Below are 230,686 nucleotides of genomic sequence, written 5' to 3'. Positions count from 1 at the left end.
AAGCACGAATCGATTGCACGATATTAGGGCGCACACTGCGCAACATTGCCGGCGGTCCGGCATCGCGAACGGCCAAAGCGGCACGCCAAGAAGCTGTCACTTTTTTCCCCGAAACTTGATTTGCTGCATAGGTTTGTAAACGAGATAAACCGCCTTCAGCATAAATATTGGCAGCGGATGACTCAGTTTCAAGTCGATCATTGCTATCCCAACTTTCAGCGCGGCTATGTTCTTCGAAGCTGGCTGTATTGCTGTTTTCAGAGCGATTATTCATGATGGGTGCTAGGTTACCCGTAACACGCCATCAAATCAAGCCCAAATACAGTGCATTTTATGTAACACACTGATTTATATAGAAATAAATTATGTAAGTTATCACTAACTTACATAATTATAGGGTCTTAAGAAATGCCTCTTGCGTTGCTTGCGGCCTCCACAACTGCCAAAGTTGTCACATTCACAATGCGGCGAACAGTTGCTGCTGGGGTCAGGATATGGATTGGCTTAGCAACACCCAACAACAATGGGCCAATTGCAATGCCGTTACCCGCTGCAGTTTTTAGCAAGTTGTAAGAAATGTTTGCTGCATCAATATTTGGCAAAACTAAGAGGTTGGCATCACCTTTTAATGGGGAAGACGTTACCGCGCCCGCACGAATGGTTTCATCCAAAGCGCTATCGCCATGCATTTCTCCATCCACTTCTAAGGTTGGATCCGCCTTCTGAATCAATGCCAACACTTCGCGCATTTTGATAGCAGATGGCGCATTACTTGAACCAAAGTTGGAATGTGAAAGCAGCGCCACTTTAGGTACGAGACCTAACTTACGCATTTCACTTGCAGCCATCAAAGTCAACTCCGCTAATTCGCAAGCGGTTGGATCGATATTGATGTGCGTATCAACCAAAAATACTTGGCGGCCCGGCAAAATCAAACCAGACATTGCACCGTAAACATTGGCGCCAGCTTCCCGACCAACTACCTCATCGACATACTTGAGATGAGTTGCAGAATTACCTACAGTTCCACAAATCATGCCATCGGCCATGCCTTTGATAATCATGATGGAGCCGATCAAACTATTACGGCGGCGCATCTCTAACTTAGCAAACGACTCGGTCACACCCTTGCGTTCTGTAAGGCCGAGATAGGTTTGCCAGAAGTCACGGTAGCGCGGGTCATTCTCTGGGTTAACAACTTCAAAGTCATCACCCGCCTTCATACGAAGACCGAACTTCACAATGCGATGCTCTATTACGGCTGGGCGACCAATCAGAATTGGCGTAGCCAAATGCTCATCAATGATGATTTGTACTGCGCGCAATACGCGCTCGTCTTCACCTTCAGCAAACACAATGCGTTTTTGATTTGCAGGCACGCGCTTAGCAATACTAAAGAGTGGCTTCATCAAAGTACCGGAGTGGTACACAAATTGCTGCAACTGATTGCGGTATGCATCGAAATCTTTAATCGGGCGTGAAGCAACGCCATCATCCATTGCAGCTTTAGCAACGGCTGGAGCAATCACAGTAATCAAACGCGGATCAAATGGCTTTGGAATTAAATACTCCGGACCAAAGGAAAGGTTTTCAATACCGTAAACCGACGCTACTACTTCACTCTGCTCCGCTTGAGCCAACTCCGCCACAGCCTTGACTGCTGCGACTTCCATGCCACGAGTAATGGTGGTTGCGCCCACATCCAATGCGCCACGGAAGATGAATGGGAAACACAAAACGTTATTGACTTGGTTAGGATAGTCAGTACGGCCAGTTGCCATCACTGCGTCTGGACGAACTGCTTTCACTTCCTCAGGCAAGATTTCTGGGGTTGGATTTGCCAATGCATAAACCAATGGCTTGGGCGCCATCTTCTTCACCATATCTTGCTTAAGAACGCCACCAGCAGAAAGGCCTAAGAAAATATCTGCGCCTTCAATTGCTTGATCGAGCGTGCGTAAATCTGTGTCTTGGCAGAATGGCTCCTTCTCTGGATCCATCAACTCTTTACGACCTTTGTAAGCAACACCAGCTAAGTCTGTTACCCAAATATTTTTGCGCTGAATGCCAAGATCAACCAACAGATCTAAACAAGCTAATGCAGCAGCACCCGCTCCAGAAGTAACCAGCTTTACCTCTTCAACTTTTTTGCCAACCACCTTCAAACCATTGAGGATGGCGGCTGCAACCACAATAGCAGTACCGTGCTGGTCGTCATGGAAGACCGGAATCTTCATACGCGCTTGTAACTTACGCTCAACCACAAAACAATCAGGCGCTTTAATATCTTCTAAATTAATGCCACCGAATGTTGGCTCTAATGCCGCAATAATTTCTACCAACTTATCTGGATCGTTTTCATTAACTTCGATATCGAAAACATCAATGCCAGCAAATTTCTTAAAGAGAACCGCTTTACCTTCCATCACCGGCTTACTTGCCAATGGTCCAATATTTCCCAAACCTAAAACGGCAGTACCGTTTGTGATAACACCAACTAAATTTCCACGTGCCGTGTACTTAAAAGCATTCGCAGGATCTTTAACAATTTCTTCGCAAGGAGCAGCAACACCAGGCGTGTACGCTAGGGCTAGATCTCGCTGATTAGTTAGTTGTTTTGTCGGGGCAATTTCAATTTTGCCCGGAGTAGGAAACTCGTGGTACTGAAGGGCCGCCTCTCTCAAGGCTGCAATTTGTTGTTCTTTATTGTTTTCTTTGCTCATTCACTAGCTCGCTAAATTTCGTCTTATCTTTATTTCATCTAAGACTGTTAAGAGCTTAATTCTATTCCTCTCGGGCGTTCGTTACATAACCACCATAAAATGAGGCATGTCTTCTCATTCCAAACCCTTTGGGGAATTTGACCTGATCGAACGTTTTTTTAAAACGGCCGCTAATTCTTTGCGCACCAATGCAGATCAGGCGATTACCCTTGGAATTGGTGATGATTGCGCTCTAATCAAACCTAGGGCAGATGAAGAGGTTGCCATTACCAGCGACATGCTGGTTGAGGGCAGGCATTTTTTTGCAGGCGCCAATCCCGAGCGATTAGGCCGCAAAGCCCTAGCAGTCAACCTTTCAGACTTAGCCGCGATGGGTGCAAGACCCCTCGGATTTACGCTAGCAATTGCCCTACCAACAGCAGAAAACACATGGTTAGAGGCATTTTCTAAGGGCCTTTTTGCCATGGCGGAAGAGTATTCATGCCCCCTCATAGGAGGCGACACCACGGCTGGACCGCTGACGATTTCAATCACTGCTTTTGGTGCTTTACCCAAAGGAGAGGCCATTCGTAGATCAGGGGCAAAGCCGGAGGATGACATCTGGGTTTCTGGAACCGTTGGCGACGCAAGACTTGCTCTTGCTGCACTGCGTCATGAAATAACGCTATCTACCGAGGATTTACAACAGATAGAACATCGTATGCACAACCCCACACCGAGAATTGAACTGGGTATGCAACTTAGAAATATTGCGAGCTCCGCCTTAGATGTATCCGATGGTCTTCTTGGCGACTTAAGTCACATTTTGAAACAGTCACAAGTCGATGCTGAAATTCAGTTAGACAAGCTGCCAAAAACTGACACGCTGCAAAAGCAAGATCTACAAATTCAAAATCAATTTGCAGCCTGCGGTGGAGATGACTATGAGATTTGCTTTACTGCCTCCGCAAGTCAACGCGACAACATCCAAGCCATTAGTAAATCTATCGGATTACCACTAACCATCATTGGCAAAACAGTTCCAAAAAAGGATGATGCAGTAAAAGTATATTTACTGCACGAATCTGGCGCTCTTTTGAGTGATGCAGAAGCTGCCCCGTTTTTAAAATCATTTGATCACTTTGCATCATGACGAATCCCCAGAATTCTGTAGAAGTGAAGCCAACTTTTAAGTGGGTATTTCAAACTGCTAGTCGGACCATTGCATTTGGCTTTGGTAGCGGCCTTAGCCCCGTAGCACCAGGCACTGCCGGCACGCTCTGGGCCTGGGCAGCTTTTCTGGTTGGCGAATATTTTCTTAGTACCGAAGATTTTCTCTGGATTATTGGTGGCGGCATATTGCTTGGCTGCTGGATCTGTGGTCAGGTCAGCGAAGAGCTTGGCAAAAAAGATTTTGGTGGAATTGTTTGGGATGAAATTGTTGCCTTTTGGTTAGTTCTGATCTTCATCATGCCAACCAATATTTGGATGCAAGCAATTGCATTCGGGCTGTTCCGTTATTTTGATGCAATGAAGCCAGGTCCAATTGGAATAATTGACCGCCACTTTAAAGATATGGCAACCGATCATTCCAAGCGCTCTTCTTTATTACAAATTATTTGGCGCGGTTTTGGCATTGTGATTGATGATCTTGCAGCCGCCTTTTGCACGCTTCTGGTAATTGCCTTGTTGCAGTTTCTGATTAAATAACGAACATCAATGAATACAGCGGACCTCACTAAAACATTGGCTGAGATTTTGCTTTCCAGAAATTGGACGGTATCGCTAGCCGAGTCCTGTACTGGTGGCTTGGTCTGCGCGACCTTAACTGAGCTGTCAGGATCAAGCGAATGGTTTGAACGTGGCTACATTACCTATAGCAACGAAGCCAAAACTGAATGCCTTGGGGTGCCAGCAGAGGTCATCGAGGACCATGGGGCAGTCAGTGAGGCCGTAGCCAAGGCCATGGCCGAGGGCGCTAGGATCAATTCGGGAAGCAATGTGTCTATTTCAATCACTGGGGTGGCAGGGCCATCTGGTGGCACGTCTGAAAAACCGGTTGGAACTGTTTGGTTTGGCTGGGCTACTGCAAATCAAACATTGACCAAAACCATGTGCTTTGACGGCGATCGTCAAAAGGTGAGAGAGCAAGCAACCGAGTTCGCACTTACCGAGCTAATTGCTCTACTTAGAAGCTAAAAGAAATAATCAACCGCCGATTACTTCATCCAGCCTTTACTATGGAAGTACCACAGAGGGATGATTGCTGAGACTAACATCGCACCAATTGCCATTGGATAACCCCAAGTCGCGTCTAATTCCGGCATGTGCTTGTAGTTCATACCCCAGATACTGGCAAGCAAGGTTGGTGGCATTAAAGCTACGGATACCACCGAGAAGATCTTGATAATTTTAGATTGGTTCAAATTAATGAAACCGACGGTAGCATCCATCAAGAAGTTAATCTTGTCGAATAAAAAAGCGGTATGGTTTTCGAGTGAGTCAATGTCGCGCAAAATTTGACGCGCTTCCTCTTGCTGTTCATCAGAGAGTAACTTGCTGCGCATCAGGAAAGATAAGGCTCTGCGGGTATCCATCACATTGCGACGAATACGTCCGTTGGTATCTTCTTCTTTTGCAATGGTCTCGAGAACTTGCTCTGCATCCGCATCATTAATATCATCCTGCAAGACTCGTTTACCCGCTTGCTCTAGATTTTCATAAACCTCTTCCAAAGCATCCGCAGAGTACTCAGCATCGGTTGAATACAAATCTAGTAATACGTCTTTTGCATTACTTACTGATCCTGGACGCAAACGCGCGCGCAAGCGCACCAAACGGAACACTGGCAAATCTTCGTCATGAATCGAGAACAGTACTTGTTTGGTAAGAACGAAAGCGACTCGAACGTTACGAGAAGTTTCTTCTTCATCCAATAAGAAATCGGTACGAATATGGAGGTGGCCATCATCAGCTTCAAAGTAACGCGCAGAAGCTTCCAAGTCACCCAAGTCATCTAACTCAGGCAAGAGTACGCCAAATGCCTCTTTAATCCAGATTAATTCCTCTTCTTCTGGATCAACCACGTCAATCCAGATAGGATTGGCATATTGCAACAATTCATTGCGATCTTCGACTTGCTCTTGAGAGAGGCGGCCATTTTGCAGGACGAACAAGTTGATCATGGTGAACTCCTAAGGAATGTGCGCTAGTTTATCCTATAGAACATGACAGTTTCACTAAAATAAGCCAAATCCAATGAACTCTCGCTCAAATACCTTTAACCAGCAACTCCAGTCCGCATGGGCTTCCCAAGGCAGCATGCTGTGCGTTGGTTTTGACCCAGACCCAAAGCGCTTACCCCCATCTCTACAAGGGAAACCAGAGGGCATCTATGAGTTCTGTCGCGAAATCGCTGATGCGACTGCGGATTTGGTCTGCGCCTTCAAGCCTCAGTTTGCCTACTTTGCCTCCCAAAGAGCCGAGGCTCAACTAGAAAAACTGATTCAGCATCTCAAAGATAAATACCCCCATATCCCCGTGATTCTCGATTCCAAGCGCGGGGATATTGGCAGTACATCGGACCATTACGCTCTAGAGGCCTTCGATCGCTATGGCGCCGATGCGGTAACTGTGAACCCCTATATGGGCTTTGACACGATTGAGCCCTACCTCAAGCATGCAGGTAAAGGCGTCATTGTCTTGTGCCGTACATCGAATCCCGGTGGATCTGATTTGCAGTTTCTAAACGTAGCCCAGAATGGTGAGCCACTCTATCTTCATTTAGCTAAACTCGCTGCGCAGCAATGGAACCAGTCTGGTCAGATTAGCCTAGTCGTTGGAGCAACCTTCCCAGAAGAAATCGCCAAAGTACGAGCCATCGTTGGTGAGATGCCTTTGTTAATTCCGGGTATTGGTGCTCAAGGCGGTGACATTGATGCCACCGTCAGCGCCGGAAAAATCGCAGGTAAGCCGGGAACGGGGATGATCATTAACTCATCCAGAGCCATTCTGTATGCCAGCTCCGGAAGTGATTTTGCAGAAGCCGCTAGAGCGGTTGCCCTGAGCACGCGTGATGCTCTCAGAGCTGCAACAAACAAATAACTAAGAAATTGCTAAGCGCTCTTACTTTTTTGGGTAAGGCGCTAATGCAACCCGATCCATGCCTTCCAAGATAAATTCTTGGCGAGCGGAATAATTAATACTTCCACGGCGGCAATACTGCTGCTTATCAAAACACTTGGGTGCAGGTAATGCTGAAGCTAGTGCAGCAGCCTGATTTCGGTCAAGCGCCGCTGGACTTGTAGCGTAATAGTGCTGGGATGCAGCACCAACTCCAAAAATACCCTCGCCCCACTCCACCGAGTTGAGATAAATCTCATACATTCTCTGTTTTGAAAGGGTTAACTCCAAAAGCCCGGTGATGATGAGCTCTTGCCCTTTGCGCAAATAATTTTGCTCCGAGGAAAGAAATAAATTTTTTGCTAACTGCTGCGTAATGGTTGAACCGCCTCGCAAAGCTGTTTTTGATTTATTGCCTGCTTGAGTTTTTTGTTGATTTTTCTGCCAAGCTTTTTGCATATCCTCTACCCGCACGCCACCGTGCTGAAAGAAGATATCGTCTTCACTGACCAGAACTGCACGCTTGAGATTATTGGAGATCTTGTCGTATGACACCCATCGAGATTGCACGGAGCAACTCCAGTGCCATGAACATAAGCGCCAACGCTCTGCCCTTTGAAAAGCAGTGCTACTTGGATCCAAGCCGATCCATAAAGCAATCTGTAGGGCAAAAAATATTTGCATCGCCACAAATCCTGCAAGCAAACATTTCACTGGATAGAAAAGCCAGCGCATCAGAACAAATCAGCTACGAAGCTCTGCCAACACTGCGCGAGGATCAATAGAACTTGTCAACTGTGCACCACGCCATAGTAAGAATGCATCAGCTGCTTGCTCAACCAACATTCCAAGGCCATCACTAACCCGTGCACCCCGTTGAAGGGCTTGCTGCATGAAAGCGGTAGTTTTGCCATAGACCATGTCATAAGCAAAAGAGCTGGGCACAAAAATATTGCTCACTGCCTGCGAACTCAAAGGTGATTCATCCGTCAGACCAGCAGCAGTGGCATTGATTACCAAATCAAATGGGTACTGCGTTTTTGCAGGGTCTTCAAGATCAGCTAAAGTCCGAGACTCTAGCGCAACTTCTTTGGAGGCCGCTAGATCAGCAAAGAGTTTGACCAATTCATCTGCTTTAGCACTGGAGCGATTAGCAATAATGAATGATTTGGGGGCTTGCTCCAGTAGCGGACCAATCACGCCGCGCGCAGCTCCACCAGCGCCAATCAACAAAATGCGGGCGCTATGCAGATCAATACCTTGCGCCAAAAGATCGCGCACTAGACCAGCGCCATCAGTATTGTCACCAAAAATTTTGCCCTCTGTTTTCCACAAAGTATTAACGGCGCCCGCCAATTGTGCGCGAGGCGTTAATACATCAGCCAGGTTTTGGGCATCTAACTTAAAGGGTACCGTGACATTCATACCTTTGCCACCTGCAGCAAAAAATGCTTTAGCTGCTTGCGCAAATGCACCTACCTCAGGCTGAAGACGCCCATAGTGCATACGCTGCTTTGCTTGCTCCGCAAAACGTTGATGAATTGCCGGAGATTTGCTGTGGGCAATCGGATTACCAGCCACAGCATAAACATCCACGCCAGCAAAGAGGCTTGGGTCTGTATGCAAAGGGGTGGTATTCGTGGAACTCATAATGACTACAGAATAAGCGAATTTATAAAGTTAGTTAAATAGCTTTAACGACGTAGCTCTAGACGATCCACCCCATCGCGTGTGAACTCGAAAGTGGAGATCCAATCCAATACATCAATTTGGTTACGCATTTCCGAAGGAAAGGGCCCAAAGGGGGCTGAAGCCCTAACGATGGCAAGGGCCTGACGATCCAACTCGGGATTGCCAGAACTGCGACCAATAGAAAGCCCGTCTTTACCTTGGGCGTTCGTGGTGATTCTTCCTTGGATATCTACACTCACCACAATCACCAAGCTGCCGTATAAAGGGCGCCCATTTGCCCTCGGGAAAAATGCGCTGCCATAAGCCTCAATTTTTTGGCGCATGGCATCGTAATAGTGTGCAAAGCTCACTGCTTTTGTATTGGCGCCAGTCAGCACCTTACGTCTTGGCTCTCTACCATCAGACTGGAGCCGCTTTGCTAACTCAGCTTCTAAAGAATTGAGTTGCGGTGTAATTTTTTGCTCATCGCCGCTTTTACGACCGCCAGAGCGATTGCGCTGCTCATCTAGCTTTGCGAGCATTTGCTTTTGCTGCTTCTCCAAAACTTCAAGTCTTGCTTCCGCCCCCAATCTAGCACGATGCAAAGCTGTAGTGTCTTGATTCTCTGTTTTACCGCCACCCTGTAAATCGGCTTGAGCCAATTTGCTCGCTTTTTGAGGTGGCGTTTTATTGCTGGCATTAACCAAAACCACGCTCAAGGGAGTATTGAGTCGGCGATTTTGAATTTCCCCGACACCCCAGCGAAATGACAAGAGCACCAGATGAATCAGAATGGAGACACATAAGGCAAAGCGAAATGGATAACGATTCCATGCGCGATGCAGATAATGCAAGGCCTTACCAAGTCCCTCAGGACATGGAATCTCAAGAGATTTAAGTTGGGCTAGCATCTTCTTCAGGTTTGTCTGATAGCTCTGGCTCCGACTCTACGGCTTGGTCAGCTGATTCCTTTTCAGGAGCCTCCAACTTTGCTTCAATTTCTAGAACTCGAACACCTGCGCTAAGTTGCAATAAATCTACATCGGCTATCACTACTTCTGCACGCGTCATACGAGGATGCGTTGCCAACTCAGGAATAGGTAAGTGCAATGGCACTTGCTCCACTCGAGACATGCCTTCTTTCAAATGACGGACATACACAGTCTTTGATTCACCATCTTGCGTGATCCAACGTAAGCACCAATATTTTTCTAGTCGGTCTTGGAACTCTCCATACGCTTGATAGCAAGACTCGAAGTCAGCAGCAATACCCATCAACGTAGCATCGCGTGGCGGAAACGGTGCAACCATTTTGGCTGTCACGCCATGCTTTGCAAGCGCAATCAATTGCCATTGATTGACCAGGTCGGAATATCGACGCAAGGGAGAGGTACACCAAGCGTAATAGTCCAAGCCCAAGCCTTCATGCGGTCCTGGAGTGGTTTGCATGCGAGTGCGCAGTGGGCCCCAGCCCTTCTGAGTTCTAAATAATCCTGGAAGACCATGGTCGGCAAGAAGCTGACCAGAGGCGCTGTTGCAGAAGATCATCCACTCCGCAACAATGGTGTCCAAAATGGAGCCACGCTGACGCGGCAAGATATCAACGCGCTGAACCCCATCTACCTCTTGAATCTGGAAGTGGAAATCCCTTGCGAGGGGATTGGGATCCACAAGCCCAAGTTGCTCGGCACGTAAGCCATTTGCTACGCGCTTTTCTTGACGACCCGCATGAAGATGTTTAGCGGCTTGCCACAAAATGGCTAACTCTTTGCGATAAGGATAGTTAGCACCCTCATCAAGCAAACTCTCTTCACTCACAAGATGCTCAATATCTTCCAAGCGTAAATTGGCTGCCATAGGCACCATCTCTGCACGCATCTGCAAAGTCGCTCGATTGACGACCCCCTGCAAATCAATATCAACATAGATCGATAAGGCAGGTCTTGGCATGCCTTCATCTAAGGAGAATTGCTCAATGACTGAATCAGGCAACATCGTAATTTTGTCGCCAGGGAAGTACACCGTAGACATACGATTACGCGCAACTTGATCCAAGGGATCATCTTTTGCAATGGCCAAACCTGGAGCAGCAATATGAATACCTATTCGATGCCCGCCCTCAATTGGCGTGACCGATAGAGCATCATCAATCTCAGTAGTGCCGGAATCATCGATAGAGAATGCCTGCACTTGGGCGACTGGAAGCTCAGCAATAGCAGCTGCATATGCTGCTTGATCAACCCCAATAGCTGGGCTGTGATCCGCACCATTCGGAAAATGCGCCTTTAGAAACAGTCCCTGGTGATATGCTAAAGGCGAATCAATTGCGCCACAACGAATCATCAACTGCGCTGGAGATTCACCGGTCTCGGTACAAGCAGCAATAAGCGCTTTGTACGCAGAAGTATTTTTATCGGGAGAAAAAAGTAATTGCTTGGCTGAAGACTTGAGTGTTTCAGGGAAAGTACCGCTAACTAACTCTTGCTGCCAAACAGACTGCTGATCAAGCTCTTTTTGCTTTCGCTCTAAAGCGGCCAGCCCGGCCTGAAGCTGTTCTAATGGCGCTCTCTGAAAGCGGCCACGTCCTTTGCGACGAAAGAAAACGGGGGCGCCCTGCAAAGCAATTGCTAGTGCAACTTGTTGCGGAATGCTGGCTTGTGATCCAAAGTACTCGTGCGCCACATCAACCAAACCAAATTCTTCATCTGGTGCGCAATCCCAAAGTAACTGCAAATCAATATCGGCTGTCAGAGTTCCAGCTTCGTCTATAGCGGCCTGAGCTTCTGGCTTTTCAAAGCGCAACCAAACCTCTTTAGCTTTGAGCCTGATCTTTTTTCCAGAAAGACTGGTTGCCTGCCATGACTCAGCATCCCCAGCACCTGATGCAGACTGCACTGTGGCGATCTTGATATCGCCACCTTCTTCATATAAAAGATTCATGCTTAGAGCGAGATCCCGCCGCTGGCCTCTAATGCCACTCCATTGACATAGCTCGCTTCATCACTAGCCAAGAACAGATAAACGTTCGCCATTTCAGTAGGAGTACCTAAGCGACCAAGCCAACTGCGCTTTTCAATATCTTGCAGAATATTTTCTGGTATGGCTTTAACCATTTCTGTAGCAATGAATCCTGGACATACCGCATTTACTCGAATTCCCTTAGGACCAAGCTCGCGCGCCCATGTTTTAGTAAAGCCTATGACGCCAAATTTTGTAGCTGAGTAATTGGTTTGACCAAAATTACCGTATAGACCCACAACACTAGATGCATTGACTACCGCACCAGAGCCGGCCTCGAGCATATGCGGAACAATCAACTGGGTGCAATTAAATACACCTCTCAAATTGACATCAATCACCGTATCAAACTGAGCTTCGGTCATCTTAATCAAGCGCGCATCTTGAGTAATGCCTGCGTTATTAATCAAGATATCAATGCGTCCATGCTTTTGCATCACCTGGTCAACTACCGACTGAATGCTGGCGCGATCAGTCACATTCATGGCATAGCCTTCGGAATTCAAGACTTGTGCAGCAGCGGTGTTGACTGCCTCTTGGTTGATATCGGTAATGATGACCTTGGCACCCTCTTGCGCAAAACGCTGAGCAGTAGCAAAACCAATACCCTTAGCGGCACCGGTGATGATGGCTACTTTGTCTTTTAATCTATCGCCCATTTTTTGCTTTCTGTATTTTGTTACTTTGCCGAAATGGCTTTCAATAGTTTTTGATGCACGCCACCAAACCCACCATTACTCATAACCAAAATATGATCACCAGGCTTGGCTTCATGTGCAACTGCCTTAACTAAAGCTTCAAGATCATCGAAAGCTTGTGCTTTACCCTGCTCTTTTGTGTTGAGTGGAGATAAAACCTCAGTCAAGTTCCAACCCAATGACTCTTTTCCTGAGTTTGCGCCATATGCAAATACTTTATCGGCTGCTTCAAGACTTCCAGGAAGTTGAGCCTTCATCACGCCAAGCTTCATTGTGTTTGAACGTGGCTCCAGTACAGCCAAGATGCGCGATTTACCAACGCGACGACGCAAACCATCAACGGTAGTAGTGATTGCAGTTGGGTGATGTGCAAAATCGTCGTAGACCGTAATGTCATTTGCAACACCAATGGTTTCTAAACGACGCTTCACATTCTTGAACTCTGCCAGCGCACGCGCAGAATCTACAGGAGAAATTCCAATGTGATTGGCAGAAGCAATCGCTGCAAGAGCATTTAGTTGATTGTGCCGACCCATAACACCTGAATCCATTGACCACTTTACTGTTGCCACTTCTTTACCAGCTTTGCGCACAACAAAACCGTCATTCTCCTGTGAGATTAATGACCATTCATTTGCAAGATCTTGGCCAAAGCGCTCTACAGGGGCCCACGCACCACGCGTAATGACACTCGCTAAAGCAGGCTCTTCGCCATTTACCACCAATAAACCATCGCCCGGAACGGTACGGACAAGATGATGAAACTGGGTTTCAATTGCAGCAAGATCCGCAAAGATATCGGCGTGATCAAATTCCAAATTATTTAATAAAGCAGTGCGAGGTCGGTAGTGCACAAACTTACTGCGCTTATCGAAAAATGCAGTGTCGTATTCATCTGCTTCAATCACAAAATATTTACTCTCACCCAAGCGCGCAGATACTGTGAAGTTCAGAGGCACCCCACCAATCAGGTAACCGGGTTTATAACCGTTGAATTCCAAAATCCAAGTCAGCATAGCTGAGGTAGTTGTTTTGCCATGTGTGCCAGCAACCGCTAGAACATGTCTGCCGTATAAAACTTGTTCGCCCAACCATTGCGGACCAGAAATATAGGGCAAGTCTTGATTGAGAATCGCCTCCATTAAAGGATTGCCGCGAGAAACCACATTGCCAATTACAAATAAATCAGGCATGGTCTCAAACTGAGATAATTGATCGGGCGAAAATCCCTCAATCAGTTTGATACCTTGAGCTTCAAGCTGCGTACTCATTGGTGGATACACGTTGGCATCGCAGCCAGTAACGCGGTGTCCAGCTTGTCTAGCGATTGCGGCAATGCCGCCCATGAAAGTACCGCAAATGCCCAGGATATGTATATGCATTTACGAATTTTAGCGAAGGAGCTGTAATGAACCGCAGACAATGGATCATCATCGTCGTAATTAGTCTTTTGGCACTAGTTTCAGGCGTACTGACTTCGCAATGGATTTACAAAACTGGTTTAGCTAGCGACCCCGCCGTAAAAGCATTTCTTGAAAACCCTTGGCAAACCCCGGATGGAAAAACAGCCAACACCCAAGAATGGCAAGGGAAAGTCCTGGTTGTGAACTTTTGGGCCTCCTGGTGCCCCCCTTGCGTTGAAGAAATGCCTACTTTAGATAAATTGCAACAAGAGTTTTTAAAGCAAAACGTCTTATTTGTCGGTATCGGCATCGATTCACCCTCTAATATTCGTGAATTCCTCGCAAAAACCCCGGTTAGCTATCCGATCATGATTGGCGGATTGCAGGGCAGTAATCTTTCTAAGCAAATGGGAAACTCCCAAGGCGCCCTCCCTTACACCATCATCATTAATGCCAAAGGGAAATCCAGCTATAGCAAATTAGGCAAGATAAGCGAAGATGAGCTCAGAAATGCCATTAAATCCGCTTTATAAGTATTTTTATTAAGTTTTAATGCTTCCAGCATGCTGCCATTCCAACTCAATTTCAGGCAATAAATTCAATATTTTTCAATATCTGCACTTAAAAGTTTCGAAAATTCCTATTTTTGAAGCAACTTTTTGGTCTTGTACCGCTCTTATAAAGGTATACTTTCCCTCATAAGCAATAAAGCATGAAGTTGTATGTAGGGCACAAAACCCAAATCGTCAATTAACGCTTAACTGCCTCTAAAAATAGGGATCTATGTCGAAAAAAGCTTCAATTCTCGTAATTCAAGGCCCAAACCTAAATCTATTAGGCACCCGTGAACCCGATGTTTACGGCAAAACAACCCTAGAAGACATTCATCAAAAGCTAGGTGAGCTAGCTAAAGCGCAATCTGTTGATCTAAACACCTTTCAAAGCAATCATGAAGGCGAGTTAATCGACCGAATTCAGAAGGCCAAACAAGATGGTGTTGATTTCATCATCATCAACCCAGGCGCCTTTACTCATACCAGCGTTGCCCTGCGCGATGTATTGGCTGGTGTAGCCATTCCATTCACTGAAGTTCATTTATCAAATATTCGCCAGCGTGAAGAATTCCGCAAGCACTCCTACCTGTCTGATATTGCGACGGGAGTTATTTGTGGGCTTGGTGCCATTGGTTATGAATTAGCGCTGCAAGCAGCGATTACAAGTCTAAAGAAGTAAATCTATTTAAAGAATTACAAGAGAGGAAGCACTCGTATGGATCTGAGAAAACTAAAAACCTTGATCGACTTAGTCTCTGAGTCAGGCATTTCTGAGTTGGAAGTAAATGAAGGCGAAGATCGCGTTCGCATCGTAAACGCTGGGTCTCCAGCTCCTGCTGGCCAGGTGGTTTACGCCAATCCAACGCCTGTACAAGCCATGCAAGCTGCGCCAGCTGCTAGCGCACCTGCCCAAGCGGCAGCTGTTGAAGCGCCTGCTGCTGAAACTGGTTTTGTTGCGAAGTCTCCTATGGTTGGGACTTTCTACCGCGCACCAAATCCAGAATCACCAAACTTCGTCAATATCGGCGATACCGTCAAAGTAGGCCAAACTCTTTGCATCATTGAAGCGATGAAGCTACTCAACGAAATTGAATCTGAGCATGCTGGTGTAGTTAAAGAAATCCTCTGTGAAAACGGTCAGGGTGTTGAGTTTGACCAGCCTCTTTTCATCATCGTCTAATAGATCTACTTAGATCCATTCCAATTCACCGTTACTTAACTCAGAGCCGACATGTTCGATAAGATTCTGATTGCCAATCGGGGAGAAATTGCTCTCCGCATCCAACGCGCATGCCGCGAGTTGGGAATTAAAACTGTTGTGGTGTATTCCACTGCAGATAAAGAAGCGAAGTATGTGAGGCTTGCCGATGAAGCGGTATGCATCGGACCGGCGCCATCTCCACTGAGCTACCTTAATATGCCTGCGATTATTTCTGCGGCAGAAGTGACTGATGCAGAAGCGATCCATCCTGGTTATGGATTCCTTTCTGAAAATGCTGACTTCGCAGAGCGCGTAGAAAAATCGGGTTTTGCATTTATCGGACCTACAGCAGCATCTATTCGCTTAATGGGTGACAAGGTTTCTGCTAAACGCGCCATGATTAAAGCAGGCGTGCCTTGCGTTCCTGGTTCCGAGGGTGCTCTTCCCGATAATCCAAAAGAGATTCTTGCAACCGCTAAAAAGGTTGGTTATCCCGTCATCATTAAAGCCGCCGGTGGTGGTGGTGGTCGCGGTATGCGCGTAGTTCACACTGAGGCGGCCCTCATCAATGCGGTCAATATGACTCGCGAGGAAGCTGGTCGCGCTTTTGGTAATCCAGAAGTCTATATGGAGAAGTTTTTAGAGAAACCTCGTCACGTAGAGATTCAGATTCTTGCTGATACTCATGGCAATGCCATTTGGCTAGGTGAGCGTGATTGCTCCATGCAGCGTCGCCACCAAAAAGTGATTGAAGAAGCCCCAGCTCCTGGCATTGACCGTCGTTTAATTGCCAAAATTGGCGAGCGTTGTGCAGAAGCTTGTCGCAAGATTGGCTACCGCGGCGCAGGTACATTTGAATTCCTTTACGAAAACGGTGAATTTTTCTTTATTGAGATGAACACCCGTGTTCAGGTAGAGCATCCAGTTACTGAAATGATTACTGGCGTGGATATTGTTCAAGAACAGATTCGTATTGCTGCTGGCCTCAAACTCAGCTACCGCCAGAAAGACATCGTTTTCCGTGGACATGCCATTGAGTGCCGCTTGAATGCCGAAGATCCATTCAAGTTCACTCCAAGCCCAGGCAAGATTGGTTCATTCCATATGCCAGGTGGTCCTGGTATTCGTGTCGACTCACATGCATATAGCGGTTACGTAGTGCCGTCTAACTATGACTCCATGATTGGCAAATTGATTTCTTACGGCAATACCCGTGAGCAAGCTATTCGCCGTATGCAGATTGCGCTCTCCGAAATGGTGATTGATGGCATCACGACTAATGTGCCACTGCATCGTGAATTGATGTTGGACCCCAACTTCATTGAAGGCGGAACCAGCATTCACTACTTGGAGCATCGCTTAGAAGAGCAAGCTGCAAGTCGCGGCAAATCCTAATTAATGCGAGCGCCTCATGTCTTATCGTGAACTGGTATTCACGGTAGCTGCCGAAACCGCAGAGCCTTTAGGTGATGCGCTTTTGGACTTGGGCGCCCTATCAGTCACCGTTGAGGATGATGCTGCTGGTGGATACGATGAAAATCCCCTCTACGGAGAGCCAGGGCTTTCACCAGAAGTGCAAGCCTGGGATCGATCTGCAGTAACTGCCCTATTTAATCCTGAGATTGACGCTTCTGGCAGCGCGGAATTTATCCCAGAGCTGCTTGCCTCCTTAAAAGAAGCCGGCTTTAACTTAGCGCCTCCCCAAGAAAAAACAGTTGAAGAGCAAGACTGGGTTCGACTAACTCAAAGTCAATTTGCACCCATTCAAATTGGTGAACGCATTTGGGTAGTGCCTTCATGGCACGATGCGCCAACCGATCCAAATGCGATTTGCCTAGCCGTTGATCCAGGACTTGCCTTTGGTACAGGCAGTCATCCCACCACCCATTTATGCCTACTTTGGCTTGAGCAACAAAATAATCTTCAGAACCAGAGCCTTTTGGATTACGGTTGTGGCTCAGGAATCTTGGCAATTGCTGCAGCTAAGTTAGGTTGCAATCCTGTTATTGGCACTGATATCGACCCACAAGCCATGGTTGCAGCGCGCAGTAATGCAGAAATCAATAACACCACCATTACTTTCGTGTTACCAAATGAAGGTGCCACAGAGTTAGCTGCAGAAACCAAATACGACATCGTTATGGCCAATATTTTGGCCAACCCACTGCAAGTGCTTGCTCCTGCCCTGGTAAATAAGACGAAATTGGGCGGTCGGATTGTTTTATCGGGCGTACTTGCACGCCAAGCTGAAGAGGTAATTGCCACTTACAGTCAATGGCTATCGCTTTCAGTCTGGAAAGAGAGCGAAGGTTGGGTTTGTTTGCATGGCACCCTCAACCAAGAGAAGCAAAGTGCTGCCAATGCTGCTTTTGCTCCATCTGCTCAAAAAAAAAGTCTTAAATTAGTCCTTTACGCAGGCTTATTGCTGCTCTTGCTGGTTTTTGGAGAGCATCTCTCAAGAAATTCATTGCTTCCAGCACTTGCACCACGCGTTGATGGCACATCAAATTCTTTTTTTGTGAATTCATTTTCTGTTTTACAGCGTGTAGATGTAAAACTTTGTCGCGCACTAGGATGTCTAGATCGCGCTGTAAGCGATTTTGCCGCCTGGAAAATAACTTCAGCCAAACTTTCACCAGAAAACGCGCGAGAAGGGCTTAAAAGCGTCGCAAATCAATCTGTGTTGCAAGTTGAGATACAAAATCGTCTTGCTATTACCGTTTTACCGCCAAATTTAGAAATTACTTTGACTGATGCAGAAGAATCTGAAATCAAATCACTGCAATTTACCCCGCAAGAATGGCTTCCCAAAGCTTGGCAAGAGACTCATCCTGATTTTTTAAAAAAGGGGGTCCCTTCTGGCGAGCTTTTGCAGATTGAGCTACCTATTTCACTTCCACCAAATGCCGCGGGTTATCGCGTTCGGGTGCTCTACCCCTCAATCCATTCATCAACATCACATTTATCCCCTCATTTTTTATAAAGAAAGCAATTTATGGCTAGCTTGATCTGCGGCTCTATCGCCTACGACACCATCATGAATTTTGAAGGCAAATTTGCCGATCAAATCCTGCCTGAGCAGATTCATATCCTGAACGTAGCCTTTTTGGTTCCAACCATGCGTCGTGAATTTGGTGGTTGTGCAGGCAATATTGCTTACAACCTTAATCTTTTGGGTGGCGATCCCATCATCATGGCTACCGTTGGTGGCGATGCGGTACCGTACATGAACCACCTTGAGCAACTCAAGATTGATGCGAGCCATATTCGTCAAATCGAAAATGCGTTTACTGCCCAAGCCATGATCACCACTGATCAGGCGAATAATCAAATTACCGCCTTTCATCCGGGCGCAATGGGCGAATCACACTTAAATCATGTTTCTGCAGTTGTGGCGGAGCGCAATAAAAATGCTAAAGGCCCGGCGAAGTTGGGAATTGTTGCCCCCGATGGTCGTCAAGGCATGTGGGAGCACTGCCACCAATTGGCCGATGCCAATATTCCATTTATCTTTGATCCAGGCCAAGGCTTGCCGATGTTCAACGGCCCAGAGTTGCTTGAACTGGTCGATATCGCCAGCTACTTAGCGGTAAATGACTATGAAGGCGAAATGCTTTCGCAAAGAACAGGATTGAGCTTGGCAAAAGTCGCTGAGCGAGTGAAGGCGCTGATTGTTACCAAAGGTGCTGAAGGGGCCGATATCTATGTTGATGGCAAATGTATTGCTATTCCGCCAGTACCAGCAGCAAAAGTGGTTGACCCAACCGGTTGCGGTGATGCATTCCGCGGCGGTCTTCTCTTTGGCCTAGAAAATGGCATGGACTGGGAGGCTACTGGTCGCCTGGCAAGCCTCATGGGATCAATCAAAATTACCCATCAAGGACCACAAAATCACCAATTAAGCAAAGATCAGATTGCCAGCCAATTTAAAGCGGCGTTTGGCTTTAGCTTCTAAGCATTCTTTGGTTTTTCTTTCAGCCACCCAAATTTTGGCAATAAAAAAAGGGATCTCGTGAGAGACCCCTTCTAGTAACACCCGTCTGTTTAAGGACGTGTGCCAGTTGGGAAGGGCCAAGCAGCGGCAGGATTCAACGCACTAGTCGCTGGTGCAGCTTTCTTAGCCGCGGGCTTTTTTACAGCGGAGCCCGCTTTCTTCGCAGCAGGCTTACTTACTTTTTTTTTGCTACGCGCTTTTTAGCAACCTTTTTTGCAGCTTTTTTAGCAGCAGGCTTCTTAGCAGCAGCTTTTTTCTTAGCAGCAGGCTTCTTTTTAGCTACTTTTTTAGCAGCTGGCTTTTTAGCAGCAGCTTTTTTAGCAGCAGGCTTCTTTTTAGCTACTTTTTTAGCAGCTGGCTTTTTAGCAGCAGCTTTTTTAGCAGCAGGACGCTTTTTAGCTACTTTTTTAGCAGCAGGCTTCTTAGCAGCTACTTTTTTCTTCGCAGCTGGTTTCTTTGCAGCAGGTTTTTTCTTGGCAGTTGCCATAGTAATGCTCCTTCACGTGAGGATTAGTACAAACTACATTAAGAAGACCCGACCACTCATTTCCGCCTGGTTTTGCAACCTTTTGGATCTGACGAGCGAGCCATTCATCGGCGCGCGGCTTGATACTAAGTGCTGCACGCTAATGAATCTTGGAAAAAAAGCCGTGGCCCCGAAGGACAACGGCTTCTTAAATGTGCTGGAAAAAATAGAGAGAATAGCCCAGGCACCCTTGAGCAAGGGTTTTCGGATTTGAGTCTGGTTTTGCTGACTTCTAAAACTATCCAACCGTCTAATCTCCTATTTAGCCAGTTGTGCGCTTTACTTCAGTCTTACTACTCCCAACTAAGCGCACCACCGGTTTGATACTCAATAACGCGTGTCTCAAAAAAGTTTCGTTCTTTTTTCAGATCAATCATTTCTGACATCCATGGAAATGGATTCTCTTCATTTGGGAACATCGCGTCAAGTCCTATTTGCAAACATCTGCGATTACAAATATATCTTAGGTACCCTTTGAACATCGGAGCGTTCAATCCGAGCACTCCGCGAGGCATCGTATCTTCAGCGTAACGGTACTCCAATTCGACCGCTTTTTCGAAGATAGATTTGATCTCGTCTTTGAACGCGGAAGTCCATAACTGCGGGTTCTCCAGCTTGATTTGATTAATCAAATCGATACCAAAATTGCAATGCATAGACTCGTCGCGAAGGATGTATTGATACTGCTCAGCAGCACCCGTCATTTTGTTTTGACGACCCATTGCAAGTATTTGCGTAAAACCAACATAAAAGAACAAACCTTCCATCACGCAAGCAAAAACAATCAGCGAACGAAGTAACTTTTGATCGTTTTCTAATGTGCCAGTCTTGAAATTTGGGTCTGTTAATACGTCGATAAAGGGAATTAAGAACTGGTCTTTAGCGCGAATTGACTCAATCTCGTTATACGCATTAAAGATTTCAGACTGATCTAAGCCTAAAGATTCCACAATATATTGGTACGCATGGGTGTGAATCGCCTCCTCAAAAGCCTGGCGCAATAGGTATTGGCGGCATTCTGGAGCGGTAATGTGGCGATAAGTACCCAAAACAATATTGTTTGCAGCCAAAGAATCAGCTGTTGTGAAGAAACCAAGATTGCGTTTAATAATGCGACGCTCGTCTTCTGTCAGACCATTTGGATCTTTCCAAAGCGCGATATCGCGGTTCATATTGATCTCTTGTGGCATCCAGTGATTTGCGCAACCTGCCAAATACTTCTCCCAAGCCCATTTGTACTTAAATGGCACAAGCTGATTTACGTCAGTCTTCGCATTAATCACGCGCTTGTCGGCGGCGTTTACACGCATGGCTGCGCCACCTGATAAATTAGCGGCCGCTACTGACGCAGGTGCTGCAGCTTGTGGCGCCATTGCCATTTGATCTGGCTGCGGACGTTGTGGCTCCACTGCAACCGGCTGCGGCGCAAGACCAGCTTTCGCCAGTGCTGGAGCAACTTCCTCTTCCCAATTCAACATAACTCTCTCCTAATTCTTCTATTTATCACCAATAAGCGAATCGCTTATTGGCATGCTTCACATTCTTCAAATCCTGCATCGCCTGGGCGCATTGTGCAAACCGGACCATCTGCCTCTTGTGCTGCTGCAGCATCTGTACCGTTCACGCCACCACCGCTTGAAACTGCATTCAACTGACCGCTAGCAACAGTTGATTTCTCAACGTGAGTAGCAGCCATTGTGCGGAGGTAGTAAGTCGTCTTCAAGCCGCGTAACCAAGCTAACTTGTAGGTATCATCCAATTTCTTGCCAGAAGCGCCGGCCATATAGATATTCAATGACTGCGCTTGGTCAATCCACTTTTGACGACGAGAAGCTGCCTCAACCAACCAGGTTGGCTCAACTTCAAAGGCTGTTGCATACAAATCACGCAAATCTTGTGGAATGCGATCGATCTTAGACAAAGTACCGTCAAAGTACTTCAAATCAGCAATCATGACTTCATCCCAGAGGCCGCGATCTTTCAAATCACGCACCAAGTACTCGTTTACCACTGTGAATTCGCCAGAAAGGTTGGATTTCACGAACAAGTTCTGGAATGTAGGCTCGATACAAGCAGAAACACCAATAATGTTGGAAATCGTTGCTGTTGGCGCAATCGCTACGCAGTTTGAGTTGCGCATGCCGTGTTGCTTAATACGTGCACGCAAACCACTCCAGTCCATAGTGGAAGAGTTGTCTACCTCTACGTAACCGCCACGCTCAGCTGCCAACATTGCTACTGAATCCTGCGGGAGGATACCGCGATCCCACAATGAACCTTTGTATGTGCTGTAAACGCCACGCTCTTCAGCCAACTCATTGGATGCTTGATAAGCGTAGTAGCAAACCGCTTCCATGGAAGAATCAGCAAACTTCACCGCTTCATCACTCGCGTAAGGAATACGTTGCATATGCAAGCAATCCTGGAAGCCCATGATGCCCATACCAACTGGGCGATGCTTCAAGTTGGAGTTGCGAGCTTTAGCTACTGCGTAGTAGTTGATATCAATCACGTTGTCCAACATACGCATTGCAGTGCGAACTGTTCTTTGGAGCTTCTCGTGATCCAAAATCATCTTGCCGTTGGCATCAGTTGTCATGTGAGCGGTTAAGTTCACAGAACCCAAGTTACAAACCGCAATCTCAGTCTCGTTTGTATTGAGAGTGATCTCAGTACAGAGGTTAGATGAGTGAACTACACCAATGTGCTGCTGTGGGCTACGGATATTGCAAGGATCTTTGAATGTGATCCATGGGTGGCCAGTTTCAAACAACATACCGAGCATCTTGCGCCACAATTGCTGCGCTGGAATGCGGCGGAATGGCTTCAACTCACCACGATCAGCTTTTTGCTCATAAGCAACATAAGCTTCTTCAAAAGCTTTGCCAAACTTGTCATGCAAATCAGGGGTATTAGATGGAGAGAACAAAGTCCAATCGCCACCTTCCATAACTCGCTTCATGAACAAGTCAGGAATCCAATTAGAGGTATTCATGTCATGGGTGCGACGACGATCGTCACCTGTGTTCTTGCGCAACTCCAAGAACTCTTCGATATCTAAGTGCCATGTTTCCAAGTAGGCACAAACCGCACCCTTACGCTTACCGCCTTGGTTAACAGCAACAGCAGTGTCATTCACCACTTTCAAGAATGGCACAACACCTTGTGATTTACCGTTAGTGCCTTTGATATGACTTCCCAACGCACGAACGTTAGTCCAGTCGTTGCCCAAACCACCGGCAAACTTAGACAACAATGCGTTTTCTTTCAATGCTTCGTAAATGCCATCAAGGTCATCATCTACAGTAGTCAAGTAGCAGCTAGAGAGCTGTGGACGCGTTGTAGCTGAATTGAACAATGTTGGTGTGCTGGACATGAAATCAAATGTAGAAAGGATTTCATAGAACTCAATTGCACGACGCTCGCGATCCAACTCATTCAGAGCCAAGCCCATTGCTACGCGCATAAAGAAAGCCTGTGGCATCTCAATGCGACGGTCTTCAATGTGCAAGAAATAGCGGTCATACAAAGTCTGCAAACCGAGGTAGTTAAATTGCAAATCGCGGCTAGCATTTAAGGCTGCAGCCAGGCGTGGCAAATCAAACTCACGCATGCGTGGGTCTAACAATTCAGCGGAAATGCCTTCGTTGATGTACTTAGCAAAATAGGTGCTGTACTCAGCCTGCATATCGCCTTGCAGTACTTCTTTGCCCAAGATTTCTTTGCGAATCACGTGCATCAAAATGCGCGCAGTTACTTGGCTGTATGCAGGATCTTTTTCAATCAATGTGCGGGATGCCAAGATCGCGGAGTCATACACCTGTGCCATTGGTACGCCGTCATACAAATTCTTAATGGTTTCAGTGATGATTGGGGTTGCATCAATATGTGTCCCCAAGCCTTCACAAGCAGCCTCAATCACTGTGCGCAAAGCAGCCATATCAAGCCACTTCTCAACACCGTTATCCGTCACCTTGATACCAGACTCACCAGCCTGATTAGCGGTTTGTGCTTCTTGTGAAACTTCTTGCTGAGCAGCGCGTTCTTGGTTGCGCTTCTCACGATAGAGAACGTAGGCACGAGCAACGTTGTGCTCGCCGCTGCGCATCAAAGCCAACTCAACCTGGTCTTGAATATCTTCAATATGGAAAGTGCCACCGTTTGGACGGCTACGCAACAATGCGCGCACAACAGAATGTGTCAATTGCTCAACTTGCTCACGTACGCGTGCAGATGCAGCGCCTTGACCGCCATTAACCGCTAAAAATGCTTTGGTTACAGCAATGGCAATTTTGGATGGTTCAAAAGCAACAACGGAACCGTTGCGGCGAATGATTTTGTAATCAGACAATTGTGTTGCCTGAGTGCCACCAACACCACCAGCCACAAAGCCGGCGGAAGGAGCTTGATTCATTGCCCCTGCAGGACTCATTCCTGGGTTATTCGCTCCAGCGGATTGGTCTGCTGTCTGTGGATTAGCGTATGTCATGTTGCTCCTGCGTCTGTATATAGTTATTTGGACAAAATATCGTTAAAAAACAATGGGGTATTGCTGGATTCAAACACTACATCTAGTGTCTTGAAGTGCATTAGGCACTAAGTATAGGGAAATATTTAGTATTTGGTAAGCTATTTATGACAAATATTTATTAGTATTTTTACTAAGTTTTCTACTAATTTTGGGGTCATTTTGGTGCGGATTTTTTAGCCCTTTTTAGACAAAGGCTGTAAAAGTAAGCGGACGCTCACATACAAAACTTACCTATCGAGAATCCAAACCGAAAGGCAGTTTTTTGTCAGAAATTCCTGTCTCTTTTTGGAACTTTTTCCAATCAAAATTTATTCCAGGATCTGTTTTACGCTCAGGAGCAATATCGCTGTGTCCAGCAAATTGCAAGTCAGGGTATGAGCTTGTCAATTTTTGTATGAGGTTTGTTAAGGCTTGGTATTGAGCGACCTCAAATGGTGTGTCACCATCACCCTCTAACTCAATCCCAATAGAAAAGTCATTGCACTTTTCTCTACCAAGAAACTCAGAAACCCCAGCATGCCAAGCTTTCTTGCGAGTAGATACGAACTGCACCAGCGATCCAGAGCGTGTTATCAAGAAATGGCTTGATACTTTTTGATCGGCAATTTCCGCAAAATAGGGATGCTGATTTGGGTCTAGCTTATTTTGAAAAAAATCCACGATATATCCGCTGGAATCCTGCTTTCTAAATTCGCCAGGTGGCAGACTAATGTGATGAATTACCGCAAGATCAGGCTGAATATTTTCAGGTCTGATATCTTGGTTAGGCGAAATGCGCCAATATGCATTACCAATCCAGCCTTCAGAATCGAGAGCATGAAGATGCTCTTTTGAGCAGTAGAAACGATTGTCATAAGCAATTGCTTCTGGTTGCGGAAGATGCACTTTGCAATATTGACACTGCACCATGACCTCAGGATCGGTAGCCTTCTTAGACTTATCTTTACTGGGTTTGGGGGGATTTTCAGCATTGAGCTTAGCCTGCTTTTTACCTTTAATCCAAAGATAAACAAGGCCAGCACCTGCAATTAATAAAATCCACTTAAACAAGAATTACACTCTCTGCAAAATAACTTCAAGCACAAAGCGACTGCCTACATAAGCAAGCAGTAAAGCTGTGTAAGCACTTAATACCCAACGAATTGCAGCTCTACCGCGCAAACCTACTCGCCAGCGAGCCAAAAGCAGTCCTGCAAACAAGACCCATGAGACCAAAGCAAAAATGGTTTTGTGATCAAAGACCAACGGTTTACCAAACAGAGTTTGAGAAAAGAGCAAACCAGAGAAGACCGTCAAACTTAGAAGTGCAAAACCAACGTAGAGCAAGTTGAATAGGAGGCTCTCCATAGTCATTAAGGGTGGAAGATCCTCCAACCAATGAGCTAGTCTTCCATTGGGAATAATGGCTAACTGACGATGCAAGGCACGATCTTGCACGCTCATGAGCATGGCGTGCATAGCTGCCAAACTCAATAAGCCCACTGCAACCGTCGCCACAACAAAGTGGCCTTTGAACCAAGGATCTGAAACTGCCTTAGGCGAAATTAAGACCCCGGGGAATAGACTTGGGAGGAATGCGCAAATCAGCGCAAACATTAGAGCCATCCAACGCAGACTGGAGATGGGCAAAAACCAAGACTGGAACCAATAAAAGGCTAGGCCAACCCATGCAATTAAGGATAAATCTTGCGCAAAACCGAATACAAAGCCCTCCGGAGTGAAGACAGAGTCGTGAAGCTGTATCCCATGAATCACCAAAATTACAAAAATAGCGACCTGAACCATGGCTGTTGAGAACCTAGACTCCACGCCGCTCTTGGCTTTGAAGCTTAAAACCAGCAAAAGCACTAAATAAAGTGCGGAAGGAAGCCATCCGTAACTTGAGTAACCTAAAATATCCATCTGGAAAGTCTAATCGATAAATGCTAGAAAACCTCACCGACCGCCTATCTCGCGTTGTTAAAACAATGCGGGGCCAAGCCCGCCTTACTGAAGCCAATACCGCAGAAATGCTGCGGGAAATCCGTTTAGCCCTATTAGAGGCTGACGTAGCGCTTCCAGTAGTGAAGTCTTTGCTTGAGCAAATTAAATTTAAAGCCCTTGGCGAGGAAGTGGTTGGGAGCTTAAGTCCAGGACAAGCTCTTGTTGGCGTAGTGCAACGCGAACTTGCCCAAGTGATGATGGGCGACACCAATCAAAGTGGTGAACTCAATTTAGCTACTCAACCACCTGCAGTAATCTTGATGGCTGGTTTACAAGGTGCCGGTAAAACCACTTCTGTTGGCAAACTAGCAAAATGGTTGCAAGAGAAAAAGAAAAAGAAAGTTCTCACCGTTTCATGCGACGTCTATCGTCCAGCGGCGATTGAGCAATTAGAAACTGTTACCAAGCAAGTTGGTGCTGAATTTTTCCCAAGTGATGTTAGCCAAAAACCAAATGACATTGCGCTCGCCGCCCTAGATTGGGCTCGTCGGCACTACTTTGACGTAGTGCTCGTTGATACCGCAGGTCGCCTTGGTATTGATGAAGCGCTCATGCAAGAAATCAAAACCCTGCATGCTAGCCTCAATCCAATTGAAACCTTATTCGTAGTTGATGCGATGCTCGGCCAAGATGCCGTGAATACCGCCAAGGCTTTCCATGAGGCATTGCCACTCACTGGCGTGATTCTGACAAAGTTAGACGGTGACTCCCGTGGTGGTGCGGCCCTCTCAGTTCGCCAAGTTACTGGTGTACCACTCAAATTTATCGGCGTCGCCGAAAAGATGGATGGCCTAGAAGCGTTTGATGCTGAGCGCATGGCAAACCGTATTCTGGGCATGGGGGATATCCTTGCCTTAGTTGAACAAGCTCAGCAGCATGTCGATGTTGCTAAAGCCGAAAAATTAGCCAGCAAGATTTCTAAAGGTGGATTTGATCTTGAGGATTTCCGCGATCAACTCATGCAGATGCAAAAGATGGGTGGCATGGCCAGCCTGATGGATAAGTTGCCCAGTCAAATGGCGCAAGCGGCCTCAAAAACTAATTTAAGTAATGCTGATAAACAAACCACACGCATGCGTGGAATTATTGACAGCATGACGCCTCAAGAGCGCAGAAAACCTGAATTACTGAAAGCCAGTCGCAAGCGTCGTATTGCTGCGGGCTCTGGCGTGGAAGTTCAAGAAGTCAATCGCCTGCTCGCACAGTTCGAGCAAATGCAAACCATGATGAAGCAATTCAAGGGCGGGAAAATGGCGCGCACCATGGCCACCATGGCTGCAAAAGGAGCCGCCAAAGGTATTGGCGGACTCTTTAAAAAGTAACTAAATCTAAAAGCTAATTTAAGAGATGGCTTAAGCGATCGATTGCTTAGCAGCTTGAACTGCAGCAATGACTTTCGCCTTAATTGCGGCTAGCGGGATGTTTTGGGATTCAGCATCATTCCGGCCTTTGAATTCCACTTGAGAATCCGCCAAACCACGATCACCAATGACTACACGGAACGGCGCTCCGATTAACTCCCAGTCAGCAAACATCGCACCTGGACGTTCATTGCGGTCATCCAAAATGACATCAATGCCTGCGGCCAATAAGTCATCATGCAATTGATCGCACGCGGCTTTCACTGCTTCTGACTTTTCGTAACCCATTGGGCAGATCACCACTTCAAATGGAGCCATCGAGATTGGCCAAATAATGCCCTTCTCATCATGCCCTTGCTCAATTGCAGCACCAAGCAAACGCGTAACACCGATGCCGTAACAACCCATCACCATCGGCTGAGCTTTACCCTGTTGATCCAAGTAAGTGCAACCCATCGCCTCTGAATAACGCGTGCCCAATTGGAATACGTGGCCCACTTCAATGCCGCGGCAAATATCAACAACACCTTTGCCATCTGGAGAAGGATCACCAATGACAGCATTACGAATATCCAAAACTAAAGGCTCAGGTAAATCACGACCCCAGTTCACACCGGTTAAGTGATGGCCAGCATCATTCGCACCACAAACAAAATCTGCCATATTGGCAACAGTGCGATCAGCAACAACGGTCACATCAGCACTCACACCAACAGGGCCCAAATAGCCCGCAGGTGCATTACAAGCTTGCTTAATTTCTACTTCTGTAGCAAAACGAGATTCGGCCATGCCAGGAATCTTGCTGGCCTTTACTTCATTGAGCTCATGGTCACCGCGCACCAACAACATAAAGAGTTTGGTTGGACCATTCTCTTGATCTGCTGCAAACAACAAGGACTTCACAGTGGATTCAAGCGGAACATTTAAGAACTTGGCTACATCAGCGCAATTGGTTTTATCAGGCGTTGGAACTTTGCTCATTGCCGCTGAAGCAGCAGCACGACTGGCTATCAAAGCCAATGATTCCGCTGCTTCCAAATTAGCCGCATAATCAGAATTAGGGCAATACACGATCGCATCTTCACCCGTATCGGCAATCACGTGGAACTCTTGACTGCCAGAGCCGCCAATGGCGCCATTGTCAGCAGTTACCGCACGGAACTGGAGACCCATACGCTTGAAGATGCGGGTGTATGCATCAAACATGATTTGATAAGACTTCTTGAGGCCCTCAACATCACGATCGAATGAGTAAGCATCTTTCATGCTGAACTCTCGACCACGCATGATGCCAAAACGAGGGCGACGCTCATCACGGAACTTAGTTTGGATTTGATAAAAGTTGACCGGCAATTGTTTGTAACTCTTAATCTCATTGCGAGCCAAATCCGTAATCACTTCTTCAGAAGTTGGCTGAATTAAGAAATCACGATCATGACGATCTTTGATGCGGAGCAACTCTGGACCCATCTTTTCCCAGCGACCAGTCTCTTGCCATAATTCAGCGGGTTGAATCATCGGCATCAGCAATTCAATAGCGCCAGCACGGTTCATTTCTTCGCGAATGATGTTTTCCACCTTACGAATCACCTTTAAACCTAGCGGTAAATAGTTATAGACGCCTGCGCTGAGCTTGCGAATTAATCCTGCGCGCACCATGAGTTTGTGCGAAACCACCTCAGCGTCGGAGGGGGCTTCTTTTAGCGTGGCGAGAAATGATTGTGAGGCTTTCATGTATGGATATAATCAAATCGTTGATTTTAAAGGATTTGAGGCACGATCATGCTTGACCGTGAAGGGTATCGCCCGAATGTCGGCATTGTCCTCCTCAACAGCCGTAACGAGGTTTTCTGGGGAAAACGCGTTGGGCAGCATTCGTGGCAATTCCCACAGGGTGGGATTCAGCATGGTGAAAGCCCTGAACAGGCTATGTACCGCGAATTGCATGAGGAGGTTGGCTTACTGCCGGAGCATGTCCAAATTATTGGACGCACCAGGGATTGGCTTCGCTACGATGTCCCTGAGGAGTACCTGCGCCGCCAAAACTCCACCCGCGTCCACCGTGCCGCCTATCGCGGACAAAAACAAATCTGGTTTCTCTTGCGTCTAGTAGGTTTAGACAGCGATATTCAACTGCGCGCCTCAGAGCATCCTGAGTTTGATGCTTGGCGCTGGGTTCCATTTTGGATTCAATTAGATGCCGTTATTGGTTTCAAACGCGAAGTGTATCAACTTGCATTATCCGAATTGGCGCGCTACCTATCACGCGGAATGCGTATGCAACAGCTTGCCTGGGGATCTCCTCTCGATTTAATTCAGTCCTTTTACGGTGAACGCAATGACCACCCTAAAGATGAAAACCCAAAAGACCAATCCAAATGAAGATTCTCATCAAACGCACCTTACCTTATTTCTGCAGCGCTATTTTTGGCCTCGCCTTGTCCGCATGCGCTGGAGATCCCCTGATTAGCGGCGTAGATCCTTTTGCGCCAATGGTATTTAAAGAGGGCACAACTACAATGCCACTGAATCCACCCAACCAAGCGACCTTAGTGCCTTTTTATGTGTCACAGGAAACTATTTTTAAATTTGCGGTCGACACCAGCTCCATACTGATTGGTGCCGATGGGGTGACTCGCTATATTGTTGTCATCACCAACCCAAGTGGGGAGCAGCAAGCCCAATATGAGGGAATTAGATGCGACTCGTTTCAATGGCGCCTTTATGGAAGCCTTGAAAATGGGAAGTGGAAAGAAAATCCTTTGGGAGAGTGGAAAGTCATGAAACAACGCACTGCAAATCGATATCAAGCAGCTTTAGCTCAAGGGGCTTTTTGTAATATCAACGCCCAAGAAAAAGATATCAAAAATATCGTTCAATCTCTCAATCCAAAATCATTCACTGGCGGTACAAAGCCCAGCAATTCATTTGGCGTGATCTATTAAAAATTACTGAGAAAGCAGCGCTAAACGGGTACCAATCTTCTCGCCAGCCATTAGACGGGTCAGGACATTGGGTTCGCGTCCAGAAGCAATTACAGTTGCTGCACCAGTCTTCACAGCAATCTTGGCAGCCAATACCTTCGTGAGCATTCCACCCTTGCTTAGTTCGCTTGCTGCACCACCAGCCATTTTTTCTAAGGTAGGATCGCCAGCAATAGCATCTGCTAACAATATGGCATTAGGATTTTGACGTGGGTCTGCAGTAAACAAACCACCTTGATCGGTCAAAATAACCAAGAGATCTGCATGAATTAAATTGGTTACTAATGCAGCAAGACTGTCATTGTCACCAAACTTAATTTCATCGGTAACTACGGTGTCATTCTCATTAATAATTGGAACGACACCCAGCTTCAATAGCGTGTCCAGAGTAGCTCTAGCATTGGCATTTCGTTCCGCATCAGCTAAATCTGCATTCGTCAGCAAAATCTGAGCGCTACGCAAATTGAAGCGCGCAAAACAACTCTCATAAACCTGCACCAAACCCATCTGACCAACTGCAGCGGCTGCCTGTAGCTGATGAATTTCTTGTGGACGCTTGGTCCATCCCAAGCGTTGCATACCCTCAGCAATTGCACCTGAACTCACCATCAATACTTCATGACCAGCCTTTAATAGGCCTGCCATTTGCTCTGCCCACATAGCAATCGCAGCATGATCTAAACCTTCACCATTATTGGTGACAAGACTAGAGCCTACTTTGACAACAATCCGTTGAGTTTTTTTAGCATTCATAGCAAAGAGCAAATGGAATATTTAATCTGGTTTTTTATCTTCTAGCTGGTCTTTATAGCGAGGATCTTGAGCACGCTCATCAGCATCATCACGATCACGGCGTACAGAGTCTAAATAATCTTGCAAAGAGTAGCAAAGCTTGTCGCAGCCCATGCCGGTCAGAGCGGAAATCTCAAATACAGGACCTTTCCACTTAAACTTTTTCACAAAGTCAGCAACAACCTTTTTGCGATCCTCTTCAGGAATCATGTCGACTTTGTTAAGCACTAACCAACGTGGTTTTTCAACCAAGGCTTCGTCATACTTACGCAACTCATTCACAATCGCCACAGCATCATCTACCGGATCAACATTCGCATCAAAAGGAGCGATATCGACCAAGTGAAGCAGCACACCCGTGCGTTGCAAGTGACGCAAGAAGCGATGGCCCAAACCAGCGCCTTCAGCCGCACCCTCAATCAAACCAGGAATATCGGCAATCACAAAACTTCGCTCAGCACCCACACGCACCACACCCAAATTTGGATGGAGGGTTGTAAATGGATAATCCGCAATCTTTGGACGCGCATTCGAAACGGCAGTAATCAATGTTGATTTACCCGCATTAGGCATGCCCAACAAACCAACGTCAGCCAATACCTTAAGCTCTAATTTCAATTTACGACGCTCACCAGGTTTGCCGTTTGTCTTTTGGCGCGGCGCTCTATTTGTACTGCTCTTAAAGTGAATATTGCCCCAACCACCAACACCGCCCTGCGCTAAGCAAAGGCGCTCACCATGCGTAGTTAAGTCGGCAATAGGTTCGCCAGTTTCATAATCAGAAATAATCGTGCCAACGGGCATGCGCAGCTCAATGTCATCACCAGCACGACCATAACAATCAGCTCCGCGGCCAGGCTCACCATTTTTTGCAGTGTGCGTTTTTGCGTAGCGGTAATCGATCAAAGTATTGATATTGCGATCTGCCGTTGCCCAGACGCTACCGCCTTTGCCACCGTCACCGCCATCAGGACCGCCAAATTCAATGAACTTTTCACGGCGCATAGAGGCACTTCCGGCACCACCTTGCCCGGCAATTACTTCAATACGTGCTTCGTCTATAAATTTCATGAATAAAAAAGGCCTCGCTTAGCGAGGCCTGTTCCTAAGAGTTAAATTCGGAATAAATCTGAATCAAACGAGTCTCAGTCAGGCGCCTTATGAACGAGGCAGGACTGAAACTTGGGCCTTCTTCAAAGCACCCTTAACGCCGAATTCCACTTGTCCGTCAATTAAGGCAAACAAAGTGTGATCTTTACCAATACCAACGTTTGCACCTGGATGAACACGTGTACCACGTTGACGAATGATGATGCTGCCAGCATTAATATGCTCGCCGCCAAATACCTTAACGCCTAAGCGTTTCGATTCTGAGTCGCGACCATTTCGTGTTGAGCCGCCGCCTTTTTTCTGTGCCATATCTTTCTCCTACCTGAATTAGGCTTTAATCGTGTTGATCAAAATTTCAGTGAAATTCTGACGATGGCCTTGGTGCTTTTGATAATGCTTGCGACGGCGCATCTTAAAGATTGTCACTTTATCGTGACGTCCCTGGGAGACGACAGTGGCCATCACAGCTGCACCATTAACCAATGGATCACCTAATTTCAGTGAAGCGCCTTCGCCAACGGCGAGGACTTGGTCAAGAGTGATTTCGCTGCCGATTTCCGCTGGTATCTGTTCTATTTTCAATTTTTCGCCTGCAGCAACTTTATACTGTTTGCCACCGGTTTTTATGACCGCGTACATGGTTTGAAACCTCAATTAATATCTACATTTAAGCTAATCCACCCTGGACCAGCTAAGCCCATTATTATATCTTGCATGCCTAGCACTGTCAAAACCAATGACTTAAGCCAAATCCTGGCCCCAATTGCCTTAGATTTCAAGGCCTTAGATGATGTTATCCGTCAGCGTTTGGCCTCAAAAGTGGCCTTAATTGACCAAATTTCGACCTATATCATCCAGGCGGGCGGCAAACGGGTAAGGCCCGCCCTTTTGATGTTGGTGGCCAAATCCCTGGCTAACGGCAAAGAAACCCCCCATATTCTGGAGATGTCCGCTGTAGTTGAGTTCATTCATACAGCCACCCTCCTTCATGATGACGTAGTCGACGAATCCACCCTCAGAAGAGGTCGCGAGACTGCGAATGCTGCTTTTGGAAATGCTGCCAGCGTTTTAGTCGGCGATTTCCTATATTCCCGAGCTTTCCAAATGATGGTGGGTCCAAACGACTTAAGGGTGATGCAAATTCTGTCGGATGCAACCAATACGATTGCTGAGGGCGAAGTTTTGCAACTGCTAAACATGAATGATCCGGAAGTTGATGAAGCTAGCTACCTACAAGTCATTCGCTATAAAACAGCTAAATTATTTGAAGCTTCTACCGAGTTAGGCGCTATTCTTGCCAACGCTACTGATGCACAACGCGAACAAGCTGCTGCATTTGGCCGTCACATCGGCACAGCTTTTCAGCTCATGGATGATCTTCTCGATTACACGGCCAATGCTGCACAAATGGGAAAAAATGCTGGTGATGATTTGCGTGAAGGCAAACCAACCTTGCCACTCATTTACTTATTAGAAAACGGCACTAACGAAGAACGACTTTTAGTGCGTGCAGCAATTGAGCAAAACCAAGATTTACCGGATGATGTTTTTGCACAAATCCTGGCTGCCGTACAAAACTCTGGTGCACTGGATTACACCCAAGCAGCGGCTAAACGTGAAGCAGACCTAGCCCTGTCTTATCTCAAAGACTTCCCTGCAAACCCCGCTTCTCAGGCGCTAGAAGCACTCTGCGCATATTCACTTACAAGACAAACCTAAGTTCCTAGGGTCTTCACTCTCAGCTCGCGTGCTGTAATTCGTGCCCGCTCAGCCTCTTCACGCAAGCGTGTAATTTCCTGTAAAGACAATCTATCTAGATTGGAGTAATCCATTTTCCAAGTAGGATCATCAGACCATCTCAATGGTGACTGAACAGTTGTGCGCGGTGCAGGAGCAGACTCCAAAAGCCGCAAAGCCAATTGAAAATTGAGATCCTGCGAAGCAACGTCATTCGGCTTTGCTGCAGCATTACCCAAAGGAAAATCACTAAACAACAATCGCGGTACGCCGCAATACTCAACAATATCCTTTGCAGCGCCCATCACCACAGTTGAAATTCCCGCAGCCTCCAAATACCGCGCCAATAAACTTTGGCTCTGATGACAGATCGGGCAATTCGGAATCAATACTGCTACATCTACGCCATCCGCTTGAAGCATTTCTAAAATAAGTGGCGCATCTATTTCCAATGTATGGCGCTGACTGCGATTAGTAGGCAAGCCATAAAAATTAGGTGAAAGCGCACCCACCTCCCCCGTTGCGTATGCCCTTTTAGCAGCCTCTAGCGGAAACCAGCAATTGCTATCTTCCATATTGGCATTCTTGCGATCAATGCCGACATGAGCAATCCGTAAATCAACTTCCCCTTCGGTGGATTGCTGGTACGGCTGATAAAACTTAGCTGTTGAGTTGTAAGGGGCGCCCTGACCCTGCGGACCCTTATCCGAGTCATATGGGACAGCCGTAGTAATGAGCCCCAGCACTGATTGAGTCAGCGGCTTTTTGAGGGGGCTAAATGGAACATCAATGTAGTGAGCCCAAACATAAGGATTTTCATAACCCAAACCCAAGTAGTAACTTCGGGTGCGCTCTATGTAGCGAACCGGCTGATCCTGTTCTGGTGCAAATTCAAGCTCAGAAGTCTTAGACATCAATTCATCCCTGTAAGATATTGCATATCAAATATTTAACTTCATAGGAACTTATTATGGCTCAGTGGCTTAGATTTCAGCATCAAGGAAAAAGTGGTTTAGGGCAGGTGCAGGGCGACCAAATCGCCGTGTACGAAGGTGATTTATTCAACGGACCCAAGGCCACCGGTGAAACCATCAAGTTATCTGATGTCACTATCGACATCCCATGCACCCCTTCAAAAATGGTTGCTATGGTGGATAACTTTCATGCCTTAGTCACCAAACTTGAACATGCGGTGCCAGCCGAGCCTTTGTACTTTCTCAAAGGGAATAACTCATTCTTGGCCGCAAACCAAGTGATTCGCACGCCCAAATCCTACACAGGAAAAGTGGTTTATGAGGGTGAGCTTGGTATTGTGATTGGTAAGCGCTGCCATGAAGCGGATGAGGCAGAAGCTGCAAAAGCAATTTTTGGCTACACCTGTATTAATGATGTAACAGCTATTGAAATTCTGAATCGCGATCCTGGTTATGCGCAGTGGACACGTGCAAAGAGCTTTAATACCTTTGGTGTATTTGGCCCTTACATCACTACTGATGTAGACCCAAGCAAGCTAAGCATCAAGACGATCCTCAATGATCAAGAGCGTCAAAACTATCCAATTGCAGATATGATTTTCCCACCTGCAAAATTGGTCAGTCTGATCTCACAAGATGTGCCGCTCGAAGTGGGCGACATCATTGCTTGTGGTACTTCCGTAGGCGTCGGCTCAATGAAGCCTGGTAGCAATGTCAGCATCATCATTGATGGCGTAGGACAACTCGATAATCGCTTCGAGTAATTAAGGACTTGGAAAAGCAAAAACCCTTGCTATGTTGAGTAGCAAGGGTTTTTTATTTGAAGTAACTTTACTTTTTAGTAGCCTGATACTGAAGGCAACGCCAAGCTACCTTTGGTAGCTTGAACGTTTTCATCCAGATACTTTGTCAAAGCAAAAACAGTATTCAAGCAAGGGGTTGGAGTTTGTGTGATCTTGCCAAGCTCAATCACTGAACCTAACAAAGCATCGATCTCCAAGCTACGACCAGCCTCTAAGTCTTGCAACATAGAAGTTTTGTGTTTACCAACTTTTTCAGCGCCCGCAATACGACGCTCGATATCAACACGGAAAGTAACACCCAACTTCTCAGCAATAGTCTGAGCTTCGGCCATCATGTTACGGGCCAACTCTTTGGTCAATGGGTATTGGCAGATGCCTTCCAAGGTGCCGTGAGTTAAAGAGCTGATTGGGTTAAAAGTCATATTGCCCCAAAGCTTGAGCCAGATCTCTGAACGAATATCGTCCAAGATGGGTGACTTAAATCCAGCCGCACCCATCATCTCGGACATCTTCTGAATGCGCTCTGTAGTCTTGCCATCCAGCTCGCCCAACGGGAAGCGGTTACCTTCCACGTGACGAATCACGCCAGGCGCTTGAGTAAAGGTTGCTGGATACACTACGCAACCAATAATGTTGTTTGGATTAATCGCATTCTTAGCAACGCCGCCAGCGTCTACCGTTTCAACGGAGTGATCTTGATAGTCGCCACCAAGCTTCTGGAAATACCACCAAGGAATTCCGTTTTGCATTGGAATCAAAATGGTTTCTGGACCCATGATCGCAGCCAAGTCATCAATGATCGGCTCCACTTGATGCGCCTTCACTGCCAGAATGACTACATCTGGAGTTTCAGCATCACGAATTTTTTCCACAGCCTTTACTTGGGCAACCAAAGGCTCTGGTTGGTCATCCATAATCAGAGCAAGACCACGCTCTTTAATCGCCGCTAAAGTTGCGCCACGAGCAACAACAGTGACATCGTTGCCTGCTCGCGCCAACATGACAGCCAGGTAACCGCCAATAGCGCCACCCCCACCGATCACACAGATTTTCATAGGAACTCCATAAGAACTAAAAATTTTGAATTGGGTTTATTTTAATTGGATTTTTGCACTGCAGCAATTAAGGTTGCCTAATTTTTAAGCAACCTTTGACTTAAATAGCCTTTAATTGATCTCTAGGCACTAGGCTACCTAAAAGCATGCCTGCAATACTCGCCACCAACCCAGCTAATTGAGGGGGCATGATGGCATCAGGCGCTAAGGTTTCGCAGCTGATCCAGACCGTAAGGCCTCCAACCACCGCCAACAAGCCACCCAAAGAATTGGCCCTTGACCAATACACACCAAACGCCAGGGGAACAAAAGCAGCTACCAAAGTCACCTTATAGGCGTTCTCGACCATTTTGAAGATCGAAAGATTTGAGTTGATGGCGAAGAATGTCACTACCACCGCGAAACAGAGCACGGTAATTCTCATGACCTTCAGTAAATCCTGGTCTGACAAATGCTTAAAAAAGCCTCGCACAATGTTTTCAGCAAACGTGACTGATGGCGCCAATAAGGTGGCACTCGCGCAGCTCTTAATCGCCGATAAAAGCGCTCCAAAGAACATTACCTGCGCAATTAATGGCGCATGATTCAGAATCAGTTTCGGCAAGATCATTTGTGGATCGGTATTTAAATATTGCTTCACCAAATCCGGACTAATTAAGGTTGCTGAGTAAGCTAAGTACATCGGCACAAAAGCAAAAATGAAATACAACACGCCACCCAGCAAAGCAGCTTGAACAGCAATATTGACATTCTTAGATGAGGTAATCCGCTGGAAGACGTCTTGTTGTGGAATAGAGCCCAACATCATCGTGCACAAAGCGGCGACAAAACCCAAGATGGACGCCAAATTCATATCCGGCCAGAAGTTACTGAATTGACCAGCTGCGGCCGCATGTTCAATGACTACGCCAATGCCACCAGTCTGAGAAGTCATTTCACCGCCGATATAGAGCATGCCAATCACGATGATGATCATTTGAATAAAGTCCGTAATGGCAACTGACCACATACCTCCAAACAAGGTGTAAATCAACACACTGCCAGCACCGATCAACATACCACCCGTCTGAGAAATACTGCCCTCAGACACGACATTAAATACGAGACCCAAAGCTTTAATTTGTGCGGCTACCCAACCTAAGTAGGAAACCACGATACAGAGAGTTACTAAAACCTCTACAGTGCGCCCATACTTTTCGCGAAAGAAATCACCAATCGTGAGCATGCGACGGTTATAGAGATGTCGCGCAAAAAAGAGGCCGACCAAAATTAAACAAAGAGATGAACCGAATGGATCAGAAACTACACCCCCCAAACCTTCTTTCAGAAAAGTGGCGGGAATTCCTAGAACAGTTTCAGATCCAAACCAGGTAGCAAATACCGTTGCAGTAACGATCGGCAAAGGAAGGCTATGACCAGCCGCAGCAAAGTCAGCAGTATTTTTGACTCGCAGGGCAGCCCACAAACCAATTCCCACTGAGACTACCCAGTAAATAATGACGAACCAAATTAGCACGCCTAAATGCTCCTTCTGAAATGTGATGAAATTATATGGCCATGTCACTTTTAGCAGTTAGCAAAAAGCGCCCATTTGGAGTGCTCCACGAAAGACGCTGGTCTGACATAATTCAAGAGTGAGAGCGCCTAAGCAAACCCCAACACCCAACCCCTCTGCTGATCTGGCCTACCAAAAAGCCATCCTAAGCTCTGTATCGCGTACTTTTGCCCTCACCATACCGCTCCTGCCACCAAGTATCGAGAAAGTGGTTGGCAACACCTATTTGCTTTGCCGCATTATTGACACCATTGAAGATGCAGCAGAATTAAGCGCCCAGACGAAGCAGTCACTCTCGGCGCTTTTTTTAGATGCCGTTCTTGAAAAGAAGCCAGTTGAAAGTTTTGTTGAACCCTGTCTTGAGGCATTAAAAAATTACAGTAATCCAGATGAAATTGATTTGATTGCGAATACGCCAACAGTTTTACGAATACTGCACACTTGCTCCAGCAATGACCAACAGGCCGTCAGTCGCTGCGTTTCCATCATGTCAGAGGGGATGTCCTTCTTTCATGGCAAACAGAATCAAGCTGGCCTTCAAGACCTCGCAGAGTTTGAAAAGTATTGCTATGTAGTTGCTGGCGTAGTTGGTGAGCTACTTACCACCATATTCAGCAATCATTCCCGGGCTTTTGAAAGAGCACTCGTAGGGCATGAGAATCTAGCTATCGCATTTGGTCAAGCGCTACAAATGACCAATATTCTTAAAGACTCACCGGAGGATAAGGCGCGCGGAGTTTCATGGAAGCCAATGAATGTAAGTCAGGCAGAGCTTTTAAAGATTGCCTATCAAAAACTACAAGACTCTCTGCAATATATCCTACTGATTCCCAAGGAAGAGCAAGGTATGAGGCGCTTTTGCTTTTTGGCTTTTGGCTTAGCAGTTATGACGCTTTCAAAAATTGCTCAGCGCAAAGAATTTGATAGCAAGGATGAAGTAAAGCTTTCCAAAAGCGCTGTTATGAAGTTTTATGGCTTTACCAAGATTGCCGTTAAAAGTGATGTCCTAATGAAGGCTTTTTTCTACCTGAATAGCAGATATTTAATTAAATAAAAACTTACAAAGCACCCTCGTGCTTTAAAAGCCAGAGCTTAATTTGGCGATACAAACCTGGGGAATTCTCTTTCATAAACCCCCCAATTCCTTGAGCAGAAACTACTCTATGGCAAGGTGCAATTAAGGGGTAAGGATTTGCACCACATGCAGTGCCCACTGCCCGAGGACCACTCTTAATTTTCTTTGCTACCTCACCATAAGTTTTTGTTGTGCCGGCCGGTATATCTTGAATGCTGGCCCATACCTTTTTCTGATGTTCAGTACCTACAGGTTTTGTAGGCAAATCAAATTGCCAGGTAGGGTCCTTAAAGTACGCCTTACACTGGCGTGCCACCTCTTTTGCTAGTGCATTTTTTGGTGCTATCAAAACCTCTTCTGCTGGTAAGTAGTCAATTTTTGACAACATTAAACTTCCCTCCACCAGTTCAGTCAAAATTCCCAGGCGGCCAAAAGGTGCTGCAATCACACAGTAACTTGGACTATTGGCGGTGAATGGCGTTAGAGAGGCTGTCATAGGGATTCATTCTCACATAATTAAACAGGTTAGCTGACCACTCTTTACACTGTGGCTATAGCTTGCTATATGCCACTTTGCTATATTGACTCATCCTTACTTTTTTGGGCAGACCGCATGGACACTTTTTTTGACGATTGGCCGTTTTACGGTCAAGTTGCTCTAGTCCTATTTTTACTCGCACTCTCTGGCTTCTTCTCGATGGCAGAGACCAGCATGCTGTCCTCCAATCGTCATCGTCTCCGTGCAATGGCCAATAGCGGTAATGCAGGAGCAGCACTGGCTGAAAGACTCCTGAAACGTATTGATTCACTGCTATCCGTTCTGCTGATCTCTAACAATCTCATTAATACCGTTTTACCTATCCTAGTAACAGGAATTGCCCTACATATTTTTGGTGACAGTGGCCTCGTGCTCTCGATCGCAACCTTAGTGGTTGCATTGCTGATTATTATTTTTAGTGAAATCACCCCCAAAGTTATTGGGGCAGCATTTCCGGAAAAAATTGCATCCAATGTTGGCTGGGTTATTTTGCCGCTGACATTTTTACTGAAGCCTTTGCTCTGGTTTATTAATAGCTTTGTGTCAGGCCTGATGAAAGTCTCCGGCCTGCAATCATCCTCTGATAGCAGAGCCATGAGCAAGGAAGAGTTACGCAGTCTAGTGTTGGAATCAAATCGCTTTGTTTCCAACCATCATCGCAATATTTTGCTCAACTTGTTTAACCTAGAAAACATCACGGTTGATGATGTGATGACACCTAGATCCAAGATTGAAGTTTTAGACCTATCAAGACCCATTGATGAAGTGGTTCAACAACTAGAAACCTGCTATCACAACAAATTACCAGTATGTGACCAAGACTCTGAGCGAATTGTCGGCATCCTCTCGGTCAAAAAAGCCTTGTCATTATTGGGTGATACAGACCTAAAACATGAGGATTTTAGAGTCCTACTAAATGAGCCCTACTTTATTCCGAGCGGCACACCAGTCTTGCAGCAAATGCAGTTTTTCCAAGACAACCAACAGCGCTTAAGCTTGGTTGTAAATGAGTATGGCGAAGTGCTGGGCCTAGTTACCTTTGAGGATATTGTTGAGGAGTTGATTGGTGAGTTCACAACTTCCTTCTCCAATCTTTCAACTGACCCCCATTGGCTTGCTGATGGAACCTATCTAGCAAGCGGTAGCGCCTCACTGAGAGACCTTAATCGCCTACTGAATCTCAACCTTCCTTTGGATGGACCGCGCACATTAAATGGCCTCATTCTTGAAAAGCTAGAAGCCATTCCAGATCACGATGTCAGCATTCGTATTGCAGGCATAGTCATGGAAATTATTCAATTTGATGAACATGGCGTAAAAACAGTAAAGCTCTATCGCCCATTCCAAGCCCAAGAGCAAGATTGAGCGTTGCTCAAGATGACTCACTAATCATTCGCACTTGGTATGAAATTGCCGCTCATGCCCTAGATGCTAGAGCGAGTGATATTCATATTGAGGCTGGAGCCCAAGCAACCCTCATTCGATTTCGAGTAGATGGTTTGTTAAGAGTTCACTCGCACTACCCCATTGAATTACATGAACGTCTGATTGCACGCGTCAAAGTTCTAGCTCGCTTAGATCTTGCAGAGAAACGACTTCCACAAGATGGGCGTCTTTGTATTGGGCACAATTTCTCCAAGCCCGATAGAGATTGTCGCGTCTCAATTCTGCCAACTCTTCATGGAGAAAAAGGCGTCATTCGAATACTGCCAAGCTGCACTGAAGATCTTGATCTTAAGGAAATTGGACTTCTTCCAGATCAATTACAGATATTCCAAGAAGGACTTAGCCAACCGAATGGGCTCATTATTGTGACCGGACCAACGGGCAGCGGTAAGGCTCGTACTCTGTATAGCTGCCTAAGGCATCTCAACCAATCTCATCGCAATCTTTGCTCCATAGAGGATCCGATTGAAATTCGTCTGGCAGGAGTCAATCAAGTTGCCTATCATCCACGGGCAGGGCTAGACTTTCCAACCATCATCCGCGCTCTACTGCGGCAAGATCCTGATGTCATCATGATTGGTGAAATACGCGATGCTGCCACAGCGAACTTAGCGATTCAGGCAGCACAAACAGGACATCTCATTCTGAGTACCCTGCATACTCGCAATGCATGCGGGGCTGTACCAAGACTTCGGCATCTGGGGATTGATCGAGAATCTCTCGAGTCCTGCCTATTGATTGTCAGTTCACAGCGCTTAGTCAGGATGACTTGCCATCAATGTCTTAATTGGGGTCTGAATGAACGAGATCAATGCACAAGCTGCAGAGGTAGCGGTTACTTTGGTCGCATAGGGGTTCATGAAGTACTTAGTCAATCCGAACTCTTTGATCCATCCCATTCATTCATCTCTATGCGAGCAGCTGGATTAGCTCATGTACAAGTCGGATTAATTACTCAAGCGGACCTAGAATCAGAAGTAGGTGCATGGCACTGAGCAAGCACGATCAATTGCATTTTGCCGACCAACTCCTAACACTTCTCGAGTCCGGCTTGCCACTTCTTAATGTAATTGCACTCATTTACTCCACCGCACCCAAATCCTGGCTTCCCTGGATTGGTGGCATCTATGCGCAACTTAAAAAGGGAGAGAGCTTTTCTCAATGCCTGCGCAGCCAACAAAATCTATTTTCTATGGAGTTCATTAACTTGATTCGGGTTAGCGAACGTACAGGGGACTTTAATCTAGCACTTAAAACAATCTGCGCACAACTTGAGGCTCAAATAGAATTGCGACGAAAAATTCAACAGGCGATGAGCTATCCCATGATCACCCTAACAAGCTCCTGCCTACTGGTAATTGTGATGATGATTTGGGTTGTGCCAGTCTTTAAGGATGTATTTGCTCATTTTCAAGCAGAGCTGCCAGCCCCAACGAAGACATTGATTGAGTTATCTGCCTGGTTTGAGGCCTTTTATATTGAGATGGTGATAACTCTAGTCAGCCTAGTCAGTCTCTTTAGTTTTGCATGGATCAAGCTTCCTAAACTACAAAAGCAATGCGATCGACTCAGCTTCTGCATACCCCTAATTGGACAGCTCCTCAGATTAGCTACCCTGACTTATTGGTGTCGCACATTAGGCCATCTGCTGAAATCTGGATTGCCACTGCCTGATGCCCTCAGAGTGACTGCCCAATCATCAAACCATTGGCTTAGTCATGATTTCAGCGCTGAAATATTTAAGCACTTGACCCGCGGCTGGTCGCTTGGGGATGCAATAGTAAAGGCTGATCCTCGACATTCACTATTTGACCTGGAGACACTGCAACTCTTAAGAATTGCCTCAGAAAGTGGCGCGCTCGCTGATATGCTACAGAGGCGCGCAACTGTATTGAGCAACCAATTAAGCAATCGCCTAAATACTCTCAGCCATAGTTTGGAGCCTTTATTGATAATTGTTGTTGGACTCATCATTGGAAGCCTAGTCATCATCTTGTATCTCCCCATCTTTAACCTAGGACAAATTGTTTAATGGCCAATCTTGTTTTTTCAGAGTGGATCCAAATATTCCTAATATTGGTCTTGCTGTATTTGGCATACTTTGATTTGCGCACCTTCAGGCTACCCGACATCATCACCCTGCCGCTCATCTTCGCGGGTCTTTTATTCAATAGCCTTTCAAACCAAGGTTTTGCCTCTTTTCAAGATTCAATCATTGGCGCCATTCTTGGCTATACAGGTCTTTGGTTATTAAATGCACTCTATCGTGCACTCAAGAAACAGAATGGCATAGGCATGGGAGATGCAAAACTCTTGGCAGCCTTAGGGGGCTGGCTTGGCTGGCAGCCATTGCCCGGCATTCTTCTCACGGCATCCTTGACCGGACTGATTGGTGGGATTATTTGGCTGGTGTGGAATAAGCAAAATCATCGGGCGGCTTTTCCATTTGGCCCCTTTCTTGCCATTGCTGGCATCATTGAGTTGTTATGGCCTCAGACTATACAAACACTCCTGCTGAGCAAGCTAGCCTAGGTGCGTTAAAAGGGCGATTGCCCCTTGTTGGCCTAACAGGCGGCATTGGCTCGGGCAAAACGGCAGTTAGTGATGAGTTGGCTAAGTTAGGAGCGGGCATAGTAGACACCGATCTGATTGCCCACCAGATTACCGCCCCAGGTGGTGCGGCCATTCCTTTAATTCAAAAGCAGTTTGGTGCAGAATTTATTGACCCTAGCGGAGCGCTAGATAGAAGCAAAATGCGCAGCCTAGTTTTTGCAGACCCTCAGGCTAGGAAATCCCTAGAGGAGATTACCCACCCTTTAATTCGGCATGAAACGAATAAACAAGCTCAGAAATTGATTGGGGGAAAGGCTCCTTATCTTGTTTTTGTGGTCCCGTTGTTAATTGAGTCAGGCAACTGGAGGCCCCTGCTGGATTACTTGGTAGTGGTGGACTGCCCGGAAGAGACACAAATTGAACGAGTGATGCACCGCAGCAAATTACCCCGTAATGAGGTTGAGGCAATCCTTAAAGCCCAAACAAGCAGAGCAGAGCGACTTGCTTTGGCCGATCTGGTGATTGAAAACCAGGGGACCCTTAATCAACTCAAAGCAGAAGTCTTGAGCTTGCACCAAAAAATCTTACAGATTCAGAAAGATCGCTCAAGTTCGTCATAGAATATGGGCTTGTGATTGTCTACGAATACCCCTTCAATGAATTAGTTCGAAGCATGCTTCGGCTGGAGTATTTGTTCGCCCGCTTCAATCACTTTATCCGCTCGGATGACCCTGAGTTACACCACAACGCTATTTCTATCTTGTTTGATCTTGGAGATATTGGCGCTCGTGGTGATATCAAGTCATTGCTGCTCAAAGAGTTTGAGCGCCAGAAATATGCGCTCAATGGATTGAAGTCATCACAAAAAGTAGATCAAGAGGCACTCACGCAAACTCTTTCTGAAATTGATGCTGTTGCTGCTAGCATCAATCAATCTGCTGGCAGACCTAACTCCGCTATTACCGAGAGTGAATGGTTAAATGCAATTCGTACCCGCCTAAATATTCCAGGCGGCACAAGTCCAATTGATTTGCCTAGCTATCATGCTTGGAAAAATAGCCCCACCTCCGAGCGCCGAGAATTGCTTGAAAAATATATTAGTCCACTCCTGCCTTGGCAAGAAGCATGTCAATTATTTTTGCGACTGCTTCGTCAGTCGGGCGAAGCTAAGGATGTGGTTGCACATAACGGATCATTTCAACAAGCTCCTTCTGGCAAAGTGTATCAATTAATGCGTATTGCAGTTGAAGATGACACTTTATTTTCTGAGATCAGCGCGAATAAATATTTGCTCTCAGTGCGCTTCTTAAAGTCGGAACGCGATAAAAAAGCACAGCTCGTAAATGCAGATGTGCCATTCAAGCTAACCCTCTGTCAGCTCTAAGATAAAAGGGCTCTAAGCCTTTCTAGCATAGGCCAGGCCGCAGGCAATAAAGGCTCAACACTGGGTTTTTCTGCGGACAATAATTCCCAAGACAAGGATTGATTTTCACAGCCCTTGGGCGTGCCTTTCCAATCACGAATAATGCTGACATGCAGACGAACATAGGCATGTGGGTAGTCATGCTCTAGCACGGTAAGCTCTTCGCTTGATTCAATTTCAATACCAAGCTCTTCCCAAAGTTCACGCTTAAGCGCCTCGAAAACGGACTCTCCTTTTTCGATTTTTCCACCCGGGACTTCCCAATATCCAGCATATGGCTTACCTTCAGGTCGCTGCCCCAAAAGATAGCGGCCCTCAGCATCAAGCAATATACCTGCGGCGACTTCGGTAATTGAACGTTGGGTTTCAATCATGAAAATTATTCATCTAAGCTTTTGAGCCAGCCCAGTGTTTGGCAAATTGCCAAGCAACGCGCCCTGAACGTGATCCACGCTCTAATGCCCATACCAAGGCTTCAGAGCGAGCCGCTTCAATCTCTTTGGAACTCAAACCAAAGTGCTGCAACCAATGAGCCACGATCGCTAAATACTCATCTTGTTTAGGTGGATAGAAAGATAACCAAAGACCAAAGCGCTCAGACAAAGAAATCTTTTCTTCTACGACTTCACCAGGATGAATTTCACCATCATCGTTATGAACATAACTCTCGTTATCTTTCATATATTCCGGCAATAAATGACGGCGGTTAGAGGTGGCATAAATCAAAATATTGTCGACCTGGGCAGAAACAGAGCCATCTAAGGCTGATTTCATGGCCTTGTAGCCAGATTCTCCATCCTCAAAAGAAAGGTCATCGCAAAAAATAATAAAGCGCTCTGGACGCTCTGCTAAGAGCTCAGTAATGTCAGCCAAATCTGCTAAATGCTCTTTTTCAACCTCAACGAGGCGTAAACCCTGGCTAGCAAACTCATGCAAGCTTGCCTTAATGAGAGAAGACTTTCCAGTCCCTCTCGCACCAGTCAACAGAATATTATTGGCCGGCTTCCTCTGAATAAAGTTTTTTGTATTGTCACGAATGGCATCGCGTTGACGGTCAATGTTTTGCAAGTCTTCGAAGGTGATATCAGACACATGCTTTACAGGCTGCAAAAATCCAATGCTACCGAAAATACTGTCGCGACGACGCCATCTAAATGCTGTTGAGGATTTCCACTGTTCTTCAGTTAAAGGCTTAGGTAAAAAAGTATCAAGGTGGTCTAAAAGACGATCTAATTTTTCATTCATATTTCAAGTGGTATTTTATGAGCGGTAGTCTGCATTAATCGATACGTAGTCATGAGATAAATCACATGTCCACATAGTTTGTGTAGCCGTGCCACGACCCAAATCAATCTTCACAGTAATTTCTGGAGCCTGCATTACCCTTTGACCATCCGCCTCTTGATAATCGGGATTACGACCACCATCTTTCGCAACCCAAACATCGCCAAGCCACATTTGCACACGGTTCACATCTAAGTCAGAAATGCCCGCGTAGCCAATCGCAGCAAGGATGCGGCCTAAATTGGGATCGCTTGCAAAGAAAGCCGTTTTGACTAAAGGTGAATGGGCAACTGCTTTAGCAACCAAGCGGCACTCTTCAGGAGTTTTTCCGCCAACCACTTCAATAGTCATGAATTTAGTGGCGCCCTCGCCATCACGCACAATCATTTGCGCCAGTTTGCGAGCTAATGAAATTAATGCATCTTTCAAAATTGCGTAGCTAGGATCATTCGAAGATTGAATCTGAACTGCTGACTGACCAGTAGCAATAATGATGAATGAGTCATTGGTCGATGTATCGCCATCAATCGTGATGGCATTAAAAGAAAGGTCTGCAACTTCACGCGTCAGGTTGCCCAGTAGACCTGGAGCGAATCCTGCATCAGTCGCAATAAATCCAAGCATGGTCGCCATATTGGGATGAATCATTCCCGCACCCTTACAGATGCCTGTAATGGTCACTACGCCAGCAGGCGTCTCCACAGTAACTGATGTGGCCTTAGGTTGGGTATCGGTGGTCATGATAGCTTCAGCCGCATCAAACCAGTTGTCCTCACCCAAATTGGCTACCGCTTTTGGCAAGGCGGTGATAATTTTTTCAATCGGTAGTGGCTCAAGAATGACGCCCGTTGAAAAAGGCAAAATTTGCTCAGGATTAATCTTCAGATCTTTTGCCAAAGCTGCGCAGGTTTCTAAAGCATGCTTCATACCTGACTCACCTGTTCCAGCATTAGCATTGCCAGTATTCACGACTAGAGCCCTGATCTCACCATTACGACCCTCTTGAGCTAAATGCTCACGACAAACTTGCACAGGGGCAGCACAAAAACGATTTAAGGTAAAAACACCTGCTACCTGGGATCCAGGAGCTAAGGTCATCACCAGAAGATCCTTGCGATTTGCCTTCTTAATTCCGGCTTCAGCGATGCCCATCTGGAAACCTTTAACGGGCTTGAGTTCGGCTTTTTGGGGGAGGGGTAAATTAACGGTCATATAAAAACTCAATAAATGGATTTGAAGAGGGTTACAACTAACCCCCACCTCTTCGAGTATAAAGATCAAATCGCTTTAGGACAGCCTCACAATCGCTTTGCGACCAGCTTTCGGAAAATTGGAGCCTCACCTGTAGAACCGGGATTTCTAAAAGTGCAATTTTTCGTACCGGCTGACTAGACCCAAAAATTCGCAATTGGGGTTGAGTAGCCTCTTTCAAGAGCTGACCATCGATAACAAGGCTTGTATTGGTATGGAGCTTGCCCAACGCTTGGGGTAGCCAACGCATCAGGTCTGCACTGGTGCAACCCATATTTCTGTCAAATTGCGGCATTCCGTAAATACGCGGGGATTATCCGCCAGCAACCGGAGGGCAAATGGCTAAGGCATCGTTCGACTTTAGGGCGTATTGATCGCGCTCTTCTGGCTTGATATAAACCCCGTTCACCATCACCAAATGCGCTGATTTGCTTGGAATCTTATACAGACTAATAACGTCACCGATCGTGCTGCCATCAGCTAACTCGATGTCTGCTTCGATGCTATTTTTTTTATTGGAAGGTAGATAGCTTGCCAAGCTGGCAAACAACTTCAAAGTAACTTGCATTCCTGAAGCTTAATTCATCCAGGCAGATTGTGCTTGGCCCGCAGCGAGATAGGCGCTCATTGCTTTAGTAGGATCTGCCATCAATACCTCTTTCCACTCACCCAGCGAGATCTTTCCTTGGATTAAACCTCGAAGTACGCCAATATGCTCAGTACTGCCAACGCAAGTAGCGCCAACTAAAACGTCGCCAAGAAACTCTAAGCGCAAGTATTTATATTGCTGCAAATCAACTAACTCCACATGATCGCCACCTTGGGCGCCCGACCATAAACCAAATGAGGAGGAAATTAATCCCAAGGTATCAAGGACGTTAATTTGCAGCGCACCCAAGCTCTCAACTTCTCCAGCAGTCATAGCAATAGCAGCAATTCTGGCTTGCTCAGCAGCATTAGGCTGAATCGCATTCACGATGCGCTCGCCAGTGGAAAAATCAATACTCTCGGTTAGATCCCCTGCTGCATAAATATCTGGATGAGAGGTTTGCATCTGCTCGTTAACCAAAATTCCCGTTTGAATTTCAAGGCCTGAAGATTTTAGATAGGCAATATTAGGACGTACACCAGTCGCTGAAATTACTAGGTCAACTTCTAGAGTCTTTCCGTTGGACAGCTTTACTGTCAAACCTGAATTGGCCTTTGTAATTGCCTCCACCTTAGTGCTGGTATGAACCTGAACACCCTTATCTTCAACCCATTTTTTAATCATGCCGCCAGCTACAGAGGTCATCATTCTCGGAACCATACGATCACCCATCTCAACAACCGTAAGCTCAACTTTTCTGCTGGCTAACGCCTCAAGAATGATGCACCCGATAAAGCCAGCACCCATTTGCAAAACTCGAGAACCAGGTTTTGCCAAATTTGTGATTGCCCGAGCATCTGCCAATGTCCAGCATGGATGAACGCCGGGTAAATCTATGCCGGGAATCGGAGGCTGCACAGGAATTGAGCCAGTTGCAATCAGCAATTTATCAAACTGCATAGACTGACCACCCTCCAACTCCAATTTCTTTGCTTTTATATCTACCGCGATCACTTTTCCGTGAACCTGCTCAATTCTCAGTTTTTGATAATGATCAGAATCCTTGCGTAAATAAGTCCCCGACTCATTAATGTTGCCCATGAGTAAATAAGGAATAGCCATTCGGGAATAAGGTGGCGAATCCTCAGACCCGATCATCACAATCTGATCATGTGGGGCGCGCTTACGAATGATTTCCGCCGCAATGACGCCGGCCGGGCCATTGCCCAGGATGACATGCTTCATATATAAAAACTCAAAGGCCTAGGCGTTTCAAAGTTTCAGCGCTTGGACGCCCTTCAGCATCCCAACCGCGAACTTGGTAGTACTCAGGAAGCATCTTATCCAGGCCGCTAACCACACCCTTACCCGGTCCTGTTTTAGCAGCCTCCTCCATCAAACGTTTAGGCAACTTATCGTCCTTATTCGTAAAGCCGGCACGATTATTAAAGTCACGCTCCATATTCCAAATACGCTCGCCAATAGTCGTTAAATTTTCTACTGTAAATTCATCGCCACAGGCTGCCTGCAATTGCGGGGCCACATCAGCCAGGGTCCATGCGAAGCTGGTGAAAATACAAATTCCAGCAGAATCAAACGCAGCGGTAGCATCCTGAAATGCCTTAACTAACTCTGGCTTACCTTGAGTTTCACTAGGCTCTGTCTTAACTGGAATCCCCAGGACTTCAGAAGCAATGGTGTAACCACGAAGGTGACACGCACCACGGTTTGAAGTGGCATAAGCCAAACCAATACCCTGAATCACGCGACCATCGTAAGCCGGGAACTCTTGACCCTTCACGCTCATAGAGAGATCTGGGTATCCATATTTTTTAGTTAAACGAGCGGATCCAAGGCCAATCTCTTTCCCAAAACCAGTACCTTCAGTGGTAATTTCTGCCAAATAACAAAGCGCTTTAGCTGACCCAAATGGAGCCTCAATGCCAATTTGCTCTTTGGTTAAAACACCCATCTCATATAACTCCATCACAGCACCAATGGTGGCGCCAAATGAAATCGGGTCTAAGCCCTGCTCATTACAAAGCTGATTAGCGTATTGCAATGCCTCAAGATCATTTACGCCATTCGCTGCGCCTAGCGCCCAAGCAGCTTCATATTCAAGACCACCAGAAGCATGCATATGCTGTGGCTTATTTTCGATAGAGAAATGAGTATCATCAATTTTTGAGATGCGTCCACAAGCAATCGTACAAGCAAAACAAGCTTGATTGGTTACTAAATGCGCTTTGCCATCACTCTCACGAGGTGCTGCCATCGCTTCAGCAGAAATATCTTTTGCACCCTCAAACTGAACATCTTGATGATTGCGAGTAGGCAGTGCGCCTACCTCATTAATCACGTTCATCAATACTTGTGTGCCGTAAGTAGGAAGACCTTGACCAGTAACAGCATGACCAGCTAACACAGCCTTACCTGCTGCAACTGCATCCATAAATGCCTTTGGATTCTTCAGATTTCCAACTCCCTTGGTGCCACGAACTGCAATAGCTTTTAAGTTCTTGCTACCCATTACAGCGCCAACACCCGAACGTCCAGCCGCGCGATGCAAGTCATTCACAATGGCCGCATACAACACTTGATTTTCACCAGCGCGCCCAATACAAGAAACCCGAATTTGCGGATCTTGATGTTTTGTTTTGATGGCCGGCTCTGTTTCCCAAACTGATCTACCCCATAGATCTGAAGCATCCAGCAATTCAGCCTTATCGTTTTCTATATAAAGGTATACCGGCTTAGGAGACTTGCCTTCAAAAATCACCATATCCCAGCCAGCCATCTTCAACTCTGCACCCCAATAACCACCAGAGTTAGAGCATGCGATAGCCCCAGTTAATGGGCCCTTGGTTACAACTGTGTAACGACCACCAGTAGATGCCGTAGTTCCAGTTAAAGGGCCAGTGGACCAAATAATTTTATTTTCTGCAGAAAGGGGATCTACTTTTGGATCAACCTCTTCAATAAAATACTTAGACGCTAAACCACGTGAACCCAAATACGCTTTGGCCCACTCCATATTCAAAGGTTCAGATTGGCAAGTGCCCTTGCTTAAATTAACGCGCAGTAGTTTTCCAGCCCATGACATGATTTTTTTCCTATACTTTTTTAGTTAGCGCTATCTTGGTTGCCAAGCTTGTCAGCCCACTCACGCATTCTGTCCAGACCAGTCCAATCTGCATCTACGTAGGTAATCGCTTGTGTTGGACATGCCGTAGCGCAAGCAGGATCGCCTCCACATAAATCACACTTTTGCACCTTACCAGTCTCTTGAACATAGTTGATGGTTCCAAAAGGACAGGAAATAGTGCAGACCTTGCATCCAACACAGGTATCTTCTGAAACCACCTTGGCGCCAGTAACCAAATCTACTCGAATCGCATCTACAGGGCATGCTTGGAGACACCAGGCTTCATCACATTGAGTACAGGTATAAGGAACCTTCTTGCCCGTTTTATGAAATTCAAAAACCTTGATTCGGGATTTAGAGGTGTTGAAAACTCCATAGTTTTCATAACTACAGGCCATCTCACATTGAAGACACCCAGTACATTTGTCTGCATTAATAAGCAGGGACTTTTGCATGTCGATTCCTTTTTGCAATAAATGCAATTTTTTGCATATTAGAGCGAATAATCATCGAAATTTGTGGTGCTAGATAGCTAGGGAAAGCCCTGAAGGATTGCAGAGATATAGGAAAAAGAAAGGGGGCTTAGCCCCCTTTTGATTAATACTTAGCTTAATTGAATTTAAGCTAATGCACCGCAGCAATTTTTATACTTCTTACCGCTACCGCATGGACAAGGATCATTACGCCCCACCTTTGGTCCAGTGCGAAGAGGTGCCGGCTGAATATCCACTGCAGCACCACCATCACCGGTTGATCCTGCAACTTCTTTTTCCGGATCAGCGTGCTGATATTGAACTTCGGAAAGCTTAGCCAAATCATCATTCATCGATTCAGAGGCTTGATCTAACTCGCTTGCGCTACGAATCTGAACTGTCATGATACTTTTAACAACATCATTCTTAATGACGTTAAGCAACTCGCCATATAACTCGAAAGCTTCGCGACGATATTCTTGCTTAGGATCTTTTTGGGCATAGCCACGCAAATGAATGCCTTGGCGCAAATGGTCTAAAGCAGCCAAGTGCTCACGCCAATGACTATCTAGGCTATACAACAGAACCGAACGTTCAAAACTAGCAAAAGATTCTCGACCGGAGAGATCTACTTTTGCATCGTAAGCTTCTTTAGCAGCCTGCAATACACGCTCAACAATTTCAGAATCATCTACGCTATCGGCCGCTTCAACCCAACCCTTCAGGTCAACTGTAAGGCCCCACTCGCTAGCAAGCACATTCTCTAGCCCAGTGAGATCCCACTGCTCTTCCATAGACTCCAGCGGTACATAAACTGAACAAACTGAACGCAATACATCTTCACGTAAATTGGCAATTAAGTCGCCAATATCGCTACTTTCAAGCACTTCGTTTCTGAGGCGATATGTTTCTTTACGTTGATCATTAGCAACGTTGTCATATTCGAGCAACTGTTTACGAATATCAAAGTTACGGCCTTCAACTTTGCGCTGCGCAGACTCAATAGAACGAGTCACCATGCCAGCTTCAATCGGCTCGCCGTCTGGCATCTTCAATCGATCCATCACAGCGCGTAAACGATCGCCTGCAAAGATACGAAGCAGCGCATCATCTAATGAAAGATAGAAACGGGAGGAGCCTGGATCGCCCTGACGGCCTGAGCGCCCTCTCAACTGGTTATCAATACGACGGCTCTCATGACGCTCGGTACCGATGATGTGCAATCCACCTGACGCAAGGACTGCATCATGAATACTTTGCCACTCATCTTGCAATTGCTTAATTTTGGATGCTTTTTCAGCATCGGAAAGAGAACTATCGGCCTCAATCAAAGAAGATTGCTTGCCAACGTTGCCGCCCAACACAATGTCGGTACCACGACCAGCCATATTAGTAGCGATCGTGATCATTTTTGGACGCCCTGCTTGAGCAATAATTTCTGCTTCGCGAGCATGCTGCTTTGCGTTCAATACTTGGTGCGGCAATTTACGTTGATCTAGCAGTTGTGCGATCAACTCAGAGTTCTCAATTGAGGTTGTGCCAACTAGTACTGGCTGACCACGCTCATAACAATCTTGAATATCTTTAATGACCGCATCATAGCGCTCACGAGAAGACTTATAGATTTGGTCTTGCTTATCTTTTCTTTGGCTAATCCGGTTTGGAGGAATCACAACTGTTTCTAAGTTGTAAATTTCCTTAAATTCGTAAGCCTCTGTATCAGCAGTACCGGTCATACCAGCTAACTTGCCGTACATGCGGAAATAGTTTTGGAAAGTGATCGTAGCTAAAGTTTGATTCTCATTTTGAATCTGTACGCCTTCTTTAGCTTCCACGGCTTGATGTAAACCATCAGACCAACGACGTCCCTGCATCAAACGACCAGTGAATTCATCAACAATGATTACTTCGCCATTTTGAACAACATAATGTTGATCACGGTGATACAAAGAATGCGCACGCAGAGCTGCGTACACGTGGTGCATCAAAGTAATATTTTGTGGCGCATAAAGGGAATCGCCATCATTGAGCGCGCCCAACTGAACCAATACTTGCTCAGCTTTATCGTGCCCTTGCTCTGTCAAATAAACCTGCTGGGACTTCTCATCCACCCAGTAATCGCCTGGCTTTTCAACGCCAGTACCATCGGCCTTCTCTTCGCCAATTTGACGCTCTAAGTGAGATGGCAGAGCATTAATCTTGATATAAAGATCGGTATGATCTTCCGCCTGACCGGAGATGATTAACGGTGTGCGTGCCTCATCAATCAGAATGGAGTCAACTTCGTCAACGATTGCATAAGCTAAACCACGCTGTACACGCTGACCCAAGTCCTGAACCATGTTGTCGCGTAGGTAATCAAAACCAAATTCGTTATTTGTACCGTAGGTAATATCTGCGGCATAAGCTTCTTGCTTAGTTGTGTGATCCATCTGGGATAAATTCACACCCACCTTCATGCCCAAGAAGTTGTATAGCTTGGCCATCCATTCGGCATCACGCTGCGCCAAATAATCATTGACTGTTACAACGTGCACACCTTTACCAGTCAGTGCATTCAAATAGACTGGCAGAGTAGCAGTTAAGGTTTTTCCTTCACCAGTACCCATCTCAGCAATCTTGCCTTGATGCAAGGCTAAACCACCTAAAATCTGGGCATCGAAGTGACGCATCTTCATGACGCGGGCACTAGCCTCACGAACAACAGCAAATGCTTCTGCGGCAATGTCATCCAATGACTCACCAGAAGCTAAGCGAGACTTGAATTCAGCAGTTTTTGCGGCAAGTGCAGCATCATCCAAAGATTGCAGGCTCGCTTCAAAAGCGCCGACCTTGGCAACGACTTTGCGATACTGTTTTAAGAGGCGGTCGTTACGACTGCCGACCAGGGTTTTAAGAAGACCGATTACCATGGGATATTGAAGAAAATTAAGTCCTTGAGTTTATCACCCGCAACCCCATTTTTTATGAACTTCACCCCTAAATCATCCCGCAAGCACACAGCCCATGACTGGATGGATTACCTACGAGAATCCGATGGGCTTGGGGGGATTTTGGCTAGAACAGAGGATCTGGCAAAACTGAAGGGGCGGATCCACTCAGCACTTACTACCCTGGATTTAGGTCACCTCAGCTCAAAAATTGAAGCTGGATGGCGCTCTGGCTCGAAAGATGAGCTCTTTTTACTGGTGAGCAGCGCCAGCATTGCTAGTCGCTTACAGCAAATTTTACCCAGCCTAATCAAAGAGTTAGCTAATTCTGGCTTAGTATGTAGTGCAATAATGATTCGGGTTAAACCAGCCCCGCCAGCCTGGGAGGTAAAAGCCAGACCAGCCGAACGGGAAAAGCCAAAAGGCTTAAATGAAGCAGCTAAAAAGTCTTGGGAGTCTCTTTTGGAGAAATTAGGGCCAGAATCAGGCCTGCGCTCCTCTATCGAGAAACTACTCAAAAACAAGCCGAAATAAGCTAAAAAGCGGTTTTGAGCTTCTTAGAAAAAGAGGGGCTGACTTTCTTGGGAATAGGCTTCAGGAGCCTTATTTTCAGCAAAGGAGCTAATTTCGTAAGAACTTGGATCTTCCAAAAGCTTACGCAAAAGTGCGTTATTGAGGGCGTGTCCTGACTTTTCAGCAACATAAGCGCCCACAATTGGGTGCCCAATGAGGTAGAGATCGCCAATCGCATCTAAGATTTTATGACGCACAAACTCATCTTCGTAACGAAGTTCTTCGTTATTCAAAATACGGTGCTCATCCAAAACAATCGCGTTGTCTAAACTACCGCCACGCGCTAAACCCATTTCACGCAATGATTCCACTTCGTGAGCAAAACCAAAAGTACGTGCACGACCAATTTCACTGCGATAAGCGTGTTCTGCAAAATCCACTACAAAACGTTGTCCAGTTTTATCTACGGCTGGATGTTTAAAGTCAATCGTAAAGTCCAACTTAAATCCAAAGAATGGCTCTAATCGCGCAAGCTTGTCGCCTTCACGAACCTCAACTGGTTTTTTAATCACGACAAATTGACGTGGAGCCTCTTGCTCGGCAATACCCGCTGATTCAATTAAAAACAAAAATGAAGCAGCACTGCCATCCATGATGGGGACTTCTTCACCATCAAGTTCAATTAATAAATTATCCAAACCTAGCCCGGCACAAGCAGATAGCAAATGCTCTACAGTTGAAACGCGTACGCCATCTTTCTGAATGACAGAAGCTAGTCTTGTATCGCAAACAGCCAAGGCAGTTGCGGGAACAACTGACTGCTCAGGCGTATCCACCCTAACAAACTGAACCCCTGAATTCACTGGCGCAGGCTTGATAGAAATCGTCACCTTGCGGCCAGAGTGCAAGCCAATCCCCACGGTTTTTACCGGAGTGGCGATAGTGCGTTGCTTCATCATATGTGGGTATCTAAATTCAGGGGATTTTCGTTAGTAAATTCTAATTACAGCTTTTTCAAAATAGAAGCTGCGTCGCTTACTTCAAACTTGCCAGGCGCTTCACGATCAAGTGACTTCACAACACCATCTTCAATAATCATGGCATAACGATCAGAGCGCACACCAAATCCACGAGCAGTTAAATCTAATTCCAAACCAAGTTTTTTGGTGAACTCAGCACTGCCGTCACCTAACATACGAATTTTTTTGCCAACCTTTTGATCACGCCCCCATGCACCCATTACGAATGGATCATTTACAGAAACGCACCAAATCTCATCAACACCTTTCGCTTTGATCGCATCAAAGTGCTCAACATATCCGGGCACATGCTTAGCAGAACAAGTTGGCGTAAAAGCGCCTGGCAATGCGAAGAGTACGATCTTTTTACCAGCTGCTAATTTCTCAACTTCAAATGCATTGGGCCCTAAGGAGCAGCCTTCAGTCTCTTCATTCATAAATTCATAAAGAGTAGCGTTTGGTAATTTTTGTCCCACAGCAATCATGACATCTCCAATAAATAATTGTTAGTAAGTATGCCAACGCAAGCGCGGGATTCGTCGTCCGGAGGGGCGCCGCGCTGGCATTTTGCAATTACCTATTGTATTAAGCAGTCAATTAATCTGCTTGCTTACGCAAAAAGGCTGGGATTTCATAGTAATCAGCCCCTTTGTCCAACATGGATTTAGCCTGTGGAGAACTATCTGCACCTAATGTAGGCGCAGGAGTCGCTTCACGAGAGCTACGAAAAACGCGTGGTAAGTCATATTGGCTGTATTCAACCCCAGTGCTTGCTGGCTGAGCTGCCATCGCTGGAGCACTACCAACACCAGTCATTGCCAAACCTGCGCTAGTTCCCAAAGCAGAATCCATGCTTACTTTGCTCATTGCAGCAGATGGGCTTGCAGGGGCAAAACTATTGAGATCAGCCATTGTTGGCATTGCATCGTGAGTACCAGTAGCTTGTCTCCAAACTACTTCAGGCTGATTATTTTTACGAGCTTGAGGATTATTCAAACCAGTAGCAACTACAGTCACACGTAAGGCATCGCCTAGGCTCTCGTCATATACAGTACCAAAGATCACTGTTGCGTCATCTGCAGCGTAGCCACGAATCGCAGCCATTACTTCACGAGTCTCAGACAACTTCAATGAACGGCTAGCAGTAATGTTGACCAATACACCGCGTGCGCCTGAAAGATCAACACCCTCTAACAATGGTGATGCCACCGCAGCTTCAGCAGCCAAGCGTGCACGATCCATACCAGAAACAGTTGCTGTTCCCATCATGGCTTTGCCTTGCTCGCCCATGACTGTCTTAACGTCTTCAAAGTCAACGTTAATCAAACCTTGAACATTAATGATCTCGGCAATGCCTGAAACCGCGTTATGCAATACGTCATCTGCACAAGCAAATGCCTTGTCGAACTCAGCATCTTCACCCATTACTTCAAAGAGTTTTTCATTGAGTACAACAATAAGTGAATCTACATATGACTCAAGTTCTGCAGCACCGTTCTCAGCAACCTTCAAACGCTTCACACCCTCGAAATCAAATGGCTTACTAATCACGCCAACAGTGAGGATGCCCATTTCTTTTGCTACTTGAGCAACGATTGGGGCCGCACCAGTTCCAGTACCGCCACCCATACCAGCAGTGATGAACACCATATGTGCGCCTTGCAAGGTATCAGCAATGCGGGCACGCGCTTCTTCAGCAGATGCAGCACCGATTTCTGGTTTAGCCCCTGCACCCAATCCGCTAGAGCCCAGTTGCAAATTCACAGATGCCTCAGAACGCTGTAAAGCGCCAGCATCGGTGTTCATGCAAATGAACTCTACGCCGTTAACACCACGACGGATCATGTGCTGGACAGCATTGCCACCAGCGCCACCGACTCCAACCACTTTAATAATGGTCTTGCCAGCTGTTTCTTGATCTAACATTTCAAATTCCATATACCCTCCTAGGTAAAAAACGTACTACATTGACGACGACGAAAAAAACTTAAAAATTTCCTGTGAACCATTCCTTCATGCGCGAGATAACTCCTTGCAACGCGCCTGATTGAGAAACACGACGGCCGCGCAATAACTGCGCTTGACCTTCCATCAGCAAACCAATGCTGGTGGCATATCTGGGACTACGCAAAACTTCATGTAAATGGCCGCGGTACTCAGGCGTACCGATTCGGGCTGGCCTTAAAAAGACCTGTTCAGCCAACTCAACCATGCCAGGCATGAGCGCAGTGCCACCTGTTAAAACAATTCCTGAAGAAACCATGTCTTCATAACCGGAGTCGCGAACTACACCTCGCACGAGCGTAAATAACTCTTCCACACGTGGCTCAATCACTGCCGCCAATGCTTGCTTAGACATCGGACGTGGCTCACGATCGCCCACACCAGGAACATCAATCATCGCAGTAGGATCTGCCATGTCTTGACGAGCAATGCCATGTGCAATCTTCAAATCTTCCGCATCAATTGTTGGTGTACGCAAAGCCATCGCAATGTCATTGGTAATTTGATCGCCCGCAATTGGAATTACTGCGGTATGACGAATAGAACCTTGGCAGTAAATTGCAATATCAGTAGTTCCGCCACCGATATCCACCAGCACTACACCCAACTCTTTTTCATCCTCAGTGAGTACTGCCAAACTTGAGGCCAAAGGTTGCAAAATTAAATCATTTACCTCAAGACCACAGCGACGCACGCACTTCACAATGTTTTGTGCTGCACTTACAGCGCCAGTAACAATGTGCACCTTCACCTCTAAGCGAAGACCGCTCATGCCAATCGGCTCGCGCACATCTTCCTGTCCATCAATAATGAATTCCTGAACAAGGATGTGCAAAATCTGCTGATCAGTTGGAATGTTGATAGCCTTGGCAGTCTCGAGCACGCGCTCCACATCGCCAGCGCCAACTTCTTTGTCGCGTATTGCCACCATGCCGCTCGAGTTAAAACTCACAATATGGTTACCAGCAATGCCCGTAAATACCTGGACGATCTGACGATCCGCCATCACCTCGGCTTCTTCAAGCGCCTTTTGAATCGATTGAACTGTCGCCTCAATATTGACTACAACGCCCTTCTTCAAGCCCTTAGATGCGGTTTGGCCAACGCCAACTACATTGAATTGACCATCAGGAGCTAATTCAGCAACCAAGGCAACAACCTTGGATGTACCAATATCTAACCCAACCAACACATCACGATTGTCTTTACTCATTGCCATTCCTCATTGCTTCAGCTCGCTTTTTTTGCCATCTACATCACTCTTCTTCAAACTTGCAGAGGCAAGATGAACCGCAAAACCATTTGCATATCGCAAATCAATTGCATCAATTCGATTTGCCCACTTCTCTTGTACTTGGGGCCAATATTTAAATAATCGCGCTACACGTTCTTCAGTTAAATTTTTATCGGAGCTTTCTTCATCACGTCCAAACTCGACTCTCATACCATTTGACAGTCTGACGTTCCATGCGTAGCGCTCCGTTAAGGCAAGACTAGTTACTTCTGCACCCCAAGGCTTAAACCAGCTATTTGCTTTTTCATAAAGGCTCATCACTTCCTTGCCTGAATCTGCGGGGCCAGAGAAGTCAACCAGATGGATGTCGTCACCTACCTCAGAGACTCGTCCAGCAAATAACTCCCCATGAGTGTTCATTAACGTGTGACTCTCAGCACCACCCCATGTACCGAATGGTTTCTGCTCTTCAATACTGACGACCAATCCATTGGGCCAGACACGGCGTACATTGGCATGTCGAACCCAAGGCATGCTCTCAAAGCCTCGCTTTACATCCTCTAGACGAACACTAAAGAAATTACCCTGTACCGTTTCTAGGACCTGCTGCCTCACGATAGGCTTCTTAATATGTTTGAGCGTTTGTCCTGCAACTGGCTCAATTTGTATTTGCTTCAATGCAAATACTGGACGCTGACTAAGCCAAACCAAAATACCAATTAATAGCATCACTATGAAGCAACGTATCAAGAAACTACTTAGCTTCTCCATGCGATCTGAGTGATTCCAAAGTGGAGCCATCAACATAGAGAAAATTTCACCGAAGCGGTCCATGAAGTTACTCATGCATGAGTACCCTCTTTTTGCAGCAGTGTTTGGCCCAATAACCAAAGTACCAAATCTGCATACTCAATACCTGTGGCCTTAGCGGCCATTGGCACCAATGAATGAGAAGTCATGCCTGGAGAAGTATTCATTTCTAGCAAATAAGGTTTGCCAGTTTTTTGCTCCAGCATCACATCAGCGCGACCCCAAGTCCGGCAACCCAAGGCCTTGTAAGCTGCCAAGGCTAATTCCTGAACGGCAGCATTCACCTCTGGCGCAAGCCCTGTTGGGCATAGGTACTGAGTTTCATCAGAGAAATACTTATTATGAAAATCGTAATTTGCTTGCGGAGGAATAATTTTGATCACCGGCAATGCTTCGGCAGTTTTACCGTAACCAACCAGTGGGCAAGTTAATTCGTCGCCGATGATGCAGGTCTCTGCAATCACTTTTTTATCTAAACCAGCGGCGAGTTTGTAAGCGGCCGGCAGCTCATCAACTGATTTCACCTTAGTAATCCCCAAGGAAGATCCCTCATGCGCAGGCTTCACAATTAGCGGCAAACCTAAGTGCTGAACTACAGCATTCCAATCACTTGTTGCAGTCAACTCTTCATACTCAGGGGTCGCTAGTCCATTGCTAATCCAGACTTGCTTGGTGACAATCTTGTCGATCGCCAAAGCGGATGCCAAAACTCCGCTGCCGGTATATGGTAGGTCAAGTAATTCGAGCAAGCCTTGAATAGTGCCATCCTCACCAAAGCGACCGTGCAGCGAAATGAAAATACGATCAAATTTTTCTTTAGCCAGTTCAGTAGGGCAACGCAAACCAGTATCAAAGGCGTGGGCATCCACGCCTTTAGAACGCAAGGCTTCCAGCACACCATTGCCTGACATAAGAGAAATTTCTCTCTCGCCAGATTTACCGCCAAGCAATACGCCGACACGACCGAATGACTTAACGTCCATACTAGCTAAGCTAGCCTTAACGCGATCGCCCCAAGAGCTCAAGTTAGTACCTACTTTAGACATGCTTTGCCTCCGCTAACGTATGCGGCAAAGCAGAAATTGATCCTGCACCCATCGTAATTAATACATCTCCATCTTTTAAAACTTGACTCAATTTTTCTGGCATCTCTGCAATATTTGCGGCGTAAGCAACTGCAGCTGAATTTAATAAGGCTTTTGAATTCTTATCTTCAGTTATTGCAGCCTTCATCAAACTCTTGCCATCTGCCCCTGGAATTTTTGCCTCACCGGCTGGATAGACATCAGTCAACACCAACGCATCAAAGCTTTTAAGGACTTGTACAAATTCACCAAAACAATCACGCGTTCTAGTAAAGCGATGTGGCTGGAACGCCAGAACTAAACGACGATCTGGATAGGCGCCGCGTGCGGCAGCTAAAGTTGCTGCCATTTCCACTGGATGATGACCGTAATCATCAATCAAAGTAAAGCTGCCACCTGATACCAACGGAATATCTCCATAGCGCTGGAAGCGACGACCAACACCGCTAAATTCGGAAAGTGCTTTTGTGATTGCTTCATCGCCCACACCCAGCTCTGTAGCGATACCAATTGCAGCCAAGGCATTACGAACGTTGTGTAATCCAGGCAAGTTCAGCGTGACATTGAGTGGACCAGGCTTATTGCCATGTCTGCGCACCGTGCGACGATCAACTGTGAAATGCATCTGTGTGCCATCTGCGCGCACATTACTTGCACGGATATCGGCATCCTCAGATAAGCCATAGCGTAATACTGGTTGGGATACAAATGGAATAATGTCGCGCACATTTGCATCATCAATACAAAGTACTGCCACACCATAAAAAGGCATACGCTGAATAAACTGCACAAATGCTTGCTTTAAGCGAGCCATATCGTGCTGATAGGTATCCATATGATCTGCATCGATATTGGTGACGACTTCCATTGCTGGAAATAATTGCAAGAAAGAAGCATCGGATTCATCGGCCTCAACAACGATGAAGTCACCACGCCCTAAACGCGCATTGGCGTTTGCAGAATTGAGTTTCCCGCCAATCACGAATGTGGGATCTAGTCCGCCTTCAGCCAAAACTGATGCGACCAAACTAGTAGTCGTTGTTTTTCCATGGGTACCAGCAATCGCAATGCCCTGCTTTAGGCGCATTAACTCACCCAACATCACAGCGCGCTGAATAACTGGGATTTTTGCTGCTCGTGCAGCTAAGACTTCGGGATTATTGCCAGCGACTGCTGTTGAAATGACTACTGCCTCAGCAGTGCCAATATTTTTAGGGTCATGACCAATATGAATCACGGCACCCAACTCCTTCAGGCGCTTAGTAACAGCACCCTCAGTAAGATCTGATCCTGAAACCTGATATCCCAAGTTCAAAAGCACCTCAGCAATACCGCTCATACCAGCGCCACCGATACCGATAAAGTGAATTTGCTGAACAATATGCTTCATTTGCCTACTCCCGCACAGTCTGCACACACTTCAGCCACTCGCTGGGTCGCATTTGGTTTAGCCAAGGCATGGGCTCTCAGCGCCATTTCTTTTAATTCTTTACGACTTAAGCTTTGAATCATCATTGCTAAATCTTGCGGATTGAGTAAGGGCTGTGGCAATAAAACTGCAGCATCTGCATTAGATAAAAACTGTGCATTAGCAGTTTGATGATCATCAATCGCAAATGGGAAAGGAATAAGGCAAGAAGCAACTCCGCAAGCGGCTATTTCAGAAACAGTCATCGCACCAGAACGACAAATCACTAAATCTGCCTGCGAGTATGCAGTTGGCATGTCGTCAATAAATGGACGAATATCTGCCACGACACCCAGATCGGCATAACGCTTTTCCAGATCTGCTAAATGCTTATCGCCGGCTTGATGAATAACCTTAGGACGAGACCCTACTGGAATCAACGCCAAAGCAGCTGGAATATTTTCATTTAAGGCTGCAGCTCCCAAGCTACCGCCGACAACCAAAATAGATAAAGGTCCTTGACGCTGCTCATAACGCTCTGCTGGCGCGAGCATATGGTCAAATTCTTCACGAATCGGATTACCAACCCATTCTGCATTTGGCATCGTATTGGGAAATCCAGTCAAAGTTCGCATGGCGATTTTGCTTAGCGCAATATTGGCGCTACCAGCAACTGAATTTGCTTCATGCAAAACCAATGGTCGCTTCAATAATTTACTGACTAAGCCGCCTGGGAAAGTAATGTAGCCACCCATACCTAAAACAACGTTCGGCTTGACGCGACGCATGATTTTCCAACTCTGAATGCATGCACGCATCAAATTAATTGGCAACATGAGTTTGGTCTTTAAACCCTTTCCACGCAAGCCACCAAAATCAACTGCCTCAAATGGAAAGTCACAAGACTTCACGAGGCGATATTCCATGCCCGCTTGATTACCTAACCAAGAGACATTCCAACCACAAATCTGCAAGTATTCAGCGACAGCTAGGCCCGGGAAGATATGCCCACCAGTACCACCAGCCATCACAAGAATTGAGGGTTTTGTCAAAGCTTCCCTCCACGCATCAGAATGCGATTTTCAAAATCAATGCGCAATAGCATTGCCATCGCAACAGCATTCATCAAAATACCAGAACCACCATAACTCACCAATGGCAAAGTCAAACCTTTAGTTGGTAACAGCCCAAGGTTCACACCCATATTAATAAAGGCCTGCCAACCAATCCAAATAGCTACACCCTTAGCAGCAAGTCCTGCAAAGCTACGATCTAATTGCAATGCGGTGCGTCCGATTAAGAATGCGCGACGTACGATCCAGTAGAACAAGAAGATCATCACGACGACACCAACAAAACCAAGCTCTTCACCAATCACTGCCATGATGAAATCGGTATGGGCTTCAGGCAAGTAATGTAATTTTTCTACGCTACCGCCAAGACCTGTACCAAACCACTCGCCACGTCCAAAAGCCATGAGTGAATGGGTTAATTGATATCCCTTATTGGCTGCGTTATCTACTTGCCATGGATCCATAAATGCCAACATACGTCCACGACGGAATGGTGAGAGCGCAATCATCGTTGCACCGCTCATCAAACCAACCGCAATCAAACCACCGAACAATTTAGCGTTGATACCACCCAAAAAGAGAATGCCAAATGCAATCAATGCAACCACAACGAATGCGCCCATATCCGGCTCAGCCATCAGCAGGCCACCAACCAAGGCAACTGCAATACCCATAGGTAGCATGCCCTTCACAAAAGAATGGAGATACTCTTGGCGTTGCACCGTATAGCTTGCCGCAAAAATCACTGCAGCAAATTTCATTAACTCGGAAGGCTGAAAGTTCATCAAGCCAAGGGGGATCCAGCGCTTAGCTCCATTCACGCCTTTACCTACGCCAGGGATTAATACAGCGATAAGCAGCAAAACGGTAAATCCAAAAATAACTGGTGAATAACGATCCCACACCTTTGTAGGAATCTTGAAAGCCCAAATACCCACTCCAATAGCAATTGCCAAAGAAATCATGTGGCGGATCAAAAAAAAGTTGCTACTGTAGTTTGCATACTTAGGTCCATCAGCCAAAGTAATAGAAGCTGAATACACCATCACTAGACCAATCAACATGAGGGACAAAATTGCCCAAACAAGCAACTGGTCATACTCCATCATGCGTGAACGAGTTTGTTCTACGCCAGATACCGCATCTCGCAAGCCAGTACGGAAGTTATCGATTCCGCCTCTAGAAAAATTCCAGAAACGATTTAATCCAAGACGGTTTTCAGGAAAGAATTTCTCTTTTAAGTTCATGCCTGGACCCCTTCAAAGCGCATTCCCAACTCTTCGACTTCTGCAGCAAATACTTGAGCGCGTTCTTTATAGTCACGGAACTGATCTAAGCTAGCGCAAGCTGGAGATAACAACACTATGTCACCAGATATTGCCTGCGCAGCTGCAGCCTGAACTGCAGTCACTAAGTCACCACAATTAGTGACAGGTATTCCAGCGCCTAATGATTCGCCAATGGCAACACCATCTTTGCCAATCACGAAGGCGCCCTTTACAAAACGCAAAGCTGGTTCACGAAGTGGGCTGAAATCTTGCCCCTTACCATCTCCACCAGCAATTAACCAAATGCGTTTTCCTAATTCGTTATTACCCAAACCATTTAATGCGGCAACAGTAGCACCCACATTAGTGCCTTTACTATCGTCCACATACTCAACGTCTTTAACAATCGCAATGCTTTGTACTCGATGAGGCTCGCCATGGTAATCACGCAAACCATGTAATAACAAGTTCATTGGCAAATTGGCAGCGCGTGCTAACGCAAGCGCAGCCAAGGCATTTAAGGCGTTGTGACGACCACGAATTCTTAATGCATCAGCTGGAATGAGGCGCTTCAATCGTAATGGCTCATCATCCTCAACAACCGCAGACTTGCGACGACGCTTAGGCTTAGGCTCTACATCCTCATCTACTTCAGCCCACACCAGCCAATCAATGCCGCCAGCACGCAAGTCATGCTCAATACCAAATGCGCCTTGCTCATCTGGACGATTAGAGCCAAAAGTCACAATAGACTTCTCTGTTTTCTGCTCTTCAGAAAGCAAGCCCATTACAAGAGAGTCATCACGATTCAGGATGCACACTGTATCGGCGCCAAATATTCTAGACTTAGCGTCTGCATAAGCCTGCATATCCCCATGCCAATCCAAATGGTCTTGGGTAATATTCAACACAGTTGCTGCAGTTGCATTTAAGGTGTGGGTATAAACCAGCTGGAAACTAGATAACTCCAACACCCAAACATCAGGCATGTCGACAATTTGATCTGCCAAGTCTAGGCAGCTCATTAATTTTTCTAAAGCGGCAGGACTGATGTTTCCCGCAACAGCAACTTTCTTGCCGGCGCGCTCACAGAGTTGACCCGTTAGCGCAGTAGTCGTTGTTTTGCCATTGGTACCAGTGACCGCCAATATCGCAGCCTCATAGCTAGACTCTTGTGCCTGAGCCATGCGACCTAAAGCAGAAATTGCACGAGCAAAAAATTCAATTTCGCTCCACACGTCGATTTCAGCTTCCTCAGCTTTTACCAAGAATGAATAAATTGGGTCTTGCACCGGAGAAAGCCCTGGGCTGATACCAATCACATCAATCCCTTTGAGTAAGTCATCACTCAAAGGTCCAAAACAAGCATCTTTTAGACCCGCAATGTGAAGCTCTTGCAACCAAGCATTCTGACGCTCACTTAATAATGATTGCTCACGGGTGTCGGCGAGACGCACCTCTGCACCATTACGCAAGCACCACTTAGCCATTGCAACACCAGATTCACCCAAACCTAAAATGAGGAATCGGCTTGGCGCTTGATAGCCTTCATCACTCATGAAAGCTGAATTAGCGAAGGTATTTTCTAAAATCAACATATTTACTTTTGGATCACCGTAACTTCAAGCTAGATAAGCCAATTAAGACTAAGAGAATCGTAATGATCCAGAAGCGCACAACTACTTGTGTTTCTTTCCAGCCACCCAATTCAAAATGATGATGCAATGGCGCCATACGAAAAATACGACGGCCCTCGCCAAAATGTTTTTTAGTTGCTTTGAACCAAAACACTTGCAGCATGACTGAAAGGGTTTCTGCAACAAAAATGCCGCCCATCACAAACAACACAATTTCTTGACGAACAATGACCGCAATAGTGCCGAGTGCACCGCCTAAAGCTAGCGCACCTACGTCACCCATAAATACTTGAGCTGGATGGGTGTTGTACCAAAGGAAAGCTAATCCTGCACCGCCCATAGCGCCACAGAAAATCATTAGCTCGCCCGCGCCTGGAATATATGGAAAGAGGAGGTACTTCGCATAAATCGCATTACCCATCACATAGGCAAAAGCACCTAATGCAGCACCCACCAGAATGACTGGCATGATGACCAAACCATCAAGGCCATCAGTTAAGTTGACTGCGTTACTACTACCAACAATTACCAAGTAACTCAAAATAATGAAACCCATAATTCCTAATGGGTAGCTCACTTCCTTCATAAACGGCAATAACAAGTCGGTTTTTGCTGGCAGGTCTAAAGCGAAACCGCTTCTGAGCCACTCATAGAATAATTGCAGCACTTTGAGGTTATTGACCTCGGAAACAGAAAACGCAAGGTAGATTGCAGCAAACAAACCAATCAAAGTTTGCCAAAAGAATTTCTCTTTAGAGGCCATACCCTTAGGATCTTTGTAGACCACTTTACGGTAATCATCCACCCAACCTACCAAGCCAAAGCCAAAGGTAACAATCATCACAATCCAAATAAAGCGATTGCTAAGATCCGCCCACAGCATGCATGAAATAAAGATACCAATCAAAATTAAGACGCCACCCATTGTCGGAGTGCCAGATTTCACTAAATGCGTTTGCGGTCCATCTGTTCTTACTGCCTGACCCATCTTTAAAGCGGTAAGTTTGCGAATAACCCAAGGTCCGGCAGCCAAACCAATTAACAATGCAGTCACCGTTGCCATCACCGCTCTAAAAGTGATGTAGTTGAACACTCGGAAAAATCCGTAATCATCCTGCAACCATTGCGCCAACATTAAGAGCATGTTTTAGCCTCCTCTAACAAGGCCTGCACTACACGCTCCATGCGCATAAACCGTGAACCTTTAACCAAAATATTTAAATGCTGATTGCTGCCGCTGGACTGGGTATGAAGCGCATCTCTTAATTGCGCAATCAGACTGTCCATATCTGAAAAATGTTTTGCCTGAGCTGAAGTTGCAACACCTTTACCAGCCTCATTAAATCCTTGGAGTGCGAATTGGCATTGCTCACCTAAGGCAAAAAGCTTGGCAACCCCTTGTTCAGCAGCATAAGCGCCAACTTCCCGATGAAACTCTGGACCTTGATTACCAACTTCACCCATATCACCCAAAATCAACCAAGATAAATTTCCTGATTGCTTTAAAGCATCAATTGCCGCCCTTACAGAATCAGGATTAGCGTTATAGCTATCATCAATGAGAGTTCGATTTAAATCGATCGCCTTAGCTTGCATACGTCCATTGACTGGCGAGAAAGCTTCGAGACCCTCTTTAATTTTTTCAAGACTTACACCAGCAGCAATTCCTACCGCACTTGCTGCTAGGGCATTGCGAACATTATGGCTACCCAAAGTATTTAACTGAACCTCGATGCTGCCTTGTTCAGTTTTAATCTGCACTAACCCATTGCTTAATAGGGTTCCAGTCACTGCAGCCGATGCCTTAGTCTGTGCAGATGACAAAACAAAATCAATGACCTTGCGACCTCCAGCGGCCTGGCGCCAAACATTTGCAAATTCAGAATCTGCTGGGAATACAGCGATGCCATCACTTGGTAAAGCGCGAATTGCATCAGAGTGTTCTTCAGCTACAGCAGCCACTGTTGCCATAAACTCTTGATGCTCACGCTGGGCGTTATTAATTAATGCGATATTGGCTTGAGCAATAGCAGCCAACTGTGCCGTCTCACCCGGATGATTCATGCCAAGCTCAACAACTGCTAGACGATCCGTCGAGCGTAACTTTAATAGGGTTAATGGCAAACCAATATCGTTGTTCAAATTACCTTTAGTCACCAGGGTATGTTGCTCGCCAACGGCAGCCTTGAAAATAGAAGCAATCATTTCCTTAACTGTGGTCTTACCATTGCTACCAGTAACCAAAGCTAAAGGAATGGGGTGATTAGCGCGCCATGCTTTGGCTAAATTTGCTAAACCAACGCGTGTATTCGAAACGCAAATTGCCGGCAAGTCGGCCGGGCATTTATCTTGACTACTAATTAACGCAGCACCTGCTCCAGCTTTAGCAACATCAGATAAGAAGTCGTGAGCGTCAAAACGCTCGCCAACCAAAGCTACAAACAATTCGTTACGCACTATCTGACGACTATCAGTACTCACTCGAGAAACAACTAACTCCTGAGCAGTTTCTACAGAGGTATTAATTAACTTACTTCCAGGCAGCATAGCCTGGGCTTGAGCAAGCGTTGTCATGATGGACATTAAATTCCACCCCCTGCGGCCAAGCGAATATGTTCTTGGTCAGAGAAATCAAATTTCTTGCCATTGATTTCTTGGGTAGTTTCATGACCCTTACCAGCGACCAAAACAATATCGCGAGCATTCGCATTGCGCACAGCCGCCATAATGGCAGCAGCACGATCGGCAATCATCTGAACATTTCTTGCATCCACTTTTAGACCGCCACGAATCATCTGCATGATGGCTTGCGGATCCTCTGAGCGTGGATTGTCACTAGTAATCAAAATTTGATCGGCATAACGCTCTGCAACAGCGCCCATTAGCGATCGTTTTCCGGCATCTCTATCGCCACCGCAGCCAAATACACACCAAATGTTTCCACCACGCTGATCTGCAATAGGTCTCAAAGCCTGCAAAGTTTTTTCTAAAGCATCTGGCGTATGTGCGTAATCGACAACCGCCAATAAGCTTTCTGTTTTTTGAGGCTTGCCAATCTGAATTAACTCCATACGCCCAAGCACCGGATTTAATTGACTGACTTTATGCGCTGCAAGCTCGCAGCTCATGTCTTGAGTAAGCAATACCGTCCATACTGCAAGCGCATTACTTAAATTAAATTCACCCAATAACGGGATGTGCAATTGAGCACTTCCCGCATTGTCATAAACAAAAGTGGAATCGTAGCCTGCACCACTCAACGCAGTCTCTTTTGCATAAATACGGTGTAATCGGTCACCAAATTTTTCAAAACCTTTAAATATTGCTGGCGACAAGGCGTACGCCCAAACTTTCAAATCATTTTTAGCCAACAGATTCATAGCTAACTCACGACCAAATGCGTCATCCAAATTAATGACCGCATGCTTAAGTCCAGACTGCTGAAATAACTTAGCTTTCGCCTCGGCGTACTCTTCCATACTGCCGTGGTAATCCAAATGATCTTGCGTGAGATTGGTGAAGACCGCGCAATTTAAGTCAGTTCCGGCGATTCGATATTGATCTAATGCGTGTGAAGATACTTCCATGGCTACTTGCTTTGCACCTGCGCTGAGCAACTCTGCTAGTTGAGTTTGTAACTTTGGAGCATCTGGAGTTGTATAGCCAGTTTGAACTAAAGCACCTGGAAATCCAGTTCCTAAAGTGCCTAAAACCGCAGTACGATGATTGCTGGCATCTAAAGCCTGAGCAAGCCACTGAGTAATACTTGTTTTTCCATTGGTGCCAGTAACACCAATAATGCTCAATTCTTTACTGGGGTTTCCGTACCACTGAGAGCACAACTGGCCCGCCCCTGCGGCAAGATTTTCAACTGCGAAGCATTGTGGGTGATCTATAAATTGATTGTCCATACCCACAGGATCAAACACCACGGCTGCTGCACCATTTTCTAAAGCAGCATGAATAAATTGACGTCCATCGCGCAATGCATTGCCATGACCTACCGGATAGGCAAAAAAGATATCGCCAGACTGAATCTGGCGACTATCCGCACACACTTTTGCGGAGGAATTCGCTAGTGTGTGTAAGTGGTCAATCAAGTGATTGGTGTCTATTTTCAAGTCCACCCTCATCGCTTCAAAACCACATGTTGCGCTTGTGCATTTGCAGACTGAATCTCGTGCGGACTCTTATCTTGCAAAACCATCTGCTTCACTTTGTTATCTGGCAATACATTTAAGGTATGCAGTGTTTCGCTCACAATAGTCGAGAAAACTGGTGCTGCGACATCACCACCGTAGTGACTTCCGCCGGTAGGCTCGTCAATCATGACTGCAACCACAATACGTGGCGCACTAATGGGAGCTAAGCCAGCAAAGTAGGCGCGGTATTTATTGCCATAGCCTTTTCCAACTAACTTATGTGCTGTTCCAGTCTTGCCACCCACACGGAAACCTTCAGCCTGGGCCTTAATAGCAGTGCCTCCAGGCTCAGTAACTGACTCCATCATGGCGCGCATTTCTATTGCAGTTTTTGGAGAAAGAACTTTTGTGCCTGGTTTAAATTCTGGGCTACGCTCAATTGTCAGGGGAACCAATTCACCATCACGGGCAAAAACTGTGTAAGCACGAGCTACTTGAAATAGCGAAGCAGAAATACCGTAACCAAATGCAATACGCGCTTGATCGGTAGGCATCCACTTTTTAAATGGGTGAACTGTTCCAGCTACAGCACCAGGGAAACCAATTTTTGGTGCCTGGCCAAATCCAACTGCCGTATAGAAATCCCACATCTCTTCAGCGGAAAGACTGTTCATTGCAATCTTTGCCGTTCCAATATTGCTGGATTTTTGAATAATTTGCGAGACCGTTAAATTTCCATAAGGATGTGTATCGGTAATTGGTTTAGGGCCAATTAAATATTTAGCGCCAATCACCATATTGGTATCAGGCTTGACCGCGCCTTTTTCTAATGCAATTGCAATCGTTAACGGCTTCATGGTTGAGCCAGGCTCAAAGGTGTCCGTTAAGACGCGATTACGTAATTGCTCGCCAGTTAACACCCTGCGATCATTCGGGTTGTAACTTGGATAGTTTGCCAAAGCCAAAATCTCGCCCGTTTGTGTATCAAGCACTACCGCGCCGCCCGCCTTAGCGTGATGCTTTTCAACTGCATCTTTCACAGCGTTATAGGCCAGGAACTGAATCTTGCTATCAATCGAAAGATTCAAGTCCTTGCCATTTTGTGGCAACTGCAAAATAGCCATTTCATCGACAACGCGCCCAAGACGATCAACCACTACACGTCTCTGCCCTGGGTGTCCGGCAAGATCTTTCTCTCTCGAAAGCTCCATACCCTCTTGGCCTTTATCGTTTACGTTTGTAAAGCCAACCACGTGCGCCATCGCCTCGCCCTCTGGATAGAAGCGACGATATTCATTATTTAAACCAATGCCTGGAATTTCTAATTGCTTAATTTGCTGTGCAACCGCTGGATCAACTTGGCGTTTTAAGAAGATTTGCTTGCGCTCTTCTTTTAGCTTCTTGCGTAAATCTGATTCGCTCATCTGCAAGAGACTTGCCAGCTTCTGCACCTTATCTGCAGCTAAATCATCAGGCACCGTGTCGTTATAGGCGATAACTGATTTCGCTTCCAGACTAGTCGCAATAACCTGACCATTGCGATCCAAAATTTTTCCGCGACTCGCGGGCAACTCTAATTCACGCTGAGTGCCGCGCACGCCTTTTGCTTCATAGAATGCATTGCCTGGACCCTGAATCCAAAATGCACGTAGCAAAAGCATCATGAAAACAAAGAATAGGAGGAATAGCATTAAACGCGACCGCCACATTGGCAGACGCAACACTAAATTAGGCGTAGTAGAAAAACCAACCGGCCTCATTTAGCCTCCCTCAGATACAAAGTACGTTCAGGAGAAATTGGGGACATGCGTAATTGATTGCGCGCAACATCACGAATACGTGCGGACTTCGAAAGATTGCGTTGCTCATACTCAAGACGTAACCATTCTTGATTTAATTTACGCTCTTCAATCTGCGCCCGTTCCTGCAAAATAAATAACTTACGCGCACGCTGCTGCGCCGCCACTAGAGATAGAGCACAAATTAATAGCAATGCGAGCAAGGTCAATGTCGCGCGATTCATGCAACTGCCCCCATGCGCTTTTCAGCGACACGCATTATTGCTGATCGTGCGCGAGGATTTTCAGATACCTCTGCATCACTAGGCTTAACACGACCAATAATTTCAAGCGCGCTTTGCGGCAAATCTTTTTCGCGCACTGGCAAGCCACGAGGCACCTCTACTTTGGCATGTGCTTGCATGAACTGCTTCACGATGCGATCTTCAAGAGAGTGAAAACTGATTACCGCTAGTCTTGCGCCAGGCTTTAATAATTTCAATGCCGCTTTTAAACCGAGCTCTAAATCTTCTAGCTCGCGATTGATAAAAATTCGCAGGGCTTGAAATGTTCTCGTTGCAGGATCTTGACCCGCTTCACGTGTGCGTACAACACTAGCTACAAGACTGGCTAATTCTGTTGTAGTTTTTGGAGACAAGCCTTCTTCACGCTTGGCCACAATGGCTTTAGCGATCTGATATGCAAAGCGTTCTTCTCCGTAAGTCTTAATCACGTGCGTGATTTCCTCCGGTGGTGCTTGCTCCAACCACTCTGCTGCAGTTAAACCATGATCGGTATTCATGCGCATATCGAGGGGACCTTCGCGTCGAAAAGAGAATCCCCGATGTGCTTCGTCCACTTGGGGCGAGCTGATACCCAAGTCCAACAAAATTCCATCGACCGATTCTGCTTCCGCGTACTGATCCATTTGCGCAAAACTGTCGTGCACAATTTTCAAACGCGGATCGTTGATTTGCTGCGCTACTGCGATCGCATCCAAATCCTTGTCGAAAGAAATCATGCGTGCTGATGGATTCAATTCTTTGAGCAGCGCTTGAGTATGACCGCCACGCCCAAAGGTTCCATCGATTACCAGAATTTGTTTTGCTGAATTTTGATTTTGAATCAGTGGGCCGCCAACTAGCGCCGTCACCGCCTCGGCCAGTAACACTGGGCGATGAGATATGTTCATAGCACCCTGTCATCAAAAATTAAATTGCTTGAGTGCTTCAGGCATGCCTTGCGCAATCGCCGCCTGTTCTTTTGCAGCGTATGTTGCTGCATCCCACAATTCCAAGTGACTTCCCATACCAAGCAAAATCACTTCTTTTTCTATTCCAGCTGCTGCGCGCAATTCAGGACTGACCAATACGCGACCAGCACTATCCAAATCCATTTCCGCTGCGTTACCCAAGAAGATTCGACGCCACCAATGAGCATCCATTGGAAGTTGTGCAACTCTCGCTCTGAAGGTTTCCCACTCAGGTCTTGGGAAGAGAAGTAGGCAGCCGTCGGGGTGTTTTGTGAGCGTGATTCGGCCCTCGCCCTGCACCAACAAGGCGTCACGATGCTTTGCCGGCACAGACATGCGGCCTTTTGCATCTAAATTGAGAGCTGACGCACCTTGAAACACCATTTACCCCACTTTTTCACACTTCCTCCCACTTTAGAGGATCGCACTAAGAGGGTCAAGTGTTTTTAGGAGTTTTTTTAGGAATTTCTCTAGTGTTTACAAACACTTAGCGTCATGTGTTCAGAAAATGGTGTTAGTAAAATAGCTACTTGAAACAATGGCTTGGAAAATATACTTAAGAATAGATCTTAGCTATTGGGCTAGATAATCGCAAAATATACTGTATTTATAAACAGTAATATCAAAAAAATACATCAAAATTAATCAGAAATTAATTTTTAAGAATTAATCGTATTTCAGTTTTAAATTTTGTAAGCAGTAGTGGTCATTACCTTAGACATTGCGTGCATTATTTTCTGAACAGGTTCTGGCAAATTTGCACCGCCTGCATTTTTTGCGGCTTGTCCATGAGCAATTTCATCCATGCGCATTTGATCAACAATTGCACGTGAGCGTTGATCCTCTTTAGGCAATTTTTCGAGATGACTTTCTAAGTGATTCTCAACTTGTTTTTCTGTTTCAGCAACAAATCCTAAACTCCACTTATCGCCCGCTAAGCCTGCTGCCAAGCCGATCGCAAAGGATCCCGCATACCAAAGTGGATTGAGATAGCTGGTATGTGACCCAAGCTCTTGTAGGCGAGTTTCACACCACGCTAGGTGATCCATTTCTTCGCGACCAGAGTGGTCCAGCATCTCTTGAATATCTGAATTTCGTGCGACTAATTTTTGTGATTGATACAACGCTTGCGCACAAACTTCACCAACGTGATTGACACGCATGAGTCCAGCAGCATGTTTTCGTTCGGCAGCATCCAAACCAGAATGATTGGCAAAATCCGACCCTGGGGTGGGTCTTTGAGCATTGGCGCCCCCAACTACCGACCTAAGGGCAGTATCAAATTCCAGAATAAAGCGATCTATCGGAGACATTCGCGACAAAGGTTAAATTAAAACCTCTGCTTTGCTGCTTTGCTTGGTCTTCAGACCCAACTCAGCTAAGAGTGCACGGTCTTGTTCTGCCTCAGGATTACCGGTAGTGAGTAGTTGCTCACCGTAGAAAATCGAGTTAGCACCAGCCAAGAAACACATCGCCTGGACTGCTCTGCCGAGCTCCTGACGACCAGCAGACAGACGCACGCGGGCTTTAGGCATGGTGATCCTAGCAACCGCAATAGTTCGAACAAACTCGAGTGGGTCTAATGGCTTTTGATCTGCCAAAGGAGTACCAGCAACTGGCACCAAATGATTAATAGGCACTGATTCTGGATATGGGCTCAGATTGGCTAAGCGCGCCAGAAAGGCAGCGCGCTGTTCCCTGGATTCACCCATGCCTACGATTCCACCGCAGCAAACTGACATACCGGCAGCGCGGACATTGGAAATCGTATCCAAGCGATCCTGATAACCACGAGTGGAGATCACTGAGCGGTAAAAATCTTCGCTGGTATCTAAATTATGGTTATAGAAGTCCAGGCCAGCCTCTTGGAGGGCCTGAGCTTGATCAGCTTCCAACATGCCCAAGGTAGCGCAGGTTTCAAGGCCTAAGGCCTTAACGCCCTTAATCATGGCGGTCACTTTTTCAATATCGCGATCTTTGGGCTCACGCCATGCAGCACCCATACAGAAACGGTTAGAACCGGCTGCTTTAGCTGCTTTAGCAGCCTCTAAAACCTCTTCCAAGCCCATTAACTTCTCGGCCTTAACGTCTGTGTCATAACGGGCAGCTTGCGGGCAATAGCCGCAGTCCTCAGGACAACCACCCGTCTTGATTGACAACAGGGTAGCCAATTCCACATCACCCTCAGGGAAATAAGCCTTATGAGTCTCTTGAGCCTTCAACATCAATTCATTGAATGGGAGTGCAAATAAGGCCTCAATTTGAGCCACTGACCACTCTCCAGGCGCCTCAATCTCCGAATTAGTACTTTGATGCAATTCAGCCTTCGATTTGAACTGAGTTAAAGGTTTTTCAACGGTTTGAGTGTCCTGCATGGGCAAATTCCAGAAATTAGGTAGATTCAAGGCATAAACATAACAGATACAGGTCTGAAATTGGGAAAACTAGTGGTCAAATATCAAACATGAAGGTTATTTCTGATTTAAATCAAGCCGCACTCGTTGATCGCAGCCTAGCCGCCGTTTGGCACCCCTGCACTCAGATGAAACAGCATGAGTCTTTTCCGCTAGTTGCGATTACCAAAGGCAAAGGTGCTTGGCTCTATGACGAAAATGGAAATGCCCTGCTCGATGCTATTAGTTCTTGGTGGACCAATTTATTTGGCCACTCCAATACACGCATCAATCATGCAATAACTGAGCAGCTAGAAAAAATTGAGCACGTGATGCTCGCAGGATTTACCCATCCTCCAGTAGTCGAATTATCTGAAAAAATTTCAGCACTAACCAAGCATCACTTAGGTCACGTCTTCTATGCATCCGATGGCGCGTCTGCTGTTGAGATTGCACTGAAGATGAGTCATCACTATTGGCAACTCAATGGCAAACCACAAAAGAAAAAGTTTGTTTGTGTAGAGAATGGTTATCACGGAGAAACGTTAGGTGCATTAGCGGTAACTGACGTAGCCATTTTTAGAGAAGCTTATGGGTCACTGCTGCAAGATGTCTACACAGTCACCTCCCCCGATGCACGCAAAGCAAAAGTTGGTGAGACCGCAGATGATGTGGCAAAACACGCAGCCAAACAACTTGAAGAGTTATTTGCAAAAGAGCATCAACAGATAGCTGCGTTTATTGTTGAACCCTTAGTGCAATGCGCCGGACAAATGGCGATGCACTCTCCCGAATATTTGCGCCTAGTCAGAGAACTATGCAATCGCTATGAAGTGCATCTGATTGCAGATGAGATTGCCGTTGGCTGTGGACGGAGCGGTAAGTTCTTCGCCTGTGAACATGCTGGTATCTGGCCAGACTTCTTAACGCTCTCCAAGGGAATTAGCGGCGGTTATTTGCCACTTTCCCTATGCCTTACTACCAATCAGATTTACCAAGCGTTTTATGGTGATCAAACATCGCAAGGGTTTTTACACTCCCACTCATACACCGGCAATCCGTTAGCATGCGCTGCCGCTCTAGCTTGTCTGGAAATTTTTGAATCCGAAAACGTATTAGAAAAAAACATTGGGCGCTCGCAAGATCTAGCAAATGCATTTGCATGGGCAAAGTTGGATCCCCGAATTGAGCATTGGCGCCAGCAGGGAATGATTTTGGCATTTGACGTTAAAAACAATTGCCTTAAGAATCCCAAAACTTTTGCACGTACTATGTTTGCCCATAGCCTAGAAGCAGCTGTATTAATTAGGCCTATTGGTAATACGATTTATGTAATGCCTCCCTATATTCTGTCATCCGAAGAAACGATGCAATTAGGTAAAGCAGTACAGCTTGCCCTCGATAAGACATTAGTATGACGAACGCATTTAATGCCCTTCTTTTAGCGCAAGAGCAAATTGCAGATTTGGATTTGCAGCTACTCAAGCGAAAACTCAGGGCAACTGAATCTCCATGCGACACCAAAGCGCTAGTTAGCGGGCGTGAATTAAAGGCTTTCTGCAGCAATGACTATCTGGGTCTGGCAAATCATCCCGCACTAGTTCAAGCCCTTGCTGAAGGTGCCGCGCAGTATGGCGTTGGTAGCGGCGCTTCTCACCTCATCAGCGGCCACAGCATTGCCCATGAGATTCTTGAGAGCAAGTTGGCAGATTTTCAGAAGCAACATATCCCAGGTGCACGCGCACTCTTTTTTAGTACTGGCTATCTTGCCAATCTGACAGCAATTACAGCCTTTGCAAGACTTGCGCCACAAGGATCCACCAGCATTTATTCAGCCAAGTTAAATCATGCGTCTTTGATTGATGGTGTTCGCCTAGCAAGTGCGCAAACTAATGCACGAGTTCACTTATTTGATCATCAAGACATCAATACATTAAGTGAATTACTGAAGGCTGATCAAAACCGCCTCAAGATGATCGTCACCGATGGCGTCTTTAGTATGGATGGTGACCTTGCCCCTGTTAAGAGATTACTAGAAGTCGCTGAGCAATACGATGCCTTGCTATTGGTGGACGATGCTCATGGCTTTGGGGTTTTAGGTAAGCACGGTCACGGCATTTTGGAGCAGGAAAATATCTGCTCAGATCGCATTGTGTATATCGGCACGCTTGGTAAGGCTGCTGGTGTCAGCGGTGCTTTTGTTTCTGCGCAGGCAACCTTGATTGAATGGCTTATCCAAAAAGGGCGGCCCTTTATTTACAGTACTGCTACGCCACCAGCAATAGCGCACACACTCTCCAAGAGCCTAGACATCATTGAGGGGAATGAAGGTAGCAATCGCCGCACCCAACTCAATAAACTCATTCGCATTTGGCAAGATGAAATGCATTTTGCTCAGTGGGAAAAGGTGCCCTCTTGCACGGCCATTCAGCCTGTTATTTTGGGCAGTAATGCCAATGCCTTACTGGCTGCTAAGTTATTAGATGAAGCTGGTTACTGGATTCCAGCCATTCGTCCACCGACCGTACCCATTGGGAGTGCGCGATTGAGAATTACCTTCTCGGCAAATCATAGTGAAGCGGATTTACGTCAGCTAATCGCCACCTTGAAAACTATTGAGCAGATAGCAACCCAAAAGGCGCCCCATGAGTAAGTCTGCTGGATTCTTTGTCACAGGCACCGATACCGAAGTTGGGAAAACCTTGGTCAGCGGTGCGCTCATTGTTAAATTGCGCGAGCAACAAATAAATGCCATTGGCTTTAAACCGGTTGTTGCTGGCACCTACAAAGATACAAGCGGCAGAACTCTCAATGAAGATTTAGAAACGCTACGCATTGCATCCAACCTCAGTCATCATGAATTGAGTTTATGCCCTTATGCACTAGATCAACCAGCCGCTCCTCACCTAGTAGCAGCGCAGCAAGGGCTAAAGCTTGAGATGAGCATGATGACTGCAGCTTTTCAGAATATTCAAAAGCATGCGGATTGCATTGTGGTTGAGGGAGCTGGCGGTCTGTTAGTACCTTTAAATCAAGATGAAGATTTAGGTGGGTTTGCAAAGAAGATTGATTTGCCAATAATTTTTGTGGTGGGCATGAAATTAGGCTGCCTTAATCACGCCCTGTTAACGTATGAAGCAATCAAAGCGCGCAACTTAAAGATTGCTGGATGGATTGCCAATGCCCTTGAAGAGGAAATGCCTCTTCTACAGGGAAATCTCCAGACCCTGCGAGCTAGGATTGACGCGCCCTTTTTAGGTCTGATTCCGTCACTGCCAAAAGAGCTACAAAAAGCCACTGATAGCCCTTATTCAATTGAGGCTTTGCATTTTGCTGCAAAGCACATTCAATTGCCCAATCAATAATCAGTATTAATTGCCTTCTAAAGGCATATCAAAAGACTTTCGGATAAGATGAAGGGATGCATTTACTTCCAGAAATTACCGAATCCGCAGAAGCTATTCAAGAAATTCGACGCAATATTCATGCACACCCTGAATTGCGTTTCGAAGAGAACCGCACGGCTGATTTAGTCACTGAGGCACTTTCTAGCTGGGGAATCACTGTTTACCGCGGTATGGGAAAAACTGGAGTAGTAGGTCGCTTAGATGGCGACTTAGGACCCGGCAAGATGATTGGTTTGCGCGCCGATATGGATGCGCTGCCATTGCAAGAGCACAACAATTTTGCGCATGCTTCAAAAAATCCAGGAAAAATGCACGCATGTGGTCATGATGGTCACACTGCCATGCTTCTTGGTGCTGCGCAATATCTATCAAATCATCGCGACTTCAAAGGTACAGTGATTTTTATTTTCCAGCCAGCCGAAGAAGGTGGCGCCGGCGCAAATGAAATGATTAAAGATGGGCTTTTCAAAGAGTTCCCATGTGATGCCGTATTTGGATTGCACAACTGGCCTGGATTAGCAGAAGGTCACTTTGGCGTAACGCCTGGCCCCATGATGGCCTCCAGCAATACTTTCGAAATCACTATTAAAGGCAAAGGTGGTCACGCCGCCCTTCCCCATAACAGTGCAGATCCAGTTTTTGCTGGGGCGCAAGTAGTTCTTGCCTTGCAAAGCATCATTACCCGTAATAAACGCCCTGTAGATGCTGCGGTTTTATCCATTACACAATTTCATGCAGGCGAAACAAGCAATGTCATTCCAGATAGCGCATTCATTGGCGGCACAGTGCGCACATTTACATTGGATGTCTTAGATCTCATTGAGCAACGCCTTCGAGAAATCGCACACAGTGTTGCGAGTGCTTTTGATTGCCAAGCAGAAATCACATTTGCAAGAAATTACCCACCCCTCATTAATCACGCCAATGAAGTGGAATTTGCCACTGAGGTAATGAGCGAATTGGTTGGCAAGCAAAATGTAAATGCCTCAATCGATCCGACGATGGGTGCAGAAGACTTTGCATTTATGTTGCTGGAAAAGCCAGGTTGCTATGTTTTCCTTGGCAATGGCGACGGCGATCATCGCTCTGTAGGTCATGGCATGGGTCCTTGCCACCTACACAATCCTTCATACGACTTCAATGATTCCTTGATTCCAGTAGGCGTGAGCTATTGGGTCAAACTAGCTCAACGCTTCCTAGGAAAAAACTAAATTCTTTTTTGAATTTCTGAAATTAAGAGTTGGTAAATTTAGCTGGGCGTTTTTCCATAAACGCAGCCATACCCTCTTTCTGATCATTTGTTGCGAAACATGCATGAAAGAGACGGCGCTCAAAATGAATGCCTTCAGACAATGTAGTCTCGTAAGCTGTGTTGATACTTTCTTTCACCATCATTGCAGTCAATAAAGGCATATCGGCAATCCCTTTAGCAATTGCTTTAACTTCTTTCAACAAATCTGCTTGCGGGAAAATTCTGGCGACCAAACCAGAGCGCTCCGCTTCGGCAGCATCCATCATGCGGCCTGTCAGAGCTAAATCCATGGCTTTTGCTTTCGATACTGCACGTGGTAAACGTTGTGTTCCACCAGCCCCAGGAATGATGCCTAGCTTCACTTCTGGTTGAGCAAACTTCGCGTTATCCGCAGCCATAATGGTGTCGCACATCATGGCGAGCTCACAACCACCACCAAGCGCATAGCCAGAGACAGCAGCGATTACAGGCTTACGGACTTTTTTAATCTCTTCCCAGTTGCGGGTAATAAAGTCACCGCGATAAACATCTTTCAGCCCATACTTCGCCATAGATGCGATATCAGCTCCAGCTGCAAACGCCTTTTCACTGCCAGTAACAATCATGCAGCCAATATTGTCATCCGCATCAAAAGCCAATAATGCAGCGCCAAGCTCTTCCATCAATTGGTCATTCAAGGCGTTCAATACTTCAGGACGATTTAAAGTGATGGTTGCAACTTTGCCATCCACTTCAGTCAAAATTGTTTTGTAGCTCATTGATTTCTTTCAGTAGTAAGAATGCATTAACGTGGAAGCAGCAGCCACATCCTGCCATTTTGCTTCATGCGGCCTGCCATCTCTCCAGCAGAATCCCCTGATCCCCAATAGTAGTCCGCCCTGACACCACCCACAATAGCTTTGCCGGTATCTTGTGCCATCACGAGTTTCTGCAAAGGCTGATTACTCAAAGGCTTTGTTGTAGCTAAAAATACTGGTGCACCCAAAGGTAATGCCTGTAAATCCACAGCAATACTACGCTCACTAGTCAGCGGAACACCTAAGGCTCCGTTGGGACCTAAATCTGCCGCCACATTACCCGGCAACTCTTTAAAGAAAACAAAACGCGGGTTAGCGTTCAGCATTTCATTAACTCGATCGGGGTTACGTTTAGCCCATTGCGAAATGCCTTGCATCGTTGCCTCGCTACGCGTGATCTCTTTGCGATCTAACAACCATTGCGCAAATGATTTGAATGGTTGATCGTTGGTGCCAGCATAACCAAGACGCAAGATGCGTCCATCTTCCAGGCGAATTTTTCCAGAACCCTGGATTTGCATGGAAGCAGCTGCCACAGGGTCTTGTACCCAAGCGATTTCAGATCCATTAAGAACCCCTGAACTCATGAGCTCTGCGCGCGTTGGACCAGGATTTGGTTTTGATTTACGCCACGCGCTTGGGTAGCTATAAAGCGCCACGTTGTATGTGCTAGTGCGAGTGAGTGAGCCATTCATGACCGGCTCGTAATACCCAGTAATTAAGCCAGTGTCACTCCCAGAGCTAGTACGAATTTCATAAACTTGAAAATTACTTTCAAAGTATTTACGGACTGCTTGTGTATCTCGACCCGAAACATTGCTCGCTTGAGCGCACACTTGACGCCAATTTACTTCGCCACTTTTCTTGCGCAAAGCATCACAGCTTTTTAACCATGCAGGCCAAGCTTGGGATAAGTCATCATCCTGCCATCCAGGTAATGCCTGCCAAGAGACAGCACTAAAACTTGCAATGGAAGAGCTGTAGCCTGATGGCGAGGCACCAGAACCACTTGAGCGATATCCCGTGCCACGCGTGGGGGGAGTAGAACATCCCGCAATCAAGCTAACGACCAGGATTGCGAATACACTTAATGAAATATATTTAAATTTAGAAATCATGATCGCCAATTTACTCGATGAATACCCAATGCTACTGTTTGTCTTTGAAGGTGCCGTTGCCTTAGGACTATTGTTGTTTATTGTCCTCTGGACGGGCAAAGGCAAAAAGTAGTCTCCTGAACCTTGCGCTAGTGCAAGGTACGAGGCATCACCAGAGCAAACTCAGGAATAGGGGCCTGAAAGAACTGAGCCTCCTCAGTTACGCAGAAATATTCCCCACGCATAGTCCCCGCAGGGGTGGGCAAAGTTGCCCAACTGGTGTATTCAAAATGCTCCCCAGAGCGCAAAAGCGGCTGTTGACCTACAACCCCCAGGCCACGGACCTCCTGGACGTCGTTATCCCCGTCCGTAATAAACCAATGGCGGGCAATTAACTGAATACTGGCCGTGCCTGTATTACGTATGGTGACGGTGTAAGCAAAGGCAAATTGGCGGTTATCTGGGTCAGATTGCTCCGGAAGATACTGGGCTTTGACCGTTATGCTGATTTCGTGGGGATTCATGGTCGAATTCTGCTCCATCCTAAGGTCAACTGCAAGCTAGAATCTAGGGATGGAAAGCCAAAAAACATCCTCAAATAGCCAATTTGTTATTGCCCCATCAATTTTGTCTGCTGACTTCGCCTGTCTGGGCAAGGAAGTGCAAGACGTTTTAGTGGCGGGCGCTGATTGGATTCACTTTGATGTGATGGATAACCACTATGTGCCTAATCTGACTATTGGCCCCTTGGTTTGTGAGGCTATTCGTCCGTATGCAACCAAAGATGGCGCGCTGGCTGTAATCGATGTGCACCTGATGATCGAACCAGTGGATCGCATTGTTCCGGACTTTGCTAAAGCGGGCGCCAATTTAATTAGCTTTCATCCTGAAGCAAGTCCGCATGTCAATCGCACACTGAACCTCATTCGTGATCAAGGTTGCCAAGCAGGTCTTGTATTTAATCCAGCAACTCCACTAGATCATCTTGATCACACGCTGGAGCTCATTGACTTGGTATTACTCATGTCAGTTAATCCAGGGTTTGGTGGCCAATCATTTATACCAAGCACTCTCAATAAGATTGCTCAAGTTCGCGCGCGCCTCGATCGCTACCAAGCTGAGACTGGTCGACACATTCGTCTTGAAGTAGATGGTGGCATTAAGGTCGACAATATTGCTGAAGTTGCAAAAGCGGGCGCCGATACTTTTGTTGCCGGCTCAGCAATTTATGGCAAAGAAAATTATGCGCAAGTGATTGATGCAATGCGCGCTGAATTAGGAAAGTCAGGAAAATCCTAATGCAACGCGATGAATTTAATGCCCTAGCTAAACAGGGTTTCAATCGCATTCCTCTTATTAAGGAGGTCTTGGCCGATCTGGAAACGCCATTGTCGCTTTACGTAAAACTCAGCCAAGCGTTTGGTACGAAAAATACTTACCTGCTGGAGTCCGTTTTAGGTGGCGAGCGTTTTGGCCGCTTCTCCTTTATTGGCCTACCCGCCAAGACAATCGTTAGAACTGTTGGCACACCCACTGCACCGATCAATGAAGTGGTTACAAATGGAAAAGTCGTTGAAAGCAACACCGATAATCCACTCGACTTTGTTGATGCTTATTTCAAACGCTTTAAGGTTGCACTACAACCCGATATGCCACGTTTTTGTGGTGGCTTAGCAGGTTACTTTGGTTATGACACAGTGCGTTACATTGAGTCACGTCTAGCTAAACACCAACTACCCGATGAATTAGGCGTACCCGATATTCAACTCATGTTGACTGAAGAGTTAGCAGTGATTGATAACGTCGCTGGAAAAATTTACTTTATCGTTTATGCAGACCCAAGCATGACTGATAGCTTTGAAAAAGCCCAGGGACGTTTAAAAGAATTAATGACTTGTCTTGGTAAGCCAGCCAATATGCCAGCATCTTTACCAAGCACTAAGACAGAACTCATTCGCAAATTTAAGGCTGCCGATTTTGAAAATGCAGTTCTGAAAACCAAAGAATATATTTTGGCCGGTGATTGTATGCAGGTGGTGATTGGTCAGCGCATCAGCAAACCATTTACAGATTCACCTTTGGCACTCTACAGAGCCCTACGCTCACTCAACCCGTCCCCATATATGTACTTCTATGACTTTGGGGATATGCAAATTGTTGGCTCATCCCCTGAGATTCTGGTGCGCCAAGAAAAACGTGCTGCCGAGAAGATTGTGACCATACGTCCGCTGGCGGGCACACGCCCTCGCGGAGCAAACCCTGAGGAAGATGAGCGCCTAGCTAAAGAACTCTTGGCAGATCCTAAAGAAATCGCTGAACACGTCATGCTGATTGATTTAGCGCGCAATGACGTGGGACGCATCGCAAAAACAGGCTCAGTCAAGGTGACTGACTCCATGTCGATCGAAAAGTACTCACATGTTCAACATATTGTGAGCTCTGTAGAAGGCGATCTTTTAGACAATATGAGCAATATGGATGTGTTGCGTGCCACCTTCCCGGCAGGCACCTTGTCAGGGGCACCAAAAATTCGGGCAATGGAAATCATTGATGAGATGGAAATCGTGAAGCGCGGCGTATACGGTGGTGCGGTTGGCTATCTATCCTTTTCCGGAGATATGGATGTAGCCATTGCTATTCGTACGGGCGTTATCCGCGATGGCATGCTGCACTCTCAGGCAGGCGCAGGTGTCGTTGCCGACTCTGACCCGACAGCCGAATGGAAAGAAACAGAAGCAAAAGCACGTGCAGTACTGACTGCAGCAGATTTAGTACAAGGAGGACTTGATGCTCCTAATGATTGATAACTATGATTCGTTTACCTATAACCTTGTTCAGTATTTTGCAGAACTGGGTGAAGAGGTAAGAGTATTTCGTAATGATGAAATTACCGTTGAGGATATTGCCAAGCTCAATCCAGCACGTATCTGCATCTCACCTGGGCCATGTAGCCCAGCTGAAGCAGGCATCTCAGTTGAAACTATCAAGCGCTATGCCGGACAAATTCCGATTCTTGGAGTTTGCCTAGGTCATCAAGCTATTGGTGAGGCGTTTGGCGGTAAAGTCATTCGCGCCCAAAAGGTGATGCACGGCAAGACCGATAGCATTCATCACACTGGCGCGGGCGTATTTAAAGACTTGCCCGATCCATTTAAGGTGACTCGTTATCACTCTCTCGCTATTGAGAAAAGCTCCCTACCTGCGATGCTAGAAGTCACTGCAACATCGTCTGATGGAGAGATTATGGGTGTACGCCACAAGGAGCTTGCGGTTGAAGGCGTGCAGTTTCATCCAGAGTCGATTCTTTCTGAGCATGGTCATGCCCTGCTCAAGAATTTTTTACAAAATAAATAAGTAACCCTAATTACAGCGCTATGCCAATTACTCCGCAAGAAGCCTTACAACGCTGCATTGAACATCGCGAACTATTTCATGATGAGATGACCGCTATGATGCGCCTCATCATGAGCGGTGAGATGTCGCCAGAGTTGGTTGCTGGATTATTAGTTGCGCTTCGCACCAAAAAAGAAACCGTTGGTGAAATCGCTGCTGCTGCACAAGTAATGCGTGAGTTTGCAACCTCTGTAAAAGTGGATGACCGTAGTCACCTGGTCGATGTTGTAGGCACAGGTGGCGATGGCGCACACACATTCAATATCTCTACTGCAGCGATGTTTGTTGCAGCAGGTGCCGGAGCAAAGATTGCTAAACACGGCAACCGAAGTGTGAGCAGCAAGTCCGGTAGCGCTGATGTTTTAGAAGCGCTTGGCGTTAATCTTGCGCTGTCCGCTGATCAAGTAGCCAAATGTATCTCAACGATAGGCGCAGGCTTTATGTTTGCACCAAACCATCATCCAGCAATGAAAAATGTTGTTCCAATTCGCAAGCAGCTCGGCGTACGAACTATTTTTAATATCTTGGGCCCACTCACCAACCCTGCGGATGCCAAGCGTATCTTGATGGGGGTGTTCCACCCTGATCTAGTAGGAATTCAGGCACGTGTATTACAAGCACTAGGAATGGAGCACGCACTAGTGGTTTACGGACGCGATGGTCTTGATGAAATTTCTTTAGAGGGACCAACCCTGGTTGGAGAGCTCAAAGATGGCGTGGTGCGTGAATATGAAATTCATCCAAAAGACTTTGGCCTCAATACAGCCGCAACCAATGGCTTCAAAGTGGCCAACGCTGAAGAGTCCAAGAAGATTGTTCTTGAGGTTCTCGATGGCAGGCCAGGTGCAGCAAGCGATATTGTTTGCCTCAATGCAGGTGCAACCCTTTACGTTGCGGGCGTGGCTAAAGACATTGCTAGCGGTGTTGAACTTGCTAAAGCCGCTATTGCATCAGGTGCCGCCCGTCAGAAGCTAGACTCATTCGTAGCAGCAACACAATCTAAATAAGTCATTATTTATGAGCGATATCCTCGACAAAATCGTTGCAACTAAAAAGATTGAAGTTGCCAACTGCCTCAATAGAGTGTCGCTTGCCAATCAACGCGAGCAAGCTGAAGCCAACAATCTAGACGCGCTTCTGAAGCCCAGAGGCTTTATTCAGTCTATAGAGAGAAAGATTTCGGCTGGTAAAGCTGGTGTGATCACTGAAATTAAGAAGGCAAGCCCAAGCAAAGGAATCTTGCGCGAGAACTTCGTGCCATCAGACATTGCCAGGTCTTATGAAAAACATGGTGCCGCTTGTTTATCAGTTCTAACGGATGTGGATTATTTTCAAGGCTGCAACGACTACCTCCAGCAAGCTCGTGCTGCTTGCAGTATTCCCGTTTTGCGTAAGGACTTCACCATAGACCCATATCAAGTTTATGAAGCCCGCGCGATTGGTGCAGATGCAATTCTGTTAATCGTAGCGTGCTTAGAGCTCAATCAAATGAAAGAGCTTGAAGCCTGCGCGCACGAGCTAGGTTTGGATGTATTGGTCGAGGTACACAATGCTCCCGAGCTGGAGCAAGCCCTGGAACTCAAGACACCACTACTTGGTATTAATAATCGCAATCTCAAGACTTTTGAGGTAACCCTGCAAACTACACTCTCTCTGCTATCTATGGTTCCGAGTAGCAAAACATTGGTAACAGAGTCTGGGATATTGGGTCGCGCCGATGTTCAGCTCATGCGCGAGCATCAAGTGAATGCCTTCTTGGTGGGTGAAGCCTTTATGCGTGCCGCCGACCCAGGCGTCGCTCTTAGTGAGCTGTTTGCCTAACTTTTCTCAAAAGATCTAAGCAGTATTTGATTAACGAGATTAGTAGCAGCGAACCTAATACATCGCCTATAAACATCACTACAAAGTGATTTACGCTACCGGTATCCTCCAAGGTCATGGTAGAAAACCACCATTGGTGTAGGCCTGCTGACAGCAGGGAATAAATCAAAATACAGGCTATCAACTTTGGAAAATTCAGATTACTTAAATCTGATTCAAGCCGCAGATTGCTAAATACAAAATATCTAGCTAAGTACGGCGCAAATCCTGAAATCAATCCAATGCCAATGCAAATTGTTAATTCATGTGGGAAGTCGCCGTAGTAGCTAATCAGGAAAGAGGCGGTTGCAATTCCTAGAGCGCCAGGCAAACCAAAAATCAAAGTTAGAAATAAACGTAAGCCAGCGGGAAGATAAATCCAATTCACTCCCAAACCAAACACTAAGCCATTCGTTAACCAGCCATTGAAATAAAAGAGAAATGTGTACGCCATCGCACTAATAGCGCACCCAATAAACCATTCTGGAGAAATTGTGAAGAATTTAGACATTGCAGTCAGTATGGATTAATTTTATTAATTGATGTGCGTCAATTGCTAAAATAGGACTTAGGGAATACACTCATGTTAGCTCTTAAGCTAATAAATCAACGCCAGTAAATATGTCCACTACAAAAACCTCGTCTTACATTAAGTTTCTCAACCTGATTGATGCTATCGATCGCATTAATCCGGGGAAGAAATTGGACTGCATTGAAGAAAGCTTGCTCGATAAGATCGTTGCTTGTGCTCATGCAAAGCAAGCGATTTTGGTTGGCGACCTCATTTCCATCACCGATCTCGGCTCACAAGCCACCTTGCATGGTCGACTCAAAAATCTCAGCGCCTTGGGTTACATCAAAATGGCTGCCAATGTAGATGGTCGCAAAAAAGAAGTGTTGCCCACCAAAATGGCGCTTAAGCGCTATGAAGAAATTTCTAAATGCTTAGAAAAGGCTGTTAAAGCCTCTTCATAAAGGCTTCAGATTCTTTGGCTACATAAACAAAAAGCCCTTTTCAGGGCTTTTTTTGGCTGAAATAGAACTTCTTAGACGTTAAACAAGAAGTTCAATACATCTCCATCCTTCACAACATATTCCTTACCTTCAGCGCGCATCTTGCCTGCTTCCTTGGCGCCCGCCTCACCTTTGAACTGAACGAAGTCATCATAAGAAATAGTTTGAGCACGAATAAACCCGCGCTCAAAATCCGTATGAATAACACCAGCAGCTTGTGGCGCTGTATCGCCTTGATGAATAGTCCAAGCACGAACTTCTTTAACACCAGCGGTAAAGTAAGTTTGCAAACCAAGCAATGAATATCCGGCGCGAATCACGCGATCCAAGCCAGGCTCTTCCATCCCCAGATCAGCCAGAAACTCAATCTTGTCAGCTTCATCCAAGTCAGCAATTTCTGCTTCAATTGCCGCACAAACAGCTACGACCGGCGCATTTTCTTTTGCAGCGTGTTGTTTAACAGCGTCGAGATGTGGATTGTTTGAGAAGCCATCTTCTTTCACATTCGCAACATACATCGCAGGCTTAGCCGTAATTAAGCACAAAGGCTTGATGAGCAACTTTTCATCGTCACTTAAGTTCAGGCTACGCACTGGTAAAGCAGAATCTAGATGGGCCTGAACTTTAGTCAGCACAGCAACTAAAGCAGCAGCTTCTTTGTCATTACCTGACTTTGCTGCTTTACTTGAACGATTCAGAGTTTTTTCAACTGTTGCTAAATCGGATAGGGCCAGCTCGGTATCAATCACGCCAATATCGGCGATGGGATCAATTTTTCCAGCAACGTGGATTACGTTTGGATCCTCGAAACACCGCACCACATGGGTAATGGCATCAGTTTCACGAATATTCGCCAAAAACTGATTGCCGAGACCTTCGCCTTTTGAGGCGCCAGCTACCAAACCAGCAATATCGACAAATTCGACTGCTGCCGGCAGAATGCGCTCAGGCTTCACGATCTCAGCCAGTGCGGCTAAACGGGGATCAGGAACCTCAACTACGCCTACATTGGGCTCAATCGTGCAGAAAGGATAGTTTTCCGCTGCGATTCCAGCCTTGGTAAGCGCATTAAAGAGGGTAGATTTGCCGACGTTAGGCAGGCCGACGATGCCACATTTCAAAGACATGGCGTTATTGTAAAGGGGCTGGTTTCGATATCATCGAGTTATGTCAGAAGTTCACTTAAATTCCTTGTCCAAATCCTCAGGCCATCCCTCCCAAATGCGCACTACAGACGTTGTTGTAGTCGGCGGAGGCATTACTGGTAAGGCTTGCGCACTCGGCCTAGCCCAACTGGGCCTGCAAACCATAGAAATAGCCCCTGATTTAGGACAAAGCGTTGCTAGCCCACAAGGCACCCAATGGGGGCAACGAATCTACGCTTTTTCCCCAAGCACTCAAAAATTGCTGGCTCACCTACAAATTTGGGACGCAATTGATCACAGCCGCCTGCAGCCGGTCCGAGATATGCGCATATACGGCGATAGGGGCGAAAAAAATGACCAACTCCACCTTTCAGCATTTGAAGCAGGAACACCTCAGCTTGCCTGGATTGGAGAATCCAACTTAATTGAGCACACCCTTGATCAAGCATCACGCTTTCAAAACAAACTAGAGCGTATCAGTGATGTCGTAGAAAAAATCTATATAGATGCAGATGGAAGTACTTTGCATTTAAAAAATGGCGGCAGTATTCGCGCACAACTGGTAATCGCAGCTGATGGTGCCAACTCCCCTATTCGCAACGAGCTTGGGATTAGCGCCAGCGAAGAAAGTTATTCGCAAAGTGCGGTGGTAGCTAATTGGCTCTGCGCCTATCCACACTTAGAAACTGCATATCAGTGGTTCTTACCAGGTGGTGACATAGTCGCCATGTTGCCTTTACCAGGCAAACAAGTCTCGATGGTTTGGTCTACCTCGACAGAGCATGCAGCTGAGTTATTAAAACTCGATCAAGCACAATGGCTAGATCAGTTTTCTTCGATTGCGAATGGCGTCATACTTAAGCAGTTAGGCGAACTCACTCTGAACTCCATACCAGCGGCCTATCCTTTACGAAAAATTCGAGCCAAACGTTTTATCGGCCCAGAAGCCTCTCCAAAGGTTGTGCTCATTGGCGATGCCGCGCATGTCATGCATCCTCTGGCGGGGCAAGGCCTCAATTTAGGACTTCGTGATGTTGCTGTTTTACTGAATGTTTTGGGTAAACGCGAGTCCTTCCGATCACCAAGTGACATCGTGTTACTTCGTCGCTATGAACGTCAACGCCAAGGCGATACCAGCGCCCTTTTGTGGGTTACCGATAAACTGAAGAAACTATTTTCTGCAAGCAGCAACACAGAACGACAACTTCGTAACTGGGGTCTAGGTCTTGTGAACAAAAGCCACTTTATAAAACAGCGCTTAATTGAACGCGCTTTAGGAGAAATTGATTTTGAATAAACTCTTATCTATGGTTGCTTTTATTGGCGCCAGCCTTATTTGCACTGGATTAGCGCATGCGCAACCAGAGCAGCAAATCAAAACAGAAATTCAGAAGAAGTTAGGCGCTAACGCTAAAGTTAAAAGTGTTTCACCTGCACCTGTATCTGGCCTGTACGAGGTATTGGTAGGCAACGATATTTTTTATACAGACGCCTCTGGAAAATATCTGATTCAAGGTGAGATCATCGAACTTGCAAGCGGTAAAAATATTACCGAGCAAAGACAGGCAGATTTAAATCGCATTAAATGGAGTGACTTAACCCCTGCTAACGCCATCAAAAATGTTCGCGGCAATGGCAGCCGTCAGCTTGCCGTTTTCTCTGATCCTAATTGTGGCTACTGCAAGCGCTTAGAAAAATCACTACAGCAACTGGATAACGTCACCATCTATACCTATCTAATTCCAATCTTATCGCCAGATTCTGCGCAAAAATCAAAACAAATTTGGTGCTCAGCAGATCCATATAAGGCCTATATGGATTGGATGATTAACGGTATTACACCCAGTGGCAAAGGGGATTGCAGCACGCCACTAGACAAGAATATGGCTTTTGCTAAGACCTATGGAGTTACAGGCACGCCAACTTTATTCTTTACAGACGGCAGCCGTTTCCCTGGGGCCGTACAAATCACTGACATTGAAAAGAAATTTAATTCACTGAAATAATCATCATGAATAACGCCGACTTACCTGCAATTCAATATACAGTCTGGCCAGCAGACCTTCATGGTCATCGTTTTCGTGTAAAGCTACACATTACAAACCCCGACCCTAAGGGTCAGATTCTGCAAATGCCGGCCTGGATTCCGGGTAGCTATTTAATTCGGGATTTCAGTAAACATGTGGAGTCACTTGAAGCATTCTCAGCGACAGGCACTAGAAAGAAGCTCGTGGTCGAGCGGATTGATAATGACCATTGGCAGTTGCCACCAAGCAATAGATCTGTAGAGATCCTAACGACTGTTTACGCATTTGATTCATCAGTTCGTGCAGCCTATCTCGATACTGAGCGCGCCTTCTTCAATGCAACCAGCTTATGTCTTGCAGTCAAAGGCCAAGAGCATATACCTTGCTCTCTTGCTGTCACTGCGCCTGAGGCTGCTTTTGCAGACCACTGGACAGTGCAAACGACATTAAGGGCAGCAAAGACTGATGGGCGTGGATTTGGTTTTTATCTAGCAAAAAATTATGATGATTTACTTGATCATCCTGTCGCTATGGGCGAGTTTCAACTGGTGCACTGGAGATCTAATGGCGTATCCCATCGCATGGCCATTCAAGGGTGCAATCACATTGTTGACTCTAAGCGCCTTGCTGAAGATCTTCAGGCAATCTGCATCAGTACTATTGAATTATTTGAACCAAAAACTAAGCGTGCCCCATTTGGGGAATATCTCTTTTTAGTCAATGCCGTACTAAATGGCTACGGCGGCCTTGAACATCGCAATAGCACTGCATTACTTTGTCGACGCGATCAAATCCCCCAGGAAAATATTGTCTTTGAAGAGTCTGCTTACAGAGAATTTCTAGGTTTGTGCAGTCATGAATATTTTCACGCGTGGTTGGTTAAGCGTATTCAACCAAAAGCTTTTCAACCTTACGATCTCGCAAAAAGAAATCACACACGCTTACTCTGGGTATTTGAAGGCTTTACTAGTTATTACGATGACCTTCAACTATTGCGCAGCAAACGGATTGACCTAAAAACCTATCTAAGACTCGTTGCAGATAACTGGAATGGCATCTTGCGCGGCCCAGGTCGTCAAAAGCAAAGCCTTGCTGATAGCTCATTTGATGCCTGGACTAAGTATTACCAAGCAGACGAAAACACACCCAATGCCGTTGTTAGCTACTACGGCAAAGGTGCATTAATGGCTCTTGGCCTCGATTTACAAATCCGCGCATTCTCTAAAAACAAACTCTCCCTAGATGATCTAATGCGTCTCATGTGGCGCAAGCATGGCATCACCCTAGACGGCCTCGCAGAAGATGAACTGGATCATTTGTTAATTGAATTGCTAGGCGAAGGTTTCAGAAAAATTTGGGCAGACATAAAAGCGCGTTACATTTTTGGCGTTGAAGATATTCCATTGCAAAAATGGATTGGATCAAACCTTGTTGCCGTCAAACTGAAGCACCAATCAACCCTAGAAAAACTTAAGCTGCAATTTGGCATGCGATATACCGATGCGAATGGTTGGCTCAAGATTACTCATGTACTCGATAGCGGCATTGCCCAGGCAGCAGGTCTGGCAGCCGGGGATTTACTGGCTAGTGTTGATGGGCAAAGGGTCACCAGCGCACGTTGGGATAGGGTTTTAGGCAGCCTTTCTGAAAACACTCAAACACGCATCACTTTTTATCGCGATGATCTTGAGCATGAGCGCATGGTCTCACTGCAATCCGCCCATGCACCTACACAATATGAACTATCGCCAAAGAAAGATGTCTGATCAAAATTGAAGGCGCTATTTTCAAAAGACGATATCCCTAGCGATTGGCGTGCACTACTGGGAAACTATTTTGAGTCGGCAGATTGGCAATCGCTAGAAAAGAATTTGCAGACTGTTTTGAATGCTGATCCAGGCGCAGTAAGGCCAAAACCGCAAAACTTTTTTAAAGCACTCAAACTGACTCCAGTGGATTCGGTTAAGGTAGTGATTCTGGGTCAAGACCCCTATCACTCTCCAGGATTAGCCCAGGGACTTGCTTTTTCTATTCCAGCGGAAATTACAATCAACTCTCGAGAATTTCCCAGTTCACTTCGCAACATTAGCAAAGCACTTGCGATAGAAGGTTTTGGTCAGTTACCCAACGGTGATCTGCACAACTGGGCCAAGCAGGGTGTTCTTCTTCTCAATACCGCCTTGAGCGTCAGGCTCGGCGAAGCAGGTAGTCACACTAATTTAGGGTGGAAAAGTTTGATTGATCATTTAATCAACGCACTCTCTAAATCTAAGTCGCATTTAGTCTGGATGCTCTGGGGTGGTCACGCACAATCCAAAATGCCCTTGATTGAGGACGGCCAAGACCAATTGGTGCTTCAATCCTCGCACCCATCGGGCTTAGGGGTATATAAAACAGATAAGCCCTTTTTGGAGCCCGGCGCTAAGGCAAGCTGCAATCACTTCAGCAGAACCAATCAGTGGCTCATTGAACACAAAAGCTCACCCATCCGTTGGGTGGAGAGCGTTCAAAATGACTTATTTAGTTAAAGCGGTAAATACGCAAGCTACCGTACAAGAGGCAAAAATAGCGCTGGCCCACTCCAATATTTGCCCAGACTGAAAAAATCCCAAGTATTGCCCTAAAAACGAGCTGCCAGCAGCTGCAATGAAGCCGAGCAAGAAGGCTGCAAGGACCTTCCCGGGCCTGAAGCCCTGTGGGGGTCCGGGATAAAAGATCCAGGCTGAGACCCCAGAAATACCCCCAATCACCAGAAAAGCTAAAAACCCCATTGATACCCCCATTAATGCTGCCATCAAATCTATAATTGCCATTATGAAGTTGTTGACACTCGGCATCAATCATCACACAGCGCCGGTCGCCATTCGGGAAAAGGTCGCCTTTGACCCTGAATTTCTTCAAGAAGCGTTGCACGATCTACGCCAACACTTGGTTGGTGCGAATCATGCTGGGCTGCCTGAAGCCACTATTTTGTCGACCTGTAACCGTACTGAGTTGTATTGCGCTGCGAATGATGACAATGCCGCAGGTATCTTGCATGAAGCAACCTTTGATTGGCTAGCAAAAACTCAACAACTTGCGCCTAGCAGTCTTGAGCCTCATATTTACTCTTTACCGCAATCCGATGCAGTTCGACATGCCTTCAGAGTGGCATGCGGTCTAGACTCGATGGTCATTGGTGAGACTCAAATCTTAGGACAAATGAAAGATGCGGTCCGCACAGCAAATGATGCTGGTGTTTTGGGAACTTATCTCAATCAACTCTTCCAGAAAACATTTGCGGTCGCCAAAGAAGTGCGCGGCTCAACTGAAATCGGCGCTCACTCTATTTCAATGGCTGCAGCATCTGTGCGACTCTCTGAACGCATTTTTGAAAAAATTTCAGATCAAAAGATTTTGTTTATTGGTGCTGGTGACATGATCACCTTATGCGCAACACATTTCGTTGCACGTAAACCTAAAAATGTTGCGATCGCCAATCGCACTATCGAGCGCGGCCAGGAATTAGCAGACTCTATTTCTGCGCAAGATGTAGAGGCTGAGTCCTTCAAACTCTCCGAGCTACCCGGCCGCCTTCACGAGTTCGACATTATTGTTTCTAGCACCGCTTCCTCACTGCCGATCATTGGTCTTGGTATGGTGGAAAGCGCCCTCAAGCAGCGTCGCCATAAGCCGATGGTAATGATTGATTTAGCAGTACCAAGAGACTTTGAACCAGAAATCTCCCGCTTAGATGACATCTATCTCTACACAGTGGATGACTTAGGAGTCATGATTCAAACTGGCGCCAATTTACGTCAAGCGGCAGTAAGTCAAGCCGAAGCGATCATCGAAGATCGTGTTGGCAACTTTATGCATTGGATGCAGGGTCGTAATTCTGTTCCACTCATTCAGGATATTCAACAGCAAGGTGAACGCTTGCGGCAGCTTGAGCTTGAGCGTGCAATGAAGCGCTTGATGCGCGGTGATGACCCACAAGAAGTTCTCAATGCGATGGCACAAGGTCTGACAAATAAATTTTTGCATGGCTCACTCCATGCGTTACAACACTCTAATGGCGCTGAGCGTGACGCCTTGATTAAGTTGTTACCTAAATTATTCGCCTCGCATTCCAAGCCAGAAGACCATTAGATGAAGCCCAGCATGCGGGCTAAGCTAGACCACCTAGACACGCGCTTAGCCGAACTCAATTCCCTATTAACTTCCGAAGAAGCTACCAAAGATATGGATGCCTATCGGAAGCTCACGCGCGAGCATTCTGATATTGCAACAGTAGTTGAACAATTCGGACTCTACAAGCAAGCCGAAGCCGATGCTCAAGCAGCAGAAGATATGCGCAAAGATCCGGAAATGAAAGATTTCGCGGACGAAGAGCAAAAGCAAGCTTTGGCTACTATGGAAGCGCTTGAGGGCACACTCCAGAAGCTATTGTTGCCTAAAGATGAGAACGATGAACGTAACGTTTTCTTAGAAATTCGGGCAGGTACTGGTGGTGATGAGAGCGCACTTTTCGCAGGCGATCTTCTGCGTATGTACACGCGCTTTGCCGAACGCCAAGGCTGGAAAGTAGAAGTGGTCAGTGCTGCTGAATCTGATTTAGGTGGATATAAAGAAGTGGTCTTGCGCCTCGTGGGGCAAGCCGTTTACTCGCGCCTAAAGTTTGAATCTGGTGGTCATCGTGTTCAACGCGTTCCACAGACGGAAACTCAGGGTCGTATTCACACCTCTGCCTGTACTGTAGCCGTTATGCCTGAGGCAGATGAACTTGAGGCGGTCAAGATCAACCCTGCTGAATTAAGAATCGATACTTTCCGCGCCTCAGGTGCTGGCGGACAACATATTAATAAAACAGACTCCGCGGTACGCATTACTCACTTACCAACAGGAACAGTGGTGGAGTGCCAAGACGATCGCAGCCAACACCGCAATCGCGAACAAGCCATGAAAGTATTAGTTTCTCGCATCATGGATGCACGCGAACGCGAGAAGCATCAACTCGAAGCACAGACCCGCAAATCTCTGATTGGCTCCGGAGATCGTAGCGATCGTATCCGAACTTATAACTTCCCCCAAGGTCGTATTACCGATCATCGCATCAACCTCACTCTATATAAGATTGATGCAATGATGGATGGCGATATAGACGATCTATGTAATGCCCTTGCCTCCGAGCATCAAGCCGAATTGCTTGCTGCACTTGGTGATAACTAAGTCATCAAGCAACGATCACCGAAACTGTGAGTGCCAATTTAAGCCTACGCGCTCTATTAAGAGACACGGCACTTGCATCTGCTGATGCAAAAGTACTTATGGCGTATGTTCTAGAAAAACATTACCAGCTTCCACGCTCCGCCCTACTATCACGTGATGAATTAGAGCTTAATGACAATGCTCTTGAAGACTGGAAAAAACTAGAGTCCAAGAGGCTGCAAGGTGAACCAGTTGCCTACCTCATTGGTAAAAGAGGTTTTCATAACATTGAACTGTATGTTGCCCCCGGCGTTTTGATTCCGCGCCCAGAGACAGAACTTCTTGTGGAAATTGGCCTGCAAGAAATAAAGCGTTTAAATACCCCAGTAAACATTTTGGATCTTGGTACAGGCTCTGGCGCGATTGCCCTCGCGATTGCAAGTGACGCCTCTCAGGCCATTGTTACCGCTACCGATCAATCCACCGAGGCATTGGAGATTGCCAAAACCAATGCAAAACAATTGAAGATTACCGATCGTGTGCAATTTTTCCAAGGCAGCTGGTATGAAGCTCTAGAGACTGGCGCCTCTTTTGACGTCATCTTGAGCAATCCACCGTATATTGCCTCCCAAGATTCACACTTAAATCAGGGTGACTTACGTTTTGAGCCTCTTTCAGCCCTCACCGATCATGGCACAGGACTTAGCTGCCTAGAATCAATTATTTCTGGGGCCCGGCTACACCTAAACCCGAATGGCTTAATTGCGGTAGAACATGGTTTTGACCAATCAGAAGCGGTCGTATCCCTAATGAAGCTAGCAGGGTTGCGTGATATTCAAACCCATGTAGATTTGGGTGGGCATTACCGTATTGCCTCGGGCAGAAAATAAAGCCAAATAACCTTTTTTCACATTAAGTCTTAAAATCAACTAAACCTTGTTTTTAAAACTGTCTTAGCAATAAGACTGCTGCAGTAGAAATTTATTAGAAAGAATGTATGGACACTCAAGCTCAAATTAAAGAAATCGTTACTAGCCACCCTGTTGTTTTATTCATGAAGGGGACTGCTCAGTTTCCGCAATGCGGCTTTTCCGGAAATGCTGTGAATATCTTGCGCGCTAGTGGCGTTGAAAAACTCCATACCGTAAACGTCTTAGAAGATGCAGGCATTCGTCAGGGCATCAAAGAATATGCAAACTGGCCCACTATTCCTCAGCTCTATATCAATGGTGAATTTATTGGTGGTTCTGACATCATGACTGAAATGTTTCAGTCTGGTGAACTCCAAAAGCTTGTTAAAGCTTAATTACTCTTTTTGTAGAGACTATTGACGCTGTGAGTTTTGATTTAAGCTCTCTTCTACTGTTTGGCCTGCCATTAGGATTATGTGCAGGCCTTTTAGTTTATGCGCTTAACTTACGCTCCGCCCTTGCTCGCCTTGAGCTCCAGGCTCAGACTGAGATTGCGCTCACTCAAAGCCTTCGCATCGAACGTGATCAAGCGTTACAAAGTGCAATCCGCCTAGAGGCAGAGTTAGATTCAGAGCGCAAACAGGGTTTAGGCAGAATTGAGTCACTTAACGAAGCAAAAGAAGCGCTGACAAATCAGTTTAAAAATTTGGCCAATGAAATCTTGGAAGATAAATCCAAGCGCTTTACCGAACAAAATGCGGCAAGCTTAGATGCCCTTCTTAAGCCTTTGCAAACTAAGCTTACTGAATTCAAAGAGCAAGTAAGTAGCTCTTATGGCAATGAAGCTCGCGAGCGCCATGCCCTGAAAAGTGAAATTGAGCGCTTAGCTAATCTGAATCTACGTATGTCAGATGAAACACGCTCATTAACTCAAGCACTAAAGGGTGACTCCAAGGTTCAAGGCAATTGGGGTGAGTTGGTGCTGGAATCAATCCTGGAATCCTCTGGTCTGCGCAAGGGCGAAGAGTACTTAGTTCAGGATAGTCATACACAAAGCGATGGCTCACGCCTACAGCCGGACGTTGTTATCAAGCTGCCTGAGGGCAGAAGCCTGGTAGTTGATAGCAAAGTATCGATTACGGCCTATGCCAGACATGCCGAAACCACAGACCCTGTAACAGCCGAACAAGAACTGGCCGCGCATATTCAGTCACTGCGCCAACATATTCAAGGCCTTTCTGGAAAGAACTACAGCTCCCTCTATGGGGTGGGCTCAGTGGATTTCGTTTTAATGTTTGTACCGATAGAGCCTGCATTCTTACTAGCATTAAAGACTGCGCCCAACTTATATCAAGAGGCGCTAGCCAAGAATATTGTTCTAGTTTGCCCAAGCACTTTAATGGCGACACTTAGAACAGTTGCCCATCTCTGGCGACAAGATCATCAAAATCGCAATGCATTGGAGATCGCAAAACAGTGTGGCAATCTTTACGACAAATTTGTTGGCTTTGTAGATGACTTAGAAAAGCTAGGTCAACGATTAGATCAAGCGCAAACTAGTTATCACGATGCGTTTAATAAACTGAAAACTGGTAAAGGCAACCTCATTCGCTCAGCTGAAAAAGTGCGTGAGCTAGGCGTCAAACCCAGCAAGAGCCTGGCTTCGCCACTAATTGAATCATCTGCGGACTTTGAGTAATTCCACCTCTCTGTCTTAGTGAATATTCAATAGACTTAGATAAACAAAAACCCCGCCTAGTTTTCACTAAGCGGGGTTTTTCTTAAGACTTACTACTAAATTTAGTTCTGAATAAGCTCTAAATTAAGCAGCTTTGCGGCTACGTGATGCAGGAGTAGCAGATTTTTTAACTTGAGCAATTTGACCTTGTACAGCTTCGATTGCTTGATCAGCAGTTTTCTCTGCAGTAGCAAAAGCCTCTTTGCTAGCAGCGCGGAACTGTTCAAAACCTTGCAATGCACTACCGTATACAGTTTTGAATGAAGATAAGAAAGTATCAGAACCTGCAGGTGCATTAGCAGCAACTGTGTTGATCCAATCTTGGAAGCCATCTTGCAATTGGTCGATGCTTGCATCAACAACATTTACGAACTCTTTATTGCTATCACGCAATACTTTGCTTACTTTCTTTTGGTAAGCAACAGCTTGATTGCCAGCAGCTTGCAAAGAATCGGCAGTAAAGATTTCAGTAACTTGCTTTGGATCTTTTGCAGTCAATACTTGCTGAATGCTGTCTTGTGTATTTACCAATGCGTCTTTAGAAGCAGCGTAGTTCAACTCAGCCAATTTTTGAGCATTTTCCAAAGCAGCTTCGCTCAGAGAAAATGTAGCCTCAAGGCCTTTGCTGTTAATTTGGGACAATTTAGCGGTGATTTGATCTTGGTTCATGTATTTCTCCAGAAATTAAGTGGTACAACTGTCAATTAAGTGCATTTAAGGAGATTTAAGATGCCTTAAATATTGCACTGCACCATGAAACTGTAACTGAATGAAAATGACAAATCAAGAAGTATTTGCTGCTTTGCAATAAATATATCGCTATTTAGATATAAACCTAATTAAATCAATAACTTAATGCAAATTCAGAATTCCCATTCTTATCGAAAAGTAGCGATTGCAGCCTGCTTTGGGACCTTTTTGGAGTGGTACGACTTTTTAACTTTTGCCACTCTGGCCGTTATTTTTGCCCCCCTATTCTTTCCGTCCACAGACCCGAATACAGCCCTTTTAGCGAGCTTAGCGACCTTTGGAGTGGGAATGGTGGTAAGACCCATTGGAGCAGCTTTATTTGGCTCTATGGGCGATCGTATTGGCCGAAAACCCGTATTTATGATCACCATTGCTTTGATGGGTGTCGCAACTGTTAGCGTAGGCTTTTTGCCTACCTATGCTCAAGCAGGCATTTGGGCCCCCATCTTGCTGGTCAGCCTGCGCCTACTCCAAGGGCTATCTGCAGGCGGGGAGATTGGCGGGAGCGCCGTCTACCTCACTGAACACGCAGGCAATGAACGTAGAGGATTTAAGACAAGCTTTTTACAGCTAATGGGACCGCTAGGCATCTTATTTTCAACACTACAAATTGCTTTACTTAGAAACTACTTAACTCCAGAAGAATTTCAGGCCTGGGGTTGGCGAGTGCCATTTTGGGTTTCTATTGTTTTGCTGATGATCGCTTTTAAAGCTCGGATTGCCCTTGAAGAAACGCCCATCTTTTTGGAGCTGATTAAAAATAATCAGAACGCTACAAATCCTTTAGTCACTAATTTTCGCGATCCCCATACTCGCAAAAGAATGTTTCTACTCTTCTTTTGTATCTCCTCCGGTGGTGCTGTTCTTTTCTTTTGTGTTCAGGTTTACACGGCAATCTTTTTAAAGACATCCGTTAAATTGGCGCCAGCAACAGTTGATCAACTTAGTCTTTACGCAACTCTCTGCCTTTTGCCTTTAACTGTTTTTGCTGGCTGGCTATCAGATAAGGTGGGTCGCAAACCAGTGGTAGTAAGTGGCCTTCTTTTAGGCGCATTTATTATTTTGCCGACCTTTCATGCGCTTCAGTATTTTGGCTCGCAATATCTAGAGCTAAGCCATCAAGAAAATATTCTATCGATTGGTTTATTGCTTACTTGTTTATCTCTTGCGCTGGCTTTGGTAGTGGGCCCACAGACCGCACTGCTTGCAGAGCTATTTCCGGCAAGATCACGCAATAGTGCAGCAACACTTCCACACAATCTTGCAGCTGGTTGGATAGGTGGTCTATTACCTCTGATCGTAACTTGGTTAAATCAAAAATGGGGGAATGATATTGCGGGACTTTGGTATCCAACCATCTTCTTGGGAAGCGCTGCAATCCTTGCGCTACTGTATTTACCGGAAACTAAAAAGATTGATTTGAGTGTCTAGAAGCTTGAATGAAAAAAGCCTCTAATTTTTTTAGAGGCTTTTTAAATTTTGGTGCCCCTTGTCCGACTCGAACAGACCACCTACTGATTACAAATCAGTTGCTCTACCAGATGAGCTAAAGGGGCAACGGGATATATTTTAGCCTATTTCACAATCTTCAAGGAAGGTCTTATAGATTTAGGCTTTTCTGGGGCCCCATCATCAGCATCTGCGATGTGTAAATCTCTGGCCTGAGCTGGGTCAAATGGGAAAGACATCCCCTGTCCATTCTCCCTGGCATAGATTGCTAATACATGAGTAACTGGCACCAGGATCTTCCGCGGAACCCCACCAAATCGCGCCTGGAAACTAATCCAGTCGTTTTCCATCTGAAGCTGGTGACAGGCCTCCAGGGAGAGGTTAAGGACAATCTCATCATTCTTCACGAACTCCATCGGCACTTCCACCCTAGCATCAACAAATACGGCAATGAAGGGTGTAAAACCAAAATCCGTGCACCACTGATGTAGAGCACGGATTAGATAGGGTTTATTGCTTGGGACGTCAGACATACTGACTATTAATGAACCGCTGAAACTGCTTAGCGGCGCATTACCTTCTCAGAAGGAGTCAAAGCTTCAATATATGCAGGTCTGCTGAAAATACGCTCAGCATATTTCAAGAGAGCAGCAGCATTACGAGAAAGATCGATGCCATAGTGCTCAAGACGCCATAACAAAGGTGCAATTGCAACGTCTAGCATTGAGAACTCATCGCCCAACATGTACTTATTTTTTACAAAAATAGGTGCAAGCTGAGTCAAACGATCACGAATCGCTAAACGCGCTTTTTCATGAACCTTCTCAGCAGCCTTACCTTTTTCGTTTTCCAAGGCTGCTACGTGCACAAATAATTCTTTCTCAAAATTAAAGAGGAAGAGGCGCGCACGTGCACGTGCTACTGGATCAGGCGGCATTAATTGCGGATGAGGGAAACGCTCATCAATATATTCATTGATGATGTTTGATTCATACAAAATTAAGTCGCGCTCAACCAAGATAGGAACTTGGCCATATGGGTTCATTACAGAGATGTCTTCTGGCTTATTAAACAAGTCAACATCGCGGATTTCAAAATCCATGCCTTTTTCAAAAAGCACCAAACGGCAGCGTTGCGAGAATGGGCAGTTAGTACCCGAGTACAACACCATCATAAATTTATTTCCTTAAATTTCTACTTCAATACAACAAACGCACAACAGCGTTAAATATTGTCGCCAATAGACCCCGAAGGGTCTATCACATTCAATTAATGAATATCTTTCCAATAAGCTTTATTCAAGCGCCAAGCTAGGAGAGTAAAGACAGTGAGGAACAAGAGCACGATGACGCCAAGGCGTTTGCGCTCTAACTGAACTGGCTCAGCCATCCATGACATGAACGCAACCAAGTCGGCCATATTGTCGTCGTACTCCTGTGACTTCATGGTGCCCGGTGTTAATTGCTCAAAGCCTACAAATACTTTCTCCACTCTGCTTTCGTCATGAGGATCTTTACGCTCCTCAAACTTCGCAGCACGCTCACCTTGCAACTGCCATAGAACATGAGGCATACCCACGTTTGGATATACCAAGTTATTCCATCCAGTTTGAGTCGTATCATCTTTATAGAAAGTACGGAAGTAGGTATAAAGCCAGTCAATGCCACGCGCACGTGCTTCAACAGATAAATCTGGTGGAGTCTTACCAAACCATGCCTTGCCTTCTTTAGGTGTCATGGCAATAGTCATCAAATCACCAACCTTGGCATCCGTCAAAATCAAATTGTCTTTGATTTGCTGGTCTGTCAAACCAATATCGCGTAAGCGGTTGTAACGCATGCTGGTTGCTGAATGGCAATTTAAGCAATAGTTCACAAAAATCTTTGCGCCGTTTTGTAATGAGGCATTGCTACTTACGCGATCAGGGGCTTTGTCTAAAGGAAAGCCTCCTTCACTTGCATTGGCAGCAACACCAAAGCCGAGGGCGGCAACCAATACTGTTGCTTGGCAGACGCCCATCAAAGTTTGCAGAATTCGTTTCATGCTAGTTCCTAGTTTCTCTTTGGTGTCTGAATTAATGGGATTCAAAAGTAACGCGCGTCGGAACTGGCTTGAAGGTACCAAGCTTGCTCCAGAAAGGCATTGCCAAGAAAAAGCCCAGATAATAAATCGTACAAATCTGAGAAATCTTTTCAAATACTGGTGATGGTGGCTCGATACCCAAGTAACCCAAGATTACAAAGCTAACGATAAATACACCATAGATGTATTTATGAAACTGAGGGCGATAGCGAATAGATTTCACTGGTGACTTATCAAGCCAAGGCAAGAAGAACATGATCACAACAGAACCACCCATGATCACAACACCCCAAAACTTAGCATCAAAGAAATAGAAGCCGGCAGCCAATACCACTGCAATTGCTGCGCATGCACCCTTCACTTTTTTGTCGCTTGAACTTCTGGCAAACATTCCAAGAATGATGGCCAAGAAGATCCACAACGGCAATAAGAAGTTAGTAGTGGTTGCACGCAACATAGAGTAGAACGGCGTGAAATACCAAACCGGTGCAATGTGTGTCGGAGTTACAAATGGATTCGCTGGAATGAAGTTATTCGCTTCCAAGAAGTATCCACCCATCTCTGGTGCAAAGAACACGATGCAAGCAAATACCATCAAGAACCCACCCAAGTACATTACGTCATGAACGCTGTAGTAAGGGTGGAATGGAATGCCGTCAACTGGGTGACCATTGGCATCCAAGTTCTCTTTAATTTCTACGCCATCAGGATTGTTTGAGCCAACTTCATGCAAAGCAAGAATGTGTGCTGCAACTAAGCCAATCAATACCAATGGAATAGCAATGACGTGGAATGCGAAGAAACGGTTGAGGGTAGCATCACCAACAACATAGTCACCACGCAACCATAAAGATAGATCTGGGCCAATGAGTGGGATTGCGGAGAACAAGTTCACAATCACTTGAGCGCCCCAATAGGACATTTGACCCCATGGGAGCAGGTAACCGAAGAACGCCTCGCCCATCAAGCACAAGAAAATTGCGCAACCGAAAATCCAGATCAATTCACGTGGCTTGCGATAAGAACCGTAGATCAAACCACGGAACATGTGCATGTAAACCACGACAAAGAACATCGAGGCGCCAGTTGAGTGCATGTAGCGAATCAACCAACCCCATGGCACTTCGCGCATGATGTATTCAACAGACTCAAATGCTTTAGCCGCATCTGGTTTGTAGTTCATCACCAAGAAAATGCCGGTAATGATTTGAATTGCTAAAACAACGATTGCAAGTGCACCAAAGATGTAGAAAAAATTCAGGTTCTTAGGAGCATAGTACTCACTCATGTGACGCTTGAATGCGTCTGTAACAGGCAAACGTGAGTCAACCCATGCCATTAGCTTTACTGCGGCTGACGCGTCTGCAGGAACTTCTTTTTCGTGAAATGCCATTTATCTCTCCTTAGGCCTTCTTATCTTCGCCAACCAGAATCTTGGTATCGCTCAGGTACATATGTGGCGGTACTTCCATGTTGTCTGGGGCTGGTTTGTTTTTAAATACGCGGCCTGCCATGTCAAAGGTAGAGCCGTGACATGGGCAAAGGAAGCCACCTGGCCAGTTATTAGGCAAGGAAGGTTGAGCACCGGATTCAAATTTAGCTGTAGGAGAACAACCTAAGTGCGTGCAAATACCAACAACCACAAGGTACTCTGGCTTAATAGAGCGCCACTGATTTTGAGCGTAAGGGGGTGTGAATTGAGCTGGATCACGCAAAGAATCTGGATCAGCTAATTCGCCATCAATCTTGGACAACTCTGCAACTTGCTCAGGGGTACGACGCACCACCCAAACAGGTTTACCACGCCATTCGACCATTCTCATCTCGTCCGGCTGCATGCCAGCGATGTCGATTTCAACAGCAGCGCCAGCGGCTTTAGCACGCTCGGAAGGCTCAAAACTGTCTACAAAAGGGTAAAGGGCTGCGGCTGCACCTACGCCTCCAACCGCCGATGTGGCGATCAGCCAGTTGCGGCGATCCTTGTCCATACAGGGCTTGTCACTCATTTACAAAATTCCTAAAAAGGGTATTTATGGGTGGAAATTGCTTAAAGGTAGGATTTTAAAGTAAAAAGTGGGGTAAGCAAGAAAGTTATGGGGTTAATCTCTGGTTAATCTGGATCTTAGTTAAAAGGAAGGCATTTATGAGCGTTTTAAAGGAATTTCGGGACTTTGCCGTCAAGGGCAACGTGGTCGATTTAGCGGTTGGCGTCATTATTGGCGGGGCTTTTGGGAAAATCGTGGATTCCCTGGTAAATGACATCGTTATGCCCGTTATTTCAAGCCTTTTAGGGGGACATATCGACTTTACGAACCTTTTTATAGTCCTTGGCCGAATTCCTGAGGGTGTTCCTAGGACATTTGATGCCCTCAAAAAGGCCGGGGTACCCATTTTTGCCTATGGCAATTTCATCACCATTTCGATCAATTTCGTTCTTTTGGCCTTTGTCATTTTTCAGATGGTGAAAGTAGTAAACAAGATTCGCATCATGGATGCGCTACCACCTCCTCCAGTTCCGGAAGATGTAGTGTTGCTGCGTGAAATTCGTGACAGCCTAAAAAAATAATTTGCTCAACGGAATTTATAAAAAGATATGTGAATTGGTGGAAATCGTTTTTCTCAACCATCCAGCACACATCCAAAATACCTCAACATGAATTCCTCTCTTCAAAAATATTGGCTCGTTTTTTCCCAAGCTGTCACAGTCATGTTGGCAGCATTGTTTATTGTTGCCACACTAAAACCAGAGTGGCTTTCAGAGCCAAGAGTTACTTCTTTAGCAAATACCGCTTCATTTAAAGAAAGTGATTACGATGGCCAACTAAGTCCGGGCTCATATCATGATGCAGTCAAGCGCTCAATGCCGGCAGTGGTGAATATTTTTACTAGCAAAACAAATTCAAAACCTAAACCCCGTAAGGGTGCGGGCCCGAATTTAGCCGATCCTTTATTCAAGTTTTTCTTTGGAGATCAGCCACCAGAGAAAGAGCCCAGCTCAAGCCTAGGATCCGGTGTTCTGGTCAGTTCTGATGGCTACATATTGACCAATCATCATGTGATCAGTGATGCAGATGAAATTGATGTTGCTTTAGCAGACGGACGAAAAGTAAAAGCAAAAGTAATCGGCAGTGATTCCGAGACTGATATTGCTGTTTTAAAGATTGAAGTTAAACAACTGCCAACACCCATTACGTTCGGCAAAGTTGAATCAGTGCATGTAGGTGATGTTGTTCTTGCAATTGGCAACCCCTTTGGAGTGGGCCAAACAGTAACCTCGGGCATTGTTTCTGCGTTAGGACGCGATCATGTAGGCATCAATACCTTTGAAAATTTTATACAGACAGACGCAGCAATTAATCCCGGAAATTCTGGTGGCGCCCTCATAGATACCCGCGGTAATCTCATCGGAATTAACACGGCAATTTACTCAAATAATGGCGGATCCATGGGCATTGGGTTTGCGATCCCAGTCAACCTTGCCAAGCAAGTAATGGAGTCCATACTAGCTAACGGTAGCGTTACGAGGGGGTGGCTTGGGGTTGAGCCCCAAAACCTTTCCAAAGAGCTTTCAGAGTCTTTGGGGCTGCCTGGCAATACTACTGGAGTCCTTTTATCCGGCGTGCTGGAAGGAGGCCCGGCAGCACGAGGAGGCGCAGTGCCGGGGGATGTTCTGATAACCATTGATAACAAACCTGTTACAGATGTTCGCGGGCTCCTGAATCAGGTTGCCAAAATCAATCCTGGCAACCAAGCCAAGCTGACCATTTTGCGCAAAGGCAAAGAGATAGAATTAACAGCGCAAATTGGGAAGCGCCCTAAGCCTAAACAGCAGCTTAATTAGAGAGGGGTTAACTTTAAGGGTTATGCCCCGTCTTTTGCCAGTTGCGTTAAATCGCCCTGAACCTCATGTATGACTTTTTCCCAATTTTGATACTCGTGCTGAGTGTAAATTTTTGCCGTTGGGTACCAAGGACTTAGGTTTGTATTTTTTAGCCAACGCCAGCAACTATCAAATCTATTGAGAATCCATACGGACTTGCCTAAAGCGCCGGATAGGTGAGCCATAGAAGTGTCAACTGTAATTACTAAATCTAAGTTTTTAATCAATGCTGCAGTATCTGAAAAACTATTTAGCAAATCGGTGTAATCAAAAAAATTGTTTTTTGTCCAATAGCGATTTTTTTCTAGGTACTCGGGGGTTTGAAGACCCTCGCCCTTTTGCAAGCAAAAGTAACTAATATTTTCAATATTGGAGAAGGGGTAGTAACTTGAAAAGGGGATGTTTCTTCTCTCATTCATTGCCCAAAGATTAGGATCTTTCTTGTATCCACCACTCCAAACCAAGCCTACCTTTAACCCAGAATGATTTGCAATCTTTTGCTTCCACCAACTTACTTTATTGTCGTCCACTTGAATATAAGGGATCTCAGCAGGGATGGTGTCAATATTTGTTTTGAATAAATATGGCAAGCTCATCAGCGCAGATTGATAGTCAAAACCGCCTGCTTCCACCTCACCAATATTCAGCACCTGTATATTCAGCGGTTGAGCAGCGAGCAACTCTTTTAGCTCGCTTTGAACTGCCAGCGTAATGTGCTGACTGAATTTGCTTAAATTTTCTAGGTATCTATAAAACTGAATGGTATCTCCAAGACCCTGCTCAGCCCATACCAATATTTTTTTATCCGCAAGGTTAGCGAGCGACTCTAGTTTTGGAATTTTTTTAAAAGGATTGCTTATTCTTGAGCTGCAATAAAAACGGGATTCGTAATCTCTCCAACCGTCCGAAAAGTTGGCCTCCGCCAATTTCAAGACTGAGTAATTCGATAACGTATCAGCATCCCCAGGAAATATTCTAAGCGCCTTCTGAAAAGAATCATGGGCCTCTTTTAAGCGCCCCAAGCCTAGCTCAGCATTCCCCTTATTTGAATAGGCCTCTAAGTACCCACCATCTAGAGATAACGCTTTTTCATAGCAACCAATAGCATCTTGCAGATTGCCCATTGAATCTAAAGTGACGCCCTTATTCAACCATGCAGCAGGGTCAGCATTATCTAACTCAAGAGCCTTATCAAGACGCTGTAAAGATTCTGTAAATTTTCCTATGTTGCGAAAAATCGCGCCCATATTGATTAAGGCAGGAACTAAATCGGGATTTAACTTCAAAGCCTTTTCAAAGTAGATTTCTGCATTTTCATACTTTTGAATATGCGAAAAAATCAAGCCCAACTGAAAGTTAGCCTCATATGTCTCGTTGACCTCTAAAGCAGCATCAAAAGACTTTGCCGCCTGCAATAGGTCATTTGCCGCTAAATGTAATTCTCCCAGCAAGTAAGCAGACTCATATTCAAAGTCTTTCGCTGGAGCCAAACTGAGCACCTCGATAGCAGAAGTGATTTGTCCTTGATTGTATAAATCCAGAGCTAAAAAGTACCTAGCCTTTTGGTCAGAGGGGTTTGCCTTCATGAATACGTCCAAATATAACTTCCTAATGAAAAAACCCGCTGTGTTGCCACAGCGGGTTAATTTAATACCTAACTAATTGTTTACTAGCGTTAGCTAGCATTCAATTAGAAAGTGTGACGTACGCCAAGAGCGTATTGGCTGATTGCAGAACCAGCTTGCGCGCCAACTACAGTACCACCGTTAACTGAGGAAGTTTGGCTGTGGCCAAAAATACCGTACAAGTTTGTACGCTTGCTCAAGTAGTAGTTAGTACCTAACTGGTATGCAGTGATGTTAGCTGTTGGCTCACCTACGCCAAAAGCCTGGTAACGACCTACACCAGCAGAAGCCCAAGCTTCGATTGTTGGGGTAATGTAGCTACGAACACCGATCTGTTGACCAGTACGCTTGAGGTACTGGTTAGAGTTAGTGGCAGAAGTAATCTTACGATTTACGTAGTTAGCATATGCCTTCAAAATACCAAAGTCATAAGTTGCACCACCGTAGTACTGAGTATCACCAGTGTTTGTTGTGCTTGAAACTGTTACTGGAGTTGAAGGAAATGCGCCGGCTGCTGTGAAAGAAGCTGCCGCACCCTGGATTTGCTCTTGCTTGAAATTAGAGTACGCAGCAGCAACCAACAACTTTTGCCATGTGTAATCAGCAGAAATACTTGCACCAGAGAAGTTATTGCTTCCACCAACAGTGGTTGCAGTTGAACCAAGTGTACCTGCAGACTGAGCAACTGCAGCTTGCGTACGCTGTGTAATGTCAGATGCATTTTGTACGTAGTTAGCAGCCAAACGGAAACCAGCCATACGAGCTGTTTCAGCGTACAAGCTGTTAGTTGTCAAAATAGTTACTGCAGTAGAAGCAGCGCCTTGACCATCGGTTGCAGTTGTAACACCAACTGGACGAATGATGCTACCAGCAACGTTGTTGGCTGCGCCTGGGTCAGTTGGGTTCAACGCGTTCAGCCATAATGCTGTGTACTGTGTACCGATAGAAGCTTGACCAATACCGTTCTTCTTCAAACCAACGAAAGTTTGACGGTTGTTAGGAGCCCAAGTTGTGTTCTCTGGTTGGAGGCCGAATTCTGCAGTAAAGAATGCAGATGAACCACCACCTAAATCTTCAGTACCTTTGAAACCGATACGGCTTGAAGTTTCAGCAGACTGGCTAAACTGGTTTGTGTTTGTTTTAACTGTTGCTGGACCGTTACCCTGAACAGCCGCTGTACCAGCAGGTGCGCGGCTAGATACGCCACTGTAACCAACGTCCAAAATACCATACACAGTCACGGATGACTGAGCTTGAGCAGCAGATGCAAATGCACCGATAGCTGCAACTGCTAATAGCGATTTTTTCATTCTTTAAATCTCCAAAAATTAAAAGTAATGCCCAAATAAAACTGGGACTTACGAATTTTGCTTCTTTTGCTTCGCCAGACTGGGGTTCAGGGTATTTAGGAGCTCTTTTTGCTTGTCAAAAGGTAGTTTTTTGGCTTTCTTCGTTGTATCTCGGCAACAAGACCCCTCTTTTCTGTCTTTTATGGCCCTCAGATGCCAAAATTGTCATATGGCAAGTCGCGAATTCTTAAAAATCCTCAGTTCTGCACGTTTAGGCGATGTTTCTGCGCAACAAAAATTGGCGCAGACCTATCTTACCGGTGCATTTAAGACGCCAATCCAACCATCTAATGCATTGATTTGGCTGGAAAAATCGTATTTTTCTATTACAAATCAACTACTTGAGAATCAAAGCTCAAGTAGCGCGGAGATCCTGGGCCTTTTAAGCCAGGTTGCCAATATTCCGCTCGCAGAAACATTCAATTCCCCAGCTTTTGAGTTTGGCTGGCACTCATTCTGGAAGCTAGCTGAAGCTGGAGACTCCACTTATTCGAGTCTTTCAGCTAAATGGCAATTAGTTAATTTATTAGTGAACCCGGCTAATCAAGAAATCCAAACTCAGCTGGTCGATTGGCTCAAAAAGAAAAGTTCGCCGACTTCCATTCAAAAACTTTCTTCCTTAGATTTTGTTGGCATTCAAAAGCTGGCCAAAGAATATTTGCAAGAATTGGCTAACGGTGAGTCTGCTTTTGCTTCTAACGCAAAAGAGTTACTCATCAAACTTCAACCAAAGAATGAAGCTCTTTCTTCGCTATGGAAGGTTTGGCTTGATGAGCAGAATGAAGACGCGCTGAATCAAGCTGCGGAGCTGGGCTTAACAGTTGCAAAGCTGACTCTAGGTTTACGCCTTGCTCAACTAGATGGCAAAGTAGATATAGAGGAAGGTAAATCAAATGCCTCGCTGAAGAAAGCAGCTCACTGGCTAGAGCTTGCTGCCAAAGACGGTGATCGTGATGCTTGGTTTGCGCTTGGTGAAATTTATCGCCGTCCACAATTTTCTGGATACAACGCCACAGAAAGTGATCGCTGTTTTGACCGCGCTGCAGATCTAGGCCATGCACAGGCACAACTTCGTAAAGGCGCCAATCTCTGGCGCAAACGTGAAAAGAGTGATGAAAAGGTGCGTGGCCTTCAAGCCTCTTACTGGGTATGGCAAGCACAGCAGCAAGGAGTTTCTGAAGCAAAAGAGTTACTGAGCAAAATTTTAGAAAGCTGTCCAAACCCGAAAACAAATGAATGGTTTGAATTAGCCCAATATGCTGAAAAGGCCGTTAATCATCATGCTGAGCACAAACTAGAGGAAGATTGGTTATTACTCTGTCACCGCATCATCATTGCAAATCAATTTAATTTCACTAAGGCAGAGTTATTGCTGTGTGAAGTTGGGCAACTACAGCATGAGCACTGTGTAGTGGTTGATATTCGCTGGGAACTCCCCAAGATATTACCGAGATTGATTCAGATTGAAACGATTCAGCAGCGCCGCGCCCTTTTGGCAGCTGGCAAAGCTTTTGCTGGCTCAGAAATAGATCTCGAAGGTAATCTTCGTCAAAGACGTTATCGCTTTGATCGGGTTACTGACTGGCTAAAGACGACTTTCGAAAACCAAGCCGTTGATACAGAGGCTAATTAAGCCGCAGAACCCTCTGCCTTAGCTTCATCCTCTGAAGGCTTGGGCACATAGAAGCGTGCAATAAATAACCCTAATTCATAGAGAAGAGTCATCGGCACCGCCAAAAGCAACTGAGAAAGAACATCTGGAGGGGTCACGATTGCCGAGATCACAAAGGCGCCCACAATCACGTAAGGCCGAATCTCTTTCAGCTTTGCTAAAGGCACCATACCCATGCGCACCAAAACAACTACCACTACAGGCACCTCAAAGGTAATGCCAAAAGCCAAAAAGGTATTCATAGCAAAACCAAGGTATTTATCGATGTCCGTAGACATCTCTGCACCCAATGGCGCGTTATAACTAGCCATAAAGTTAAATACGGTTGGGAATACCAAGAAATAAGCAAAAGCCATACCAAAAATAAAGAGGCTATAGCTACTCACTACCAAAGGAAGAATGAGCTTTCTTTCATGCAGATATAGACCAGGCGCAATAAAAGCCCAGAGCTGATAAATCACCACAGGTAGTGCAATCAGAAAAGCAACCAGCATGGTTACCTTCATCGGCACAAAGAAGGAACCAGTAACATCAGTCACTATCATCTTGCCGCCTGCCGGCAATGACTCAAGCAAAGGCTGCGCAAACAGATGAAAAATATCAGGCGCCCAATAAACCAAACATACGAAGACAACAATAATTGCAAGCGCTGATTTAATTACGCGATCACGTAATTCAAATAAGTGGGATAGAAATGTTTCTTGTAATCCCGAGTCTTCAGTTGAATTCTTATCAGTCATGCGTAGATATTTTTATTCTTTTGCTTTTTACTATTGTTTTTATTTGCCAGCGGTGTGATGAAAGCGCTTCATTCTGGCTGCGCCAGATTGCACACGAGTGCGAATACCTGCGGAGCGTTTAAACCAAACTGGTCTTGCAGCACGGCGAACGCCCCAGCTATTGCGGCCTTGGCGCTTGCTTTTGCGAAGGACCTCTTTTTCATCTAGTGGCGGCTTTTCGAAATTGGTCTCAAAAATATCAGCCTGGTCACTTAAGTTTGCGCCCGCCTCTTGAACAGTCGAACCAATGCTATTTTCAACTTCTTTGAGAGTGGCAGTCGTTTCTTCTCGAAACTTTTTAAACTCTTCTACTTCCATCTGGCGGTTGACCTCAGATTTGACGTCAGCCATATAGCGTTGTGCACGCCCAAACAAATTACCTGCCATGCGAGCAACTTTTGGCAAACGCTCAGGCCCAACTACGACCAAAGCAACCACAGCAATTAGCGCAAGCTTTGAAACTCCGAGATCAATCATTTAACCAGTCGTTTAAAAGCTGCATGAGTTTCTATCGCGCTTCAGAAATTTTATTTGTTTACGTCTTTTGCCTGGACATCAACAGTCTTCTCTGTTGCTGCAGAACTTTGTTGAATTTGCTCTTTAGGCTCATCAGAAGCTTTCATACCATCCTTAAAACCCTTAACAGCACCACCCAAGTCTTGACCAATGTTGCGTAATTTTTTGGTACCAAATACCAACATCACGATCACCAACACAATTAACCAATGCCAAATGCTAAATGAACCCATCTTTAATCTCCTTGGATTATTTTTTCCAGGGGCGGGGACCGCCCATCACATGCAAGTGCAAGTGATAAACCTCCTGCCCACCATCTGCACCATTATTCACCATCAATCTAAAGCCGCCATCCTTACCGGGACGGCAACCCTGTTCTTTGGCAAGACGGGGCGCTAATTCCATCATTCTACCCAGCAAAGGGGTATCTACGCTTTCTGCGGACTCCAACATGGGTATATGTTTTTTAGGAATCATCAAAAAATGGATAGGCGCTGCCGGATTAATGTCTTTAAAAACATAGATCTCCTCGTCCTCATAAACCTTCTGGGAGGGGATTAAGCCCTGGGAAATCTTGCAAAACAGGCAATTTGGATCGTGTGACATGCTTATTCCGTGGTTATTCCGCAGTTATTCCGAATTTATTCTTTGTCGGCTGCTTTTCTGGCGGCCTTCTCTTCGATGCCCGAAGTTCCCAGGCGACGATCAAGCTCGGCGATAACATCTTCTGGGCGCAAATTGAATTGAGACAGAGCAATCAGGCAGTGAAACCATAAATCAGCCATTTCACCAACTAGCAACTTTTGCTGGTCGGGAGCCAAATTAGAGTTACGCGCATCCTTAGCGGCCATGACCGCTTCAGTCGCCTCTTCGCCAATCTTTTTCAAAATGCCATCGTCACCCTTTGAAAAGAGCAAAGCGGTATAAGAAGTTTTAGGATCTGCATGACCCGCCTTAAACGCATCACGACGTTGATCGACCACGTCAGCCAAATGGGCTAAGGCCGAGTCCAGATTAGAGGGTTTGTTTGCAGAACTAGTCATAGGATCATTTTATGTCTTTTGCAAGAAGGTCTTTGTATTACTTCTTACTCTTGGACTCATCAACCCAAGCAGCTTTTGCAGAGTCCCACTGCAAAAAGAAGCAGCTATGTTCACCTGTATGGCAGGCAATGCCATCTTTTTGCTCAACCAATAGCAAAATCGTGTCGCCATCACAATCTAGGCGGATTTCTTTTACCTTTTGAGTGTGGCCAGACTCTTCACCTTTGTGCCATAACTTCTGCCTTGAGCGCGTCCAGTAGACTGCCTCGCCCAAACGCAATGTTTCCAGAAGAGCATCGCGGTTCATCCAAGCCATCATCAAGATATCTTTGCTACCGACCTCTTGGGCGATTGCCGGAACTAAACCTTGCTCATTCCACGTCACAGCATCAAGCCATGAACCAGCTTGCAGATTTTGAATGGGTGTAAAAGTGCTTTGAGAATTGCTCATACCTAAACTTTACAGGCAATGGTTCAAACTTAGTAAAAAGTCTGAATTCGGTTTAAATCCGAACTGGGATTCCTTGGGCGGCCATATATTCCTTGGCCTGGCCAACGGTGTACTCACCATAATGAAAGATGCTGGCAGCTAAGACTGCATCTGCATGGCCTTTGGTAATGCCATCTACCAAATGCTGCAAATTACCAACTCCGCCAGAAGCAATAACCGGCACTGAAACCGCATCACTTACTGCTGCAGTAAGAGCCAAATCAAAACCATCTTTGCTACCGTCACGATTCATGCTGGTTAGCAAAATCTCACCAGCGCCACGCTTAGCAACCTCCTTGGCCCACTCCACTACATCCATGCCAGTAGCTGTTCTGCCGCCGTGGGTAAATACTTCCCAATTACCTGCTTCTGTTTGCTTGGCGTCAATCGCCACCACAATGCATTGAGAGCCGTAATACGCAGCCGCATCAGAAACCAAATCTGGATTAGCAACTGCAGAGGAATTCATGCTGACTTTATCTGCGCCAGCGTTGAGTAAGCGTCGCACATCAGCAACCGCACGCACGCCGCCGCCAACAGTCAGCGGAATAAATACCTGTGATGCCACATCCTCAATGATGTGCAGAATCAGATCGCGCCCATCAGATGTTGCGGTAATGTCCAAGAAGGTCAGTTCGTCTGCGCCTTGCGTGTTGTATCTTTTTGCAATTTCGACAGGGTCACCTGCATCGCGCAGACCAACAAAGTTCACACCTTTAACTACACGCCCCGCAGTGACATCGAGGCAAGGAATAATGCGCTTGGTTAACACTAGATAATTTTCTTTTTATATTTGAGTGTTAACTCATCAGCATATTTTTGTGCGGCAGCGAGATCGAGATCACCAGCATAAATAGAGCGGCCAGCAATCACACCCATCACACCCTCTTCCTCTGCCTTGCAGAGTGCATCGATATCTTGATTATTCGATAAGCCGCCACTAGCGATTACCGGAATGCGTATAGCTTGGGCCAACTTCACAGTGGCATCAATGTTCACACCTTTGAGCATGCCATCGCGCCCAATATCAGTGTAGATAATGGCTTCTACACCCCAGTCTTCAAATTTCTTAGCAAGGTCAATTACTTCATGACCGGTGATTTTGCTCCAACCATCCGTAGCTACTTTGCCATCACGAGCATCAAGACCCACCATGACATGCCCAGGGAATGCCGTGCAAGCATCTTGCACAAAACCAGGATTCTTCACTGCTGCAGTACCAATAATGACAGTACTGATGCCGTCATCTAACAAACGTTCTATCGTCTCAAGATCACGAATACCGCCACCCAACTGCACAGGGATCTCATTACCTACGGCCTTGAGAATAGATTTAATGGCAGACTCATTTTTTAACTTGCCAGCAAATGCGCCATTGAGATCTACCAAGTGCAAGCGACGCGCACCTTTGCTAATCCAATGCGCCGCCATCGCGCTAGGGTCTTCAGAAAAAACCGTAGCCTTATCCATATCACCTTGTTCAAGTCGAACACAGTGGCCGTCTTTTAGATCAATTGCGGGAATGAGCAGCATAGCAAAGAGTAATAAATATTAAGGTTGCCAAGAAACAAAATTTTGATAAAGCTTTAATCCGTATTCTGCACTTTTTTCTGGATGAAATTGAGTTGCAAAAATATTATCTCGCGCCACTGCAGAAGTAAACCAATCGCCATATTCAGTAGAACCAGCAATATCTTCATTGCGCTGCGGCACAACATAGTAGCTATGCACAAAATAAAAACTAGTCAAATCCGGGATACCAGACCAAAGGGGGTGCTTTTGATCCTGACGGACCTGATTCCACCCCATATGCGGTACTTTAAAAGCAGATCCATCCGGCTGCTTCTTGCCAGCCAAATCAAAACGGCGCACTTCACCAGGAATCAAGCCCAAGCACGGTGTCCATTGCTCAGTGGCACGAACCTCTGCACTTCTATCAAATAGCATTTGCTCGCCAACGCAAACGCCCAAGAGCGGCTTGCTTTTAGCTGCCTCTAACAAGGCCTCTAATAAACCGGACTCTTGTAGGTGCTTCATGCAATCTGGCATAGCGCCCTGACCTGGCAAAACCACACGATCAGCGGCGCGAATTTCTTCAGGCTGATGTGCAATCAGGACATTGTCATTAGGTGCAACATGATGAAATGCTTGATACACGGAACGGAGATTGCCCATTCCATAATCAACGATCGCAATGGTTTGCGCCAAAATTGAGCCTATCTTTGCTGTTATCTAACTGGCAACTAGATGATCTAGATTAGAGGCTGCCTTTGGTTGAAGGAATAGAGCCGGATGCACGTGGATCTACCGCCAAGGCCATACGCAATGCGCGACCAAAAGCCTTGAACACTGTTTCAATCTGATGATGCGCGTTGATGCCACGCAAGTTATCGATGTGCAAAGTCACTCCAGCATGGTTCACAAAACCACGGAAGAACTCAATGCTGAGATCAACATCAAAATCACCCACGCGAGCACGAGTAAATGGAACATTGAATTCCAAACCAGGGCGCCCAGAGAAATCGATGACAACACGAGATAAAGTCTCATCCAAAGGCACATAAGAGTGGCCATAACGGGTAATACCAGCTTTATCGCCTACCGCTTTAGCAAAGGCTTGGCCCAAGGTAATTCCCACATCTTCAACAGTGTGGTGATCATCAATATGGGTATCGCCATTAGCAACCACTTTGAGGTCAATCATGCCGTGACGGGCAATTTGATCCAACATATGGTCGAGGAAAGGAACTCCGGAGGCTAGCTCAGCCTTACCGGAACCATCTAAATTGATGGAAATCTGAATTTTGGTTTCCGAAGTGTTTCGGGTAACGTCGGCTTGCCGCATGCTTCATTGCGCCGCGAGGCGAAGTGTTGATTGAAGCCTCATAATATCATTCCTAGAGAAGATATAAATATCGATATTGCAGCACTTTCATCCCGATTTTTGACCTGAGAACCCTCATGAGCCGTTTTTGGAGCCCTGTTGTTAAAACCTTAACCCCTTACGTTCCAGGGGAGCAACCGCAAATGCAGCGGCTGGTCAAACTCAACACCAATGAAAGCCCTTATGGCCCATCGCCCAAGGCGCTAGCTGCCATTGAAAGTCAAAATACTGCGGATTTACGCCTTTATCCTGATCCAGAAGGTACAGCCCTCAAACAAGCCATCGCCAAATTGCATGGCCTAGACCCAAAACAAGTTTTTTTAGGCAATGGTTCGGATGAAGTTTTAGCGCATGTCTTTGCTGGGCTTCTCAAACAAAGTAAGCCAGTCCACTTTCCGGATATTACTTATAGCTTCTATCCGGTCTACTGCAAGCTTTTTGGGATTGAATACCAAACGATTTCCCTGGGTGAAAATTTTGAGATCAATACTGCCGACTTCAAAAAGCCCAACGGTGGAATTATTTTCCCCAACCCAAATGCCCCAACCGGCAGATCTATTCCCCGCTCTGAAATCGAATCTTTGTTATCTCGGAATAAAGACTCCGTAGTAGTTATCGATGAAGCCTACGTTGATTACGGCACTGAATCCTGCATTCCATTATTGCGCGGCAATGCCTGTCCAGAAAATCTTCTAGTTGTTCATACGCTTTCTAAATCACGCGCCTTGGCTGGCTTGCGCGTTGGCTTTGCTGTTGGACATCCCGACTTAATTGAGGGCTTAGAACGAGTAAAAAATAGTTTTAACTCCTACCCACTAGGGCGCCTTGCTCAAGCCGGAGCTATTGCAGCTATTGAGGATCAGGCGCATCTTGAAGAAACCTCAGCCAAGGTCATTCAAACCCGCACTAAGTTAGTTGAGCAGCTCAAAGCTTTAGGATTTGAAACGTTGCCTTCAACTGCTAACTTTATTTTTACCCGTCACCCACAGCATGCTGGAGCCGAGCTCTATCAGGCCTTGCGTGATCGTGGCATCATCGTTCGTCACTTTAAATCTGCACGCATAGAAGAATTCTTGCGCATTACGATCGGCACAGATGAACAAAGCAACGAACTCGTCGCCGCTTTAAAAGAAATTCTGAATTAAAAGATTAAATTAGTAAGCGCAGGTTTATTGCGTGCTTACTTTTTGAGACGCATCTCGGCCGCACGAGCATGAGCTTGCAAGCCTTCACCATGAGCTAAGGTACTTGCAACCTCACCTAAAGTTTGCGCACCAGCTTCACTCACTTCAATCATGCTCGAGCGCTTGATGAAGTCATAAACACCTAATGGTGAAGAGAATCGTGCAGTGCGTGCTGTTGGCAAGACGTGGTTAGGTCCGGCACAGTAATCACCTAATGATTCACTGGTGTAGTTACCCATAAAGATAGCGCCTGCATGACGAATTTGATCTGCCCACTTGCGTGGATCGGCAGCACAAATCTCCAAATGCTCAGCTGCAATGGCATTAGCAATCTCACAAGCTTCTGCCATATCTTTAACTTGAATCAATAGGGCGCGATTTTTTAGTGAAGCTTCAATTACTTTTGCTCTTGGCATTTCTGGCAAAAGCTTATTAATACTTGCTTGCACTTGCTCAATATATGCAACGTCTGGACACAGCAAGATTGATTGCGCTTGCTCATCATGCTCAGCCTGTGAAAACAAATCCATGGCAACCCAATCAGGGTTAGTAGATCCGTCGCAGAGGACTAAGATCTCTGAGGGGCCGGCGATCATATCGATACCGACAATGCCAAATACTCGGCGCTTAGCTGCTGCTACATAAGCATTACCAGGTCCAACAATTTTGTCGACCGAAGGAATAGTTTTTGTTCCATAAGCCAAAGCACCCACTGCCTGAGCACCGCCGATCGTAAAGACGCGATCAACACCCGCAAGGTATGCTGCTGCCAAGACCAATGGATTACGCGCTCCATCTGGAGTAGGCACCACCATAATGACTTCACCAACACCTGCCACTTTTGCGGGGATGGCATTCATCAATACAGAGGATGGGTAAGCTGCTTTACCACCTGGCACATAAATACCAACACGATCTAGGGGCGTTACTTTTTGACCGAGGCGCGTGCCATCTTTCTCTTCGTATTCCCAAGAATGACAACCCGCTTCAATCTTTTGCTTCTCGTGATATGCGCGAACTCTTTGCGCAGCAACATCTAGGGCGCTTTTTTGCTCAGCAGATAAAGAGAGGTAGGCTTGTTCTAAATCCTTGCGCGGAATTTCTAATTCGGAAACGCTTGCAACATTCAAACGATCGAATTGTTTTGTAAAACCAAGAACCGCTTCATCGCCCTTATCTTTGACTGCCGCCAAGATCTTGACGACTGCAGAATCTATAGCCTCGTCATCAGCGCTAGGCAAAGAAAGGCTCGACAGCAGAATTTCTCTGAAGCCTGCATCTTGGCTATTAAGGCGTTTGACGTTGATATTTGAAGACATGGATGAGACTTCTGGTTGGCCGCTGATTACTTCAGCAACTCAAAAATAGGCTGCAGTTGAGCACGCTTACGCTTATACGAAGCTTGATTTACTACCAAACGAGCACTGATATCAGCGATTGGCTCAACCTCAATCAAACCATTTGCTTTTAGGGTGTTGCCAGTAGAAACCAAATCTACGATAGCGTCAGCCAGCCCTACCAATGGAGCAAGCTCCATTGAGCCGTACAGATGAATCGTGTCTATATGGACACCTTTATTGGCAAAGTGTTCCCGCGCGCAATTGACATACTTCGTTGCCACTTTTAAACGAGAACCTTGCTTCACTACGCCGGCGTAATCAAAACCCTCACGTACAGCAACAGACATGCGGCACTTGGCAATACCTAAGTCATAAGGCACATACAAACCATCGGTGCCTTTTTCCATCAATACGTCTAAACCAGCAACGCCAAAATCAGCACCACCAAATTGCACATATGTTGGAACGTCGGACGCGCGGACAATAATTAAGCGAACATCTGGATTGGTTGTTTCAATAATCAGTTTGCGAGACTTCTCAGGATCTTCCAGCGGCACAATGCCGACCTTGGACAAGATCTCAGCGGTTTCCTCGAAGATGCGGCCCTTGGAGAGAGCTAAAGTCAATTTCATGGACTAATTATCCATCAGCCTTACTTGACGCGCTCAATCTTGGCACCCAAGAGGGTTAACTTCTGCTCCATACGGTCATAGCCACGATCTAAGTGGTAAATCCGGTCCACCTGGGTTTCACCCTGAGCTGCCAGTCCAGCGATTACCAAGCTAGCAGAAGCACGTAGGTCGGTGGCCATCACGATTGCGCCGGAGAGCTTTTCCACTCCCTGAGCAATTGCGGTATTTCCTTCAATAGCAATGTCTGCACCCAAACGATTGAGCTCTTGCACATGCATAAAGCGGTTTTCAAAAATCGTTTCGGTAATCATTGAGCTGCCAGCTGCGATGGCATTCACTGCCATCAGCTGTGCCTGCATATCTGTCGGAAAGGCTGGGTACTCCGAGGTGCGGAAATTTACCGCTTTAGGGCGACCCTGCATCGATGCCTTAATCCAATCTGGACCAACCTCCATCTGCAGACCAGCTTCTTTTAATTTCACGATCACTGCATCTAAAGTATCTGGACGGCAGTGTTTGACGGTAATCTCGCCACCAGTTGCAGCTACTGCACACAGGAATGTTCCAGCCTCAATACGATCTGGAATCACTGAATGCTCTGCACCATGTAATTTTTCAACGCCTTCAATAATCAGACGATCGCTGCCAATGCCAGAAATCTTAGCGCCCATCTTCACTAGCAATTCAGCTAGGTCGCCAACCTCAGGTTCGCGTGCAGCATTCTCTAACACTGTTGTTCCTGATGCCAAAGTAGCTGCCATCAATAAATTTTCAGTGCCAGTCACGGTAATCATGTCCGTCAAGATCGAGGCGCCTTTTAAACGATCGGATTGAGGCTTCGTTTCAGCTTGAATGTAACCGCTCTTGATTTTGATGCTGGCACCCATTGCCTTCAGGCCCTTGATGTGCTGATCCACTGGACGAGCACCAATAGCGCAACCACCCGGCAATGACACCTTGGCACTATGCATTCTGGCCAAGAGTGGGCCAAGCACCAAAATGGAAGCGCGCATAGTCTTGACCATCTCATAGGTAGCCTCGGAGCTTTTGATGACTGCTGCATTCAGCACCATATGACTGTGATCGCTCGCATCTGGAAAATCTACTGTGACGCCAATTTCTTGCAAAAGCTTAAGCATGGTACGCACATCCTGCAAGTCAGGAACATTGCGCAAAACAACTGGTTGATCGGTTAATAGACAAGCACACAGAATTGGCAACGCGGCATTTTTAGCGCCAGCAATTACTACCTCACCTTTAAGAGGAGTTCCGCCAACCATTCGTAATTTATCCATGAAACGATTCCAGTGAAAACTTAGTAATTAATATCTAATGAAGCTATTTTTATGCCGCTGAATTCTGAGCAAATTCTTCGGGTGTAAAAGCCTTAATTGATAAAGCATGTACTTCTGCTTTCATGCGATCGCCCATGGCACCATAAACCAATTGATGACGCTGCACCAAGCGCTTGCCCTCAAACTCAGGACTCACAATAGTTGCAAAAAAATGCTGTCCATCGCCCTCAACCTGTATATGAGTACATTGAATACCTTGCTTGATATAGCCTTCAATCTGTTCGGGGGTGGGTAGCATTTTTTCTCCTAATGAACCAGGGTATTAACAATTAGTAACGGAGCTTATAGCCCTTTTGTAGCAAGCGCAATGCAATGGCTGACACCACTACAAAGAAACTAAACACGATCGCCAAACTACTCCAAGGGGAGTTATCAGAAATCCCAAAAAATCCGTAGCGGAACCCGTCAATCATGTAAAAGAAGGGGTTGAAATGTGAGACCACTTGCCACGCCGGCGGTAAAGAATGAATGGAATAGAAAACACCAGACAACATCGTCGCTGGCATGATGATGAAATTCTGAAAAGCAGCCAACTGATCGTACTTATCAGCCCAGATGCCAGCAATTAAGCCAAGGCTTCCCAAAATCGCCGCACCTAAAAATGCAAATACCAAAATCCACAGCGGATATTCCAGTGCAGGGAATGCAAACCAAGAAGTAATTAAAAGTACACCCAGACCAACGACGATACCCCTGAAGACTGCGGCCAGAATATAGGCTGCATAGAACTCAAAATGGCTCAAAGGTGCCAGCAAAACAAACACTAGATTACCCGTGACTTTAGACTGAATTAAAGATGAAGATGTATTTGCAAAAGCATTCTGCAGAACGCTCATCATGACCAGACCAGGAATCAAAAAGGCTGTGTAACTGAGGCGGCCATAAATTTCCTTACCTTCAAGCACATGCCCAAAGATCATCAGGTACAGAACGGCCGTAAGAACTGGTGCAGCTATTGTCTGAAAAGCAACTTTATAAAAGCGCTTTACTTCTTTAAACAATAAGGTCGGGAAACCGCTGCCGTATTCCAAAGCCGGTCTATTTGGGCCATGCTTCATAAAGCGCCTCCGGACATAATATTGACAAAGACCTCTTCTAAATCGGTTTTACCTTCACCATCTTTCTTGACGGAGCCATAACGACTTAATAAATTCGCGGTGGTGTCTAAAGCCACAATCTTGCCTTGCTTGAGCATGGCAATACGCTGGCACAGGGCTTCTGCCTCTTCCAAATAATGAGTGGTCAAAACAATCGTATGACCATCTTGATTTAGTCTGCTAATAAATTGCCAAAGTGATTGACGCAACTCGACATCGACACCAGCAGTAGGCTCATCCAAGATAATGACTGGGGGTCTATGCACTAACGCTTGGGCCACGAGCACCCTACGCTTCATCCCACCAGACAAAGAACGCATATTGCTGTCGGCCTTAGAGGTGAGATCGAGATTGGCCATAATCTCGTCAATCCATGCATCGTTATTGCGTATCCCAAAGTAGCCCGACTGAAAACGCAAAGTTTCTCGAACAGTAAAGAAGGGATCAAAGACCAACTCTTGAGGAACAACGCCCAGCATACGGCGTGCCTCACGAAAACCTTTTTGAACATCAGCACCCATAATGGCTGCATGACCGTGGCTAGGTCTTACTAAGCCAGCCAGAATAGATATTAAAGTGGTCTTGCCGGCGCCATTGGGGCCCAATAAACCAAAAAACTCTCCAGGCTCAATAGCCAGAGAAACATCATCTAAAGCTTGAAGCGCCCCATACTGCTTGGATATGTTTTGAATAGATATCGCTGGATGCATTGCCATTACAAACCTAGCAATGCAGCAACACCATAAACACCAGCCAAAACTTTTAGCTTCGCTGGCGCATGCTCTATCGAAATCGACTTACCTTCAGACAGGAGCTTTTTTTGCCATGCCAATAAAACAGTTAATACAGTGGAGTCAAAGTCTTTTAACGCAGAGCAATCGATCAATTGCAAACTAGGGCTATTTAACAAGCCCTCTTTTTGTAACTGCAAGGCATTTTCTTGCGTAACGTTTTTCGGTAAAAGAAAAGGCATGGTGTCTTGATTCAACAATTAATTACTTGGCTTAGCGGTAGCTAATTGTTTATTACGGTCTTGCAAGAACTTCACCAAACCCTCAATGCCGCTTTGACTGATTTGATTTGAAAACTGGTTGCGGTAGGCCTCAACCAACCAAACGCCCATGATGTTCATGTCATAAACCTTCCAGCCATTAGCTGTTTTCTCAAGGCGATAGTCCAAAGGCACTGGGTCACCACGGCCAAGTACAACAGTTTTTACAACCACCTCTTTGTCATCTGGCGCCGCGCGCAAAGCTTTAAATTGCACAGTCTGATCACGCAACTGGCTCAAAGCGCCCGAATAAGTGCGAATGAGTAGATTCTTAAACTCGGAAGTAAGCTGGGCTTGCTGCTCAGACGTCGCCTTTTTCCAATTAGGCCCCATCGCCATTTCTGTTGTACGACGCATATCGGTATAAGGAACAATTTTCTTTTCTACCAGGTCCACAATCTTTGGAATATTGCCCTTCTGAATATCTGGATCAGCCTTAACACTTGCCATGACATCTGTAACAACCATCTTGATGAGTGCATCTGGAGGCGTTGATTGATCAGGTGTTTGAGCAAAAACAGTGCCGACTACAAACAGCAGGCCTGCAAAAATAAAGCTGCCGATTTTTTTAAAACTTTTCATATTTCCCGCCCACTATCTTTATCTATATTTAGACTCATTTTAGTCACTTCAAATTGCACTGATGAACTGCTTATTGATATGGATTCTCGTAAACCGGCATAAGAGGCTCTTCATCATCGCGACCCTCATTAATTTGATATGCCCGTCTTTGAATATAAGCGTCGCGCATAAAGCTGTACTTATCAATTGCAGCGCCATCCAATAAATCACCGGCTTCATAGTAAGTATTACGCGCATTTACTACACGCAAACCGGTAATGCTATTTCTTAAGCCAATATCCTTAACGTAACTGAAGAGATAGTCTGACTCTAAATCGGCCACAGTACCAAAGGTATCGCGCAAATTGCTTGGCCCAAAGAAAGGCAAAACAACATATGGGCCAGAAGGGACGCCCCAAACACCTAAAGTTTGACCCCAGTCTTCTTTATGTTTTTCTAAGCCGCCAGGCGTTGCCAGATCCAATAATCCACCCAAGCCCATGGTTGTATTTACTACTACCCGCATGAAATCGTTAAATGCATAGCCGGGCTTGCCTTGTAGCAAGTTAAAGAGTGCAGTGTAGATATCGTTGTAGTTGCTAAAGAAGTTATAAATTCCATCACGCACAAACTCAGGCAACACAAAGCGATACCCTGCAACTACCGGCTTTAGAAGATAAGCGTCTAAGCCTTCATTAAACTCAAATACAGATCGATTAAATGGCTCCCAAGGATCTTGAGGGGAGCGCTCAGCGCCAGCAGGAATTGAGGCGCAGCCAACCATGGCTGCAGTCAAGCAAAGCAATGCTGCTGTCCTGAGTTTTCGCAAAAGCGACAACATTATTTTGCTACGCCCTTGTCTTGGCCGCTATCTGCCGCTTTGTTATAGAGAAACTGACTAATGAGGTTTTCTAAAACAATAGCTGACTGAGTCTGAGAAATCTTCTCGCCATTAGCCAACATATCATCCGAGCCTCCTGCTTCAAGCCCGATATATTGCTCACCCAATAAACCAGAAGTCAAAATCTTTGCGGAAGAATCTTTTGGAAACTTAAAAGAATCTTCAATCGTCATGACTACTGTTGCCTGATAAGTCTTGTCATCAAGAGAGATGTTGGCAATTCTGCCAACAACTACACCAGCACTTTTAACCGGTGCACGAGGCTTTAAGCCGCCAATATTATCAAAGCGCGCGGAAATTTTGTATGTTGGAGCGAATGAGACTGCATTCATATTGCCCACTTTTAACGCGAGAAATAGTGCTGCCAATAAACCTATGGCAACAAATATACCTACCCAAACATCAATTGCACTTTTTCTCATAAGAGCCCCAGTTTATTCTTTCTAATTTGAGAACATCATCGCGGTCAGCAAGAAATCCAACGCCAGGACCGATAAAGAAGAGATGACCACCGTACGGGTAGTCGCTTGCGAAACGCCTTCAGGCGTAGGCTTAGATTCATAACCTTGATAGAGGGCAATAAAAGTTACTGCCACACCAAACACCATGCTTTTAATTAGGCCGTTACCAATATCCGAAAATAGGTCTACGCCACCCTGCATTTGCGACCAGAAAGCACCTGAATCCACTCCAATGAGTGGAACACCAACCAAATAGCCACCTAGAACACCCACGGCCGTGAAAATCGTTGCCAGAATTGGCATGGAAATAATGCCTGCCCAGAGTCGTGGCGCGATCACGCGGCCCAAAGGATCAACCGCCATCATCTCCATAGCAGTTAATTGCTCGCCAGCCTTCATCAATCCAATTTCTGCGGTCAATGAAGTGCCGGCTCTACCAGCAAACAATAAAGCGGTAATCACAGGGCCTAACTCACGAGTTAAAGACAATGCGACCAACAAGCCAAGCGCTTGCTCTGAACCATAACGATTTAAGGTGTAGTAACCCTGCAAACCTAATACGAAACCTACGAATAATCCTGAGACCGCAATGATGATGAACGAATGGTTGCCAACAAATAAAATTTGATCAATCACTAAACGTGGTCTCTTAAGCAAGAATCCTGAGCGCATAATTACAGCTACAAACATGCGGGCAGCTAATCCAAGACTACTTAAGTTACGACGAACAAAAAATCCAAGATCGCCAAAGAGATTTAATAGCGCAGTCATAGAGACCTCATTCCAAAATCTTCTTCCAAGGCTTTACCTGGGTAGTGGAAAGGCACTGGACCATCTGGTGCGGCATCTAAAAACTGTCTAACAAAAGGATCTGTTGAGCGACTTAACTCTTCAGGCGTGCCTTCTGCGCCAATGCGGCCATTAGCAATAAAGTACACATAATCTGCAATCGCAAAAGTCTCTTCAACATCATGAGTAACCAATAAACTCGTGGCTCCCAGGGCATTATTCAGATCACGAATCAGGCGTGCAGTAATACCAAGCGAAATAGGATCAAGGCCAGCAAATGGCTCGTCATACATGATGAGTGGTGGATCTAAAGCAATCGCTCTTGCAAGCGCAACGCGTCGCGCCATACCACCAGAAATTTGTGAGGGCATTAAATCACGTGCGCCACGTAAGCCTACCGCATTGAGTTTCATCAACACTAATGAATGCAAGAGCTCTTCACTTAAGTCGGTATGCTCGCGCAGAGGAAAGGCAACGTTTTCAAAAACACTAAGGTCGGTGAACAAAGCGCCAAACTGAAATAGCATGCCCATACGTCGACGAGCTGCCATCAACTCAGCGCCGCTCATCTTGCCAATATCTTGGCCTTCAAAAAGAACTTGGCCCGATTGAGCTGTATATTGACCGCCAATCAGGCGAAGAATGGTGGTCTTGCCACAACCAGAGCCACCCATAACAGCAACCACTTGACCGCGTCGAAACTCCATATTGAGTCCCGACAAAATTTGCCGCTCACCTGGAGCATAGGAAAAGTTGACGTCTTTGATGGAGACGACAACTTCGCCTGCAGCTTGCTTGCTTACATCCAAGGAGTTTGGCTGACCACTGTTCATATCCTCAATATTATCGAGGTAAAACAGAAGACCCCATTAAATACTCATCAACTGAACGGGCGCATTGACGGCCTTCACGAATCGCCCAAACTACGAGAGACTGTCCGCGACGCATATCGCCAGCAGCAAATACCTTAGGAACGTTCGTTTGATAGGCATTTTGACCATCCACAGTAGCTTTAGCGTTGCCACGGGCATCTTTTTCAACGCCAAAAGCATTTAGCACCTGTTGAACTGGAGACACGAAGCCCATCGCTAAAAGTACTAAATCTGCCTTGATCTCAAATTCAGAGTTTGGCACCTCTGACATCTTGCCGTCTTTCCACTCCAAACGTACGCCGATCAACTTCTCTACTTTGCCGTTTTTACCTTCAAAACGTTTCGTTCCAACAGACCAGTCACGATCACAGCCTTCTTCGTGGGATGAGGATGTGCGCAACTTTGTTGGCCAATATGGCCATACTAATGGCTTGTTTTCCTCTTCTGGAGGCTGCGGGAGCAATTCAAACTGAGTAATCTTAGTAGCGCCGTGGCGGTTTGAAGTTCCTACACAATCAGAACCAGTATCACCGCCGCCGATAACTACAACATGCTTGTCAGTTGCACGAATTTCGTTTTTGAAATCTCCTGCATTTTCTTTGTTCTGTGGAATCAAAAATTCCAACGCATAGTGCACGCCAGCTAACTCACGACCTGGGACTGGCAAATCACGTGGCTGCTCTGCGCCACCAGTGATCACTACAGCATCAAAATCTTTCATCAACTGCTCAGGAGAAACTGTTTTGTTGGAGTAATTTTTTACTTCAGCACCAATCGCTTCTTTACCAACAAACACACCGGTTTCAAACTTCACGCCTTCAGCTTGCATCTGCTCTACGCGACGGTCAATCAACCACTTTTCCATTTTGAAATCAGGAATACCGTAACGCAGCAAGCCACCAACGCGATCATTCTTCTCAAATACAGTCACATCATGACCAACACGAGCCAATTGCTGTGCAGCCGCCATACCCGCAGGACCGCCGCCAACTACCGCTACTTTTTTACCTGTCTTGGTCTTGGATGGCTGAGGCTTAACCCAACCACTTTCCCAGCCCTTATCAATGATGGCGTGCTCAATAGATTTGATGCCAACTGCAGTGCTATTAATACCTAAAGTACATGCGGCTTCGCAAGGAGCTGGGCAAATACGGCCGGTAAATTCAGGGAAGTTATTGGTTGATTGCAAAACGTCTAATGCATTCTTCCAATCACTATGGAATACCAAATCATTAAAGTCAGGAATGATGTTGTTCACTGGGCAACCGTTATTACAAAACGGGATACCGCAATCCATACAACGCGCGCCCTGAACTTTAGCTTCTTCGTCAGTTAAAGCAGCAACAAATTCTTTGTAGTGATGGAGACGTTTAACCGGCGCTTCGTACTTTTCATCAACGCGCTCAAACTCCATAAATCCAGTGACCTTACCCATATCGAATCCTCAGTATCTTTTCTTAATGTCTATCTATTTGATTAAGCAGCAACGGTTTTGTTCTGAGCCTTTTCCCACAACTCACCGAGAGCACGTTTGTACTCAGTTGGGAGAACCTTCACAAAACGTCCACGGGCATTTTCCCAGTCAGCTAAAAGTGCTTTTGCGCGCTCAGAGCCAGTGTGGCGGAAATGACGCTCAATCAAGCCCTTCAAGATTTGCTCGTCTGTTAAACGCTCGCCACCATCTTTAACGTCGACAGGGGCATGCCACTCAGACTTCGGCATCTTGGCAATCTGCTCAGCAGAAGGCAGGACTTTTTCCAAAGTCGCCATGCTGGTGTTGCAACGCTTATTGAACAGACCATCTTCGTCGTAAACATAAGCAATACCGCCGCTCATACCTGCAGCAAAGTTACGGCCTGTTGCGCCCAATACAACTACTGTGCCACCAGTCATGTACTCACAACCATGGTCGCCAGTACCTTCAACAACTGTTGTCGCACCAGAGTTACGCACCGCGAAACGTTCACCTGCTACACCGTTAAAGAATGCCTCACCAGCAATTGCGCCGTAGAGCACGGTATTACCAACAATGATGTTCTTCGCGGTATCGCCACGGAACTCATGTGGAGCACGAACAATCACGCGACCACCTGACAAACCTTTACCAACGTAGTCATTGCCATCACCAACCAAATCTAAGGTAATACCGCGGGCCAAGAAGGCTGCAAAGCTTTGACCAGCCGTGCCATTCAACTGAATATGAATAGTGTCATCTGGCAAGCCTGCATGACCATAACGCTGAGCTACTTCACCTGAGAGCATTGCGCCAACTGTACGGTTCACGTTCTTAACAGGAACAATGAAAGATACCTTCTCACCACGCTCTAAGGCAGGCTCGCTCTTCTCAATCAAAATATTGTCGAGTGCGCTAGCCAAGCCATGATCTTGCGTCAACACTTGATAACGTGGAACTTCAGCAGCAACCTGTGGTTCAGCAAAAATCTTGCTGAAATCCAAGCCATGTACTTTCCAGTTCTCAATACCTTTGCGGGTATCTAACAAATCAACGCGACCAATTAAGTCATCAAACTTACGAATACCCAATTGCGCCATGATCTCGCGAGCCTCTTCAGCAATGAAGAAGAAGAAGTTCACAACGTGCTCTGGCTTGCCTGAGAATTTCTTACGCAATTCTGGATCTTGTGTAGCAACACCAACTGGGCAGGTATTTAAATGACACTTACGCATCATGATGCAACCCTCAACAACCAATGGAGCTGTCGCGAAACCAAATTCATCTGCGCCTAACAAAGCACCAATCACTACGTCGCGACCAGTCTTCATTTGGCCGTCAGCTTGAACACGAATACGACTACGCAAGCCATTGAGAACCAATGTCTGCTGTGTTTCAGCCAGGCCGAGTTCCCATGGGGAACCAGCATGCTTGATTGAAGACAGTGGGGATGCGCCAGTACCGCCATCATGGCCAGCGATCACAACGTGGTCTGCTTTAGCTTTCGCAACACCAGCTGCAACAGTTCCAACGCCTACCTCAGATACCAACTTCACAGAAACGTCGGCTTTTGGATTAACGTTCTTCAAGTCATGAATCAACTGAGCAATATCTTCAATTGAGTAAATGTCATGGTGTGGAGGAGGGGAAATCAAACCAACACCTGGCACTGAAAAACGCAACTTACCGATGTAGTCAGAAACCTTACCGCCCGGCAATTGACCGCCTTCACCAGGCTTAGCGCCTTGTGCCATCTTGATTTGAATCTGATCAGCAGAACGCAAATATTCTGTAGTTACGCCAAAACGACCAGAAGCAACTTGCTTGATCTTGGAGCGCAAGGAGTCACCATCTTGCAATGGGATATTCGCTTCGACAACATCGCTACCCAAGATGCTTGCTAAAGACTCACCCTTCTTAATTGGAATGCCTTTGAGTTCATTCACGTAACGGTTTGGATCTTCGCCACCCTCACCAGTATTGGACTTACCGCCAATACGGTTCATAGCAATTGCCAAAGTAGCGTGTGCTTCTGTAGAGATCGAACCCAAAGACATCGCACCCGTTGCAAAACGTTTAACGATTTCTTTCGCAGACTCTACTTCGTCCAACGGAATCGCTTTTGCTGGATCAATCTTGAATTCAAACAAACCGCGCAAAGTCATTTGACGCTTAGTTTGATCATTGATGATGTTGGCGTACTCTTTATAAGTCTGATAGCCTTTCTCAGCGCCGATACGGGTGGAATGCTGCAACTTCGCAATCGTGTCAGGAGTCCACATATGGTTCTCGCCACGAATGCGGAAAGCGTACTCACCACCAGCATCAAGCATATTGGTTAGAACCGGGTCATTACCAAATGCAGATGAATGCATGCGTAATGCTTCTTCAGCCACTTCAAATACGCCGATACCGCCAACGTTTGATGGAGTGCCCTTGAAGTATTGATCAATGATGTCGTGATTTAAACCAATGGCTTCAAAAATCTGGGAGCCTGTATAAGACATGTAAGTTGAGATGCCCATTTTGGACATCACTTTTTGCAAGCCCTTACCAATCGCTTTCACAAAATTCTTCACTGCTTTTTCTGCAGATAAATCACCGGATAAGCCTTTGGCCATTTCTGCCAAAGTTTCCATTGCGAGGTATGGATGAACTGCTTCTGCGCCATAACCAGCCAAGAGCGCAAAGTGATGGGTCTCACGCGCGCTACCTGTTTCTACTACTAAGCCAACGCTAGTACGCAAACCTTTTTGCACTAAATGTTGATGAATGGCAGAAGTAGCCAATAAAGCAGGAATTGCTACGTGCTTTTCATCAACCTGACGATCGCTCACGATCAAAATGTTGTAACCAGAGCGCACTGCATCCGCTGCTTCTGCACACAAAGAAGCTAAGCGCGCTTCAATGCCAGCCTTACCCCATGAAGCTGGATAGCAAATATCCAATTCATAAGAGCGGAACTTGCCATTGGTGTAATGGCCAATATGACGAATCTTAGTGATGTCATCAAAATCCAAAATTGGCTGGCTTACTTCCAAGCGCATTGGTGGATTGATATTGTTGGTATCTAACAAGTTCGGCTTAGGGCCAATGAAAGAAACCAAAGACATCACCATGTTCTCGCGAATTGGATCAATCGGAGGATTGGTAACTTGTGCAAACAACTGTTTGAAGTAGTTATAGAGTGGCTTGTTCTTATTAGAGAGAACCGCTAATGGGCTGTCATTGCCCATTGAACCAATAGCTTCTTCACCATTCATGGCCATTGGAGCCATCAGGAACTTAATATCTTCCTGGGTGTAGCCAAATGCTTGTTGGCGATCTAATAATTTTGCCGCTGGACGAATCGTGGTTTTCTCATCAACTAAGTCCACCTTGCTGGCATCAACTTCGTCCAACTTCACACGAACTGCATCGATCCAACTCTTATATGGCTTGGCTTTAGAAACGGCATTCTTCAATTCAACATCATCAATGATGCGACCTTGCTCCATGTCGATCATGAACATCTTGCCTGGTTGTAAGCGCCATTTTTGTACGATCTTGCTCTCAGGAATCGGCAATACACCAGCCTCAGAGCCCATGATGACAAGGTCATCATCAGTAACGTAATAACGTGCTGGACGCAAACCATTGCGATCCAAAGTTGCGCCAATTTGACGACCATCGGTAAATGCCATTGCTGCAGGACCGTCCCATGGCTCCATCATTGCTGCGTGGTATTCATAGAATGCGCGACGATTGTCATCCATCAATGCATGTTGTTCCCATGCCTCAGGAATCATCATCATCATGGCTTGCGCTAATGGGTAGCCAGACATTACCAACAACTCTAAACAGTTATCAAAACACGCAGTGTCTGATTGACCTGGATAAATTAATGGCCAAAGTTTCTGCAAGTCATCGCCAAGCACTGGGGAGCTAATTGCACCTTCACGTGCATTCACCCAGTTGACGTTACCTTTAACAGTGTTGATCTCGCCGTTATGCGCAATCATGCGGTATGGATGCGCCAATTCCCATGCAGGGAATGTATTGGTGGAGAAGCGTTGATGCACTAATGCCAACGCTGAGACAGTGCGCTTGTCTTGTAAGTCTTGGTAATAAGCACCAACTTGATTGGCTAACAGCAAACCCTTATAAACAATGGTTCTAGCAGACATTGAGGCAACGAAATATTCCTTGCCATGTTTGAGATGCAAATCTTGAATCGCATGACTTGCTGTCTTGCGAATGACATACAACTTACGCTCAAGCGCGTCGGTCGTCATGATGTCGCGACCACGACCAATAAAAATTTGACGAATGAATGGCTCTGTCATTTGTACTGTTGGAGACATCGGCAATTTCACATCCACCGGAACATCTCTCCAACCTAAAACAACTTGGCCTTCTAAACGAACAGTTCGCTCTAATTCTTGCTCGCACGCTAAACGTGATGCATGTTCCTTCGGCAAGAAAATCATGCCAACACCATACTCACCTAATGGTGGCAATGTCACGCCTTGCTTGGCCATTTCTTCGCGATACAAAGTATCTGGAATCTGAATCAAGATACCAGCGCCATCACCCATCAATGGATCAGCGCCTACTGCTCCCCGGTGATCTAAGTTCTCAAGAATCTGCAAACCCTGAGAAACGATCTCGTGGGATTTCTTACCTTTAATGTGTGCAACGAATCCTACGCCGCAAGCGTCATGCTCATTACTTGGGTCATATAAACCTTGAGCGATAGGGCGAAGATCTGTATTTAATTGTGTAGTCATAGTATTTCCGAGGGGCGACAAAGGCCTAATTACTTTTGGAGGATCAAATATAGGTGAATACCCATACCGATGCAATAGAAATAAAATGAGTCTGTCCCATTTATTTTGATGCCGCACCAATATGTATTACTTATATGGGGACAGAGTCAAAATATTCAATACCCCAAATTGATTTCGGGGAAGTTTTAATTTCTCTAAGTCGTTGAATTTAATGGGATTATTTTTCTAGGGCGGCCGCGATGCCGTATTACCGCTACCTCTGGGGCATTTTTGAAGAGCTTTTGCGCATAAATATCACTCACCCAAGGTTTGGAGCGAAGCAAGGATTCCGTAATTTGGCGGTCCTCCCAGTGAGGCGCCCCCTCTTTCACAAAACTAGCCCAGGTCATTTGCCTTTCAAAAGGCGTATTACCTAACTTCCAAAAATGCTGGTGATCCACTAACCATGGTTCGGCATTGCCACCAATATGCGTTGCAAAACTAGTCCAAGTAGAGCTTTGTGGGTTCGATTCAAATCCAGCTCTCACTGGGTTGAGTTCGATGTAGCGCTGACAACGCAAGAAATAATCTGGATCAATTAAGGATGAGCGATACCGACCTTCCCAAATAGTTCCAGAGCGTCGATGCTGTTGATTGAAATATTGCGCATAACGACGTCCCAGAGATTGCATGGTTTTTGCAAGGGAATCTTCATTTTGCGGAGTCATCAATAAATGAACATGATTCGGCATCAATGCAAAAGCATGAACTGCGCAACCAAATTGTCTTGCCGCCTCGCGTAACCACTCTAAATAAGTGCGCCGATCTTCATCGGTAAAAAATAGTGTTTCACGATTGTTACCACGAACCATCACATGCATTGCTTGGCCTGGTATCACAGTGCGCGCTTGCCGTGCCATGTTGAATACGAACTATTGAAGTTCGCGGACACCGCCATTGTTTGAGAATTCTGGAATAAACCAGTCGCCGTCCACTTGCGTTACTCCACTTGGAACTTCACGCGTCTCCTGCGGAACCTCTCTTAGCGCGGTACCCATATAAGAAATCCACATTGGTAAAGCAAGGCCGCCACCAGTCTCTCGATCACCCAGGCTGGCCGGCTTATCAAAACCAATCCATGCAATCGCAACGACTTTGGGGTTATACCCAGCAAACCATGCATCATGAGAATCATTGGTTGTACCGGTTTTACCTGCGATATCGCTACGACCTAATTTGCCGCGTGCAGAAGCTGCAGTCCCTGACTTGGTTACCTCTTGCAGCATGCTATCCATGACAAATGCTGTGCGCGCATCAAGTACACGCGGCGCATCTTCCCGAGCACGAGTTGGCTTTGCTTCAAACATGACGGCACCCTTAGAATCCACCATCTTGTCAATCAAGAATGGATCCACTCGATAGCCGCCATTCGCAAAAACGCTGTAAGCAGAAGCCATTTGTAGTGGTGTAACTGAACCCGCGCCCAACGCCATCGTTAAATAAGGTGGATGCTTTTCTGGCTCAAAACCAAAACGCTGAATGTATTCCTGAGCATAGGAAGGACCAATAGCGCGAATGATGCGCACAGAAACTAAGTTCTTCGACTTAGCTAAAGCAGTACGTAAGCGCATCATGCCGTCATATTTACCATCGTAGTTTTTAGGCTCCCAGGCTTGACTGCCAGTTTCCATACTGCCAATCGATAAAGGCGCATCATTCACCATCGTGCTGGGTGTGAAACCTTTTTCAATCGCAGCGGCATAGATGAATGGCTTAAATGAGGAGCCCGGCTGACGCAAGGCTTGTGTCACGTGGTTGAATTGATTGCGACGGAAATCAAAGCCACCCACCAAAGAGAGAATTGCGCCAGTCTCAGCATTCATGGAAACAAACGCAGCCTCAACTTGAGGCAATTGAGCTAACTTCCAAACTCCACCGTCTGAAAGAAGGCGCACAACTGCACCAGGACGCAAACGTTTCTTAGGCTGAGTGCTATCGGTAATGGATGCCGCCGCCAACTTCATACCCTCGCCTTTAATGGTGATGGTGTCACCAGTGGCAATCATGACCTGCATTTCTTTTGGCTTGATCTCAAGCACAACACCAGACTGCAAATCATCTAACTGTGGATAAGCAAGTAATGCTTCATCAATGGCGCGTTGGCGTTTTACAGAATCCTCAGGAAGATCAATGAAACCTTCTGGGCCGCGATAGGCGTGACGCAAGTCGTATTCAAAAATTCCCTTACGTACCGCCTTGTAAGCGGCATCTTGATCTGCTTTCAAGATGGTGGTGTAAACATCTATTCCCTGGGAGTAGATTGCCTCACCATATTGCGTGAATAACAATTGGCGCACCATCTCCGCCGGGAAATCTGCACGAACTGCAAACTCGTTACCAAGGCCGCGAATATGCAATTCCTCGATCATCGCTTTTTGATAATCCTCTGGAGTGATATATCCCAGATCGCGCATGCGCTGCAAAATGTACTCTTGGCGAATCTTGGCACGACGGAAATTGCTAACTGGGTTATAAGCTGACGGCGCCTTTGGTAGGCCGGCCAACATTGCAGACTCAGCTATGGTGATGTCTTTTAACTCTTTACCAAAATAGATCTGCGCTGCACTAGAGAAACCATAAGCCCGTTGCCCTAAGAAAATCTGGTTCATATAGATTTCCAGAATCTTGTCCTTAGTTAATTGAGACTCAATTTCCCAGGCTAATAAAACTTCATAGATTTTTCGGCTAAAGGTCTTCTCGTTGCTGAGAAAGAAATTGCGCGCTACCTGCATGGTGATGGTTGAAGCGCCCTGCGAAAGATGTCCGCGCAAGTTGGTCAATGCAGCGCGCAAAATTCCAACGTAGTCGACGCCACCGTGAGAATAGAAGCGATCGTCCTCAATTGCTAAAACAGCATTGCGCATGCTTTGAGGAATTTCATTTAATGGGATTACCTTGCGACGCTCCTCACCAAACTCACCAATTAACACTTTGTCCGCCGTGTAGATGCGTAAAGGAGTCTTTGGGTTGTAATCAGTTAATGCAGAGATCTTTGGAAGATTAGGTTTTGCAACCAAAAAGGCATAACCCATCAGCAATGTAATCACTACGGCAAAAACCACGCCAATAATTAACAAAGCCTTTACTAATGGGTTGCTTGAATTCTTGCGCGGCAAGCCAGGCTGAACTCGTGTTTGCCGAGGACGTCTATCGGATGGACGAATAGGACGCTGATTGAGCGGCGGCTTGTCTTTTGGAGGTAAGGCCATATGCCCAAATTATAGGGTGCTTATTCAATTTCCCTAAAAGCTCCAAATACCCTGTTTTACGTATGCGAAATGCCTACTTTCTGACGCTGGGTTCAATCTGAGCCGATGGCTTTTCAGGACTCGAAACTGAAGAATAGGGTCATGCCTGCACGCCACATTTCCAGCCAATCTTTTGACGAAATTTTGAGTGATCTTGGCGACGACCCCGCCATTCCAGATCCCCATGGAATTCGTAAACCACCACCACATCAAAGCGCTACCCCCAAGGCCTCAGGAAGGAGCAATCACCCCACTTTCACAGACCCACTTAACAAGTTACAAATCCCAACTTCTATTCAAAAAATAGGCGGGATGATTGCCCTATTTTTTGGGGTATTAATAGGCTCAGCAGTTGCAATCTACATTGCCTTTAACACCCTCAATCAGACATCCCAGAGCACTCAAGAGGAGTCTCAAAAGCTCATTTCCGAGCTAAAAAAGGAGATGGCCTTATTGCGCGATGAATTTCATCAAGATCAAGGTGATTTATATGCAGCAATGTATGAAATAGAAGTAAGCATTCACTCATTAATGAATAAAAAGCCCGAAAGCAGGGTTTCCAGCAAACCTAAGACGCCCTCCTATGAGGCCGAATTACGCCGCTGGCGCTACTTGGGTGCAGCCCAAATGGGGGACTCTCATCAGGCATTTTTTAATACTGGGAAAAACAATATTGCTTTTGAAAAAGGGGGTCAAGCTTTAGGCGAATGGCGTCTTAGTAGCATAGAAAATGGCAGCGCAATCTTCTCTCATCCCGAAGGCAAATTTCTAGTTTTGAAAGCCTTATCGAACGAATGAACCCCTGCATTCATCGCCTCCAAAAATACTTCAATAGAGTCTGCTTTTCGCTAGCGCTATTCATGCTGCTTTCACCCAATCTAGCGGGTGGTAACTCAGACTCACAAAATCATTTTCTGAGTCCAATTAGTCTGCAATTTACTGACATTGAAATAAGAGATCTTTTGCAGGTTTTGGCTAAATTGGGTAACACCAATTTTTTATTAAGCGAGTCGATTAAGGGGAAGATTTCAGTCGACCTCAACAAGACTCCCTGGCAGACTGCACTCCATTCCATTCTTGCCAGTCGCGGCTTGAGGCTCGTTCGTAATGGCGATATCTATTGGATTGGGCCCCATGCAGAAATCCAGGCCTTTCAGAAGTTTCGTCGTGAGGATGCTGCGCTACCTTTTGGTGGTGATCACATCAATAGCCCAAGGCAGATTCTGATAGAAGCTCGCATTGTGGAGGCGGATGAACGCTTTGCTAAAGAACTGGGGGTCAAGCTGGGGTATCAAGCAAATGGGGAAGGCGATCAAAAGCTAGTTGGCAGTATGGATTTAGCTGGCGCTGGATTAAGCGGCTTTAATCCAGCAACCATAGCTGCAACCTTAGTCTCGAAAAATGGGAGCCGCATTCTTCAGGCAGAACTATCTGCCCTGGAATCTGAGGGTCAAGGAAAAATTCTTTCCAATCCCCGAATCATGACAGGCGACCAAGTAAAGGCCACGATTGAGCAAGGTACCGAACTCCCCTATCAAACCTCCAATCAAAATGGCAGCAAATTGCAATTTAGAAAAGCCAATTTAAGACTTGAAGTTCTTCCCAAAATTCATCCAGATGGAAAGATTTCAATGCTGGTAGGCATCAACAAAGACACGGTAGGCATGAAAACAGAGCAGGGCTATGCGATTGATACCAAAAGCCTCAGTTCCGAGGTCACAGTTGAGAATGGTGGAACAGCGATCATTGGCGGCATATTCCAAACCACCGAGCGAGAGGATGAAGTCAAAATCCCTTTATTAGGGGATATACCGCTAATTGGCCATTTTTTCCGCCATAAATCCAAATTACAAGACAAAACTGAATTGTTAGTCTTTTTAACTCCGACCGTTCTCGATAAACCCTAATAAAATCGAAGGGTGAACTCTTCGACAAACAATATCTTTCTGATCGGCCTCATGGGCGCCGGGAAGTCGACCGTCGGTAAAGTTTTAGCAAAAAAATTAGGGCGTCGATTTCTAGATGCCGATCACGTCATCGAAGAGCGCTGCGGCGTAAAAATTCCTGTCATATTTGAAATGGAAGGCGAAGAAGGTTTTCGCAGACGCGAGGCTCAAGCAATTCGCGAAATCACCTCTGAAAACGATATCATTTTGGCAACTGGCGGAGGCGCTATTCTCTTGCCAGAAAATCGCCAAGCACTCAGTGAGCATGGAACTGTTATCTACTTACACGCCAATCCGATTGAACTATGGCACCGCACTAAAGGTGGCGAAGGTCGCCCACTTCTTAAAAATGGTGACGCCAAAAAAATACTAGAGAACTTGTACGCTATTCGCGATCCTCTCTATCGTGAAATTGCTGACCACGTGATTGAAACTGGTAAACCGAGTGTTAATCAACTGGTTAACACCTTAATCATGCAACTTGAACTCTCCGCATAAATACATTGGCAATATGATGAAAACACTTGAAGTTGATCTAGGTAATCGCAGTTATCCAATTTATATTGGCACAGACCTCATTGATCAGCCAAACTTATTTAGTGCCTGCGAAAAAGCAACTTCGATTTATATCGTCAGCAACACTACGGTTGCCCCACTCTATGCTGAGCGCCTGACCAAGACCCTGAATGCTTTTGGAAAGCCTGTTAGAACGATCGTCTTGCCTGATGGCGAGTCATACAAGGACTGGAAAAACCTTCAGCTTATTTTTGATGATCTCTTGAAGTTTGGCGCTGATCGCCAAACCATGTTGGTTGCTTTGGGTGGTGGAGTCATTGGTGACATGACTGGGTTTGCTGCGGCTAGCTTCATGCGTGGCATTCGCTTTATTCAAGTGCCGACCACTTTGCTTGCTCAGGTGGATTCTTCAGTGGGCGGCAAGACCGGCATCAACCACCCTCTTGGTAAAAACATGATCGGCGCCTTTCATCAGCCGGCGGCTGTGATTGCAGATCTGAATACATTAAAGACCTTACCTCCACGTGAGCTCTCTGCTGGTCTTGCAGAAGTAGTGAAACATGGTGCTATTGCAGACGCTCAATTTTTGGATTGGATTGAAGCCAATGCAACACCTTTACTCGCTTGCGACACAGAAGCAATGGGTCATGCAGTGTTACGCTCATGCGAAATTAAATCTGCAGTAGTTTCTGCAGATGAAAGAGAAGGCGGCATTCGTGCAACTCTAAACTTTGGTCACACCTTTGGACACGCAATTGAAGCAGGCATGGGTTATGGCGAATGGCTACATGGCGAGGCAGTTGGTTGTGGCATGGTCTTAGGTGCAGACTTATCTCGCCGCCTCAACTACATCAGTGAAGCCGATGTCCAACGTCTCACCAAAATCATCCAGTCGATGAATCTACCAATCACACCGCCAAAGTTTGGTGCGGAACGTTATATGGAGCTCATGCAGGTTGATAAAAAAACCGAAGGCGGCCAAATCCGTTACGTTGTTTTAGAAAAGATTGGCAAAGCCCAGATTAAAAGCGTAGCTGATGCCCAAGTGATTGAAACCTTGAGCGACACAGGCGCCGCTTAAATTAGGGCAATCTTTATTTCTGCGCCCGCTTGAGCAGTAGCAAACTCTGACAAATCACTTAAAAGCTCTTTGCCAGTTTTAGTGTCCAGCCACAAAGGTTTGGCCATAGTGCCAGCCCAACGATAGTGATATCCACCTGATTTTGCGGCTACCCAAATTTCATGTAAGGGTGGCTGTGTATTCACTACGATGACGCTTTTATCTTTAAAGCGAATATTGATGACATTTCCACCCTGGCGCTCGACATCTAAGTCCAGATCCAATGCATCATCGGCAGCCTCTAGTGCCACCTCTATAGAATGCAGCAAATGGCTTCCCAATTGATAAAACTGCTTGTCATCAATGGTTTCTGCGCCTGAATTATTTGGATTCATAGTGGAGTCCTGCATGCTATATTCAATCATTCGTTTTAGAGACATTCATGATAGCGATTCTTAATAGAACCCTCTGCCTTAGCCTTTTATTATCCCTTGTTGGGTGTGGGGTAAGAGGACCGCTATATATGCCAAACGTGCCACCGGTTCCGCCTGCCCCTACAGAGCCAGAACCCAAAGGCAAGCTCTACCCACCCCAAACACCTGCCAGTCCAAGCAATTCTTCAACGGCCAAGTAATGACAAGTAAAGCACTTCCAATCCCTCAGTTATCTGGTTTTACCGAACGTAATGGCAACTGGTATGCCGAAGAAATTCCACTTGCTGACCTAGCGAAAGAGTTTGGAACGCCCCTCTATGTCTACAGTAAAAAGGCGTTGACCGAAGCCTATCAGGCTTATGACAAGGCATGCGTAGACGCTAATGGCAAACGTCGTGCGCGCGTGCACTACGCCATGAAGGCGAACAGTAATTTAGCAGTGCTCGATTGCTTTAAAAAACTAGGTTCTGGGTTTGACTTGGTTAGCGGCGGAGAATTAGCTCGCGCATTGGCCATCGGCGCAGATCCAAAAAGTTTGGTATTTGCTGGCGTAGGCAAATCCGCATCTGAAATCGGCGTAGCCTTAAAGGCTGGCGTTAAATGTATCAATGTTGAATCTATCGCTGAGCTACACAAGATTAACAAGGTTGCTACCGAACTGAATCTACGCGCCCCAATTTCTTTGCGTGTTAATCCGGATGTGGATGCACAAACTCATCCTTATATTTCTACTGGATTGAAGGGCAATAAATTTGGTATCGCTTATCACGAGGTTTTAAAAACTTATCGTGAAGCCTCACAACTTGCTCAAATTGACGTTGTTGGGATTGATTGCCACATCGGTTCACAAATCACCACCACTGCTCCTTACCTAGATGCGCTCGATAAAGTTTTAGATCTTGTAGCGCAACTGAAAAAAGAGGGCATTGTTATTCACCACCTTGATCTCGGCGGCGGCCTCGGAATTTCTTATAGCGATGAAACTCCCCCCGATATCACTGAGTTTACGAACACCTTATTAAATCGAGTGGCAGAACGTGGCTTTGGGCATTTAGATGTTGTCCTTGAGCCAGGCAGATCCTTAGTTGGCAATGCTGGCGTGCTCTTAACCACTGTGGAATATCTAAAGCCAGGCGCTGAAAAGAACTTCTGTATTGTCGATGCCGCCATGACAGAGTTAATGCGCCCAGCCTTATATGAAGCACATCACGGCATTGTGCCCGTCCAAAAGAAAACAGCAACAGCGTTGACTTACGACATTGTTGGTCCAGTTTGCGAGTCTGGTGATTGGCTAGGAAGAGATCGTCATCTTGCAGTAGAGGAAGGCGATCTTCTTGCTATTCTGTCTGCTGGTGCTTATGGTTTTGTGATGGCCTCAAACTACAATACGCGACCAAAACCTGCAGAGATTATGGTTGACGGAAAAAATGCTTACGTCATTCGTGCGCGTGAAAATACTGCCGACTTATTTTCTTCTGAAAAAACTTTACCGAACTAATAATTGCTTAGTCTTAATGATGCAATAGCAATGTAAAATTTTTAGGCAATAAAAAACCCGCTACTTGAGCGGGTTTTTTATTTGAAGAAATTGGCTTAATGCAAACCAGCGATGTAATCAGAAACTGCTTTCATTTCTTGATCAGAAAGCTTTGTAGCAATCGCAGTCATCTGGCTGCTATTTTTACGAACACCTTCACGGAACGCGAGCAATTGTGAGTTTGTGTAATCGGCCCATTGACCACCTAAGAGTGGGTACTGAGCAGGAATACCGGCACCAGTTGGGCTATGGCAAGCCGCGCATGCTGGAACACCTTTTGCTGCAATACCGCCACGATATATGCTTTGACCTAGCTCAATCGTGTTCTTATTTTGGGCAACACCCTGTGAAATAGGTTGCTTAGCCAAATAAGCAGAGATATTTTGCATATCTTGTTCAGTTAAGGTCGCTGACATACCCATCATTACTGGGTTAGCACGCGTACCTTCTTTGAAGTTCTTCAACTGTTTGGCCGTGTATGCAGCATGTTGCGCAGATAATTTTGGCCAGGTTCCAACTGCACTTTGACCCTTAGGGCCGTGGCATGTGATGCACGCTGTAACACCGCGCGATGCATCGCCATTGGAGTACAGAGCTTCACCAGCTGCTACGTCGACTTTTGGTTTGCCTGGAACGGCAGCCTTGGCTTCAGCAGCAGGAGCTGCATCGGCAGCAAAAACTGTGCCAGAAAAGCCAATCAAGGCGAAAATAGAGAGAGCCGCAAAACCAGCACGTAAGCCAGTTAATTTGGAGATTTGAGAGGTTTGACGCATTATGTTTACCTTGGCAAAAATTCCTAAAAGTGTTTGGGCCCTGCATTTACAACCTTTTACCCAACACCATGAGATATTTCATGATTTTGCGTGATTTTACAATAGCTTCTGGACATGTCTAAACTCTTTCAAGCCCGCTTCGCCACCACAGTCAATGACACCCATTGCCTGCCTGCCACGCCCTTGCGTGAGGTAGCCTTTGCCGGACGCTCAAATGCAGGCAAATCCAGCGCTCTTAACGTGCTTTGCAACCAAAAAAGGCTTGCATTTGCCAGTAAAACCCCTGGGCGCACCCAACACATCAACTATTTTGGGATTTTTGCAAAAGACGACCTTTTGGGCTATTTGGTGGATTTACCGGGCTACGGCTATGCTGCCGTCAATCATGAGACCAAATACCACTGGAATGCCCTCCTAAGCGACTATCTACAGGAGCGAGAGCAGTTGGTAGGCATGATCCTTATTGTTGACTCTAGACGTGGCATAACCGAGCTAGACGAGCAAATGATTGAGTGGTTTGTGCCAACCGGTAAGCCGATCCACGTTTTACTCAGCAAATGCGACAAACTCAATAAAAGCGAGTGTAAGCATGCACTCGAGGCAGTTCGCAATCAATTACAACAATATGACCCCGCCTTGCCCGACGGCAATGGCGAGTCCAAACAACTTACGGCACAATTATTTTCAAGCACCAAACGTATTGGACTTGAAGAGGCCGACAATATTGTTATTAAATGGTTATTTGAATCAGAGACTAAAGAAGATGAAATCACCAGCTAATTCATTGCTTAATTTTCCAGGGCATCGTCCTCGCCGTATGCGTCGTGATGATTGGTCACGCCGCCTCATGCAAGAGAACAGCGTCTCTACCAATGATTTAATCTACCCAGTGTTTTTGCTGGAAGGTCAGGGCAAATCTGAAGCTGTTGCATCGATGCCTGGCGTGAATCGTGTTTCTTTAGATTTACTTTTTCCAGTTGCACAAGAGTGCGTTGATTTAGGCATTCCAGTACTTGCACTCTTTCCGGTAATTGATGCAGCGCTAAAGACGCCGGATGGCAAGGAAGCCTTTAATCCAAAGGGGCTCATCCCATCTGCCGTTCGTGAACTCAAAAAACGTTTCCCCAATTTAGGCATCATGACTGATGTTGCACTTGATCCATACACAAGCCATGGTCAAGATGGTGTGCTTGACGAGCAGGGTCATATCCTCAACGATGAGACCACCGCCATCTTGGTGCAGCAAGCAGTTGCGCAGGCTGAAGCAGGTGTTGATATTGTTGCGCCATCAGACATGATGGATGGCCGCATTGGAAAAATTCGTGAAGCGCTTGAGCAAAAGAAACTCATTCACACTCGCATCATGGCGTATTCCGCTAAATATGCTTCTGCTTTTTATGGTCCATTTAGAGATGCCGTAGGATCTGCAAAGAACCTTGGTAAAGCTGATAAAAAAACCTATCAAATGGATTGCGCCAATGGGGATGAGGCTTTGCGGGAGGTTGCCCTCGATATTAGCGAAGGCGCTGATATGGTGATGGTCAAGCCTGGCATGCCTTATTTGGATATTGTTCGTCGCGTAAGAGAAGAATTTGATTACCCTACCTATGCCTACCAAGTGAGTGGCGAATACGCCATGCTCAAGGCAGCCGCACAAAACGGTTGGCTAGATCATGATGCCGTCATGATGGAATCTTTACTTGCATTTAAACGTGCAGGTGCAGACGGCATTCTGACTTACTTTGCGCTTGAGGCGGCACGACTCATTAAAGCAGCTAAGTAATTCAATATTTACCTGTTGGTTATATGGCTACTTTAGTTCTTCAATGAGTTTCTTAAGCGCTCGATAAAACGCTGCGGTGACATATAACCAATGACACGTTGATCTTTTTGCTCTTGAGAATTTTGATCAAAGATCAAAATGCCTGGCGGACCAAACAATCCAAAGCGCTTAAGTAATGCCTGGTTCTCCGGGCTATTTGTAGTAACGTCAGCCTGCAATAAAACAAACTGCTTGAGCTCCTTGCTAACCTCTGGATTAGCAAAAGTATTCACTTCCATTTCTTTGCAGCTGATACACCAGTCTGCATAAAAATCGAGGAGTACTAATTTCTTTTCTTCTTTGGCTTTGCTCAATTGAGCATCAAGCTGCGCCGGCGACTGAATGACCACAAAAGCCAATTCTCCGACCTGATGAATGCTTTGACCGTTGACTGTTTTTGCGCCTCCCGCAACATCATTCGTTTGCAGCAATGGTGATGCAATCCAAGCCGCTGTTGCAACCAGCAATACACCCAAAGTACGCTGTAACCACACCATCCAGACTCCAGTAGATGGAATCAAGATGCGCGCCTCAACAGCAATAAATAGCAGCGGCAGACCCATTCCTAAGGCCATCACAAAGAGTAAGCCCGCTCCCAAACTCATAGAACCGGTTTGGGCAATAAAGGCTAAAACGCCTGCTAAAGGAGCTGTAATGCAGGGGCTGGCTACCAGGGTGGAAATACCCCCCAAAGCAAAGGCACCAAATACGCTGCCGCCCTTTTGACGCCCTGCCAGCCTATCGACATGCTGATGCCACGTTTGGGGAAGACGTAAATCATACAAGCCAAATAAACTGCCAGATAGAGCTAATAGCAATAAGGCAAAAGTGGCGAGCGCAAAAGGGCTTTGCAGGGCGCGCTGTACGCTGCCACCTAAGGCCGCCATGAGTACGCCAGCCAAGGCATATACCAATGCCATACCTAAGACGTACGCAAGCGCTAAGGCGCTTGCACGACCCTTAGAGACAGCTTTGCCACCCTGGGTACCGAAGATAACGCTCGATAATATTGGCAGCATAGGAAGTACGCAAGGCGTGAATGCCAATGCCAGGCCCAACACAAAGAAGGCTAGAAATAAATACGCGGTTGAGGTGCTTTCTAAAAAGCGGCTGATGGCATTAACGTCATCACGCTCACGCCATAAATCTGCCAAACTAAATTGGTCATTTGCCTTCACGCTAGACGAGGGAACGCCATCCAATGCATCTGGAATTGGTGCTGCTTTTACGCCAGGTCCAGCCAGTAAAAATTTAAGGTTCATGGGTGGATAGCAAATACCTGCCTCAGCGCATCCCTGAAGAGTGACCTCCAAATGAACGGGCTGTCCAGCCACCGACTTGATCTCTAAAAAGACTAAGAACGGATCTTTATATACCTGCAATTTTTTCTGAAAAGTTTCATCAAACTTTTCTATGCCTGGTGGCAGTGAAGGCCTTATATTACTTAGCTTCCCAGCCTGTGAGCCCGCATGAAACTTCAAAGAGTCTTGATAAATGTAATAGCCTTTGGCAGGTAAAAATTCCAGTTCAATTTGATTGGAATTATCTAGCCATGTAGCCTCTACTCGGAATGCTTTTTCTGGCGGCAAGAAATCTTGCGCAGCAAATACTTGTGCTGAGATGAACAGCAAGAGTGCAAAAATTTTCGCCAAGAATGAATGTAATTTCATGACTTCGAATTTACCTCAGACTCGACCCACTTGCCGTACTGTCTTTCATATTGCTCAGGAGCAAATGCCAAAATCTCAGGCAGGTCATATGGATGCGCGTTTTTAATAAAAGCCAATATCTCAAGCCACTTGGGCTCAGTAGTTTTTGCAGCAAGAAGAACTTCTTGCTCTTCGCAAATTTTGCCTTCCCAGCGATAAATTGATTGAATGCCCTCAGTTAGCTGCACGCAAGCTGCCAAATTCTGCTCAACCAAGGCACGAGCTAAGCCCTTGGCAGCATCCAGACTTGGAAGACTTGTAATGACTACCAAAAGCTTGCTGGGATTGACTGTAGCGTTTTCAGACATTCTGTATTTATAACCCGATAAATGAAAAAAGCCAGACCGAAGCCTGGCTTTTTACTGTAACCGTGAGACTTAAGCCTCTTCAGCTACTACTGCAGTTTCATCAACTTCTGGACGATCTACCAACTCAACCAAAGCCATTGGTGCATTGTCACCATGACGGAAGCCAAACTTCAAAATGCGAAGGTAGCCACCTGGACGAGTTGCGTAGCGTGGACCGAGTTCTGTAAAGAGCTTGGCAACGATATCGCGATCACGTGTGCGATTGAATGCTAAGCGACGGTTTGCTAAGTTATCTTTTTTACCCAAGGTAATCAAAGGCTCAACAACCATGCGCAATTCTTTAGCTTTTGGCAAAGTCGTTTTAATGACTTCGTGCTCCAAAAGTGAATTGGACATGTTGCGCAGCATCGCCAAGCGATGTGATGATGTTCTGTTTAGTTTGCGTAAGCCGTTTCCGTGACGCATGATGCTTCCTTTCTAATTATTTCTCGAGGTTAGCTGGAGGCCAGCTTTCGAGTTTCATGCCAAGACTTAAGCCACGAGCCGCCAATACATCTTTGATTTCATTCAAAGATTTACGACCTAGATTAGGCGTCTTCAACAATTCATTCTCTGTACGTTGAATCAAATCACCGATGTAGTAAATGTTCTCAGCCTTCAAGCAGTTTGCAGAGCGAACTGTCAACTCGAGATCATCTACCGGACGCATCAACATTGGATCAACCATTGAAGAGCGACTTGGTGCCAAATCACCAGAAACTTCGCTGCTCTCAAGAGCTGCGAATACAACTAACTGATCAACCAAGATGCTAGCTGCTTGACGAATTGCTTCTTCAGGAGACAACACACCGTTTGTTTCGATAGTCATTACGAGACGATCAAGGTCGGTACGTTGCTCAACACGAGCAGATTCAACAGCATAGCTAACACGGCTTACCGGGCTGAATGAAGCATCCAACACGATACGACCAATGATCTTAGTAGCTTCGTCGTTATATTGACGTACGTTACCTGGAACATAGCCGCGGCCTTTTTCAACCTTGATCTGCATGTCCAACTTGCCACCAGCAGACAAGTGGGCGATCACGTGATCAGGATTCATGATTTCTACATCATGTGGCAAATCGATATCTTTTGCAGTAACAACGCCTGGACCTTCTTTACGCAAATTGATAGTAACTTCGTCACGTGACTGCAACTTAAATACGATACCTTTGAGGTTCAACAAGAGGTTTACTACGTCCTCTTGAACTCCATCCAATGTGGAGTACTCATGAACAACACCAGCAATAGCTACTTCAGTTGGCGCATAACCAACCATCGAGGACAACAGTACACGACGTAATGCATTTCCGAGTGTGTGGCCATAGCCACGCTCGAACGGCTCCATAACAACCTTTGCTTGGTTGGCGGTAAGCGCTTCAACAGAAATAATCTTTGGCTTGAGCAAATTTGTTTGCATATTTTTTCCTTGAGAGTGCCTAATTAGCGTGAATACAATTCGACGATCAAACTTTCATTAATTTCACCGCTAATATCTTCACGGTCAGGCACTTGCTTAAATGTTCCCTCGAGCTTGGCTGCGTCAACTGAAACCCAAGTTACAGCTGCCATTTGCCCAACCAAATTGAGTGATTCTGTAATACGCGCTTGCTTCTTCGCTTTTTCACGAATAGCAACTACATCACCAGGCTTAACTTGAATAGATGGAATGTTTACTGGATTGCCATTGAGCAAAATTGCACAGTGGGAAACCAACTGACGTGCTTCAGCGCGTGTAGAACCAAAGCCCATGCGATAAACCACGTTGTCTAAACGTGACTCAAGCAACTGGAGCAATGTTTCACCAGTGTTGCCCTTGCGACGCTCAGCCTCTGCGAAGTAGCGACGGAATTGACGCTCTAATACGCCATAGATACGCTTAACCTTTTGCTTTTCACGCAATTGATTACCGTAATCAGATGTTCTTGAGCCAGATGTACGGCCATGTTGACCAGGCTTAGTATCTAACTTGCACTTGTCTGACAGGGCGCGACGTGCGCTCTTTAAAAATAAGTCGGTACCTTCCCGACGTGCTAATTTGGCCTTAGGCCCTAAGTAACGTGCCACGATGCTTTCCTTTCTTTGCCGCAGTCTTGCGACCGGCGGTGAGTTCGCCCTTTAAATCAGGCGAACAGTGGGCTTTAATAAAAAACTACTGAAACTGTTGAACTGCCAACTTCCAAGCTTAGATACGACGACGCTTTGGAGGACGGCAACCATTGTGTGGAACAGGAGTTACGTCTTGAATCTCAGTGATCTTGATGCCCAATGAGTTCAATGCACGAACTGCTGATTCACGACCTGGGCCTGGGCCTTTGATCTGAACTTCCAAGTTCTTGATACCGCATTCAATAGCTGTCTTACCAGCAACTTCTGCAGCTACCTGAGCAGCAAAAGGTGTTGATTTACGTGAGCCTTTGAAGCCCTGGCCGCCAGAAGTTGCCCATGAAAGCGCATTTCCTTGACGATCAGTGATCGTAATAATGGTGTTGTTAAAAGAAGCGTGAACGTGTGCAATACCGTCAGCAACGTTCTTTTTAACCTTCTTACGAGCGCGCTGTGAAGCGGCGGAAGCGGATTGTTGTTTTGCCATGTCAATAAACTTTCTTGATTATTTCTTCAGTTGCACGCCAGACTTACGTGGGCCCTTACGGGTACGCGCGTTAGTCTTGGTACGTTGACCACGTACAGGCAAGCCCTTACGATGACGAACACCGCGGTAGCAACCTAAGTCCATCAAACGCTTGATGCTCATAGTTACTTCACGACGAAGGTCACCTTCAGTAATGAATTTACCTACTTCATCACGTAACTTTTCCAAGTCACCGTCAGTAAGGTCTTTAACTTTTTTGTCGATTGCAACACCTGTGGTTTCACAAATTTTGCGTGCACGAGTTGTGCCAATGCCAAAAATTGCTGTTAAACCGATAACAGTATGTTGATGATTTGGGATGTTTACCCCAGCGATACGTGCCATGAGATTTCCTCTTAATTAACCAGATCAGCCTTGACGCTGCTTATGACGTGCGTCTGAAGAACAGATCACGCGCACAACGCGTTTGCGCTTAATGATCTTGCAATTTCTGCAAATACACTTAACGGATGCTAAAACTTTCATAACTCACCTCTTAAAAATAGGTACTACTAATCTTTACTTCGCACGGAAAATGATTCTGGCGCGCGTTAGGTCGTAAGGAGTCATCTCCACCGTTACCTTATCTCCCGGCAAAATACGGATGTAATGCATCCGCATCTTTCCGGAAATATGCCCTAGAACCACATGTCCGTTTTCAAGCTTCACGCGAAACATCGCGTTCGGCAAATTCTCTACAACTTCTCCCGCCATCTGAATTACATCGTCTTTAGACATTCAGTTAAGCGCCCATCTTAAAGTTGGCTTTTTTCATCAAAGAGCCATACTGCTGTTGCATTACGAATGACTGAACTTGAGCCATGAAATCCATTGCAACAACAACAATAATCAACAACGAAGTACCGCCGAAATAAAACGGCACGTTGTACTTCAACACTAAGAATTCCGGCAACAAGCAAACCAGAACCATATAAATTGCACCGGCTAGAGTCAAACGCACCAAGATCTTATCGATGTAACGCGCTGTTTGATCGCCTGGACGAATACCTGGAACGAATGCACCACTCTTCTTTAGGTTCTCAGCTGTATCACGACTGTTAAATACCAATGCGGTATAAAAGAAGCAGAAGAAGATAATCGCAGCTGCATACAAAATTGTGTACACAGGTTGTCCTGGTGCCAAAGTAGCTGCCAAGTCTTTAATAATTCGGCTGAACATATTGGTTGGCTCGCCTGATGTGAACCAGCCAGCAATAGTTGCAGGGAACAAAATAATTGAAGAAGCAAAAATTGGAGGAATAACGCCTGCCATATTCAACTTCAATGGGAAGTAAGAAGATTGGCCACCGTAGATCTTATTGCCAACTTGACGTTTAGCGTAGTTAACCAAGATACGGCGCTGACCGCGCTCTACAAACACCACAAAATATGTCACTGCTACGCAAATCACAACGATGAGCAATGCAGAAATAATGTTCATTGAGCCAGTACGAACCAACTCTAATAAGCTTGCTAATGCATTCGGCAAACCAGAAACAATGCCGCCGAAAATAATGATGGAAATACCGTTACCAAGACCACGCTCAGTAATTTGCTCACCAAGCCACATTAAGAACATCGTGCCAGTAACCAAAGTTACTACAGTGTTCAATTCAAACATCAAACCTGGGTTGATAACCAAACCTGGCTGAGCCTGCAAGGCAACAGAAATACCCAATGCTTGGAATGTTGCCAAGAGCACAGTGCCGTAACGTGTGTACTGAGTAATCTTACGCTGACCAGCTTGACCTTCTTTTTTCAAAGCCTCTAAAGAGGGTACAACGATAGTCATTAACTGCATGATGATCGATGCAGAAATATAAGGCATGATTCCTAAGGCAAAAACGGTGAAGCGAGATAAAGCGCCGCCTGAGAATAGATTAAACATTCCCAAAATACCGTCTTTTTGGCCAGAAAATAACTGTGCCAATTGGTCTGGGTCAATTCCAGGAACTGGAATATGTGCACCCAAACGGAACACGAGCAAAGCCAACACCAGGAAGACTAAGCGTTGGCGTAGTTCGCCAAACTTGCCACCTGCTGCTGGGGTGCTTGCGTTATTGGTAGGTGCTAATGCCATATCTACTCAAAGACCTATTAAGCCAACTCAACCAATTTGCCGCCAGCTGCTTCAATAGCTGCTTTAGCGCCAGCAGTAGCTGTGATGCCCTTAAGGGTTACAGCAATCTTGAGTTCGCCAGTCTTGATAACCTTAACTGCATTGATCTGCTCACCAGCAAAACCATGGGCTTTCAATACCAATAAGTCTACTTCTGGCAAATTGATTTTTGCTAAGTCGTTCAAAGTAATTTGACCAACATGACGACGTGTCAAAGACACGAAACCACGTTTTGGCAAACGACGATACATAGGCATCTGACCGCCTTCAAATCCAACCTTGTGGAAACCACCAGAACGAGATTTTTGACCTTTGTGACCACGGCCAGCAGTTTTACCAAGACCAGAACCAATGCCGCGACCAACGCGACGACGGTTTTTCTTGGAGCCTTCTGCAGGTTTAATTGTGTTGAGTTGCATATTCTTCGCCTATTTACTTGCTAGTTATTAGCCAATGACTTTAACTAGATAAGAAACTTTATTAATCATGCCGCGAACAGCTGGAGTGTCTTCCAATTCAGAAACTGAATTGATGCGACCGAGGCCTAAGCCACGAACAGTTGCACGATGGCTTTCGCGTGTACCGATCAAGCTGCGTACTAATTGCAGTTTGACTTTGGAGTTAGATGTTGTCATTTATAGATTCCTAATCTTTTGGTCTTAGCCGAGAATCTCTTCAACTGACTTACCGCGCTTAGCAGCAATCTCAGCAGGAGTACTCATCTTGCTCAAACCATCAATGGTTGCACGAACCAAGTTGTATGGGTTTGTTGAGCCGAGTGACTTAGCAACCACGTTAGTTACACCCATTACGTCGAAAATCGCGCGCATTGGGCCGCCAGCAATAATTCCAGTACCGTCTTTAGCTGGAGAAATCAAAACACGTGACGCGCCATGTTGACCAGTAACAGTGTGCTGCAATGTACCTTTACGCAAAGTAACCTTGATCATCTTGCGACGTGCTTCGTCCATTGCCTTTTGAACAGCAACTGGAACTTCTTTTGATTTACCTTTACCCATGCCGATGCGGCCATCGCCATCGCCAACTACAGTGAGTGCAGCGAAGCCGAGAATGCGACCACCCTTAACCACTTTAGTTACACGATTAACAGCAATCATCTTCTCGCGAAGACCATCATCACGCTCTTCGTTTTGCATCTTAGTTTGCATTTTTGCCATGTTTTTTCCTAAACCCTATTAGAACTTCAGGCCGGCTTCACGCGCAGCTTCAGCTAAGGCCTTAATACGGCCGTGGTAACGATGACCGGAACGATCAAATGCAACATCAACAACGCCTGCCTTAACAGCACGCTCAGCAACTAACTTGCCGATTTGTTTTGCCGCTTCAGCGTTGCCGCCGTTTTTGATCGCTTGGCGCAAATCTTTTTCCATTGTTGAAGCAGCTGCTACAACCTTGGTTCCGCATGGGCTATAAACCTGAGCAGAAATATGTGAGTTGCTACGGATAACTGTTAAGCGATTTGCCAATGCTTCGGCAATGCGAATACGAGTCTGCCTAGCACGTCTTTGTCTGGATTCGTCTTTATTCATTTTCTAATCTCGCTTACTTCTTCTTAGTTTCTTTCAGATGCACAACCTCATCCACGTAGCGAACACCCTTGCCTTTGTATGGCTCTGGTGAACGGTATGCGCGAACTTCAGCTGCGACCTGGCCAACTTGCTGCTTGTTGGAACCTTTGATAATGATTTCAGTTTGAGTTGGAGTCTCAGCCTTTACACCCTTTGGCAGGTTGTAAATAATGTCGTGTGAGAAACCTAACTGCAACTTCAATGTTTCGCCTTGAGCAGCAGCACGGTAACCAACGCCTACCAAGCTGAGCTTGCGCTCAAAGCCAGTAGTTACGCCAACAACCATGTTGTTAACCAAAGCGCGGGCTGTACCTGACTGAGCACCAGCTTCTGGTGAGTCGTTATTTAAAACAACTGTCAATACGCCATCTTCTTGTTTCAAACCAACAGAAGGATGCAAGTTATGTGTCAAAGTGCCCAAAGGACCTTTAACAGTAATGTTTGCACCATTGATGCTGATTTCAGCGCCTTTAGGAACTGTAATTGGTGATTTACCTACGCGGGACATATTTCGCTCCTTAAGCTACGAAGCAAATAACTTCGCCGCCCACGCCTGTTGCACGTGCTTTACGGTCTGTCATTACGCCTTGAGGGGTTGAAATAATTGCAATGCCCAAGCCATTCATTACTTCTGGAATGTCATGACGGCCTTTATAGATACGCAGACTTGGTGTAGATACACGGTCGATACGCTCGATAACAGGACGGCCTGCATAGTATTTGAGATCTATGTGGAGCACTGGCTTAGCTGCTTCACCTTTGATTTCGAAACTTTCGATATAGCCTTCATCTTGCAAAACTTTTGCGATGGCTACTTTAACTTTTGACGACGGCATCAAGACTACGGGTTTCTGCACTGCTTGCGCATTGCGGATCCTTGTCAACATGTCGGCGATTGGATCGCTGATACTCATGAGTTCTCCTAATTCTTTCGCCGCTTACCAGCTGGCCTTGGTTAAACCGGGGATTTCGCCACGGAAGGCGATTTCACGAATTTTGCTACGAGCCAAACCGAACTTACGGAATGTGCCACGTGGGCGACCGGTTAATGAACAACGATTTCTTTGACGAATCGGGCTTGCGTTACGTGGAAGTGCCTGTAGTTTCAAGCGAGCTTCATAGCGCTCTTCATCGCTGCGTGATTGATCAGCAATGATCGCTTTGAGTTCGGCACGCTTAACAGCGTACTTCTCTACAGTTTTTGCGCGTTTATTCTCGCGCTCAATCAGGGATAGTTTTGCCACGTTAGCCTCTTAATTGCGGAAAGGGAATTTGAATGCTGCCAACAAAGCTTTTGCTTCTTCGTCGGTTTTAGCAGTCGTCGTAATACTGATATTGAGACCGCGGAGGGCATCAATTTTGTCGTATTCGATTTCAGGGAAAATAATCTGTTCTTTAACGCCAATGTTGTAGTTACCACGGCCGTCAAATGCTTTGCCAGAAATACCGCGGAAGTCACGTACGCGTGGCAATGCAACAGTAACAAAACGGTCCAAGAATTCGTACATGCGTGCACCACGCAATGTCACCATGGCACCGATTGGGTAACCTTGACGAATTTTGAAGCCTGCAATCGCTTTTTTAGCTTTAGTTACAACTGGCTTTTGGCCTGCAACTTTAGTCAAATCGCCAACTGCATTTTCGATAATCTTCTTGTCGTTCACTGCATCGCCTAAGCCCATGTTCAGGGTTACCTTAGTGATACGTGGAACTTCCATTACAGACTTGTAACCAAACTTGGCGATCAAATCTGCAACTACTTTAGCTTGATAGTGCTCTTGAAAACGTGTGCTCATAATTTCTCCGTGCCCCTTATGCGCTTAAAGTTGCGCCAGTGGTTTTGAGGAAACGTTGCTTTTTACCGTCCACGAGTTTGATACCAACACGTGATGGTTTGCCGTTACCGTCAACCACAGCCACATTAGAAATGTGAACAGGCATCGTCTTGTCAATCATGCCGCCAGTAACACCGGCTGCTGGATTTGGCTTAACGCTCTTTTTATAAATATTTACGCCTTCGATTACTAATTTGTTCTCGAGAACGGCTGTAACAGTTCCTTGCTTGCCCTTATCGCGGCCAGTCAACAGAACTACGGAATCACCTTTACGAATCTTTTTCATATCAGCCTCTTAAATAACTTCGGGGGCGAGAGAAACGATCTTCATGAACTTCTCAGTACGCAATTCGCGTGTAACTGGTCCGAAGATACGTGTGCCAATTGGCTCTAACTTAGCGTTGAGCAATACCGCAGCGTTGCCATCGAACTTAATCAATGAACCATCTGGACGGCGAACACCCTTAGCAGTTCTCACTACTACGGCGTTATAAATGTCACCTTTTTTTACACGGCCACGTGGAGCAGCGGACTTTACAGTCACTTTAATGACATCACCGATACTGGCGTAACGACGCTTAGAGCCGCCCAATACCTTGATGCACAACACTTCACTGGCGCCTGTGTTATCGGCAACCTGTAATCTACTTTCGGTTTGTATCATTTCTAATCCCCAACTTATTGGCCAAAGGCAAACAGTCTTGGTTCCGTCTATGGGCTTTAACGAAAGTTAAAACCCGGAATTAATGAAAAACACTGCTTCTCCAATAAAACCAGAGAAGCCTTCTATTCTACTACGTAAAACAGGGATTTGGGAAGAATCTTCTCCAAAATCCCTAATATTTCTTTAAATACCCTTTGAAGCTTCAACTAAACGGGTCACAACCCAAGATTTAGTGCGTGAAATTGGCTTAGATTCAGCAATTTCAACGGTATCACCCATCTTGTATGTGCCAGCTTCGTCATGAGCGTGGTACTTTTTGGACTGGCCAACGTACTTACCAATCACTGGATGCTTAACTTGACGCTCAACCAACACCGTCACAGTTTTTTGCATTTTGTCGCTAACGACGCGGCCCACAAGGGTGCGGCGCAAGGGTTTAGATAATTCTGTCATATCCCTTTTTCCTTATTTCTGTGCAGTCTTTTGGGCGATAAAAGTCTTCACACGAGCGATGTCGCGCTTATTTTTACCCAATTGGCTGGTATTTGTGAGTTGCTGAGTGCCTTTTTGCATGCGGAGCTTGAAACCGGTCTTAAGCAACTCGGTTAACTCTGCATTTAAAGCGTTCAGATCTTTTGAAGCTAATTCTGTATTTTTCATAATCTCTATCCCGATCAACCTAAGTGGCGAATCACGAAAGTGGTCTGTAAAGGCAACTTAGCAGCAGCAAGCTTGAAAGCTTCGCGCGCCAATTGCTCATCAACACCGTCCATCTCGTAGAGCACTTTGCCTGGTTGAATTTCAGCTACGTAGTACTCTGGATTACCTTTACCGTTACCCATACGTACTTCAGCAGGTTTTTGTGAAATTGGCTTATCTGGGAAAATGCGAATCCAAATACGGCCACCACGTTTAATGTGACGAGTCATTGCACGACGTGCTGACTCAATTTGACGAGCAGTCAAACGACCACGGCCAACGGCCTTCAATCCAAAGTCACCAAAGGCTACAGAACTACCGCGTGTTGCCACGCCAGTGTTACGGCCTTTTTGTTCCTTACGATACTTGCGACGCTTTGGTTGTAGCATGCTTACTCTCCTGACTTCTGCGTATCTGCGGCAGGTGTTTCAACCTTACGCACACGCTTTACTGCTGGTTTAGCAGCAACTAATGGCTTGTCTGTGCCAGCAGCTGGTTTACGAGCAGCTGTCTTGCTTGGAGCACGACGAGTTTTCTTTTCTTCGGCAGCTGGTTCAGCAGCTTGTGCAGCAACTTGAGCTTCTGCACCACGACCCAATGTGTCGCCTTTATATACCCAAACTTTTACACCGATGATGCCGTATGTTGTTTCCGCTTCTGATGTTGCGTAATCAATATCAGCCTTCAATGTATGAAGTGGAACGCGACCTTCACGGTACCATTCGCGACGAGCAATTTCAGCACCATTCAAACGACCTGATGACATGATCTTGATGCCTTGTGCACCAAGACGCATTGCGTTTTGCATTGCACGCTTCATTGCACGGCGGAACATGATGCGCTTTTCTAACTGTTGAGTAATAGAGTCAGCGATCAATTGCGCGTCAACTTCAGGCTTACGAATTTCTTCGATGTTCACGTGAACTGGAACGCCCATACGCTTTTGTAATTCGCGGCGGAGCACTTCAATATCTTCGCCTTTTTTACCGATTACAACGCCTGGACGTGAGCTATAGATAGTAATACGTGCATTCTTTGCAGGACGCTCGATAACTACTTTACTTACGGATGCATTTTTCAACTTCTTCTTCAGATAGATGCGAACGTCAACGTCCTCTTTCAACATCTTTGCGAAGTCAGTATTGTTTGCATACCAACGTGATGTCCAATTCTTCGTTACCGCGAGTCGGAATCCGGTTGGGTTTATCTTTTGTCCCATATCTTTCCTTAGTTACTCAAGGTCACGCTAATGTGACAAGTTTGTTTTTCAATTTGATTTCCACGACCCTTAGCGCGTGCGGTAAAGCGCTTCAATGAAGTGCCTTTATCAACAATAATTGCTGAAACCTTGAGCTCATCAATGTCAGCACCTTTATTGTGTTCAGCGTTGGCCACTGCGGACTCAACAACTTTCTTCACAATGAAGGCAGCTTTCTTGGGGCTGAAGTTCAAAATGTTTAATGCGCGGGCAATCGGCAAACCACGAATTTGGTCGGCGACCAAACGAGTCTTTTGCGCAGAAATGCGGGCACCCTTGTGAATAGCTTTAACTTCCATCATCATCCCCTTACTTCTTCGTTACTTTCTTGTCAGCAGCGTGACCTTTGAAAGTACGGGTCAAGGCAAATTCGCCTAACTTATGACCCACCATGTTTTCTGATACATATACCGGAACGTGTTGACGACCGTTATGTACAGCAATCGTCAAACCAATAAAGTCTGGGAGGATTGTTGAACGGCGTGACCAAGTTTTGATCGGCTTTTTGTCTTTGTTGGCTTGTGCAACTTCAACTTTTTTTACTAAGCTGGCGTCGCAGAATGGGCCTTTTTTAGCTGAACGTGTCATATCTATTTATCCTTATCGCTTAACGTTTTTGACGACGTTGAACGATCATCGAAGTTGTACGCTTATTGCGACGTGTACGATAACCTTTGGTTGGTGTGCCCCATGGGGATACAGGTACACGGCCTTCGCCAGTTCTACCTTCACCACCACCGTGTGGGTGATCTACTGGGTTCATTGCCACACCGCGAACGGTTGGACGAATACCACGCCAGCGATTTGCACCCGCTTTACCGATAACGCGCAAGCTATGCTCTTCATTACCAACTTCACCAATAGTGGCACGGCAATCAATCAGAACACGGCGAACTTCACCGGAACGCAAACGCACCTGAGCGTATACGCCTTCACGAGCTAACAATACTGCGGAACCACCAGCAGAACGTGCCACTTGAGCACCTTTGCCAGGCATGATTTCTACACAGTGAATAGTGCTACCAACTGGAATATTACGAATCGGCAAGTTGTTACCAGACTTGATTGGGGCTTCAGAGCCACTCATCAATGCCTGACCAACAGTCATTCCTTTTGCAGCCAGAATATATCGACGCTCACCATCAGCAAACACGATCAATGCAATATTTGCACTGCGGTTTGGATCGTATTCCAAGCGCTCAACTTTTGCTGGAATACCATCTTTGTCGTTGCGTTTAAAGTCAACAACACGATAGTGATGCTTATGACCACCACCTTTATGACGGGTAGTGATGTGGCCGTTATTGTTACGACCAGCTTTTTGAAACTGTGGCTCTAACAATGGTGCAAAAGGCTTGCCTTTATGGAGGTCAGGATTGACCACCTTGACCATTGAGCGACGACCTGGTGAGGTCGGTTTTGTTTTCATCAAAGGCATGATTAATTCGCCTCCGCTTCAAAGTTAATTTCTTGACCTGGCTTCAAGCTTACGTAGGCCTTCTTAGTGTGGTCACGACGACCTTCAAAACGGCCATAGCGCTTAGGCTTGCCTTTTTGATTTACGATTTGAACAGAGTCGACTTGCACTTTGAAGAGCAATTCAACTGCTTGTTTTACATCGCTCTTGTTTGCGTCGCGAGCTACTTGAAACACTACTTGTTCGTTTTTCTCTGCAACCATAGTGGCTTTTTCAGAGATCACCGGTCCAAGCAGAACCCTCATTAGGTTGTGATCGTTTTTACGGACTTGGCTCATTTCAGCAACTCCTCAATTTTCGCGATCGCAGCTTTGCTTACCAATACTTTTTTGTATTGAACCAAAGCTAATGGATCAGCGTGCTGTGGCTCACATACAGCAACTTTATGCAAGTTACGTGATGCCAAGTACAAATTCTCGCTAACCTGATCAACAATAATCAAGACTGAGTCCAAGCCCATTGCTTTAACTTTGTCAGCTAAAACTTTAGTCTTTGGAGCGTCGAGACTGAATTGATCAACAACATTCAAACGACCTTCGCGAGCTAACTGAGACAAAATTGATCTCATACCAGCGCGGTACATTTTCTTGTTTACTTTTTGGCTGAAATTCTCTTCTGGAGAATTCGGGAATATACGACCACCTCCACGCCACAGCGGGGAAGAGCTCATACCAGCACGTGCACGACCAGTACCTTTTTGACGCCAAGGTTTCTTGGTTGTGTGCTTAACTTGCTCACGGTCTTTTTGTGCACGGTTACCGCTACGTGCGTTTGCTTGGTAAGCCACAACAACTTGGTGTACCAACGCTTCGTTATATTCACGTTCGAATACTTCTGGTGAAGCTTGTACGCCTGCACCTAAAGTACCGTTGTCCTGGAGAAGCTTAAGTTCCATATTCGCTCTCCTTATTTCTTCTTCAACGGTGTTTTAACCGCTGGAGTAACAATAACTTTACCGCCTGGGGCACCTGGAATAGCGCCTTTAACCATGATGAGATTGCGTTCTGCATCAATGCGTGCGATGACTAAATTTTGAACTGTACGTGTAACGTCACCCAAGTGACCGGTCATACGCTTACCAGGGAAAACACGGCCTGGATCTTGCGCCATACCGATTGAGCCTGGTACGTTATGTGAACGTGAGTTACCGTGGGATGCACGACCAGAAGCGAAGTGATAACGCTTGATGGTACCTGCGTAGCCCTTACCGATAGAAACGCCTTGTACGTCCACTTTTTGACCAGCAGTAAATGCAGTTTCAGCAGGAATTACTTGTCCTGGTGTCATTTCTGCGATTTTTGCTGCGTCTAAATGAAATTCGTTGAGACCGTTACCAGCCATCACTCCTGCTTTAGCGAAGTGACCAGCCATTGCTTTGGTAACGCGAGTAGCTCTACGTGTGCCATGTGCCAACTGGATAGCGTTATAGCCATCAGTTGCCTGGGTCTTGATTTGAGCGACTCTGTTGTCGCTCACGTCGATTACGGTCACAGGAATCGCTTCCCCTTCGTCCGTAAATAGACGGGTCATGCCGACCTTGCGGCCGATTAAGCCTAAGCTCATATTCATGCTCCACGCCGACTTCGATTGGTCGGCAAAATTAATTTAAGTGATTTACAAGTAAAAGTACTTCTAAATCAATAACCTACAACGTTTTTAATGCTGATAAAACTAAGTTTTTCGCTCAAATAATTGAGCGAAGCCTGAGATTCTATCCCGAAATGCCGATCTTGACAAGCAAAAAGACCGGAAACAACAAATTACTGCAACTTAATTTCGACGTCCACACCTGCTGGGAGATCTAATTTCATCAAAGCATCTACAGTTTTCTCTGTAGGATCAACGATATCCATCAAACGGAGATGGGTACGGATCTCTAACTGATCACGGGATGTCTTGTTCACGTGTGGTGAACGCAAGATATCAAAGCGCTCGATACGAGTTGGCAAAGGTACTGGACCCTTAACAACTGCGCCAGTACGTTTAGCTGTATCAACGATTTCAGCTGCAGACTGGTCGATCAAACGGTAATCAAATGCTTTAAGGCGAATACGAATTTTTTGGTTTTGCATATTAATTCCAAAGAGCGTTGTGGTGCTGCCACGTTATACATCTAAAGAGCTCGGTGACATCAGCAGCACTGATGTCACCGGTTAGCAAACCGCTAAATATTTATTACTAGTAAAACTTAAGCCAAAATCTTTGCAACCACGCCGGCGCCAACAGTACGGCCACCTTCACGGATCGCAAAACGTAAACCTTCTTCCATCGCGATAGGAGCGATGAGTTTTACGGTAATAGTCACGTTATCACCAGGCATAACCATTTCTTTGTCTTTTGGCAACTCGATTGAACCAGTTACGTCCGTAGTGCGGAAGTAGAACTGTGGACGATAGTTGTTAAAGAATGGAGTATGACGGCCACCTTCGTCTTTACCCAAGATGTAAACCTCGGCTGTAAAGTGAGTATGTGGGGTGATTGAACCTGGCTTAGCCAATACTTGGCCGCGCTCAACTTCTTCACGTTTTGTACCGCGTAACAAGATACCAACGTTATCGCCTGCTTGACCTTGGTCGAGCAATTTGCGGAACATTTCAACACCAGTACAAGTTGTCTTGAGTGTTGGTTTGATACCGATGATTTCGATCTCTTCGCCGACCTTGATGATGCCGCGCTCGATACGGCCTGTAACAACAGTACCGCGACCGGAGATAGAGAACACGTCTTCTACTGGCATCAAGAACGCACCGTCAACAGCACGCTCTGGAGTTGGGATGTATGAGTCAAGTGCTTCAGCCAATTTCATGATGGCTTCTTTACCCAATTTGCCTTCGTCGCCTTCTAAAGCTAACTTAGCAGAACCTTGGATGATTGGTGTGTCATCGCCAGGGAAGTTGTACTTAGACAGAAGCTCACGAACTTCCATTTCAACTAACTCGAGCAATTCAGCGTCATCAACCATGTCGCACTTGTTGAGGAACACCACGATGTAAGGAACACCAACTTGACGTGCCAAGAGGATGTGCTCACGAGTTTGTGGCATTGGGCCGTCAGCAGCAGAGCAAACTAAAATTGCGCCGTCCATCTGAGCAGCACCAGTAATCATGTTCTTAACGTAGTCAGCATGTCCTGGGCAATCCACGTGAGCGTAGTGACGGTTAGCTGTCTCGTACTCAACGTGCGCTGTATTAATCGTAATACCACGTGCTTTTTCTTCTGGAGCAGCATCGATCTGATCGTATGCTTTTGCTTCGCCACCGAATGCTTTAGAAAGCACGGTTGCAATTGCTGCTGTCAATGTGGTTTTACCGTGGTCAACGTGACCGATGGTGCCTACGTTTACGTGCGGTTTTGTCCGCTCGAATTTTTCTTTTGCCATTTTTGTCTGCCTTCTTTAGCTAGTCAATATTCAAAATTAATAAATTACTTCGCTTTAGCAGCCATAACTGCTTCTGCTACGTTCTTAGGTGCTTCTGCGTAATGCTTAAATTCCATGGTGTAAGTAGCGCGACCTTGGGTCAACGAGCGCAAGCCAGTTGAGTAACCAAACATCTCTGCCAATGGCACTTCAGCACGAACGATCTTGCCGCCGCCTGGAATGTCATCCATACCTTGCAAAATACCGCGACGTGATGAGAGGTCGCCCATTACGTTGCCCATGAAATCTTCTGGTGTTTCTACTTCAACAGCCATCATCGGCTCAAGCAACACAGGGGCTGCTTTACGCATACCGTCTTTGAACGCCATAGAACCCGCCATCTTAAATGCATTTTCATTGGAGTCAACATCATGGTACGAACCGAAGAACAATGTTGCTTTGACGTCTACGACTGGGTAGCCAGCCAAAACACCGGAGTTCAATGTTTCGATGATGCCTTTTTCTACCGCAGGGATGTATTCACGCGGAACGACACCGCCCTTAATAGCATCAACGAATTCAAAGCCTTTACCTGGGGCTTGTGGCTCAAGTTTTAATACAACGTGACCGTATTGACCGCGACCACCAGACTGCTTAACGAACTTACCTTCAACTTCGTCACAAGTCTTACGAATCGTTTCACGGTAAGCAACTTGTGGCTTACCAACGGTTGCCTCAACACCAAATTCACGCTTCATACGATCAACCAAAATTTCCAAGTGGAGCTCGCCCATACCGGAAATAATTGTTTGACCTGATTCTTCGTCTGTCTTCACGCGGAAAGAAGGATCTTCTTGTGCCAAGCGATTCAAAGCAAGACCCATTTTTTCTTGGTCAGCCTTAGTCTTTGGCTCAACAGCTTGTGAGATCACAGGCTCTGGGAATACCATGCGCTCCAGAACAACGATGCTATCTGGATCACACAATGTTTCGCCAGTAGTTGCGTCCTTGAGGCCAACAGCCGCTGCAATATCACCCGCAAAAACTTCTTTAATTTCTTCACGTTCGTTAGCGTGCATTTGCAACAAACGACCAACACGCTCTTTTTTACCCTTAATTGGGTTATAAATTGTGTCGCCCGACTTCATCACACCTGAGTAAACGCGGAAGAAGATGAGCTGACCAACGAATGGGTCAGTCATGATCTTGAATGCCAATGCTGAGAATTTCTCATCATCAGATGCTTTACGAACTGCAGGAGTGCCGTCTTCTAATTCACATGGAACTGGTGGCACATCCAGAGGTGATGGCAATAATTCAACTACAGCGTCCAACATCGCCTGAACGCCTTTATTTTTAAATGCAGTGCCACACAACATTGGAACGATTTCGTTAGCGATAGTACGTTGACGTAACGCCTTTTTGATTTCATCTTCGGTCAAGCCTTCGCCACCGAGATACTTTTCCATCAACTCTTCTGAGCTTTCAGCAGCAGCCTCGAGCATTTTCTCGCGCCACTCTTCAGCGGAAGCTTGCAATTCAGCTGGGATATCTTCATAGGTAAATTTAGTACCTTGTGAAGCTTCATCCCAATACACAGCCTTCATTTTTACCAAATCCACAACGCCTTTGAAGTTTTCTTCTGCGCCGATAGGAATTTGAATCAAAATTGGATTCGCCTTGAGGCGAGTTCTCATCTGTTCGTATACTTTGAAGAAGTTCGCGCCCGTACGGTCCATCTTGTTTACGAATGCTAAACGTGGAACTTGGTACTTGTTAGCTTGACGCCAAACAGTTTCAGATTGTGGCTGAACACCACCCACCGCACAGTAAACCATGCAAGCGCCATCCAAAACGCGCATTGAACGCTCAACCTCAATGGTGAAGTCTACGTGTCCTGGGGTATCAATAATGTTGATACGGTGCTCAGGCATATTGCCTGCCATGCCCTTCCAGAATGTAGTAGTAGCAGCAGAAGTAATCGTGATACCACGCTCTTGCTCTTGCTCCATCCAGTCCATAGTTGCAGCGCCGTCATGAACTTCACCGATTTTGTGATTAACACCGGTGTAGAACAAAACGCGTTCTGTAGTTGTTGTCTTACCTGCGTCAATATGCGCAGAAATACCGATATTGCGGTATTTGTCGATAGGGGTTTTACGTGCCACTGTTGGTGCCTTTTCTTTACTATTTGATTAGAAGCGGAAATGTGAGAAAGCTTTGTTAGCTTCTGCCATACGGTGAACTTCTTCACGCTTCTTCATTGCGCCGCCACGACCTTCAGCAGCTTCTAATAATTCGTTGGCTAAACGTTGAGCCATAGATTTTTCGCCACGCTTCTTAGCGGCTTCACGCAACCAGCGCATTGCCAAAGCGGAACGACGTGATGGACGAACTTCAACAGGAACTTGATAGTTAGCGCCACCAACACGACGGCTCTTAACCTCAACCATTGGCTTAACGTTGCCCATGGCTGTTGAAAAAATTTCGAGTGGTTCTTTATTTGCTTTTTTCTCGATGTGATCAAAGGCACCGTAAACGATACGCTCTGCAACCGATTTCTTACCGTCCAACATGAGGACGTTCATGAATTTAGCTACTTCTACATTACCGAATTTTGGATCCGGCAAAATTTCCCGTTTGGGAACTTCACGACGACGTGGCATAACTACTCCTTCAGTTCAGTTAGGGGTGTTCACATGAATCACCCGCTCCGGCTGTCCTACTATCTAAGAAAATTCTTAGACGGAACAGCCACTTACTTGTCTTTTAAGTCTGACAAACAATGACTTACTGCAAAAAACTACAACTGCTTAATTACGAAAAATTAAGCAGCTTTCTTAGCGCGCTTAGCACCGTATTTAGAACGGGCCTGCTTACGATCTTTAACACCTTGCAAGTCCAAAGAACCGCGCACGATGTGATAACGAACACCTGGTAAGTCCTTAACACGACCACCACGAATCAACACTACTGAGTGTTCCTGGAGGTTATGGCCTTCACCACCAATGTATGAAATCACTTCAAAACCATTGGTTAAGCGAACTTTGGCTACTTTACGTAGCGCAGAGTTAGGCTTTTTAGGAGTAGTTGTGTACACACGTGTACATACACCGCGGCGCTGCGGGCTGTTTTGCATCGCAGGGCTCTTGCTTTTAACGGTAAGCTTTGCTCTTGGCTTGCGTATTAATTGATTAATTGTTGGCATAAAATAGCTCGGTTAGTACTTCTTTGTTGCTTTCTTCAAGAAAATCAATGACTTAGAGAATTTCTAGGTCAAAAAGACCCTCTTCTGAATCAGTAGAACTCAGCATTCTAGCTTGGCCAGCCTTTTCCGTCAACCAAATGGGGAAAAAACTGGCCATTTCTGGCCAGAATTACCAAATTAGCTTGGATCAGCCTCCCCAGTAGGAGCAACGACTTCAGCCTCTATTTCTACAGGCATATTGGCCATTGCTTCCTCTTCGGCGGCAATCATTTGAGCGCGGTCACGCTCGAATTGCTCTCTGACCTTGCGTGCACGGCGATAAGACAAGCCGGTACCAGCAGGGATCAGACGACCAATAATGACGTTTTCCTTGAGGCCACGGAGTGTATCGGTCTTGCCCATAATTGCGGCTTCGGTCAATACACGGGTGGTTTCTTGGAAAGAAGCCGCTGAAATGAAGCTGTCGGTCGACAAGGATGCCTTGGTAATGCCTAGCAACACGTTATCGAACTGAGCTGGGTGCTTACCTTGGGCGATCACTGCATCGTTAGCGTCATACAACTTAGAACGCTCAACTTGCTCACCAGTGATGAATGATGTGTCGCCTGGATCAGTTACCTGAACACGACGCAACATCTGACGCACGATAACTTCAATGTGCTTGTCATTGATCTTCACACCCTGGAGACGGTAAACGTCTTGAACTTCGTCAACGATGTAGATTGCCAACTCTTCGATACCTTTGAGAGTCAAGATGTCGTGTGGATCAGCAGGGCCTTCCACAATCATCTCGCCCTTGTTCACAACTTGACCGTCGTGAACGAGAACTTGCTTCTCTTTAGGAATCAAGAATTCATTGGCTTCACCGTCCATATCGGTAATTACCAAACGTTGTTTACCTTTGGTTTCTTTACCGAAGGAAACTGTTCCAGTAACTTTCGCCAATACAGCTGCATCTTTTGGTGAACGTGCTTCGAACAATTCTGCAACGCGTGGTAAACCACCGGTAATGTCGCGAGTCTTCTGTGATTCGATTGGAATACGCGCCAATACTTCACCGACTTCAACTTTCTGACCATCCTTAACAGTAATCAAAGCGCCTACCTGGAGGCCAATGTTTACTGGATGATCAGTACCAGCGATCATGACTTCATTACCCTTTTCATCAACCAAGTTGATCATTGGGCGAACGCCTTTGCTTGCTGCTGAACGACGCTTACCGTCAATCACCACCAAAGTGGATAGACCGGTAACTTCGTCAACCTGCTTAGCAACAGTTACACCTTCTTCAACGTTGTCGAAGCGAGCGATACCAGCGTACTCAGAAATAATCGGACGTGTTAATGGGTCCCAGGTTGCTAAGCTTGCGCCAGCCTTAACCGCTGCATCTTCTTTCAACAAGAGAGTTGCGCCGTAAGGAACTTTATGACGCTCGCGCTCACGACCATTCTCATCAACGATCAAGGCTTCGCCAGAACGTGAAATCACGATCTGCTCACCCTTCGCGTTCTTCACAACACGCATCGTGCCGGAGAACTTCAATGCACCATTTGATTTAGCTTCAATATTGCTTGCAACTAAAGCGCGTGACGCTGCACCACCGATGTGGAAGGTACGCATAGTCAACTGTGTACCTGGCTCACCGATCGACTGAGCAGCGATAACACCAACTGCCTCACCAACGTTCACCAAACCACCGCGACCTAGATCACGTCCGTAGCACTTAGCGCACAAGCCAAAGCGAGTTAAGCAAGACAATACTGTACGAACTTTAACTTCGTCGATGCCCAATGCAACGATTTGATCAACATGATCTTCATCGAGCAATGTGTCGTTAGGAACAATCACTTCTTGTGTGTCAGGGTGAACGATGTCACCGATACATACACGACCCAAAATACGATCACGCAATGCTTCGATAATCTCGCCGCCTTCAACAAGCGCCTTCATCGTTACGCCAGTAGTCGCGCCGCAATCCTCTTCGATCACCACGAGATCTTGAGTAACGTCGCACAAACGACGCGTCAAGTAACCTGAGTTCGCTGTCTTCAATGCGGTATCAGCCAGACCTTTACGAGCACCGTGGGTTGAAATGAAGTACTGCAACACGTTCAAGCCTTCACGGAAGTTCGCAGTAATTGGGGTTTCAATAATGGAGCCATCAGGCTTAGCCATCAAACCACGCATACCGGCCAACTGACGAATCTGCGCTGCAGATCCACGCGCACCAGAATCCGCCATCATGTAGATGGAGTTGAAGGATTCTTGGCGAACAGTCTTACCGTTACGGTCGAGTACGTCAACGTGTGACAACTCATCCATCATGGCCTTACCAACTTGGTCGCCTGCGGCACCCCAAATATCAACCACGTTGTTATAACGTTCTTGATTGGTTACGAGACCAGACATGAACTGCTTGTCATACTCTTTAACCTTGGCAGAAGCTTCAGTGATGATGCGCTCTTTAGATGTTGGGATCAACATATCATCGATCGCAACAGAGATACCAGCATTGGTAGCCAAACGGAAACCAGACTGCAAGAGACGGTCAGCAAAAATGACTGTTTCACGCAAACCGCACTTGCGGAATGATGTGTTGATCAAACGTGAGATTTCTTTTTTCTTTAAAGGCTTGTTGATTTCCTCAAAAGACATGCCCTTAGGCAAAATCTCAGACAAGATTGCACGGCCAACTGATGTTTGATAGATCTTGGTCTTCTCAGCAAAACGCGCATCGCCTTCTGCCTTCTTGTCCACGATCTCATACTCAGTAATACGAACAGCAACACGAGAAGCCAATTCAACTTGACCTGCTTCGTATGCACGCACTACTTCAGTAATGTTGGCGAAAACCATGCCTTCGCCTTTGCCGTTGATCTTGTCACGTGTAGCGTAGTACAGACCCAACACCACGTCCTGTGAAGGAACGATTGATGGCTCGCCGTTAGCTGGGAACAATACGTTGTTCGAAGCCAACATCAATGTACGTGCTTCCATTTGCGCTTCGAGCGACAAAGGAACGTGAACCGCCATTTGGTCACCGTCAAAGTCAGCGTTAAATGCCGCGCAGACTAATGGGTGCAATTGGATTGCTTTACCTTCAATCAGCATTGGCTCGAAAGCCTGGATACCGAGACGGTGCAATGTAGGCGCACGATTCAACATGATTGGATGCTCACGAATCACTTCTTCGAGAATGTCCCAAACGATTGGAGTCTGGCTTTCAACTTCTTTCTTCGCAGCCTTAATAGTGGTTGCAATTCCCAAAGTCTCAAGCTTGTTGAAAATGAATGGCTTGAACAATTCCAAAGCCATCAATTTTGGTAAACCGCACTGATGCAATTTCAATGTAGGACCAACCACGATGACTGAACGACCAGAGTAGTCAACACGTTTACCCAACAAGTTTTGACGGAAACGACCGCTCTTACCTTTAATCATCTCAGCTAAGGACTTGAGAGGACGCTTATTAGCGCCAGTCATAGCCTTACCGCGACGACCGTTGTCGAGCAATGAGTCAACCGCTTCTTGCAACATACGTTTTTCGTTGCGAACGATGATCTCTGGTGCGCGCAACTCTAACAAACGCTTCAAACGGTTGTTACGGTTGATCACGCGACGATAGAGGTCGTTCAAATCAGAGGTAGCAAAACGACCGCCATCCAACGGCACCAATGGGCGCAATTCAGGTGGCAATACTGGCAATACTTCCATGATCATCCAGTCAGGCTTAATACCTGAAGTCTGGAACGCCTCGAGCACTTTTAAGCGCTTAGCGTATTTCTTAATCTTGGCATCGCTACCAGTAGCCTTCAAGTCAGCACGAATAGTCTCAACTTCACGATCGATATCAATCGAACGCAAAAGATCACGAATACCTTCCGCGCCCATGATGGCAGTAAATGCGCCGTCACCATACTCTTCAGTCTTAGCAATGTACTCGTCTTCAGACATGATCTGACCGCGCTTCATCGCGCCTTCAGGAGTCATGCCAGGATCAACAACTACGTATGCTTCAAAGTAAAGAACGCGCTCGATATCGCGTAATGTCATATCGAGAACCATACCCAAACGGGATGGTAAGGACTTCAAGAACCAAATGTGCGCTACAGGGGCTGCCAACTCAATGTGGCCCATGCGCTCACGACGTACCTTAGCGAGAGTAACTTCAACGCCGCACTTCTCGCAGATTACGCCACGGAACTTTAAGCGCTTGTACTTACCGCATAAGCACTCGTAGTCTTTAGTTGGTCCAAAAATCTTGGCGCAAAACAAACCATCACGCTCGGGCTTAAATGTCCGGTAGTTGATGGTTTCTGGCTTGCGTACTTCACCAAAAGACCATGAGCGAATTTTCTCAGGAGATGCGAGGCCAATCTTGATGACATCAAACTGCTCATCACCCTGCGTTTGCTTAAATAAATCGAGCAATGCTTTCATATCAGTTGCGCTCCATGTCAATGTCAATACCCAACGAACGGATTTCTTTTACCAGCACGTTGAAGGATTCGGGCATGCCAGCATCAATCGTGTGCTCGCCCTTGACGATGTTTTCGTAAACCTTGGTACGGCCTGCGACGTCATCGGACTTCACTGTCAGCATTTCCTGCAAGACATATGAAGCACCGTATGCTTCGAGGGCCCAGACTTCCATCTCACCAAAGCGCTGACCACCGAACTGAGCTTTACCGCCCAATGGCTGTTGCGTTACTAAAGAGTAAGGTCCGGTTGAACGAGCATGCATCTTGTCATCGACCAAATGGTGGAGTTTCAAGACGTGCATTACGCCAACAGTTACTGGACGCTCGAATTGATCGCCAGTACGGCCGTCGCACAAAATCATTTGCTGACGTGAAGGAGTCATCTTCAAAGAAGTAGCTACTTCTTCTGGATAAGCCAACTCGAGCATGCGTCCGATTTCGGCTTCTGTAGCACCGTCAAACACTGGAGTTGCAAATGGCAAGCCTTGGCGGAGATTCTCAGCCAATACTGTGATTTGCTCGTCAGTGAAGTTGTCGATGTCTTCAATACGGCCTGTTTCGTTGTAAAGCTGTTTGAGGAACTTGCGTAACTCAGCTTGTTTAGCTTGTTGGCGAACCATCTCGTCAATACGCTTGCCAATACCTTGAGCAGCCCAACCTAAGTGGGTTTCCAAGATCTGACCAACGTTCATACGGGAAGGAACACCCAATGGGTTCAAGACGATATCAACAGGGCGTCCGTCAGCCATAAATGGCATATCTTCAGCTGGAGCGATTTTAGAAACCACACCCTTGTTACCGTGACGACCGGCCATCTTGTCACCAGGCTGTAAGCGACGCTTAACAGCCAAGTACACCTTAACCATCTTCGTTACGCCAGGTTGCAAATCATCACCCTGGGTAAGCTTGGTGCGCTTCTCTTCGAAGGCTTCATCAAACTGTTTACGCTTCGCTTCGATAGAGGACTTAATCGCTTCAACTTGTGAGGCAACTTCATCATCTGCTGGACGCACATCAAACCAATGGTATTTATCTAAGCCAGCAAGGTATTCCTTGTCGATCTTAGTGCCTTTAGCTAATTTCTGAGGACCACCATTGGCAACTTTGCCAATCAACAGTTTTTCTAAACGCATGAAGGCATCACCTTCAACAATACGCAACTGATCGTTTAAGTCCAAACGATAGCGTTGTAATTCTTCTTGAATAATTGACTGTGCACGGGCATCGCGCTCAATACCTTCACGGGTGAAGACTTGAACATCGATAACAGTACCGATCATTCCTGATGGAACGCGCAAAGAAGTATCTTTTACGTCAGATGCTTTTTCACCGAAGATCGCGCGGAGGAGCTTCTCTTCTGGAGTGAGAGTTGTCTCGCCCTTTGGAGTTACCTTACCAACCAATACGTCGCCAGCTTCAACTTCAGCACCGATGTAAACAATACCGCTTTCATCTAAACGGGAGAGTTGTGACTCTGCCAAATTAGAGATATCGCGAGTAATTTCTTCTGAACCAAGCTTGGTATCACGTGCAACCACTGACAGCTCTTCAATATGAATAGAGGTGTAGCGGTCATCAGCAACAACTTTCTCAGAGATCAAGATTGAATCTTCGAAGTTGTAACCGTTCCATGGCATAAATGCCACAGTCATGTTTTGACCCAAAGCCAATTCACCTAAATCGGTAGATGCACCGTCAGCAACTACGTCGCCGCGGGCTACACGATCGCCAACCTTCACGATTGGACGTTGGTTGATGTTGGTGTTTTGGTTTGAACGGGTGTACTTGATGAGGTTATAAATATCCACACCAACTTCACCGGCTGCAGTTTCATCATCGTTCACACGAATCACAACACGATTCGCATCAACGTAATCAACAATACCGCCACGCGCTGCTAATACAACAGTGCCGGAGTCAACCGCAACAATGCGCTCTAAACCTGTACCAACTAATGGCTTATCAGGACGCAAGCAAGGAACTGCTTGACGCTGCATGTTCGCACCCATCAACGCACGGTTCGCATCATCGTGCTCTAAGAATGGAACGAGTGAAGCAGCAGCAGAAACGATCTGGCTAGGAGCAACGTCGATGAAATCGATGCGCTCTGGGCTAACCATCATAGTTTCACCAGCTTGACGAGCAGAAACCAATTCGTCAGCTAATTTACCGTTTTTGTCGATCGTTGCATTCGCCTGAGCAATTACATACTTCGCTTCTTCAATCGCAGAGAGGTAAACCACTTCATCGCTTACCTTGCTATTGGAAACCTTGCGGTATGGAGTCTCAAGGAAACCATGCTCATTCAAACGCGCAAACAACGCGAGCGAGTTGATCAAACCAATGTTTGGTCCTTCTGGAGTTTCGATAGGGCAAACACGTCCGTAGTGGGTTGGATGCACGTCGCGCACTTCGAAACCTGCGCGCTCGCGTGTCAAACCACCAGGTCCCAATGCAGAAATACGACGTTTGTGCGTGATCTCTGAGAGTGGGTTGGTTTGGTCCATAAACTGGGACAGCTGTGAAGAACCGAAGAACTCACGAATAGCAGAAGAGATTGGCTTGCTGTTAATCAAATCATGCGGCATGAGGTTTTCTGTTTCGGCTTGGCCGAGACGCTCTTTAACCGCACGCTCAACACGTGACAAACCAGCACGAAATTGGTTTTCAGCCAACTCGCCAACGCAACGCACACGACGATTACCTAAGTGATCGATATCGTCCACTTCGCCTTTGCCGTTACGCAAATCTACGAGAGATTTAATGGTATCGAGAATATCTTCGTTTGACAGAACCATTGGACCTTCCATTTCTGGACGGTTCAAACGGCTGTTGACCTTCATACGGCCAACGCGTGACAAATCGTAAGTATCTTCGCTATAGAACAAGCGCTGGAACAAGGCTTCAACAGCATCTTCTGTTGGAGGCTCACCAGGACGCATCATGCGGTAGATGGCGATACGAGCAGCCATTTGATCCGCAGTTTCATCAGTACGCAATGTCTGTGAAATGTATGCACCAGAATCTAAATCGTTGGTGTAGATGGTTTCTAACTGCTTGATACCTGCATCGCGCAATGTCGCCAACAACTCTTCAGTGATTTCATCGTTAGCGTAAGCCAAGATTTCACCGGAGTCTGGATCAACAATATTGCGTGCAACTACACGACCAATTAAATAGTCATCTGGTACAGCGATTGTTTTTGTTTTTGCAGCTTCAAGTTCGCGGATATGCTTTGCATTGATACGCTTGTCTTTTTGAATGACTACAACGCCATTCTTGTCGAGCACATCAAAGCTAGCCAACTGACCACGCAAACGCTCTGGCACAAATTCCATTGAGCCGCCATTAGCAGTCAATGAGAAATGGTCAAAGTTAAAGAAGTTAGCAAGAATCTGTTCGTTGTTTAAACCAATTGCTTTGAGCAAAATGGTGACAGGCATCTTACGACGACGGTCAACGCGGAAATAGAGAATATCTTTTGGGTCAAACTCGAAATCGAGCCATGAACCACGGTAAGGAATGATGCGTGCTGAGAACAGCAACTTACCTGAGCTGTGTGTCTTGCCCTTATCGTGTTCAAAGAACACGCCTGGGGAACGGTGCAACTGAGATACGATTACGCGCTCAGTACCGTTAATCACAAAAGAGCCGTTTTCTGTCATGAGTGGAATTTCACCCATGTAGACTTCGCTCTCTTTTACCTCTTTAACCTTAGTAGGTGCTTCGCGATCATAAATAATCAAGCGAACTTTTGCGCGTAAGGCAGAGTGGTATGTGTAACCACGTTGCTGACATTCTTTAACGTCAAATGGTGGCTGTGATAACTGGTAAGACACGTATTCCATACGTGCATAGCCGTTGTTAGACACAATTGGGAACGCCGATGTAAAGGCGGCTTGAAGTCCCTCAGTAAGACGAGACATTGCCGGCTTATCAGCCTGTAAAAATTTAGCGTAGGATTCCAGCTGCGTTGCGATCAGGTACGGAACCTGGTGGTTGTTTACTCGCTTAGCAAAGCTTTTACGGACTCGCTTGCGTTCGGTGAAGCTATAGTTCATTTCATCTCCGAATTCAGCGACTGTACAAAGATTTGGCGATTGGCCACTACCAATCACTGGCGGACAACACTAAACCGTTTCGATCTAGTGTCCGACCAAACTTGCATTCTGCAGTCGTATCAGAAGGCAAACCCGATTTCAATCAGAAATGAAATCGGGTTTGACCACTAATGGTCAAACCCAACATGGCTAACGCCCCTTTTTGAGAGGCGCCAGCATTGTGTTTATTACTTGAGTTCTGCTTTAGCGCCAGCTTCTTCAAGTTTCTTCTTAGCTTCTTCAGCAGTTTTCTTATCAACGCCTTCTTTGATTGGCTTCGGTGCACCGTCAACCAAGTCCTTAGCTTCTTTCAAGCCAAGACCAGTAATTTCGCGAACTGCTTTAATTACTGAAACTTTGTTTGCGCCAGCTTCGAGCAAGTTAACAGTGAATTCAGTTTGTTCTGCACCACCAGCATCGCCACCGGCAGCACCTGCAGGACCAGCAACAGCCATAGCTGCAGCTGAAACACCAAACTTCTCTTCGAACGCTTTAACCAAGTCGTTCAAATCCATAACGGACATGCTACCTACTGCATCAATGATTTCTTCTTTAGTAATCGCCATTTTTAGCTCCTAATACTTAAATAGTTAATCTGTCGCTTATTCAGCGGCAGGGGTTTCGTTTGCTTCTGTTCCAGCTTCTGGGGCTGCGGCTGCAGGCTCAGCGGCTGCTTCTGGAGCGGCTTCAGCGGCTACTGCTGCTGGGGCTGCTGCTTCTGCAGGTGCTGCTGCGGGAGCGGGTGCTCCAGCTGCCTTTTGTGCTGCTACTGCGCCCAATACGCGAGCCATCGCAGATACCGGTGCCAACATCACACCTAACAACTGAGATAACAACTCGTCGCGGCTTGGAATTGTTGCGAGGGCTTTAACGCCTGCAACATCTAACAACTTGCCGTTATATAAGCCAGCAGTAATGACTAGCTTGTCTTGAGTCTTAGCAAAGTTCTGCAATACTTTTGCCGAAGCAATCGGATCAGCAGAGATGCCATAGATCAAGGGGCCAACCATCGAATCAGCAAGAGGCTCAAACTGTGTGCCTTGTGCAGCACGGCGTGCCAATGTGTTCTTCAAAACGCGAAGATATACACCTTGGTCACGTGCGCTAGCACGTAGCTTTGTCAACTGCTCTACTGGAATACCACGGTATTCAGCGAGCACGACAGTTTGGGCTCCAGCCAATTGAGCGCCGACATCAGCAACAATCGCTTTTTTGTCTTGTACATTCAAAGGCACGGTTTAACTCCATAAAAACCAACTGTTTCCAGTTGGGGTTACACACCAGCGTCTGATCATTTGTTCACAAAGTCTCTTGTGAAAATCTTTTCAGGGTCGCCATCTGCGCTGGCTATTACTTTCGTAACGATTAAGAATTAATTTCTGAGTAAGCAAACCAATCCACCAACGGTCTTTGATGTTCGACTCTCACTCAAAGAGTGGGAGTCGACCCAAAGTTCTTTTTTGTTACAGGCTAATTAAGCTGCTGCCTGTAACGATGCTTGGTCTACGCGTACGCCTGCACCCATGGTGCTGCTTACGGCGACCTTCTTTAAATAGACTCCCTTAGATGCAGGTGGCTTTGCTTTATTCAAAGCCTCAAGCAATGCGAGCAAGTTGGATTTCAATGCAGTTGGCTCGAATGAACGACGGCCGATGCTTGCGTGCACGATACCGGCTTTGTCCACACGGAACTGAACTTGACCAGCTTTTGCATTCTTAACTGCAGTAGCAACGTCAGGAGTAACTGTTCCAACTTTTGGATTCGGCATCAAACCACGTGGGCCCAATACTTGACCTAAAGTACCAACAATTTTCATTGTGTCTGGAGATGCGATCAAAATATCGAAATCAATTTTGCCGCCTTTAATTTGTTCAGCAAGATCTTCCATGCCAACGATTTCTGCACCAGCAGCTTTAGCTTGTTCAGCCTTCTCGCCTTGTGCAAAAACAGCTACACGAACATGCTTACCTGTACCTGCTGGGAGCACTACTGCGCCACGCACAACTTGGTCAGATTTCTTAGCATCAATACCTAACTGAACAGCAACGTCGATAGACTCATCAAACTTAGCAGTTGCACACTCTTTAACGAGGTTCAATGCATCGTCCAATGAATAGAACTTATTGCGATCAACTTTAGATTGAATTGCTTTTACGCGTTTAGATAACTTAGTCATGATTAGAGACCTTCCACAGTGATGCCCATGGAACGGGCGCTACCAGCGATAGTTCTAACAGCTGCATCCATATCGGCTGCTGTCAAATCTGGCATTTTTGCTTTAGCGATTTCTTCCGCTTGAGCACGAGTAATTGAACCAACCTTATCGGTATGGGGACGTGGTGATCCTTTTTCGATCTTCGCAGCCTTCTTAATCATGATGGTTGCTGGAGGAGTCTTCATGATGAATGTGAAGCTCTTATCAGCAAACGCTGTAATCACAACTGGAATTGGTAGGCCAGGTTCCATGCTCTGAGTTTGAGCATTAAACGCCTTACAAAATTCCATAATGTTGAGGCCGCGTTGACCCAATGCTGGACCTACGGGTGGTGATGGATTTGCTTTACCTGCAGGGATCTGCAGCTTAATAAAGCCAATGATCTTCTTTGCCATGTGTTGCTCCTTAAAGCGCGCCTAACCTCATTAGGAAAGACCGCTGTTGAGTAAACGCTTCGCTAGTTTTTGGCTTTCTAGCTCCGCTCCTCGGTTAAATACAAAATCTAAATAACCATCTAAAACTACAAACTACTGCACTGCAAAAATGGACTAAGTCCTTGTTTTTACATCTTTTCTACTTGGCCGAACTCCAATTCAACTGGGGTACCGCGGCCAAAGATTGTAACAGAAACGCGTAATCTTGACTTCTCATAATTGACTTCTTCGATATTTCCGTTGAAATCAACAAATGGGCCTTCTTTAACACGCACAATCTCACCAACTTCAAATAGGGTCTTAGGCTTAGGCTTATCTACCCCAGCCTGCATTTGATCCATGATTTTCGCTACTTCAGCAGTAGAAATTGGGCTTGGGCGGTTACGAACGCCACCTACGAAACCAGTCACTTTTGGTGTATTTTTCACCAAATGCCAGCTCTCGTCGGTCATTTCCATCTCAATCAGGACGTATCCTGGGAAGAAACGGCGCTCAGAAACAGATTTAGTGCCAGATTTGATTTCTACAACCTCTTCGGAAGGAACCAAAATACGGCCAAATTTCTCAGGCATGCCAGAGCGTGCAATACGCTCTTCGAGGCCTCTCTTCACGCTTTTTTCCATTCCGGAATAGGCATGGATTACATACCAGCGCATATTGCCGGTAGCTTGTGGATTTACGGCTACTTCAGAATCAGTCATTTTTTACTCACTTCCAGCCCAAAAAGACTGAAAAAACTAGCCATTCAATCAATTTGTCTGCAATCCATAAAAACAAGGACATGATCAGAACAAAGCCAAATACGACTAGAGTCATCTGGGTAGTCTCTTTACGAGTCGGCCAAACAACCTTTTTTACTTCATACCAAGAATCTTTTGCATAGGCGATAAAACGACGCCCGTCTGGTGAAATCGCCACAATTAAAACTGCTGATGCAATGCCGCCAAATAAAACGGCAAGACGTACCAACATGGACTGGTCAGCCAGCGTGTAGTAGAGCACTAGCGCTGCGACAACGATTAAAGCAGCGAGTCCAGAGACCCAGCTGCTTTTTTCTTCAGATTGACTTGCTGTTTGTTGAGACATATTGCTTTCAGTTCAAATCGTGGCAGGGGCGGAGGGCATCGAACCCCCAACCTTTGGTTTTGGAGACCAACGCTCTGCCAATTGAGCTACACCCCTTTATAAAAACTAATTAAGCCAAAATCTTTGCAACCACGCCGGCGCCAACAGTACGGCCACCTTCACGGATCGCAAAACGTAAACCTTCTTCCATCGCGATAGGAGCGATGAGTTTTACGGTAATAGTCACGTTATCACCAGGCATAACCATTTCTTTGTCTTTTGGCAACTCGATTGAACCAGTTACGTCCGTAGTGCGGAAGTAGAACTGTGGACGATAGTTGTTAAAGAATGGAGTATGACGGCCACCTTCGTCTTTACCCAAGATGTAAACCTCGGCTGTAAAGTGAGTATGTGGGGTGATTGAACCTGGCTTAGCCAATACTTGGCCGCGCTCAACTTCTTCACGTTTTGTACCGCGTAACAAGATACCAACGTTATCGCCTGCTTGACCTTGGTCGAGCAATTTGCGGAACATTTCAACACCAGTACAAGTTGTCTTGAGTGTTGGTTTGATACCGATGATTTCGATCTCTTCGCCGACCTTGATGATGCCGCGCTCGATACGGCCTGTAACAACAGTACCGCGACCGGAGATAGAGAACACGTCTTCTACTGGCATCAAGAACGCACCGTCAACAGCACGCTCTGGAGTTGGGATGTATGAGTCAAGTGCTTCAGCCAATTTCATGATGGCTTCTTTACCCAATTTGCCTTCGTCGCCTTCTAAAGCTAACTTAGCAGAACCTTGGATGATTGGTGTGTCATCGCCAGGGAAGTTGTACTTAGACAGAAGCTCACGAACTTCCATTTCAACTAACTCGAGCAATTCAGCGTCATCAACCATGTCGCACTTGTTGAGGAACACCACGATGTAAGGAACACCAACTTGACGTGCCAAGAGGATGTGCTCACGAGTTTGTGGCATTGGGCCGTCAGCAGCAGAGCAAACTAAAATTGCGCCGTCCATCTGAGCAGCACCAGTAATCATGTTCTTAACGTAGTCAGCATGTCCTGGGCAATCCACGTGAGCGTAGTGACGGTTAGCTGTCTCGTACTCAACGTGCGCTGTATTAATCGTAATACCACGTGCTTTTTCTTCTGGAGCAGCATCGATCTGATCGTATGCTTTTGCTTCGCCACCGAATGCTTTAGAAAGCACGGTTGCAATTGCTGCTGTCAATGTGGTTTTACCGTGGTCAACGTGACCGATGGTGCCTACGTTTACGTGCGGTTTTGTCCGCTCGAATTTTTCTTTTGCCATTTTTAATCTGCCTTTAGTTAACTCTTAAACCAAACACGAAATACACAATTAATAAAACCATACATGGTGCCCATGGGCAGGATCGAACTGCCGACCTCTCCCTTACCAAGGGAGTGCTCTACCACTGAGCCACATGGGCGTAATCTAATGCAACAAATTCTGGAGCGGGATAAGAGAATCGAACTCTTGACCGAAGATTGGAAATCTGCTGTTTTACCATTAAACTAATCCCGCACATCTGGTGGAGGGGGTAGGATTCGAACCTACGTAGGCGTAGCCAACAGATTTACAGTCTGCCTCCTTTAGCCGCTCGGACACCCCTCCGCGAACCCAATATTCTGACTCCAAATGGAGTTTCTGTCAATCACTCTAAACGCTTTGCACAAGTAAAAACGCCCAGACCTAAGAGGGTCTGGGCGTCGCATTGGTGCCCGGCAGTTACCTACTTTCACACGGGTAATCCGCACTATCATCGGCGTAGAATCGTTTCACTGTCCTGTTCGGGATGGGAAGGAGTGGTTCCAATTCGCTATGGTCACCGGGCGTAGAGGGTCGAGTTGCTGATTAAATCAACAACTCTATTTGAGTAAGCATGTAATAAGGATGCAGATTAAATCTGGCAAACATCCAACACAATAGTGCTGGTTATAGGATCAAGCCTAACGGGCAATTAGTATCGGTTAGCTTAATGCATTACTGCACTTCCACACCCGACCTATCAACGTTGTGGTCTTCAACGACCCTTTATGTAGGTTAAACCTACGGGAGATCTCATCTTCAGGCAAGTTTCCCGCTTAGATGCTTTCAGCGGTTATCTCTTCCGTACATAGCTACCCTGCGATGCTTCTGGCGAAACAACAGGTACACCAGCGGTACGTCCACTCCGGTCCTCTCGTACTAGGAGCAGCCCCCGTCAAATCTCCAACGCCCATGGCAGATAGGGACCAAACTGTCTCACGACGTTTTAAACCCAGCTCACGTACCTCTTTAAATGGCGAACAGCCATACCCTTGGGACCGGCTACAGCCCCAGGATGAGATGAGCCGACATCGAGGTGCCAAACACCGCCGTCGATATGAACTCTTGGGCGGTATCAGCCTGTTATCCCCAGAGTACCTTTTATCCGTTGAGCGATGGCCCTTCCATACAGAACCACCGGATCACTATGACCTGCTTTCGCACCTGCTCGACTTGTCGGTCTCGCAGTTAAGCACGCTTTTGCCATTGCACTTTAGGTACGATGTCCGACCGTACCAAGCGTACCTTCGTACTCCTCCGTTACACTTTGGGAGGAGACCGCCCCAGTCAAACTGCCTACCATGCACTGTTCCCGACCCGGATAACGGGCCAAGGTTAGAACCTCAAATAAATCAGGGTGGTATTTCAAGGTTGGCTCCAACAGAACTAGCATCCTGTTATCAACGCCTCCCACCTATCCTACACAGACCGATTCAAAGTCCAATGCAAAGCTACAGTAAAGGTTCATGGGGTCTTTCCGTCTAGCCACGGGTAGATTGCATCATCACAAACATTTCAACTTCGCTGAGTCTCAGGAGGAGACAGTGTGGCCATCGTTACGCCATTCGTGCAGGTCGGAACTTACCCGACAAGGAATTTCGCTACCTTAGGACCGTTATAGTTACGGCCGCCGTTTACTGGGACTTCAATCAAGAGCTTGCACCCCATCATTTAATCTTCCAGCACCGGGCAGGCGTCACACCCTATACGTCCACTTTCGTGTTTGCAGAGTGCTGTGTTTTTATTAAACAGTCGCAGCCACCTTTTTATTGCAACCCTTTCGTCCTCCCGTTGTTCACGGTCAAACTACAAGGGCGCACCTTATCCCGAAGTTACGGTGCAAATTTGCCGAGTTCCTTCTCCTGAGTTCTCTCAAGCGCCTTAGAATACTCATCTCGCCCACCTGTGTCGGTTTGCGGTACGGTCTTGTTAGACTGAAGCTTAGAGGCTTTTCTTGGAACCACTTCCAATTGCTTCGCGAATAAATTCGCTCGTCTCACGCCCTTGAATTACGCTACCGGATTTACCTAATAGCCATCTCCAACGCAAGAACCGGGACTTCCAACACCCGGACAACTTTCCGCGATCCGTCCCCCCATCGCATCTAACAATGGTCAAGGAATATTAACCTTGTTCCCATCAGCTACGCATCTCTGCCTCGCCTTAGGGGCCGACTCACCCTGTTCCGATGAACGTTGAACAGGAAACCTTGGGCTTACGGCGAGGGGGCTTTTCACCCCCTTTATCGCTACTCATGTCAGCATTCGCACTTCTGATACCTCCAGCATCCTTTACAAGACACCTTCACAGGCTTACAGAACGCTCTCCTACCATCACATTACTGTGATCCGCAGCTTCGGTTATATGCTTAGCCCCGTTACATCTTCCGCGCAGGACGACTCGATCAGTGAGCTATTACGCTTTCTTTAAAGGATGGCTGCTTCTAAGCCAACCTCCTGACTGTTTTAGCCTTCCCACTTCGTTTCCCACTTAGCATATATTAGGGACCTTAGCTGGCGGTCTGGGTTGTTTCCCTCTTGACACCGGACGTTAGCACCCGATGTCTGTCTCCCGTGCTTGCACTTGTAGGTATTCGGAGTTTGCTATGGCGCAGTAATCCGCAATGGACCCCACTACCATGACAGTGCTCTACCCCCTACAGTGATACACGAGGCACTACCTAAATAGTTTTCGGAGAGAACCAGCTATTTCCAGTTTTGTTTAGCCTTTCACCCCTATCCACAGCTCATCCCCTAACTTTTCAACGTTAGTGGGTTCGGTCCTCCAGTACGTGTTACCGCACCTTCAACCTGGCCATGGATAGATCAACTGGTTTCGGGTCTACACCCAGCAACTAGCGCCCTATTCGGACTCGCTTTCGCTACGCCTTCCCTATTCGGTTAAGCTTGCTACTGAATGTAAGTCGCTGACCCATTATACAAAAGGTACGCAGTCACCCCTTACGAGGCTCCTACTGTTTGTATGCACACAATTTCAGGATCTATTTCACTCCCCTCCCGGGGTTCTTTTCGCCTTTCCCTCACGGTACTTGTTCACTATCGGTCGATTACGAGTATTTAGCCTTGGAGGATGGTCCCCCCATATTCAGACAGGATTTCACGTGTCCCGCCCTACTTGTCTCTAGCCTAGTACCACCCAATAATTTTCACATACGGGACTATCACCCTTTATTGTTGGACTTTCCATTCCATTCTGTTAATTACTGAGCTATCACTAGAAGGCTGTTCCCATTTCGCTCGCCACTACTCTGGGAATCTCGGTTGATGTCTTTTCCTCTCGCTACTTAGATGTTTCAGTTCACGAGGTTCGCTTCTCATACCCTATGTATTCAGGTATGGATACCACAAAAGTGGTGGGTTTCCCCATTCAGAAATCCCCGGATCAAAGCTTATTTACCAGCTCCCCGGGGCTTATCGCAGGTTATAACGTCTTTCGTCGCCTGTAATCGCCAAGGCATCCATCATGTGCACTTATTCACTTGATCCTATAACGAGCACCATTGCTAGTACCTGTTATAGGTTTACTTCTACTTCTGACATGTTTGCCGTAATCCAAACTGTAAGTACTTTGTTAAGAACTTGGTAAAACTCGTTTGTATTACTGATTGATGATTCAATCTTTACCCTTATTACATTGTCAAATGTCCTCTCAAAGAAACATTTGACACTTTGCTTACTCAAATTTTTAAAGAACAGCCATAAATGGCAAAACTAAACGATTAAATATTCGCTTAGTTTTGACATTTAGATGATGGTGGAGGATGACGGGATCGAACCGACGACCCCCTGCTTGCAAAGCAGGTGCTCTCCCAGCTGAGCTAATCCCCCAACGTCCCACTAAGTCTTGTTTCTGGCTGGTGGTGGGTCTGGTAGGACTTGAACCTACGACCCCTGCGTTATCAACACAGTGCTCTAACCAGCTGAGCTACAGACCCGTGGCTTTTATTGTCAACCGATAAGTGTGGGCACTATAGGTCCAGCATCTTTTCTCTAGAAAGGAGGTGATCCAGCCGCACCTTCCGATACGGCTACCTTGTTACGACTTTACCCCAGTCATGAACCCTGCCGTGGCAGTCGCCCTCCTTGCGGTTAGGCTAACGGCTTCTGGCAAAACCCACTCCCATGGTATGACGGGCGGTGTGTACAAGACCCGGGAACGTATTCACCGCGACATTCTGATCCGCGATTACTAGCGATTCCAGCTTCACGTAGTCGAGTTGCAGACTACGATCCGGACTACGATGCATTTTCTGAGATTAGCTCCCCCTCGCGGGTTGGCAACCCTCTGTATGCACCATTGTATGACGTGTGAAGCCCTACCCATAAGGGCCATGAGGACTTGACGTCATCCCCACCTTCCTCCGGTTTGTCACCGGCAGTCTCTTTAGAGTGCTCTTGCGTAGCAACTAAAGACAAGGGTTGCGCTCGTTGCGGGACTTAACCCAACATCTCACGACACGAGCTGACGACAGCCATGCAGCACCTGTGTTCACTTTCTCTTACGAGCACCTAATGTATCTCTACTTCGTTAGTGACATGTCAAGGGTAGGTAAGGTTTTTCGCGTTGCATCGAATTAATCCACATCATCCACCGCTTGTGCGGGTCCCCGTCAATTCCTTTGAGTTTTAATCTTGCGACCGTACTCCCCAGGCGGCTGACTTCACGCGTTAGCTACGTTACCCAGGATGTAAATCCCGAACAACTAGTCAGCATCGTTTAGGGCGTGGACTACCAGGGTATCTAATCCTGTTTGCTCCCCACGCTTTCGTGCATGAGCGTCAGTGTTATCCCAGGGGGCTGCCTTCGCCATTGGTATTCCTCCACATATCTACGCATTTCACTGCTACACGTGGAATTCTACCCCCCTCTGACACACTCTAGCTATACAGTCACAGGCGCCATTCCCAGGTTAAGCCCGGGGATTTCACGCCTGTCTTGTATAACCGCCTGCGCACGCTTTACGCCCAGTAATTCCGATTAACGCTCGCACCCTACGTATTACCGCGGCTGCTGGCACGTAGTTAGCCGGTGCTTATTCTTCAGGTACCGTCATTCCCGGACTGTGTTAGAGCCGGTGTTTCTTCCCTGACAAAAGAGCTTTACAACCCGAAGGCCTTCTTCACTCACGCGGCATTGCTGGATCAGGGTTTCCCCCATTGTCCAAAATTCCCCACTGCTGCCTCCCGTAGGAGTCTGGGCCGTGTCTCAGTCCCAGTGTGGCTGATCGTCCTCTCAGACCAGCTACTGATCGTCGCCTTGGTGGGCTTTTACCCCACCAACAAGCTAATCAGGCATCGGCCGCTCTAATCGCGCGAGGTCTTTCGATCCCCCGCTTTCCCCCTCAGGGCGTATGCGGTATTAGCACAGCTTTCGCTGCGTTATCCCCCACGATAAGGTACGTTCCGATGTATTACTCACCCGTTCGCCACTCGCCACCAGGTGCAAGCACCCGTGCTGCCGTTCGACTTGCATGTGTAAGGCATGCCGCCAGCGTTCAATCTGAGCCAGGATCAAACTCTTCAGTTCAATTCCTGTGATCCTCGCGGATCGTCGCACTCATTCAAGAAATTGACTTGGTAATAAAACCAAATTTTTTTACTGTCTATGAGTACTATTTATTTACATCTGTCCCGAAGGACTGGATGCTTTCACTTAGTACCCACAATTATCGGTTGACTAATTTTTAAAGAGGGCTGACTTGTTTTGTATTTCAAATAACATTCAGCAGAGAGGTGAGACTATAGCGCACTTATTTTGGGTCGTCAACACCTTTCGTAGTCTTTTTCTTAAAAAAGGCAGGGTTTTTTCCTATTAAAAAAATAAACCCAATAAAAACAAGTACTTAGTTTTGAAAAAAAATTTCAACTTTTTTCTTAAATTTCTATTTTTTTGGCTTTTTAGGTTTCAAGGGATGAATTGAGCCGGTTTATGACCGTCAAACTCACCTCTTATTGCGCTTAAGCCACATTATTAGGGAAAACCCTGAAAATTATTCTAATTCCTGCTAATATATTGCTATGCACAATAAATTAGCGAATAGTCACTTACCTGCGAGCCCATATTCGGCAGGGCAGGCTGTACCTGTGCGCGAACTTCATGCGGGCTACAGAGAAGAGATACTGAACCATTTACTACAACTAAATGATGAAGATAGACGCTTACGCTTTGGTACTCAAACCCCTGATGAGGTCATTCGTCACTATGTAGAGCACTTAGATTTCAACAAAGATGCCATTTTCGGCGTATTTGATTTGGATCTGAAGCTCATTGGCATGGCCCATTTAGCCTATTTACCAGAGCATAAGGGCCAACCACGAGCTGCTGAATTTGGCGTATCAGTACTGCCAGAAGGGCGCTCTCAGGGCCTAGGGACAGCACTATTGCAGCGTTCTGCTGTGCATTCACGCAATACCCGCATTGAAACACTATATGTTCACTGCCTTGCAAACAATAAGGCGATGATGCATTTGGCACAAAAGGCTGGAATGACCGTTGAATACGCCTATGGCGATGCCGACGCTTGCCTTAAATTGCCACCTGCAAGTCCTGCAACCATTGTGGAAGAAGCTGCAAACGAACAGTGGGCTGATATGGATTACGTACTGAAGAAAAACCTCAAGCAATCCAATCAAGCATGGTGGTGGTTCTTAGGTAGGCCTGGTCTCGCGCGTTAATTAATGCTGCATTAATTTTTGTTGGGTGCGCCACGCAATATCCAACTAGTTAATGTAGACAGATCCGCATCATTCAGTTTTGTGTTCGCCGGCATAGGCACCACACCCCAAGACCCAGATCCGCCTTTAGCGATTTTATTTTTTAAAAACGCTTGAGCATTTGCATCGCCCTTATATTTTTCTGCAATCGCTTGAAAGCTTGGGCCAACAATTTTTTTATTGAATGCATGACAACCTAAGCATGCATTTTGTTTTGCAATCGCAAATGCTTTTTCATCTTCAGCACTAGCTTGTGCGACAGACATAAAGCAAGCGAGCGCTGCAAACAAAAAAAATATTTTTACAGTCACTCGCTTTTTAAACATCAACAGCCTTCAATAAATTACTGAAATTTTGGTGGACTACTAGGTTGTGTTTGATCGGCCTTGCCTTGTTTTTCTAGGCGCACTTTTTCTTCTTGAGAAATAATGTCGAAGTAAACATAAACATCTTTAACGCCGTTTGTATTGCTAGCCACTTTCTTGGCAATATCCGCTTCGTTTTGCGTCAAGATGCCCATAAGATAAACACTGCTACCTTCAGCAACTATCGCCATAGAATTCGATGGCAACTGGTCAGTGAAGATCATTTGAGTTTTGATTTTTGATTCGAGATAAGAATCATTTGCGCGAGCTGTGTAACTACTATTCGGCCCAATAATTAATTCGTTAAATACGGAGCGTGCGTTCTTCATCGCCTTGACGTAGGCACCGGCCTCACCCTTAATATCGGCATCCTTAACCTCTCCAGTTAACAACACTTTTTGATTAAACGAAGTGACGTTAATGTGCGCGTTATCTCCAAATTTCTTCGCCAGCGCGTTTTCTGCCTCTAGCTCAATACCTTTATCGATAGCCTGTACGCCTGGCGTGCGTCGATCTGCTGCTATCGATGCGCCAGCTGCAACACCACCTACTGCGAGCACTCCACATGCTGTCACCTGAGATGCAATTAACAGCACAACGAATAACTTGGCGATAGAGGAAATTTTCATGGGGATATTTTCTGTGTTTAAGTGGCAATAACTTTTAGTCGAGCAGGACATGGTCTACGCCATCACACAAGGCGTGCAGTAAAACCAAATGTGTTTCCTGAATGCGCGCAGTTCGAGTTGATGGTGCGCATAAATGAATGTCATCTTTATCTAACAACTGCGCAATTTTTCCGCCGCCATTTCCGGTCAACGCAATAATTTTAATGCCCATCTTTTTTGCAGCTTCAATTGCCTTAACAACGTTCTTTGAGTTTCCAGAAGTTGAAATTCCCAAAAGAATGTCGCCCTTTTTTCCAAGCCCGCGAACTTGCTTACTAAAAACTTCGTCATAGCTGTAGTCATTTCCAACTGCAGTCAGAATAGAAGTGTCGGTTGTCAGAGCAATCGCCGCCAACTCTTGGCGCTCTCTTTCAAACCGACCGATCAACTCAGCGGCAAAGTGTTGAGCATCGGCAGCCGAGCCGCCATTGCCGCAAGCCATGACCTTACCGCCAGCACGCAAACATTCCACCATTGCCAATACACCCACAGCAACAGAGTCAGGCAACACTTTCTCAGCCTCTTGCTTTACCGCAATGCTATCTAGAAAATGTTGGGAGGCGCGCTTACGCAAACGTTCATTAATATCTTTATCCATATCAATATTATGCGCCAAAGATAGCCCAATTTCAGCGGCAATCGGGTCATCTCAAAAGCAACGTATTCTCTTACTAATTAATTAACTTTTTCAGGTAAACCCCATGGAACTTAGCTCATATGATTTTTTAAAGCAGCAGGATTTGCCTGCTGGGGCTCTTTACATGGTGGCCACACCTATCGGAAATTTGGGTGACATTACCTTACGCGCCCTACATCTATTAAATGCAGTGGATGGAATTGCCTGTGAAGACACTAGGCATAGCGCAGCGTTACTCCAGCAGTTTGGCATACATAAGAAATGTTTAGCGCTTCACGAGCACAATGAAATCAGTGGAGCTCAAACGGTTATTCAGCACCTCACCAATGGCGAGCGTTGGGCCTATATCTCAGACGCAGGTACGCCGGGAGTTTCTGACCCTGGGGCAAGACTTGTAAGTGAAGTTCAAAAAGCTGGGTTGCGGGCAATACCCATTCCTGGGGCAAGCGCAGTGTCTGGCGCGATCTCAGTGGCGGGATCTGTGATGCATGGGTCGGAAGGACGCTTTCAGTTTTTAGGTTTTTGGCCCAACAAAACAAAAGATCGCGACACCTTCTTACAAGATATTTCTAGCAGCAAAAAAGCAAGCATTTTTTTTGAATCACCACATCACATCAAAGAGACATTAGCGCTATTGGCAAATCATCTAGAGCCCGATCATCAGCTTTTGATTTGTCGCGAGTTAACCAAAAAATTTGAAGAGATTGTTTCGCTTGAAGCCTGCAACGTTGCCAGCTGGCTTGCGAGTGCAGAGAGCCTTAAAGGCGAATTTGTAATTGTGGTTGCAGGCCGTCCAGCCAAAGGCGATGAGGCGCCCGAACATGCATCGCTACTATTGTGGGCTAATGCACTAAGCCCTTATATGGGTAGCAAAGAAATTGCGGCAGTCCTCTCGCAAACTCTAGGGCTCACAAAAAAAGAGGCCTACCAAATCGCCTTGGATGCAAAAAACGAATAAGCAAAAATAAAAAAGCTGGCGTATAGCCAGCTTTTAAATACGTGCAAAGAAATTATTTAGCAGCAGGAGCAGCAGGCGCTTTTGGCTCTGGTAATTTGCCACCAGCAGAATTTGCCAAATACACAACTGCACGACCTAACTCATAGTCACTCACATCAGCAGGAGCGGCACCACCACGAGCAGGCATAGCGCCCTTGCCTTTAATTACAGATGCTAGTAAGCCGTCATAGCCTTTGCCTAAACGTGAAGCCCATGCACCAGCATCACCAAATTTAGGGGCACCTGCAGCGCCACTTGCATGACACGCAGCGCAAACTGCTTTATAAACTTGCTCGCCTGTTTGAAGCTCTTTAGGGGCGCTAGCGTCTTTAAAATTCAACTGGGCTACTGGCTTAATCAATTGCTCGGCGCTTGCAGACGAATCGCTACGCTTGCCATTGTTTACAAACACCATTAGCAACAAAATAATGATGAGTGGCACAAAAAAGCTTGCAAACACCATAATGATGAGTTGTTTTGGGGACTTAATCAGACTTCCGTGCTCGTTGCTCATAAGAATTTATCGTTTGACGGGTTTTAGGGTTGTTTTGCCGTGATTATAACTAGAGAGTAGGGTTATAGGCACTTACAATAGATGGGTAGCCAGATTTTCACTGGCGCCCGTAGCTCAGTGGATAGAGTATTGGCCTCCGAAGCCAAGGGTCGCAGGTTCGATTCCTGCCGGGCGCGCCAAAAACAAAGGGGTTTTTGACTTACATCATGCGAAAAATTGCGAAAACCGCTATCATTTGCACCTAACTTATTGATTCTTATCGTGTCTACACATCTAAATTCCGCCCTCTCAGAGCCTTCTTTGACTAACCCGTTGCCGCCAGAGGCACCATTACCGCATCGAAAAATCATTCGAAGCTGGTTAATTCCAATGGCACAAGGCGAAACAGGGCGTGCAATCATGCTCCTAGTAGTAGATGCCCTTTTATGGCTTGGCTGTATCGCTGGAACCATATTTGTTGAAAGCATTTTGCTAAAAATCGTTTTTGGTGTGATCGCAGGCTTTGTAACAGGACGCATCTTTATTTTGGGTCATGATGCATGTCACCAAAGCTACACCCCCAATCGCGAACTTAACAAAGTGTTGGGTCGCATTGCTTTCTTGCCTTCACTCACACCATATAGCTTGTGGGATGTTGGTCATAACGTTGTGCATCACGGACAAACAAATCTGAAGGGCTTTGACTTTGTTTGGGCGCCTTTATCAAAATCAGAATACGACGCGCTTCCTCCATGGCGTAAGGCTTTGGAGCGTCTTTATCGTAGCGGCTGGGGCCCTGTTTTCTATTACTTAATTGAAATTTGGTGGAGACGCGAGTACTTCCCAAATGCTAAAAATAAACCTGGTGATCGCCCAATTTTCCTAAAAGATAATTTGCTCGTTACCGCATTTGCGATTGTTTGGATAGCTTGTTTAATTGCTGGCGCCATTGCCACTGGTCAATCTATTTGGATTGGTTTAATCACTGGCTTTGCAGTTCCATTCTTATTCTGGAACGGCATGATTGGTTTTGTGGTCTACGTACACCATACCCATCCAAAAGTCTCTTGGTACGACAAAAAATCTGAGTGGTTACGTGCTCAGCCATTCGTCTCAACTACTGTTCATCTGACCTTTAACTGGATTTGGGGCAAATTGATGCACCACATCATGGAGCACACAGCGCACCATGTGGACATGAGCGTACCGCTTTATCGCCTGCCAGAAGCCCAGCAGACTCTTGAAACCATCCTTCCAGAGCGTATTTTTGTACAAAAGTTCTCTTGGGGCTGGTATTTCGATACTGCGCGCAAGTGCAAGCTTTATGACTTTGAAAACAAGGCTTGGCTAGACTTTGACGGCAATAAAACGGCCGATTCAGTCCGAGTTGTGCTCAGCCCAGCTCCAGTGGGACAAAACGGGTAAAATAGTTATTCTGTATAGACTTGCCTTACCCGGATTGCCCATGACTACCTCGACTCCAGCAGCTACCCAAGAAACCTCTCAGAGCCTTAAATTTTGCTCTTCTTGCAGCCGTGAAAAACGACTCGAGGGGGGCACATGGATTCCAACAAGCAATCGTAAGCAACGCTGGATTTGCGCTAGCTGTTTATACAACCGTACACATCGTACCGGTTCAGCAAAAACCTAATATCCCTAGTTGTAAAAAGTTTCAAGCGCGATCCCCAACATAGGGATTCGTTTTTCGCTCCTGACCAAATGTCGACATTGGTCCATGGCCCGGTACAAACTGAACATCATCCCCCAAGGGCCACAATTTAGTTTTAATCGCATGAATTAAATCCGCATGGTTGCCGCGCGGAAAGTCTGTCCTGCCAATTGAACCAGCGAATAAGACATCACCAACAATTGCCAAACGATCTTCTTTGTCAAAAAATACTACGTGACCTGGAGTGTGTCCTGGACAATGAAACACCTCCAAATCAACATTGCCAACTTTTACATGATCGCCATTATTCAACCAACGATCAGGCTCAAAAACTTTGGCGTGTCCAAAACCAAAGCGCACTGTTTGCTCTGGTAATTGATCAATCCAAAATCGCTCATCTTCCTGCGGCCCCTCAATAGGCACACCAAGCAGATCAGCCAAGTCTTTGGCGGCTGCGCAATGATCAAGATGCCCATGGGTTAGTAAGATCTTTTTTACGTTTCCGCCCATCTGCTTAACGCCTTCGAGGATCTTTTCAATATCACCACCCGGATCCACCACCGCAGCATCGCCAGTCTCTTGGCAAACCAAGATGGAGCAATTTTGTTCATAAGGGGTAACAGGAACAATTCCTAATTTGATTGGCATATATGTATGGTGGCTAAACTCATAATTTGATGGATAAACATTTTATGAGAGTGGGCATAAAATGCACTCAAAGGATAAAACAATGAACAGCCAAGATACTTTTAAATTTGCAGAAACCCACGAATGGGCCGATCAGGAAGATGATGGCCTAATCTGGGTTGGCATTAGTAACCACGCCCAAGAGGCTCTTGGTGATGTCATGTTCTTTCAGGCACCAAAGCTTGGTCAACAAGTAAAGCAGGGCGAAGCCATTGCAGTGATTGAATCAGTAAAAGCAGCGAGCGATATTCATGCTCCAGTGAGCGGTGAAATTGTTGCGCTCAATGATGAGGTAGATGCATCACCTGAGCTTGTAAATGAAAAACCTTATGGTGTGTGGCTTTTTAAAATCAAACCTACATCTGATGACAGTCTTGCCTCTGATTTAAGCCAACTCTTAACTTTAGAAACATATAACGCAGGCCCCGGGGCTTAAAAATTAGATAGAAATTGGGTCGCGCTCAATGAGCCAACGAATGCGGCCTTCCTTGCTAATGCGCCCCTGAGAATTCTCCCGCAAATAGCGGTCCATCGCCTCTAAAATTTCTTGTAGATTTTTACGATCATCAGACTCCACCAGGAGCTGGGCACGCTCTGAACCTGCCACCCGCATCATCGCCTTGGGAACGGGGTCGTAGACTCTGAGCCCTTTAGCTATAAGGCCGCTAGACTTTAAATAGCCCTTCAAAGCGCTCAAAAACTGGATTGCCTTATCAAGACTTTTGGCCTCGGCATGAACTAATGCCTGATACGCAAATGGAGGCAAGCCAGCTTCTTTTCTTTCATTTGCCGTATAGGATAAAAATCCATCGACGTCATGACGCAGTAGAAACTGAAAAACTGCAGCCTCTGGAAATTGGGTTTCGATATAAATTGCGCCACCCGTTTCTCCATCTTTACCCGATCTTCCTGCACGACCAGCTACTTGGACTAGTTGCGCAAACAATCTTTCTGCAGCTCTAAAGTCCTGTGAAAACAATCTGCTATCGGCGTCCAATACGCCAACCAAGCCAATATTTTGATAATCGTGCCCCTTGGCGATCATTTGGGTACCAACAACGATATCAACATTTCCCTGGTGTATTTCCTGAAAGAGCTCTTCAGCACCTTTACTCTTTCTACTTGAATCCGTATCCACTCGCAACACTCTGGCGCTTGGCCACATCTCTTCAATAGAGTCTTCAATCTTTTGGGTGCCTTGCCCTAGGGTCTTGAGATCAGCATTGCCGCACTCAGGGCAATGATTCGGGATGCTCTTAGCCAGGCCGCAGTGATGGCAACTCAAAACTGATTTTCTGGCCAAAGCACCAGCCTTATGAAGCACCATATATGAACTACATTGCTCACATTTAGATAGCCATGAGCAGGCACTGCAACTCAACACGGGTGCATAACCACGTCTATTGATGAGTATGAGGCTTTGCTGCTGTTTTTCTAAATTCTGAGTGACTGCATGTGCAAGCTTTTTAGTAATTAGGCTTTTAGACTTTGGCTTCTCTACATCGCCAGGGCTAAATTGTGTTTGTGGATCACGTGTGTTCACCAAATGCACCTTGGGAAGACTTGCCCCTTGTGCGCGCTGATCTAAGCGAATGTACTCATAGCGTCCCGCCTTAGCAGCCATCCATGTTTCAAGCGATGGCGTGGCAGATGCTAACAAGATTGGCACTTTAAGGTCATGAGCACGCCAAACAGCAAGGTCGCGCGCAGAATAACGAATGCCATCTTGCTGTTTATAGGATTGGTCATGTTCCTCATCTACAACGATAGCGCGTAAGTTGGGCAGGGGTGTTAATGCTGCCAAGCGTGTGCCCAAAATGATTTGTGCTTTGCCAGTCATTGCTTCGTGCCATGCAATTCCTCTAACCTTTTCACTAACGCCACTGTGAAGTACAACCATTTTTTTATCTGGGAAATACGCGCGCACTCTGCGCTCTAATTGTGGCGTTAAATTTATTTCAGGAACCAGGAGTAATGCTTGTGCATTTACGTCATCCAAAATTCCACTGAGCCAATTTAAAAATACCGCAGTCTTTCCGCTACCTGTTTGTCCTTGCAAAAGAATTGCCTTGAATTCATTCGAAGGGCAGGCACGTAATTTTTCTAACGCAAGTTTTTGTCCTTCGTTTAAATTGCCTTCATCGACATATCCCTCAACAGCTTCTTGTTTGGTTTTTTTCTTTTGCTTTTCTTCGGCAGCTACTAACTTTTTTGGAATTTTTTCCCAGTCATCCGGCTTTTTCCACATCTGCGGAATAGTGGGAATAATGGTTTCCCCAAGGGCGTGGATGTAATACTGGCTTGCAAAGTTCATCAAGCGCAGAGCTGCGGGGTCTAATGGGGGCAGCGGGGCAAACCTAGAAACACTTTTTAATTTATCGAGCTCATAATCAGAGTGAGCACTTACTTTAATAACGATCCCAACAAGCGAGCTGCGCCCAAAGGGAACCTCTACCAGCACACCAATAGTTGGCGGGCTGCCTAGTAACTCCTCATCCCACAAGTAGTCAAAGCCCTGGGCAAGGGGCTTGTCAACGACGACCTGAACAACGATTGGAGGGGCCATGAATTACGTCTGATTTCTTATTTAGCTTGTGGATAAGTCTGTGGATATCATCCAAGGATTCTGATTTATAAACTAATTTATCAGCTTTCCGTTTTTGCACCCTTTTAAAGCTTTTTGGTAATTTCTTATATTTATCAATCGCTTATAGAGATATTCGAAAGTGAATTTTCATCTTTAATCGCAATCTCACTGAATTTCGAAATTTGTTGCTAACTGTGCATAACTTGCCGCTAAAAATTTTAGCGGCAAGTTAGCGATCACTCAGTATTACGACTTTGCCCTGAGCGCCCTAGAGCGATTAATGACAGCTTCAGCCAGTGCAGTGACGCTCTCAGGAGGGGTGAACTGAGAAATGCCGTGGCCCAAATTAAACACATGGCCATCCAAAGGATGTAAACCGGGTTTAAGGGCCGGTGCGCTCGCCAAATCTTCAAGAAGAAGGCTTGCTTGTTCCGCGATTTGTTTTGGCTCTGCGAACAGAATTAGCGGATCTAGATTGCCTTGCAATGCCAACGGCTTGTTCAAGGCGAGCAATTGTTTTCTTGCGCGACTAAGTGACATTGTCCAATCAATTGCAATCACGTCAGCACCAACTTGCGCCATGTCATTGAGCCAAATTGCGCCACCTTTAGTAAACATGATCACAGGAATTTTTCTGCCTTCATGCTCGCGTGGCAACATAGCAATCACTTTTTGCATAGACGCCAAAGACATCTTTTGATACCACCCATCTGGAAGCATGCCACCCCAGGTATCAAAAATCATGAGTGCTTGAGCGCCTGCCTTTACTTGCTCAATTAAATAAGCAGCAACAGATTGTGCATTGATATCCAAGATATGTTGCATTAAGTCAGGGCGACTAAACATCATGGTTTTAGCATGACGAAAATCATCAGCACTAGAGCCATCAATCATGTAGCAAGCCAATGTCCATGGGCTTCCGGAGAAGCCTATCAATGGGACGCGTTGCTTACCATCTTGCATCAATGCTTTGCGAATTTCAGAGACAGCATCAAAAACATATTTGAGCTGATCCATGTCTGCTACACGTAATTTCTTAACCGCTTCTTCTGTGCGAAGAGGGTACTCAAAGCTTGGGCCTTCGCCAGCCGTAAATTTCAGACCCAATCCCATTGCATCGGGAATGGTCAAAATATCGGAAAACAAAATAGCCGCATCCAATGGATAGCGATCCAAAGGCTGAAGAGTTACTTCAGTAGCATAGGCAGGATTTTTTGCGAGCCCTAGAAAACTTCCGGCTCTAGCGCGTGTGGCGTTGTATTCAGGGAGATAGCGGCCGGCTTGGCGCATGAGCCAAAGCGGTGTTTGGTCAACCGCTTCGCCCAGGCAGGCCTTTAAAAACCGATCATTTAACAGCAAGGAGATGACCGGCTATTACTTTTTACGACGGAAACGAGCAATTGCAGCCAACTGCGCAGCTGCCATTGCAAACTCAGACTGAGCCAAGGCCAAATCAAAGTCAGTGCCACGATTTTGCATCGCTTCTTCGGCACGTTTCTTGGCTTCAATTGCTTTAGCTTCATCAAGATCATGACCGCGAATAGCAGTATCTGCTAATACAGTAACGTGATCTGGCTGAACCTCTAAATAGCCACCTGCTACGAAAACAAACTCTTCGTCACCATCAGCTTTTTCAATACGAACTGAGCCTGGACGAATACGTGTAATCAAAGGAGTGTGGCCGCGCAAAATGCCGAGCTCACCACTTTCGCCAGGAAGCGCAACAAACTTGGCTTCCCCGCTGAAAATAGACTGCTCAGCACTTACTACATCGACGCGTATGGTTGACATAATTTCCCTAGATTAAAGCTTCTTGGCTTTCTCGATGGCCTCATCAATTGAACCCACCATGTAGAACGCTTGCTCAGGCAAGTGATCCAATTCGCCGCTACAGATCATTTTGAAACCACGGATAGTTTCTTTCAATGGAACGTATTTGCCTGGTGAACCAGTAAACACTTCAGCAACGTGGAAAGGCTGGGACAAGAAACGTTGAATCTTACGAGCACGTGATACAGCCAATTTGTCTTCTGGAGACAATTCGTCCATACCCAAAATCGCAATAATGTCGCGCAATTCTTTGTAGCGCTGCAATGTCATCTGTACGTCACGAGCAACTTCATAGTGCTCTTGACCAACCACTTGTGGGTCGAGCTGACGGCTGGTTGAATCCAATGGATCAACAGCCGGGTAAATACCCAATGCAGCGATGTCACGTGACAACACAACTGTGGAGTCTAAGTGCAAGAAGGTTGTAGCTGGTGACGGATCGGTCAAGTCATCCGCAGGAACGTAAACGGCCTGAATAGATGTAACAGAACCAGTCTTAGTAGAAGTAATACGCTCTTGCAATTTACCCATCTCTTCAGCCAATGTAGGTTGGTAACCCACAGCAGAAGGCATACGACCGAGCAACGCAGAAACTTCAGTACCAGCCAATGTGTAACGGTAGATATTGTCAACGAAGAACAAAATGTCACGACCTTCGTCACGGAATGCTTCAGCCATTGTCAAACCAGTCAACGCAACGCGCAAACGGTTGCCTGGAGGTTCGTTCATCTGACCAAACACCATCGCCACTTTGTCGATAACGTTAGATTCTTTCATCTCGTGGTAGAAGTCATTACCTTCACGAGTACGCTCACCAACACCGGCAAACACTGACAAACCTGAGTGCTGCTTAGCGATGTTGTTAATCAATTCCATCATGTTTACGGTCTTACCAACACCCGCACCACCGAACAAGCCAACCTTACCGCCTTTAGCGAACGGGCAAACTAAGTCAATAACCTTAATACCGGTTTCGAGCAAGTCAACAGAAGGTGATAGCTCATCAAACTTAGGCGCTGGCTGGTGAATAGCGCGACGCTCTTCAGTAGCGATCGGACCTGCGTCGTCAATTGGGCGACCCAAAACGTCCATGATGCGGCCCAAAGTTGCTGGACCAACTGGTACAGAAATTGGCTTGCCCGTAGATTTCACTTCCATACCGCGGCGCAAACCATCGCTCGCACCCATGGCAATAGCGCGAACTACGCCGTCACCAATTTGTTGCTGAACTTCAAAGGTCAAACCTTTTTCGGCAAATGATTTTTCGCCGCTTTCGACTAATGTCAATGCATCATAAATGTTTGGCATTTTGTCGCGTGGGAACTGAATGTCCACCACTGGACCGATACACTGCACGATATTTCCGTTACTCATCGCATTTCTCCGCTTTTAATTCCTGAATTCTTTCGTATTCCTAAACGCTGACCGCTTAAACCGCAGCCGCTCCGCCAACAATCTCTGACAACTCTTTGGTAATAGCAGCTTGTCGTGTCTTGTTGTAATCCAATTGCAATTCGCCAATTACGTTCTTCGCATTATCTGAAGCGGCCTTCATTGAGACCATACGTGCAGACTGCTCAGAAGCCATGTTTTCAGCAACCGCCTGATAAATCATTGCTTCAACGTAACGCTTAAGCAGGCCATTCAAAATGGACTCTGCGTCAGGTTCGTAGATGTAATCCCAAGAATTGCCTGTTTGCTCTTCTGGAGTCAAAGCTTCTGCCTCCAAGGGCAAGAGCTTTTCTAAAACAGGCTCTTGTTTCATTGCATTTACAAAGCGGGTGTATGCCAAATAAACAGCATCAATCTCGCCACGCTCAAACGCTTCCAACTGGGCAGTAATCGCACCAATCAAAACATCCAAATGCGGCGTATCGCCAATTTGAATTGTTTGAGAAATAAGTTTTGCTTTTGAGCGATTCAAAAATTGCAGGCCTTTTGAACCAATTGCGGTGTACGCAATCTCAATATTGTTTTCTTGCAAATCGCGCACTTGGTTAGCAATCAAACGCAAGACGTTGGTATTTAAACCGCCGCACAAGCCTTTGTCTGTCGTAACCAAAATCGTGCCAACCTTCTTCACTTCACGAGTTGCCATGTAAGCAGGGCGGAACTCAGGATTTGCTTTAGAAAGATTGGCAACAATCTCACGAATTTTTTCAGCATATGGGCGCGCATTACGCATGCGCTCCTGGGCGCGACGCATCTTGGATGCGGCGACCATTTCCATTGCCTTCGTGATCTTGCGCGTGTTTTGCACGCTCTTGATCTTAGATCGTATCTCTTTTGTGCTTGCCATGATTTATGCGAGCCCTCTTAGAAAGAGGCAGAACGCTTGTAATCCTCAATAGCAGCGCGCAAAGCAGCTTCGTCATCTTTGCTCAAGTCTTTGGTTTCTTCAATACGCGCAACTAAGTCAGCGTATTTAGATTTCAAATGATCTTGCAAACCTTTTTCGAAGGCCAATACGTTCTTCACTTCGAGGTCATCGAAGTAGCCGTTGTTCACAGCGTAGAGTGAAGCGGCCATTTCCCAAACTTGGAGTGGCTTGTATTGAGCTTGCTTACACAATTCAGTAACGCGGCGACCACGCTCGAGCTGCTTGCGGGTTGCTTCGTCAAGATCAGATGCGAACTGAGCAAACGCTGCCAATTCACGATATTGCGCCAAGTCAGTACGAATACCGCCAGACAATTTCTTAATGACTTTAGTTTGTGCAGCACCACCAACGCGGGATACAGAAATACCAGCGTTAATCGCAGGACGTATACCAGCGTTAAACAAGTCGGTTTCCAAGAAGATCTGACCGTCAGTAATAGAAATTACGTTGGTTGGAACGAATGCAGAAACGTCGCCAGCTTGAGTTTCAATAATTGGCAATGCAGTTAAAGAACCAGTTTTGCCTTTTACTGCGCCGTTAGTGAACTTTTCAACATACTCAGCATTTACACGAGCAGCGCGCTCAAGCAAGCGTGAGTGGAGGTAGAACACGTCGCCAGGATAAGCTTCGCGGCCTGGTGGGCGGCGGAGCAACAAGGAGATTTGACGATAAGCAACCGCTTGCTTAGTCAAGTCATCGTAAACAATCAAAGCATCTTCGCCGCGATCGCGGAAGTATTCGCCCATGGTGCAACCTGCGTAAGCAGAGAGGTACTGCATCGCTGCAGACTCAGAAGCACTCGCTGCAACAACCACGGTGTACTCCATCGCGCCCAATTCTGTGAGCTTGCGAACAACGTTAGCAATAGTAGAAGCTTTTTGACCGATCGCCACGTAAACGCAATAAACGCCTTTACCTTTTTGGTTAATGATCGCATCAACCGCAACAGCTGTCTTACCAGTTTGGCGGTCGCCAATGATCAACTCACGCTGACCACGGCCAATTGGAACCATCGCATCAATCGCCTTCAAACCAGTTTGTACTGGCTGGCTAACAGATTGACGTGCGATAACGCCAGGAGCAACTTTTTCAATAAAGTCAGTTAACTTAGTGTTGATTGGGCCTTTGCCATCAATCGGTTGACCGAGCGCGTTTACAACGCGACCGAGCAACTCTGGGCCAACTGGAACTTCCAAAATGCGGCCAGTACACTTAACTGGGTCGCCTTCTTTAATGTGGGTGTATTCACCCAACACTACGGCACCAACAGAATCACGCTCAAGGTTTAGCGCGAGGCCGATAGTGTTGTTTGGAAACTCCAACATTTCGCCCTGCATAACGCCTGACAAGCCATGTACGCGGCAAATACCGTCGGTCACTGAAATAACAGTGCCTTCGTTGCGAACTTGGGAGTCAACGCCCAATTCGCTAATTCGGCTTTTGATCAGCTCGCTGATCTCGGAAGGGTTGAGTTGCATTACTTACTCCTGGGTCTTATTTCGTATGTTCTTAATCGGGATCACTTATGCGCCAAGACTTGCTTGCATTTGAGCTAACTGGGCCTTAACTGAACTATCCATTACTTCATCACCAACTTGAATGCGAACTCCGCCAATCAATGTTGGGTCAACTTGAATAGTTGGGCGCAATTCTTTACCCCCAAAGCGCTTCTTCAAACTTGACAACAAATCATTTAACGCAGAACCCTCTAAAGGGAATGCGCTGGTAATGTTTACTTCTGCTGCGCCTTCGCTCTTGTTCTTCATTGCTTCAAATTGCTGTGCAATTTCAGGGACTGCTGCTAAGCGGTGGTTTTGATTTACAAGATTTAAAAAGCTGGCAACCTTGCCATCTAGCTTGGTCTTAACCATGCCAGAAAGTAACTTACTTAAATCATCAGCGGATACTTTTGGATTGTTTGACAAAGCAGCAACTTCTGGCAAAGCAGCAAGCTGTGCCAATTCGTTTAACTGCTCCAAACAACCAGCAAGCTCAGCTGGCTTGGCGCTTTGAAAAAGCGCTTCCGCATAAGGACGTGCAATAGTGGCTAAATCAGCCATATCAAAGTTCTGCCTTTAGTTGATCAAGCAATTGGCCGTGGGCTTTTGCATCAATCTCACGACGCAAAATTTGCTCAGCGCCTTTAACAGCGAGAACAGCAACTTCAGCACGCAGCACTTCACGAGCGCGCGTTACTTGTTGATCTGCGTCTTGCTTAGCTTGAGAAATGATTCGAGCCGCTTCAGCTTGTGCGTTAGCACGAATTTCATCGGCTGACATTTGTGCACGTTTTTCAGCTTCGGCAACACGTTGAACACCTTCTTGGCGTGCTTTAGTTAATTCTTGCTCAGCTTCATTGCTGGCTAATGCGAGTGCTTCTTTACCGCGCTCGGCAGCAGCTAAACCATCAGCAATTTTGCTTGAACGCTCATCTAACGCCTTAACAAGTGGTGGCCACACAAAGCGTGCAACAACCCACCATAAGACGAAGAAAACGATCATTTGCGCGAATAGGGTCGCGTTCAGATTCACGATATTCCTTTCAGTATTGTTGAGAACAGTTGGATGACCCGCTGGTCATCCACGCCAAAACAATTACTTAATAACTGCGAGCAGTGGGTTTGCGAAAGCAAACAACATTGCAACACCAACGCCGATCAAGAACGCAGCGTCGATCAAACCAGCCAAAAGGAACATCTTAGTTTGGAGTGGCTCCATCAATTCTGGTTGACGTGCACAAGCTTCGATGTACTTACCGCCCATCAATGCAATACCTAAACAAGCACCGATCGCGCCGAGGCCGATGATGATGCCGATAGCGATTGCTGTGAAACCTTGAATGTTTGCGAGAAATTGTTGCATGTTGCTGACTCCTGAAGTTAAAGAGATAAGTTAAAAATAAAAATCTTAGTGATGGCTATGCGCTTGCCCGATGTAGACCAAGGTCAACATCATGAAAATAAAGGCTTGCAACAAAATAACCAAAATGTGGAAGATGGCCCAAGCTGATCCAGCAATAACATGGCCCACCAATCCGAACAGGGATAAATCTAAATTAAATGTCCACACACTACCTAGCAATGCGATCAACAAGAAAACTAACTCGCCGGCATACATGTTGCCGAAAAGTCGCATTCCCAATGAAACACCTTTAGCAAGATATTCGATGATGTTCAAAGCAAGGTTGAATGGGGCCAAGTACCACTTCGCGCCAAACGGGGCAGAAACGAGCTCATGCAAGAAGCCGCCAAAACCTTTTACTTTGAAGCTATAAAAGAAAACTAAGAGCAAGACGGACATAGACATGCCCATCGTTGCATTGAGGTCAGTTGTTGGAACAACTTTATGGTGTGGCACGTGCACGCCAAAACTTTCAATGAAATGATTTACTCCCAAAACCCAATCCACCGGCACTAAGTCCAAGGTGTTGAGCAAGATGATCCAAAAGAACACAAATAGCGCAAGCGGGGCAATGTAGGAACGATCGCCATGAACAATACTCTTAGATTGTGTCTCTGCCATTTCAACGATCATTTCAACGAAGCACTGGAAACGACCTGGCACACCTGGGGTTGCGCGACGCGCTGCAATCAACAAAATAAATACAGCGAGCAAGCCCATGAGGGATGCCCAAAAAATAGTGTCTAAATTGATAATGCTGAAATCAATAATGGACGTCTGTGGTCCACCTGAATTGTTGAGGTTTTGTAAGTGCTCTGAAATGTACGCTGTTGGCGTCATTTGTTCTGCTGCCCCGTGGGCTTGGTTTACTTCGCTAGACATCTCTTAACTAGTCCTTTGTTTCAATCTCAATTGTCACTACTTAGCGCCACAACCACGCCAGCCAAACACACTTCAAGGCAAGCAGGTAAGTCACCAATAAAGGGACCCAAAGCACGCCTGGGACTAAATACGCAATCCCAATAAACAGCATTAAGGTCACGACGATTTTGATAAATTCGCCTGAAACTAATGCCGCTAAAAATCTTCCTGGATTCAATATTTGCGATTTCTTTGCCAACTCCAACCTGATTAAAAACAGGGTTGAAGGCAAGACGCTAATTAAACCACCTAAAAACGCCGACTGAGTATAAAGGCTTACCCCTACCGGCTCCCCAAAAATTGACCAAAACACCATGCTGATAGCTGTAATCAACATTTGGGCCAACACTATCTTCCAAGGCGAAAGGGCTCGGTACTTTGCTGCATTATTCTGCTGCAACGCAACAATCTCTTCCTTGCTGTAGACCCGAATGGCTTCTTCTTCGGGCTCATCCCACTCATTTGCCTCGGAAAATTGATTTTTTTGAGGAATCAATTTAGCCCCGAAAGTTTAATGTGTGCACTGCAATATGTCAAAGGATTTGGGGACATTTTTTGCCCCTATTTATGACTCAACGCCCAACTTTTTTAACAAAGAATCTAGCTCGTCGAATTGGCTAAAGCGAATTCTGAGCTCTCCACCCTTGCCTTTGAGCTTAAATTCCGTGCTCAAACCGATCAAATCTGCTATTTCCTGAGTTAAACGCTGCATATCAGGGTCGGCATTCTTTGTTGGGCTACCAGGCTTACTTTTAGCTTTTTTGTCACCTATTTGGCCGCCAGCAATCACCAAGGCAGCCGTCATTCTTTCGGCCTCACGGACCGATAAGCCTTGAGCAGAGATTCTTTGCGCTAACGCAACCTGGCTAGAGCCTGGAAGAGGGAGTAGCGCACGGGCGTGGCCCATATCTATGTCGCCAGCTAGCAGCATGGCCTGAACTGGCTTTGCCAGCTGGGCAAGGCGCAGCAAATTTGTAATGGCGCTGCGGGATTTGCCCACTGCTTTTGCGGCCTGCTCATGCGTAAAGCCAAATTCCTCGATCAACCGAGCCAAGCCCTGAGACTCTTCAAGAGGATTTAAGTCCTCGCGCTGCATATTTTCGACCAAGGCCATTGCTGCGGCAGCTTGATCATCTGCACCAGAAACTAAAACAGGAACCTCTTTTAAGCCGGCAATAGTAGCGGCACGAAAACGTCTTTCACCTGCAATGATTTCGTATTTTCCTGGGGCCACTAAACGAACTAACAGCGGCTGCATCACACCTTGTTCGCGAATGCTTTCTGCTAACTCTTGCAGCGCACCCGCTTCCATTTTTTGACGTGGTTGATATTTGCCTGCTTGAAGCGCTGTTAGCGGCAAGCGGTTAATGTCGGTTGATGGGCTGGCTTGTTGTGTTTTTTCTCCAAGCAGGGCCTCAAGCCCTCTACCCAAACCTTTTTTCTTAATGGCAACCATGTTCTATATTTTCTCTTTAAAAATTACATCTGCTTTATGCGTTCAACCATCTCAGCGCCAAACTCTAAATATGCTTTTGCGCCACGTGATGACTTGTCAAAAGCAACCCCAGGAAGCCCATAGGAAGGGGCTTCCGCTAAGCGCACGTTGCGCGGAATAATAGACTTGAAAACTTTGTCGCCGAAGTGTTCGAGCAACTGATCAGAGACTTGTTGTTGCAATGTCATGCGCGCGTCAAACATTACGCGTAACAAACCAATGATGACTAAATCCGGATTTAAATTTGCGTGCACTTGTTTGATGGTGTTAACCAAATCAGACAAGCCTTCTAACGCAAAATATTCACATTGCATTGGAACGATCACGCCGTTTGCTGCGCATAATCCATTGAGTGTTAACAATGACAAAGCGGGCGGACAATCAATCAAAATAAAATCGTAGTCATCGGCGACCTGTGCAAGCGCATCCTTCAATCGCACTTCGCGCAAATCTAAATCGACCAATTCAATTTCAGCGCCAGCTAAATCACGATTAGCCGGCAATACGTCATAGCCTGAACTTTCGCAACGCTGTGCACATTCTTTAACAGATGCCATACCAATCAATACTTGATATACGCTGGTATTTAAATCCGCCTTTTCAACCCCAGACCCCATAGTTGCATTGCCCTGGGGGTCTAAGTCAACTAACAAAACCCGCTGTTTGAGTCCTGCCAAGCCTGCGGCCAAATTAACAGCAGTCGTGGTCTTACCAACGCCACCTTTTTGATTTGCGATACAGAATATTTTTGCCATAGCTACTTTTGGGTCTACTTAAGGGGTGAGGGTGGATTTTCTCGCGGGGGCCAACACCAAAAGGCGTCGCTCCACCGCTAAATTAGGAATATGTAGGGGTTCATCGGCGACTAAGCGCCACTCCTTCATAGAAACATCTTTCATTTCATCGTCTGCACGCTTAGCCTTCATTGCGAACACCAGGCCATCAGGCTTCAGGAAAGGCAATGACAAATCTAAAAAGCGTGCCAGGTTGGTAAATGCACGAGAAATAACTGCATCAAACTGCCCTGGTTGCTGCACTGCAGCATCTTCTACTCGCTCACAAAGTACTTCAATGTTTTTTAGCTTTAACTTTCCGCGCACATGCTGCAGAAATGCCGTCTTTTTACGTATGGCTTCAATCAAAGAAAGTTGCCACTCCGGCTGAACAATCGCAATCGGAATTGCCGGCAAGCCGCCGCCCGAACCGAGATCTGCAATCTTGGGTGATGGGCCCGTTAAAAACTGCCTAAGAACAGGTAAAACAGCAATAGAATCAATGAGATGCAGACGTATTGAATCTTTTTCACCCTCAATTGCTGTGAGGTTATGGACCTGGTTCCAGCGCCCCATTTCTTGTAAAAATAACTCTAAATCGGCAATATTGGTCGCGCTTAATTTGAGGCCAAGATCCTCAATTCCTAAAGCAAGGAGCCCCTCACTCATGCGTTTCTTGAGTGCGCCCCAAGCCCTTTTTCAGATGCACCAACAAGAGGGAGAGGGCTGCGGGAGTTACGCCTGAAATACGACCAGCTTGACCTAATGTTTCTGGTTTATGCAGGTTAAGCTTTTGTTGTACTTCTTTGGACAAGCCAACAACCTGCGAATAATCGAGTGATTCTGGGAGAGGAAATGTCTCATTGTGTTCTTGACGGGCAATTTCGGTCGCTTGGCGCTCAATATAGCCCTGATATTTCACAGAAATCTCTACCTGGTCGCTTATTTGAGCAGCCAGCCCAAGATCTTCATCTAAAGATTCTGGCGCCCACATTCCATCGCCCAGAGCAGTAATTGCCTCATAAGTAATACCTGGGCGCCTCAAAAGCTCAGCCAAACTACATTCATGGGAAAGGTCTTGCCCTAATAATTGGGAGACAAAGGGGGCGGCCTCGCTCTTAGGGCCCACCCAAATATTTTGCAATCGAGATGTTTCACGTGAAACAGCCTCCTGTTTTCTGCAAAACACTTCCCAGCGATAGTCATCGACCAAACCCAATTCTCGGCCAATAGTAGTCAAACGCATGTCAGCGTTATCTTCCCGCAAGCTCAAACGATATTCAGCGCGGCTTGTAAACATGCGATAGGGCTCTTGAACCCCACGAGTGATCAGATCATCAACTAAAACGCCTATGTAAGACTCGCTACGCTTAGGCAACCAAGGCTCTTTACCTTTAGCGGCTAAACCAGCATTGATGCCGGCCAGCATTCCCTGCGCCGCAGCCTCTTCATAGCCCGTGGTGCCATTGATCTGACCCGCAAAGTAAAGACCGCCAATAACCCTAGTCTCTAGACTATGGCGCAATTGGCGCGGATCAAAGAAGTCATACTCAATGGCATAGCCGGGACGGACGATTACTGCAGACTCCATACCCCGAATGCTTCTAACCAAGTCCCACTGCACATCAAAAGGCAGGCTAGTGGAGATGCCGTTTGGATAGAATTCGTTGGTTGTTAAGCCCTCAGGCTCTAAAAAGATCTGATGGCTATTAGAGGCAAAGCGATGAATCTTATCCTCAATGGAAGGGCAGTAGCGCGGACCAACACCCTCAATGACGCCCGTATACATCGGCGAGCGGTCTAAGCCGCCTCGAATAATGTCATGCGTTCTCTCATTCGTATGAGAAATCCAACAAGGAACCTGTTTGGGATGCTGCTCAGGACGACCCAAATACGAAAACACCGGAACAGGGTCTAAATCCCCAGGCTGCTCCAGCATTACCGAGAAATCAATTGTTCTGCCGTCAATTCGGGGTGGGGTACCAGTTTTAAGTCTGCCCTGAGGAAGTTTTAACTCTTTTAACCTAGCAGACAAAGAAACTGCTGCCGGGTCACCTGCGCGACCGCCAGCATAATTATTTAATCCAACGTGGATCTTTCCGTCCAAAAAGGTGCCTGCTGTAAGCACTACCTTTTTAGCCATAAACTCCAGGCCCATTTGAGTAACAACGCCCTTTACCTCATCGCCCTTTACCAATAAGTCATCAACAGCAGCTTGAAATAGACTTAAATTGGGTTGGTTTTCTAAACGACGGCGAATTGCGGCTTTATATAGAACACGATCGCCCTGGGCGCGGGTGGCCCGAACTGCAGGGCCTTTACTTGAATTAAGGATCCGAAACTGGATGCCGGCTTCGTCAGTGGCAGCAGCCATCGCACCACCCATTGCATCGATCTCTTTTACTAGATGGCCTTTACCAATCCCGCCGATGGAGGGATTGCAACTCATCGCCCCTAAATTTTCAATACTGTGAGTAATCAGTAGCGTATCGCAACCCATGCGAGCTGAGGCGAGGGCAGCCTCTGTCCCGGCGTGACCGCCGCCAACAACAATGACATCGAAATTTTTGGAATAACGCATGATTTGCCTCAGATAGGGCGATGATCATAGCATTTTGTTTGTTTCACGTGAAACAAAACATTACAAATATCTTAAAAACTAAAAGGTGTATTTCTAAGTAATTGATTTAATTAGAAAAATAGGCGTCCCAAGCGGACTTGAAAATTAGCACGCTCACAATAAGTAGAAAAGCCTTTCTAACAAAGGTGCTGCCATGCTTGATTGCGAGACGACTTCCGAACTGACTGCCTGCAATATTGGCCACCATCATGGCAAACCCAAGGGCCCAATTAATTTGCCCCAGGCTGGCTAGCATCAAAATAGCCGCCAGATTGGTTGCGACGTTTACCATCTTTGTTGCAGCAGAAGCATGCAGAAAATCAAAGCTGAAGAAGCGAACAAAACCAAACAGCAAGAAGCTGCCCGTGCCCGGACCAAAGAAGCCGTCATAAAAACCAATTGTTAAACCAAGAATTGCCGCCTTAAGCTGTTGAAAACGTCCAAGAGTTTTTGGCGCGTGAGCCTCACCGAGTGACGGCTGAAACCAGGTGTACAACAACAGAAATAACAATACAAAAGGCAAAGCCTTGCGAAGTGGTTCTGCCGGAAAGTTGCTTACCGCATTAGCGCCCAATAACGAACCAACAAAACCCGCAACAATTGCGGGGCCAACTACAGCCCACGGCAAAGACACGTGCCGTAAATATCTTCGCGCAGCATTGAGCGTACCGCCAACCGCAGACACCTTATTGGTTGAGAGCAGGGTTGCGGGCGGCGCATCTGGGTAGGCTGCAAAAAGAGCGGGGACCTGAATTAGGCCACCACCACCAGCCACCGCATCAACCAGCCCGGCAAAAAAAGCCATCGCTAAAAGCAATGGCCAGATATAGATTGAAAATTCGATGAGAGTCTCTTTTAATTAAATGAGTGTGACGCAATTAAAAATTGCCGTCACACTAAAACCAAATAATAAAAGGAAAAAACAAAAATTAGTTTTTGTTTTTGAAGTGCGCAGCGATTTCACCAACAACGCCGCGACGGAAAGCTAGAACGCAAATTACAAAAATAAATCCGGTGGCAATTGTGCTCCAAGATCCAATGTTAGCTAGATAGTTTTGCAAACCAACAACAATACCCGCGCCAACTACTGGGCCAAGAATAGTTCCCATTCCCCCAAGCAAAGTCATCAATACAACTTCACCCGACATATGCCAATGAACGTCAGTAAGTGTTGCAAGCTGAAACACCAAGGACTTCATTGATCCAGCAAGGCCAGCCAATGCCGCAGAAATAACAAACGACATTAATTTAAATCGATCAACGTCATAACCCAAAGAAATTGCGCGTGGCTCATTTTCACGAATAGCTTTGAGTACCTGACCAAATGGGGAATGAACCGCACGCATGATCAAAGCGAAGCCAAATAAGAAAACCGCCAATACAAAGTAGTACATCGCTACGTCATCTTTTAGATCGATAAAACCAAATAACATTCCACGAGGCACACCTTGAATACCGTCCTCACCACCAGTAAAAGGTAGTTGAACAGCTAAAAAATAAATCATTTGCGAAAGAGCCAAGGTCACCATCGCAAAGTAGATTCCTTGCCTACGAATAGCCAAAGATCCAATTAAGAAGCCCAAAACCCCCGAGCCAACAACACCCAAGATAATCCCCAGCTCAGGGGAAAGGCCCGCCTCTTTACAAAAGTAAGCAGTGATGTAAGCGGCTGTTCCAAAGAATGCAGCGTGGCCAAATGACAGCAAGCCTGTAAAACCTAGAAGCAAGTTGAATGCGCATGCGAACAATGCAAAACATAAAACCTTCATCGCAAACACAAGGTAAATAAAATCTTGGAACGGCAATAAAAGTCCAATAAGGACCAAAATTCCGTAAAGTAATTTTGTTTTTGGATTCATGCTTATTTCTCCCGCCCAAACAGTCCAGCAGGACGAACCAACAAAACAATTGCCATGATCACAAAAATCACAACCCCAGAAGCTTCTGGGTAAAAGACTTTTGTGAGGCCTTCAATTAAGCCCAAACCTAAACCAGTCAAGATGGCGCCCATGATGGAGCCCATGCCGCCAATCACCACCACCGCAAAAACAACAATGATGAGGTTGGAGCCCATTAATGGGTTTACTTGAAAAATAGGGGCAGCTAAAACACCAGCAAAACCAGCCAAGCCAACGCCATAGGCGTAAGCCAACGAAATCATTAGGGGAACATTAATACCGAAAGCCTGTAGCAATTTAGGGTTTTCAGTTCCAGCACGCAAATAGGCGCCTAACTTTGTTCTTTCAATCACGTACCAGGTAGAGAAACAAACCACTAGAGAGATGATCACCACCCATACTCGATACTTCGGCAAAATAATACCGAGAGACTCAAGGGGAATGGCGCCCTGCAGCATCTCTGGGGCTGGATAGCTCTCACCAGAGATTCCGTACCAATGACGGAACATGCCCTCAATAATGAGTGCCAAACCAAATGTCAGCAAAAGACCGTATAAATGGTCTAAGTGATACAGACGGCGCAGCATCGTGCGCTCCAGAATTAAACCGAAGCCCGCCAAAACCAACGGGACAACAATTAAAGCAAACCAATAATTGATTGATAGCTCAGGAAAGCCGAGCCATTGGCTGATTTGAGTTAAACCAATCCAAGCAATAAATGCACCCATGGTGTACTGAGCACCATGCGCAAAATTAATGATGTTGAGAAGGCCAAAAATAATGGCCAATCCCAAACTCAATATGGCATAGAAAGAGCCATTAATAAGCCCCACCAAGAGCTGGGCAACCAGCCCTTGAGGGGTAATTCCAAGAAGTTCAAACATACTTAATAGAGATCAATTACTTGTTAGTAACCAGCTTGCATCGTGACAATGAAAGTGGTTGAGTCGCTTCAGCAGCAGGAATCACCGCCTTGACGTTGTAATAATCCCATGGGCTCTTAGAGTCAGATGGCTTCTTCACTTCTAACAAATACATGTCATGCTCAAACTTACCGTCAGCGCGAATCTTGCCTTTGAAAAGTCCATCATCAATATTGGTAGACTTCAAAGCCTTCATAACAGCTTGAGTGTCATCGGTGCCAGCTTTTTGTACAGCATTTAAGTAAGCAAGAACAGATGAGTAAACACCTGCCTGAACGCTTGATGGCATACGCTTATGTTGCAAGATGAAGCGTTTTGCAAAAGCACGGGTCTTGTCGTCTTTATCCCAGTAGAAACCTTCTGTGAGGTACATGCCTTGAGCAGCATTTAAACCCAAAGAGTGAACATCGGTAATAAACATCAACAAAGGCACAACAGTTTGCTTTTTATTGATACCAAACTCAGAAGCCTGCTTAACACTGTTGATGGTGTCTTGCCCGGCGTTTGCCAAAGCAACTACGTCAGCACCACTAGCTTGAGCCTTCAAGAGGTAGGAAGAAAAGTCGCTGTTTGGGAATGGGTGCTTGCTGGTTCCCAATACCTTACCGCCATTAGCATTAACAACGTTGGTTGAGTCTTTCTCCAAAGCCGCGCCGAATGCGTAGTCAGCAGTAAGGAAGTACCAATTCTTTTTACCTTGCTTTACAACTGCTTTAGCTGTGCCGTTTGAAAGCGCATAGGTGTCATAGGTCCAATGAACGTTATTAGCAGTACATTTCTCATTGGTGATTGGCAAAGAAGCTGCGCCAGAAACCAAAGTAATCTTGTTCTTTTGTTCGGCAACTTCCATTACAGCCAAAGCAACGTTGGTTGAAACCAGCTCAACAATAACGTCTACGCCATCTTTGTCGTACCACTCGCGGGCTTTGTTTGCAGCAATATCAGCCTTGTTCTGGTGATCGGCGCTAACTAACTCAATCTTCTTGCCGATTACAGTGCCGTCTTTAGAAAAATCTGCAATCGCCATCTTTGCTGCAATTACAGCACCCGGACCAGCCAAATCAGAATAGGTTGAGGAAAGGTCGGTTAATACACCAATCTTAATAACATCGCCACTAACCTTCGGTGCGCTTTGCGCAAACACTGGGTTTGAACCAAACATGGTCGCCGCAACCAGACACGCGGTTATTTGCTTTAACTTCATTGCCATCTCCTATAGAAATCCACTAAACACCAAGATACTCATTTAATAAAGCCGCTTTTTCAGCAAGCTCATTCTGATTTACAACCTCAACCACATTTCCATGTTCAACAACATAGTGGCGATCAGCCAAAGGTGCCGCAAAACGGAAATTCTGCTCAACCAAAACAATGGTGAACCCCTTATTGCGCAAGCTAGTTACAACCTCGCCAAGCTTTTGCACAATAACCGGGGCCAAACCTTCGGTAATTTCATCAAGCAACAGAAGCTTGGCGCCCGTTCTCAGAATACGAGCCATGGCCAACATTTGTTGCTCACCACCAGAAAGACGGGTGCCAGGGCTATTTCTTCTTTCATAGAGGTTTGGAAACATTTCATAAATCTCATCCAAACCCATGCCGCCAGGAGCAATCTCTGGCAACAACAATAAATTTTCTTCGGTACTTAGGCTTGCAAAAATCCCGCGCTCTTCAGGGCAAAACCCAACACCCAAGCGGGCAATCTTGTAGGTAGGCATGGCGATAGTTTGAGTGCCATAAATTTCTACCGAACCAGTTCTTTTGCTGGTTAACCCTAAAATGGTTTTCAGAATGGTGCTTCTTCCGGCGCCATTTCTTCCAAGCAAGGTGACAACCTCTCCATCTCGCACGGCAAAATTTACTCCGTGCAAAATGTGTGATTCGCCATACCAAGACTCTAGATTTTTAACCTCTAATGCCATGGTGCTCATAGGTTGTCTCCCCCATGGCTTCCCATATAGGCCTCAACAACCAATGGATTGTTAGAAACCTCGTGATAAGACCCTTCGGCCAAAACTGAGCCGCGCTGCAATACAGTAATTCGGTCTGCAATAGAAGAAACTACCTTCATATTGTGCTCAACCATAAGAATCGTCCGCCCTTTGGCAACGCGATCAATTAATTCGGTTACACGCTCTACATCCTCGTGACCCATTCCCTGGGTTGGCTCATCCAAGAGCATTAACTCTGGCTCCATAGCCAACGTAGTTGCAATTTCGAGAGCCCTTTTGCGGCCATAAGCCAGGTTTAGGGTTTCTTCGTTCGCAAAACCTTCCAACCCAACCTCATGAAGAAGCTCTAGCGCACGCTCGTTTAAAACATTTAACGAGTTGCCGGACTTCCAAAAATGAAACTCGGTTCCCAATCCTCGCTGCAGTGCAACACGAACATTCTCAATAACTGTCAGATGGGGGAAAACCGCTGAAATTTGAAAAGATCGAATAACGCCGCGCCGCGCAATTTGTGCTGGAGCCTCGTTGGTTATATCAAAACCATTAAATAGGATTTGACCGCTACTCGGCTCTAAAAATTTAGTAAGCAAGTTAAAGCAGGTGGTTTTACCAGCGCCGTTTGGTCCAATCAAAGCGTGGATGGTTCCCCTGGTGACATCCAGGTTCACATCGGTGACCGCAGAAAAGCCTTTAAAAGATTTTCCCAGTCCAATTGTTTTTAATATTGTTTCTTGCAATCTCATACCCTCTACCCCCTACTTGGGAGCAAGAATATGAGAATACTCCAAGATAGCTTCACTATATATAGCAATAACCCTAAACAACTCGGGGAAGATGAACAAAAAATGTTTAAGTTATTTTTTGAAATTGTTGAATTGCGGAACGAGCCATATCATCGAGAACATCCACCGGGACCCGTTGAGCGCCCTGCACAATCATCAATGCATAGGGCTTGGCAAGCGCTGAGGCCTCAGGGCAAAGGCGCAGCTCATCACCCTCTGATGGTGATTGACTACGCCAATAATTGATTGCCGCCTCTAACTCTTGAATTGTTACAAACAACATAGAAATTTTTACTTCTCTTTTGTTGCCAACATAGTGCCGCGACACTTTTTAGCACCACAGCGACACTCGTAATCTTTTTTCATTTGCTTGGTAATTTTTCCCTCGATATCTAGTGAATAGTCATAAAACAACTCTTCACCAACCTTGAGGGCGTGCTTTGCATAAATAAACACTCTTGGCTCGCCGTCAAAGGTATCTTCACGAGCTTCACAACTAGGCTTGCAGGAGTGGTTAATCCAGCGCGCAGCATTGCCACCATACTTTGCATCGATTACACGACCATCTTCTAGTGAAAAGTAAAAGGTATGGTTGGGGTCTTTGGGATCATGTGGATGACGCTTTTCAGCCAACTTCCAACTGATGCGCTCACCCTTGTATTCAATGATTGCCTCGCCTTTTTTAATTGGCTTTGCAACAAAAACGCCTTTGCCATGAATTGGAGAGGATTTAACAACAATAGAAGATCTGTCCACCTTAGGTGGTTTTAATTTTTTGTCAGCCATTTTTATACGTCTAAGTTACGTGCAATCAGGGCGTTCTTTTCAATAAACGCTCGACGAGGTTCGACCTCATCACCCATTAGAGTTGTAAAGACTTGGTCTGCAGCAATCGCATCTTCAATCTTTACCTGCAAAAGCGTTCTTGAGCTGGCATCCATCGTGGTTTCCCACAACTGTGATGGATTCATCTCACCAAGACCCTTGTAGCGCTGACGACTTAATACGCGCTCCGCTTCAGACAACAACCAAGCAAAAGCGGCCCTAAAGTCACCAATAGTTTGCTCTTTTTGGTTTTTGTCTGGGTCGCCGCGACGAACTTTAGATCCCGAAACAACCTTGCCAGACAAAACTGCGGCTGCATTTGCCAGGCTTTGATAATCGTCGCCATGCACAAAGTCGGAGTTAATGGAAGACAGTTTTAGGTTTCCATGAATTCGACGGGACAAAAGTAAGCGGAAGCGCTCTGTGCGGTCTTCTTTTTGCACAATAATTTCTGGTGCCACAGCCAATGGATTTAAAGAATCAGCAAGCGCTTGGCGTAAACGATCAGCAGACTCGTTTGCTGATTTTTCAGTATCCAGATTTAATGAGGTGCCTGAAGCAATAGCGCGCAGAGCATCTTCATCAATAGTGCGAGAAAGTCGATCAACAATCGATTGAATCACTTGATAGTGTTTTGCCAACTCATTTAATGCGTCACCTTCAATAACTTCACCTGAAGGTGTTTGTAGAGAGGCAGTTTCAAGGGCAATCTTCAATAACAATTGATTTAGTTCGTTGTCATCTTTAATGTATTGCTCGCTCTTACCAAACTTCACTTTGTAAAGTGGTGGTTGTGCAATATAAATATGGCCACGCTCAATTAACTCAGGCATCTGTCTATAGAAGAAGGTTAATAAAAGCGTGCGAATGTGGCTTCCGTCAACGTCCGCGTCGGTCATGATGATGATGCGGTGATAACGGAGTTTGTCGGCCTTGTATTCTTCAATACCAATACCCGTACCAAGAACAGTAATTAAGGTAACCACCTCTTGGCTTGCAAGCATTTTGTCAAAGCGAGCTTTTTCAACGTTAAGGATTTTGCCTTTTAAAGGAAGAATCGCTTGGAAGCGACGATCGCGCCCCTGCTTAGCAGATCCGCCCGCAGAATCACCCTCAACAATAAATAATTCAGATTTTGATGGGTCCTTTTCTTGGCAATCAGCCAACTTTCCAGGTAAACCCAATCCATCTAATGCACCCTTGCGACGGGTCATATCTCGCGCCTTGCGCGCCGCTTCACGAGCGCGGGCTGCGTCAACAATCTTGCCGCACAAAATCTTTGCGTCTGCTGGGCGCTCTTGCAAATAAGCACTTAAGGCTTCTGCAACAATCTCTTCTACTGGTCCACGAACCTCACTTGAAACCAATTTATCTTTAGTTTGACTAGAGAATTTTGGTTCTGGTACTTTAACTGACAAAACACAGGCTAAACCTTCGCGCATGTCATCACCAGATATCTCTACCTTTGCTTTCTTAGCAACTTCGTTTTCATCAATATATTTATTAATGACACGAGTCATTGCTGCGCGCAAACCAGTTAAGTGGGTGCCGCCATCGCGTTGCGGAATGTTATTAGTAAAACAGAGTACTTGTTCACTAAAGCTGTCATTCCACTGCATAGATACTTCAGCGGTAATTTGACCACCGAGATCAGAAGGGCGAACGCCCTCTGCATAGAAAATATTTGGGTGTAAAACATTTTTAGTTTGATTGATGTACTCAACAAAACCTTTAACACCACCAGAGAAGGCAAAGTCTTCTTCTTGACCTGTGCGCTGATCAATCAGTTTGATGTGAACACCGTTATTCAAGAAAGAAAGTTCACGAATGCGCTTCACCAAAATTTCATAATGGAATTCTACGTTTCCGAAAATCTCTTCATCAGCCAAGAAGTGAACTTCAGTTCCAGAAAGCTCTGTATCACCAGTAACAGTAATTGGGGAAACTAAAACACCATTTTCATCGACAACATTACGGTTTTGAATAACGCCGCGCGCAAATTCCATGTAATGCGCTTTGCCGTCACGACGAATGGTTAACTTTAACCATTTAGATAATGCGTTTACACAACTAACACCTACCCCGTGTAGACCACCTGAAACTTTATAACTGTTTTGATCGAACTTACCACCAGCATGTAGTTCAGTCATAACGATTTCAGCAGCGCTTCGCTTAGGCTCATGCTTATCGTCGTATTTAATACCTGTAGGAACTCCGCGCCCATTATCAACAATAGAAATTGAGTTATCAGTTTGGATAACTACGGTGATTTCAGAGCAATACCCTGCTAATGCCTCGTCAATTGAGTTATCTAACACCTCAAAAACAAGATGGTGTAAGCCGGTTCCATCAGAGGTATCCCCGATGTACATACCAGGACGTTTACGAACAGCCTCAAGACCCTCTAAGATTTGAATCGATGCAGCGCCGTACTGCTCTACTACTCTTTTTTCTTCAGTCATTTTTTTCTAAGTTAAATACGCATTGGCATCACAACATACTTAAAGCTCTCTGAGCCAGGCAGAGTAACTACAGCACTACTATTCGCATCACCCAAACTAATTTGAATCTTTTCATTCTTGAGGTTTGATAAAACATCAAGTAAATAACTTACATTAAACCCAATCTCTACTGCATCACCTGAGTACTCAGTCTCAATCTCTTCTTGCGCCTCTTCTTGTTCAGCGTTAGTTGATTGAATTGTGATTCGATTAGGGGATAAAGAGAAACGAACACCTTTAAACTTATCAGTCGTCAAAATGGCAGCACGTTGAAGAGCGGATTGCAATGCATCTCTGCCAACCACTAATGAATTCTTCTGACCCTTAGGGATCACTCTTTGAAAATCCGGGAATTTACCTTCAACTAACTTTGAAATTAACTCAATATCACCAAAGGAAAACTTCACCTGGTTTGCAGTCAAACTAATCTCAAGAGGCTCATCAGAGTCCTCCAACAAATGCTGACACTCCAAAATAGTTTTGCGTGGAATAATGATTTCCTGCTTCTGACCTGAGCCGGATGGCGCTTCAGATAACTCAACCTGTGAATACGCAAGACGATGACCGTCTGTTGCTACAGCAACAACATCCTTACCCTCAATCACCAACAACATACCATTCAAGTAGTAACGAATGTCTTGCTGAGCCATTGAAAAATGCACCTGACTAATTAGTTGACGGAAACTTTTCTGAGACATCTTCCATGCAGCAGTAACTTCACCAACACTTTGCATTACAGGGAACTCCGTTGCAGACAGAGTCTGCAACGAAAAGCGGCTCTTACCGCTCTGTACCACCATTTTGTTGTCTTTGAGATTTAAGGAAACTGGCCCCTCAGGTAAGGCACGCAAAATATCCAATAATTTTCTTGCAGCAACGGTGGTTGTTACATCTTCAGAACCAACACCAAAATTAGCATTGGTTGTAATCTGAATTTCAATATCAGTGGAGATAAAAGAAACTTTCTCACCAACTTTTTTAAACAAGAGGTTTGCCAAAATTGGCAATGTATGCCTACGTTCAACAATTCCACTAACAACCTGAAGAGGTTTTAGTAAGTTATCGCGTGAAGTGTTAACGAGTTGCATTGCTTTTAAATCCTTGTATATATCTTAGTAGTAATAGTAATAAGGGTCTGAAGTTCCGTGGATAAGTCAAAAACACCCTATAAAACAAAACCTTAAACGCTAAAAAACCTGTGGAAAACTTTTGTATAAGCACTGCATAAAACGGGGATAACTTTTTATCAACACCCTATTTTTGCATGAAGCTGGGACTTTCCACAATTTATCCACATGAAATCCCCAAACTTATCCCTAGGGTTCTCCACAACCTTATCCACAACCCAGAATTAAGCTTTCAAGGTTTGCTCAATAACGTGAATTTCATGGTTCAGCTGACTGTCATGAGCACGCTCGTCTGCAATCTTTCGAACCGCATGTAAAACCGTTGTGTGATCTCTGCCACCGAACAACTCCCCAATCTCCGGAAGACTTTTTTGTGTCAACTCTTTGGCCATAAACATCGCGATTTGGCGGGGTCTAGCTATGTTTGCCGGACGCTTCTTTGAATACATGTCCGCAACCTTAATGCTATAAAAATCAGCAACGGATTTTTGGATGTTTTCTACAGAAATTTGTCGGTTTTGAATTGACAACAAGTCCTTAAGCGCCGTTCTAGCAACCTCAATAGTTACCTCTTTGCCATGAAAGCGTACAAAAGCCAAAATTTTTCTTAAGGCCCCCTCAAGCTCTCTAACGTTTGAGCGAAGGTGCTTTGCCACAAAGAAAGCGACATCCTCACTCATGGGGATGCCCTCATTAATTGCCTTCTTCATCAAAATAGCAACCCGCATTTCAAGCTCTGGGGGCTCAATTGCCACAGTTAAGCCTGAATCAAAGCGGGATATAAGTCGATCATCGATACCTGCCATTTCTTTGGGATAGGTATCGCTAGTAATAATGACTTGGGATTTATTGCTTAATAGGGCCTCAAAAGCATAGAAAAACTCTTCCTGAGTCCTGGACTTCCCGCTAAAAAACTGAATATCGTCAATTAATAGAAGGTCTAAGGAGTGGTAATAGCGCTTAAAACGGTCAAAAGCCTTCTGTTGATAGGCGCGCACCACATCCGAAACATATTGTTCTGCATGGATATAGCGGATTCGGGCATTTGGCTTCTCTTTAAGAAGGTGGTTGCCGATTGCATGGATTAAATGGGTTTTACCTAGACCCACACCACCGTATAAAAACATGGGGTTATACGATGTGCCGGGATTGTGGGCAACTTGAATTGACGCAGCTCGTGCCAACTGGTTTGCTTTGCCGGTCACAAATGTTTCGAATGTGAGATTTGGGTTTAGTTTTGAGTGGTCCTCAATCTCAAAACCACCCTCTTCGACAGAAATAACGGGCTCCACAACTTCTTGAGCAGCCACCTTTTGTTGCGCCTCTTCAGGCGCAATGCTTTTATTGCTCTCTGGACTTGCCTCGGTCGCCAATGTAAATCCTACATTTATAGGGCGACCAAAGTACTGTGATGCCAACTCTTGAAAGCGATCGGCAAAAGTTTTCTTGATCCAATCCAACTTAAAGCGGTTTGGCGCTCCTATTGTTAGTGAGTCATCACTTTCAACGAATGATAATAAAGTTAGGGGCTGAATCCATGTTTTAAACTGTTGGGGCGACAGTTCGCGAGATAAAATGCCAATGGCATCATCCCAAAATCCCAGTGGGCTGATTGAATTCAAGGCGGGGGGATTGTGTAAGTTGCTCATATTTTTGGAGGATCCATTGTAGCGATCCCCCAAAGTTATCCACAAGCTACAAAAACGTGGAAAACCTGTGGATAACTTGTGAATAATAGAAAAATCTCTATTTAAATTAATGATTTAAGAGAAATTTAACCAAAAATAGAGAAAAACACCTACATATTCATCAAGATAGATTGACCTTTTGCTCTGCAACAAGGAAAATACTTGGTTTTCCAGGGATCGAACATGAAAAGAACTTACCAACCCTCAGTAACACGTCGCAAGCGCACTCACGGCTTTCGCATTCGTATGAAAACCAAAAGCGGACGCGCAGTTTTAAATGCACGCCGTGCAAAAGGCCGCAAGCGTTTGGCTGTTTAATTTAGCCATTGAATAGCACTAGGATTTCTGAATTACTAAAAATACGTCCCCAGACAAGTTTGTACTGGGGTGTATATGCTGCATCCACCCAAGAGGGCGCCAAGCCTGACTTGGGGGTTGCTGTAGCAAAGAAGTTAGCCAAAAGAGCGGTTGACCGAAATCGCCTCAAGAGAATGATTCGCGAATTGGTTTGGGCGGCTCAAGCCAACACCTTAAATCAAGATGTTGTAGTTAAGCTCAAAAAACCAATTGGTCGCGAAACACGAGGCAGGCTTAGAAAAAAAGAAAAAGAAATTCTGCGCTCTCAAATTTCAGGGTTAATTTAAGGTGCGCGTTTTAAACAATGTGGCAATAAAGTTGGTAAGAATTTATCAACTAACATTAAGCCCATATGTAGGAATGCACTGCAAATACGTACCTAGTTGTTCGCAATATGCTTGTGACTGTTTTAGTCATTATGGATTTTTAAAAAGCCTTGGATTAATGGTGTGGCGTATCTTGCGCTGCAACCCATGGTCACACGGTGGCTATGATCCCGCTTTAAAAGATACAAAAACATCAACTTAAGTGAATGTAAATGGACTTTAAAAAAACAATTCTTTGGGCTGTATTCTCGATGTCGGGTCTTATGCTCTACAACAATTGGCAGGTTCATGAAGGCAAGCCATCTTTGTTTGGTGGTGCTCCCGCAAGCGCTCCAGTAGCTGCAGAAAAAGCGGCTGCTGCCAATAAGGTTGATGTTCCTACACAAATCTCAGGATCACCAGCTGTTGCTGCAACCCCTGTCGTAAGTAATGGTGCGATTGAAGGCGCAGAAAAGTTCACATTACAGAACGATGTTTTGGTGTTGGAGATCAGCGCAAGCGGCGCAAACGTTATTGATGCAAAGCTATTGAAATCTTTAACCGCGGAAAATAAGCCGGTTGAACTGTTCCAATACACACCGACACACAAATACTTTGCTCGTTCAGGATTAATTTCCCTTGGAAATAATGATCTTCCAAACCATACAAGTACATTTAAGTTGGCTCAATCCGGTAAAGATGGCTCGGGCAGACCATTTGCTGTTTTTGTTAGCGAGCGTAATGGCGTTAAGTTGGAAAAAACATTCATTCTTAATCCAGGCAGCTACGTTGTGGATGTTGGGCATCGTGTTACCCAATCATCAAACAACCCAAACCCACTTGTTCTTTACACAGAGATTGTGCGCGACGCATCGCAAGAGCAAAAAATCGGCCCCTTCGACGGCGCCTTTTCTGCTAGCACCTTTACTGGACCTGCTGCCTACACCGATAAAGAAAAGTTTAATAAGCTTGAGTTCACGGCAATTGATAAAAATAAAATCACCATCCCTACCCAAGTAGCGGCTGGCGAGCCAGCTTGGATTGCAATGGTCCAACACTATTTCGCAAGCGCATGGATCCCGGGCGACAAAGTTGCACGCGATATTTACGCTGGCAGAATTGACAACGGCCTCTATCGAATTGGTATGCAAACCCCTCTCGGCGTGGTTGCCTCAGGATCTTCTGTTGTGGAAAAAGCCAAGCTATTTGTTGGCCCACAAGAGGAGCGTGTTTTAGAAACCATCGCCCCTGGGTTTGAGTTGCTGAAAGACTATGGCTACTTAACGATTTTGGCCAAACCAATTTTTTGGCTGCTCGATAACATCCACTCTTATGTTGGCAACTGGGGTTGGTCAATCATTCTTTTGACTATCTTAATTAAGTTGGTGTTCTTCCCACTATCTGCCGCAAGCTATAAATCAATGGCGCGCATGAAGGAAGTGCAACCCCGCTTGGTGGCCATGAAAGAGCAGTACAAAGGCGAGCCACAAAAACTCAATCAAGCAATGATGGAGATGTATCGCAAAGAAAAGATTAACCCGTTGGGAGGCTGTCTCCCTGTGGTTATTCAAATCCCCGTGTTTATTTCTTTGTATTGGGTTTTGTTGTCCTCGGTTGAGATGCGTGGGGCGCCATGGGTATTGTGGATTCACGATCTTTCAGTTCCAGACCCGTATTACATCCTCCCGGTGATTATGGCTGCTTCAATGTTCGTGCAAACTAAGTTGAATCCAACACCACCAGATCCGGTTCAGGCAAAAATCATGATGTACATGCCAATTGTTTTCTCGGTTATGTTCTTCTTTTTCCCTGCTGGTTTGGTTTTATATTGGGTTGTAAATAATTTGTTATCAATTGCACAGCAGTGGCAAATTAACCAAATGTTTGGAAAAAAGCCCGCTAAGTAATTTGCGAGCTGCATAAAACTTTGTAATAAGTAGACAGCAATGATGACGAGAAAATTGCCTATCATTGCTGTCGCTACCGCACAGGGTAAGGCTGGCGTGGGCGTTGTTCGCATAAGCGGACAAAACCTACAACCTATCGCAAACTCCCTGTTTCAAAAAAAACTTTCTCCACGTCAAGCTAACTTATTAACGCTGTGTGACGAACACGGCGAGGCTATTGATCAGCTTATTGCTATTTACTTTGCTGGGCCAGCTTCATTTACAGGCGAAGATGTTTTAGAGCTTCAGTGTCATGGTGGGCCGCAACTACTTGAGCTGGTAATAAAGCGCTGTCTAGAGCTGGGAAAAAGCGAGGGACTTGTAATCGCAGAGCCTGGTGAATTTACTTTGCGCGCCTATCTCAATAACAAGATCGATTTGACTCAAGCCGAGGCAATTGCAGATTTGATTGATGCGCAAAGTGAGGCGGCTGTGCGTGGAGCCGCGCGCTCCTTGCAGGGCGCTTTTTCCGATGACATTAATAATCTCATCGAAGAAATTACTCAGCTCAGAATTTTGGTTGAATCAACCCTTGATTTTCCAGAAGAGGAAATTGAGTTTTTGGAAAACGCCCAAGCGCGTCAACGCTTGGCGGCTGTAAAACAAAAGTTACAGGCTTTACGTGCTGGGGCCAAACAGGGAAAAATCTTGCGCGATGGAATCCAGTTGGTTTTGGCTGGGGCCCCTAACGTTGGGAAAAGCTCCCTATTAAATCGCTTGGCTGGGGAAGAGGTGGCCATTGTTACCCCCATTGCTGGAACTACCCGCGATCGTGTGAAGGAAAGTATTGCCGTTGATGGTGTGCCAATGCACATTATTGACACCGCGGGCTTGAGGGAAACGTCCGACATAGTCGAGGCAAAGGGAATTGAGAGATCTTGGGATGCCATTCGTCTTGCCGATATGGTGATTTTTTTGACCGATGCCCAGGCAGGAAATCAAGAAGATGCGCTAAAAGCCCAGATTTTGAAGGAATTGCCCCCTAAATGTGCTGTACTCGAGGTCGTCAATAAGGCGGATTTACTGCCAGAATCTCCAAAATTGCCGTCCGATCAGGCTTTATTGATTTCTGCCAAAACTGGAGTGGGAATAGATCGGCTGAAGCGGAAGATTTTGGAGATTGTGGGCTGGAATGGACCTCAAGAGGGCACAATTTTGGCTCGCAGAAGACATTTAGACTGCATAGAACGAGCCGCCGAACATATTGAAAAATCAGAACAATTTGCCGCAAATGGCAACAATTCGCTGGAGTTGTTTGCAGAAGAGCTATCTTTAGCGCAAAAACACCTTGGTGAAATTACCGGCAAACTGCTTTCTGATGACCTTTTGGGCAAAATCTTCAGCCAATTTTGTATTGGCAAGTAAAGGGTTTGTGCGGTGTGGGGTTGAGGGTAAAAATTCACCCAAAATGATAAAATTGTCGGATTAAAAAATTCAATCTTCATAGGGAAACATATGACTTCAACTACCAGCGGCCAAATCAATGTGAATGCGCCAGCTTATGTAAAAAACAAGCGTTTAATTGAGTGGGTTGGCGAAGTTGCCGCCCTGACCAAGCCTGACGCGATTCGTTGGTGTGATGGCTCACAGGCTGAGTATGATGAGCTGTGCGAGCTGTTGGTTTCGGCTGGTGTATTTAAGCGTCTTAACCCTGCCAAACGTAAAAACTCCTTTTTAGCTTTATCTGATCCTGAAGATGTGGCGCGTGTTGAAGACCGCACCTTTATTTGCTCCGCCAAGAAAGAAGATGCTGGTCCAACCAATAACTGGGTTGAACCTAGCGAGATGCGTGCTACATTGAAGCCATTGTTTGATGGATGCATGCGTGGCAGAACAATGTATGTTGTGCCATTTTCAATGGGTCCAATCGGCTCACCAATTGCACACATTGGCGTTGAGTTATCTGACAGCCCTTACGTTGCAATCAATATGAAGTTGATGACTCGTATGGGCAAGGCAGTTATTGATCAGTTGGGCGCTGACGGCGAGTTCGTTCCTTGCATCCACACAGTTGGCAAGCCTTTAGCTGCCGGTGAAAAAGACGTCGCATGGCCTAACAACAAGAACAAATATATCGTTCATTACCCAGAAACTCGTGAGATCTGGTCCTTTGGATCTGGCTACGGTGGCAATGCATTGTTAGGTAAAAAATGTTTTGCCTTGCGCATTGCATCGAACATGGGCCGTGACCAGGGTTGGTTGGCTGAGCATATGTTGATCTTGGGTGTAACTTCACCTGAGGGTAAGAAATACCATATCGCTGCAGCATTCCCATCTGCTTGTGGCAAAACCAATTTCTCCATGATGATTCCTCCAGCAGGCTTCGATGGTTGGAAGGTAACAACCATTGGTGACGACATTGCTTGGATCAAGCCGCGCAAAGACCCCGTTACTGGTAAAACCCGTTTATTTGCGATCAATCCTGAGTCTGGCTACTTTGGCGTGGCCCCTGGGACTAATCGCCAAACAAACCAAAACTGTATCGACTCATTGAACCAAGACGTGATTTTCACTAACGTTGGTTTGACTGATGATGGCGATGTTTGGTGGGAAGGTTTGACAGAAACCCCACCGGCACATTTGATTGACTGGCAAGGTAAAGACTGGACTCCTGCTGATGGCGCTGCTGGCCGTAAAGCCGCACATCCAAATTCACGCTTCACTGTTGCGGCAACCAATAACCCAGCGGTTGATCCAAACTGGGATGATCCTGCAGGCGTTCCAATTGATGCTTTCTTGTTCGGCGGTCGCCGTTCAAACACTGTGCCTTTGGTTAGCGAAGCGCGTGATTGGGTTGAGGGTGTTTACATGGCCGCAACATTGGGCTCAGAAACTACCGCAGCGATTACAGGACAGATCGGCGTTGTACGTCGTGACCCATTTGCAATGATTGCATTTGCTGGTTACAACATGAGCGACTACTTCCAACATTGGTTAAATATTGGTAAGAAGTTGGAAGCCGAAGGCGCTGTGTTACCGAAGATCTATTGTGTGAACTGGTTCCGCAAAGACGAAAATGGCAAGTTTGTATGGCCTGGCTTCGGCGAGAACATGCGCGTTCTTTCTTGGATTTTGAATCGCGCCGAAGGCAAAGCAAACGGCAAAGAAACACCGTTTGGTATTACTCCAGAGTACACAGATATGCACTGGGGCGGCCTTGATTACTCAGCAGAGAAGTTCTCTAAAGCTATCAATGTTGGAATTGACGAATGGAAGAATGAGCTTAAGCTTCACACAGAATTGTTCGAACACCTTGGCGATCGTTTGCCAAAAGAGTTGAAAGAAACTCGCTCTAAGATCGAACAACGTTTGAATGCTTAATACTAATCAGTCTTTAGTAATCACAAACGTTTTATATAGATTTATTAAATGACCAAACCCCAACACCATGAAATAGTGGTGATTGGGGCAGGCATTTGTGGAGCAACCATTGCAAATGAGTTGCTCGAGCGCGGCAAATCAGTTTGTATTATTGACGCCGCCGCATCTCCAGCTACCGCCTGTTCCAGCCATGCTTATGCCATTGCGCATCCCCATATTGGTAAAGGCTCTCCACGCCTATTGCGTCTAACGCGCATTGCATTTTTGCTAGCAGAAACGCGCTGGAAAAATGTATGGCAGCAGCATGGAATATTTCAGCCAACCAAAAAAGATAAAGTATTTGATCGTGCACAAACGATCGAGCATCTTCGTTCCTTAGATCTTGATACCGATATGGCAATGGCTATGGATGCTAAAGAAGCGCAGCGTGTTTGTGGAATTGAGCAAAGCGGTGTTTGGTTGCCGCGCGGCGCTGGTTTAAATTTATACGAAGCAAGCAAACAGCTATTGAAGAATCACGAGCGGTTAACTTGCGTTTGGAACACACGTATTACGCGCCTTGAAAAGGGCGCCAAAGCTTGGCATTTATTTGATGCAAAAAATGAGATGGTCTTCTCGGCGGACAAGGTGGTTATAGCTTGCGCCATGGAGGCCAAGCCTTTAATGAGCAGCATTGATATTCGCTTACCCTTAAAGCCTGTACGTGGACAACTCAGCATTTTTTCAGTTCAAGAAGGAGATCCTTGGGCCGAAAGGTTGCCAAGTGTCGGGATTTCTGGCGATGGGTATTGTCTGCCCGCAACTCGTTTAGAGGACGGCAGTTATCAATGGATTGTGGGCTCGAGTTTTGATGAGGGCGAAGACGATCTTGCGCCAAGAGATGAAAGTGATGACTTCAATCGTGAGCAGGCTAAGGGCCTGGTAGCTTATGAAGAAGGCGATACTCGCTCGTTAGTGAAGACCGGTGAATTTGTTGGCGTTCGCTGTGTTGCTGGCGATCGTTTACCTATCATCGGCGCCCTCACTCAGCGCCCAGGAATATTTCTGGCTACCGCCTTGGGGTCGCGTGGAATTTTATGGTCCGCTCTAGCGGCCAAGCTTATTACCGCTCAGCTACTAGAGGATGACTTTGCTTTGCTAGCGCGCTTAGGTTTTGCAGCTGATTTAGTTGCTGCACTTGCACCTGCCCGTTTCTTTGCAGGGGCTTTAGCAGCACCCTCTGCCTTGGGGGCTTTGGCCTCAAATTCAAAGCCGATTTTGCCCGCTGAATCTAAGGCCAGGTAGGCCTTAAAGCCACGCCCAGTACGGTTCGACTTAAAGTTAGTCAGAAGATCGGTTTTGCCTTCTTTCAATAACTTTTGAACCTGTTCTGCCGATACTTCTTGTTGTAAAACAACCTTGCCAGTTTTGAAGTCACACGTTTTGCTTGGGCCCGTATTGTTTTCACAAACATAGCGCATGCCATCTTCATAAACAGCGCCAGAGCATTTAGGACAAACTCCTAGAGCTTGACGACCCGTGAAATCAACCGCTTCAGTTTCGTCATCTTGTGTATTACCAAAATCAAACTCGAGTTTGAAACCAGCATTTGGATAGTCTTTATCGTCCTCTGGAATTTCACTCAACTTGATAATTGCTGCAAATGGCCTTCCCATTTTGCTGCGGAATCCTTGCAGAGGGCCAATCGTTTTTTCACGTAGCAACTCTTCAACTTCAGGGTATTCAAATGCACGCCCGCCAGGTGTTTTGCTGATAGTAAAGCCACACTTTTCGCAAGCAAAACGACGGTAGTTTTCTTTCACCGGACCCTTACAGTGCGGGCATGGCGTGGTCATAGTGGCATAGTCGCCAGGGATAGTATCGCTATCGTATTCTTTAGCGCGCTTCACGATGCGCTGGGTCATCTGCGCGATCTCTCGCATGAAGGTATCGCGATTCATCTTGCCTTGCTCGATGAGGGAAAGTTTGTTCTCCCAGCTACCAGTTAAATCGGGGCGTGTTAATTCTTCAACATCTAAGCCGCGCAATAAGGTCATCAGCTGGAATGCTTTTGCTGTTGGTATCAGCTCACGTGCTTCGCGTACGATATATTTTTCTGCTAGCAGGCCTTCAATTATTGCCGCGCGTGTTGCAGGAGTGCCTAAGCCTTTTTCGGCCATAGCTTCGCGCATTTCATCATCATCTACCCACTTACCAGCGCTTTCCATTGCGGAGAGCAATGTTGCTTCTGTATAGCGTGCAGGCGGCTTTGTTTTTAATGGCACAGCAGCAATAGTTTCTGTTTGAACTGATTCGCCCTCTTGGACCGGAACCAGCTCATCATCTGCCTGATTGGATTTGCCGTAGACCGTTAGCCAGCCTGGGTTTACGAGCACACGCCCTTCAGTTTTAAAGTGGTGTCCTGAAGCCTCTGTAATACGAGTAGTAACGCGGAATTCTGCGGCGGGATAAAACACCGCCAAGAAACGACGCACTACCAAATCGTAGAGTTTTGCCTCCGGCTCGCTCAAACTCTTTGGCTTTTCTAGAGTTGGAATGATCGCAAAGTGATCGGAAATTTTGGAGTTATCGAAAATACGCTTGTTCGGTTTAATCCATCCATAACCTGCCTTGGCTTTTGGATCTTTGGGATCGCCTTGCAGAATTTGTTTTGCAAATGCACGATAGTCTTGTGAATGCTCAGAGAGGTTCTCCATGGTTTGCTTAACCGTATCGAGATAATCTTCTGGCAGTGCTTTTGCATCAGTACGCGGATACGTCAATACCTTGTGACGCTCATATAAAGCTTGTGCAAGACCTAGTGTATTTTTCGCAGAGAAGCCAAAGCGTGCATTCGCTTCGCGCTGCAAGCTAGTTAAGTCGAATAGTTGAGGAGCAAGCTGTGTGGCTGGCTTGGCTTCTTCGGTTACGTTTGCTTTTTTGTCGCGACATGCCGCTACGATGCTTTGGGCCGCCGCCTCACTCCATAAGCGATTCTCCCGCGCATCTGGTTCGGCAGCATCTTTTTTAAATTTCGGATCAAACCAACGACCTTCATAGATGCCCGCTGCAGCAATGAATTCCGCCTTTACTTCCCAGTAGTCCTTAGAAATAAATTTACGAATGAGCTCTTCTCTCTCAACCACAATTGAGAGCGTTGGGGTTTGCACTCGACCGACCGTAGTTAAAAAGAAGCCACCACTCTTGCTATTAAACGCGGTCATGGCGCGAGTGCCGTTGATGCCAACTAGCCAATCTGCTTCAGAGCGGCAACGCGCTGCATCTGCAAGGGGCTGCATATCTTCATCGGTTCGTAAGTTGGCAAAGCCGTCACGAATTGCTGCTGGCGTCATCGATTGCAGCCACAAGCGTTTAATAGATTGCGATGCTTTTGCATGTTGCGCAATCAAACGGAAAATCAACTCACCTTCGCGCCCCGCGTCGCATGCATTAATAAGTGCGGTGACATCTTTGCGCTTAATGAGCTTTTGTAAAACTTTTAAGCG

General features: G+C 46.0%; 229 protein-coding genes, 8 tRNA genes, 3 rRNA genes and 6 pseudogenes (2 of these 246 cut by a window edge). 68 read left to right on the top strand and 178 right to left on the bottom strand.

The window, feature by feature from the left end; genetic code table 11:
* Both JaK3_RS02685 and JaK3_RS02680 read right to left on the bottom strand, forming a co-directional pair.
* Nucleotides 1-274, bottom strand: the 5' end (the start) of a protein-coding gene (locus JaK3_RS02685; RefSeq protein ID WP_068320403.1) for a barstar family protein. Its footprint begins 347 nt before the window's first position; the window shows 274 of its 621 coding nt (coding positions 1-274); the start codon lies at nt 272-274; its stop codon lies off the left edge, out of view.
* A gap of 127 nt (nt 275-401) precedes the next feature.
* On the bottom strand, nt 402-2,723 hold the full coding sequence (locus JaK3_RS02680; RefSeq protein WP_068320401.1) for an NADP-dependent malic enzyme: 2,322 nt from the start codon (nt 2,721-2,723) through the stop codon (nt 402-404).
* 106 nt (nt 2,724-2,829) lie between these two features.
* Here JaK3_RS02680 and thiL point away from each other — a divergent pair, with 106 nt between their 5' ends.
* From thiL to JaK3_RS02665, 3 genes are read left to right on the top strand one after another with little or no spacing between them, the layout of a single operon-like run.
* Nucleotides 2,830-3,855: a thiamine-phosphate kinase gene (thiL, locus tag JaK3_RS02675; protein ID WP_068320400.1), complete on the top strand. Its 1,026-nt coding sequence runs from the start codon at nt 2,830-2,832 to the stop codon at nt 3,853-3,855.
* On the top strand, nt 3,852-4,412 hold the full coding sequence (locus tag JaK3_RS02670) for a phosphatidylglycerophosphatase A family protein (RefSeq protein WP_068320399.1): 561 nt from the start codon (nt 3,852-3,854) through the stop codon (nt 4,410-4,412). Before thiL ends, JaK3_RS02670 begins: the two co-directional genes overlap by 4 nt.
* A 9-nt stretch (nt 4,413-4,421) precedes the next feature.
* Nucleotides 4,422-4,901 carry a CinA family protein gene (locus JaK3_RS02665; protein WP_068320398.1) on the top strand — a complete coding sequence of 160 codons (480 nt, stop codon included), beginning with the start codon at nt 4,422-4,424 and terminating at the stop codon, nt 4,899-4,901.
* 20 nt (nt 4,902-4,921) lie between these two features.
* Here the strand turns inward: JaK3_RS02665 and corA are convergent, their stop codons facing one another.
* A complete protein-coding gene (corA, locus tag JaK3_RS02660; protein WP_068320396.1) occupies nt 4,922-5,887 on the bottom strand; it encodes a magnesium/cobalt transporter CorA in 966 nt (321 codons plus the stop codon).
* Between the two features lie 73 nt (nt 5,888-5,960).
* Between corA and pyrF the strand changes: the two genes are divergently transcribed.
* The gene (pyrF, locus tag JaK3_RS02655; RefSeq protein ID WP_068320394.1) at nt 5,961-6,806 is read left to right on the top strand and encodes an orotidine-5'-phosphate decarboxylase; all 846 of its coding nucleotides are present in this window, start codon (nt 5,961-5,963) and stop codon (nt 6,804-6,806) included.
* Between the two features lie 21 nt (nt 6,807-6,827).
* Here pyrF and mtgA read toward each other — a convergent pair whose 3' ends face one another.
* The 6 genes from mtgA to mpl are packed head-to-tail and all read right to left on the bottom strand — an operon-like array spanning nt 6,828 to nt 13,593.
* The gene (gene mtgA, locus JaK3_RS02650) at nt 6,828-7,559 is read right to left on the bottom strand and encodes a monofunctional biosynthetic peptidoglycan transglycosylase (protein ID WP_068320392.1); all 732 of its coding nucleotides are present in this window, start codon (nt 7,557-7,559) and stop codon (nt 6,828-6,830) included.
* 9 nt (nt 7,560-7,568) lie between these two features.
* Nucleotides 7,569-8,474, bottom strand: coding sequence for a shikimate dehydrogenase (aroE, locus tag JaK3_RS02645; protein ID WP_068320390.1), 906 nt, complete (start codon nt 8,472-8,474; stop codon nt 7,569-7,571).
* Between the two features lie 44 nt (nt 8,475-8,518).
* Entirely contained in the window at nt 8,519-9,406 is an 888-nt protein-coding gene (locus JaK3_RS02640) for an energy transducer TonB family protein (RefSeq protein WP_068320388.1), read from the bottom strand.
* A complete protein-coding gene (locus JaK3_RS02635; protein WP_068320386.1) occupies nt 9,390-11,435 on the bottom strand; it encodes a ribonuclease catalytic domain-containing protein in 2,046 nt (681 codons plus the stop codon). The genes JaK3_RS02640 and JaK3_RS02635 overlap by 17 nt, the downstream gene beginning before the upstream one ends.
* 2 nt (nt 11,436-11,437) lie before the next feature.
* Nucleotides 11,438-12,172: a 3-oxoacyl-ACP reductase FabG gene (gene fabG / locus JaK3_RS02630; protein WP_068320384.1), complete on the bottom strand. Its 735-nt coding sequence runs from the start codon at nt 12,170-12,172 to the stop codon at nt 11,438-11,440.
* Between the two features lie 20 nt (nt 12,173-12,192).
* Nucleotides 12,193-13,593 (bottom strand): UDP-N-acetylmuramate:L-alanyl-gamma-D-glutamyl-meso-diaminopimelate ligase, encoded by a 1,401-nt coding sequence (gene mpl / locus JaK3_RS02625; RefSeq protein ID WP_068320382.1) that lies wholly within the window; start codon nt 13,591-13,593, stop codon nt 12,193-12,195.
* A gap of 26 nt (nt 13,594-13,619) precedes the next feature.
* Between mpl and JaK3_RS02620 the strand changes: the two genes are divergently transcribed.
* The 7 genes and pseudogenes from JaK3_RS02620 (at nt 13,620) to JaK3_RS02595 (ending at nt 19,324) form a co-directional block, all read left to right on the top strand.
* Nucleotides 13,620-14,147, top strand: coding sequence for a TlpA family protein disulfide reductase (locus JaK3_RS02620; protein ID WP_068320380.1), 528 nt, complete (start codon nt 13,620-13,622; stop codon nt 14,145-14,147).
* 250 nt (nt 14,148-14,397) lie between these two features.
* Nucleotides 14,398-14,847 (top strand): type II 3-dehydroquinate dehydratase, encoded by a 450-nt coding sequence (aroQ, locus tag JaK3_RS02615; protein ID WP_068320378.1) that lies wholly within the window; start codon nt 14,398-14,400, stop codon nt 14,845-14,847.
* Between the two features lie 36 nt (nt 14,848-14,883).
* Nucleotides 14,884-15,348, top strand: coding sequence for an acetyl-CoA carboxylase biotin carboxyl carrier protein (gene accB / locus JaK3_RS02610; protein ID WP_068320376.1), 465 nt, complete (start codon nt 14,884-14,886; stop codon nt 15,346-15,348).
* A 51-nt stretch (nt 15,349-15,399) separates the two neighbouring features.
* Nucleotides 15,400-16,764 (top strand): acetyl-CoA carboxylase biotin carboxylase subunit, encoded by a 1,365-nt coding sequence (gene accC / locus JaK3_RS02605; protein WP_068320374.1) that lies wholly within the window; start codon nt 15,400-15,402, stop codon nt 16,762-16,764.
* Nucleotides 16,765-16,780: 16 nt separating this feature from the next.
* Nucleotides 16,781-17,701: pseudogene (gene prmA, locus JaK3_RS10825) on the top strand (50S ribosomal protein L11 methyltransferase); the annotation flags it as partial.
* Nucleotides 17,690-18,352 carry a DUF3426 domain-containing protein gene (locus tag JaK3_RS10820; protein ID WP_240480868.1) on the top strand — a complete coding sequence of 221 codons (663 nt, stop codon included), beginning with the start codon at nt 17,690-17,692 and terminating at the stop codon, nt 18,350-18,352. The pseudogene prmA and the gene JaK3_RS10820, both read left to right, overlap by 12 nt.
* A 12-nt stretch (nt 18,353-18,364) precedes the next feature.
* A complete protein-coding gene (locus JaK3_RS02595; protein WP_068320369.1) occupies nt 18,365-19,324 on the top strand; it encodes a carbohydrate kinase family protein in 960 nt (319 codons plus the stop codon).
* A 214-nt stretch (nt 19,325-19,538) separates the two neighbouring features.
* Here JaK3_RS02595 and JaK3_RS02590 read toward each other — a convergent pair whose 3' ends face one another.
* The 5 genes from JaK3_RS02590 to JaK3_RS02565 all read right to left on the bottom strand — a co-directional run bounded on the left by JaK3_RS02590 (nt 19,539) and on the right by JaK3_RS02565 (nt 26,322).
* Entirely contained in the window at nt 19,539-19,850 is a 312-nt protein-coding gene (locus tag JaK3_RS02590; RefSeq protein ID WP_082786349.1) for a histone H1, read from the bottom strand.
* A 332-nt stretch (nt 19,851-20,182) separates the two neighbouring features.
* The gene (locus tag JaK3_RS02580; protein WP_068320365.1) at nt 20,183-21,367 is read right to left on the bottom strand and encodes a ribonucleotide-diphosphate reductase subunit beta; all 1,185 of its coding nucleotides are present in this window, start codon (nt 21,365-21,367) and stop codon (nt 20,183-20,185) included.
* A gap of 44 nt (nt 21,368-21,411) precedes the next feature.
* Nucleotides 21,412-24,321, bottom strand: coding sequence for a ribonucleoside-diphosphate reductase subunit alpha (locus JaK3_RS02575; protein WP_420865681.1), 2,910 nt, complete (start codon nt 24,319-24,321; stop codon nt 21,412-21,414).
* A gap of 330 nt (nt 24,322-24,651) precedes the next feature.
* Nucleotides 24,652-25,470 (bottom strand): 1,6-anhydro-N-acetylmuramyl-L-alanine amidase AmpD, encoded by an 819-nt coding sequence (gene ampD, locus JaK3_RS02570; RefSeq protein ID WP_276203329.1) that lies wholly within the window; start codon nt 25,468-25,470, stop codon nt 24,652-24,654.
* Between the two features lie 3 nt (nt 25,471-25,473).
* Nucleotides 25,474-26,322 (bottom strand): cytochrome C assembly family protein, encoded by an 849-nt coding sequence (locus tag JaK3_RS02565; RefSeq protein WP_068320363.1) that lies wholly within the window; start codon nt 26,320-26,322, stop codon nt 25,474-25,476.
* Nucleotides 26,323-26,342: 20 nt separating this feature from the next.
* Between JaK3_RS02565 and ffh the strand changes: the two genes are divergently transcribed.
* On the top strand, nt 26,343-27,725 hold the full coding sequence (gene ffh / locus JaK3_RS02560; RefSeq protein ID WP_068320361.1) for a signal recognition particle protein: 1,383 nt from the start codon (nt 26,343-26,345) through the stop codon (nt 27,723-27,725).
* A 30-nt stretch (nt 27,726-27,755) separates the two neighbouring features.
* Here ffh and JaK3_RS02555 read toward each other — a convergent pair whose 3' ends face one another.
* Nucleotides 27,756-29,498: a proline--tRNA ligase gene (locus JaK3_RS02555; protein WP_068320359.1), complete on the bottom strand. Its 1,743-nt coding sequence runs from the start codon at nt 29,496-29,498 to the stop codon at nt 27,756-27,758.
* 48 nt (nt 29,499-29,546) lie between these two features.
* Between JaK3_RS02555 and JaK3_RS02550 the strand changes: the two genes are divergently transcribed.
* Both JaK3_RS02550 and JaK3_RS02545 read left to right on the top strand, forming a co-directional pair.
* A complete protein-coding gene (locus JaK3_RS02550; protein ID WP_068320357.1) occupies nt 29,547-30,146 on the top strand; it encodes an RNA pyrophosphohydrolase in 600 nt (199 codons plus the stop codon).
* Nucleotides 30,143-30,709: a CNP1-like family protein gene (locus JaK3_RS02545; RefSeq protein ID WP_068320355.1), complete on the top strand. Its 567-nt coding sequence runs from the start codon at nt 30,143-30,145 to the stop codon at nt 30,707-30,709. Before JaK3_RS02550 ends, JaK3_RS02545 begins: the two co-directional genes overlap by 4 nt.
* A gap of 21 nt (nt 30,710-30,730) precedes the next feature.
* Here JaK3_RS02545 and proB read toward each other — a convergent pair.
* The 4 genes and pseudogenes from proB to rplU all read right to left on the bottom strand — a co-directional run.
* Nucleotides 30,731-31,501, bottom strand: a pseudogene (proB, locus tag JaK3_RS02540) (glutamate 5-kinase); the annotation flags it as partial.
* Between the two features lie 21 nt (nt 31,502-31,522).
* On the bottom strand, nt 31,523-32,611 hold the full coding sequence (gene cgtA, locus JaK3_RS02535) for an Obg family GTPase CgtA (RefSeq protein WP_068320351.1): 1,089 nt from the start codon (nt 32,609-32,611) through the stop codon (nt 31,523-31,525).
* An 87-nt stretch (nt 32,612-32,698) separates the two neighbouring features.
* A complete protein-coding gene (gene rpmA, locus JaK3_RS02530; protein ID WP_011902041.1) occupies nt 32,699-32,959 on the bottom strand; it encodes a 50S ribosomal protein L27 in 261 nt (86 codons plus the stop codon).
* Nucleotides 32,960-32,977: 18 nt separating this feature from the next.
* Complete coding sequence (gene rplU / locus JaK3_RS02525; protein ID WP_011902040.1) at nt 32,978-33,289, bottom strand: 50S ribosomal protein L21; 312 nt, start codon at nt 33,287-33,289, stop codon at nt 32,978-32,980.
* 75 nt (nt 33,290-33,364) lie between these two features.
* Between rplU and JaK3_RS02520 the strand changes: the two genes are divergently transcribed.
* Complete coding sequence (locus tag JaK3_RS02520) at nt 33,365-34,369, top strand: polyprenyl synthetase family protein (protein WP_068320349.1); 1,005 nt, start codon at nt 33,365-33,367, stop codon at nt 34,367-34,369.
* On the opposite strand, the gene JaK3_RS02515 is transcribed toward JaK3_RS02520, so the two are convergent.
* Nucleotides 34,366-35,301 (bottom strand): glycine reductase, encoded by a 936-nt coding sequence (locus JaK3_RS02515; RefSeq protein ID WP_068320347.1) that lies wholly within the window; start codon nt 35,299-35,301, stop codon nt 34,366-34,368. The two genes, JaK3_RS02520 and JaK3_RS02515, sit on opposite strands and share 4 nt — an antisense overlap.
* Before the next feature lie 56 nt (nt 35,302-35,357).
* Between JaK3_RS02515 and JaK3_RS02510 the strand changes: the two genes are divergently transcribed.
* The gene (locus JaK3_RS02510; RefSeq protein WP_068320345.1) at nt 35,358-36,125 is read left to right on the top strand and encodes a fumarylacetoacetate hydrolase family protein; all 768 of its coding nucleotides are present in this window, start codon (nt 35,358-35,360) and stop codon (nt 36,123-36,125) included.
* Nucleotides 36,126-36,199: 74 nt separating this feature from the next.
* Here the strand turns inward: JaK3_RS02510 and JaK3_RS02505 are convergent, their stop codons facing one another.
* Both JaK3_RS02505 and JaK3_RS02500 read right to left on the bottom strand, forming a co-directional pair.
* Entirely contained in the window at nt 36,200-37,219 is a 1,020-nt protein-coding gene (locus JaK3_RS02505) for a 2-dehydropantoate 2-reductase (RefSeq protein ID WP_068320343.1), read from the bottom strand.
* A gap of 100 nt (nt 37,220-37,319) precedes the next feature.
* Complete coding sequence (locus JaK3_RS02500) at nt 37,320-38,735, bottom strand: high affinity choline transporter 1 (protein WP_068320700.1); 1,416 nt, start codon at nt 38,733-38,735, stop codon at nt 37,320-37,322.
* A gap of 118 nt (nt 38,736-38,853) precedes the next feature.
* On the opposite strand from JaK3_RS02500, the gene JaK3_RS02495 reads away from it, so the two are divergent.
* Nucleotides 38,854-39,828, top strand: a complete 975-nt coding sequence (locus tag JaK3_RS02495; RefSeq protein WP_068320341.1) for a squalene/phytoene synthase family protein — start codon at nt 38,854-38,856, stop codon at nt 39,826-39,828.
* A 4-nt stretch (nt 39,829-39,832) separates the two neighbouring features.
* Here the strand turns inward: JaK3_RS02495 and JaK3_RS02490 are convergent, their stop codons facing one another.
* Nucleotides 39,833-40,345: a methylated-DNA--[protein]-cysteine S-methyltransferase gene (locus JaK3_RS02490; RefSeq protein ID WP_068320339.1), complete on the bottom strand. Its 513-nt coding sequence runs from the start codon at nt 40,343-40,345 to the stop codon at nt 39,833-39,835.
* A 117-nt stretch (nt 40,346-40,462) separates the two neighbouring features.
* Here JaK3_RS02490 and JaK3_RS02485 point away from each other — a divergent pair, with 117 nt between their 5' ends.
* Genes JaK3_RS02485 through zapD form a run of 6 tightly spaced genes read left to right on the top strand, consistent with a single transcriptional unit; the run spans nt 40,463 to nt 45,770 of the window.
* On the top strand, nt 40,463-41,752 hold the full coding sequence (locus JaK3_RS02485; protein WP_068320337.1) for an HlyC/CorC family transporter: 1,290 nt from the start codon (nt 40,463-40,465) through the stop codon (nt 41,750-41,752).
* A complete protein-coding gene (locus tag JaK3_RS02480) occupies nt 41,749-42,828 on the top strand; it encodes a GspE/PulE family protein (protein ID WP_068320335.1) in 1,080 nt (359 codons plus the stop codon). The genes JaK3_RS02485 and JaK3_RS02480 overlap by 4 nt, the downstream gene beginning before the upstream one ends.
* Nucleotides 42,819-43,865, top strand: coding sequence for a type II secretion system F family protein (locus JaK3_RS02475; RefSeq protein ID WP_068320332.1), 1,047 nt, complete (start codon nt 42,819-42,821; stop codon nt 43,863-43,865). The genes JaK3_RS02480 and JaK3_RS02475 overlap by 10 nt, the downstream gene beginning before the upstream one ends.
* Nucleotides 43,865-44,365 carry a prepilin peptidase gene (locus JaK3_RS02470; protein WP_068320330.1) on the top strand — a complete coding sequence of 167 codons (501 nt, stop codon included), beginning with the start codon at nt 43,865-43,867 and terminating at the stop codon, nt 44,363-44,365. The genes JaK3_RS02475 and JaK3_RS02470 overlap by 1 nt, the downstream gene beginning before the upstream one ends.
* Complete coding sequence (coaE, locus tag JaK3_RS02465) at nt 44,320-45,006, top strand: dephospho-CoA kinase (protein ID WP_082786348.1); 687 nt, start codon at nt 44,320-44,322, stop codon at nt 45,004-45,006. The genes JaK3_RS02470 and coaE overlap by 46 nt, the downstream gene beginning before the upstream one ends.
* A gap of 11 nt (nt 45,007-45,017) precedes the next feature.
* Nucleotides 45,018-45,770: a cell division protein ZapD gene (gene zapD, locus JaK3_RS02460; protein ID WP_068320328.1), complete on the top strand. Its 753-nt coding sequence runs from the start codon at nt 45,018-45,020 to the stop codon at nt 45,768-45,770.
* On the opposite strand, the gene JaK3_RS02455 is transcribed toward zapD, so the two are convergent.
* The 8 genes from JaK3_RS02455 to secA all read right to left on the bottom strand — a co-directional run bounded on the left by JaK3_RS02455 (nt 45,767) and on the right by secA (nt 55,463).
* Nucleotides 45,767-46,183, bottom strand: a complete 417-nt coding sequence (locus JaK3_RS02455; RefSeq protein WP_068320326.1) for an NUDIX domain-containing protein — start codon at nt 46,181-46,183, stop codon at nt 45,767-45,769. The two genes, zapD and JaK3_RS02455, sit on opposite strands and share 4 nt — an antisense overlap.
* A 13-nt stretch (nt 46,184-46,196) precedes the next feature.
* A complete protein-coding gene (locus JaK3_RS02450; protein WP_068320324.1) occupies nt 46,197-47,054 on the bottom strand; it encodes an ATP-binding protein in 858 nt (285 codons plus the stop codon).
* A gap of 15 nt (nt 47,055-47,069) precedes the next feature.
* The gene (gene argJ / locus JaK3_RS02445; RefSeq protein WP_068320322.1) at nt 47,070-48,305 is read right to left on the bottom strand and encodes a bifunctional glutamate N-acetyltransferase/amino-acid acetyltransferase ArgJ; all 1,236 of its coding nucleotides are present in this window, start codon (nt 48,303-48,305) and stop codon (nt 47,070-47,072) included.
* 352 nt (nt 48,306-48,657) lie between these two features.
* The gene (locus tag JaK3_RS02435; protein ID WP_068320318.1) at nt 48,658-48,912 is read right to left on the bottom strand and encodes a MoaD/ThiS family protein; all 255 of its coding nucleotides are present in this window, start codon (nt 48,910-48,912) and stop codon (nt 48,658-48,660) included.
* Nucleotides 48,913-48,921: 9 nt separating this feature from the next.
* The gene (locus tag JaK3_RS02430; protein ID WP_068320316.1) at nt 48,922-50,178 is read right to left on the bottom strand and encodes an NAD(P)/FAD-dependent oxidoreductase; all 1,257 of its coding nucleotides are present in this window, start codon (nt 50,176-50,178) and stop codon (nt 48,922-48,924) included.
* A 10-nt stretch (nt 50,179-50,188) separates the two neighbouring features.
* A complete protein-coding gene (locus JaK3_RS02425) occupies nt 50,189-52,036 on the bottom strand; it encodes an aldehyde ferredoxin oxidoreductase family protein (protein ID WP_068320313.1) in 1,848 nt (615 codons plus the stop codon).
* Nucleotides 52,037-52,056: 20 nt separating this feature from the next.
* Nucleotides 52,057-52,533 (bottom strand): 4Fe-4S dicluster domain-containing protein, encoded by a 477-nt coding sequence (locus JaK3_RS02420; protein ID WP_068320311.1) that lies wholly within the window; start codon nt 52,531-52,533, stop codon nt 52,057-52,059.
* Nucleotides 52,534-52,697: 164 nt separating this feature from the next.
* On the bottom strand, nt 52,698-55,463 hold the full coding sequence (gene secA, locus JaK3_RS02415; RefSeq protein WP_068320309.1) for a preprotein translocase subunit SecA: 2,766 nt from the start codon (nt 55,461-55,463) through the stop codon (nt 52,698-52,700).
* A 24-nt stretch (nt 55,464-55,487) separates the two neighbouring features.
* Here secA and JaK3_RS02410 point away from each other — a divergent pair, with 24 nt between their 5' ends.
* Entirely contained in the window at nt 55,488-56,015 is a 528-nt protein-coding gene (locus tag JaK3_RS02410; RefSeq protein ID WP_240480855.1) for a hypothetical protein, read from the top strand.
* 23 nt (nt 56,016-56,038) lie between these two features.
* Here JaK3_RS02410 and lpxC read toward each other — a convergent pair whose 3' ends face one another.
* From lpxC to bioB, 19 genes are all read right to left on the bottom strand, one after another.
* The gene (gene lpxC / locus JaK3_RS02405) at nt 56,039-56,953 is read right to left on the bottom strand and encodes a UDP-3-O-acyl-N-acetylglucosamine deacetylase (protein WP_068320305.1); all 915 of its coding nucleotides are present in this window, start codon (nt 56,951-56,953) and stop codon (nt 56,039-56,041) included.
* A gap of 44 nt (nt 56,954-56,997) precedes the next feature.
* The gene (locus JaK3_RS02400; RefSeq protein ID WP_068320303.1) at nt 56,998-57,498 is read right to left on the bottom strand and encodes a peroxiredoxin; all 501 of its coding nucleotides are present in this window, start codon (nt 57,496-57,498) and stop codon (nt 56,998-57,000) included.
* A gap of 112 nt (nt 57,499-57,610) precedes the next feature.
* Complete coding sequence (ftsZ, locus tag JaK3_RS02395) at nt 57,611-58,951, bottom strand: cell division protein FtsZ (protein ID WP_068320301.1); 1,341 nt, start codon at nt 58,949-58,951, stop codon at nt 57,611-57,613.
* 49 nt (nt 58,952-59,000) lie between these two features.
* Complete coding sequence (gene ftsA, locus JaK3_RS02390; RefSeq protein WP_068320696.1) at nt 59,001-60,230, bottom strand: cell division protein FtsA; 1,230 nt, start codon at nt 60,228-60,230, stop codon at nt 59,001-59,003.
* A gap of 9 nt (nt 60,231-60,239) precedes the next feature.
* Nucleotides 60,240-61,097: a cell division protein FtsQ/DivIB gene (locus tag JaK3_RS02385; protein WP_068320299.1), complete on the bottom strand. Its 858-nt coding sequence runs from the start codon at nt 61,095-61,097 to the stop codon at nt 60,240-60,242.
* Nucleotides 61,094-62,107, bottom strand: coding sequence for a D-alanine--D-alanine ligase (locus JaK3_RS02380; RefSeq protein ID WP_068320297.1), 1,014 nt, complete (start codon nt 62,105-62,107; stop codon nt 61,094-61,096). Before JaK3_RS02380 ends, JaK3_RS02385 begins: the two co-directional genes overlap by 4 nt.
* Nucleotides 62,100-63,536 (bottom strand): UDP-N-acetylmuramate--L-alanine ligase, encoded by a 1,437-nt coding sequence (gene murC, locus JaK3_RS02375; protein ID WP_068320295.1) that lies wholly within the window; start codon nt 63,534-63,536, stop codon nt 62,100-62,102. Before murC ends, JaK3_RS02380 begins: the two co-directional genes overlap by 8 nt.
* A complete protein-coding gene (gene murG / locus JaK3_RS02370) occupies nt 63,533-64,582 on the bottom strand; it encodes an undecaprenyldiphospho-muramoylpentapeptide beta-N-acetylglucosaminyltransferase (protein ID WP_205627486.1) in 1,050 nt (349 codons plus the stop codon). The genes murC and murG overlap by 4 nt, the downstream gene beginning before the upstream one ends.
* Nucleotides 64,583-64,602: 20 nt before the next feature.
* Nucleotides 64,603-65,874, bottom strand: coding sequence for a putative lipid II flippase FtsW (ftsW, locus tag JaK3_RS02365; protein ID WP_068320291.1), 1,272 nt, complete (start codon nt 65,872-65,874; stop codon nt 64,603-64,605).
* Nucleotides 65,871-67,454: a UDP-N-acetylmuramoyl-L-alanine--D-glutamate ligase gene (gene murD / locus JaK3_RS02360; protein ID WP_068320694.1), complete on the bottom strand. Its 1,584-nt coding sequence runs from the start codon at nt 67,452-67,454 to the stop codon at nt 65,871-65,873. Before murD ends, ftsW begins: the two co-directional genes overlap by 4 nt.
* Before the next feature lie 52 nt (nt 67,455-67,506).
* On the bottom strand, nt 67,507-68,676 hold the full coding sequence (mraY, locus tag JaK3_RS02355; protein WP_068320289.1) for a phospho-N-acetylmuramoyl-pentapeptide-transferase: 1,170 nt from the start codon (nt 68,674-68,676) through the stop codon (nt 67,507-67,509).
* Entirely contained in the window at nt 68,667-70,115 is a 1,449-nt protein-coding gene (locus JaK3_RS02350; RefSeq protein WP_082786347.1) for a UDP-N-acetylmuramoyl-tripeptide--D-alanyl-D-alanine ligase, read from the bottom strand. Before JaK3_RS02350 ends, mraY begins: the two co-directional genes overlap by 10 nt.
* Nucleotides 70,115-71,665 (bottom strand): UDP-N-acetylmuramoyl-L-alanyl-D-glutamate--2,6-diaminopimelate ligase, encoded by a 1,551-nt coding sequence (locus JaK3_RS02345; RefSeq protein WP_068320287.1) that lies wholly within the window; start codon nt 71,663-71,665, stop codon nt 70,115-70,117. Before JaK3_RS02345 ends, JaK3_RS02350 begins: the two co-directional genes overlap by 1 nt.
* Entirely contained in the window at nt 71,662-73,434 is a 1,773-nt protein-coding gene (locus JaK3_RS02340) for a peptidoglycan D,D-transpeptidase FtsI family protein (RefSeq protein ID WP_068320285.1), read from the bottom strand. The genes JaK3_RS02345 and JaK3_RS02340 overlap by 4 nt, the downstream gene beginning before the upstream one ends.
* Complete coding sequence (ftsL, locus tag JaK3_RS02335; RefSeq protein WP_068320283.1) at nt 73,431-73,697, bottom strand: cell division protein FtsL; 267 nt, start codon at nt 73,695-73,697, stop codon at nt 73,431-73,433. The genes JaK3_RS02340 and ftsL overlap by 4 nt, the downstream gene beginning before the upstream one ends.
* Nucleotides 73,694-74,644, bottom strand: a complete 951-nt coding sequence (rsmH, locus tag JaK3_RS02330) for a 16S rRNA (cytosine(1402)-N(4))-methyltransferase RsmH (protein WP_068320281.1) — start codon at nt 74,642-74,644, stop codon at nt 73,694-73,696. Before rsmH ends, ftsL begins: the two co-directional genes overlap by 4 nt.
* Before the next feature lie 12 nt (nt 74,645-74,656).
* On the bottom strand, nt 74,657-75,085 hold the full coding sequence (gene mraZ / locus JaK3_RS02325) for a division/cell wall cluster transcriptional repressor MraZ (protein ID WP_068320686.1): 429 nt from the start codon (nt 75,083-75,085) through the stop codon (nt 74,657-74,659).
* Nucleotides 75,086-75,387: 302 nt separating this feature from the next.
* Nucleotides 75,388-76,017, bottom strand: a complete 630-nt coding sequence (gene coq7 / locus JaK3_RS02320; protein WP_068320279.1) for a 2-polyprenyl-3-methyl-6-methoxy-1,4-benzoquinone monooxygenase — start codon at nt 76,015-76,017, stop codon at nt 75,388-75,390.
* A 12-nt stretch (nt 76,018-76,029) separates the two neighbouring features.
* Nucleotides 76,030-77,079: a biotin synthase BioB gene (bioB, locus tag JaK3_RS02315; protein ID WP_082786346.1), complete on the bottom strand. Its 1,050-nt coding sequence runs from the start codon at nt 77,077-77,079 to the stop codon at nt 76,030-76,032.
* 89 nt (nt 77,080-77,168) lie between these two features.
* On the opposite strand from bioB, the gene bioA reads away from it, so the two are divergent.
* The 4 genes from bioA to JaK3_RS02295 are packed head-to-tail and all read left to right on the top strand — an operon-like array spanning nt 77,169 to nt 81,715.
* Nucleotides 77,169-78,515 (top strand): adenosylmethionine--8-amino-7-oxononanoate transaminase, encoded by a 1,347-nt coding sequence (gene bioA, locus JaK3_RS02310; protein WP_068320276.1) that lies wholly within the window; start codon nt 77,169-77,171, stop codon nt 78,513-78,515.
* Nucleotides 78,512-79,750, top strand: coding sequence for an 8-amino-7-oxononanoate synthase (gene bioF / locus JaK3_RS02305; RefSeq protein ID WP_068320274.1), 1,239 nt, complete (start codon nt 78,512-78,514; stop codon nt 79,748-79,750). Before bioA ends, bioF begins: the two co-directional genes overlap by 4 nt.
* Nucleotides 79,743-80,462, top strand: coding sequence for a dethiobiotin synthase (gene bioD / locus JaK3_RS02300; protein WP_068320272.1), 720 nt, complete (start codon nt 79,743-79,745; stop codon nt 80,460-80,462). Before bioF ends, bioD begins: the two co-directional genes overlap by 8 nt.
* Before the next feature lie 56 nt (nt 80,463-80,518).
* A complete protein-coding gene (locus tag JaK3_RS02295; protein WP_068320270.1) occupies nt 80,519-81,715 on the top strand; it encodes a M20 aminoacylase family protein in 1,197 nt (398 codons plus the stop codon).
* 22 nt (nt 81,716-81,737) lie between these two features.
* Here JaK3_RS02295 and JaK3_RS02290 read toward each other — a convergent pair whose 3' ends face one another.
* The 3 genes from JaK3_RS02290 to apaG all read right to left on the bottom strand — a co-directional run bounded on the left by JaK3_RS02290 (nt 81,738) and on the right by apaG (nt 84,174).
* Entirely contained in the window at nt 81,738-82,514 is a 777-nt protein-coding gene (locus JaK3_RS02290) for an enoyl-CoA hydratase (RefSeq protein ID WP_068320268.1), read from the bottom strand.
* Between the two features lie 26 nt (nt 82,515-82,540).
* Nucleotides 82,541-83,671, bottom strand: a complete 1,131-nt coding sequence (mltA, locus tag JaK3_RS02285) for a murein transglycosylase A (RefSeq protein WP_068320266.1) — start codon at nt 83,669-83,671, stop codon at nt 82,541-82,543.
* 128 nt (nt 83,672-83,799) lie between these two features.
* Nucleotides 83,800-84,174, bottom strand: a complete 375-nt coding sequence (apaG, locus tag JaK3_RS02280; RefSeq protein WP_068320265.1) for a Co2+/Mg2+ efflux protein ApaG — start codon at nt 84,172-84,174, stop codon at nt 83,800-83,802.
* A 49-nt stretch (nt 84,175-84,223) separates the two neighbouring features.
* Between apaG and rpe the strand changes: the two genes are divergently transcribed.
* From rpe to trpC, 5 genes are read left to right on the top strand one after another with little or no spacing between them, the layout of a single operon-like run.
* A complete protein-coding gene (gene rpe, locus JaK3_RS02275; RefSeq protein ID WP_068320263.1) occupies nt 84,224-84,949 on the top strand; it encodes a ribulose-phosphate 3-epimerase in 726 nt (241 codons plus the stop codon).
* Nucleotides 84,949-86,454, top strand: a complete 1,506-nt coding sequence (gene trpE, locus JaK3_RS02270) for an anthranilate synthase component I (protein WP_068320261.1) — start codon at nt 84,949-84,951, stop codon at nt 86,452-86,454. Before rpe ends, trpE begins: the two co-directional genes overlap by 1 nt.
* The gene (locus JaK3_RS02265) at nt 86,438-87,004 is read left to right on the top strand and encodes an anthranilate synthase component II (protein WP_068320259.1); all 567 of its coding nucleotides are present in this window, start codon (nt 86,438-86,440) and stop codon (nt 87,002-87,004) included. The genes trpE and JaK3_RS02265 overlap by 17 nt, the downstream gene beginning before the upstream one ends.
* 20 nt (nt 87,005-87,024) lie before the next feature.
* Nucleotides 87,025-88,050: an anthranilate phosphoribosyltransferase gene (gene trpD / locus JaK3_RS02260; RefSeq protein ID WP_068320257.1), complete on the top strand. Its 1,026-nt coding sequence runs from the start codon at nt 87,025-87,027 to the stop codon at nt 88,048-88,050.
* A gap of 10 nt (nt 88,051-88,060) precedes the next feature.
* Nucleotides 88,061-88,864 (top strand): indole-3-glycerol phosphate synthase TrpC, encoded by an 804-nt coding sequence (gene trpC, locus JaK3_RS02255; RefSeq protein ID WP_068320255.1) that lies wholly within the window; start codon nt 88,061-88,063, stop codon nt 88,862-88,864.
* Here the strand turns inward: trpC and JaK3_RS02250 are convergent.
* Nucleotides 88,845-89,414, bottom strand: coding sequence for a hypothetical protein (locus JaK3_RS02250; protein ID WP_068320253.1), 570 nt, complete (start codon nt 89,412-89,414; stop codon nt 88,845-88,847). The genes trpC and JaK3_RS02250 overlap by 20 nt on opposite strands.
* Before the next feature lie 110 nt (nt 89,415-89,524).
* On the opposite strand from JaK3_RS02250, the gene JaK3_RS02245 reads away from it, so the two are divergent.
* The gene (locus tag JaK3_RS02245; protein WP_068320251.1) at nt 89,525-89,878 is read left to right on the top strand and encodes a hypothetical protein; all 354 of its coding nucleotides are present in this window, start codon (nt 89,525-89,527) and stop codon (nt 89,876-89,878) included.
* 71 nt (nt 89,879-89,949) lie between these two features.
* On the opposite strand, the gene ychF is transcribed toward JaK3_RS02245, so the two are convergent.
* On the bottom strand, nt 89,950-91,044 hold the full coding sequence (ychF, locus tag JaK3_RS02240) for a redox-regulated ATPase YchF (protein WP_068320249.1): 1,095 nt from the start codon (nt 91,042-91,044) through the stop codon (nt 89,950-89,952).
* A gap of 40 nt (nt 91,045-91,084) precedes the next feature.
* On the opposite strand from ychF, the gene JaK3_RS02235 reads away from it, so the two are divergent.
* The 4 genes from JaK3_RS02235 to JaK3_RS02220 are packed head-to-tail and all read left to right on the top strand — an operon-like array spanning nt 91,085 to nt 95,617.
* The gene (locus JaK3_RS02235) at nt 91,085-92,359 is read left to right on the top strand and encodes an FAD-dependent monooxygenase (protein WP_068320247.1); all 1,275 of its coding nucleotides are present in this window, start codon (nt 91,085-91,087) and stop codon (nt 92,357-92,359) included.
* Nucleotides 92,352-93,068, top strand: coding sequence for a DsbC family protein (locus tag JaK3_RS02230; RefSeq protein ID WP_082786357.1), 717 nt, complete (start codon nt 92,352-92,354; stop codon nt 93,066-93,068). Before JaK3_RS02235 ends, JaK3_RS02230 begins: the two co-directional genes overlap by 8 nt.
* A gap of 5 nt (nt 93,069-93,073) precedes the next feature.
* A complete protein-coding gene (locus tag JaK3_RS02225) occupies nt 93,074-94,855 on the top strand; it encodes a M61 family metallopeptidase (RefSeq protein WP_068320245.1) in 1,782 nt (593 codons plus the stop codon).
* A gap of 6 nt (nt 94,856-94,861) precedes the next feature.
* Entirely contained in the window at nt 94,862-95,617 is a 756-nt protein-coding gene (locus JaK3_RS02220; RefSeq protein ID WP_068320243.1) for a uracil-DNA glycosylase, read from the top strand.
* Here the strand turns inward: JaK3_RS02220 and JaK3_RS02215 are convergent.
* Nucleotides 95,606-95,902: a hypothetical protein gene (locus JaK3_RS02215; RefSeq protein ID WP_240480853.1), complete on the bottom strand. Its 297-nt coding sequence runs from the start codon at nt 95,900-95,902 to the stop codon at nt 95,606-95,608. The genes JaK3_RS02220 and JaK3_RS02215 overlap by 12 nt on opposite strands.
* Nucleotide 95,903: 1 nt before the next feature.
* On the opposite strand from JaK3_RS02215, the gene hemA reads away from it, so the two are divergent.
* The 5 genes from hemA (at nt 95,904) to JaK3_RS02190 (ending at nt 100,889) form a co-directional block, all read left to right on the top strand.
* Nucleotides 95,904-97,220: a glutamyl-tRNA reductase gene (gene hemA, locus JaK3_RS02210; protein ID WP_068320239.1), complete on the top strand. Its 1,317-nt coding sequence runs from the start codon at nt 95,904-95,906 to the stop codon at nt 97,218-97,220.
* On the top strand, nt 97,221-98,300 hold the full coding sequence (gene prfA / locus JaK3_RS02205; protein ID WP_068320237.1) for a peptide chain release factor 1: 1,080 nt from the start codon (nt 97,221-97,223) through the stop codon (nt 98,298-98,300).
* Nucleotides 98,301-98,326: 26 nt separating this feature from the next.
* Nucleotides 98,327-99,169 (top strand): peptide chain release factor N(5)-glutamine methyltransferase, encoded by an 843-nt coding sequence (prmC, locus tag JaK3_RS02200; protein WP_068320235.1) that lies wholly within the window; start codon nt 98,327-98,329, stop codon nt 99,167-99,169.
* A gap of 107 nt (nt 99,170-99,276) precedes the next feature.
* On the top strand, nt 99,277-99,585 hold the full coding sequence (grxD, locus tag JaK3_RS02195) for a Grx4 family monothiol glutaredoxin (protein WP_068320233.1): 309 nt from the start codon (nt 99,277-99,279) through the stop codon (nt 99,583-99,585).
* Nucleotides 99,586-99,614: 29 nt separating this feature from the next.
* A complete protein-coding gene (locus tag JaK3_RS02190) occupies nt 99,615-100,889 on the top strand; it encodes a DNA recombination protein RmuC (protein ID WP_068320231.1) in 1,275 nt (424 codons plus the stop codon).
* A gap of 123 nt (nt 100,890-101,012) precedes the next feature.
* On the opposite strand, the gene JaK3_RS02185 is transcribed toward JaK3_RS02190, so the two are convergent.
* A complete protein-coding gene (locus tag JaK3_RS02185; RefSeq protein ID WP_068320229.1) occupies nt 101,013-101,597 on the bottom strand; it encodes a phasin family protein in 585 nt (194 codons plus the stop codon).
* Nucleotides 101,598-101,783: 186 nt separating this feature from the next.
* On the opposite strand from JaK3_RS02185, the gene JaK3_RS02180 reads away from it, so the two are divergent.
* Nucleotides 101,784-103,109, top strand: coding sequence for an MFS transporter (locus tag JaK3_RS02180; RefSeq protein WP_068320227.1), 1,326 nt, complete (start codon nt 101,784-101,786; stop codon nt 103,107-103,109).
* A gap of 49 nt (nt 103,110-103,158) precedes the next feature.
* Here the strand turns inward: JaK3_RS02180 and JaK3_RS02175 are convergent.
* The 6 genes from JaK3_RS02175 to petA all read right to left on the bottom strand — a co-directional run bounded on the left by JaK3_RS02175 (nt 103,159) and on the right by petA (nt 107,215).
* Nucleotides 103,159-103,234 (bottom strand) — tRNA-Thr (locus JaK3_RS02175).
* Between the two features lie 18 nt (nt 103,235-103,252).
* On the bottom strand, nt 103,253-103,660 hold the full coding sequence (locus JaK3_RS02170) for a ClpXP protease specificity-enhancing factor (protein WP_068320225.1): 408 nt from the start codon (nt 103,658-103,660) through the stop codon (nt 103,253-103,255).
* 29 nt (nt 103,661-103,689) lie between these two features.
* Nucleotides 103,690-104,301 carry a glutathione S-transferase N-terminal domain-containing protein gene (locus JaK3_RS02165; protein ID WP_068320223.1) on the bottom strand — a complete coding sequence of 204 codons (612 nt, stop codon included), beginning with the start codon at nt 104,299-104,301 and terminating at the stop codon, nt 103,690-103,692.
* A gap of 95 nt (nt 104,302-104,396) precedes the next feature.
* Nucleotides 104,397-105,170 (bottom strand): cytochrome c1, encoded by a 774-nt coding sequence (locus JaK3_RS02160; protein ID WP_068320221.1) that lies wholly within the window; start codon nt 105,168-105,170, stop codon nt 104,397-104,399.
* Nucleotides 105,171-105,201: 31 nt separating this feature from the next.
* Entirely contained in the window at nt 105,202-106,602 is a 1,401-nt protein-coding gene (locus JaK3_RS02155) for a cytochrome b (protein ID WP_068320219.1), read from the bottom strand.
* 10 nt (nt 106,603-106,612) lie between these two features.
* Complete coding sequence (petA, locus tag JaK3_RS02150) at nt 106,613-107,215, bottom strand: ubiquinol-cytochrome c reductase iron-sulfur subunit (RefSeq protein WP_068320216.1); 603 nt, start codon at nt 107,213-107,215, stop codon at nt 106,613-106,615.
* A 137-nt stretch (nt 107,216-107,352) separates the two neighbouring features.
* On the opposite strand from petA, the gene mscL reads away from it, so the two are divergent.
* Nucleotides 107,353-107,775, top strand: a complete 423-nt coding sequence (gene mscL / locus JaK3_RS02145) for a large conductance mechanosensitive channel protein MscL (protein ID WP_068320214.1) — start codon at nt 107,353-107,355, stop codon at nt 107,773-107,775.
* A gap of 87 nt (nt 107,776-107,862) precedes the next feature.
* Entirely contained in the window at nt 107,863-109,050 is a 1,188-nt protein-coding gene (locus tag JaK3_RS02140; RefSeq protein WP_068320212.1) for a trypsin-like peptidase domain-containing protein, read from the top strand.
* A 20-nt stretch (nt 109,051-109,070) separates the two neighbouring features.
* Here JaK3_RS02140 and JaK3_RS02135 read toward each other — a convergent pair whose 3' ends face one another.
* Both JaK3_RS02135 and JaK3_RS02130 read right to left on the bottom strand, forming a co-directional pair.
* A complete protein-coding gene (locus tag JaK3_RS02135) occupies nt 109,071-110,675 on the bottom strand; it encodes a tetratricopeptide repeat protein (protein WP_068320210.1) in 1,605 nt (534 codons plus the stop codon).
* Nucleotides 110,676-110,779: 104 nt separating this feature from the next.
* The gene (locus JaK3_RS02130; RefSeq protein ID WP_068320208.1) at nt 110,780-112,024 is read right to left on the bottom strand and encodes a porin; all 1,245 of its coding nucleotides are present in this window, start codon (nt 112,022-112,024) and stop codon (nt 110,780-110,782) included.
* A 208-nt stretch (nt 112,025-112,232) separates the two neighbouring features.
* Between JaK3_RS02130 and JaK3_RS02125 the strand changes: the two genes are divergently transcribed.
* A complete protein-coding gene (locus tag JaK3_RS02125) occupies nt 112,233-113,696 on the top strand; it encodes a tetratricopeptide repeat protein (protein WP_068320207.1) in 1,464 nt (487 codons plus the stop codon).
* Here the strand turns inward: JaK3_RS02125 and tatC are convergent.
* From tatC to hisB, 10 genes are read right to left on the bottom strand one after another with little or no spacing between them, the layout of a single operon-like run.
* Nucleotides 113,693-114,475 carry a twin-arginine translocase subunit TatC gene (tatC, locus tag JaK3_RS02120; RefSeq protein WP_068320205.1) on the bottom strand — a complete coding sequence of 261 codons (783 nt, stop codon included), beginning with the start codon at nt 114,473-114,475 and terminating at the stop codon, nt 113,693-113,695. The two genes, JaK3_RS02125 and tatC, sit on opposite strands and share 4 nt — an antisense overlap.
* A gap of 39 nt (nt 114,476-114,514) precedes the next feature.
* Nucleotides 114,515-114,991 (bottom strand): Sec-independent protein translocase protein TatB, encoded by a 477-nt coding sequence (gene tatB / locus JaK3_RS02115; RefSeq protein WP_068320202.1) that lies wholly within the window; start codon nt 114,989-114,991, stop codon nt 114,515-114,517.
* 50 nt (nt 114,992-115,041) lie between these two features.
* Nucleotides 115,042-115,263, bottom strand: coding sequence for a Sec-independent protein translocase subunit TatA (tatA, locus tag JaK3_RS02110; protein WP_068320200.1), 222 nt, complete (start codon nt 115,261-115,263; stop codon nt 115,042-115,044).
* Between the two features lie 16 nt (nt 115,264-115,279).
* Nucleotides 115,280-115,636, bottom strand: a complete 357-nt coding sequence (locus JaK3_RS02105; protein WP_068320198.1) for a histidine triad nucleotide-binding protein — start codon at nt 115,634-115,636, stop codon at nt 115,280-115,282.
* 35 nt (nt 115,637-115,671) lie between these two features.
* Nucleotides 115,672-116,073, bottom strand: a complete 402-nt coding sequence (locus JaK3_RS02100; RefSeq protein WP_068320195.1) for a phosphoribosyl-ATP diphosphatase — start codon at nt 116,071-116,073, stop codon at nt 115,672-115,674.
* A 37-nt stretch (nt 116,074-116,110) separates the two neighbouring features.
* Nucleotides 116,111-116,524 carry a phosphoribosyl-AMP cyclohydrolase gene (gene hisI, locus JaK3_RS02095; RefSeq protein WP_068320194.1) on the bottom strand — a complete coding sequence of 138 codons (414 nt, stop codon included), beginning with the start codon at nt 116,522-116,524 and terminating at the stop codon, nt 116,111-116,113.
* A 52-nt stretch (nt 116,525-116,576) separates the two neighbouring features.
* Nucleotides 116,577-117,335 carry an imidazole glycerol phosphate synthase subunit HisF gene (gene hisF / locus JaK3_RS02090; RefSeq protein WP_068320192.1) on the bottom strand — a complete coding sequence of 253 codons (759 nt, stop codon included), beginning with the start codon at nt 117,333-117,335 and terminating at the stop codon, nt 116,577-116,579.
* Nucleotides 117,335-118,096: a 1-(5-phosphoribosyl)-5-[(5-phosphoribosylamino)methylideneamino]imidazole-4-carboxamide isomerase gene (gene hisA, locus JaK3_RS02085; protein WP_068320190.1), complete on the bottom strand. Its 762-nt coding sequence runs from the start codon at nt 118,094-118,096 to the stop codon at nt 117,335-117,337. Before hisA ends, hisF begins: the two co-directional genes overlap by 1 nt.
* 18 nt (nt 118,097-118,114) lie before the next feature.
* Nucleotides 118,115-118,771, bottom strand: coding sequence for an imidazole glycerol phosphate synthase subunit HisH (hisH, locus tag JaK3_RS02080; protein ID WP_068320188.1), 657 nt, complete (start codon nt 118,769-118,771; stop codon nt 118,115-118,117).
* A 49-nt stretch (nt 118,772-118,820) separates the two neighbouring features.
* Complete coding sequence (gene hisB / locus JaK3_RS02075) at nt 118,821-119,408, bottom strand: imidazoleglycerol-phosphate dehydratase HisB (protein WP_068320186.1); 588 nt, start codon at nt 119,406-119,408, stop codon at nt 118,821-118,823.
* 116 nt (nt 119,409-119,524) lie between these two features.
* On the opposite strand from hisB, the gene hisC reads away from it, so the two are divergent.
* A complete protein-coding gene (gene hisC / locus JaK3_RS02070; protein WP_068320184.1) occupies nt 119,525-120,592 on the top strand; it encodes a histidinol-phosphate transaminase in 1,068 nt (355 codons plus the stop codon).
* Between the two features lie 35 nt (nt 120,593-120,627).
* Here the strand turns inward: hisC and hisD are convergent, their stop codons facing one another.
* From hisD to JaK3_RS01990, 16 genes and pseudogenes are all read right to left on the bottom strand, one after another.
* Nucleotides 120,628-121,950 (bottom strand): histidinol dehydrogenase, encoded by a 1,323-nt coding sequence (hisD, locus tag JaK3_RS02065; protein WP_068320182.1) that lies wholly within the window; start codon nt 121,948-121,950, stop codon nt 120,628-120,630.
* Between the two features lie 26 nt (nt 121,951-121,976).
* Nucleotides 121,977-122,603: an ATP phosphoribosyltransferase gene (hisG, locus tag JaK3_RS02060; protein WP_068320180.1), complete on the bottom strand. Its 627-nt coding sequence runs from the start codon at nt 122,601-122,603 to the stop codon at nt 121,977-121,979.
* A gap of 20 nt (nt 122,604-122,623) precedes the next feature.
* A complete protein-coding gene (gene murA, locus JaK3_RS02055) occupies nt 122,624-123,898 on the bottom strand; it encodes a UDP-N-acetylglucosamine 1-carboxyvinyltransferase (protein ID WP_068320178.1) in 1,275 nt (424 codons plus the stop codon).
* Between the two features lie 49 nt (nt 123,899-123,947).
* Nucleotides 123,948-124,196 carry a BolA family protein gene (locus JaK3_RS02050; protein ID WP_068320176.1) on the bottom strand — a complete coding sequence of 83 codons (249 nt, stop codon included), beginning with the start codon at nt 124,194-124,196 and terminating at the stop codon, nt 123,948-123,950.
* A 31-nt stretch (nt 124,197-124,227) separates the two neighbouring features.
* Nucleotides 124,228-125,016, bottom strand: coding sequence for an ABC transporter permease (locus tag JaK3_RS02045; RefSeq protein WP_068320174.1), 789 nt, complete (start codon nt 125,014-125,016; stop codon nt 124,228-124,230).
* A gap of 65 nt (nt 125,017-125,081) precedes the next feature.
* Nucleotides 125,082-125,765: pseudogene (locus JaK3_RS02040) on the bottom strand (ABC transporter ATP-binding protein); the annotation flags it as partial.
* Nucleotides 125,766-125,770: 5 nt separating this feature from the next.
* Nucleotides 125,771-126,028: an STAS domain-containing protein gene (locus tag JaK3_RS02035; RefSeq protein WP_068320679.1), complete on the bottom strand. Its 258-nt coding sequence runs from the start codon at nt 126,026-126,028 to the stop codon at nt 125,771-125,773.
* Between the two features lie 18 nt (nt 126,029-126,046).
* The gene (locus JaK3_RS02030) at nt 126,047-126,688 is read right to left on the bottom strand and encodes an MlaC/ttg2D family ABC transporter substrate-binding protein (protein WP_068320172.1); all 642 of its coding nucleotides are present in this window, start codon (nt 126,686-126,688) and stop codon (nt 126,047-126,049) included.
* A 70-nt stretch (nt 126,689-126,758) separates the two neighbouring features.
* Nucleotides 126,759-127,508, bottom strand: coding sequence for an MlaA family lipoprotein (locus JaK3_RS02025; protein WP_068320170.1), 750 nt, complete (start codon nt 127,506-127,508; stop codon nt 126,759-126,761).
* The gene (mlaD, locus tag JaK3_RS02020) at nt 127,508-127,990 is read right to left on the bottom strand and encodes an outer membrane lipid asymmetry maintenance protein MlaD (protein WP_068320168.1); all 483 of its coding nucleotides are present in this window, start codon (nt 127,988-127,990) and stop codon (nt 127,508-127,510) included. The genes JaK3_RS02025 and mlaD overlap by 1 nt, the downstream gene beginning before the upstream one ends.
* A 21-nt stretch (nt 127,991-128,011) precedes the next feature.
* The gene (mlaE, locus tag JaK3_RS02015) at nt 128,012-128,800 is read right to left on the bottom strand and encodes a lipid asymmetry maintenance ABC transporter permease subunit MlaE (protein ID WP_068320166.1); all 789 of its coding nucleotides are present in this window, start codon (nt 128,798-128,800) and stop codon (nt 128,012-128,014) included.
* Entirely contained in the window at nt 128,797-129,651 is an 855-nt protein-coding gene (locus JaK3_RS02010) for an ABC transporter ATP-binding protein (protein ID WP_068320164.1), read from the bottom strand. The genes mlaE and JaK3_RS02010 overlap by 4 nt, the downstream gene beginning before the upstream one ends.
* Before the next feature lie 10 nt (nt 129,652-129,661).
* Nucleotides 129,662-131,125 (bottom strand): glutamate synthase subunit beta, encoded by a 1,464-nt coding sequence (locus tag JaK3_RS02005; RefSeq protein WP_068320162.1) that lies wholly within the window; start codon nt 131,123-131,125, stop codon nt 129,662-129,664.
* A gap of 41 nt (nt 131,126-131,166) precedes the next feature.
* The gene (locus JaK3_RS02000; RefSeq protein ID WP_068320160.1) at nt 131,167-135,912 is read right to left on the bottom strand and encodes a glutamate synthase-related protein; all 4,746 of its coding nucleotides are present in this window, start codon (nt 135,910-135,912) and stop codon (nt 131,167-131,169) included.
* A gap of 194 nt (nt 135,913-136,106) precedes the next feature.
* On the bottom strand, nt 136,107-136,811 hold the full coding sequence (locus JaK3_RS01995; RefSeq protein WP_068320158.1) for a transposase: 705 nt from the start codon (nt 136,809-136,811) through the stop codon (nt 136,107-136,109).
* A gap of 12 nt (nt 136,812-136,823) precedes the next feature.
* Entirely contained in the window at nt 136,824-139,160 is a 2,337-nt protein-coding gene (locus JaK3_RS01990; protein WP_068320156.1) for a penicillin-binding protein 1A, read from the bottom strand.
* Between the two features lie 141 nt (nt 139,161-139,301).
* Here JaK3_RS01990 and JaK3_RS01985 point away from each other — a divergent pair, with 141 nt between their 5' ends.
* The 4 genes from JaK3_RS01985 (at nt 139,302) to aroB (ending at nt 142,742) form a co-directional block, all read left to right on the top strand.
* The gene (locus tag JaK3_RS01985; RefSeq protein WP_068320154.1) at nt 139,302-139,997 is read left to right on the top strand and encodes a hypothetical protein; all 696 of its coding nucleotides are present in this window, start codon (nt 139,302-139,304) and stop codon (nt 139,995-139,997) included.
* A 62-nt stretch (nt 139,998-140,059) separates the two neighbouring features.
* Nucleotides 140,060-141,106: a secretin and TonB N-terminal domain-containing protein gene (locus JaK3_RS01980; protein ID WP_068320153.1), complete on the top strand. Its 1,047-nt coding sequence runs from the start codon at nt 140,060-140,062 to the stop codon at nt 141,104-141,106.
* 12 nt (nt 141,107-141,118) lie between these two features.
* Entirely contained in the window at nt 141,119-141,643 is a 525-nt protein-coding gene (locus JaK3_RS01975; protein WP_150114180.1) for a shikimate kinase, read from the top strand.
* Nucleotides 141,644-141,659: 16 nt separating this feature from the next.
* Nucleotides 141,660-142,742 carry a 3-dehydroquinate synthase gene (gene aroB, locus JaK3_RS01970; protein ID WP_240480867.1) on the top strand — a complete coding sequence of 361 codons (1,083 nt, stop codon included), beginning with the start codon at nt 141,660-141,662 and terminating at the stop codon, nt 142,740-142,742.
* Here aroB and cyaY read toward each other — a convergent pair.
* On the bottom strand, nt 142,739-143,161 hold the full coding sequence (gene cyaY, locus JaK3_RS01965) for an iron donor protein CyaY (protein ID WP_240480852.1): 423 nt from the start codon (nt 143,159-143,161) through the stop codon (nt 142,739-142,741). The genes aroB and cyaY overlap by 4 nt on opposite strands.
* 2 nt (nt 143,162-143,163) lie before the next feature.
* Between cyaY and lptM the strand changes: the two genes are divergently transcribed.
* Complete coding sequence (gene lptM / locus JaK3_RS10945) at nt 143,164-143,355, top strand: LPS translocon maturation chaperone LptM (RefSeq protein ID WP_082786345.1); 192 nt, start codon at nt 143,164-143,166, stop codon at nt 143,353-143,355.
* Nucleotides 143,355-144,653 carry a diaminopimelate decarboxylase gene (gene lysA / locus JaK3_RS01960; RefSeq protein WP_068320149.1) on the top strand — a complete coding sequence of 433 codons (1,299 nt, stop codon included), beginning with the start codon at nt 143,355-143,357 and terminating at the stop codon, nt 144,651-144,653. Before lptM ends, lysA begins: the two co-directional genes overlap by 1 nt.
* A gap of 95 nt (nt 144,654-144,748) precedes the next feature.
* On the opposite strand, the gene JaK3_RS01955 is transcribed toward lysA, so the two are convergent.
* Nucleotides 144,749-145,465, bottom strand: coding sequence for a c-type cytochrome (locus tag JaK3_RS01955; protein ID WP_082786344.1), 717 nt, complete (start codon nt 145,463-145,465; stop codon nt 144,749-144,751).
* Between the two features lie 114 nt (nt 145,466-145,579).
* Here JaK3_RS01955 and yihA point away from each other — a divergent pair, with 114 nt between their 5' ends.
* Nucleotides 145,580-146,245, top strand: coding sequence for a ribosome biogenesis GTP-binding protein YihA/YsxC (yihA, locus tag JaK3_RS01950; RefSeq protein WP_068320147.1), 666 nt, complete (start codon nt 145,580-145,582; stop codon nt 146,243-146,245).
* A complete protein-coding gene (gene hemB / locus JaK3_RS01945) occupies nt 146,229-147,248 on the top strand; it encodes a porphobilinogen synthase (protein ID WP_068320145.1) in 1,020 nt (339 codons plus the stop codon). Before yihA ends, hemB begins: the two co-directional genes overlap by 17 nt.
* A 32-nt stretch (nt 147,249-147,280) precedes the next feature.
* On the opposite strand, the gene dsbD is transcribed toward hemB, so the two are convergent.
* From dsbD to JaK3_RS01680, 53 genes and pseudogenes are all read right to left on the bottom strand, one after another.
* Nucleotides 147,281-148,957 (bottom strand): protein-disulfide reductase DsbD, encoded by a 1,677-nt coding sequence (dsbD, locus tag JaK3_RS01940; protein WP_068320143.1) that lies wholly within the window; start codon nt 148,955-148,957, stop codon nt 147,281-147,283.
* Nucleotides 148,954-149,304, bottom strand: a complete 351-nt coding sequence (gene cutA, locus JaK3_RS01935; protein WP_068320141.1) for a divalent-cation tolerance protein CutA — start codon at nt 149,302-149,304, stop codon at nt 148,954-148,956. Before cutA ends, dsbD begins: the two co-directional genes overlap by 4 nt.
* A gap of 69 nt (nt 149,305-149,373) precedes the next feature.
* Nucleotides 149,374-149,769 carry a 50S ribosomal protein L17 gene (rplQ, locus tag JaK3_RS01930; protein WP_068320139.1) on the bottom strand — a complete coding sequence of 132 codons (396 nt, stop codon included), beginning with the start codon at nt 149,767-149,769 and terminating at the stop codon, nt 149,374-149,376.
* 16 nt (nt 149,770-149,785) lie between these two features.
* The gene (locus JaK3_RS01925) at nt 149,786-150,766 is read right to left on the bottom strand and encodes a DNA-directed RNA polymerase subunit alpha (protein WP_068320137.1); all 981 of its coding nucleotides are present in this window, start codon (nt 150,764-150,766) and stop codon (nt 149,786-149,788) included.
* 23 nt (nt 150,767-150,789) lie between these two features.
* Nucleotides 150,790-151,413, bottom strand: a complete 624-nt coding sequence (gene rpsD / locus JaK3_RS01920; protein ID WP_068320135.1) for a 30S ribosomal protein S4 — start codon at nt 151,411-151,413, stop codon at nt 150,790-150,792.
* 118 nt (nt 151,414-151,531) lie between these two features.
* Nucleotides 151,532-151,939, bottom strand: coding sequence for a 30S ribosomal protein S11 (rpsK, locus tag JaK3_RS01915; RefSeq protein WP_015420254.1), 408 nt, complete (start codon nt 151,937-151,939; stop codon nt 151,532-151,534).
* Nucleotides 151,940-151,957: 18 nt separating this feature from the next.
* On the bottom strand, nt 151,958-152,323 hold the full coding sequence (gene rpsM, locus JaK3_RS01910; RefSeq protein WP_015420253.1) for a 30S ribosomal protein S13: 366 nt from the start codon (nt 152,321-152,323) through the stop codon (nt 151,958-151,960).
* Nucleotides 152,324-152,347: 24 nt separating this feature from the next.
* Nucleotides 152,348-152,464 (bottom strand): 50S ribosomal protein L36, encoded by a 117-nt coding sequence (gene rpmJ, locus JaK3_RS01905; protein WP_012357167.1) that lies wholly within the window; start codon nt 152,462-152,464, stop codon nt 152,348-152,350.
* 33 nt (nt 152,465-152,497) lie between these two features.
* Nucleotides 152,498-152,716 carry a translation initiation factor IF-1 gene (gene infA / locus JaK3_RS01900; RefSeq protein ID WP_068320132.1) on the bottom strand — a complete coding sequence of 73 codons (219 nt, stop codon included), beginning with the start codon at nt 152,714-152,716 and terminating at the stop codon, nt 152,498-152,500.
* A 4-nt stretch (nt 152,717-152,720) separates the two neighbouring features.
* Nucleotides 152,721-154,058 (bottom strand): preprotein translocase subunit SecY, encoded by a 1,338-nt coding sequence (gene secY / locus JaK3_RS01895; RefSeq protein WP_068320128.1) that lies wholly within the window; start codon nt 154,056-154,058, stop codon nt 152,721-152,723.
* Between the two features lie 17 nt (nt 154,059-154,075).
* Nucleotides 154,076-154,516: a 50S ribosomal protein L15 gene (gene rplO, locus JaK3_RS01890; protein WP_068320126.1), complete on the bottom strand. Its 441-nt coding sequence runs from the start codon at nt 154,514-154,516 to the stop codon at nt 154,076-154,078.
* 27 nt (nt 154,517-154,543) lie between these two features.
* A complete protein-coding gene (rpmD, locus tag JaK3_RS01885; RefSeq protein WP_015420249.1) occupies nt 154,544-154,732 on the bottom strand; it encodes a 50S ribosomal protein L30 in 189 nt (62 codons plus the stop codon).
* A 24-nt stretch (nt 154,733-154,756) separates the two neighbouring features.
* Nucleotides 154,757-155,275: a 30S ribosomal protein S5 gene (gene rpsE, locus JaK3_RS01880; protein WP_011901917.1), complete on the bottom strand. Its 519-nt coding sequence runs from the start codon at nt 155,273-155,275 to the stop codon at nt 154,757-154,759.
* A gap of 18 nt (nt 155,276-155,293) precedes the next feature.
* Complete coding sequence (rplR, locus tag JaK3_RS01875) at nt 155,294-155,647, bottom strand: 50S ribosomal protein L18 (protein ID WP_068320124.1); 354 nt, start codon at nt 155,645-155,647, stop codon at nt 155,294-155,296.
* Between the two features lie 13 nt (nt 155,648-155,660).
* The gene (rplF, locus tag JaK3_RS01870; protein ID WP_068320122.1) at nt 155,661-156,194 is read right to left on the bottom strand and encodes a 50S ribosomal protein L6; all 534 of its coding nucleotides are present in this window, start codon (nt 156,192-156,194) and stop codon (nt 155,661-155,663) included.
* 10 nt (nt 156,195-156,204) lie between these two features.
* Nucleotides 156,205-156,600 (bottom strand): 30S ribosomal protein S8, encoded by a 396-nt coding sequence (rpsH, locus tag JaK3_RS01865; protein ID WP_068320120.1) that lies wholly within the window; start codon nt 156,598-156,600, stop codon nt 156,205-156,207.
* A gap of 24 nt (nt 156,601-156,624) precedes the next feature.
* Nucleotides 156,625-156,930 (bottom strand): 30S ribosomal protein S14, encoded by a 306-nt coding sequence (gene rpsN, locus JaK3_RS01860; protein ID WP_011901913.1) that lies wholly within the window; start codon nt 156,928-156,930, stop codon nt 156,625-156,627.
* 9 nt (nt 156,931-156,939) lie between these two features.
* Nucleotides 156,940-157,482 (bottom strand): 50S ribosomal protein L5, encoded by a 543-nt coding sequence (rplE, locus tag JaK3_RS01855; protein WP_046329383.1) that lies wholly within the window; start codon nt 157,480-157,482, stop codon nt 156,940-156,942.
* A 16-nt stretch (nt 157,483-157,498) separates the two neighbouring features.
* Nucleotides 157,499-157,807: a 50S ribosomal protein L24 gene (rplX, locus tag JaK3_RS01850; RefSeq protein ID WP_011901911.1), complete on the bottom strand. Its 309-nt coding sequence runs from the start codon at nt 157,805-157,807 to the stop codon at nt 157,499-157,501.
* A gap of 9 nt (nt 157,808-157,816) precedes the next feature.
* Nucleotides 157,817-158,185 carry a 50S ribosomal protein L14 gene (gene rplN / locus JaK3_RS01845; protein WP_015420241.1) on the bottom strand — a complete coding sequence of 123 codons (369 nt, stop codon included), beginning with the start codon at nt 158,183-158,185 and terminating at the stop codon, nt 157,817-157,819.
* A 183-nt stretch (nt 158,186-158,368) separates the two neighbouring features.
* A complete protein-coding gene (gene rpsQ / locus JaK3_RS01840; protein WP_011901909.1) occupies nt 158,369-158,638 on the bottom strand; it encodes a 30S ribosomal protein S17 in 270 nt (89 codons plus the stop codon).
* 12 nt (nt 158,639-158,650) lie between these two features.
* Nucleotides 158,651-158,845 (bottom strand): 50S ribosomal protein L29, encoded by a 195-nt coding sequence (rpmC, locus tag JaK3_RS01835; RefSeq protein WP_068320118.1) that lies wholly within the window; start codon nt 158,843-158,845, stop codon nt 158,651-158,653.
* Between the two features lie 14 nt (nt 158,846-158,859).
* On the bottom strand, nt 158,860-159,273 hold the full coding sequence (gene rplP, locus JaK3_RS01830) for a 50S ribosomal protein L16 (RefSeq protein ID WP_011901907.1): 414 nt from the start codon (nt 159,271-159,273) through the stop codon (nt 158,860-158,862).
* A gap of 2 nt (nt 159,274-159,275) precedes the next feature.
* On the bottom strand, nt 159,276-160,103 hold the full coding sequence (rpsC, locus tag JaK3_RS01825) for a 30S ribosomal protein S3 (protein ID WP_068320116.1): 828 nt from the start codon (nt 160,101-160,103) through the stop codon (nt 159,276-159,278).
* 8 nt (nt 160,104-160,111) lie between these two features.
* Nucleotides 160,112-160,444 carry a 50S ribosomal protein L22 gene (gene rplV / locus JaK3_RS01820; protein WP_198929325.1) on the bottom strand — a complete coding sequence of 111 codons (333 nt, stop codon included), beginning with the start codon at nt 160,442-160,444 and terminating at the stop codon, nt 160,112-160,114.
* A 7-nt stretch (nt 160,445-160,451) separates the two neighbouring features.
* Nucleotides 160,452-160,730 carry a 30S ribosomal protein S19 gene (rpsS, locus tag JaK3_RS01815; RefSeq protein ID WP_011901904.1) on the bottom strand — a complete coding sequence of 93 codons (279 nt, stop codon included), beginning with the start codon at nt 160,728-160,730 and terminating at the stop codon, nt 160,452-160,454.
* A gap of 19 nt (nt 160,731-160,749) precedes the next feature.
* Nucleotides 160,750-161,580: a 50S ribosomal protein L2 gene (rplB, locus tag JaK3_RS01810; protein ID WP_068320114.1), complete on the bottom strand. Its 831-nt coding sequence runs from the start codon at nt 161,578-161,580 to the stop codon at nt 160,750-160,752.
* 2 nt (nt 161,581-161,582) lie between these two features.
* On the bottom strand, nt 161,583-161,897 hold the full coding sequence (gene rplW / locus JaK3_RS01805; RefSeq protein ID WP_068320111.1) for a 50S ribosomal protein L23: 315 nt from the start codon (nt 161,895-161,897) through the stop codon (nt 161,583-161,585).
* On the bottom strand, nt 161,894-162,514 hold the full coding sequence (rplD, locus tag JaK3_RS01800; RefSeq protein ID WP_011901901.1) for a 50S ribosomal protein L4: 621 nt from the start codon (nt 162,512-162,514) through the stop codon (nt 161,894-161,896). The genes rplW and rplD overlap by 4 nt, the downstream gene beginning before the upstream one ends.
* An 11-nt stretch (nt 162,515-162,525) precedes the next feature.
* A complete protein-coding gene (rplC, locus tag JaK3_RS01795) occupies nt 162,526-163,182 on the bottom strand; it encodes a 50S ribosomal protein L3 (RefSeq protein WP_068320108.1) in 657 nt (218 codons plus the stop codon).
* A gap of 197 nt (nt 163,183-163,379) precedes the next feature.
* Nucleotides 163,380-163,691: a 30S ribosomal protein S10 gene (rpsJ, locus tag JaK3_RS01790; protein WP_011901899.1), complete on the bottom strand. Its 312-nt coding sequence runs from the start codon at nt 163,689-163,691 to the stop codon at nt 163,380-163,382.
* Nucleotides 163,692-163,807: 116 nt separating this feature from the next.
* Complete coding sequence (gene tuf / locus JaK3_RS01785) at nt 163,808-164,998, bottom strand: elongation factor Tu (protein WP_068320082.1); 1,191 nt, start codon at nt 164,996-164,998, stop codon at nt 163,808-163,810.
* Between the two features lie 44 nt (nt 164,999-165,042).
* Nucleotides 165,043-167,145, bottom strand: a complete 2,103-nt coding sequence (fusA, locus tag JaK3_RS01780) for an elongation factor G (protein WP_068320106.1) — start codon at nt 167,143-167,145, stop codon at nt 165,043-165,045.
* Between the two features lie 27 nt (nt 167,146-167,172).
* Complete coding sequence (gene rpsG / locus JaK3_RS01775) at nt 167,173-167,643, bottom strand: 30S ribosomal protein S7 (protein WP_068320103.1); 471 nt, start codon at nt 167,641-167,643, stop codon at nt 167,173-167,175.
* A 161-nt stretch (nt 167,644-167,804) separates the two neighbouring features.
* The gene (gene rpsL, locus JaK3_RS01770) at nt 167,805-168,185 is read right to left on the bottom strand and encodes a 30S ribosomal protein S12 (protein ID WP_068320100.1); all 381 of its coding nucleotides are present in this window, start codon (nt 168,183-168,185) and stop codon (nt 167,805-167,807) included.
* Between the two features lie 177 nt (nt 168,186-168,362).
* On the bottom strand, nt 168,363-172,625 hold the full coding sequence (gene rpoC / locus JaK3_RS01765) for a DNA-directed RNA polymerase subunit beta' (protein WP_068320098.1): 4,263 nt from the start codon (nt 172,623-172,625) through the stop codon (nt 168,363-168,365).
* Between the two features lies 1 nt (nt 172,626).
* A complete protein-coding gene (gene rpoB / locus JaK3_RS01760) occupies nt 172,627-176,727 on the bottom strand; it encodes a DNA-directed RNA polymerase subunit beta (protein ID WP_068320096.1) in 4,101 nt (1,366 codons plus the stop codon).
* Nucleotides 176,728-176,954: 227 nt separating this feature from the next.
* On the bottom strand, nt 176,955-177,332 hold the full coding sequence (gene rplL / locus JaK3_RS01755) for a 50S ribosomal protein L7/L12 (RefSeq protein ID WP_068320094.1): 378 nt from the start codon (nt 177,330-177,332) through the stop codon (nt 176,955-176,957).
* Nucleotides 177,333-177,485: 153 nt separating this feature from the next.
* A pseudogene (rplJ, locus tag JaK3_RS01750) lies at nt 177,486-178,001 on the bottom strand (50S ribosomal protein L10); the annotation flags it as partial.
* 239 nt (nt 178,002-178,240) lie between these two features.
* The gene (gene rplA / locus JaK3_RS01745; RefSeq protein WP_068320090.1) at nt 178,241-178,942 is read right to left on the bottom strand and encodes a 50S ribosomal protein L1; all 702 of its coding nucleotides are present in this window, start codon (nt 178,940-178,942) and stop codon (nt 178,241-178,243) included.
* Between the two features lie 2 nt (nt 178,943-178,944).
* Entirely contained in the window at nt 178,945-179,376 is a 432-nt protein-coding gene (rplK, locus tag JaK3_RS01740; RefSeq protein ID WP_068320088.1) for a 50S ribosomal protein L11, read from the bottom strand.
* Between the two features lie 167 nt (nt 179,377-179,543).
* A complete protein-coding gene (gene nusG / locus JaK3_RS01735; RefSeq protein ID WP_068320086.1) occupies nt 179,544-180,116 on the bottom strand; it encodes a transcription termination/antitermination protein NusG in 573 nt (190 codons plus the stop codon).
* 7 nt (nt 180,117-180,123) lie between these two features.
* Nucleotides 180,124-180,501 carry a preprotein translocase subunit SecE gene (secE, locus tag JaK3_RS01730; RefSeq protein WP_068320084.1) on the bottom strand — a complete coding sequence of 126 codons (378 nt, stop codon included), beginning with the start codon at nt 180,499-180,501 and terminating at the stop codon, nt 180,124-180,126.
* 20 nt (nt 180,502-180,521) lie between these two features.
* A tRNA-Trp gene (locus JaK3_RS01725) sits at nt 180,522-180,597 on the bottom strand.
* 13 nt (nt 180,598-180,610) lie between these two features.
* On the bottom strand, nt 180,611-181,801 hold the full coding sequence (tuf, locus tag JaK3_RS01720) for an elongation factor Tu (RefSeq protein ID WP_068320082.1): 1,191 nt from the start codon (nt 181,799-181,801) through the stop codon (nt 180,611-180,613).
* 64 nt (nt 181,802-181,865) lie between these two features.
* A tRNA-Thr gene (locus JaK3_RS01715) sits at nt 181,866-181,940 on the bottom strand.
* A gap of 21 nt (nt 181,941-181,961) precedes the next feature.
* A tRNA-Gly gene (locus tag JaK3_RS01710) sits at nt 181,962-182,035 on the bottom strand.
* Between the two features lie 5 nt (nt 182,036-182,040).
* Nucleotides 182,041-182,125 (bottom strand) — tRNA-Tyr (locus JaK3_RS01705).
* Between the two features lie 105 nt (nt 182,126-182,230).
* A 5S ribosomal RNA gene (gene rrf, locus JaK3_RS01700) occupies nt 182,231-182,344 on the bottom strand.
* A 106-nt stretch (nt 182,345-182,450) separates the two neighbouring features.
* A 23S ribosomal RNA gene (locus JaK3_RS01695) occupies nt 182,451-185,324 on the bottom strand.
* A 267-nt stretch (nt 185,325-185,591) separates the two neighbouring features.
* Nucleotides 185,592-185,667: transfer RNA gene (locus JaK3_RS01690), tRNA-Ala, on the bottom strand.
* Between the two features lie 30 nt (nt 185,668-185,697).
* A tRNA-Ile gene (locus tag JaK3_RS01685) sits at nt 185,698-185,774 on the bottom strand.
* Between the two features lie 59 nt (nt 185,775-185,833).
* A 16S ribosomal RNA gene (locus JaK3_RS01680) occupies nt 185,834-187,366 on the bottom strand.
* Together the 16S, 23S and 5S rRNA genes with 5 tRNA genes alongside form the textbook arrangement of a ribosomal RNA operon.
* 491 nt (nt 187,367-187,857) lie before the next feature.
* On the opposite strand from JaK3_RS01680, the gene JaK3_RS01675 reads away from it, so the two are divergent.
* Nucleotides 187,858-188,514, top strand: a complete 657-nt coding sequence (locus JaK3_RS01675) for a GNAT family N-acetyltransferase (protein ID WP_068320080.1) — start codon at nt 187,858-187,860, stop codon at nt 188,512-188,514.
* A gap of 11 nt (nt 188,515-188,525) precedes the next feature.
* On the opposite strand, the gene JaK3_RS01670 is transcribed toward JaK3_RS01675, so the two are convergent.
* The 3 genes from JaK3_RS01670 to JaK3_RS01660 form a co-directional block, all read right to left on the bottom strand.
* Entirely contained in the window at nt 188,526-188,819 is a 294-nt protein-coding gene (locus JaK3_RS01670; protein WP_150114179.1) for a c-type cytochrome, read from the bottom strand.
* Nucleotides 188,820-188,896: 77 nt separating this feature from the next.
* A complete protein-coding gene (locus JaK3_RS01665) occupies nt 188,897-189,547 on the bottom strand; it encodes a BON domain-containing protein (RefSeq protein ID WP_068320076.1) in 651 nt (216 codons plus the stop codon).
* A gap of 34 nt (nt 189,548-189,581) precedes the next feature.
* Nucleotides 189,582-190,184 carry a phosphoheptose isomerase gene (locus JaK3_RS01660; protein WP_068320672.1) on the bottom strand — a complete coding sequence of 201 codons (603 nt, stop codon included), beginning with the start codon at nt 190,182-190,184 and terminating at the stop codon, nt 189,582-189,584.
* A 103-nt stretch (nt 190,185-190,287) separates the two neighbouring features.
* Here JaK3_RS01660 and rsmI point away from each other — a divergent pair, with 103 nt between their 5' ends.
* Nucleotides 190,288-191,181 (top strand): 16S rRNA (cytidine(1402)-2'-O)-methyltransferase, encoded by an 894-nt coding sequence (gene rsmI / locus JaK3_RS01655; RefSeq protein ID WP_068320074.1) that lies wholly within the window; start codon nt 190,288-190,290, stop codon nt 191,179-191,181.
* 61 nt (nt 191,182-191,242) lie between these two features.
* On the opposite strand, the pseudogene JaK3_RS01650 reads toward rsmI, so the two are convergent.
* A pseudogene (locus tag JaK3_RS01650) lies at nt 191,243-191,734 on the bottom strand (c-type cytochrome); the annotation flags it as partial.
* A gap of 103 nt (nt 191,735-191,837) precedes the next feature.
* On the opposite strand from JaK3_RS01650, the gene JaK3_RS01645 reads away from it, so the two are divergent.
* Nucleotides 191,838-191,913, top strand: a tRNA-Arg gene (locus tag JaK3_RS01645).
* 82 nt (nt 191,914-191,995) lie between these two features.
* Nucleotides 191,996-193,138: a fatty acid desaturase gene (locus tag JaK3_RS01640; protein WP_068320670.1), complete on the top strand. Its 1,143-nt coding sequence runs from the start codon at nt 191,996-191,998 to the stop codon at nt 193,136-193,138.
* Nucleotides 193,139-193,385: 247 nt separating this feature from the next.
* Here the strand turns inward: JaK3_RS01640 and JaK3_RS01635 are convergent, their stop codons facing one another.
* Nucleotides 193,386-194,030, bottom strand: a complete 645-nt coding sequence (locus JaK3_RS01635) for an MBL fold metallo-hydrolase (protein ID WP_420865678.1) — start codon at nt 194,028-194,030, stop codon at nt 193,386-193,388.
* 82 nt (nt 194,031-194,112) lie between these two features.
* On the opposite strand from JaK3_RS01635, the gene gcvH reads away from it, so the two are divergent.
* Complete coding sequence (gene gcvH / locus JaK3_RS01630) at nt 194,113-194,505, top strand: glycine cleavage system protein GcvH (protein ID WP_068320663.1); 393 nt, start codon at nt 194,113-194,115, stop codon at nt 194,503-194,505.
* Nucleotides 194,506-194,508: 3 nt separating this feature from the next.
* Here gcvH and priA read toward each other — a convergent pair whose 3' ends face one another.
* From priA to dnaA, 26 genes are all read right to left on the bottom strand, one after another.
* On the bottom strand, nt 194,509-196,635 hold the full coding sequence (gene priA, locus JaK3_RS01625; RefSeq protein WP_068320069.1) for a replication restart helicase PriA: 2,127 nt from the start codon (nt 196,633-196,635) through the stop codon (nt 194,509-194,511).
* A gap of 267 nt (nt 196,636-196,902) precedes the next feature.
* Entirely contained in the window at nt 196,903-198,021 is a 1,119-nt protein-coding gene (hemE, locus tag JaK3_RS01620) for a uroporphyrinogen decarboxylase (RefSeq protein ID WP_068320067.1), read from the bottom strand.
* Between the two features lie 9 nt (nt 198,022-198,030).
* The gene (locus JaK3_RS01615) at nt 198,031-198,447 is read right to left on the bottom strand and encodes a F0F1 ATP synthase subunit epsilon (RefSeq protein WP_068320066.1); all 417 of its coding nucleotides are present in this window, start codon (nt 198,445-198,447) and stop codon (nt 198,031-198,033) included.
* 12 nt (nt 198,448-198,459) lie between these two features.
* Entirely contained in the window at nt 198,460-199,860 is a 1,401-nt protein-coding gene (atpD, locus tag JaK3_RS01610; RefSeq protein WP_011901874.1) for a F0F1 ATP synthase subunit beta, read from the bottom strand.
* Between the two features lie 55 nt (nt 199,861-199,915).
* A complete protein-coding gene (gene atpG / locus JaK3_RS01605; protein ID WP_068320063.1) occupies nt 199,916-200,785 on the bottom strand; it encodes a F0F1 ATP synthase subunit gamma in 870 nt (289 codons plus the stop codon).
* Nucleotides 200,786-200,802: 17 nt separating this feature from the next.
* Entirely contained in the window at nt 200,803-202,344 is a 1,542-nt protein-coding gene (gene atpA / locus JaK3_RS01600) for a F0F1 ATP synthase subunit alpha (protein ID WP_068320061.1), read from the bottom strand.
* Nucleotides 202,345-202,389: 45 nt separating this feature from the next.
* On the bottom strand, nt 202,390-202,926 hold the full coding sequence (locus JaK3_RS01595) for a F0F1 ATP synthase subunit delta (RefSeq protein WP_068320059.1): 537 nt from the start codon (nt 202,924-202,926) through the stop codon (nt 202,390-202,392).
* A gap of 1 nt (nt 202,927) precedes the next feature.
* Nucleotides 202,928-203,398 carry a F0F1 ATP synthase subunit B gene (locus JaK3_RS01590; protein WP_068320057.1) on the bottom strand — a complete coding sequence of 157 codons (471 nt, stop codon included), beginning with the start codon at nt 203,396-203,398 and terminating at the stop codon, nt 202,928-202,930.
* 63 nt (nt 203,399-203,461) lie between these two features.
* Complete coding sequence (gene atpE, locus JaK3_RS01585) at nt 203,462-203,728, bottom strand: F0F1 ATP synthase subunit C (RefSeq protein ID WP_012357116.1); 267 nt, start codon at nt 203,726-203,728, stop codon at nt 203,462-203,464.
* A gap of 45 nt (nt 203,729-203,773) precedes the next feature.
* Nucleotides 203,774-204,649 carry a F0F1 ATP synthase subunit A gene (atpB, locus tag JaK3_RS01580; RefSeq protein WP_068320055.1) on the bottom strand — a complete coding sequence of 292 codons (876 nt, stop codon included), beginning with the start codon at nt 204,647-204,649 and terminating at the stop codon, nt 203,774-203,776.
* A 40-nt stretch (nt 204,650-204,689) separates the two neighbouring features.
* Complete coding sequence (locus JaK3_RS01575; RefSeq protein ID WP_068320053.1) at nt 204,690-205,184, bottom strand: ATP synthase subunit I; 495 nt, start codon at nt 205,182-205,184, stop codon at nt 204,690-204,692.
* Between the two features lie 69 nt (nt 205,185-205,253).
* The gene (locus tag JaK3_RS01570; RefSeq protein WP_068320051.1) at nt 205,254-206,144 is read right to left on the bottom strand and encodes a ParB/RepB/Spo0J family partition protein; all 891 of its coding nucleotides are present in this window, start codon (nt 206,142-206,144) and stop codon (nt 205,254-205,256) included.
* 23 nt (nt 206,145-206,167) lie between these two features.
* Nucleotides 206,168-206,938, bottom strand: a complete 771-nt coding sequence (locus tag JaK3_RS01565; protein ID WP_068320049.1) for a ParA family protein — start codon at nt 206,936-206,938, stop codon at nt 206,168-206,170.
* An 18-nt stretch (nt 206,939-206,956) separates the two neighbouring features.
* Nucleotides 206,957-207,625 (bottom strand): 16S rRNA (guanine(527)-N(7))-methyltransferase RsmG, encoded by a 669-nt coding sequence (gene rsmG, locus JaK3_RS01560; protein WP_068320046.1) that lies wholly within the window; start codon nt 207,623-207,625, stop codon nt 206,957-206,959.
* Nucleotides 207,618-209,537 (bottom strand): tRNA uridine-5-carboxymethylaminomethyl(34) synthesis enzyme MnmG, encoded by a 1,920-nt coding sequence (gene mnmG / locus JaK3_RS01555; RefSeq protein WP_068320044.1) that lies wholly within the window; start codon nt 209,535-209,537, stop codon nt 207,618-207,620. Before mnmG ends, rsmG begins: the two co-directional genes overlap by 8 nt.
* Before the next feature lie 106 nt (nt 209,538-209,643).
* On the bottom strand, nt 209,644-210,381 hold the full coding sequence (locus tag JaK3_RS01550) for a sulfite exporter TauE/SafE family protein (protein WP_068320661.1): 738 nt from the start codon (nt 210,379-210,381) through the stop codon (nt 209,644-209,646).
* Nucleotides 210,382-210,505: 124 nt separating this feature from the next.
* Nucleotides 210,506-211,435, bottom strand: a complete 930-nt coding sequence (locus JaK3_RS01545; protein WP_068320042.1) for a branched-chain amino acid ABC transporter permease — start codon at nt 211,433-211,435, stop codon at nt 210,506-210,508.
* A 2-nt stretch (nt 211,436-211,437) separates the two neighbouring features.
* Nucleotides 211,438-212,358 carry a branched-chain amino acid ABC transporter permease gene (locus JaK3_RS01540; RefSeq protein ID WP_068320040.1) on the bottom strand — a complete coding sequence of 307 codons (921 nt, stop codon included), beginning with the start codon at nt 212,356-212,358 and terminating at the stop codon, nt 211,438-211,440.
* 16 nt (nt 212,359-212,374) lie between these two features.
* Entirely contained in the window at nt 212,375-213,601 is a 1,227-nt protein-coding gene (locus JaK3_RS01535) for an ABC transporter substrate-binding protein (protein ID WP_068320659.1), read from the bottom strand.
* 22 nt (nt 213,602-213,623) lie between these two features.
* Complete coding sequence (locus JaK3_RS01530; RefSeq protein ID WP_068320038.1) at nt 213,624-214,328, bottom strand: ABC transporter ATP-binding protein; 705 nt, start codon at nt 214,326-214,328, stop codon at nt 213,624-213,626.
* Complete coding sequence (locus tag JaK3_RS01525; protein WP_068320037.1) at nt 214,325-215,092, bottom strand: ABC transporter ATP-binding protein; 768 nt, start codon at nt 215,090-215,092, stop codon at nt 214,325-214,327. The genes JaK3_RS01530 and JaK3_RS01525 overlap by 4 nt, the downstream gene beginning before the upstream one ends.
* A gap of 106 nt (nt 215,093-215,198) precedes the next feature.
* Entirely contained in the window at nt 215,199-215,414 is a 216-nt protein-coding gene (locus JaK3_RS01520) for a DUF3717 domain-containing protein (protein ID WP_082786343.1), read from the bottom strand.
* Between the two features lie 8 nt (nt 215,415-215,422).
* The gene (locus tag JaK3_RS01515; RefSeq protein ID WP_068320035.1) at nt 215,423-215,917 is read right to left on the bottom strand and encodes an SET domain-containing protein; all 495 of its coding nucleotides are present in this window, start codon (nt 215,915-215,917) and stop codon (nt 215,423-215,425) included.
* A gap of 2 nt (nt 215,918-215,919) precedes the next feature.
* On the bottom strand, nt 215,920-218,418 hold the full coding sequence (gene gyrB, locus JaK3_RS01510; RefSeq protein WP_068320033.1) for a DNA topoisomerase (ATP-hydrolyzing) subunit B: 2,499 nt from the start codon (nt 218,416-218,418) through the stop codon (nt 215,920-215,922).
* A gap of 11 nt (nt 218,419-218,429) precedes the next feature.
* Nucleotides 218,430-219,545, bottom strand: coding sequence for a DNA polymerase III subunit beta (gene dnaN, locus JaK3_RS01505; protein WP_068320029.1), 1,116 nt, complete (start codon nt 219,543-219,545; stop codon nt 218,430-218,432).
* A gap of 263 nt (nt 219,546-219,808) precedes the next feature.
* Nucleotides 219,809-221,233 (bottom strand): chromosomal replication initiator protein DnaA, encoded by a 1,425-nt coding sequence (gene dnaA, locus JaK3_RS01500; protein ID WP_205627473.1) that lies wholly within the window; start codon nt 221,231-221,233, stop codon nt 219,809-219,811.
* Nucleotides 221,234-221,455: 222 nt separating this feature from the next.
* Here dnaA and rpmH point away from each other — a divergent pair, with 222 nt between their 5' ends.
* The 7 genes and pseudogenes from rpmH to mnmC1 form a co-directional block, all read left to right on the top strand.
* Nucleotides 221,456-221,590, top strand: coding sequence for a 50S ribosomal protein L34 (gene rpmH, locus JaK3_RS01495; protein WP_011903922.1), 135 nt, complete (start codon nt 221,456-221,458; stop codon nt 221,588-221,590).
* Between the two features lie 8 nt (nt 221,591-221,598).
* Entirely contained in the window at nt 221,599-221,916 is a 318-nt protein-coding gene (rnpA, locus tag JaK3_RS01490; RefSeq protein WP_240480851.1) for a ribonuclease P protein component, read from the top strand.
* A gap of 1 nt (nt 221,917) precedes the next feature.
* Nucleotides 221,918-222,157 carry a membrane protein insertion efficiency factor YidD gene (gene yidD, locus JaK3_RS10475; protein WP_082786342.1) on the top strand — a complete coding sequence of 80 codons (240 nt, stop codon included), beginning with the start codon at nt 221,918-221,920 and terminating at the stop codon, nt 222,155-222,157.
* 10 nt (nt 222,158-222,167) lie between these two features.
* The gene (gene yidC, locus JaK3_RS01485; RefSeq protein ID WP_068320026.1) at nt 222,168-223,841 is read left to right on the top strand and encodes a membrane protein insertase YidC; all 1,674 of its coding nucleotides are present in this window, start codon (nt 222,168-222,170) and stop codon (nt 223,839-223,841) included.
* 42 nt (nt 223,842-223,883) lie between these two features.
* Nucleotides 223,884-225,245 carry a tRNA uridine-5-carboxymethylaminomethyl(34) synthesis GTPase MnmE gene (gene mnmE / locus JaK3_RS01480; protein ID WP_068320652.1) on the top strand — a complete coding sequence of 454 codons (1,362 nt, stop codon included), beginning with the start codon at nt 223,884-223,886 and terminating at the stop codon, nt 225,243-225,245.
* Between the two features lie 90 nt (nt 225,246-225,335).
* Nucleotides 225,336-227,201, top strand: coding sequence for a phosphoenolpyruvate carboxykinase (GTP) (locus JaK3_RS01475; protein ID WP_068320024.1), 1,866 nt, complete (start codon nt 225,336-225,338; stop codon nt 227,199-227,201).
* A 48-nt stretch (nt 227,202-227,249) separates the two neighbouring features.
* Nucleotides 227,250-228,341 (top strand): annotated as a pseudogene (gene mnmC1 / locus JaK3_RS10815) (FAD-dependent 5-carboxymethylaminomethyl-2-thiouridine(34) oxidoreductase MnmC1); the annotation flags it as partial.
* Here mnmC1 and JaK3_RS01470 read toward each other — a convergent pair.
* Nucleotides 228,311-230,686: the 3' portion of a DNA topoisomerase III gene (locus JaK3_RS01470; protein ID WP_068320023.1), read on the bottom strand. 303 nt of this gene lie beyond the right edge of the window; the window shows 2,376 of its 2,679 coding nt (coding positions 304-2,679); its start codon lies off the right edge, out of view — the gene reads right to left on this strand; it ends in the stop codon at nt 228,311-228,313. The pseudogene mnmC1 and the gene JaK3_RS01470 overlap by 31 nt on opposite strands.

Origin of the sequence: Polynucleobacter yangtzensis (genome assembly GCF_001595965.1) — a bacterium.
Taxonomy (GTDB): Bacteria; Pseudomonadota; Gammaproteobacteria; order Burkholderiales; family Burkholderiaceae; genus Polynucleobacter; species Polynucleobacter yangtzensis.
This window is presented reverse-complemented; position numbering and strand designations above follow the sequence as displayed.

What these genes read in the sequence shown, in the direction of transcription:
- JaK3_RS02680 (WP_068320401.1), bottom strand. Translation starts at nt 2,723, where the DNA reads ATGAGCAAAGAAAACAATAAAGAACAACAAATTGCAGCCTTGAGAGAG.
- thiL (WP_068320400.1), top strand. Translation starts at nt 2,830, where the DNA reads ATGTCTTCTCATTCCAAACCCTTTGGGGAATTTGACCTGATCGAACGT.
- JaK3_RS02670 (WP_068320399.1), top strand. Translation starts at nt 3,852, where the DNA reads ATGACGAATCCCCAGAATTCTGTAGAAGTGAAGCCAACTTTTAAGTGG.
- JaK3_RS02665 (WP_068320398.1), top strand. Translation starts at nt 4,422, where the DNA reads ATGAATACAGCGGACCTCACTAAAACATTGGCTGAGATTTTGCTTTCC.
- corA (WP_068320396.1), bottom strand. Translation starts at nt 5,887, where the DNA reads ATGATCAACTTGTTCGTCCTGCAAAATGGCCGCCTCTCTCAAGAGCAA.
- pyrF (WP_068320394.1), top strand. Translation starts at nt 5,961, where the DNA reads ATGAACTCTCGCTCAAATACCTTTAACCAGCAACTCCAGTCCGCATGG.
- mtgA (WP_068320392.1), bottom strand. Translation starts at nt 7,559, where the DNA reads ATGCGCTGGCTTTTCTATCCAGTGAAATGTTTGCTTGCAGGATTTGTG.
- aroE (WP_068320390.1), bottom strand. Translation starts at nt 8,474, where the DNA reads ATGAGTTCCACGAATACCACCCCTTTGCATACAGACCCAAGCCTCTTT.
- JaK3_RS02640 (WP_068320388.1), bottom strand. Translation starts at nt 9,406, where the DNA reads ATGCTAGCCCAACTTAAATCTCTTGAGATTCCATGTCCTGAGGGACTT.
- JaK3_RS02635 (WP_068320386.1), bottom strand. Translation starts at nt 11,435, where the DNA reads ATGAATCTTTTATATGAAGAAGGTGGCGATATCAAGATCGCCACAGTG.
- fabG (WP_068320384.1), bottom strand. Translation starts at nt 12,172, where the DNA reads ATGGGCGATAGATTAAAAGACAAAGTAGCCATCATCACCGGTGCCGCT.
- mpl (WP_068320382.1), bottom strand. Translation starts at nt 13,593, where the DNA reads ATGCATATACATATCCTGGGCATTTGCGGTACTTTCATGGGCGGCATT.
- JaK3_RS02620 (WP_068320380.1), top strand. Translation starts at nt 13,620, where the DNA reads ATGAACCGCAGACAATGGATCATCATCGTCGTAATTAGTCTTTTGGCA.
- aroQ (WP_068320378.1), top strand. Translation starts at nt 14,398, where the DNA reads ATGTCGAAAAAAGCTTCAATTCTCGTAATTCAAGGCCCAAACCTAAAT.
- accB (WP_068320376.1), top strand. Translation starts at nt 14,884, where the DNA reads ATGGATCTGAGAAAACTAAAAACCTTGATCGACTTAGTCTCTGAGTCA.
- accC (WP_068320374.1), top strand. Translation starts at nt 15,400, where the DNA reads ATGTTCGATAAGATTCTGATTGCCAATCGGGGAGAAATTGCTCTCCGC.
- JaK3_RS02595 (WP_068320369.1), top strand. Translation starts at nt 18,365, where the DNA reads ATGGCTAGCTTGATCTGCGGCTCTATCGCCTACGACACCATCATGAAT.
- JaK3_RS02590 (WP_082786349.1), bottom strand. Translation starts at nt 19,850, where the DNA reads ATGGCAACTGCCAAGAAAAAACCTGCTGCAAAGAAACCAGCTGCGAAG.
- JaK3_RS02580 (WP_068320365.1), bottom strand. Translation starts at nt 21,367, where the DNA reads ATGTTGAATTGGGAAGAGGAAGTTGCTCCAGCACTGGCGAAAGCTGGT.
- JaK3_RS02575 (WP_420865681.1), bottom strand. Translation starts at nt 24,321, where the DNA reads ATGAGTCCTGCAGGGGCAATGAATCAAGCTCCTTCCGCCGGCTTTGTG.
- JaK3_RS02565 (WP_068320363.1), bottom strand. Translation starts at nt 26,322, where the DNA reads ATGGATATTTTAGGTTACTCAAGTTACGGATGGCTTCCTTCCGCACTT.
- ffh (WP_068320361.1), top strand. Translation starts at nt 26,343, where the DNA reads ATGCTAGAAAACCTCACCGACCGCCTATCTCGCGTTGTTAAAACAATG.
- JaK3_RS02555 (WP_068320359.1), bottom strand. Translation starts at nt 29,498, where the DNA reads ATGAAAGCCTCACAATCATTTCTCGCCACGCTAAAAGAAGCCCCCTCC.
- JaK3_RS02550 (WP_068320357.1), top strand. Translation starts at nt 29,547, where the DNA reads ATGCTTGACCGTGAAGGGTATCGCCCGAATGTCGGCATTGTCCTCCTC.
- JaK3_RS02545 (WP_068320355.1), top strand. Translation starts at nt 30,143, where the DNA reads ATGAAGATTCTCATCAAACGCACCTTACCTTATTTCTGCAGCGCTATT.
- cgtA (WP_068320351.1), bottom strand. Translation starts at nt 32,611, where the DNA reads ATGAAATTTATAGACGAAGCACGTATTGAAGTAATTGCCGGGCAAGGT.
- rpmA (WP_011902041.1), bottom strand. Translation starts at nt 32,959, where the DNA reads ATGGCACAGAAAAAAGGCGGCGGCTCAACACGAAATGGTCGCGACTCA.
- rplU (WP_011902040.1), bottom strand. Translation starts at nt 33,289, where the DNA reads ATGTACGCGGTCATAAAAACCGGTGGCAAACAGTATAAAGTTGCTGCA.
- JaK3_RS02520 (WP_068320349.1), top strand. Translation starts at nt 33,365, where the DNA reads ATGCCTAGCACTGTCAAAACCAATGACTTAAGCCAAATCCTGGCCCCA.
- JaK3_RS02515 (WP_068320347.1), bottom strand. Translation starts at nt 35,301, where the DNA reads ATGTCTAAGACTTCTGAGCTTGAATTTGCACCAGAACAGGATCAGCCG.
- JaK3_RS02510 (WP_068320345.1), top strand. Translation starts at nt 35,358, where the DNA reads ATGGCTCAGTGGCTTAGATTTCAGCATCAAGGAAAAAGTGGTTTAGGG.
- JaK3_RS02505 (WP_068320343.1), bottom strand. Translation starts at nt 37,219, where the DNA reads ATGAAAATCTGTGTGATCGGTGGGGGTGGCGCTATTGGCGGTTACCTG.
- JaK3_RS02490 (WP_068320339.1), bottom strand. Translation starts at nt 40,345, where the DNA reads ATGACAGCCTCTCTAACGCCATTCACCGCCAATAGTCCAAGTTACTGT.
- JaK3_RS02485 (WP_068320337.1), top strand. Translation starts at nt 40,463, where the DNA reads ATGGACACTTTTTTTGACGATTGGCCGTTTTACGGTCAAGTTGCTCTA.
- JaK3_RS02475 (WP_068320332.1), top strand. Translation starts at nt 42,819, where the DNA reads ATGGCACTGAGCAAGCACGATCAATTGCATTTTGCCGACCAACTCCTA.
- JaK3_RS02470 (WP_068320330.1), top strand. Translation starts at nt 43,865, where the DNA reads ATGGCCAATCTTGTTTTTTCAGAGTGGATCCAAATATTCCTAATATTG.
- coaE (WP_082786348.1), top strand. Translation starts at nt 44,320, where the DNA reads ATGGCCTCAGACTATACAAACACTCCTGCTGAGCAAGCTAGCCTAGGT.
- JaK3_RS02455 (WP_068320326.1), bottom strand. Translation starts at nt 46,183, where the DNA reads ATGATTGAAACCCAACGTTCAATTACCGAAGTCGCCGCAGGTATATTG.
- JaK3_RS02450 (WP_068320324.1), bottom strand. Translation starts at nt 47,054, where the DNA reads ATGAATGAAAAATTAGATCGTCTTTTAGACCACCTTGATACTTTTTTA.
- argJ (WP_068320322.1), bottom strand. Translation starts at nt 48,305, where the DNA reads ATGACCGTTAATTTACCCCTCCCCCAAAAAGCCGAACTCAAGCCCGTT.
- JaK3_RS02435 (WP_068320318.1), bottom strand. Translation starts at nt 48,912, where the DNA reads ATGCAAGTTACTTTGAAGTTGTTTGCCAGCTTGGCAAGCTATCTACCT.
- JaK3_RS02430 (WP_068320316.1), bottom strand. Translation starts at nt 50,178, where the DNA reads ATGAAGCATGTCATCCTGGGCAATGGCCCGGCCGGCGTCATTGCGGCG.
- JaK3_RS02425 (WP_068320313.1), bottom strand. Translation starts at nt 52,036, where the DNA reads ATGTCATGGGCTGGAAAACTACTGCGCGTTAATTTAAGCAAGGGCACT.
- JaK3_RS02420 (WP_068320311.1), bottom strand. Translation starts at nt 52,533, where the DNA reads ATGCAAAAGTCCCTGCTTATTAATGCAGACAAATGTACTGGGTGTCTT.
- secA (WP_068320309.1), bottom strand. Translation starts at nt 55,463, where the DNA reads ATGGTAATCGGTCTTCTTAAAACCCTGGTCGGCAGTCGTAACGACCGC.
- lpxC (WP_068320305.1), bottom strand. Translation starts at nt 56,953, where the DNA reads ATGATGAAGCAACGCACTATCGCCACTCCGGTAAAAACCGTGGGGATT.
- JaK3_RS02400 (WP_068320303.1), bottom strand. Translation starts at nt 57,498, where the DNA reads ATGATTGCTGTGGGACAAAAATTACCAAACGCTACTCTTTATGAATTT.
- ftsZ (WP_068320301.1), bottom strand. Translation starts at nt 58,951, where the DNA reads ATGGAATTTGAAATGTTAGATCAAGAAACAGCTGGCAAGACCATTATT.
- ftsA (WP_068320696.1), bottom strand. Translation starts at nt 60,230, where the DNA reads ATGAGTAAAGACAATCGTGATGTGTTGGTTGGGTTAGATATTGGTACA.
- JaK3_RS02385 (WP_068320299.1), bottom strand. Translation starts at nt 61,097, where the DNA reads ATGAGTAACTTCATGGACCGCTTCGGTGAAATTTTCTCTATGTTGATG.
- JaK3_RS02380 (WP_068320297.1), bottom strand. Translation starts at nt 62,107, where the DNA reads ATGTCTAAAGTAGGTACTAACTTGAGCTCTTGGGGCGATCGCGTTAAG.
- murC (WP_068320295.1), bottom strand. Translation starts at nt 63,536, where the DNA reads ATGAAGCATATTGTTCAGCAAATTCACTTTATCGGTATCGGTGGCGCT.
- murG (WP_205627486.1), bottom strand. Translation starts at nt 64,582, where the DNA reads ATGGCTGGTGGTACTGGTGGGCATATCTTCCCGGGCCTAGCTGTCGCT.
- ftsW (WP_068320291.1), bottom strand. Translation starts at nt 65,874, where the DNA reads ATGAACTTAAAAGAGAAATTCTTTCCTGAAAACCGTCTTGGATTAAAT.
- murD (WP_068320694.1), bottom strand. Translation starts at nt 67,454, where the DNA reads ATGAGTGATGAAGGCTATCAAGCGCCAAGCCGATTCCTCATTTTAGGT.
- mraY (WP_068320289.1), bottom strand. Translation starts at nt 68,676, where the DNA reads ATGCTCTTAATGTTGGCGCAATGGTTGCAGGATGATTACGGATTTTTC.
- JaK3_RS02350 (WP_082786347.1), bottom strand. Translation starts at nt 70,115, where the DNA reads ATGTCCATCATGACAACGCTTGCTCAAGCCCAGGCTATGCTGCCTGGA.
- JaK3_RS02345 (WP_068320287.1), bottom strand. Translation starts at nt 71,665, where the DNA reads ATGAGGGTGGACTTGAAAATAGACACCAATCACTTGATTGACCACTTA.
- JaK3_RS02340 (WP_068320285.1), bottom strand. Translation starts at nt 73,434, where the DNA reads ATGAGGCCGGTTGGTTTTTCTACTACGCCTAATTTAGTGTTGCGTCTG.
- ftsL (WP_068320283.1), bottom strand. Translation starts at nt 73,697, where the DNA reads ATGAATCGCGCGACATTGACCTTGCTCGCATTGCTATTAATTTGTGCT.
- rsmH (WP_068320281.1), bottom strand. Translation starts at nt 74,644, where the DNA reads ATGAACATATCTCATCGCCCAGTGTTACTGGCCGAGGCGGTGACGGCG.
- coq7 (WP_068320279.1), bottom strand. Translation starts at nt 76,017, where the DNA reads ATGTCTCCGATAGATCGCTTTATTCTGGAATTTGATACTGCCCTTAGG.
- bioB (WP_082786346.1), bottom strand. Translation starts at nt 77,079, where the DNA reads ATGCAGGACACTCAAACCGTTGAAAAACCTTTAACTCAGTTCAAATCG.
- bioA (WP_068320276.1), top strand. Translation starts at nt 77,169, where the DNA reads ATGAAGGTTATTTCTGATTTAAATCAAGCCGCACTCGTTGATCGCAGC.
- bioF (WP_068320274.1), top strand. Translation starts at nt 78,512, where the DNA reads ATGACGAACGCATTTAATGCCCTTCTTTTAGCGCAAGAGCAAATTGCA.
- bioD (WP_068320272.1), top strand. Translation starts at nt 79,743, where the DNA reads ATGAGTAAGTCTGCTGGATTCTTTGTCACAGGCACCGATACCGAAGTT.
- JaK3_RS02295 (WP_068320270.1), top strand. Translation starts at nt 80,519, where the DNA reads ATGCATTTACTTCCAGAAATTACCGAATCCGCAGAAGCTATTCAAGAA.
- JaK3_RS02290 (WP_068320268.1), bottom strand. Translation starts at nt 82,514, where the DNA reads ATGAGCTACAAAACAATTTTGACTGAAGTGGATGGCAAAGTTGCAACC.
- mltA (WP_068320266.1), bottom strand. Translation starts at nt 83,671, where the DNA reads ATGATTTCTAAATTTAAATATATTTCATTAAGTGTATTCGCAATCCTG.
- apaG (WP_068320265.1), bottom strand. Translation starts at nt 84,174, where the DNA reads ATGAATCCCCACGAAATCAGCATAACGGTCAAAGCCCAGTATCTTCCG.
- rpe (WP_068320263.1), top strand. Translation starts at nt 84,224, where the DNA reads ATGGAAAGCCAAAAAACATCCTCAAATAGCCAATTTGTTATTGCCCCA.
- trpE (WP_068320261.1), top strand. Translation starts at nt 84,949, where the DNA reads ATGCAACGCGATGAATTTAATGCCCTAGCTAAACAGGGTTTCAATCGC.
- JaK3_RS02265 (WP_068320259.1), top strand. Translation starts at nt 86,438, where the DNA reads ATGCTCCTAATGATTGATAACTATGATTCGTTTACCTATAACCTTGTT.
- trpD (WP_068320257.1), top strand. Translation starts at nt 87,025, where the DNA reads ATGCCAATTACTCCGCAAGAAGCCTTACAACGCTGCATTGAACATCGC.
- trpC (WP_068320255.1), top strand. Translation starts at nt 88,061, where the DNA reads ATGAGCGATATCCTCGACAAAATCGTTGCAACTAAAAAGATTGAAGTT.
- JaK3_RS02250 (WP_068320253.1), bottom strand. Translation starts at nt 89,414, where the DNA reads ATGTCTAAATTCTTCACAATTTCTCCAGAATGGTTTATTGGGTGCGCT.
- JaK3_RS02245 (WP_068320251.1), top strand. Translation starts at nt 89,525, where the DNA reads ATGTCCACTACAAAAACCTCGTCTTACATTAAGTTTCTCAACCTGATT.
- ychF (WP_068320249.1), bottom strand. Translation starts at nt 91,044, where the DNA reads ATGTCTTTGAAATGTGGCATCGTCGGCCTGCCTAACGTCGGCAAATCT.
- JaK3_RS02235 (WP_068320247.1), top strand. Translation starts at nt 91,085, where the DNA reads ATGTCAGAAGTTCACTTAAATTCCTTGTCCAAATCCTCAGGCCATCCC.
- JaK3_RS02225 (WP_068320245.1), top strand. Translation starts at nt 93,074, where the DNA reads ATGAATAACGCCGACTTACCTGCAATTCAATATACAGTCTGGCCAGCA.
- JaK3_RS02215 (WP_240480853.1), bottom strand. Translation starts at nt 95,902, where the DNA reads ATGGCAATTATAGATTTGATGGCAGCATTAATGGGGGTATCAATGGGG.
- hemA (WP_068320239.1), top strand. Translation starts at nt 95,904, where the DNA reads ATGAAGTTGTTGACACTCGGCATCAATCATCACACAGCGCCGGTCGCC.
- prfA (WP_068320237.1), top strand. Translation starts at nt 97,221, where the DNA reads ATGAAGCCCAGCATGCGGGCTAAGCTAGACCACCTAGACACGCGCTTA.
- grxD (WP_068320233.1), top strand. Translation starts at nt 99,277, where the DNA reads ATGGACACTCAAGCTCAAATTAAAGAAATCGTTACTAGCCACCCTGTT.
- JaK3_RS02185 (WP_068320229.1), bottom strand. Translation starts at nt 101,597, where the DNA reads ATGAACCAAGATCAAATCACCGCTAAATTGTCCCAAATTAACAGCAAA.
- JaK3_RS02180 (WP_068320227.1), top strand. Translation starts at nt 101,784, where the DNA reads ATGCAAATTCAGAATTCCCATTCTTATCGAAAAGTAGCGATTGCAGCC.
- JaK3_RS02170 (WP_068320225.1), bottom strand. Translation starts at nt 103,660, where the DNA reads ATGTCTGACGTCCCAAGCAATAAACCCTATCTAATCCGTGCTCTACAT.
- JaK3_RS02165 (WP_068320223.1), bottom strand. Translation starts at nt 104,301, where the DNA reads ATGATGGTGTTGTACTCGGGTACTAACTGCCCATTCTCGCAACGCTGC.
- JaK3_RS02160 (WP_068320221.1), bottom strand. Translation starts at nt 105,170, where the DNA reads ATGAAACGAATTCTGCAAACTTTGATGGGCGTCTGCCAAGCAACAGTA.
- JaK3_RS02155 (WP_068320219.1), bottom strand. Translation starts at nt 106,602, where the DNA reads ATGGCATTTCACGAAAAAGAAGTTCCTGCAGACGCGTCAGCCGCAGTA.
- petA (WP_068320216.1), bottom strand. Translation starts at nt 107,215, where the DNA reads ATGAGTGACAAGCCCTGTATGGACAAGGATCGCCGCAACTGGCTGATC.
- mscL (WP_068320214.1), top strand. Translation starts at nt 107,353, where the DNA reads ATGAGCGTTTTAAAGGAATTTCGGGACTTTGCCGTCAAGGGCAACGTG.
- JaK3_RS02140 (WP_068320212.1), top strand. Translation starts at nt 107,863, where the DNA reads ATGAATTCCTCTCTTCAAAAATATTGGCTCGTTTTTTCCCAAGCTGTC.
- JaK3_RS02135 (WP_068320210.1), bottom strand. Translation starts at nt 110,675, where the DNA reads ATGAAGGCAAACCCCTCTGACCAAAAGGCTAGGTACTTTTTAGCTCTG.
- JaK3_RS02130 (WP_068320208.1), bottom strand. Translation starts at nt 112,024, where the DNA reads ATGAAAAAATCGCTATTAGCAGTTGCAGCTATCGGTGCATTTGCATCT.
- JaK3_RS02125 (WP_068320207.1), top strand. Translation starts at nt 112,233, where the DNA reads ATGGCAAGTCGCGAATTCTTAAAAATCCTCAGTTCTGCACGTTTAGGC.
- tatC (WP_068320205.1), bottom strand. Translation starts at nt 114,475, where the DNA reads ATGACTGATAAGAATTCAACTGAAGACTCGGGATTACAAGAAACATTT.
- tatB (WP_068320202.1), bottom strand. Translation starts at nt 114,991, where the DNA reads ATGATTGATCTCGGAGTTTCAAAGCTTGCGCTAATTGCTGTGGTTGCT.
- tatA (WP_068320200.1), bottom strand. Translation starts at nt 115,263, where the DNA reads ATGGGTTCATTTAGCATTTGGCATTGGTTAATTGTGTTGGTGATCGTG.
- JaK3_RS02105 (WP_068320198.1), bottom strand. Translation starts at nt 115,636, where the DNA reads ATGTCACACGATCCAAATTGCCTGTTTTGCAAGATTTCCCAGGGCTTA.
- JaK3_RS02100 (WP_068320195.1), bottom strand. Translation starts at nt 116,073, where the DNA reads ATGACTAGTTCTGCAAACAAACCCTCTAATCTGGACTCGGCCTTAGCC.
- hisI (WP_068320194.1), bottom strand. Translation starts at nt 116,524, where the DNA reads ATGAGCAATTCTCAAAGCACTTTTACACCCATTCAAAATCTGCAAGCT.
- hisA (WP_068320190.1), bottom strand. Translation starts at nt 118,096, where the DNA reads ATGCTGCTCATTCCCGCAATTGATCTAAAAGACGGCCACTGTGTTCGA.
- hisB (WP_068320186.1), bottom strand. Translation starts at nt 119,408, where the DNA reads ATGCGGCAAGCCGACGTTACCCGAAACACTTCGGAAACCAAAATTCAG.
- hisC (WP_068320184.1), top strand. Translation starts at nt 119,525, where the DNA reads ATGAGCCGTTTTTGGAGCCCTGTTGTTAAAACCTTAACCCCTTACGTT.
- hisD (WP_068320182.1), bottom strand. Translation starts at nt 121,950, where the DNA reads ATGTCTTCAAATATCAACGTCAAACGCCTTAATAGCCAAGATGCAGGC.
- hisG (WP_068320180.1), bottom strand. Translation starts at nt 122,603, where the DNA reads ATGAAATTGACTTTAGCTCTCTCCAAGGGCCGCATCTTCGAGGAAACC.
- murA (WP_068320178.1), bottom strand. Translation starts at nt 123,898, where the DNA reads ATGGATAAATTACGAATGGTTGGCGGAACTCCTCTTAAAGGTGAGGTA.
- JaK3_RS02050 (WP_068320176.1), bottom strand. Translation starts at nt 124,196, where the DNA reads ATGCTACCCACCCCCGAACAGATTGAAGGCTATATCAAGCAAGGTATT.
- JaK3_RS02045 (WP_068320174.1), bottom strand. Translation starts at nt 125,016, where the DNA reads ATGAAGCATGGCCCAAATAGACCGGCTTTGGAATACGGCAGCGGTTTC.
- JaK3_RS02035 (WP_068320679.1), bottom strand. Translation starts at nt 126,028, where the DNA reads ATGCCTTTTCTTTTACCGAAAAACGTTACGCAAGAAAATGCCTTGCAG.
- JaK3_RS02030 (WP_068320172.1), bottom strand. Translation starts at nt 126,688, where the DNA reads ATGAAAAGTTTTAAAAAAATCGGCAGCTTTATTTTTGCAGGCCTGCTG.
- JaK3_RS02025 (WP_068320170.1), bottom strand. Translation starts at nt 127,508, where the DNA reads ATGTTGTCGCTTTTGCGAAAACTCAGGACAGCAGCATTGCTTTGCTTG.
- mlaD (WP_068320168.1), bottom strand. Translation starts at nt 127,990, where the DNA reads ATGAGAAAAAGTGCAATTGATGTTTGGGTAGGTATATTTGTTGCCATA.
- mlaE (WP_068320166.1), bottom strand. Translation starts at nt 128,800, where the DNA reads ATGACTGCGCTATTAAATCTCTTTGGCGATCTTGGATTTTTTGTTCGT.
- JaK3_RS02010 (WP_068320164.1), bottom strand. Translation starts at nt 129,651, where the DNA reads ATGAACAGTGGTCAGCCAAACTCCTTGGATGTAAGCAAGCAAGCTGCA.
- JaK3_RS02005 (WP_068320162.1), bottom strand. Translation starts at nt 131,125, where the DNA reads ATGGGTAAGGTCACTGGATTTATGGAGTTTGAGCGCGTTGATGAAAAG.
- JaK3_RS02000 (WP_068320160.1), bottom strand. Translation starts at nt 135,912, where the DNA reads ATGACTACACAATTAAATACAGATCTTCGCCCTATCGCTCAAGGTTTA.
- JaK3_RS01995 (WP_068320158.1), bottom strand. Translation starts at nt 136,811, where the DNA reads ATGGCACGGCAAGCGCGCACTGTGATACCAGGCCAAGCAATGCATGTG.
- JaK3_RS01990 (WP_068320156.1), bottom strand. Translation starts at nt 139,160, where the DNA reads ATGGCCTTACCTCCAAAAGACAAGCCGCCGCTCAATCAGCGTCCTATT.
- JaK3_RS01985 (WP_068320154.1), top strand. Translation starts at nt 139,302, where the DNA reads ATGCCTGCACGCCACATTTCCAGCCAATCTTTTGACGAAATTTTGAGT.
- JaK3_RS01980 (WP_068320153.1), top strand. Translation starts at nt 140,060, where the DNA reads ATGCTGCTTTCACCCAATCTAGCGGGTGGTAACTCAGACTCACAAAAT.
- aroB (WP_240480867.1), top strand. Translation starts at nt 141,660, where the DNA reads ATGAAAACACTTGAAGTTGATCTAGGTAATCGCAGTTATCCAATTTAT.
- cyaY (WP_240480852.1), bottom strand. Translation starts at nt 143,161, where the DNA reads ATGTCTCTAAAACGAATGATTGAATATAGCATGCAGGACTCCACTATG.
- lptM (WP_082786345.1), top strand. Translation starts at nt 143,164, where the DNA reads ATGATAGCGATTCTTAATAGAACCCTCTGCCTTAGCCTTTTATTATCC.
- lysA (WP_068320149.1), top strand. Translation starts at nt 143,355, where the DNA reads ATGACAAGTAAAGCACTTCCAATCCCTCAGTTATCTGGTTTTACCGAA.
- JaK3_RS01955 (WP_082786344.1), bottom strand. Translation starts at nt 145,465, where the DNA reads ATGCGTCAAACCTCTCAAATCTCCAAATTAACTGGCTTACGTGCTGGT.
- yihA (WP_068320147.1), top strand. Translation starts at nt 145,580, where the DNA reads ATGTCTAAACTCTTTCAAGCCCGCTTCGCCACCACAGTCAATGACACC.
- hemB (WP_068320145.1), top strand. Translation starts at nt 146,229, where the DNA reads ATGAAATCACCAGCTAATTCATTGCTTAATTTTCCAGGGCATCGTCCT.
- dsbD (WP_068320143.1), bottom strand. Translation starts at nt 148,957, where the DNA reads ATGAAATTACATTCATTCTTGGCGAAAATTTTTGCACTCTTGCTGTTC.
- cutA (WP_068320141.1), bottom strand. Translation starts at nt 149,304, where the DNA reads ATGTCTGAAAACGCTACAGTCAATCCCAGCAAGCTTTTGGTAGTCATT.
- rplQ (WP_068320139.1), bottom strand. Translation starts at nt 149,769, where the DNA reads ATGCGTCACGGAAACGGCTTACGCAAACTAAACAGAACATCATCACAT.
- JaK3_RS01925 (WP_068320137.1), bottom strand. Translation starts at nt 150,766, where the DNA reads ATGCAAACAAATTTGCTCAAGCCAAAGATTATTTCTGTTGAAGCGCTT.
- rpsK (WP_015420254.1), bottom strand. Translation starts at nt 151,939, where the DNA reads ATGGCAAAACAACAATCCGCTTCCGCCGCTTCACAGCGCGCTCGTAAG.
- rpsM (WP_015420253.1), bottom strand. Translation starts at nt 152,323, where the DNA reads ATGGCACGTATCGCTGGGGTAAACATCCCAAATCATCAACATACTGTT.
- rpmJ (WP_012357167.1), bottom strand. Translation starts at nt 152,464, where the DNA reads ATGAAAGTTTTAGCATCCGTTAAGTGTATTTGCAGAAATTGCAAGATC.
- infA (WP_068320132.1), bottom strand. Translation starts at nt 152,716, where the DNA reads ATGTCTAAAGACGATGTAATTCAGATGGCGGGAGAAGTTGTAGAGAAT.
- secY (WP_068320128.1), bottom strand. Translation starts at nt 154,058, where the DNA reads ATGGCATTAGCACCTACCAATAACGCAAGCACCCCAGCAGCAGGTGGC.
- rplO (WP_068320126.1), bottom strand. Translation starts at nt 154,516, where the DNA reads ATGCAACTCAACACAATTAAACCTGCAGAAGGCTCCAAGAAAAACCGT.
- rpmD (WP_015420249.1), bottom strand. Translation starts at nt 154,732, where the DNA reads ATGACAACATCTAACTCCAAAGTCAAACTGCAATTAGTACGCAGCTTG.
- rpsE (WP_011901917.1), bottom strand. Translation starts at nt 155,275, where the DNA reads ATGGCAAAAATGCAAACTAAGATGCAAAACGAAGAGCGTGATGATGGT.
- rplR (WP_068320124.1), bottom strand. Translation starts at nt 155,647, where the DNA reads ATGAATAAAGACGAATCCAGACAAAGACGTGCTAGGCAGACTCGTATT.
- rplF (WP_068320122.1), bottom strand. Translation starts at nt 156,194, where the DNA reads ATGTCCCGCGTAGGTAAATCACCAATTACAGTTCCTAAAGGCGCTGAA.
- rpsH (WP_068320120.1), bottom strand. Translation starts at nt 156,600, where the DNA reads ATGAGTATCAGCGATCCAATCGCCGACATGTTGACAAGGATCCGCAAT.
- rplE (WP_046329383.1), bottom strand. Translation starts at nt 157,482, where the DNA reads ATGAGCACACGTTTTCAAGAGCACTATCAAGCTAAAGTAGTTGCAGAT.
- rplX (WP_011901911.1), bottom strand. Translation starts at nt 157,807, where the DNA reads ATGAAAAAGATTCGTAAAGGTGATTCCGTAGTTCTGTTGACTGGCCGC.
- rplN (WP_015420241.1), bottom strand. Translation starts at nt 158,185, where the DNA reads ATGATACAAACCGAAAGTAGATTACAGGTTGCCGATAACACAGGCGCC.
- rpsQ (WP_011901909.1), bottom strand. Translation starts at nt 158,638, where the DNA reads ATGACAGAATTATCTAAACCCTTGCGCCGCACCCTTGTGGGCCGCGTC.
- rpmC (WP_068320118.1), bottom strand. Translation starts at nt 158,845, where the DNA reads ATGAAAAATACAGAATTAGCTTCAAAAGATCTGAACGCTTTAAATGCA.
- rplP (WP_011901907.1), bottom strand. Translation starts at nt 159,273, where the DNA reads ATGCTACAACCAAAGCGTCGCAAGTATCGTAAGGAACAAAAAGGCCGT.
- rpsC (WP_068320116.1), bottom strand. Translation starts at nt 160,103, where the DNA reads ATGGGACAAAAGATAAACCCAACCGGATTCCGACTCGCGGTAACGAAG.
- rplV (WP_198929325.1), bottom strand. Translation starts at nt 160,444, where the DNA reads ATGATGGAAGTTAAAGCTATTCACAAGGGTGCCCGCATTTCTGCGCAA.
- rpsS (WP_011901904.1), bottom strand. Translation starts at nt 160,730, where the DNA reads ATGACACGTTCAGCTAAAAAAGGCCCATTCTGCGACGCCAGCTTAGTA.
- rplB (WP_068320114.1), bottom strand. Translation starts at nt 161,580, where the DNA reads ATGCCTTTGATGAAAACAAAACCGACCTCACCAGGTCGTCGCTCAATG.
- rplW (WP_068320111.1), bottom strand. Translation starts at nt 161,897, where the DNA reads ATGAGCCAAGTCCGTAAAAACGATCACAACCTAATGAGGGTTCTGCTT.
- rplD (WP_011901901.1), bottom strand. Translation starts at nt 162,514, where the DNA reads ATGGAACTTAAGCTTCTCCAGGACAACGGTACTTTAGGTGCAGGCGTA.
- rplC (WP_068320108.1), bottom strand. Translation starts at nt 163,182, where the DNA reads ATGAGCTTAGGCTTAATCGGCCGCAAGGTCGGCATGACCCGTCTATTT.
- rpsJ (WP_011901899.1), bottom strand. Translation starts at nt 163,691, where the DNA reads ATGCAAAACCAAAAAATTCGTATTCGCCTTAAAGCATTTGATTACCGT.
- tuf (WP_068320082.1), bottom strand. Translation starts at nt 164,998, where the DNA reads ATGGCAAAAGAAAAATTCGAGCGGACAAAACCGCACGTAAACGTAGGC.
- rpsG (WP_068320103.1), bottom strand. Translation starts at nt 167,643, where the DNA reads ATGCCACGTCGTCGTGAAGTTCCCAAACGGGAAATTTTGCCGGATCCA.
- rpsL (WP_068320100.1), bottom strand. Translation starts at nt 168,185, where the DNA reads ATGCCAACAATTAATCAATTAATACGCAAGCCAAGAGCAAAGCTTACC.
- rpoC (WP_068320098.1), bottom strand. Translation starts at nt 172,625, where the DNA reads ATGAAAGCATTGCTCGATTTATTTAAGCAAACGCAGGGTGATGAGCAG.
- rpoB (WP_068320096.1), bottom strand. Translation starts at nt 176,727, where the DNA reads ATGAACTATAGCTTCACCGAACGCAAGCGAGTCCGTAAAAGCTTTGCT.
- rplL (WP_068320094.1), bottom strand. Translation starts at nt 177,332, where the DNA reads ATGGCGATTACTAAAGAAGAAATCATTGATGCAGTAGGTAGCATGTCC.
- rplA (WP_068320090.1), bottom strand. Translation starts at nt 178,942, where the DNA reads ATGACTAAGTTATCTAAACGCGTAAAAGCAATTCAATCTAAAGTTGAT.
- rplK (WP_068320088.1), bottom strand. Translation starts at nt 179,376, where the DNA reads ATGGCAAAGAAGATCATTGGCTTTATTAAGCTGCAGATCCCTGCAGGT.
- nusG (WP_068320086.1), bottom strand. Translation starts at nt 180,116, where the DNA reads ATGACTGATTCTGAAGTAGCCGTAAATCCACAAGCTACCGGCAATATG.
- secE (WP_068320084.1), bottom strand. Translation starts at nt 180,501, where the DNA reads ATGTCTCAACAAACAGCAAGTCAATCTGAAGAAAAAAGCAGCTGGGTC.
- tuf (WP_068320082.1), bottom strand. Translation starts at nt 181,801, where the DNA reads ATGGCAAAAGAAAAATTCGAGCGGACAAAACCGCACGTAAACGTAGGC.
- JaK3_RS01675 (WP_068320080.1), top strand. Translation starts at nt 187,858, where the DNA reads ATGCACAATAAATTAGCGAATAGTCACTTACCTGCGAGCCCATATTCG.
- JaK3_RS01670 (WP_150114179.1), bottom strand. Translation starts at nt 188,819, where the DNA reads ATGTCTGTCGCACAAGCTAGTGCTGAAGATGAAAAAGCATTTGCGATT.
- JaK3_RS01665 (WP_068320076.1), bottom strand. Translation starts at nt 189,547, where the DNA reads ATGAAAATTTCCTCTATCGCCAAGTTATTCGTTGTGCTGTTAATTGCA.
- JaK3_RS01660 (WP_068320672.1), bottom strand. Translation starts at nt 190,184, where the DNA reads ATGGATAAAGATATTAATGAACGTTTGCGTAAGCGCGCCTCCCAACAT.
- rsmI (WP_068320074.1), top strand. Translation starts at nt 190,288, where the DNA reads ATGGAACTTAGCTCATATGATTTTTTAAAGCAGCAGGATTTGCCTGCT.
- JaK3_RS01635 (WP_420865678.1), bottom strand. Translation starts at nt 194,030, where the DNA reads ATGCCAATCAAATTAGGAATTGTTCCTGTTACCCCTTATGAACAAAAT.
- gcvH (WP_068320663.1), top strand. Translation starts at nt 194,113, where the DNA reads ATGAACAGCCAAGATACTTTTAAATTTGCAGAAACCCACGAATGGGCC.
- priA (WP_068320069.1), bottom strand. Translation starts at nt 196,635, where the DNA reads ATGGCCCCTCCAATCGTTGTTCAGGTCGTCGTTGACAAGCCCCTTGCC.
- JaK3_RS01615 (WP_068320066.1), bottom strand. Translation starts at nt 198,447, where the DNA reads ATGTCAACCATACGCGTCGATGTAGTAAGTGCTGAGCAGTCTATTTTC.
- atpD (WP_011901874.1), bottom strand. Translation starts at nt 199,860, where the DNA reads ATGAGTAACGGAAATATCGTGCAGTGTATCGGTCCAGTGGTGGACATT.
- atpG (WP_068320063.1), bottom strand. Translation starts at nt 200,785, where the DNA reads ATGGCAAGCACAAAAGAGATACGATCTAAGATCAAGAGCGTGCAAAAC.
- atpA (WP_068320061.1), bottom strand. Translation starts at nt 202,344, where the DNA reads ATGCAACTCAACCCTTCCGAGATCAGCGAGCTGATCAAAAGCCGAATT.
- JaK3_RS01595 (WP_068320059.1), bottom strand. Translation starts at nt 202,926, where the DNA reads ATGGCTGATTTAGCCACTATTGCACGTCCTTATGCGGAAGCGCTTTTT.
- atpE (WP_012357116.1), bottom strand. Translation starts at nt 203,728, where the DNA reads ATGCAACAATTTCTCGCAAACATTCAAGGTTTCACAGCAATCGCTATC.
- atpB (WP_068320055.1), bottom strand. Translation starts at nt 204,649, where the DNA reads ATGTCTAGCGAAGTAAACCAAGCCCACGGGGCAGCAGAACAAATGACG.
- JaK3_RS01570 (WP_068320051.1), bottom strand. Translation starts at nt 206,144, where the DNA reads ATGGTTGCCATTAAGAAAAAAGGTTTGGGTAGAGGGCTTGAGGCCCTG.
- JaK3_RS01565 (WP_068320049.1), bottom strand. Translation starts at nt 206,938, where the DNA reads ATGGCAAAAATATTCTGTATCGCAAATCAAAAAGGTGGCGTTGGTAAG.
- rsmG (WP_068320046.1), bottom strand. Translation starts at nt 207,625, where the DNA reads ATGAGTGAGGGGCTCCTTGCTTTAGGAATTGAGGATCTTGGCCTCAAA.
- mnmG (WP_068320044.1), bottom strand. Translation starts at nt 209,537, where the DNA reads ATGCGTTATTCCAAAAATTTCGATGTCATTGTTGTTGGCGGCGGTCAC.
- JaK3_RS01550 (WP_068320661.1), bottom strand. Translation starts at nt 210,381, where the DNA reads ATGGCTTTTTTTGCCGGGCTGGTTGATGCGGTGGCTGGTGGTGGTGGC.
- JaK3_RS01545 (WP_068320042.1), bottom strand. Translation starts at nt 211,435, where the DNA reads ATGAATCCAAAAACAAAATTACTTTACGGAATTTTGGTCCTTATTGGA.
- JaK3_RS01540 (WP_068320040.1), bottom strand. Translation starts at nt 212,358, where the DNA reads ATGTTTGAACTTCTTGGAATTACCCCTCAAGGGCTGGTTGCCCAGCTC.
- JaK3_RS01535 (WP_068320659.1), bottom strand. Translation starts at nt 213,601, where the DNA reads ATGAAGTTAAAGCAAATAACCGCGTGTCTGGTTGCGGCGACCATGTTT.
- JaK3_RS01530 (WP_068320038.1), bottom strand. Translation starts at nt 214,328, where the DNA reads ATGAGCACCATGGCATTAGAGGTTAAAAATCTAGAGTCTTGGTATGGC.
- JaK3_RS01525 (WP_068320037.1), bottom strand. Translation starts at nt 215,092, where the DNA reads ATGAGATTGCAAGAAACAATATTAAAAACAATTGGACTGGGAAAATCT.
- JaK3_RS01520 (WP_082786343.1), bottom strand. Translation starts at nt 215,414, where the DNA reads ATGTTGTTTGTAACAATTCAAGAGTTAGAGGCGGCAATCAATTATTGG.
- JaK3_RS01515 (WP_068320035.1), bottom strand. Translation starts at nt 215,917, where the DNA reads ATGGCTGACAAAAAATTAAAACCACCTAAGGTGGACAGATCTTCTATT.
- gyrB (WP_068320033.1), bottom strand. Translation starts at nt 218,418, where the DNA reads ATGACTGAAGAAAAAAGAGTAGTAGAGCAGTACGGCGCTGCATCGATT.
- dnaN (WP_068320029.1), bottom strand. Translation starts at nt 219,545, where the DNA reads ATGCAACTCGTTAACACTTCACGCGATAACTTACTAAAACCTCTTCAG.
- dnaA (WP_205627473.1), bottom strand. Translation starts at nt 221,233, where the DNA reads ATGAGCAACTTACACAATCCCCCCGCCTTGAATTCAATCAGCCCACTG.
- rpmH (WP_011903922.1), top strand. Translation starts at nt 221,456, where the DNA reads ATGAAAAGAACTTACCAACCCTCAGTAACACGTCGCAAGCGCACTCAC.
- yidC (WP_068320026.1), top strand. Translation starts at nt 222,168, where the DNA reads ATGGACTTTAAAAAAACAATTCTTTGGGCTGTATTCTCGATGTCGGGT.
- mnmE (WP_068320652.1), top strand. Translation starts at nt 223,884, where the DNA reads ATGACGAGAAAATTGCCTATCATTGCTGTCGCTACCGCACAGGGTAAG.
- JaK3_RS01475 (WP_068320024.1), top strand. Translation starts at nt 225,336, where the DNA reads ATGACTTCAACTACCAGCGGCCAAATCAATGTGAATGCGCCAGCTTAT.